The organism is Pedobacter sp. UYP24 (assembly GCF_054057295.1).
Genome location: NZ_JBSRZD010000001.1, coordinates 1 through 230,686, shown reverse-complemented (window position 1 = coordinate 230,686; position 230,686 = coordinate 1). Strand labels below are relative to the sequence as shown.

Here is a 230,686-nt window from a genome sequence, read left to right as displayed (position 1 = left end):
CAAATGGTATGAATGCCATAATGTTACAAGTGAGGCCTGCGGCCGATGCTTTTTATTCCAAGTCTAGGGAGCCATGGAGTCAGTGGCTAATGGGAAAGCAGGGACTAGCCCCTGCTCCCGGATACGATCCTTTAGAATTTGCGATCAAAGAAGCCCACTTTAGAGGAATGGAATTGCATGCCTGGTTTAATCCCTATCGCGCAACAATGAGTCCGGGTGCTATAACGCACGAAACGCACATGACAAAGAAACGGCCAGACCTATTCTTTACCTATGCTGGTAAAAAGCAATTTGATCCCGGTATCCCGGAAGTCCGCGAATATATAGTACAAGTTATTCTCGATGTTGTTAAAGGCTATGATGTAGACGGTATTCACTTCGACGACTATTTTTATCCGTATAAAGTAGAAGGACAGCATATTAATGATGCGACAACTTTTGCCAAATACGGCGAAGGATTTACTGATATTGGAGATTGGCGAAGGAATAATGTAAATATTCTTATTAAACAATTAGATGATAGCATTCATTTTTATAAGCATTATGTGAAATTTGGGGTAAGTCCCTTTGGGATATGGCGCAACAGTTCAGAAGATAGTTTAGGGTCTGCAACTGCAGGACTATCCAATTATGCCGAGCTTTTTGCAGATTCAAGAAAGTGGGTGCAGGAAGGATGGGTAGACTATATCAATCCTCAAATCTATTTTAGCTTTACAAGAAAGGTTGCGCCTTTCGCTACCCTGGTAGACTGGTGGAGTAACAATACCTTTGGGAGACATCTATACATTGGTCAGGCAGCCTATTTAGTAAACCAACGTTCTGAGGCAGCATGGAGTATTCCAAATCAAATTCCAGAGCAAATAAGGTACATTAGAAAGAATACGCGTGTGCAGGGAAGTGTGTTTTTCAGTTCAAAATCTTTTACGAATGTAGCCAGGGCAGTTGGCGATTCATTAAAGAATGATTTGTATCATTACCCTGCTCTCCCTCCACAAATGCCGTGGCTGGATGATGTCATGCCAAACGCCCCCCAACAGTTATCAGTTGAAGCTTTGAATGATGGCGTTCACCTCAGGTGGCTTAGACCTTTCAAAGCGAAAGATGGAGAAACTGCTTCAGGATATGTAATCTATCGATTTGAAGAAGGTGATGAAATCAGCATTTTAAATCCTAAAAACATTCTTAAGATAAGTTATGAAGAATACAACTCTTTCATTGATACCAATGCAGAGCCTGGAAGAAGATATAACTACCTAGTTACAGCGCTTGATAGACTGAAAAACGAAGGTGAGCCTAGTGGTCCCGTTGGAATACTCAGATAAGGTTAAACCTTTATAAATATTTTCTTATTGTACATCACCCATAAAATAACCAGCCAGCAAAGAACAAACGTTATTGCCCAGGCAACTGAAGCATTTATCGGTGAAAAATTGTTTTTAAAGCCCGAGTATAAATAGGAGTTTAAGGTAATTTCTGAATCATCTTTTGCTTTTACAGAGATCATATTCAATATTCTGGGTATGAGGCCCGAAAAAAAGTAAACCGTTATCGCATTAATGCCATATACCACAAAAGGTTTGGTAAACTTTGTGTACTGCTGCACATCAATTATCCAATAGCATAGTGCCAGCATCATGGTAGAAAGACCACCTGCATAAAGTACAAATGAGCTGGTCCATAAGGCTTTGTTTATTGGAAACTGCAGATTCCACAGCATGCCAAGCGCAACGGCAGCAAGTCCTGTACAAAACAACCAGGATGTTTTTGTTGCTGCATCAATATCTTTTCTTTTTAAATACACACCCACAAGCACACCAAAAAGTCCGGTTGCAACAGCAGGTATAGTACCTAAAATTCCTTCAGGATCCCAGGTTCTTGATGATTTCCAAAGATGAGCTTCTGTAAGCAGGCCTTTGTCTATCCAAGCACCAAGATTGGTTTCTTTTTCAAGATTGGGATATCCTACACCGGGAACTGGAACAAAGGTCATCAGTGCCCAGTAAACTGCTAGAAGAATAATAATGATTTTAAAAATTGTTTTCTCAGATGATTTAACGAAGATGATAGAACAGAAAAAGAAAACCAAAGCTATCCTTTGAAGGACACCCGGAATTCTTACGTTTTCAAACGCCTCAATCGGATTTGTAAATAATTTGGGAAACATCGACAAGAATAAACCCATGCCAAACAGTATCAACGCACGCTTTAAAGCTTTTAAAAGTATCTTTCTATGTGATGACACATCAAGCTTTTTAGTTCCCATTGCATAAGCGATGGACACGCCAACGATAAATAGAAATGAAGGGAAAATCAAATCTGTAGGCGTACACCCATTCCATTCGGAATGCTCCAGAGGAGCATAGATGTTGCCCCAATCGCCAGGATTATTTACTAAGATCATAGCAGCTACAGTTGCCCCTCTAAAAAAATCTAGAGAGAGTAGCCTTAAAGGTGTGTTTAGTGCAATTTGGGGCTCATTCATGTACAGCTAGGAGATTAAATGGATAACTTAAAACTTGTACCGAACAAATGCTTCCATAGCTTCATATTCGGCCAAACCCAGTTCATCATAGGCATGTGCTGTTTCTCGATTCCTATCTTCTGCCCTTTGCCAAAACTCTCTGGCATCATCCCCTGGAAAAACAGCCCTGTCTTTTTGCGACTGGTGTTTGAATATAGCGAATTTTTTTCTTTCTACCTCTTGTGGACTTAAAGGCACAGCCATTTCAATTTCATGCGTTTCAAACTCTTTCCATGCGCCCCTGTACATCCATACCCAGCAATCATTTACCCAGCTTTCAGTCTTTGCAAGTCGCCTAAGTGCTTCTATAATGATGTTGAAACACACAATATGTGTTCCATGCGGATCTTCAAAATCGCCTGCAGCGAATACCTGATGGGGCTTTATTTTTTGTAGTAAGTCAATGGTAAGTTCAACATCAAGATTTGTAACCGGGTTCTTTTGGTTTTTGCCACTTTCGTAAAAAGGCAATGCCATAAAATGAATATGATCATCTTCTAAGCCACAAAAACGGGCGCCAGCAATTGCTTCGCCTTTTCTAACCAGCCCTTTTACGGTTTGAATTTCTGGAGTATCTACCTGGTTTGGAAGTTTATTGCTCATAAAAGTACGCATGTTGGCATATAGCGCTTTTAGATCTGGCCTTTCCATGCCCATTTTATCAGAGAAATCCATACTAAATTCTACAAAGCGTAGTGCATCATCATCCCAAACTGCAGTATTACCAGAAGTTTGATAAGCCACATGAACATCGTGCTTTTGATCAACAAGCCGTATAAATGTACCACCCATAGAAATCACATCATCATCGGGGTGTGGAGAGAATATTACCGCCCTTTTCTTTGCAGGTTCTGCGCGTTCTGGCCTTTGCGAATCATCAGCATGTGGCTTACCACCAGGCCACCCGGTTATGGTGTGTTGAAGTTTGTTAAAAATGTGGATGTTAATGTTGTAAACAGGCCCGTTGTCCAGGGCTAGCTGTGCCATTCCATTATTGTTATAATCATCCTCAGTTAGCTTTAATACTGGTTTATTTAAGAAATTAGCCAGCCATATTACTGCTTTTCTGGTCAGGGCCTCATTCCATATACAGTCTTTAACCAACCATGGCGTATCAAAACGTGTCAATAATGACGCAGCATCCTGATCTAGAATAAATTCTACATGCTCAGATAGTTGCAAATAGGTTGCAGGTACATCGCCTGAAATCTCACCTTCAACTGCTTTTTTAATGATAGAAGCTTTTTTTCTATTCCAAGCCATCAAAATAATCTCGCGGGCTTTAAAAATAGTTCCTATTCCCATAGTGATGGCTTTGGTGGGAACAAAGGATTTTCCGCCAAAATCTCTCGCGGCATCTCTTCTGGTCAGGTCATCAAGGGTTACTAATCTAGTTCCTGAATTGGGGGCAGATCCCGGTTCATTAAAACCAATGTGCCCTGTTCGCCCAATACCCAATATCTGTATGTCCAACCCACCCAATTCTCCAATCTTCTTTTCGTATGCCAGGCAAAACACAGGTATATCTTCCAGTTTTAATGTTCCATCAGGAATGTTCACATTTGATTTTTCTATATCTATGTGATCAAAAAGATTTTCATTCATGAAAGAAACATAGCTCTGAACAGCATTTGGTGCCATAGGATAATATTCGTCCAGATTAAAGGTGATTACGTTTTTAAAGCTTAATCCCTCTTCTTTGTGCATCCTAACTAGTTCTGCATAGACGGCAACTGGCGTAGCGCCGGTTGCAAGTCCCAATACTGCTGATTTGCCTAGTTTTTGTTTTTCTTTGATGATATTTCCAATTCGTTGAGCTACACTTAAGGAGGCTGATTTTGGATTATCAAAAACTGAAACCGGAAGTTTCTCAAACCTGGTTTCTTCCAGTAGATTTAGTCTTGCCATTTACTGTATTATTTATAGTGTATGGAGCAGCAAAGATAATCGTATAAAAAGACTTATTCAAATTATTAAAAAGTTATTGTTTCTTTTTAAGAAAAATATCTTTAACATTATTGCTTATTTGTGAAAATACAGAATATCATACCATATTTCTCCAATTTTCTTACATTTAAAAGTGCTTTCAACATAGATGAAATTTTTATGATGAATTTAAACTGGACAAAGCTTTTCAATGCTATAAATAAACACGAAAGACTGATCGTAGGATTAATGTCTGGGACATCCTTAGATGGCCTGGACATCGCATTATGTGCTATAACTGACCATGGAGTAAAAACAAAACTGAAGGTTCTCCATTTTCAAACGATGGAATATGAGATTGACTTTAAGGACCAGATTAAGTCGGTTTTCTCTAAAAGGCAGGTGGACTTGCAGATGGTTAGCTTATTAAATGAAAAAATTGGGCTTGTTCATGGATCAATGGTTTTAACAGCGCTGGAGATGTGGGGGGGTAAGCCTGAAGATGTAGACGCGATAGCAAGTCACGGCCAGACCATATTCCATGCGCCTAAATCTCTGCATCAGCTAGCTGATTATCCAAACGCTACCTTGCAAATAGGCGATGGGGATCATATTGCCGTAAAAACAGGTATTGTTACCATTAGTGATTTCAGGCAGAAGCATATCGCAGCAGGGGGTGAGGGTGCGCCATTGGCAGTATATGGCGATTACCTTTTGTTTTCTAAAAAGGACGAAGAGCGAATTTTGCTAAACATTGGGGGCATCGCAAATTTTACCTACTTACCAGAAGATAACGACGCAGATAAAGTATTTTCAACTGACGTGGGTCCTGGAAATACAATAATGGATCAATTTGTACAAAAGCACTATGTCGCAATGGCTTTTGATGCGCATGGAGACTTAGCGGCATCAGGAAATATTAATGCCGGATTGCTAGCCGCCTTAATGGATCTGGATTTCTTTGCTACGGCTTTTCCAAAAACTACAGGTCCTGAGTTGTTTAACCTTGTATATCTGGAAGCGGCACAAGATCGATCGGATACACTAAATATTAGCAAGGAAGACGTTTTAGCCACATTAAACAGATTCAGCGCTGAGGTTATTATCGAAGCTATTTGTCGTTGTGTATCGCAGAAAAACAAGACGAAAGTTTACGTTAGTGGGGGTGGGGCTCATAATTCACTCCTTATTAGCCATCTTAAAAAAGCATTGTTTCCTATGGAATTTGGAACCACAGCAGAACTTGGAATTAATCCCGATGCAAAGGAAGCGGTGCTTTTTGCGGTGCTGGCAAATGAAACGCTATCTGGTACAGGGGTAGATTTTGATGGCAGAGCTGCATTGCCTGCCATTACGATGGGCAAAATATGCCTGCCATTTTAAAAGAAAATACCTCTTGTCAAATATCTTTTGACATGGGCTTACTTGTTTAACGCTTATTTTATACTTTTGTGCAAAACAAATACTATGGCAAGTTTTACGCTTACTCCTGAAACCTGGGTTAAGGTTAAAATTAAGTTTCTTAGAAAATACAGGGATTTGGCTCAGGCGGATATCTTATTTTCGCCCGGACAGGAAGACGCACTGGTAAACCAACTCATGGGCCTTGTAAAAAGAGACCGTGAATATATAGAGTTCACTATTAAGAAGGCTCTGGCAGATCCTGACGGTAACAGGCTTTAAACCTCCTTCAACTTAGTAGCATTTATGTGGCAGTAATTGCAATTGAGTTCATTTTTCTCTAAGTTTACTAAATACAGATCAGTGAACGATGAAAAAAATCCAAGTAATTACAGCGCTTTGTCTTGTTGCCTTTGCAACCTTAACCTGGTCCTTTAAAGAAGATCTTTTTCAGGTTTCCAAGAATATAGACGTATTCGCTTCTTTATATAAGGAGATCAACATCAATTACGTTGAGGAAACCAATCCTACCGAACTGATGAAAAATGGTATTGATGCCATGCTGGCTAATCTGGACCCATACACCCAATATATTCCTGAATCTGAGATAGAAGATTATAAGCTTAAATATGTAAGCACGCAATACGGTGGCATAGGCGCAGGAACCCTTTTTATTGAAGGAAAACTATTTGTTAATGAAGTTACTGAAGGCTATCCAGCCGATAGGCAAGGACTTAAGCCTGGCGATCAGCTGGTTAAAATTAACGGCAATGGAATTAAAGGGAAAGACAGGCAGCAAATAAGTCAATTATTGCGCGGTCCGAAGGGTTCTGCGGTTGATTTGGTGATTATCCGTGATGGAGCTGTACTATCAAAGAAGCTGATAAGAGATGAGATTAGACAGCCAAATGTTTCTTATTCAGGAATGCTTGCGGACAATATTGGATATATCAGATTGGATAAGTTTCTGGAGAACTCTGCCCAAGAGGTTAATGATGCTGCGGTAGCGCTAAGTAAGCAACAGCTTAAAGGACTGATTCTTGATTTAAGGTATAACGGGGGAGGTATTTTGCAGGAGGCTGTAAAAATTGTTAACCTATTTGTGAGTAAAAATGTATTGGTTGTTACACAAAAAGGGAGAAACCCGCAAAAGACCATTACCTATAAAACATATAATGAGCCTTTGCTGCCTCAAATTCCATTGGTAGTTTTAGTTGGAGGCTCTTCCGCTTCTGCATCTGAAATTGTAGCTGGTTCACTGCAAGATCTTGACAGGGCCATTATTGTAGGGCAGCGTAGTTACGGAAAAGGACTTGTACAGCAAACTTTTAACCTACCTTATAACAGCCTGGTAAAGGTTACTGTCGCCAAATACTTTACGCCTTCTGGTAGGTGTATTCAGGCACTGGATTATGCACACAGGGATGCAAACGGAGCCACTATTAAGTTTGCCGATTCTGTGATGTCTAAATTTAACACAAGTGGCGGCAGGAGTGTTTATGATGGTAATGGTGTATATCCTGATGTTTTTGTAAGTAGCGCTAAAATAAGTCCGATTACTGCTTCTATTATATCCAAAAATATGTTTTTTGATTATGCAAATGCCTATAAGAAAAAGAATAAGGAGATTGCACCAGCAATTGGTTTCCACTTGAGTGATGCAGATTATGCAGAATTTGTAACCTCTCTTGCAGGAAAGGATTACTCTTACGCTTCGCAAACAGAGAAACTGTTGTCAGATTTGAGGGCTGAAGCAGAAAAGGAAAACAAGCTGGCGGTAGTGAAGGTAGATTTGGATGATTTGAAGGAGAAAATGCTTGGGGCTAAGAAAACTGATCTTACGACCTTTAAGTCGGAGATTAAAAGAATTTTGGAGACCCAAATAGTTAGCCGTTATTATTACGAAAAGGGTAAAGTTGTTCAAGCTTTCCAATACGATAAGGAAATGGCCGCCGCTAAAGCAGTATTAGCCAATTCTACCAAGATGCTTGCCATACTAAAGGGCGATGGTGAATTCAAAACTATCGGCAGCCCTGTTAAAACAATTGGTTCAGCTAAAGATTAATAGGTTCGGCGTGAAGCCCATGCTATTAAGTGCCGTGTAATTTAACAACCAAACCATTCATATTGTTGCTGAGTTGCAACTGACAGGCCAATCTGCTGTTTGGTAAAAGGTCAGGAAGGGTATCAAGCATAGCGTACTCATCGTCTGTCATTTCGTTCAACTTTTCCTCTCCTTCCAATACATCAACACAGCAGGTGGCGCATAATGCCATTCCTCCGCAGGTGGCAAGGATATCATATTCGCAGGCCTTTAAATACTCCATCAGGCTTAAGCCCATATCAACAGGAGCTTCAAGATCTGTTAAACTACCATCCGGATTCTGTACGTGTATAAGTATGTTATTTTCTTCCATTGTTAGAACTCTGAAACGCCGTTTACAGTTGTGTATTTCATGGTATATTTAATACCCGGATTCATGTATTGGTAAGCACTATGGCTCATTAATGCTGCTTCATGAAAGCCACAAAGAATTAGCTTTAGTTTATTGGTGTACGTATTGATATCTCCAATTGCGTAAATGCCGGGTATGTTGGTAGAATAATCATCAGTATTTACTTCAATTGCACTTTTGCTGATGTTTAGGTTCCATTGTTCTATAGGGCCTAATTTAGGACTCAACCCAAATAAGGGAATTAAATGATCTGCCTCAACAACTGATTTCTCCATAGTTTTGTTGTGGATCAATTCTACTGTTTCCAGTCTGCCTTCTCCAGAAACAGAATTTAAGTTGCTGTTTAAAACAAGGTTGATTTTACCGCTTTCTGCAAGCTCCATTACCTTGTTAACAGAATCAGGGGCACCTCTAAAGCTTTCGCTACGGTGAACCAGGGTAAGCTCACTAACAATATCTGCAAGAAATATGGTCCAGTCAAGCGCCGAATCTCCACCACCTGCAATTACCATTTTCTGATCGCGGTATTTCTCAGGATCGAGGATCATGTAGTTTACACCTCTGCCGTTTTCAAATTGCTCTAAGCCGGCCACAGCTGGTTTACGTGGCTCAAAACAGCCCAGTCCGCCTGCAATAACAACAACCTTAGCCTCTATTGTGGTCCCCATATTAGTGGTAAGTACAAAATCAGCTTCGCCGCGTTTTTCCAACCCTTCAATTCTTTCGCCCAATGTAAAACCAGGATGGAAAGGCTTAGCTTGCTCCATTAGGTTTTCTACCAGCTCCTGTGCTAAAACAGTAGGGTAGCCCGGGATGTCATAGATTGGTTTTTTGGGATAGATTTCTGATAATTGACCGCCCACTTGAGGTAAATAATCAATTAAATGACAGCGCATTTTTAATAAACCAGCTTCAAATATTGCAAATAAACCTACGGGTCCGGCGCCTATTATGGCTATATCAGTAGAAATCATGTATTTAAATTTTGTGCGAATTTACGAACTTTTGTTTGTAAATCATTGCTATATATAAATAATCTACATAACCTCTAGAACTTATGACAGTTGGGTGGTTTGATATTTTAATTATCTTTGTTTATCAATGACTAAGAACCTTTACTTCGCTTCAGACTTTCACCTTGGATCACCAAATCATAAGGAAAGTCGTTTGCGTGAGGATAAAATTGTACGATGGTTAAATACAATTGAGCCTACTTGTGGAGAGCTATTTCTTGTGGGAGATGTATTTGATTTCTGGTATGAATATAAAATGGTAATCCCTAAAGGCTTTATTCGGTTGCAAGGAAAGCTTGCTGCTATGGCTGATGCCGGTATAAAAATTTATATGTTTAAGGGCAATCATGATATGTGGATGAATAAGTATTTCACTGCAGAAATGGGGATCCAAATTGTTAGTGATGAACTGATCATTGAACGTAACGGAAAGAAATTTTATATACACCACGGTGATGGCCTTGGTCCTGGAGATTCAAAGTATAAGGTATTACGAAAGATCTTTAGAAATCCAATTTGCCAATGGTTGTTTTCACTCGTGCCGCCTACAATTGGATTAGGGTTTGGTAATTGGTGGTCTGGCCATAGCAGGCATACTAGTACTTCTGATGAGCATTTTATGGGCATTGACAATGAATGGCTGGCTGTTTATTCAAAACAGCAATTAAAGCAACAATATTTCGATTACTTTATTTACGGGCATAGACATTTACCGTTGGAATTGGATCTTGGTAGTGGCAGTAAGTATGTTAATACTGGTGAATGGCTACAACACGCATCCTATGCCGAGTTTGATGGCAATGATCTAAGCCTGAAATATTTCGAGAAAGATTAATTCAAAAGCCGTATTTTTGCTGCCCGAATAAATATTACATTTATTATTAGTTTCTGAAAAAGATATGTTAGAAAAGTTAGAAGCAATCAAACTTCGTTGGGAAGATGTTGAGGAACAGATAAGTAATCCTGATACCATGCAGGATATGAAGCGTTTTGCCGCTTTGAGTAAGGAATATAAGGATTTAGGTAAGATTGTAGAAGAATACAAGATCTATAAGAATGTGATGAGTAACATCGATGCAAATAAGGAGATTCTGACTACAGAGAAGGATCAGGAAATGCGTGAGATGGCAAAGGAAGAGCTGGATCTTCTATTGGAACAACAGGAAGAACTCGAAGAAAAAGTTCGTTTGATGTTGATCCCTGTGGATCCGGAAGATGCTAAAAATGCTGTTTTTGAGATTAGAGGTGGAACAGGTGGAGATGAAGCTGCTTTGTTTGCAGGAGACTTATACCGTATGTATAGTCGTTACTTTGAGCAAAAGGGCTGGAAAGTAGAAACGGTAGACTTTACAGAAGGAACTGCCGGTGGATACAAAGAGGTAATTTTGAAAGTAAATGGCGAAGATGTATATGGCCAGTTAAAGTATGAATCTGGTGTACACCGTGTACAACGAGTTCCTGATACAGAAACACAAGGACGTGTACACACATCAGCGGCTTCTGTGGCCGTATTGCCTGAAGCGGAAGAGATTGATCTTTACATTAACCCTGCCGATATAGAGCTACACACTTCACGTTCTGGAGGTGCAGGTGGGCAAAACGTGAACAAGGTGGAGACTAAAGTACAATTAACGCATAAACCATCTGGTATTGTCGTGGTTTGTCAGCAGGACAGGTCGCAATTGGGCAATAGAATAATTGCGATGGAGATGTTGCGTAGCAAATTGTACGATATTGAATTGCAGAAAAAGAATGGTGATGTTGCTGCCAGGCGGAAGACGATGGTTTCTACCGGAGATAGGTCAGCTAAGATAAGGACATACAATTATCCTCAGGGAAGGGTAACGGATCATCGTATTGGTTTAACGCTTTATAACTTAAATGGAGTGTTGGATGGTGGTGTGCAGGAGCTAATTGATGCGCTTCAATTTGCAGAGAATGCAGAGAAGATGAAAGAAGGTGCTGTATTATAAGGGTTTACAATTATTTTAAAATATATATTGTGAATTAGAATATTCATCCTATATTTGCAATCCCGAAACGAAAGTAACGGAAACGGACCGGTAGTTCAGCTGGTTAGAATGCCGCCCTGTCACGGCGGAGGTCGCGGGTTCGAGTCCCGTCCGGTCCGCAAAAAGCCTTAACTTGAAAAAGTTTAGGCTTTTTTGTTGGTCCGCTCCTTAACATATTTCAGGCCGAGGTAATAAAAATTATGGCATTTGGGGCCCTAACAGTTTGCTGATAAACTTTAATTCACGGTATTTGTAGTATATTGCATAAATATCAGTTCGATATTATGGCCAAGAATATAAAACATCGGCTCATATTTGAGTTATCAAAATCGGAGCGTGAATTACGTCTGAAGAGTGCTTTAAATGAGGTTATTCAGATGACCGTAGATATGCAGAAACCTTTCGTATATAGGAACAGCTTATGCATCCAGCCGAACTTCTTTATCCACCAATATCCCAATGGAAAGAAATTCCTCATTTCACAGAACCAGGAAAATTCCAAGGAGAGTGTATTGAGAGAACTTGCCTGATCCTATGGATAACTTGAGGCTTTTTATTGTTGCAGGACCAAATGGATCTGGCAAAAGTCTTTTCTCTAGTAAACTTACGGAATCTGATTATACTGTCTTTGATGGGGACAAGCACCTTACCGAGTTTGCCAAGAAGTATCCAGAAATCGGGAGCGAAGTGCTGTCGAATGCGGTCAACGAACAGGTTTTCAAAGTAGAGAAGTTAAAAGCCATTGCTGAGCGGAAAAGCTACGCATTTGAGACAAACTTCAGTGCCACGAATCCAATGGAAACAGCAAACGAGTTTCGCAATGCAGGATATGAGATACATCAACCCGTAAACTTTTGTGGAGTATAATAATATAGTAAATAAGTTGTCCGCCAATTCTTTAGCGGACAACAATTTTAATTAACTTAAATATTATGAAGAAAATATTTGTAATTATTTGTTTGAGTACATTATCGAACTTGGTATTTTCTCAGGGAAAGTTGGAAATCTATGGTAATACTACTGGCCTTAAAGATGGTACAGAGTTAACAATTTACAGAGATCAGCCAAAGTTTATTGAACCTTCTTCGAAAAAAATAAAAGTTACAATCAATAATGGACACTTTTCTTTTTCAACAAACCAAGATGGAGCAGAGCTTTATTACTTCGAATTGTTTAAAAAAAGAACATATTTCTTTTGTGACACGGGGAAATTCGAAATGAAAATCCCAAATGGCTCTATCGTTGACGCTGTTTTAAGTAACAATACGGTTGGGAAAGATTATAATGACTTTTTAAACGGAAGGGATAGTGTAAGCCGAAAAGAATACAGCAAAGCACTTTACGCTTACGACGATTTTTTTTTGCATAAAAGTATAGACACCATTGCACGCGCTGAAATCTTAGCTAAAATTTCAGTTACAAAAGAAAAATATCAACAGAGTACAGTTGATGATGGGTTGCGTTGGATATCAAAGAAACCCCAATCACTCATTAACACCTATGTTTTACATCAATTACTGGATATAATTCCTGATAATCAACTAACAAGCATTTACAATAAGCTTGCTAATAATGTAAGAAGTAACAGTTGGGGGAAGGATTTGAAATATAAAATAGACAGTCTCTTTGTTGGAGGTACTGCACCTGATTTTGAGCAAACAGATACTTCCAATAATGTAATTAACTTATCAAGTTTCAAAGGTAAATATGTGTTAATTGATTTCTGGGCTACATGGTGCATACCATGTAGATTAGAAATCCCCAAACTGGTAAAAGCGAAGAAGCTGTTGGCTTCAGACAATTTTGAGATAATTAGTTTTTCCTTAGATGATAAATCCTCGCGGCAGAAATGGCTGGATGCAATAAAAAATGAAAAAATGGATTGGGTGAATTTATCGACTTTGGACGGCTTCAGCAATGTGGTCGCTCGTAAATATCATATTAAATCTATCCCTAGTAGTTTTTTGATCGATCCAAATGGAAAAAATTTAGCAACAAATATCAGCGGAGAAATTTTATATAAAACTTTAAAAAAACTAGTTAGTGTTAGATAGGGCAATAAAAATGTTTATCACGCTGATATCAGAGAGCTACATCTTGAAATGAAGGACTCTCCTGAATGGGTGGTGCCAAATCTGGATAAATTGTAGAGGCAATTGTCTGATCTATAAATATTTATATCTTTAGAAATATTTAAATATAGAAGATGAATTTTATGATGAATGCAACTGCTTGCGTTAAACACATTGCTTTGGTATTTGTAGCCTTTTTTATCACTACATCTTCCCAAGCTCAAAATGTTGACTCTACTCTCGAAAGAGCTAAATTTGATAATCGAATGATAGACTTGACCATCTGGGCTAACTTGGAATTTTCTATGCCATTGGGATTCGAACCTTCCTTTGTTTCCGAAGATTTGAAATGGCCTTGTGGAGATCGACATTATACAATTGACTATAATGCAGTCTTAAAAAGTAAAGATAGTTCAATTATGGTCGGTATACGCATAACTTCCAAAAGACCAACAAAGAAACCTGGAAAACTTGCGCTCACTGATGTGGATTGGAAAACAAACGCAAAAAATAATTTCACGGCTACCTATGATAAAAATGAGAATCCCCCTAAATATATTAGCAAAGAGATTCTAAAAGGAATTTGGAGGACGGATTTTGGAGTGGAATATTCTAGGGCTTGCACAATACCTTATAAATCAAAATTCCCTAATCATAGAATAGTGACTGTAGGTGCCAAGGAATTTGAATTTGAAGTAGTCTATTTTTATACTGACAAGATGAAAAATACTAATTTTGTCGAGTTTACGTCTCGTATTTTATTACCAAAAAAGGAAATGCCTGAGGGAGGGTAATTGACAATTTAACTTAAGCGTTTAGAGTAAGGCGAATGTCAAACTGTCTTGACAATAGTAAAATTTTTAATATTGTATTCTTTTTTGAAGTCTGACATTAAGCCAACGTCGTTTATGCCTGGTAGTAAAAAGGCCTCATCCTAACCACCGTTTTAGCAATAAACGTATATCAAAAAACTGTGTAACACTGAGGCACACCATACTTTGTTCAGCACTTTTAGGTAAAAACTACATTCAATCGGGAATAAATTATTATACTTGATTAATTTAATCGATGATATGATAACAGAAATTGTAATGCTGTTTGTAAAGGAAATTCAGACTGAACAATTTGAAAGTGACTTTAAAGAGGCCGGGCAGTATATTTCTGCTACCCCGGGATACATAAAACACAGCTTGCAAAAATGCATTGAAGTAGCTAACAAGTATGTTCTTTTGGTTGAATGGGAAAAATTGGAAAATCATACCATAGATTTTAGACAGTCGATGGAATATCTGGAATGGAAGCGGCTTTTACATCATCACTATGATCCATTCCCCATTGTTGAGCATTTTTCTGCAATTCCTTTATAGTCATATATTTCCTTTATATAATCACGCTATATTGCTTGTCTTAGTTTTTTGCTATTTCAAAAAACCCCTTAAATGCCAATTTTATATGAAAAAGAAGTTTCTTGTCATTATTTTTTTAATAGGGATACTTGCTAAAGCTACAATGGCCCAAACACATTCAAAAAGTCAGGAGCAAGTTTATACAAATCCTTTAAAAGTGCAGTTTGGGGATCCCTTTGTGTTATTTACTGACGGTACTTATTACATGTACGGCACCGGAGGAGGGGCAGACCGCGGCTTTTCGGCATATTCGTCGAAAGATTTAGTGAACTGGAAGCCCGAAGGACAGGTGTATTTCCATGACAATAAAAATGGATGGAGTGATTCGAATGCCGCATGGGGCGGAGCTTACTGGGCACCTGAAGTATATAAAGTAAAAGGTAAATTCTATCTTTTTTACAGTGCACAATGGAAAGTGAACCCAGCGAAAGAAGCGGAAAACTTCAAAATCGGAGTTGCGGTGTCCGACAAACCTACAGGTCCGTTCGTTGACTTGGCAACAAAACCAGTCTTCGATCCTGGCTACCCTATTATCGATGCAAATGTGTTTTTTGATACCAATGGCAAATCATATTTATATTATTCGCGGGCAGCCTATAAACATCCTATAGAGAGCGAAATAGCAGTCCAGGCCAGAAAAAGCGGTAAGTATAAAGAAATTGAAGAAAGCTGGGTTTATGGTGTAGAGCTGAAACCAGATTTCTCCGGTGTTATAGGTCAGCCTATGGTCATGCTTCGGCCTCCATTAAAGTTAAATGATAAGCAGGCAGCGTGGGAAAGTCTTTCTGTAACTACGGGAGAAGTGAACAGGCGCTGGACTGAAGGCTCTGTAACGTTTAAAAAAGACAATATCTACTATATGATGTATTCCGCAAACCATTTTGGAGGTGAATATTATGCTGTGGGCTATGCCACATCAAAATCTCCTTTTGGGCCGTTTAAAAAGGCGGAAAATAACCCTGTTTTGCAAAAGAACACTGATAAAGGAGGTATAGTCTCAGGTACAGGTCACAATAGTATAATTTATTCTCCGGATGGTAAAGAAATGTTTTGCGTTTATCATGGAAGAACTAATGCTACGGGTTCGGAAAGAGTGGTTTTTATTGACAGGATGAAAGTTAAGAATGGAAAAATCACCATCTACGGTCCAACTACCGAACCGCAAAAAAGGCCTGCTATTCCTTTTTAATATATTACAGTGGATTAGAATGGTGATGATCGTTGTACTGGTCTATTTTTTAACCACCTGTTGGTTTTTACGCAATAGTATTTTTGCAATTTCTTCTTCTTTCCAGTAATCTGCTATATTCCTCTTTTGCTTTTCCGTAAGTGGCTTCGCTTCTTCATTTAGTTGTCTCCCATAAGCATTAGCAGCTAAAACATCATAATATTGACCACTTGTAAACCCAACTACATCTGATAAGATTGCTTTGACACTGGCAATCCAAACGTCTGTTTCCACATCAATGTCAATGGAGAAGTTACCTGATTGATCTGTCACTGTTTTATATTTAAAGATCTCTCCTGAAATTGGATGCGGTACACTAATCTCCACAACATTGTTATCCTTAGGTGTGTCTTTCGGACTTATTATTCTGCCTGTAATCTTTGCTGTACCGGCTTTTATTTTAGGCGCACCTATAGAAGTATCCACAGGGTGTTTGCAGGATAGCAACAATAAGAAGCTGAACAGGCAAATGAAATTGGCTACTAATTTTGTCATAATAATTTCGGTTGGTTCACTAAAGATAACAATTGTTTAAAATCAACTCCATTCATTTTCCGTTTTCCATGAGATACGATCTTAATTGTAATATCTATCATAAGTTCCCCAAACGGTACGATGTACTGTTGCCCACATCATACTCATAAATCAGGGTTTTCTTATGGGGGTATTGTAGCACTCAAACCACTTTTATAGGTACTTTGGAGGGGAAAAGGGCACCTCTAGTGCTACAAGATACCTAGTAGCCTGCAAGAAAGGCCCAACAAGCGATGTAGGTGCTATTGAAAATATTTGGTAATAAATTGGCCATTGGTTTGGTATGATTCTCGGCTTAAAGGTAGTTTGGACGTGGTTTAGCCATGGTTTCTTCGTGTATGAGGTACCTTGAGTCGCACAAACCGCGGCTATACCACGAAGAAAGCACGAGTAAACCCAGAACGGAAATCCTCAATAGGTTTAACCTGTATTTCCGTTAGCCGCACTGCAGGGCCATCATAAAAATCCAAGATAAAACATAGGTTAAATAATGCCCTAATATGGTCACCGAAATAAGGGATTAAATCACTCTTTTTGCGCCACAGAAAATTATACTTAAAACACTGTAAATCAATTAGTTTAAATTAAAATAATATCCAAATTTATTTGGAAAATTCAATTATTTTACCTACATTTGCAAATGTAATAATAAGAGCTTTTGTAAGCCAAAATTATACTGACCTATCGGTTAAATCCGAACAATTTATAGGCTTCTGGAATACACTATGCCATCGCTGATCAGCTAAAAATAAAAGGCATTGTTCCGGTTTCAATTTTTTAATTAGTCGACTAGTTAAATTTATCCTGCCAGCTGTGATAGCGGGCAGAAATAGTTCATTGACGTATTAAAAGCCGTTTTGGCTTGAATAACAAAAGGCCTGATACTTTTTAATGATATCAGGCCAATATAACTGTATTGTTTTTTTATTCTACTGCTAAAAGTTATATCGCAATGTAGCACCATAAGTTCTTGGGTCGCCAAGTACTCCTGCATATAAGCCTGAGTTACCTGCTGCAGCTTGCAATTGCTCATAGTAATTCGTGTTACCGATATTTCTGCTCCAAAGGAATATAGAAACCTTATCTGATTTAAACCCTAATCTTGCATTAACCAGTGAATAGGCCTCAACATTCAATACTCTTGAAGGTGTTGGATTGGAAGAATATCCTGAGCGGTGACTGGCATCACCTGCAATAAAGTAGCGCCCTTCTCTCGTGGCTAATTTGCCAGGAACGCTGAATTCTGCACCACCTGATACATTCCATTTTGATACTCCTGGTAATCTGCCGCCAGATGCGTCTTTAAAAGCCACCTGTGTGGCAACACCATTAACAAGTTCGGTATGTCCGGTTTCCTCTAGTGGTAATGGCGCATTTGTAAATTTAACATACTTACCATCAAGATAAGCTGCAGCTGCATTTAAGGTAAGGAATCTCTTGATTTGATAAATTCCATCAACTTCCAGTCCGCGAACTTTCACTTTTTCTGCATTAGCAAGGTAACCTCTGTTTACGCCCAGTTGCGGAGATTGTACATTGGTTTGGTAATCTTTTATATCGGTATTGAAAGCACTCACATTTACAATAGCGCCTTTTACAGGTTTTGTTTTAAAGCCAAGTTCATAGTGTTGAACATATTCTGGTTTTACTACAGCCAGGGAAAGGTCAGCTTCGCCAGTTGCAGTTGTTGGTAAACCACCTACGTTAACACCTACTGGTTTGTAAGCCGTAGAGAACGTTCCATAAGCGTTTAATTTGGTATTTGGACGATAGGATAAAGTGATGTTACCAGATAAATTATTATTGTCTATACTGGTGTTGAATTTTTGATTGCTATATACTGCAGATTTAAGGGCTAGTAAAGCAGCATCTGATGTCTGCAGACCTCCATAAGTCGTCCTATCATAGTCAACATCTTTCTTATCATAAGTAAACCTCAACCCCGGCAATACATGAAAGTGTTCTAAAAACTCCCAATCGGCCTGGGCAAATACCGCAGTACTTAATGACTTGATAGTTGAATTGGTGGATATCCCGTAGCCATCTAATAAACCTGGGGTAGCATAACCTGCCTGGGCGCCTGAGGAAGAAGTTTGTACAAATCTCCATTGATCCTTACCCACTTCTTCGGTTTGAGAAAGCCCTTTTAGATTTTGGCCAAGTATATACACCCCCAAAACCCCACTTAACTTTTCTGTAATATTACCGGCATATCTAACCTCCTGCGAGTATTGATCATGACGGGAATTTCCCTGAGATTTAGTTAGAGCAGACAATTCTGAGAAATCTCTGTCGTTAGTTGGATCCCAGTTCCAGAATCTCCAGGCTGTGGTTGAGGTTAATGTTCCATTACCAATCTTGTAATCCACATTGGCAGAGATCCCACCAATGGACTGATCCTGTTTCCAGGGTGTATTGGTGTTGATTTCTCTAGATGCAGGGTCAATTACTGGCTGTTGATAGCCTAAATCGGCAATAATTTTAGCATACTGGCGGTAAGGACTTCTTTCTGTAGTTGTAACGCCTGCAATTACGAGAGGAGAACCTGCAGGATGTTGAATGCTTACATCACCACTTAACAATACCTGTAGTTTATCGTTGGGCGTAAAGTAGAGCTGACCTTTAAAACCAAGGTTGTTTTGCCCGCTATATCTGCGCTGTTCTCTGGTATTAAAAATTGTACCGTCTCTTTGGGTACCTGAAATTGATATTTTGGCCGCAAGATCTTTTGCTACAGCTCCGGAGACAGAGGTTTTAGCCTGTAAAAAATTGTAGTTACCAACCCCTATTTCCACTTTAGCGGTTGGTGTCTGAGTAGGTTTTGTTGTGGTAATATTGAATGCGCCGGCAGTTGTATTTTTACCAAACAATGTCCCTTGAGGGCCACGCAAAATCTCGATTTGCTCTATGTCCAGGAAATCTGTAGAGGTAGCAGCAGGGCGGGCTTGATAAACGCCATCTACATAAAAACCTACTCCAGGATCAATACCATCATTGGTTAATCCAAAAGTTGAACCCAGTCCCCTGATGTTCAGGGTGGTATTTCTGGCATTCGAAGCATATAACTGAACAGATGGCACCAATTCTTTTAAGCGGTTAACGTTAAATGCACCCGCATTTTCTGCTGCCTGACCGCCAATAACTGTGATGGCAATAGGCACGTCTTGTAATACCTCTGAGCGCCTTCTGGAGGTAACTACTATCTCATCCAGTAATGCGCTTTCCACTAAAACTAAGTCTAGTGGTGTATCCTGAGCTTTTGTAATTTGAAAATCTTGTGGTTTGTAACCCACCGAACGTACTTGAAGGTAAAAGGGAAGCTCTTGTTTAGCATTCAGAATAAAGACTCCATCGTCATCTGCACTTACAGAAATATTTGTGCCCCTTATCACGACTGTTGCACGTGGTATGGTTTCGCCTTTGGGGTTTTTTATTACCCCGGTAAATTTAATTTGGGCAGTTAGTGTGGAAGCCTGTGTCAGTAGAATTAGTAGCGGTATTAATTTTATTGCTTGTAGTAGTCGTTTCATATAATGGTTTGTCTGATATAATATTTTGTTAATGGATGTTTTGTTTTAAGCTTAATCAATTGTTGATTCAACAACCACAGTATAATGTCACAGTGTTCATTTTAATTGAAAGAGGCGCGGTATCGCATTTGTTAAACATAGTCTATAGAATTAGTGGGACAAATCTACTATGATTTTTTACACTTGCAAATTATTTGTTAAAATATATTGCAAGCTGGCAAACACAAGGCTGAAGATAAGGGGGTTATCTATACCAATAAAAAAAGCCTCATAGGAGGCTTTTTAAGGTTTAAGTGGCTGATTGTGGCTAACTAAGTAGCTCTTGCAGATCTCTGTCTGCTGTTGGAATTTTCTTTAAAAAGTCGTCAAATCCTGCTCCATCTTGTGAGCTGTACATTCCATATGCATCAAGAATGTAACCTATCTGATGATCTTTGTCTTCTAATATGTATAATACAGAGTTATCTGCTGGATCTGAATCACCTTCAAAACGATAAGTTTTGATAATAGTAAGGTCTTCAGGACTATAAATTTTGTCAAAGCCAGCACCTTGCATCTTACCATGATCAGTCATTTTTATTTCGTTGTCTAAACCTTTAAGCCTTAACTTTTCTAGAATTTGGCTTAGTGTATTCATTTCTACCGGACGTTCCATAACAATTTGTTTGTCTTATTAACAATTGCACTCCCGAATGGTTTGATTATAAAGAAAATGCAATCTTTACTTTCTCTACGAAATCTAATTTTTCCCAAGTAAACAATTCAACTGTAACCGTTTTTTCTTCACCGTTAGGTGTTCTAAATGTCTTGGTTACTGTTTCAGGCTTACGACCCATGTGCCCGTATGCTGCAGTTTCGCTATATATTGGATTTCTTAATTTTAGACGTTGCTCGATGAAGTAAGGGCGCATGTCGAACAACTCTTCAACAATCTTGGCGATCTCACCGTCTGTTTTATTTACTTTTCCTGTTCCGTAGGTATTGATATAGATCCCCATCGGTTTTGCCACACCGATGGCATAGCTTACCTGTACCAGGATTTCTTCTGCAACACCTGCTGCAACAAGGTTTTTTGCAATATGACGGGTAGCATAAGCGGCACTCCTGTCTACCTTACTTGGATCTTTACCAGAAAAAGCACCACCACCGTGCGCACCTTTACCACCATAAGTATCTACGATGATTTTACGGCCTGTAAGACCAGTATCGCCATGCGGACCACCGATTACAAATTTACCTGTTGGGTTAATGTGGTATTCGATCTGATCATTGAACAAGTGTGCATACTGAGGATTTTTAGCAATGATCCTTGGAATTAAGATAGCAACCAGGTCTTTTTTGATCTTGGCAAGCATGGTAGCTTCCTCATCAAAATCATCATGCTGTGTAGAAATTACAATAGCATCGATACGGACTGGTTTGTTATTGTCGTCATATTCCAGCGTTACCTGTGATTTTGCATCTGGGCGTAAATAAGAGATATCTGTATTTTCGCGTCTTAATGCTGCAAGCTCTTGTAGTAATTTATGAGAAAGATCTAGTGCCAATGGCATATAGTCTTCGGTTTCATTGGTTGCGTAACCAAACATCATTCCCTGATCGCCAGCGCCCTGTTCTTCTTTATTGCTTCTGTCTACACCCTGATTAATGTCTTGTGACTGCTCATGGATGGCAGAAAGAATACCGCAGGAATTAGCCTCGAACATGTATTCACTTTTAGTATAGCCAATTTTACGGATCACATCACGTGCGATTTGCTGAACATCCAGGTAAGTCCTGGATTTAACCTCACCAGCTAAAATAACCTGACCAGTGGTTACCAGGGTTTCACAGGCAACTTTTGACTCGGCATCAAATGCTAAAAAGTTATCAATAAGTGCATCTGATATCTGGTCAGCAATTTTATCTGGATGACCTTCAGAAACTGATTCTGATGTAAATAGATATGACATTTTATATAATTTATTTTTCGGTTAAACAATTATACAAATGACCCTGATCCTGTAAAAAACAGGCAGTAAAATGAAGTGTATGTTAATATTAGCACTTTTTTTTACGTGGTTGCAATCCCGCTATAACAATAGCATCGCAAATCAGTCCACTTGACGCGGCTAAATTACTACATATATTTAAATTAGTCAAAAAATATCGATTATTTTGCATCGTATTAATAGAGCTCATTTGTCCAGATCAAACATTTTATTTATTATTAATCCCATTTCAGGAGGGAAAGATAAAGCCAAGATTCCAGCGCTAATTGAAAAGCGACTTGACCAATCAAAATTTGCGGCTAATTATAGTTTTACAGAATACGCAGGCCACGCTTCAGAAATAGCCGAGGAGGCAGCAAATAGGAGTTTTGATATTATTGTTGCTGTTGGTGGTGATGGAACGATTAACGAGGTAGCCTCCATCGTTATAAAATATAATAAAGTGTTGGGCATAATTCCTTTCGGATCAGGAAACGGCCTAGCCAGGTTTTTAAAGATTCCTCTAAAGCCTGCGGATGCAATTGACGTTATAAATAATTACCATGTTAATACCATTGACAGTGGTCTTTTTAACGGTAAAGGTTTTTATAATATGGCTGGAATGGGCTTTGATGCCTACATCAGCTCAGTATTTGCGGGAGATAAATCCAGGGGTTTAACTGGTTATTTGAAACTAGGGCTAAAGGAAGTGTTAAATTATAAAGCGCAAACCTATCAAGTTAATGTAGACGGGGTAGACTATACATTTAAGGCTTTTTTAATTAGCATTGCAAATTCTTCACAATATGGCAATAATGCGCACATTTCTCCATCGGCATCGGTTAAAGATGGGTTACTTGATATTTGCATTGTTAAGGAATTTAACATGTTTAAATTACCAATACTTGCTTACCAGATGATAACTGCGGCAACACACAAATCGAATATTGTAGAAATTATCAAAGGGAAAAACGTTAAAATAAGCAGGTTGGAGGAAGGTCCAATCCATATTGATGGAGAGCCATTTTTTATGGGGAAGGAAATTGAAATATCAGTTGCTGCATTGTCATTGAATATTATAGTTCCAAAATAAATTGAACATGAAATCCAAAAAAAATAGTTTAAGCGACCTAGGTGGCATCATGTATTCTACCGATCCATCGTTTTCTTATGAGAATGATACTGAAAATAACGAGTTGCCTATTGCGAATAATCAACAGGATTTAAGGGTTTCGCTAGACAGGAAGAATAGGGGCGGAAAGGCCGTAACGATAATTACTGGTTTTAGGATAAGTGATGAAGAGATTGAAAAATTGGCAAAGACGCTTAAAACGAAATGTGGCGTGGGTGGGTCATCAAAAGACGGAGAGGTATTAATTCAAGGAGATTTTAGAGATAAAATTGTTGATATCCTTCTTAAAGAAGGATTTAAGGTAAAAAAGTCTGGCGGTTAACTGCGATTCGGAAGAAATCCCATGCTTAAAAGTTTTTAGAAAAACAGATAAAAAGCATCTTTTTTAAGTAAAAATTTGCATTTCAGTTTTTTTTTAGTTTTAATTGTGAAAGATTGTCTCAGAGATGAGTCAATCTTTTTTAATTATACAGTATTGCAAACCGGGAAAAGCGACTAAGAAACGAATTCGATACATAACTATAATTTAATTTGGAATTTAAATCAAAGTTATAAATTTGTTATTGCAACAATTCTTTTGGCGGTCGTTGTGTGTATTACGAAATAATAATCTAATTTTAAAAAAACAAAGTACTAAAAACTAAAAACTAAAAAAAAAATGGCAAACGCACCAAAACCAGTAACAGTAAAAAAAGAAAGCTCTTCTTCGGCGTCAAATTTATTTGCAACGTTAACTATTCCAATTTGTATCATCATTGGAATTTGTATCTACAAGTTCATCCTTGGAGATCCAACCAACTTTATTGATGATAACCCAGCAAATTTACCGAAAGTGGGTAACTACGGAGGTATGGCTTACAAGGGTGGTTTCATCGTTCCAGTCCTTATGGGTATGTTATTGATGGTATTCGTATTCTCTGTTGAACGTTTCATCGTAATTAGCAAAGCAACCGGAACAGGAAGCTTAGATGCTTTCGTGAAGAAAGTTCAGGCTTTTTTAAATTCTAACAACATTGAGGCAGCTGTTGCAGAATGCGATAAACAACAAGGCTCTGTTGCTAACGTTATCAAATCTGGTTTGAAAAAATACCGTGAAATGGAAACTGAAGCCAACATGGATACAGAACAAAAATGTTTGGCTATTCAAAAAGATATTGAAGAAGCAACAACTCTTGAAATGCCAATGTTAGAGCAAAACTTAACTGTAATTGCAACTTTAGTATCCGTAGGTACATTAACCGGACTATTAGGTACAGTAACAGGTATGATCAAGGCGTTTGGTGGATTGGCTAACTCTGGAGCTCCAGATCAGGCTGCGCTTGCAACTGGTATCTCTGAAGCACTAATCAATACAGCAACTGGTATCTCTACTTCTACTTTTGCAATTATCATGTATAATATCTTAACATCTAAGATTGATAAATTGACTTATGCAATTGATGAAGCAGGTTTCAGCATCATCCAGACTTACGCTAGTACGCATAAATAAAAAATAATGAATTTCTTTTTACCGGCTTTATGGAAAACCGGAAGAATTAACATCATTAGTAAAAACATAAGTAATTTTTAAAATTATGCCAAGAGCAAAGGTTCAAAGAAAGAGTACTGCGATTGATATGACGGCGATGTGCGACGTATCCTTCTTATTGCTTACTTTCTTTATATTAACAGCTACAGCGCGCCAACCTGATCCTTTGGAGGTTAAAATACCAACTTCTACGTACAAGTTTAAAGTGCCGGATGTGGATTTAGGTATATTGTCTATTGGAAAAGGAAAAGTTTTCTATGAAGTAGTAGGAAAAGATGTCAAGATGGCCACGCTTGACAAAATGGGCGAGCGTTATAAAATCAAATTTACTCCTGAGCAAAGGGAGCGTTTCGGAGTTGTAGGTGCGTTTGGAGTTCCAATCGCAAATCTTCCAGCTTTTATCGACATGAGTGCTGAAGAACGTAATAAATACGCTAAAACAACATTAGGTATACCTGTGGATTCTACAAATAATCAATTGTCTGAATGGTTGTTGCAGTCTCGTAACTCAGTTGCGGAATTGCACCAGACACAGATGAGGGTTACGATTAAAGGTGATTCTGAAGAGGAGTATCCTTTTATTAAAAAGATCGTGGATATTCTTCAGAAACAAAAAATTAACAAATTCAGTTTAATTACATCCACCGAATAAGGCGGTGCCAGATAAAAAAATACTATGGCAGAATTAGATACCTCCGGCGGGGGGGGCAAAAAAGGCGGTAAAGTAAGGACCAAAAAAGCAAGTACCAAAGTAGATTTAACTGCGATGGTGGATCTTGCATTTTTGTTAATCACTTTCTTTATGCTAACCACCTCCCTGTCTAAACCAATTGCGATGGATATCGCCAAACCGGATCAGGAAGATAACGATGTTAAGCTTGAATTACGTGCTTCAGAGACCATGACAATTTTGTTAGGTAAGAAAAACAAAATAGCCTGGTACATGGGTGAAGCAGGTAAAAGCCAGCCGAATATAGAAGGCTTTGGTGATATCAGGAAGTCGATTATCAAAAACAAAGAAGATCTTATGAAATCAAGAAGAAGGCAATTGATAATAATCATCAAGCCTACTGACGGAGCTAACTATAAGAATTTCGTTGATATTATGGACGAGCTAAACATCGCTGGCATCAAGACTGCACCTGCAATCGATGATGTTTATATTCTGGATAGCGAGAAGGAAGCGATGAAAGCGGCCGGAATATTATAAATTATAAAAATTAAATTATTAAGCTATGTTTGGTTCAAAAATAGATTTATTAAATAAGGAATGGCTTGATGTAATATTTACAGACAAGAACAAAAGCTACGGGGCCTATGAACTTCGTCAGCAAAGTAGTTCTAATACTGCTAAATCATTATTGATAGCTTCTACAGTCTTTATACTGTTATTCCTATCTCCAAAGATCGCATCCTTGTTTAAAGGATCCGAGCCTGTGGTAAAAGAGGAAAAGCAGGTTGAAGTTGCAATTGCAACTCCTCCTCCTGTGAATCCAGAGACCCCGCCACCGCCACCGGTAGAGCCACCACCTCCAAAGCAAGATCAAATCAAATTTCCTCCTCCGATTGTTAAACCGGATAATTTGGTAAAGGAAGAAGATCCGCCAACCATTGAAGATTTAAAAAAAGCTGATCCAGGTCAAAAGACAATGGAAGGTGATCCTGATGCAGACATCGTTATTGCTACTGCAGCTGGTGATGGTCCAAAGCAAGCCGCAGTTGTTGAAGACACTAAAGTTTATGACTTTGTGAGTCTTGAGCAGCAGCCAACTTTTCCAGGGGGTATGGATAAATTCTATGCTTACCTAAAGAAAACAGTTAAGTATCCCCCAATGGCGCAGGAAAATAATATCCAAGGTAAAGTTTTTCTTTCTTTCGTAGTAGAGAAGGATGGTAGCCTAACCGATATTAAAGTTGAGCGTAAACTAGGTGGAGGAACCGATGAAGAAGCCGTAAGGGTTTTGAGAGCTAGTCCTAAATGGATACCTGGTGTGCAGAATAGTAAAAAAGTGCGTGTTAAATATAATATCCCAATTAGTTTTACACTGTCACAATAGGATGTTTAACATAAAATCATTTCAACAGAAATCGCCTCAACAGCGATTTCTGTTTATTTTAGGCCTTGTCATGTTTGCATTTTACCTGGTTTTTGGCTTCGGTTTAATTCTATGGAAGGACATGCCAGTCGCACTTGAGGCTAAGTATAGGATTTTATTAGGAGTGATTCTTATCGTTTATGGAGGAATTCGCTTTTTCAGGCTGATCAATCAAAAGGAAGATTAGATGAGATATTTAACTTTTGCGCTATTTCTTTTTCTATTCGTTGCGTGTAAGAATGAAAAAAAACCGATAGAGGCTGATCCCGCCTTGGAGACAAGGACTTCGGGGGAGGTTAAAATTCTGGTAGATGAGTCCTTTTCTTCTATCATAGCGGGTCAAATTGCAGTTTTTAAAAGCGATTACAAGGATTCCAGATTCACGGTGATTCCTGGTAGCGAAGGTAAAATTGTTCCTGCTTTTGTAAATGATAGTGTGAGGCTTATTGTATTGTCACGCATGTTAACTCATGAAGAGGATACGCTTTACAGGAGAAGGGGTATAGCTCCTAAAACTTCTAGATTTGCGATTGACGGTATTTCATTGATAACTCATTCAGAAAATTTGGATTCTAATATTACAGTTGAACAAGTAGTAGATATTCTAAAGGGAAATACTAAAGATGGAAAAGCCCTTGTTTTTGATAATCCATACTCCAGTACTTTAAGATATTTTATGAATCTTGCTGGCGTAAAAGAACTTCCTAAAACTGGAGTTTATACTTTGAACAATAATAATGAGGTAATAAAATACGTTGTTGAACATGAAAATTATATCGGTGTGGTGGGAGTGAATTGGTTGCTGGCCAATAATCCTAGTATGAATGATTACATTGGAAAAGTAAAAACAATGGGTGTTAAAAATTTTAAAGGAAAAAAGGGTGATGATGCTTATTATAAACCCATTCAAGCGAATTTAATTAGTGGCATCTATCCATTCCTTAGAAACGTATATATTATTAATTGTGAAGGCCGTGATGGTTTGGGCACGGGGTTTGCAAATTGGTTAATGAGTCAGCGAGGACAGTTAATCGTATTGAAATCTGGATTGGGTCCGCATAAAATGATGCCTCGAGAATTTAACTTGAAGAGTTCAAAGTAAATTTTATATTTGAAAGACTAAATCAACAGTTACAATTTGATGATAATTTAATATCTTCAAATCCGTAAATTAACTAAAGATAAAAACAACGAACCATGGAACTTTATAAAATAAGTCCGATTAAAATTTAAACAAGAACCAATGAAAATGACAAAGAAAGCAATAGCCTTAAGTTTAGGTTTAGTAGTGATGGGTTCTGCCGGTTTTGCTCAAAGTTTAGCTGACGCAAAGAAGGCAATAGATGCCGAGCAATACCAAAAAGCGACAACAATGCTTAAAGCATTAGTCAAATCATCTGCAAAAGCTGAAAACTTTTTTAGCCTTGGAGATGTCTATCTTAGACGTGACTATTTGGACTCCGCAAGAGCAGCATTTACTCAGGGTGTAACAGCCGATCCAAAATCTCCCTTAAATTATGTTGGATTGGGACAAGCTGATCTGATTGCAAATAACCCCTCCTCTGCTAAAACGAATTTTGATAAAGCCATAGAAGTGGCTTCTAAAAAGGATCAAACTCCTTATTTGTATATAGGTAAAGCTTACTTAGCTCTAGCTAAACCAGATTTTGCAGCAGCACTTCCGAACTTACAAAAGGCAGATGAAGTAGATGCTAATGATAAAGATCCGGAAACATTTCTTGCACTAGGTGATTATTATGCCATGCAAAAAAAGAATTCTGAAGCGCTTCAAAAGTATATGATGGCTTTAAGTATTAATCAGAACTTAAATAGAGCAACCGTTCAGATGGGTAGGATGTATAAAGAGAACAGAGCGTTTGCTGAAGCTGAAACTGAATTGAAAAATGTAGTAGCAACAGATGCGAACTATGGTCCGGCTTACCGGGAGCTTGCTGAACTTTATATGCAGTGGGCAAATCAGGAACCTCAGAATTTTGCGGCTAAAGCTGCAGATGCATTATCCAATTACAAAAAGTATTTGGAATTGACAGATAATTCATACGAATCAAGATTACGGTATGCTCAGTTCTTGTTTTATGCTAAAGATTTCCAAACATTGGAAAAGGAAACTAGTGAGTTAGCAGCAATGAATATGATGGAAGGTAGTAGCAAATTAATTATCGCAAGGTTGCGTGGTTATTCTGCTTATGAAAATAAGAACTATCCTCAGAGCTTACAGTACATGAAGGAATTCTTCGCTTCTGTAAAAGATACTTCAAGGATTATATCTGATGATTATTTATACTTAGGTAAAGCTCAGCTTCAAGCTAAGGATGATAGTTCAGCTTTAAAAAATATTATGAAAGCTGTTGCTATGGATTCTACTAAAGTGGAGGCTTTAGCTGATGTAGCTCAATCATTTTATGATAATAAAGACTATAAGATGGCTGCTTCAACCTATGAAACAGTTAATCGCTTAAATCCAAAAGGAAAAGGCTCTGGCTATAATCTTTTCAACGAAGGCAGAGCAGCTTACTTTTACTATGGTGAGGGATACACTAAAAAAACCAACCCATCGAAACAAATTCTTTTAAAAGCTGATAGTGCATTTGCAAGATTAGCAAGACAATCTCCAGGTACTATAGAGGCCTATTTATGGAGAGGACGTGTGAATAATTTTTTAGACGATGGTGCAGAACAGGTAGGGGCTAAGTTGCCTTTTTATCAACAATTTTTAGATTCGGCTGAAGCTAGAGTTGCGAAACAATTCAGTCCAGCTCCAACTTCCAAAATGATGGTTGAAGCTTACAACAATATTGCAGGATTTGCTGCTTACAAAGATGATAAGGAAAAAGCAAAATTAAATTGGGAGAAGACCCTGGCTATTGATCCGGCAAATGCAACCGCAACAGAAGGAATTAAGTCTTTAACTGCTCCTGCTCCAAAAGCGCCAGTTAAAAAGAAATAGTATAAATTATACAAAAGAAAAGGGTAGGCTTGTTATCCTACCTTTTTCTATTATTTTTGCGATATAATTTATCGATATGGAAACCAAAAGTGTAGCATTAGATTTTTTGCCTATTATATTTCAAATAGTAGTGGCATTGGGATTCGTGGTAGTGACGCTTATTGCAACTCACTTTCTCGGACCAAAAAGAAAGACAGCAGATAAGTTATCGACATTTGAGGCGGGAATTAAAGTTGTAGGTAATGCGCGTCAACCATTCTCCATTAAGTATTTTCTTGTAGCTATACTTTTTGTGTTATTTGATGTAGAGGTGATTTTTATGTACCCATGGGCTGTTAATTTTAGAGAGTTAGGGATGAAGGGAATGGTAGAAATGTTCATTTTTATGGGGACTCTTTTGCTTGGCTTTATCTATGTATTAAAGAAAAAGGCACTGGACTGGAATTAATCTATTTAGATTGTTTCCAAATGATTTTTGTCTAATTCATTTGGCTTCAAAATATTGTAAATTTGTGGTTCATTCTTTACAGGAATGAGCCTTTTTCGTTTTGTATTATGAGTAACATCAATATAGTAGACGCGCCTCCAGGCATTGAAGGATCTGGTTTTTTTGCAACATCTCTTGATAAGGTGATCGGATTAGCGCGCTCACATTCATTATGGCCTTTGCCGTTTGCTACCTCTTGCTGTGGTATTGAATTTATGGCGACTATGGGTTCTCATTATGACTTTGGCCGTTTTGGGTCTGAACGTTTAAGTTTTTCTCCCCGTCAGGCAGATTTATTGATGGTTATGGGTACCATTGCAAAAAAAATGAGTCCGGTGCTAAAGCAAGTGTATTTGCAGATGGCTGAGCCACGCTGGGTAATGGCGGTTGGTGCTTGTGCATCAAGTGGAGGTATATTTGATACTTATTCTGTACTTCAGGGCATTGATGAAATTATTCCGGTTGATGTTTATGTTCCTGGATGCCCCCCAAGACCTGAAGCTATTTTAGATGGATTTGGAAAGATACAGGAGTTGGTAAGAAACGAATCCGGAAGAAGAAGAAATTCTGAACAATATAAAGATATGTTGGCCTCATACGGGATATTATAATGGCTGAGGAAACAAATCAAATTCTAATACAGTCGCTTATTGAAAAATTTGGCGACAAAATAATCGGTGTGACCGAGCCTTATGGACTTTTGACCTTTGAAACTCATAAGGATGTTATAACTGCAGTGCTTAGTTTTTTGAGGACTGATGGGTCTATTAAATTTAATTTTCTTACAGATATAACTGCCGTACATTATCCTGAAAAAAAACATGGAATTGCTGTTGTTTATCATTTACACAGTATGGTAAGTAAAGTAAGGATTAGAATAAAAGTATATATTGATGAACATCACCCAAACATACCTACAGCAACAAATTTGTGGAATGCTGCGAATTGGATGGAAAGAGAGACTTACGACTTTTTTGGGGTTAAGTTTGATGGGCATCCGGACTTGCGAAGAATATTGAATATGGATGAGCTTGGCGTTCATCCCATGTTGAAGCAGTATCCTTTAGAAGATCCAAATAGAGTAGATAAAAAAGATGAATACTTTGGTAGATAAGAATTATGAATCATAATCAACCAGTATATACAGATAACGATCCGCAGAGTGAATTGGTAACCCTAAATTTAGGCCCAACTCACCCTGCCACACACGGCGTTTTTCAAAATGTAGTCCAATTAGATGGAGAACGCATAGTTAGCGGGGTATCGACCATTGGCTATATTCACCGAGCGTTTGAAAAGATCGCCGAACATAGACCTTTTTATCAGATTACACCTTTAACAGACAGGTTAAATTATTGTTCTTCCCCAATTAATAATATGGGCTGGCACATGACTGTAGAAAAGCTGCTAAAGATTAAGATACCAAAACGTGTAGACTACCTTAGGGTAATTATTATGGAGCTTGCACGTATTTCAGATCATATAATATGTAATACTATTATTGCTCAGGATACAGGGGCAACAACTACTTTTCTATATCTTTTCCAATTTAGAGAACATATTTATGAGATTTATGAAGAGATATGTGGTGCAAGGTTAACTACTAACATTGGACGAATTGGTGGTTTTGAGCGTGATTTTAATGAGATTGCTTTTGCAAAAATTAATAAATTTTTAAAAGAGTTCCCCGTTGCTTTAAAAGAGTTTGAAAGTTTGTTAAATCGCAATCGTATTTTCATTGACCGTACAGCAAAGGTTGCAGAAGTTTCTGCTGAACAGGCACTGGATTATGGATGGACGGGTCCTCTATTGCGTTCTGCAGGTGTTGATTACGATGTACGTGTAAGTGATCCATATTCATCATATGAAGATTTCGATTTTGAAGTTCCTGTAGGAACCAGCGGCGATATATATGATCGTTACCTGGTTAGGAATGAAGAAATGTGGCAGAGTGTTAAGTTGATTGAGCAGGCACTGGAAAAGATCAAGCACGAACCATCTGGTATATTTCATGCTGATGTTCCAGATTTTTATCTGCCAGCAAAAGAAGAAGTATATAATAATATGGAGGCCCTGATTTATCATTTTAAGATTGTGATGGGTGAGATTGACGCACCTAAGGCAGAAGTCTATCACTCAGTTGAAGGTGGAAATGGGGAGTTGGGATTTTATTTGATCAATGACGGAGGGAGAACTCCTTATCGTTTGCATTTCAGACGTCCAAGTTTTATTAATTATCAAATGTTTGCTCCTATGAGTAAAGGCATGCTGCTGTCAGATGCTATTATTAATATGAGTAGCATGAATATTATTGCAGGAGAATTAGATGCTTAAATTAGAAGAACAACAACCTGTAGAATTTTCAATAGCTTTATTGGAGAAGTTTGGTGAAATTGTTAAAAGATATCCTGAAGGAAAGCACAAATCTGCTTTGCTGCCTATTTTACATGAAACGCAGGCTGAATTAGGATGGTTAAGTCCGAATGCAATGGATAAGGTTGCTTCCTATCTTAATATTCAAGATATTGAGGTTTATGAAGTAGCTTCTTTTTATAGCATGTATTTTTTAAATCCTAAGGGCAAGTATGTGATGGAGGTTTGCAGAACAGGACCATGCTGCTTGGTTGGCGCTGAAAAAATTATGAGTCATCTTGAGCAATCACTTGGTGTTAAGGAAGGCGAAGTTACTAGTGACGGATTGTTTAGCTGGAGAGGTGTAGAGTGTTTAGCTGCTTGTGGATACGGACCAGTTTTACAGATAGGGCCTGAATATACGTTTTATGAAAACCTTGACGAGAAAAAGGTTGATGAGTTGATTAACAATTTACGCAATAAATAATGGGACGGAAACTGTTGTTGGAACACATAAATGTACCTGGCATTGATACCCTTGATATTTACCGCCAAAAGGGTGGTTACCGAGCGGTAGAAAAAGCTTTAAAAACACTAACTCCTGAAGAAGTTGTTGAAGAGGTTAAAAAGTCTGGTTTAAGGGGCCGGGGCGGTGCTGGATTTCCAACCGGAATGAAGTGGAGTTTCCTTGCAAAACCTGAGGGGGTTGCACGCTATTTGGTGTGTAATGCAGATGAGTCGGAACCAGGAACGTTTAAAGATCGATACTTGATGACCCACATCCCTCATGCACTTATTGAGGGTATGATCGTTTCTAGTTTTGCTCTTGGCGCAAAAACATCATACATCTATGTCAGAGGAGAAATGATGCCTCAAATCCGTATCCTTGAAAAAGCGATTGCTGAAGCAAAAAATGCTGGTCTTCTAGGTAAAAATATTTTAGGATCAGGTTATGATCTTGAATTGTACGTACAGCCAGGTGGCGGTGCTTATATCTGTGGTGAAGAAACAGCACTTTTAGAATCGTTAGAGGGTAAACGTGGAAATCCAAGGATTAAGCCCCCATTTCCTGCTATTGCAGGTTTATATGGTTGTCCAACTGTGGTAAATAATGTGGAATCTATTGCTGCAGTTGTTCCAATAATTAACGACGGTGGGGAAGAATATGCTAAAATTGGAATAGGTCGCAGTACAGGGACCAAACTTATTTCAGCCTCTGGTAATATAGTAAAACCTGGAGTTTATGAAATCGAATTGGGATTACCTGTAGAGGACTTTATCTATTCTGATGAATGGTGTGGAGGAATTGCAAATGGTAAACGGTTAAAAGCAACTGTTGCTGGTGGATCCTCTGTTCCAATTCTCCCGGCAAATCTTACACTTAAGCTTGCTAATGGCGATCCTAGACTAATGAGCTATGAATCCTTATCTGAAGGTGGTTTTGCTACAGGTAGTATGATGGGTTCAGGTGGGTTCATTGCATTTGATGAAGACCAGTGCATTGTTAGGAACACATGGAACTTTGCCAGATTTTATCACCATGAAAGCTGCGGACAATGTTCTCCTTGTAGGGAAGGCACAGGTTGGATGGAAAAAGTATTACACCGGCTTGAATATGGACAAGGTAAAATGAGTGACATCGATCTTTTAGTGAATGTGGCTAAAAACATTGAAGGAAATACAATTTGTCCATTGGGCGATGCGGCGGCTTGGCCAGTTGCAAGTGCAATAAGACATTTTAGAGATGAGTTTGAATGGCATGTAAAAGATCCATCAAAAGCGTTAGAGACAAATTATGGTTTAGCAAATTATGCTGCACCAATTGCTAAAGCAGAAGTTACGACAGGAAATTAACCATCATGAGTGATAAAGTTAAGGTAACCATAGACGGGATAACAGTAGAGGTAGCTCCCGGTACTAGCATCTTAAATGCCGCGAGGCAGATAGGTGGGGATATTGTGCCGCCTGCTATGTGCTACTATAGTAAACTTGAAGGTAGTGGTGGAAAGTGCCGTACTTGTATAGTTAAGGTGAGCAAAGGGTCTGAAAAAGACCCAAGGCCTATGCCTAAATTAGTAGCATCATGCCGCACTACGGTAATGGATGGCATGGAAGTGCAGAACATAACCTCACCAGAAGTTATTGAAGCTAGAAGCGGTGTTGTTGAAATGCTCTTGATTAATCATCCGCTTGATTGCCCGGTTTGTGATCAGGCAGGAGAGTGCGATCTTCAAAATTTGAGCTACGAGCATGGTTTGCAAAAAACGCGTTATGAGTTTGAACGACGTACATTTGATCGTATAGATATTGGTGATAAAATTCAATTGCATATGAATAGGTGCATCTTGTGTTATCGTTGTGTGTTTACAGCAGATCAGATTACTAACAAGCGTGTTCACGGTATATTAAACAGAGGTGATCACTCAGAAATCTCGACTTATATACAAACTGCTGTAGACAATGATTTCTCTGGAAATGTAATAGATGTTTGTCCGGTTGGTGCATTAACTGATAAGACTTTTAGGTTTAGAAATAGGGTTTGGTTCACAAAACCAATTGATGCACATAGGGATTGCCCGACTTGTTCTGGTAAGGTAACCTTATGGTATAAGGGTGATGACGTTTTGAGGGTGACAGCAAGAAAAGATATTTATGGGGAAGTAGAGGAATTTATTTGCAATACTTGTCGTTTTGATAAAAAGAAAACAGTGGATTGGGTAATCGAGCACCCTACTCATATCAGTGATGCTTCTGTCATTGCTTCAAATCACTATGAGACTTTGAAGCCACTTCCTGTAATTCAAAATAACCCGCAATTACAACAGGCGAATAAAGTAGAACTAGAAAAAACAGCCAAATTCTAATGGATATAGCTTTTGTTATAGAAAAATTTATACTGGTTACAATTATTTTTGCAATTACTTTGGTGATTGCGATGTATTCAACTTACGCTGAGCGTAAGGTAGCTGCCTTTTTGCAAGACAGGCTTGGTCCTGATAGAGCAGGTCCATTCGGTATTTTGCAACCACTAGCAGATGGACTTAAAATGTTCATGAAGGAAGAAATTATTCCAACAAATGCGAGTAAGTGGTTATTTATGGTGGGTCCTGGTCTTGCCATGCTTACAGCATGCATTGGAACTGCTGTTATTCCTTGGGGAAGTCCCATATTGGTAAACAATAGAATAGTACCATTGCAGGTAACGGATATCAATGTTGGTATTTTGTATATTTTCGGTATTGTTTCCTTGGGTGTTTATGGAGTTATGATAGGTGGATGGGCTTCTAATAATAAATATTCATTGCTTAGTGCTATACGTGCTGCTTCTCAAAACATTAGCTATGAGATTGCAATGGGCCTTTCGATAATTGCTTTATTACTTGTGACAAATACCATGAGTTTGAAAGAGATTGTTGATCAGCAACATGGCTGGCATTGGAATGTATTATATCAGCCGCTTGGCTTTTTAATATTTATTATCTGTGCATTCGCTGAGACTAACCGTGCTCCATTTGATTTACCAGAGTGTGAAACAGAGCTAATTGGTGGTTATCATACGGAGTATTCTTCAATGAAATTGGGGTTTTATCTATTTGCAGAGTATATAAACATGTTTGTTTCATCTGCAGTAATGGCCACGCTTTATTTTGGAGGTTATAACTATCCTGGAATGGATTGGGTTTTAATTCATGCTGGCCCGATAATGGGACCTTTAATTGGAACTTTCGTGTTTTTTATTAAGATATTTGCATTTATATTTTTCTTTATGTGGGTGCGCTGGACTATTCCACGTTTCCGCTATGATCAGTTGATGCATTTGGGCTGGAAAGGATTAATTCCACTAGCTATAGCAAATATCATTATCACAGGAGTAGTGATTGCCATAATTGAAAAATTTTAACTATCCGCATTGCGGTATAATATGGAGGTTTAATGGAACCCTTAACCAGTAAGAAAAAAGTATTAGAGCAAAAGCCCCTTACGTTTGCAGAAAGGATGTATCTTCCTGCAATTGTAAAAGGGTTATCTATAACTATAAGTCATCTTTTTAAAAAGGAAGCAACTATAAGATATCCGGAGCAAGAACGTGAGTTTTCTACTAATTTCAGAGGGATGCACTCTCTTAAAAGAGATGAAAATGGGCGTGAGCGTTGTACTGCATGTGGACTCTGTGCGCTGTCATGCCCTGCTGAAGCGATTACCATGATTGCCGCTGAACGTAAGCCGGAAGAAAGGGAACTTTACAGAGAGGAGAAATATGCTGCAGTTTATGAGATCAATATGCTACGCTGTATCTTTTGTGGATTGTGTGAAGAGGCATGCCCTAAAGAAGCAATTTATCTAGACGGTCCTATAGTACCATCAGATTACTTGCGTAAAGATTTTATATATGGTAAGGATAAACTGGTTGAGCAACCATTAACAAATAAATAAATGGGAGTTTCAGTATTTTATTTCGTAGCAACATTGAGCGTTATTTTTTCTTTGATGGTGGTTTTTGCAAAGAATCCTGTGCATAGCGTGCTTTATCTCATTCTAACATTCTTTACCTTTACTGTCCATTACATTCTTTTAAATGCACAATTTTTGGCGGTAGTGAATTTTATAGTTTACATGGGCGCCATTATGGTGCTTTTCCTTTTTGTTTTGATGTTACTAAACTTAAATAAGGATAACGAACCTTTGAAGTCGAATATGATAAAAATAGTTGGGGTTATTGCTGGATGCTGCTTAGTGGTGACACTTATTGGCTCATTAAAAGCTACTTCAATGTCAGATCCTGTTATCTTAAGAAATCCTAATCTTGGGTTATTAAAAAATCTCGGGAAAGAGTTATTTGGACCATTTATGTTGCCATTTGAATTGTCTTCCATACTATTGCTTACAGCAATGGTAGGAGCCGTATTATTAACCAAAAAAGAAAAAGTATAGTGCAGAACATTACTCAGGAATTGCAAGGTGTACCACTTAACCACTATATCTGGTTAAGTGCAATTATTTTCACAATTGGTGTGGTAGGGGTATTGACTCGTCGCAATGCAATTGTGATTTTCATGTCAGTTGAATTGATGTTAAATGCAGTAAATCTGTTGTTGACTGCGTTTTCGGTTCATAGCAATGATCCATCAGGGCAAGTATTTGTATTTTTTATTATGGCTTTGGCGGCTGCAGAAGTTGCAGTAGGCTTAAGTATTATTGTAATGGTTTACAGGAATACACAATCAACGGATATCAATGTGTTAAATCGCCTTAAATGGTAATTAAGAATAAGTTATAAGATGATAATAGATTTAGTTTGGCTGGTTCCGTTAATACCTTTAATTGGCTTCATTATCAATGGTCTGGGAAGGAACAAATTCTCAAAAGGCCTGATAGGTTTTATAGGAAGCAGCGTAATATTCATTTCGTTTTTAATAAGCATTGGAATATTTTTTCAGCTTGGTGCCGATCCTGTTAAATCTCACGAAGTATTTCTATTCGACTGGATTTCGGCAGGTACCCTCAAAATACCCTTGTCATTCCTGGTAGATCCATTAAGTTCAATAATGTTGTTAATTATTACCGGAGTGGGGTTTCTTATCCATATTTACTCTACCGGTTATATGCATGATGATGAAGGATTTGGAAAATTTTTTAGTTATCTGAACCTATTTGTCTTTTTTATGTTGCTGTTGGTTCTTGGATCTAACTATATTGTGATGTTTATAGGATGGGAGGGTGTAGGGTTGTGTTCCTATCTCCTAATCGGATTCTGGTATACGAATAGTAGTTATGCTTCTGCCGCCAAGAAGGCCTTTGTAATGAATCGCATAGGAGACCTTGGGTTCTTATTAGGCGTTTTCTTCATCTATACAACTTTTGGAAGCATCGAATTCTCAAAAATATTTCCGCAAGCGGCAAATATGATGCCTGGAGATGGAACGATTACACTTATCGCTTTATTACTTTTCATTGGTGCATGTGGTAAATCTGCACAATTGCCATTATTTACCTGGTTGCCGGATGCAATGGCTGGACCGACGCCAGTTTCTGCCCTAATTCATGCTGCAACTATGGTAACAGCAGGTGTTTACATGATAGCACGTTCTAATGTCTTATTTGATTTGGCACCAATTGTTCAGCATATTATAGCGATTATTGGTTTATCTACTGCACTTATAGGGGCATTGATTGCGTTGACTCAGACAGACATAAAAAAGGTATTGGCATATTCAACCGTATCACAATTGGGTTATATGTTCCTGGGGCTTGGCGTTGGTGCTTACGATGGTGGGTTTTTTCATGTAATTACGCACGCATTTTTTAAAGCCCTATTGTTTCTTGGTGCTGGTTCGGTTATTCATGCTATGCATCACGAGCATGACATGAGGCAGATGGGCGGCCTGCGAAAAAAGCTTCCAATAACTTTTGTAACAATGCTTATAGGGACCTTGGCGATTTCCGGTTTACCACCTTTTTCTGGTTTCTTTTCAAAAGATGAAATCTTAGCCCATGTTTACGAACATAATAAAGTGATGTGGTTAATTGGTGTTGCGACTGCATTTTTAACTGCTTTCTATATGTTCAGGATGTTGTTCCTAACTTTTTTCGGGAAGTATAGAGGAACGCATCACGCTGAAGAGAAAATACACGAGTCTCCTAAATCAATGACCATTCCATTAATTGTTTTGGCAATTTTATCTGCATTTGGTGGCTTCATTGGGGTTCCGGAAGTGCTTGGTGGCCATCATTGGTTATCACAATGGCTTTCTCCTGTAATTGCTTATCATGCTGAAGGAGGGGACCATGCAACTGAATTTATGCTTATGGGCATTACGGTTGCTGGAGTTCTGATTTCCATAGTGCTTGCATATGGAAGGTATGTTAAGCATAATCATGTTCCTATAGCAGATGAGGCAAAACGGTCGTTTCTAGCAAATGTTTCTTATAACAAATTTTATGTTGACGAAATATATGATGCTATAATTCGTAAGCCACTTGATTTGCTTTCTACATTCTTCTATAAGATAGTTGATAACAAAATAATCGACGGTATTGTAAACGGATTGGGTTGGGGAACTTCCGAGGCAAGCAAGGGTTTAAGGCTTGTTCAGTCGGGAAATGTTGGTTTTTATATTTTTATGATGGTGATAGGAATCATCTCAATGTTATTGTATACTTATTTATCATTATAAAAGATAGTTCACTACAAAATAATGGAGCAACTTTTACTACTTCTTATATTCTTACCATTAGTCGGGGCACTGGTAACTATATTTTCCGGAAAGTCGGCTAAATATGTCGCTTTGATATCGGCGCTATCTTCTGTAGCTGTCACTGTTATTGTGCTTTGCAGTTTTAATCCTGATGCATCTACACAGTTTGTTTTAAATTATCCATGGATTCAGAATCTTGGGATAAGTTTTCATGCTGGTATTGACGGAATAAGCATTGTAACTATTTTATTGACCAATGCATTAATACCTTTGATTATATGTTCTGCTTATAATCACGAGTATAAAAATCCCTCCGCATTTTTTGCTTTAATACTTTTTATGCAAAGTGGGCTTATACTTGTATTTACAGCACTTGATGGCTTTCTCTTTTATATCGGTTGGGAGGCAGCATTAATTCCTATATACTTCATCTGTGCTATCTGGGGAGGAAAGGATCGTATAAAGGTGAATATGAAGTTTTTCGTATATACCATTGGCGGGTCGCTTTTCATGTTAATCGGCATTATATATTTATACCTTCAAAATCCTGCGCATAATTTCGATATTCAGTCATTTTATAGCCTCCGTTTAGACAGGAGTCAACAGGGGTGGATATTTTTGGCTTTCTTTATTGCGTTTGCGATTAAAATGCCAATTTTCCCTTTCCATACCTGGCAGCCTGATACTTATACCCAAGCCCCCGGTGCTGGTACGATGCTACTGTCCGGTATTATGCTAAAAATGGGTATTTATGGAGTAGTCAGATGGTTATTGCCTATAGTGCCGTTAGGAGTTCAAAATTGGGGGTATCTAGCTATCATCTTATCTATAGTTGGTATTGTATACGCTTCTATCATTGCGTTTATGCAAAAGGATGCGAAAAGATTGGTTGCATATTCTTCAATAGCACATGTTGGACTTATCAGTGCCGGTATCTTTGCAATAAATACTCAGGGAATGCAAGGTGCGATGATACAAATGCTTAGTCATGGAATTAATGTTGTTGGATTGTTCTTTGTCCTTGATATTATTTCAAGTAGAATGAAAACAAATAAAATAAGTGATTTGGGTGGTATTGCAAAGAAGGCACCGAAATTAGCTATAGTGTTTTTGATTATTATTCTAGGCACAGTTGCACTACCTGGAACAAATGGTTTTATCGGTGAGTTTTTGTTGTTGATGGGCGTTTATCAATACAGTATTTGGGCGGCTGTTTTTGCTGGTTTAACTATTATATTTGGGGCAGTTTACATGCTTAGAATGTATCAGAATGTGATGCTAGGTAAGACTAACGATCTAACTATTGGCTTTACCGATATTAAAGGATCAGAACAAATTGTTCTGTACATTATTTGTGCATTTGTTATTTTAATTGGTATTTACCCTAAACCAATTTTGCACTTATCTGAAGCAGCTGTTCAACAATTAATAAATCAAGTAACACAAAAATTAACATTGGGAATTTAAGCAAATGAATATCATTATAACAATTGCTATTACAGCTTTAGTGGTGCTATATGCTGGTTTGTATAAGGCAAAAAAGACTTTATTGCCGATAACCATCGTTGGCTTGCTTATCTCACTAGGTTTTGTAATTTCATCATGGAATGCTAATACATCCTATTATGGCATGATGCAGATGGATAACTTTGCTCTAGCATTTTCTGCAGTCAGCATCATTGGCACACTGTTTATCTTCTTGCTTACTCAAAACTATTTTACTGAAAACAGTGAAAATATAGCTGAGTACTTTACCCTGATCTTATTTTCACTTTCAGGAATTCTTATTATGGTTTCTTATCAGAATATGTCAATGCTTTTCATTGGTCTTGAAATCATGTCTGTCAGTCTATATATTTTGGCGGGTATCCGTAAAAATGATTTTGCGAGTAATGAAGCCTCTCTTAAGTATTTCCTTATGGGTGCATTTTCAACAGGCTTCCTTTTATTCGGCATAACCTTGATTTATGGTGCTACCGGTTCCTTCGATCTTCATACAATAAATCAATATCTGGTTGGTCATTATCATGATATTTCACCAATGTTCTATCCAGGTGTTATACTTTTATTGATTGGACTGAGCTTTAAAATAGGAGCTGCTCCATTTCATTTTTGGACACCAGATGTTTATGAAGGTGCGCCGACACTGGTTACATCATTTATGTCTACTGTAGTTAAAACCGCAGGTTTTGCATCATTCTTAAGATTATTTGCCGGAACATTTGCTCCATTACATGATTTCTGGCTTCCGCCACTAATGGTTATCGTTTGTTTGACTCTGTTAGTAGGAAATCTTACAGCATTGTTTCAAAGAAACTTTAAAAGAATGCTGGCCTATTCTAGTATCTCTCATGCTGGTTATCTTCTGTTTTCATTAATTACTTTATCAAGCAATTCTGCCAACAATGTTTTAGTGTATGCTTCGGCCTATACTTTTGCAAGTATTATAGCATTTGCGGTGTTAATATTAGTAAAGCAAAAGACTGGTAGTGACCATTTTGATAGTTTTAACGGGTTAGCAAAGCGTAATCCACTAACTTCATTTATACTTACAATAGCAATGTTATCCTTAGCTGGAATCCCACTTACTGCCGGATTTATAGGTAAGTATTTAATGTTTCTGAACGTTATGGGAGACTATCATGTTTACCTGGTAGCCTTTGCTATATTGAATGCATTGGTTGGTTTTTACTATTACTTTAAAGTCATCGCTGCTATGTACTTTAAAGATGGAAATGAGGTTGAACTTGATACGCCATTACAATATAAGATAGTGTTGTTGTTTTCTCTAATAATTACTATGTTTTTAGGTATTTATCCTGCTGTAATTTTAAATTTGATATAATGAGTTCTATTAATAATTATTTGTAGTTTTACGAATAATTGAAATATGCACAATTTCTGGACCTCATTACAACATTTCGTTGACCCTGAAAAATTACTCCGAGAAGGTGGTTTTTATGTTGTGATGTTCGTTATTTTTGCGGAAACGGGACTTTTCTTTGGCTTTTTTTTGCCTGGTGACTATCTTTTATTTCTTGCAGGAATGTTTGTCGCAACAGGCAAACTTGATGTTAATATATATGTAATGATTTTTGGGTTAATCGTATGTGCGGTTTCTGGCAATTTCACTGGTTACTGGTTCGGTCGGAAAACTGGCCCTATGCTTTATCAAAGGAAAGATTCATTTTTTTTTAAACTGAAATATTTGAAAGCCGCTGAGGAATATTATAATAAACAAGGGGCGTTTGCACTTATAATGGGAAGATTTGTTCCGATTGTTAGAACTTTTGCTCCAATTTTTGCTGGTGTTGTTAAACTCGACTTTAAGAAGTTTGCATTTTATAATATTATTGGTGGAATTTTGTGGATAAGCTCCCTAACTTTGCTTGGATTTTTCCTTGGCAGGAGATTTGAGAAGGAAATAAATGATTATTTATTATATATTATAGTAGGCTTTATAGTTGTTACTAGCATCCCTCTTCTAATAGCATTTGTTAGAAAAAAGGTGGTAAAGAACACTGATGAATAAAAGATTAACACTGAACAATTACAATGAGTAACTACGACACCCATCCTTGGCATAGCGTTTCTCCAGGAGAGAACTTACCTGAAATCGTTAATGCCATTATCGAAATTCCTAAAGGATCAAAAGCGAAATACGAAATTGACAAAGAATCTAATCTTATCAAGTTGGATAGGGTGCTGTTTTCTTCAGTAATGTATCCTGCGAATTATGGCTTTATACCACAAACTTACTGTGACGATAACGATCCTTTAGATATCCTAGTTCTATGTTCTGTTGATGTTTACCCAATGACAATCATCGAAGCGAAAGTTATTGGTGTGATGCATATGGTTGACAATGGTGAGCAGGATGATAAGATAATAGCTGTGGCAAAAAATGATATGTCTGTAAATTATATCAACGACCTAGCAGACCTTCCTCCTCATACGATGAAGGAAATAGTCAAATTCTTCCAGGATTACAAGGCCTTAGAAGAGAAGAAGGTAACTATCGAACATTTGCTAGGTGTAAGGTATGCGCACAAAGTAATACAAGAAAGCATTGAGCTTTACGATAAAAAATTTAGGAAATAACATTAATGATTTTCAACTCTGTTTGTATGTTTGTAATTGCGTCTATTAGCACGTACTTACCTTCATCAATTTTAGCAATTGCTGATGTAACCATTCCCCAGACTGGATCTGTGGGTTGGCGGTTGATTCTGGCTTTATTTCTGGTTCTACTCAATGGCTTTTTTGTAGCTGCAGAGTTCGCAATTGTTAAAGTGAGGGCATCTCAAATAGAGATTAAAGCTAAGTCTGGTAGCCGAGTAGGCAAGATGGCTAAGAATATTGTACATAATCTGGATGGATATCTGGCGGCAACGCAGCTCGGCATTACGCTAGCTTCTCTTGGTCTTGGTTGGGTTGGCGAAGAGGTAATGCATACCATTTTTCAAAATATGTTTATAAGCTTTAACTTAAATGTTAGTCCCGCGTTTATACATTCAGCTTCAACTGTTGTCGCTTTCTCATTAATCACAGTGATGCACATTGTTTTTGGAGAGCTCGCACCTAAATCTATAGCGATACAGAGGCCGGTGGCAACTACGCTTTTTGTGTCAGTCCCTTTGCAAATATTTTATGTTGTTTTTAGACCTTTTATCTGGACACTTAATAGTTTGGCTGCAGTAATTTTAAAGCCATTCGGAATTAATACTGCAGGTGGGCATGAATCTTTACACAGTAATGAGGAATTGCAATATTTGCTTGATCAAGGAAAGGAAAGCGGTGCGCTTGAAGATAATGAACACGAACTCATTAAAAACGTTTTTGATTTTAATGAACGTGTAGTAAAAAACATTATGGTTCCTAGAACCAAGATTTCGGGTATCGAACTGAATACATCTAAAGAAGAAGTGGTTGATATCATAATTGGCGAAGGTTATTCTCGTTTGCCAGTCTATAGTGAAATTATTGATAAAATTATCGGGATCGTTCATGCGAAAGATATACTTCCTCTTCTTGCTGGAAATAAAGAGTGGGCTCTGAGCGATATTATTAGAAAACCATATTTTGTTCCTGAAACCAAGAAGATCAACGATTTGTTAAGTGAGCTCCAACAAAAGAGGATCCAGATTGCGATAGTCATTGACGAGTTTGGAGGTACAGCTGGTATGGTCACACTTGAAGATATTGTTGAAGAGATTGTAGGTGAAATACAGGATGAATATGATGAGGAAAAACCGACAGTAGAAAAGGTATCCGAAACAGAGTTCATTATTAATGCTTATGCAACTGTATATGACGTGAATGAGCACTTACCACATGACCTTCCTGAAGATGAAGATTTTGATACCGTTGGCGGTCTTGTTTCTCATGCATTTGGAAAGATACCTGAGGTTGGCGACAGTGAAGAATGTTACGGTTATCTATTTACAATACTTAAAAAAACAGAACAAAATGTTGAGACTATTAAGCTAGAACTGGTCATCAGTAAGGCTGATATGGTTGATTCTCATTAATATCTTTTATAATGCATGTATTCTATACTCCGGATATTGATTCAAGTGAGTATTCCTTAAGTGAAGAGGAAAGTAAGCATTGTACAAAAGTCTTAAGGCTCCAGAAAGGTGCTTTTATTCATTTAATAGACGGTAAGGGTGGGCTTTACAAAGCTGAACTTATTGAGGAGCATAAGAAGCGAGTAACTGTTAAAATTATAAATGTTATTCTAGAATATAATAAAAGAGACTACTATCTTCATATCGCCATTGCACCAACAAAGAATATGGATCGTTTGGAGTGGTTTCTTGAAAAAGCAACTGAGATTGGAATAGATGAAATTACTATGGTCATTTGTGCCAGAAGTGAGCGGAGAGCAACCAAAGAAGATCGACTAAACAAAGTGGTCACATCTGCTGTTAAGCAGTCCCTGCAGGCCTATCATCCAAAAGTTAATCAGGACGTTAGCTTGTTAGAGTTTCTAAAATGCGAAAACCAAGCGTCCTCAGTAAAATTTATTGCTCACTGTCTTGACAATGAACCTAGAAATTACCTTTCTGATATCAGTGTTCCTGAAAAAAAGTATACAATTTTAATTGGTCCTGAAGGTGATTTTAGTCCAAGTGAAATTGAATTGGCTTTGCATTTTGGTTTTAAACCGCTAACTTTAGGTAACACCCGGTTACGTACTGAAACTGCTGGCATTGCTGCTTGTTTCGAGGTGAATTATTTGAATAGATGAGGTTATACACTTTTTTTTTAGTAACAATTACCTTCTTTAGTAGCTTCATTAAGCCTACTTACAAGATGGCAAAATTGAAATACAGTGGCGGTGGAGATTGGTATGCTAACCGAACATCTTTGCCAAATCTTATTGATTTTTGTAATAGGAATTTACGTACCAATTTTGCTGGTGAAGATGACATAGTAGAAATTGGAAGTGCAACACTTTTCAATTACCCATTTGTATACCTTACGGGCCATGGGAATGTGGTATTCAGTAATGCTGAGGCAGCGAATCTAAGGCGTTACTTAATTGGGGGGGGATTCCTTCATATAGATGATAATTATGGGTTGGATAAATTTATTCGCAAAGAAATGAAAAAGGTATTTCCAGAACTTACTTTCCTTGAACTTCCAACAAACCATATTATCTATAACCAAAAATTTAAATTCCCTAATGGACTCCCTAAAATTCATGAACATAACGGGAAGCCTCCACAAGGTTTTGCTCTAATATGGCAGGGACGTGTAGTTTGTTATTACACATTTGAGTGCGATTTAGGTAACGGCTGGGAGGATTATGGAACTTATCCGGGGGATACTCAGGAAAGCCGTTTAAACGCCTTAAAAATGGGCGCGAATCTTATTCAGTATGTGCTAACTCAATAGAGAACTCATGAAGGCGAAAATAAATGGAGTGTATGAACATAAAGAGAATCCGATATCGCCATCATTATTGATTTCCTAATAGCTTAAGGTAAGTGATATAATATTAATTTCGTTTCAAAATGTACTTATGAAGGTTATCTGAAGTAAGAGTAAATCGGACTATGCCATATACAAAACTCTTATCCAATTTTTTTAGATAGAAAGAATCTTGTGAACCTTCTGATTAATGAACATTAAAAATTATCTTTTCTTGCTGTTATACCTTATAGGTGGTTTAATCTTGAATTGTGGTTTTCCAGACGAACGGATTTCTGATGCACCAAGCATCGTCATCGCACAACGGAATCCAATATCAGCTGTTGATTCGTCCTGCTGTAAATACCTTCTTGTTGCAGGATTAAGCCATAAAGCCTGATCGTCCCAGGAGCCCCCTTTGTATACTCTTGATTTATCATTAACTAATGTGATCTCGCCATATAAATCACCTGCAGGATCACGATATCCTCTCTGATCTGCAAAGGTTGTTTTCAAAGAATCTGCAGATTTACTAGCGGCTGCTTGTTTTTCTGCCCATGTTTGTTTCTTTTGAGATTGGGCAGCGACCATTACAGGTCTGTTGCGACTGTCTTTCTCTATTTTCCCTGTTATAGGGTCAGCAATCTTCTTGTCTTCATAAAAGTTACCCCTAAATGGATTAAAAGCATCTGCAGCTTCAAATGTATTTACCCTATAGACATCAGCTACCCATTCGTTAACATTACCGGCCATATTGTATAAGCCAAAATCATTTGGTAAATAGGATCTTACAGCAACGGTTAGTCCACCCTTATCATTTAAGGATCCACCTACACCCATATAGTCGCCTTTTGTTCTCTTAAAATTCGCTAACATCAATCCCCTAGTTTTTTTCTTTGCAGAGCTTAAGCCAAGGCCATTCCATGGATATATTTTATTTTGGGCAATATTTTCATATTCTGTATTACCAATAAGACCCAATGCTGCATATTCCCATTCCGCCTCGGTCGGCAAGCGGAAAGGTTGTTTTAAAATGCCATCTTCCAATCTAACATTCCTAGAAGCTGTATTTTTTCCTGAGGCACCAGCAGTCCCTAGTCCTGCGGCTACAGCAGTGTTTCTGGGGTTAAGGTCAGGCAACGCTTTTTTTCCCTTATCATCATATTGACCATTAAGGTAAATGTCAGTGTTAAAAGGCTCTTTCGGTCTAGTTGTACTTGCAGAAGCTGGATTAGTGGCTGAGCTTACATTGCCTTTGTTGGTGCCATTTAGATCTTGAAAACTAGTCATATATCCTTGATCTCTTAGCAATGCTTCGTTAACACGATCAGTTCTCCATGCACAATATCTGTCCGCCTGTTCCCATGAAACACCTACTACCGGGTAATCCTGATAAGCAGGGTGCCTAAGATAATTGTCTACATAAGGCTCATTATAAGACAATGGTCGTCTCCAAACTAATGTATCAGGGAGTTCATTATAGTAATATTCGTAGTCGGTAGGATAATTTGTTCTTATCCAATTTAAGTATTCCAGCCAATTGGTATTAGACACTTCTGTTTCGTCCATGTAAAATGAAGAAACAGTAGTTTCCCTTTTACGGTTATAAGTGCTTAGTTCTTGCCCTGGAGTGTTAATTGCGCTTCCACTCATTACAAATACACCACCTTCAATTTCTACCAATCCAGGGCCGGGTCCGCGCTTAAACTTGTTGTTAACTTCAAATCCCCCATACTCCTTTTTATTATAGGCCATTCCGGTTTTATCTGAAATGCCTTTCGGCTGTTTACAAGACATAAAGGAAATTGCGATAATTAAAAGTGAGGCAGATGAATATAAGATCTTTTTTTCCATGGCTTACTAATCGTCAAACTAAGTTTAAAATTACATAAAAAATAGCGTACGAGCCAAAAAAACTTTAATAATAGCCCTTGCGTGGTACTTTTTAGCCGCTTTGTTTTCTAATCCAGAACCAAAAATTTACAGCTCCTAAACGTACTTCTTTGAAATTACTCTCTACTATGCTAACTTGCGTGCAATAATGTTAATTATTGCACGCAGATGAGCTATAAAAATTTGTTAAAGACTGTTTTGGGCTTTTTTTTGATTACAGTTTCTAACGGATTGTCTGCACAGTCTGTGCAGCCTGCTACACTAACTACAGGAAGCAAACCGAACAATATAGTTGCTGCGGTACCTTTTTTGTTAATTACACCAGATGCCAGATCAGGTGGTATGGGGAATGCAGGAGTAGCAATTCATCCTGATGCAAATGCCATGAGTATCAATCCTGCTAAGCTTGCCTTTCTTGATAAAAAGTATGGCTTCGCCGCATCGTATAGCCCATGGCTTAAAAGCTTAGTCCCTGACATTAACTTGGGTTATCTAAGTGGTTATTATATGCTTGATGAGACGAATACCATTGGTGGGTCTTTGCGTTATTTCTCACTTGGAGAAATTCAGTTTATAGATGTGAATCAACAGGATCTTGGTATTTATAGTCCTAATGAACTGGCCGTCGATTTCACTTATGCAAAGCGATTTGGTGATTCCTTTTCAATAGGGACCTCGCTGCGTTATATTTATTCAAACCTATCTTCCGGGCAAACCACTCAGGGCCAGCAAACAGGTGCCGGTAGTGCAGTTGCGGTTGATGTTTCTGCTTATTACAAAACAAATTCAGTGTTATTTGGAAAAGATGCCATTATATCGGCCGGTGGTAATATATCAAATATAGGAACTAAAATTGGGTACACGGCCAGCGCTGTAAAGAGTTTTTTACCAACAAATCTTAAGTTGGGCGCTGCAACTACTTTTTTAGTAGACGATTATAGTACATTTACATTTGCGTTGGATCTAAATAAATTGTTGGTTCCTACACAACCCATATACAGCAGTAACGGCAATATACTTTCAGGCAAAGATCCTAATCGATCTGTTCCAGCGGGTATATTCGGGTCTTTTACTGATGCGCCGGGAGGTTTTAGTGAAGAATTGAGGGAAGTAAATATCGCTGCCGGTGTAGAATATTGGTATAATCAGCAGTTTGCACTTCGCGCAGGTTATTTTTATGAGAACCCAACAAAGGGTGATCAGCGTTACTTAACACTAGGCGCAGGCCTTAAGTACAACGTTTTTAACATTGACTTTTCTTATTTAATAGCCAATCCACAAAAAAGCCCGCTTGCAAATACCTTGCGGTTCACATTGCTTTTTAACTTTGGCGATTCCATGTAAATTAACACAAAACAATTATGAAAATTAAGGTAGGCTTTGGCTTTGATGTACATCAGCTTAAAGACGCACACCCATTTATTATGGGTGGTGTTAATTTGGGTCATTCCAAAGGGGCCTACGGGCACTCAGACGCCGATGTATTACTGCATGCCATTTGTGACGCGCTTCTTGGCGCAGCTAATCTAAGAGATATTGGCTTTCACTTTAAGAATACAGACCAAAAATGGAAAGGAATAAGTAGCTTAATCTTGTTGCAAGAAAGTGTAAAGCTTATAAAAGATAAGGGATGGGAAATAGGAAACATTGACGCAATGATATGCCTTGAAGCACCAAAAATAAATCCTCATATCCCGGCTATGCAAAAAAACATTGCAGAAGCCATAGAAATCTCTGTTGATGACATTTCAATTAAAGCTACAACTAACGAGCAAATGGGATTTGTTGGAAGAGAAGAAGGTGTAGTAGCTTATGCAGTTTGCTTAATACAGAAACAATAAAAAGGGGCCAGAGTTTCTCTCAACACTCCAGCCCTTACTTATAAAAAAACACTAGGGATCTAGTCTTCAAGATAACCGAATTTTCCTTGGTTAAAATCGCTGATTGCTACTTGAATCTCCTCTTGGCTATTCATTAAGAATGGGCCATATTGGGCAATCGATTCGTTTATTGGTTCTCCACTCAAAACCAGGATCACTGAACTTTCCAGTGCTTCAACCTGTATTTCATCCCCGTCATTGTTGAAATGAACAAATTGATCGGTTAGGGCAACTTCTTCCCCGTTTATTAGCACCCCCCCTTCAATAATCACAAACCCAGTATTAAAATTTTCAGGAAGCCTAAAAGTAGTTTTAGCACCTTTATTTAGCCTTGCATTGTAAAGGTGCAGTGGAGAAAAGGTACTGGCAGAACCTTTAATTCCTTCATACTCCCCTGCAATAATTTGTATTACACCAGCTCCGTCAGGCAAGTTATATTTTGCCATTGCAGTATTTTTAATATCCTGATACTTAGGGCGACTCATTTTATCTTTCGCAGGCAAATTTACCCAAAGCTGTACCATTTGGAAATCTCCGCCGGTAAGGCTAAATTTCTGCTCGTGATATTCTTTATGCAAAATGCCACTTGCTGCAGTCATCCATTGTACGTCACCAGGATAAATAACCCCGCTGTTACCAGCGCTATCATGATGTGATACCGCTCCTTGATAAGCTATTGTAACAGTCTCAAAGCCGCGGTGTGGATGCACACCCACACCTCTAGGTTCATTTCTTGCTGAAAAGTTAATCTTTGCATTATAATCCAGCAAGAAAAATGGGCTCATTTTTATTTTATAACCACTGGGAAAAAAATTATGAACCATAAATCCATCCCCCACCATATGTGGTGCCGGCGCTTTCAGTACTGCCGAGACCGTCTTAATTTTTGCTTCCATTTTGTCTCCTTTCTTTTTGACTGGATGCTTATTGTTTTTTAGGCTTGTTTTACAAACTGCAATTCGCCTGCTAATTTTACTTCTTCACTTACCATTACACCACCTGTTTCCAAAGCTGCATTCCAAGATAGCCCAAAATCAGTTCTATTGATTTTACCTGATAATGTAAATCCAGCCTTCGTGTTTCCCCATGGATCTGTTGCTATTCCACCAAATTCCACGTTTAATTTAACAGGTTTAGTTGTTCCTTTTACTGTTAAATCACCACTCAATAAATAATCTCCGCCATCTTTCTTGAAAGATGTAGATGTAAAGCTGATTTTAGGGTAAGTTTCTGCGTCAAAGAAATCACCGCTAATCAAGTGGTTGTCCCTGTCTTTGTTGCCCGTATCAATTGAACCGGTTTCTGCTTCAAATGTTATTTTAGCATCTTCAAAATCTTCTGATTCTGAAGTAAGGGTAGCGCTGATTACATTCAGGCTTCCGGTTACAGTAGTGATCATCAAATGTTTTACTTTAAACTGAAGTTCACTGTGGGTTGGGTCTAAAGACCAATTAGTAGTTGCCATAATATTATTTTTTTGTATTTATCAAAATTATGATACAAATGTACCGTCGTAAAACGGTAGACACATTGACCTATGTTAAGAAAGTAATAGAAATATTCTAAATGCGAAAATGCTTGTGAGCCAAATCTTTACGCACTCGACTTAAAGACTCTGGTGTAATGCCAAGGTAAGAGGCAATCATCCATTGAGGAACTCTAAGTGTGAGGTTAGGATATAAAGTAATAAAATTTAAATATCTCTCCTCGGCTGTCGCACTCAGGAGCATATTTATGCGCTTTTGCATAAATCGGATAGAATTATTGAGCATGTTGTGGTTCAAGTCATGCAAACATGGCACATGTTTGGCAGATTCATTCATGAAATCCTTATGGACAAGCACTGCTCTAGTTGGCTCAATGGCATCTATAAAGAAATCAGAGGCCTCATTAAATAGCATTCCATTACGCTCGCTTAACCACCACTGCTCCGGAGCGAATTGTATAATATGTGTTTTACCTTTATTATCAATAGAGTAGCTCCTCATTAAACCACTCAAAATAAAATATCCGTTGGCAGAAGTATCACCCTTCATTAGGATCATTTCGTTTTTCTCGAAAGTTTTAATCTTTAGTCTATCAGATATTAGTGCAAATTGTTCGTCCGTAATCGCTACTTTATTTTGAAGGTAGGTTTTAAAGGTTTCGAGCAAAGGATCCATTTACAAAAACTATTTCTTTTCAGAATTGATTTTAGAAAAATCAACACCACATTTGCAACTACCACCACAAGCACCATTTTTTGGAAATATTGAACGATAAACCATACGACCAAAATATGTTAATGCAGTGATAAACAAGATAATTACCAGAATGGTTTGAATGTCCATATACAAAAATAGCAAAATTCAAGTGCTAGGCAGTCTGCAAAATGTAAATTTAACCTTCCATTAAACCTACTGTTCCTCCTACCCAATCGAAGTCTTTATTATATCTTACCCCAATCATTTTTCCCCTACTTAAACGCGCTAGGTTAATGCAAAGTTTAGGTTCTTCATTGTCAGGCCACAGATACATCAGTCGTATTTCTACTTTAACGCCTCCTTTAGGAGATTTTACTACAGGTTCATAGTTTACTTTGCGTTGTAAAATCCAGTTTTTAGGATCAATAATCGCTAAAATATCTTCCAATTTTACGTCAATAACAACACCCATACCTGCAAAGGAAAACAAAGGTTTTAATACGTAATTCTCCAGGTCCTTTGGAATGATCGTCAGTTCATTCAAAAAATGAGTTTCGGGTACAAATTCACTTTTGAGAAAAGGCATGGTAAATTTACTTATTCGATAGAACCAGTTAGGGTGGGTTACCCATTCAATGTCAAGTTCATCCCTTGGGTCAAAGCTTTCTTTGAACAGATCAGTTTTTTCAGCTACTTCATCAAATATCAAGCGATTATACAGGCGTTTCAATTTAATTTTCTCATTATTTTCCAGATAGAATAATGAATTGCCCTCCTTAAAAATATCGGTAAGAGCTAATATTTTAATCCCTAAATATTTCTGTGTTAAATAGAAATCAATAGCTGTTTTTTGATCTTGGGCATCAACATCCATAAGCGCTACCTCATGTGGTTTATGGTTGCCCAAAATTACCTTTTTAAGTAATGCGACATAAGATTCCTCATTATAGCTGCCAAAAAAAGGAGTAAGGTTTGTCGCTAGTCCGTAGGAATTAATGTATTGCTGAGCCATATGGAGCTGTAATCCATACAAAGAAGGGAAGCCCTGCATTTCTATTAATTTTGGTGTCAGCTTACCCCCCTCGTCCTTACAAATGCCAAAATCGAAAGTTAGGAAGTGCGGGTGATCATTCTCGCTGGGTACGTTCCAATCTAAAGGAATTGCACGCTCAGTGAGTTTTTTAAAATCATCCTTCTTAATTAGGCTGATAATCTCTTCACCTGCCTCAGTAAGTTTCTGCTGCAAATCTGCAGGAATGAATACAGGTGTTTCCGCTACCCTGAAAGGTATTTCGGGATAACCTTTTTGCAAGCCAGCCAAAAATTCCTTGTATTTTACATCTGAGTAATTGCTATTAAAAGCTTCGCGGTATTTGATAATCATAGTTAAACTTCTTCCTTTAGGGTGTCTATTGCCTGTGTTATAAAATTGGGTAATATTACACTTTGTGTAAGCTGTAGCTTATTCGGATCATCTACGCCGGCAAGCATGTCTTTATATTTTGCTATACCATGGTTAGCAATAATGCTATTTTTTTTATCTTCCTGGATCAGATACATTTTCATCCCAAGAGGATCAGCTTCTGGATGAAACTGTGTCCCAACAATTTCATTAGTAAACCTCACTGCCATTACGCAACGTTCCAAATCTACATGAGGTCTTTCTTTTTCAATAGCTAGAACACTTGCGTATGGATTTGAAAAAGAGACATCTTCAGGATTTACAACTTGCCAGTCCCTGCTGTCAACCGTAAAGAGTGGATTTGAAAGCCCATCAAAAATGCATTCCTCTGTTCCCGCTTCTGTTAAAAACACCGGAAAAATTCCAAAGGCGGTGGAACGTCTCCTAATTACTTTGCCAACATTAAATTTTCTGCAGGCCATTTGATAAGAGTGACAAATTAAGAAAACATGTTTTTTAACTGAACTACTGCTATTGTTAAAGGATTCGATTGAGTCCAAAAGATTGAAAAAATCAAACTCCCACTTCATGCCTTCGCCATCATACGGACTGCCTGGCCCTCCGCTCGATATGTATATGTCATATCTTAAATCTGGTATCTCGCCTTTCTGCCTTAAATCAAAAATATCATAAATTATATCGAGACCAGAAGTCTCCCGATAACGCAATAAGATTTCCTTTATACCCCTCATTCCTTGGTTGGGTGAGCCATTATTCATGTCAATTACAGCAACCCTAATCTCAGTATTCCCAACGATATTCACTATTTTGCTCCTATTAAAGTTTGAGTAGTGATATAATCCACTACGGCTTCAAAGTTACCACTTTGTTCGTAAACAGCCAATTGCCTATCTGCACCAGTACCATTTTCCAATATTTTCAGTACATAATTAATGTCAGTCCTACAACCTAATTCGTCTACCACATCATCTATAAAATCAAGCAGTTCCAGGATAAGATTCCTGCAATTCACTTCCATTTCCTTGCCAAAATCAATTAGATTTCCATCTATGCCATACCTTGCAGCACGCCATTTATTCTCGTTGATGAGTGCTCTTGAATAACTAATAAAGGTCAAGTTTTGAAGTCTGAGCTTATATAATTTTGCACATAAACACTGAAATAGGGCCGTAAAAGCCATAGTCTCGTCAATAAGCATCGGACAGTCGCAAATCCTAAATTCAATGGTTTCAAAAAAAGGATGTACCCTAATATCCCACCAAATTTTTTTTGCATTGTCAATACTATTCGTCTTTATTAATAGCTTTACATAGTTGTCGTAATCTTCGATACTGTTAAAAATATCGGGGATTCCTGTTCTGGGGAACTTGTCAAATACCTTGGTTCTAAAAGACTTATAACCAGTATTCCTATTTTCCCAAAATGGAGAATTGGTTGATAATGCAAACACATGTGGCAGAAAATAACGCACTTGGTTAGCAATGTGTATGGCCAATTCACGTGATTGGAAACCTACATGTACGTGTAGACCAAATATGAGGTTTGATCGGGCAGCTTCCTGCAGCTCATTCACAATTTCACTATATCTAGGATGTTCCGTAATCAATTGTTTTTCCCAGTGGGAAAATGGATGCGTCCCAGCAGCACCGATCCTTAAGCCCTGCTCACCGGCAAGCTGAGAAACCGTATAACGCAGTTGAGATATTTCTTCCCTCGCCTGTTCGGTATTTTTGCATATCCCAGTTCCAACTTCAACAACAGCCTGGTGCATTTCCGCTTTTACCTGATCCTTATGAATTCTTTGGGCTGCCTCAACAATTTTCTGGTCGTGAGAGGTCAGCTCACGGGTAACAGGGTCAATAACCATGTATTCCTCTTCAATGCCAAGCGTAAATTCATTTTTCATATCTACTACTTATTTTTTGATGGGGCAGCCTTTTTCGCTGGGACTTTAGTAGCGGCAGTAGCTGCTTTAGGTTTTGCTTTTACGGCACTTGTTTCTGCTTTCACAGCCAGAGCTTTGGTTTTCACAGTTACAGGTTTAACCTTGATCTTAACTGTTTTCGGCAAAACAGTCTTTTTAACAGGTTTGATTGCTGCCTGTGCTACCAAGGGAAGGCCCGCTCCTGAATTCTTCACATAAGTTCCCCAAGTTAAATTATCCTGACCTATAACCTGTGCCTTAGCTCTTTCAATGGCATAATGGGCAGTAGTTTCCACTACCCAATCAAAGTTTGCCTGTCCAACGCTTGTTATTTCTGCGTCAGGTGCTGGGTTGCAAAAGTCAATCGCATAAGGTATACCATCACGAACAGCAAATTCTACTGTATTAAAATCGTAGCCTAAGTATTGGTTTAGTTTTATTACGTAATCATGTATGGTTTTCAATAAGGCTTCACTTGATGGTGGATTTTCTACCTGATAGCGTAAATGAAAGGGGTTTCGCGGTTCATATTGCATAATTCTTACGTGTTTGCCACCTATACAATAACACCTAAAATATTCCGTAAATTCAATTTCTTCCTGCAGCATCATTACCGTGCGTTTGGTCTGACTGTGTTTATCGAAAAAATCCTCTTTATCATGTAATTTATAAACCTCTTTCCAGCCTCCCCCATCAAAAGGTTTCATGTAAGCAGGGAAGCCTGTATATTCAAATATATCATCCCATGCCATAGGGAATGTCAGGTTACTGAAAGATTGGTCTGAAGTATCATCCGGCATTTCATAGGAAGGAATCAATGCTGTTTTAGGCACTGGTACGCCAATCTGTATGGCTAAAGCATTATTGAAAAACTTTTCATCTGCGCTCCACCAAAAAGGGTTATTGATTACGGCAGTTCCGGTGATAGCAGCATTTTTCATTGCGGCTCTGTAAAATGGAACATCCTGAGATATCCGGTCAATAATCACAGCATATTCCAGCGGTTCAGCTTGAAATATCTTGTCAATACTTACAAATTCGGCAGTTATATTTTTTGCAGCAATTTCATTTATGCGGTTTACCACGGCTTCAGGAAATGATCTTTCTTTGCCGAATAAGATTCCAATTTTCTTCATATTATATTTGTTAATGTTTTAGTTCCCATTCGTTTAATAGTAAAACAACCTTAAATGTTTTACAATTGTGATAAGTATTCTGGCATCATGCTTCTCCAAATTGGCCAGTCATGATCGGCATTATGCCTAATGTCCAGCCAGTGGTTTATTCCCTTGCTGTTTAATATGTCTGAAAGCCGTTCATTATCTGCCCTGCAAATGTCCCGGTCTGATGTTCCAAGTATAATTTTCATGTCCCATAGCGCCGGGTTGGAATCATTCACCAAAAAGTCAACCGGGTTGTTAAAGTAAACTTCGTCGTTGTAAAAACCATCCAACTGACTTCGCATGTCAAATGCACCGCTCATGCTAAACATATGGCTCACCATCCACGGATACCTAAAAGCAAAGTTTGCAGCATGATAGCCGCCAAAACTACATCCGGCAGTAATGATTTTGCTATGCCCGGTTTCATGCCTCGCCAATCCTACAACTTCCTCTAGAATTGCTTTATCGTACCAAATGTGATTTTTTGCCCGATCGGAAGCAGGAATTTCTCTATTATACCAGCTTTGTTTATCAGCACTATCCGGACAATAGACTTTAATCTTTCCCTCATCAATAAACCATTGAATGGAATCAATCATTTTGAAATCCTTGTACTCGTAATATCTCCCCATGCTAGTTGGAAATAAGATCACTGGATAACCGCTGTGGCCAAAAACCAATAGCTCAAGATCACCACTTAAATTTTGGCTATACCATTTCTTATATTCTTCTTTCATAGCATGAAATTTAGGTGCTTTAAGATAGGAGATTTCTATGGTTAAATAAAATTTACTAAAGTGAATCCTAATATTTTACGGAGAATAGTAACTTTGCACATTATTAGTGAGTGGGATATTGCTGAATATGAAAGACACCATGTTAGTTTCGGATGTTATTAAAAGTCATTTTGTTTTAAAGTCTGGTTACCTTAAGAGAGAGGTGGAGCTAGAGGTTTTTCTGCCACCAGGCCTTTTGGGAAATGAACGACTAAATCTGCTCATATTGAACGATGGGCAGGAAGCGCTGGGACTTAAATTAGAAGATACACTAAACACGCTTTACGCAAAAGATAAAACAGGTCCCATTGCCGCCGTCGCTATTAAAGCATCACAAGAGCGAATTCAAGAATATGGAGTGGCAGGAGTTCCCGATTTTCTTGGTCGTGGTTCACTTGCAACGGCTTATACTAATTTTATCATCGAGGAATTACTTCCATATTTAGAAAAGAAGATTCCTTATTCGATTAATGGTACCAGAGCATTTGTCGGTTTCTCCCTCGGTGGATTAAGTGCATTTGATATCGCCTGGAATAATTCTTCTAATTTTGATGTAGTAGGCGTATTATCCGGCGCTTTCTGGTGGCGAAAAAAAGACCTGAAAGATGGGTATACTGATGCTGACAGGATTCTTCACGATTCTATCAGTAGAACTCCGGAAAAACCAAACCTGAAATTCTGGCTAATGACAGGAACTGAAGACGAGCAGGCAGATAGGAACAAAAATTATATTATAGATTCCATCGATGATACCATCGATATCATCAAAGAATTGTTAAGAAAGGGCTATAAAAGGCCTAACGACATTTGTTATTATGAAATGGTTGGTGGTGAACATAACGTAGCTACCTGGGCAAAAGCATTGCCTTCATTTTTAATTTGGGCCTTTTCGTCGAAATTAAATTAATCTTCCTTTTCTGGTTCTTGATTTTCATGGCCTGCAGACTTGTGAAATTCCTCTGCATTATCATCAGCCAATGAGTTTCCGCCGGCTTCAGGCTCCAGATTGTTATCTAAACGCGCATTCCATTCGTCCAGGCCTGTTGGGTTTAAATTTCCGCTCTTAGGCATTTTACTGTTTTCGGGATTAATATTTTGCTCGCTCATGATTTTCTTTTCAAGATAACAACAAATCTTAATCATTGTTTAGATAAAGATTCGGTTTGCATGTTATCTGGCTTCGTGTTTTTTGTATTCGTAAAATGGCAATTGAAGGGTATCTATTCGTTTTTTAGATATACCAATGATGCAGAACCGATAGCCGACGGATACCGAATGGATAACCGACGTACGAACCCAGGCCGAAGGCAGGTACTACCCAGACCGAACCCAGGCACGTTCAAAATGTCAAGCCATGTTAAAGGTGCGCTCAAATTGTAATCGCACAACACGTAGATTTATACTGAATTGGAATGTGACAATTGGCGTCATATTTTTAAACTAACACGCTGATATTTCGATAATAAACCTTATCTTTGCGCCAAAATTTACACGCATTTTATGCAAAAAATAAGAAACATAGCTATTATAGCACACGTTGATCACGGTAAGACAACACTGGTTGATAAGATATTACACTCTTGTTCAATTTTTCGTGATAATGAGCAAACAGGTGATTTAATCCTTGATAATAATGATTTGGAACGTGAACGTGGTATTACCATCGTTTCCAAAAACGTTTCAGTACAGTATAAAGACATTAAGATCAACATCATTGATACTCCTGGTCACGCGGATTTTGGCGGTGAGGTAGAACGCGTATTAAAAATGGCTGACGGGGTGTTATTACTGTGTGATGCTTTTGAAGGCGCAATGCCTCAAACGCGCTTTGTTACGCAAAAGGCACTTGCGCTAGGTTTAAAACCTATTGTAGTAGTAAATAAAGTAGACAAAGAAAACTGTCGCCCTGAAGAGGTTTACGAACAAATTTTTGAATTGTTCTTTAATCTTGAAGCAACAGAAGATCAATTAGATTTCCCGGTTATCTACGGGTCTTCTAAACAAGGCTGGATGAGCACTGACTGGAAAGTTCCAACTACAGATATCTTTGCTTTATTAGATGCTGTTGTAGCTAATATTCCTCCCGCTCCAAACAATGATGGTACTTTGCAAATGCAGATCACCTCTTTAGATTATTCATCTTTCGTAGGTCGTATTGCTGTTGGTCGCGTTCACCGAGGTGTTATCAAGGAAAACCAACCGGTTACCTTGATCAAGCGTGATGGTAAACAAGTAAAATCAAGAGTAAAAGAATTATATACTTTTGAAGGTTTAGGAAAAATTCGTACTACCGAGGTTAAATCTGGTGATATCTGCGCTGTTGTTGGTATTGATGGTTTTGATATCGGTGATACCATTGCTGATTTTGATGCTCCAGAGCAATTGCCGGTAATCAAAATTGATGAGCCAACAATGAACATGTTGTTCACTATCAATAACTCACCATTCTTTGGTAAGGAAGGTAAATTTGTTACTTCTCAACGTATAAAAGAACGTTTATATAAAGAAATGGAAAAAAATCTTGCCCTTAAAGTGGTTGAGACAGAATCTCCAGATTCTTATTTGGTTTACGGAAGGGGTATCCTGCATTTATCAGTACTTATTGAGACGATGCGTCGTGAGGGTTATGAAATCCAAGTTGGACAGCCACAAGTAATTACCAAAGAAATTGATGGTAAAAAATGTGAGCCTATTGAAACGCTTATTGTAGATGTTCCTGGCGAAGTTGCCGGTAAGGTAATCGAATTGGTAACTCAGCGTAAAGGTGAGTTATTAGTGATGGAGCCAAAAGGTGATTTACAGCATTTAGAGTTTGAAATTCCTTCACGTGGAATCATCGGCTTAAGAAACAACGTTTTAACTGCTACCGCAGGAGAAGCAATTATGGCTCACCGTTTCAAGTCTTACGAGCCTTGGAAGGGCACTATTCCAGGAAGATTGAACGGTGTATTGGTATCTATGGATAAAGGTAACACAACGGCTTATTCTATAGATAAGCTTCAGGATAGAGGTCGTTTCTTTGTTGATCCAGGGGTTGATGTTTACGAAGGTCAGATCATGGGGGAGCACATCCGCGATAATGATTTGGTTGTAAATATTGTTAAAGGTAAAGCATTAACTAACATGCGTGCTTCTGGTACTGACGATAATACACGTATTGCTCCAGCTATTAAATTCTCACTTGAGGAGGCAATGGAATATATTCAGGCAGACGAGTATATTGAAATCACTCCATTGAGCATGCGCCTACGTAAAATATATTTAACAGAGAACGAACGTAAGGTGAATGCCAAGAAATTCTTGTAACTAGTTGTTATTCTTAAGATAAGTAAGGCCACAGAAAAAAATCTGTGGCCTTTTTATTTGCTGTTTGTGATTAATCGTTCGTTCTTCTATGCCTTATGAAATAGCCAGCCAAACTGATGGCAATAAATAAATGGTTAATCAGGTTTGGTATCAGTCCATAGTATTTTCCGAATATTTTAAAACGTTCTTTTAGACTTGCAAAGTGTTTTTTCTTAGACATGCCACCTACCAGGTATTTAGCCACATAAATGTGTGTATTTACTATATTGGATGCTTTTTTTGCACATTTAATGATCCAGTCAATATCTGAACTGTATTTGTAACTTAAATCAAATGGCTCTGTAATGGCTCTTTTTATGTAGATAGCCTGATGGCTAATACTCATTCCTAATTTAAAGCTACGCCAATTAAAGTGCTCTGGTGCACGGTGCCTGCGTTGACCAAGGCTTTCCCAATTGTTATTATACATTTCTGTTTCGCCATAATATATGTCAGCAGAATCAGCAGTTTCGAATACTTCAGCAACTGTTTCTATGGAATATATCTCATCTCCGGAGTTCATAAATAGAATATAATCACCTGTTGCCATGGCCAAGCCTTTGTTCATTGCATCATAGATTCCTTTATCAGGTTCAGAAATCAGTTTCGAAATCCTGTCCTTGTAAAGCTCAAGAATACGACTTGTGCCGTCAGTAGAAGCGCCATCGATAATAATGTATTCTATATTTTTATAAGTTTGATTTAATACAGACAGCAGCGTGCGTTCAATGTCTTTAACATTGTTATATACGATGGTGATAACGCTTAGTTTTGGCTGCATGGTTAGCCGTAATATACTATTATTTAGGCATTAAATCTATTAGTGATTGGTATAATAGGTAGTGCTTTTGTGCAACTACTGCTTCAGAAAATTGATTTAGAATTGTTTTTCTGGCTTCTTTCTGGATTTCTACTGCATTTTCATCGTGATATAGCCATTCTATACCAGTAGCGAGGTCTTCTGATGATTCGTAAGCTGCCAAGTAACCGTTTTGTAAATGTTTTATCATATCTGGTATTCCGCCTGTTGTAAAAGCTACTACAGGTGTAGCGCAAGCCAGACTTTCCATTACCGTGTTCGGTAAATTATCTTCCAAAGAAGGGGTTACGAATACATCTGCAGCAGAATAGCATTTTGCAAGGTGTTCATCGTTGGCAATCGTGCCCAGAAAAGTGGTTTTAAATGGGAACTCCGGCATTTCTGCATTTTCCTTATTGCCGAAGATTACAAGTTCAATCTTATTTTTATCTATTCCTGGTCTTGTAGACAAATCATTCAATGCTTCAATGAGATACGAGGTTCCTTTATGCTTGTCGTTTTTAGAGGGCATAAAACCACTCATCAATACAAATTTATCAGGGCTGATCTTCAAAATCTTTTTTGCCTCAGATTTTACATAGGGCTTAAAAACGCCGGTCTCTATAGTGTTAGGAATAACGGTAGTGGAGCGAAATCCCATTAAGCTGCTCAATTTGACAGAGTTGGCCATCCAGTTACTTGGTGCAACAATATGGCAATTAAGTTCTGAGTATGCTTTCTTTTTTCTAAGCCAGGTTTTATGAGAAAGATCATCCTTGCCACTCTGTTTTAATAAAGGGCAAAAACCACATTCTTTGTGATAGTTTTCGCAAGAGTAACGGACATGACAGCCACCGGTAAAAGCATTGCTATCATGAAAAGTCCAAACGATTGGTTTATCCAGCAGATCCAGTTCGGCTATAAATTTTGGAGATAAAAACCCGTGGTTAATCCAATGGAGATGAATAATATCTGCCTCTTTAACTGAGGGGTGGTTAATTACGGAACTGCCAAACCATTGCAAAGAAAATGGGGTTTTAACTGCTTTCGAAAAAGCCTTAGAAAGGTAGCGTTCTGCAAGGATGTTAAACACTGCTTTTGCCCTCCTGAAAGGACCATTACTAAATGTTCCAGTGAGGCTGCTCTCTTTAAATTGGAAATAGACCATCACTTTTGATTCTACCCCTATGGCGTTGAGTGCCTTGTTTAATCTTAAACAGGCCCTTCCGGCGCCACCATTTCCTTCATAGGTATTTAGATGTACTATTTTCAATTGAATAGGCTTGATTTTTCGGGTAAATTTATTGTTATTTTGGCTAAGTTTCATCCTTTCTCAAATTCTTGTGTATTTTCGTTCATATATCCAGTTTAATGCTTTTATGAAGAGATTATTTTGTGCCTTTAGCCTTTTTATCCTGTTCTCAAATACCTTGGCCTTCGCACAGGGCGATCCTTACTTTCTTGCTAATCCAGCACTCAGTCCTGATGGTCAAATGGTAGTTTTTAGTTTTGATGGCGACTTGTGGAAGGTTTCTTCTGCAGGCGAATCTGCCAGTAGAATTACTGCTATGCCGGGAGATGAAATCAATACAAGGATCTCTCCAGATATTTTCGTTAAAACTACATTTATGGCCAGATTGCAAGGAAAAGATCCGCAGATTGAGCGTGCGGTTGCTAAAATTTTAAAAGACTTAAAGAAATAATATGGCAAACCTGCTAACAGACAGACAATTTTGGGTGAATTATTGGGAGCGTAAAAATGATCTGTCAGTCAACATACCGCCTAATTATCTTTTTCATAAAGAGCTCAGGTCAATTATCAAACATCAGGGTGTTAAATCTGCGATTGAGCTTGGTGGCTTTCCTGGCTATTATGCAGTATTCTTAAAAAAATATTTTAAGATTGATGTTACACTATTGGATTACTTCGTGCATGAGCCTGTCACCAATTCGCTACTTGAGGCAAATAATCTTAAAGCAAGCGATATACATATTATTGAGACTGATCTTTTTAATTATACCCCTGAACGTAAATATGATCTGGTTTTGTCCTGCGGACTGATAGAGCATTTTAACGATACTGAGGACATTATTAACAGGCATATTGCTTTTCTAAAACCAGGCGGCAGCTTGTTTATTACGTTACCAAATTTTAAGGCAGTTAATGGTTGGCTTCAAAAGACCTACGATAAAGAAAACTACGATAAACACAATATCAGTTGCATGGATCCTGATTTACTTGCAGTAATATGCAAAAAGGCGGGCCTTGATATAATACAATCCAGATATTTTGGAAGGTTCAGTGTGTGGTTGGAAAATGAAAAACAGAAGCCCGCAGCTACCAGGGTGTTAAAAAAATCAATATGGATTGCTGGTAAGGTACTTACTAAGCTTATTCCTTTTGATTCGAAACAACTTTCGCCCTACATCATCGTGGAGGCTAGAAAAGGATTATCTTAAACGTTCTACAACATATCTTTTTAGCCGCATCCATAGTGACCCTTTTCTATTTGCCAGGAAACCTTTAACAGCCTGATATGCTTGATGATCTTCAGCTATTACTGCCGGGAAATAAGTTATGCGTTTAGGATTGATTACAACATTATAGATGTCATTAATTCCAGAATGTATTCCAGAGCCATCGTGACCTATATTGTTAACCAGCGATTTGGAAGGATTGAGTGTAAGTCCGCCTTTTAAGAAAATAGATGCATACCATCTAATTGCCCATGAATTGTTCTTCCCATTTTTGAAGTCCTCCATTTGCTTCCAGAAATTCATTGAATTTTCAATAGAGAATGCGCTTTTCTTTTGTTTGTCAAACTGGCCAATCAGGGTGTCAATATTGGGTTCAAAGTTTTTCCATGCGCGGTTCCATGTGGCCCAGCCCCAACTTGTAGCTGCGCGGTAAAAGAAAGTTTCTGGCAACTCTTCTTTTAGGTTATACATGTAAGCGCCAATGTGCATTACCTTTTCGTTATCTTTATAAAGATCCAATGCTTCGTTGAAATAAGTTAATGTGTAAGGTGAGGTAATCAGATCATCTTCAAATACAATCACCTTTCCATAATCGTTAACAAGCATTGTTACTCCTGCAATAATAGAATTAGCAAGCCCCATGTTTTCTGGCCTTTCTATTACTTTAATAGATTTGAACCCCTCTACGTTATTGATTATCTCTCTCACTTCCTGAATGGCCTGCTGATCATTTGCTGATCTTGGTCCATCAGAAAATATAAATAACCTACTCTCAATTGCAAGTTCATTTTGTTGTAAGAATTTTATTGTCCTGGCAGTATGCTGCGGTCTGTTGTAAACAAATAAGGCAATTGGCGCAAAGGTTTGCATACTTAAAATATTTGCAGATTCTGTGTAGATTTCTCAGTAAGTACAGTGTAGGCATTACCGAATTGTTCTGTTTTATTCTTGCCAAGCAAGTTACCCAGCAGTTTTTTTATCCGGTATTCCATTTCAATTCTGAAAATAGTAGAAAAAGACCTTTGTTTTTTTAGCACATTAAATTCGCAAAATATTATGGTTTCAATTGGTGTTAAAGAGGTCTTATCAGCTTTAATTTCCAGGCCCTCACTTTGCAGAAGAAATTTGATCAAAGTTGGCGTGTACATGTTTATATGCCCATAATCAAGGAAATGCTTCATTCTCTTATCTATACCAAACCGATAATCCAGGGGTACTTCTATAACGATGAATTTGGCTACCCGTTTAAGCTCTCTTAACAAAACTCGCTCATGCTCTACATGTTCAAGCACATGTGCCAATATAACAAGGTCAAAAGCATTATCATCGTAAGGAATGGTGTAACCATCAAAGGCTTTTACGTCTTTAACACTGTTTAGGTTTCTTTTTTCTATAATGGCAACGCCACTATCTGCAATTTCCAGCGCATATAACTCTTCAGCAAATTTCCATTGATCCAGGTAATGAAGTATGCTGCCATCGCCTGCACCTACCTCCAATACCTTACTTGGTTTAATTGATTTGCAAACTTCAATAATATTTTGTGCTTTAGACTTTGCGCCAAGCATGCGCCATTCTACTTCTTTACCTGTGTAGAAATCATTATAAGCATCAGCGATGTTGTTCGTTACAATTGCCATTAATTGCTGATTTTAAATTCCTAAACAGTTATTGGATTTGTAAAAAATGGAAGTGTATTTTGAGATAATAACACCTGGAGCCATTCCTGAAAAAGGAAGGTATTTAAACCCATTTTCTTTAAAGAAGGCGTGAGCTTCAGCATATTCAGATCTTTCAGAATCGTCCAAAACAACTATTCCATCTTCTGTTAGGGAATGAATAGCCTGTTTACAACAATTTACCCTATCCCTTCCGTCTACTATGATTACATGAAATTTAATGCCCGTTGGCGCAGCACTTCTACAGTATTCGCCATCTGTTTTTAGATCACATTGAATCATTTTTACATTAGATAAGTTAATCTTTGAGCTTTTCTCAAACCATTCTTTATCATGCTCTACTGAATAAACCGAACCAGCCAGTTTAGCATAGAATATGGTAGAGTTTCCTGACCCGAATTCAAATATATTTTGCTGTTTTGTGATGCGGTCTTTTATAAAATCGATAAAAGAATAGGTTACCCAAGGTATGGCATGTCCATTTTCATCGATCGCAGATTTTGTTTTGAAAGCATCAAACCAGCCTTTGTCGGCCAGATAACCTTTAAAACCAAGCGATAACAGAACTTTAAGTTTCCCTGGCTCTAACAGGGTTGTTTTTGATAATTTACTTTTCACAATGCTTAATCTTTAATTCCATCGATGATTAATGAAGAATAACCTAAAGGCTCTTTGAAGCGTTTATCGTACCTTTTAGAGCGGATCACATGACCGTCTTTACTATCCCATTCCGTAAAATGAAATTTCCCACTTTCATCATAGTATTCCAACAAGCTCGGCGTAAATCCTGCCTCTTCGAATACAGCGGACAGTTTTTTATAGTCATATAACAGCTTATGATCGTGAGCTCCTTCACCGAAACCTCCAGGTTTTACCATATTGATATATTCCGGATTAGGATGAAAACCATCTGGCACTGCAATTCTTACTGAGCCACCTTTTTCCAGGTATTGATAACAATTTTTTAAAGCGATAAGTGCGTCATGATAACTGATGTGTTCAAATACATGCTCAGCAAGGAAACGGGTTGCTTTCTTATCTCCAAAGAGATACTTAAAGGAATCAATTTGCAAAAGGTTCAGGCTTTCAATATTTGTAGGTAACCACGAGTCGTAATCGGTATTGTGGGCTCCGATAATGATCTGTAGCTTTTCGACATTTGTTTTTATCTTGGATCTTAGTTGTGTTTTTCGCCATTTATCAATGGGGATATAAATTAAAGATCTCACAGCCTTTCTTAAGGATTTCATTGTATTACTATCGGTTTGGATACCAAAGTTAACAGAATCATGCTATCGTGCATTCCCCCTAGTCGTTATTTTTTGAAATAAGTGTATTAAAAAAAGTGATTTTAACATCAAAATACCTTGCTCTCTGGTTTTAGGAATAAGCAGGATGTAAAAGGTAGATACACAATATGCAATCAGCGTTGCTATTGATGTCCCAATTCCTCCATATAGAGGGATAAGCCAAAGATTGAGCATAATATTCACAATCGCGCCAGCTATGGTTCTTTGCAGCGCAATGCCATTATAATTTTCGGCTAATAGAAATTGGGAACTCGCACTGCCGAGGAAAACAAATATGCCCGACCAAATGTGGATAGATAGCATTTGCCCGGACCCAAAAAACTTGTCGCCATAAACAAGATTGGTGATGTCGCTTCCAAAAAAGCTAATAAATATTGCAGTGGGCAAACTAATATAAACCAGTAAATCATACAGGTTAACCAGCCGTTTTTTGTACCGTTCCAAATCAGTTTTGCGGGCGTTTATGATCGCTGGAAATACCGAAGTCACTATAGCTATAGGAATGAATAGCCATGCTTCACTTATGTTTGCAGCCGCACTATATATGCCTACGGCTTCGCTTCCGGCACTCTTAAGCATTACCTGATCGATTTTCATGTAAATGGAAACCATCACGGCCGAGAACATCAAGGGATAAGATTGTTTCAGTAATAACTTTGCCCGAGACTTTCTAAACGTCCAGTGCCTGAGTTTAAAGCCCTGTCTGTGGTACATAATGACTAAGCCGGTAGCCAGAAAAACGGCATCAACAGCAACTGCTACCGCAAACCATATTAAATCGGCATTAATCCACACTAATAGTGCTTTAAATGCGGTAGTCAGAATAATCTGAATGTTTTGAACCTGTACAACATACTTTGCCTTAACCTGAGATTGAAAGTAGGCATCGATGACATTGAAAGACTTAAAAAAGGATGTTAATGCGAAAAAGAAAATAATCCATGTTAACGAATTGCCCGGCTGTTTGGAGAAATGGTGAAAACCCAGGTAAATCAACACGCTGATAGGTACTAGTATAGAATTTATACCCAGCCTCATCCAAAGTGATGTCCCTAGAATTTCATCTTTCTTTGAAGGCTCGTTAATGATTTCCCTGATGATGAACGTATCCAGACCTAGTGTTCCAACGGCTGCAATTATAAAGGTCATTGCCATGGCAAAATTAAGGTCGCCAAACAAGTCGGGTTTCAAATATCTTGCAACAAGTATGGTTACCAGCATGCTCATTACCTTCCCAAACATGAGCCAGCCTGTATTTTTTACATACTTCTGGAAAGCCTCCTCATCGAAACCTTTTATGGTAGGTATCTTCATTGCTGCAAAGATGTAAATTTAAAACTCTTCTCAATTCTATTTAACTGCTTTAAATGGTGACTTAGGTGTATGTGGGTGAAGCGAAGCCATTGAAATGCATTGAAGTAGCCTAGTCTTGGGTGTTTGGTTTTTACGGAGCGATTTGCATGCTGCATTTGCAGCATTTCTGCGTCAAGATGGGTTACAAATTGACTGATCAATAAAGAGGCTTCTTCGCGACTAATTTTTTTAATACGCTCTGCAAGTTTTTTTGGTGCCTGAAATTTTTTACCGGGAGGCAAGCTTCCAAAGAATAAGATAAGTTTGCTAACAAAAGGGGTAGCAACAACTTTACCATTCCCTCTGGCCGCTTCGGCGAGCGCATCCAATGTAAGAATGCTTGAATCGAAAATATGAAAATACACTTCGCTGTATGACCATCCGCCTATAGGTGGAGCTAATTGCCACTCCTCAACGCTTATAACTGCCAATTTTTCTTTATAATCAGCAACAACTTTCAATATGATTTGGTAATCTTTTTGAATGCTCATTAGTTAATGATTCTAAAAGTGTTGAAGTAATTCCTCCAGATGGTTAATTTGCCAGAGTACATCGTTCGGTTTTTCCAAGTTCATTGGATTAAAGTAGATGGCTTTGATCCCAAAGTCTTGTGCACCTCGTATGTCCGCTTCTACACTATCACCAATCATAATACTTTCCGTTTTTGTAGCGCCAGCTTTTTCTAAAGCATATTCAAAGATGCGTTTGTTGGGTTTATTTACGCCTACATCCTCAGAAATGATCACATTGGAGAAGTAAGGATTCAGATTTGAAACCGACATCTTCATCAATGTAGATTCTTTGAAACCATTAGAAATGATGTGGAGTGTATATTTCTGCTTTAAATAGTTAAGCACCTTTTCAGAACCAGAAAAAAGATTGGTTTTAGTGGGAGTAAGACGAACATAATCGTCCTCAAACTGATGGGGCACACTTTCCGGAGGTATTCCCAATTGTACGAAGGTTCTGTGGAACCTCTCGGCACGAAGAGTCTCTTTTGTGATTTCACCCAAGTGGTATTGTCTCCAGAGGGAATGGTTATTTTCGGTGTAAAGCACAATGAAGTCAGCTGCAGACGAACATCCCAAATCATCAAGCTTGTAAGTTATATAAAGCTCATTCAGCGTTTCCTGTGCATTCTTATCAAAATCCCAGATGGTATGGTCGAGGTCAAAAAATAGGTGTTTAATCATAGCTTAGCTCCATAGGCAAGGTCTCCTGCATCGCCTAATCCGGGCACAATATAAGTCTTACTTGTCATTTCTTCATCAATTGAACCTATTCATAATTTGACTTTTGGTAAGTTTTTCTTTACATACATTTGCTATAGAATTTGTTTTATTGAGGTCGAATACTATACTTAAATATAGCCTTTATCGACATTGGCTTTGAATAAATTTACTATTTTTTTGCCTAAATTTGAATACTATGAAATTCAATATTGTTTCTGATTATAAACCAACGGGCGATCAGCCAAACGCAATAACACAATTGGTTCAGGGCGTAGAGGCTAATGAGCATTACCAAACACTTTTGGGAGTAACGGGATCTGGTAAAACGTTTACCGTGGCGAATGTTATAGAACAAACTCAAAAGCCTACTTTAATACTGAGTCACAATAAAACCCTTGCTGCTCAACTTTACGGAGAATTCAAACAGTTTTTCCCGGAAAATGCTGTGAATTATTTCGTTTCATATTATGATTATTATCAACCTGAGGCTTTTATGCCCAGTACAAATACATACATTGAAAAGGACCTTAGCATTAATGAGGAAATTGAAAAATTAAGGTTAAGAACAACATCAGCTTTGATGTCTGGCCGCAGAGACGTTATTGTTGTCTCTTCTATTTCCTGTATTTATGGTATGGGAAATCCTGAAGATTTTTCAAAGTCGGTATTCCGGTTTTCAGTTGGAACAAGAATTTCCAGAAACTCATTTTTACACAGCTTGGTAGAGATCTTATATGCCAGAACGATAAATGACTTTAAGAGAGGGACCTTTAGGGTAAAGGGGGATACGGTTGATATATTCCCAGCCTATTTGGATAGCGCCTACCGCATCTCCTTTTTTGGTGATGACGTGGAAGAATTGAGCGTAATTGATCCGGTTACTGGTAAAACACTTGAAAAACTGGAAGATATGACTATATATCCAGCAAATCTTTTTGTGACACCTAAAGACCGATTCAATTCATCTATCTGGGGGATTCAAGAGGAATTGGAGATCCGCAAAAATCAACTGATAGAAGACAGGCAACTGTTAGAGGCTAAGCGATTAGAAGAGCGGGTAAATTTCGATATTGAAATGATGAAGGAGCTGGGTTACTGCTCGGGCATTGAAAATTATTCCAGATTCTTTGATGGGCGTTCTCCTGGAATGCGGCCTTTCTGCTTGCTGGATTACTTTCCCGATGATTACCTGATGGTAATTGATGAAAGCCACGTTACAGTACCGCAGATTAGGGCGATGTATGGAGGAGACAGATCCAGGAAAATGGCATTGGTTGAATATGGTTTCAGGTTGCCGTCAGCATTGGACAACAGGCCGCTAAATTTTGAGGAATTTGAGCGACTTGCCCCTCAGACTATATATGTAAGTGCAACGCCAGCAGATTATGAATTGCAAAAATCTGAAGGTATTGTGATTGAACAGGTAATCCGACCAACTGGGCTTCTAGATCCTATAATTGAAGTGCGCCCAGCTATAAATCAGGTCGATGATCTGCTTGATGAAATAGATAAAACTATAAAATTGGGGGATAGGATACTGGTAACCACCTTAACAAAAAGAACGGCAGAAGAGCTCACTAAGTATATGGATAGGCTTAATATAAAATGCCGTTATATCCACTCTGAGGTTAAAACATTAGATCGGGTTGAGATCTTAAGAGGACTTAGATTAGGCGAATTTGATGTTCTTATTGGTATTAATCTTTTAAGAGAAGGGCTTGATTTGCCAGAAGTTTCTCTGGTTGCCATTTTGGATGCAGATAAAGAAGGTTTTCTGCGATCTGAACGGTCGCTCATACAGACCATTGGCCGGGCAGCGCGTAATGACAGAGGTCGTGTAATCATGTATGCGGATAAAATGACAGACTCTATGGATAAAACCATAGATGAAACCAATAGACGTCGGGAAAGACAGATTGCCTATAATTTTGAGCATGGTATTACACCGAAAACAGTTGGTAAGAGTAGAGAAGCTATCATAGAGCAAACATCTGTTTTAGATTTCTCTTCAGGTGAGAATAGGCGAGCCAAACCTTATATCGAAATTGATGAGGTCAGCATAGCTGCAGATCCTATTGTGCAATATATGACAAAGGCGGAGATGCAAAAATCAATAGACAAAACTAGAAAGGATATGGCGAAGGCGGCAAAAGATATGGACTTTTTGCTGGCGGCAAGGTTGCGCGATGAAATGTTTGCTATGGAAAAAGTATTTGAAGACCGATTTAAATAAGGTTATTTGACTTCTTCATAATCAACAAAATCACCCAGTTTATCTGCATTACCTTGTTTAGGTTGCGGAGGCATATAATCAATAGAAATGTCTCCTTCACGGTGTTGATTTGCATTTGATCTTTGTTGTTGCTGATAGCCAGCTTGCTGTTGAGCCTTACTAAATATGTTTTTAATTACAACAGGAAATATTAAACGTAAAATAACACGGATAATATAGATTACTAAAAAGGTAATAAGTATAAATTTTAATAGGGCCATGCTGATGACTTTAATATTAACTACAAATATAGACGGATAAGGATTTTAATTATTACAAATCTACAAAGATTATGGCAGTTCAATTACATTGGCAACGCGTCCAATCTGTCCATCTTCCAGCCTAACTTTAATTCCTCTGGAGTGATAAGCAGCAGAGGTTAGTAAATTAGCCACGATACCATTGGTCAATTTACCATTCCTCTGATCTTTTTTCAAAATGATCTCTACCTCAACACCCGGATAAATATCTTTTCTGTTTTTTCCGTCCATAATGACACAAAATTACGCCTTTTTTATTAAACCAATTTTATATAAGTTTGGGGCTATTTAATCTTAAACAAACCTTAATGAATAATTGGTTAAAAGCGAACGGCATCCATCTTGCCATTATCGGATTCTTTGTTGTGATCTGTTTCGTGTATTTCAGTCCGGTGCTTCAAGGCAAAGCGCCTGCTCAAAGTGATGTATTACAAGCTAAAGCCACTGCAAAGGAGATTATAGAGTTTAAGGAAAAGGACGGCAAGGGGCCTTTGTGGACCAACCAAATGTTTGGGGGAATGCCTGCTTATCAGATCTGGGTGCAACACCCTTATAATGGGGCTACATATGTTATTGATTTAGTTACTGCGATATTTCCTGATCCTGTTGGAGTAGTCTTATTATACCTTTTAGGCGCTTATCTTTTATTTTGCGTGCTACGGATAAATCCTTGGCTTGCGGCCGCTGGTGCAATTGCTTTTGCATTTACTTCTTATAACTTTATCATTATAGCTGCGGGGCATAGCAATAAGGCATTGGCTATTGCTTTTTGTGCGCCAATTATTGCAGGCGTGATCATGACACTTCGAGGAAGGTATTGGGTTGGAGGTAGTTTAACTGCGCTTTTTATGGCACTTGAAATTAGGGCCAATCATATTCAGATGACCTACTATCTGATGATTGCATTATTGATCTTTATTGGTATTGAAGTTTATCACGCCATTAAGGCTAAAAAGCTAAAAGAGTTCAGTAAAGCAGTCGCGTTCCTGGCTGTAGCAATGCTATTGTCATTTATGGTAAATGCAGGTAAATTGTGGACTACCTACGAGTATGGACAAGAATCTAATAGGGGAAAATCCAACTTGACAACAGGGGCACCTGAAGAAACTAATGGATTGTCTAAAGATTATGCATATGGATGGAGCCAGGGTGTTGGGGAGAGTTTTACCTTTCTTATTCCAAACCTTTATGGTGGCGCTACCAGTATCGAAGCACTTGTAAACCCGGAAAGCCATACTTATAAAACACTACAGGGCGTTACAGGAAGTGATCCAACAGGTGCGATCCAGCAATTGGCCGAACAGCTAGGACTGCAGCAATACTGGGGTGAAAAACCCGGAACTTCCGGTCCATATTACTTTGGAGCTATTGTATGTTTCTTGTTTGTTTTCGGGCTTCTGATTGTTAGAAACCGGATAAAGTGGTGGATATTGGGAACTACTATTCTCTTTATGTTGCTTTCATTTGGTAAAAACTTTCCGCTAGTCTCAGATTTCTTCTTTGCTTACTTCCCGATGTACAATAAGTTTAGAGCTGTAGAATCTATATTGGCGATGGTGGGACTGATGGTTCCTTTGTTGGCATTTTTGTCGATAAAGGAGGCGCTGGATGGCGCTTATGATCAAAAAACTTTAGTAAAGAAGCTAACAATTGCTGGTGGAATAACAGGTGGCTTTGCCTTGCTTGTTGCTATAATGCCTACTGCGTTTTTCAGCTTCACTACTTCAAACCACCAACAAATGCTACAAGCATTGACACAAATGCTACAAAATAATGCAGGAGTTGCTCAAAGTATTCTTTCGGCTGTGGTGTCGGATCGTGCAGATCTTGCCAGAGCTGATGCATTGCGCACTGTGTTATTTATTGCAATCGGTTATGCATTAGTTTGGGCATTGATTACTAAGAAGATTAATATGCAGGCTGCAGTAATATTATTGGGACTTGCTGTATTAATAGACATGTGGCAGGTTGATCGACGTTATCTTAACAGCAGTAATTTTGCAAGCAAAAGCGACCTGACTAATCATTTTCAGCCGAGAGATGTCGATAACGTAATTTCTTCAGATAAAGATCCTAATTTTAGGGTACTTGATCTAAGTATCAATACCTTTCAAGACGCCAGTACTTCCCAATTTCATAAAACTATCGGTGGGTATCATGCTGCGAAGTTAAAACGGTTCCAGGAATTAATTGATAATCAGCTTACCAAAAGTGTAAACCAGGATGTTTTGGATATGTTAAATACCCGGTATATCATTACTCAAAATCAGCAGACCGGGTCATACAGTATGAACCGTAACGCCACAGCTGCTGGCAATGCCTGGATAGTTCAGCAAATACAATATGTAAAGGACGGAGACGAAGAGATGAAAGCAATTAGCAGTTTCGACCCTAAAGTTGAAGCTATAGTAGATCAGCGTTACAAAAGTCTGATCAGCGGTAATAATGTTGGTGCTGATCCTACTGCCACTATAAGGCTAGATAGCTATCATCCCGATCATCTTGTTTATTCTTACAGTGCGCCACGCAACATCATTGCAGTCTTTTCAGAGATTTACTACGATAAAGGCTGGAATATGTATGTTGATGGTAAAGAAAAGCCTTATTTCAGGGCAGATTATTTACTTCGTGCTGCTGAACTTGAAGCAGGAAATCATAAAGTCGAATTTAAGTTTGAGCCGGTTTCCTATTATCTAGGTGAAAAGATATCATTAGTGGGAACGATCCTGCTATTGGCTGCTCTTGGTTTTGCCTTTTATAGCGAAAGAAAGAATAAATTAGTCGTTTAAAATCATAACAATGGGTTAATGTGTTGTTAATCTATGTTTTGCAGTTTTGTAAAATAAACTGTACATCATGGCTGAACTATTCTTACTCGTCTGCCTAATTGCCATTCTGGTATTTTTCTTCGGGCCATTTGAACTGATAATGGAGGAAGATGATGTCTAAAAGAGAGTTAGAAATTGTTGTAATTTCAGATGTCCATCTAGGTACATATGGTTGCCATGCCAGAGAACTTTTAAAGTACCTGAAGAGCATAAAGCCTAAGATGGTTATATTAAATGGCGATATCATTGACATTTGGCAATTTAGTAAGAGATATTGGCCAGAAACCCACATGAAAGTCGTTCGTAAACTAATGAAATTTGTAGTTGAAGGCGTGCCTGTGTATTATCTGACAGGTAATCATGATGAATTACTCAGAAAATTTTCCGACATCCACATGGGTGCTTTCCATTTGCAGAATAAGTTAATTTTAGAGTTGGATGGTAAAAAGGCCTGGTTTTTTCATGGAGATATATTCGATGTGACCATGCAGCATTCAAAATGGCTTGCAAAGCTAGGTGCGGTTGGTTACGATACGCTGATTTTAATAAACAGCATGGTCAACTGGTTGCTTACCCTGATTGGTCGTGACAAGATGAGCTTTTCAAAGAAGATTAAAGCGCATTTTAAAGATGCGGTGAAGTTTATTAATAAATTTGAATATACGGCTGCGGAGCTTGCTGTAGAAAGTAATTATGAATATGTCATTTGCGGGCATATACATCAGCCTGAAATGCGAAAAGTTACTGTTGAAAATGGTTCTGTGATGTATTTAAATAGCGGCGACTGGGTAGAGAACCTTACCGCTTTAGAGTATAATAACAAAGCCTGGAATATTTTTAAATACAACCCAAAAGATTTTGAGAAGGATGAAGTGGAAGAAGGTGTACTTTCTGATGGTGAGGACTTGCATAGCAAGTTAGATATTAGTACACTTCTGCAAAAGATAAAATTAGAAATTGTGTAAAGCGCAAAATTTGCAGATATTCGATCCCAATGAAAATTCTATATTCTATACAAGGTACCGGAAATGGGCATGTGAGTCGGGCAAGAGAGATTGTGCCTTTATTACAAAAGTATGGAGATGTAGACCTGCTAATTAGTGGTACACAGGCAGACGTAAAACTTAGCCAGGATGTAAAATTCCAACTGCATGGTTTTAGTTTTATTTTTGGTAAAAAGGGAGGTGTAGATCATTTTGAGACTTGGAAGACTATGAATTTACCCAGGTTTATCAAAGACATGAGAGCTATTCCTTTAAAAGATTATAACCTTATTTTAAATGATTTTGAACCTGTAACAGCCTGGGCATGTAAAACGAAAGGTATCGAAAGTGTTGGGCTTAGTCACCAGGCTTCATTTCAATCTTCTAAAGTTCCAAAACCAAAAAGTATAGATTGGGCGCAGTTGGTGATGAAATATTACGCTCCTGCAACACATTACGTAGGTTTTCATTTTGACAGATATGATGATTTCATAAATACCCCGGTAATACGAAAAGAAATCCGGGAAATGGTAGTTTCTACTGGAGAACATTATACAGTATATCTTCCGGCTATAGATGATAAGTTCCTGGTCCCTATTTTAAATAAGCTGTCAAGCGTGAAATGGGAGGTTTTTTCAAAACATTGCCTGTCTGATTACGAATCGGGAAATGTTAAGGTATGTAAAATTGATAACTCAATATTTAACAAAAGCTTGGCATCATGTGTAGGCCTACTCACTGGAGGAGGTTTTGAAGGGCCCGCTGAAGCACTTTACCTTGGAAAGAAATTGCTGGTAGTTCCTATGAAATTCCAGTATGAACAGCAGTGTAATGCTTATGCCTTAAAGCAGTTTGGGTTACCCGTTATATGGGGTAGTAATAAAAACTGGATTCCAATTATCAGAGATTGGATAGATAACCCGCAGGAACATCGGTTTTATTTTCCAGATGAAACCGAACAGATAATTGAAAATGTTGTAAACAGGTTTGCCAGATAATTTGCTTTACTTTGCCATTAGAATAATGGCATGATCAATCAATTCAGAACTTTAAACCCAATAAACCTGCTTATTCTTTTCGCTTATACGTTTTTTATGCGAATTGCCATCTATGCAGATCTACCTAGTATATTACAGTTTGAGTTTCTTGAATCTTATGCAAAATTCCTGATTACGATTCCGGTTAATAGCATATCGCCAGTGGCAAACGTTACGCTGGCTGGTATTTTGATTTTTGTGCAATCAATATTGTTTAACAGGGTAGTCAATAATCACTCATTACTAAATAAACCTGGTTATTTACCCGCACTGTTGTATGTCACAGCCGGAAGTTTATTTATGCCTTTTTTAATACTTAGTCCTACATTAGTCTGTAATTTTTTGTTAATTCTGATCATGGATAAGTTCCTAAAGATCGGGAAATCTCCTAACGCAATCATGATCATGTTTGATATAGGAATGATCATTGCCATCGGCACGTTAATTTACTTTCCTTTTATTGTGATGCTTATTTTGTTATGGCTATCCCTATTATTGTACCGCTCATTTAGCTGGAGGGAGTGGGTTTCAGGATTGGTTGGATTTTTAATTATATTCTTTTTTATAGGTGTTTACTACTATTGGAGTGATAGACTATCTCAGTTTTATAAAATATGGCTTCCACTCGGCAACAAATTTCCCTCTGTTTTTAAGATTAATTACAATGATTACCTTGTTCTGATCCCGGTAGCTTTAATGATCATCCTTGCGTCACTGCAACTGAAGGAGAACTTTTTCAGGAGTTTTATCAGTACAAGAAAGGCTTTTCAAATGCTTTTCTTCATGTTTATAGTTAGCATATTGAGTTTTTATACTAAGCCCGACTTTCGTATTTATCATTTTTTGCTTTGTGTGCCACCAGGTTCAGTTCTTTTGGCTTATTATTTCTCCAATGCGCGCAAGCGCTGGTTTTATGAAAGTCTTTTTCTGGTGCTGGTATTTGCTATACAGTATTTTTTGTTTGTTTAATAGTGCTACGCTTTCCGTCTTGCAGGCGACATATTGTTTAGAACTTCGGCTTAGAATTGGTAGCACCTGTGCTCTCGCATCAATTTTTATTGCCAGACAATCGTTGTTTAACTATTTTTAACAAATACGATCGTTCAAACTAATTAAAGATTAATAGCTTTGTGACCATGGACTCAGGCGTTGGTAATGCATAACCTTGTTATTGATATTGGTAATACAAATCATAAGCTTGCCATTTTTAACGGTAGGGACCTTATTCATTATCAAAGTTCAGCATTAGTTTCTTCCAGATTATTGGAAGGTTTTATAGAGAAATATCAGGTTAAAAATTCGGTGATCTCAAGTGTTGGTGCGGTTTATGAAGAGGTCGTTAAGCTTCTAAAAGAGAAAACAAACTTTCATTCTTTCTCCACATTGTCATTATCCGGGGTAAAAAATTATTATGAAACACCATCAACTCTTGGTTTAGATAGATGGGCAAAGGTGATCGCTGCAAATGCTTACTACCCTGCAGAGGATTGTTATATCATTGATGCGGGGACCTGCATTACTTACGATCTTGTTAATCGTAGTGCTGAATATTTTGGCGGAAGTATAAGTCCTGGTATAGGAATGAGGTTTGAAGCGCTAAATCATTATACGAAGCGCTTACCTATTGTTCATTGGAATAGAGATGATTTGGAAATACCGCAAGGAACGAATACGATTAATTCGATAAAAAATGGTGTTTTACAGGGTATTGTAGGGGAAGTTAGCAGCAATATTGAGCTGCAACGGAAGAAAAAAGGGGAATTAAAAGTGTTAATAACAGGTGGGGATGCTACTTTTTTGTTAGAGCAATTAAAAAACAGCATCTTTGCGCCTCAAATTATACACGATCCCTACTTAGTTTTAAAAGGATTAAATGAAGTTATTGCATTTGAATATGTACAAAAAGATTAACTATATAACAGCAATATTGATATTGCTTACCAGTATTTCTGTTGAGGCCCAGGTTACATCACAGTCGCCCTACTCCGGTTATGGAATCGGAACCTTTAAAGGGTCGTTGCTCCCGCAGCTTAGGGCTATGGGCGGAATATCTACCGGCGTATTCAGGCCTTCAATTGACAACCTCATCAACATTCAAAACCCTGCTACATTCTCCGGTATCAACTTGGCTACGATAGATATCGCTGCTACTGGAACGTTTACCCAGTTGAAGCAGGGAGGTATTACTGAAAAAAGTTTTAATTCTACACTTGGACACATTGCGTTTGCCTTTCCAATAGTTAAAGGAAAAACAGGGATAAGCTTTGGAATTCTTCCTTATACGGAATTGGGTTACAAATTTAACAGTGTTTCGAAAATAGATACAAATACAGTTAATTATCCCCATTCAGGTGAAGGTGGGCTTACTAAAACATACATCGGTTTGGGCCATCAGTTGGGTGATCATTTCAGAGTTGGCGGTAACGTAGAATACTTGTTTGGAAATTTGATAGAGACTGTTTCGACAGAATTACAGACTTCTCCCGCTATAAATTCTAGGATACAGAATAAGAATAGCGTTGGTGGGATTAGCTTTTCATACGGTGCGCAGTATGAGATTCCATTAACAACTAAAAGTCGCATCACATTGGGATATTCAGGATCTTCTCCATCAAGAATCAATTCAAAGAAGACACAAGTAATTACACAGTATCTTAAAACTTCAGGGGTAGAAGAGGCCGCATTTGATACGGTGGCTTTCATCGATAATAATTCTGCTAAACTGAAACTTCCATTGATACATAACTTTGGAGTTTCTATTCAAAGAGATGACAAGTGGATGGTAGGTGCAGATTTTAGGACAGGTAAATGGTCTAAATATAGCCTTGATGGCGCAACTACAAATCAGCAGAATTTGCAGGACAGTTGGGGTGTCTCGTTAGGTGGACAAATTACACCGGATTTTACCTCGATTGGTAATTACTTTAAACGTGTAGACTATAGATTTGGTGTTAGTTATGATAAGAGTTATATTAAACTGGCCAATGGTGATGATGTTAAACAGATGGGCGTTTCCTTCGGACTTGGATTGCCTTTGGCACCGAACGTTGTGCGTACCTCTTTCTACAAAATGAACATTACAGCAGAGCTAGGGAAAATGGGATCCATAACCAATGGCAATGTAGAAGAAAACTATCTTAAACTTCATTTGGGTTTTACACTAAACGACAGTTGGTTTAGAAGGTATAAACTCAACTAATGAAGCGTCAAAGTATAATATCTTCCTTTATTGTACTTTGCATGCTGCAAATCCTAATCTCTTGCGGAGATGATGATTTGAAATCGGCTAACCAGCTTACCAGCAAAATCAACCTCAGCAGTGATACCACCCGTGAGGTTGATGTTATTTATAGTGATTCGGCAAAAGTACAAGCTGAAGTTTTCGCACCGTTATTGGTAAAAGTGGTACCAATGACAGGTGCCAGTTACCAGGAAATGAGTAAAGGAATCAAAATTAATTTTTTGGATCCACAGGCTAAAAGTAAAGGCTCTATTACTTCAGATTATGCTATTATGAAGGATCTTGAAAAGACCGCAACTTTCCAGCGTAACGTTATTGTTGTTAACGAGAAACTCACTTATAATACAGAAGAACTCGTTTGGGACCAAACAAAGAAAAAGTTTTTTTCTCCGAAAGGTGTGATCACCAAACCAGATGGGACAGTGCTTACCGCGGTAAATTTTAGTGCGACAGAAGACTTCAATACAATAACGTGGGACAATGGCACTGGACAGGTGTATGTGCCTGATAATTACGGGAAGTAAATATGTTTTGTAATAAATTTACTTTTTTTCCCAAAAGTTGTATCTTGCGCCCTCTTAAAAAAAATTAATAAATATAATATTATGGGGTTAATGACATTTTTGCGAAATCGCGCCGGCTACATCCTAATTGGGGCCATAGGTTTTGCAATTGTTGCATTTTTAGTTGGTGATGCAATTAACGTAGGTAAACCATTTTGGGCCGCTTCTCAAAAAGTAGTAGGAACTATTGATGGCGAAGAAATTAATATAGATCAATTTGGTCCAAAAGTAGAACAGAGCGTTGCTCAGTTCAAACAGCAATACGGTGGCTCCGGGAATGCGCAGATGCAGGCAATGGCAGTTGATAATGTATGGCAGGGCGAAGTTGCTAATGTATTACTCGGTAAAGAGTATAGCCGTTTAGGTTTAACGGTATCATCAGATGAGTTATCAGATTTGATTCAGGGATCTAATCCAAGTCCGCTTATTGTACAGTATTTTGGTAATCCTCAAACCGGACAAGTGGATAGGGCTCAGGTATTAAATACTTTTAAACAAGGCTATAAAGATGCTAAGGTAAAACCGCAGCTACAGGCATTGGAAGCTGAAATTGAAAGACAAGCTTTACAACAGAAATATTCTAAGCTGATCAATAATTCAATATATGTGTCAACATTGGAGGCGAACGATGAATATATGAATCGCAATAAGATCGCTAATTTTAAATATGTGGCGCTGGATTTTGCTTCTTTACCTGATGCAACAATTAAGCCTACTGATGCTGATTATTCTGATTATTATGACAACAATAAGAAGCGTTTCGAAAACCCTACAGAAACGCGTACATTACAGTATGTGTCATTTAGTGTTAGCCCTACAAAAGAAGATACTGCCGCAGTAAAAACTCAGGTAGACAAACTTGCCGCTGACTTCAAAAGTGCTGCAAACGATTCATTGTTCTCGGCAGTGAATTCAGATGTTAAAATACCTTATACTTATTTAAATAAAGGAAAGTTAGATCCAACTGTTGATTTAGTTGTCTTTAATTTACCTGCAGGCTCATTCTATGGCCCTAAATTTTCAGGTAACTCTTACAAATTGGTTAAGGTAATAGATGCTCGCTTCTCTCCTGATTCTGTTAAAGCGAGTCACATTTTACTTAACCCAACTCAGCTGGGTGGTGTGGACAAGGCTTTGAAGATGGCAGATTCTTTGAAATCCCTGATACAAAAGGGTGCTAGTTTTGCTTCTCTGGCATTACAATATAGCACAGATGGATCTAAAGATAAAGGTGGTGAACTTGGTACATTTGCCCGCGGACAAATGGTTCCTGAGTTTGAGAATGCTGCGTTTAATGGCAGCCCTGGTGATCTAAAGGTGGTAACCTCTCAATTTGGTATTCACTTACTTAAAATAGAGAAACAGATTGGTTCATCCAAAGTTGTTAAATTGGCCTATATAGAGAAGAATTTAGCCCCAAGTAATAAAACTAAAGATGCTGCATATAAAAAGGCTAGTTCTTTCTTGAATGAAGTAAAGGATGGCAATTTTGCGGAGCTTGCTCAAAAGAAAGGTTACAAAGTTGCCGTTGCTGACAAGATCACTCCTACACAAGGATATGCACCCGGACTAGATAACCCTCGTCAGCTTATTCGTGATGCGTATGGAGCTAAGAAAGGTGAAACACTTGATCAGGTTTACCAAATGGATAATTCTTTTGTAATTGCACATTTAACGGATATTCGTCCTAAAGGGCCACTTTCTTTGGATTTAGTTAAGAAAGAAATAGAACCTATGGTTCGTAATGCGGTAAAAAGTAAATTGTTAAAAGAGAAAATGGACAAAGCTTTGTCTGGTTCTGGCAATCTTAATCAGGTAGCACAAAAAATTGGAAAGAGTGTATTGCCAGTAGAAAATATGGTATTAGCTAATCCTGTTATCCCAGGAGCTGCCCAAGAGAACAAACTTGTTGGAACCGTGTTTGGTTCTCAGCCCGGGAAATTGTCTAAATCAGTAATAGGAGAAGGTGGAGTATATGCTTTTGTTGTCGATGGGTTTGCAAATCCGGCACCATTAGCCAATACCTACAAGCAAAAGGAAGCAATGATGCAGTTGAACTCACAACGTTCATTAGGCGCAGCTTTCCAGGCGCTACAGGATAAAATCGATATAAAAGACAATAGGGTGAAATTCTATTAGTCTTATTTTATGTAATTTTGTAACCGGAAGTATTTACTACTTCCGGTTTTTTTGCTATTGCGCATTTTGCATTTTACTTGTTAAAGATTAAAGCTATGGAGATTCAGGAAAATTTTGTCAACAAAGTGGCAGCGAGTGGTTTGGTTACCCTAAATCTGGAAAATTATTTTGATAAAGGAGAGCGTGTAGTGTATGACATTAAGGAAAATCTATTCCATGGGTTGATGTTGAGGGAAAAAGATTTCAGGGAGTTTATCAAGGAGCATGACTGGACAAGCTACACCGGTAAAAATGTAGCAGTAACCTGTAGTGCAGACGCCATCGTACCAACTTGGGCCTATATGCTGCTGGCAAACAAAATGAAGCCTTATGCGAATGAAGTTGTGTTCGGGACGTTAGATACCCTTGAAGCCGTTCTTTTTTCAAAAGCACTTGCTAAAATTGACTTACAATCTTTTGCAAACGAGCGTGTGGTCATCAAAGGTTGTGCAGATATAGCGATTCCTGTTTCAGCTTATGTAGAGATAACAGGTTTGTTAACTCCTATTGTTAAGAGCATTATGTATGGAGAGCCTTGCTCTACCGTGCCAATTTATAAACGTAAAGATTAAAATTGGAGAGCTTTTTGTTTAACCTGAGTATGAGAAAGTTTTTATTGTTAGTAATTGTTGTGTTTACAGGCTTTTATTGTAATGCTCAAGAACTTCCTTTCGTAAAAGAACCAGTATTTCAACCTGGGGAAGTGTTGCAATATAAGTTGAAATATGGATTTATTACTGCAGCAGAGGGTACATTAAAAGTATTAAACTCTGATCTTAAGTTTGATGGGAAGCCGACATACAGACTCAGTGTAGATGGGGTTACCTCTGGTACATTTGATGTCTTTTATAAGATAAGAGACCATTACGATTCTTACATAGACCGGGTAGACCTCAAACCATTTTTTTATCAGGAGAACATCAGGGAAGGAAGTTACCGTAGACTTGATAAAGCCAGATTTAGCCAGGATGAAAGAAAAGTTGTAGCTAGTAAAGGAACTTTTACTACGCCTAATAAGCAAACATTTGATTTGGTGTCTTCTTATTATTTTGCCAGGAGTCTCGACGTTTCAAAAATGAAACAGGGCGACTTTGTAAAATTGAATTACTTCCTTGGCGATGAGATCAGTCAGCTTGAAATTCAATATGTTGGCAAAGAAATTATAAAAACCAAGCTGGGTAAAATCAGATGTCTTAAATTTAGCCCTTCAATTAAACCCGGAAGAATCTTTAGGAAGGACAGTAGGTTATACCTTTGGATTACCGATGATGGTAACCGGGTTCCTGTAAAAGCCGAGGTAGAGATCCTGGTTGGATCTGTAGTAATGGAAATTAAATCTGCTGACGGCTTAAAATACCCTTTAGCAATAGTTAAGTAATAATGATAGAGGTACAAAATACGTTGATACATGAAGACCTCATTACTGAGAGTTTTGTATGCAACCTAAATAAATGTAAAGGGATATGCTGTGTGGAGGGTGATTCTGGTGCGCCGCTTGATGTTGCAGAAACTGCCATTCTAGAAGAGATCTATCCTAAAATAAAGCATTTACTTGAGGCAAAGGGAATTAAAGCCATTGAGGAGCAGGGGACTTCTGTAGTAGATGTGGACGGAGACCTTACCACGCCATGTGTGGATGGAAATAAGGAATGTGCATACGTTACCTTTGAAAATGGAATTACTAAATGTGGTATTGAAAAGGGGTATGAACAAGGATTAGTAGATTGGCAAAAGCCGATATCTTGTCACCTTTATCCAATAAGAATAACCCAATATCCGGAGTTTGAAGTATTGAACTATGATAGGTGGCATATTTGCCACGATGCCTGTTCGTTTGGCAGAGAATTAAAAGTTCCTGTTTATCAATTCTTGAAGGGTCCGCTCGTTAGGAAATATGGAGAAGATTGGTTTTCCGAACTTGAAGAAAATGTTCGTGAGCTAAATAGTTAGCTAGCCAAAATTGTTTATTATTTTGGCAATAGTTTCAAATATTGGATGCTTGAATTAGTTTCTCTTTGGTAATAACTTCTGTCAGGGTGGAATTTCCAGCTCAATGCGTCAGCAAATGATTAACCGGTTATGAATCAGAAACATTTTTTAGCATTAATTTTACTATCTGTAAATTCCATTGCATTCGGGCAACACGATCCTAAGGCTTTAAAAGACTGGCAGGATCAAAAATATTCTATGTTTATCCATTTTGGGGTCTATTCAGTTCTTGGAGGTGTATGGAATGGTAAACCTGCTACAAGGAATGTAAGTGAGCAAATTCAGGCACATGCTGGTATTTATACCGACGAATATGAGCAGGTAGCAAAAACATTTGATCCTGAAAAGTGGAATGCAGATTCCATAGTAGCACTTGCTAAAAATGCAGGTATGCGCTCCATCGTGATCACTTCAAAACACCATGATGGTTTCTGCATGTTCAAGACCAATACAACAGATTTCAATATAGTAGATGCCACCCCTTATAAAAGAGATGTTTTAAAGGAACTGTCTGAGGCATGTAAAAGAGGAGGATTAAGATTCGGACTCTATTTCTCCCTAATCGATTGGCATTTTCCTCAAGCTTCCCCAATATCCAGCAGCAATTCTGACTACATCACACCTGAGCATGTGGAATACAATAAGAAACAAATTACGGAACTAATGAGTAATTACTGACCAGTATCTGAGCTTTGGTTTGATATGGGCTCTCAAAATGCAAATGAAAGTAAGGATCTGAGAGACCTTGTGCATAAACTACAACCTAATTGCATGATTGGCAGCCGGATTGGTAATGACATGGGTGATTTTAATGTGATGGGTGATAACCAGGAGCCTGATTATGTAATCGGGGTACCATGGCAGTCACCAGCATCTTTTTTTGATGAAACCTGGGGATACCGGTCGTTTCAAAAACGCGGTAAAGAAGAAGATAAAATCCGCGAAAAGCTAACCAGCTTAATTAAAGTTGCCAGTCGTGGTGGCAATTTCCTGCTTAATATTGGTCCTAAAGGAGATGGTTCCGTTGTTGAGTTTGAAAAAGATGTGCTATTGGCCATGGGCAAGTGGATTGATAAGAACAAAGAAGCCATTTATGGTACCGATCCTGATCCATTTCATATATCTTTTAAATGGGGCAGTCTAACCAGCAGACTAAATAAACTTTACCTGCATCTTCTTTCTACACCTGAAAACAACTTGATCACTTTACCCGGGCTTACTGGTAAAATAAAGTCTGTAAGTGTACTAGGTGAAAAGGGTAAGCCTAAATTTACGCAGAGCACATCAGGAGTTAAAATTACAATTCCTGCAGTACTTGATATTGCGAAGGAATTTAAGGTCATTGTGGTAGAGTTTGTAGACGGTTATAAAGTGCCACCAGCAAATATTATTGAGTTAAAAGGAAGTTCGCTTGAATTGACAGGCCACAATGCTTTTAAACATTACAGTAGCTCTGGTATTGATTACAGCAACCGCTACCAAAGCACAGTAATGGAATCTTGGACAATCAATCCGGCAGCGAGCAAATCTGTTAGTCCGGTGCTTTATTTTACCGACAATGAAAAGGGAAAAAGTATTGAGCTGGAAATCAATGGAAAGCTAAATACCATTTCTTTAAATGGAGGTGATGCCTTACCGCTAGCTAATAATTCGGCAACCATTACATGGGGACCATTATACCAGGCGGGATTTTATTACTCCGGACCAGGCGGTGCGCATGGTAACTTAAAAGATGTGAATGTTAGTAAACCATGGCCAGGTAACGACAATAAGCCATGGGAGCTAAAATCATCCTGGAAAAATGATGAAACCTATACCGTAACAATGGATAGGAATAGCGCCACCTATTTGCTTCAAGAAATCACCTCTGAGACAGATCAGCCTTACTTGGTTGGAGTAACGAGTGGAGATGCGGTAACTGTATCCTTAAATGGGCAGGTCCTTGCAGAACATAACAATCCTTTTAAAGTAAAAGAGATGAAGGATATCATCTTACTTCACTTAAAAAAGGGGAAAAACCAATTGATTGTGAAATATTACAACGGTTTTAAGAAAAGCAGTAATATTAGTATTGATACCAAGGTAAAGCAGATCTGGTATAAAAAAGAGTTGAAAACGTTAACGATGGAGAAAGGTAGGTATTACCCGATAAGTTGGAAGTTGCATGATCCTTTTTCTCCGCATACTACCCTGGGATTACCAAATCTGATTTTAGTCTTAACAGAAAAATAGAGCCAAAGAAATTAGAGCTATTGGCTTGATGTATAATCGCTGCCAAAATACCTTAACGATTGGTCAATATTCCGAAATATTTAGCGCCTTAAATCGCTTACTTTGAGTAACCAAATACTAACCAATGACGAAGAATAATTATTTATTCCCTTTTATCATGATCACCTCACTTTTTTATATGTGGGGTTTTGTTCACAATCTTGATCCGGTACTTATACCTCACTTAAAAAGATCTTTCAGTTTAAATACACTTCAGGCTTCCCTGGTAGACTCAGCCGTTTTCATCGCCTATTTTGTAATGGCACTTCCTGCTGGTTTCCTGTTAAAGAAATATGGGTATAAAACAGGAATTTTAGTCGGACTAGCTTTTTTCGCTATAGGGTCTTTTCTATTTATTCCTGCAGCTAATACGCAGTTATACCCATTTTTCCTTGGTGCACTATTTATCATAGCATGCGGATTAACTATACTTGAAACGGCAGCTAACCCTTATGCTTCATTATTAGGTCCACCGGAAACTGCAACCTTTCGTTTAAATTTTGCACAAACATTTAATGGGCTTGCGGCAACACTTGCACCTGTCATTGGGGTGAAAGTTATTTTGATAAAGGGATTATCAGATCAGGATCTCAGTACAATGACCGCTTCTGCTAAAGAATTGGCTTTGGCATCTGAAGCCTCATCGGTTAAAACACCATATTTAATTTTAGGTAGTATTATTTTATTAATTGCTGTCGTATTCTTTTTTATAAAGCTGCCTGAGATCAAAGATAACTCTGAAGCGGATGGAGAAGAATCAGGTATATTTAAAGCGCTACGGCATAAACATTTAGGTTGGGCAGCTGCTGCTCAATTCTTCTATGTAGGGGCACAGGTTTGTGTATTTAGTTTCTTTATTCTATATGCTACTAAAGCGGCGGGTATAGATCAGCAAAAGGCGGGTTACTATGCCGGATATGGTCTTGGTCTTGCATTCCTTACAGGTAGAGTTGTGGGTACTTCTCTAATGAGGTTTATCAAAGCAGAATTACTTCTGGCCATTTGTGCAGTCGTTTGTATGGCATTATGCATAGTGGCCATAACCGCTACAGGAATGCTAGCCTTGTTTTCAGTAATTGGAGTTGCTTTTTTTATGTCTATTATGTTTCCTACCATATTTTCGCTTGGCATAAAGGATTTGGGTAAAGACACAAAAATTGGCAGTAGTCTTATCATCATGTCAATAGTAGGCGGCGCAATATTACCACCGTTAATGGGTTATATAACAGATGTTACTGGCAATATTCAAATTGGATATGTTGTTCCGTTGATATGTTTTGGCGTAGTGTTTTTATTTGCCGTTAAAGGGCATAAAATAATTAAAATCAGTTAAACAATAGTTTTATTTGTAATGGAAAGATATTGCCTGGCGCTAGACCTGGTTGATGATGATCAACTTATTTTGGAATACGAAGAAATGCACAAGGCTGTATGGCCTGAAATACTGGATAGTATAACTGGTGCTGGAATAGACCTAATGGAAATCTATAGGTTTGGAAACAGACTTTTTATGATCATAGAAGTGAGCGAGCACTTTTCATTCCAGCAAAAGTCGGCAATGGATGCTGCCAATGAAAAAGTACAGGATTGGGAAAAGCTGATGTGGAAATATCAGCAGGCAATACCAGGTTCAAAGCCTGGCGAAAAGTGGGTGATTATGGATAAAATATTTGAATTAAAGGCATAATGTCGGACAACGTTAAACACAGTTTTTTACAAATTCATCCAGGGGATAACGTATTGGTCGCTTTGCAGGATCTTTTTAAAGGAGACGCAATAGCATGGAAGGACCAAACCATCATTTTACAGGACGACATACGCGCTAAGCATAAATTCTTTATTGATCCGCTACAAATTGGAGAAGAAGTCATTATGTATGGGGTATTGGTAGGTAAGGCAACAACTCCTATTCAGCGCGGTGGATTAATGACTACACGCAATGTACACCATGCTTCACAAGATTATGCATATAGGACGGTCAATTATCAATGGGAAAAGCCAGATGTTTCAGCTTTTGCTAACCGCACTTTTAATGGTTATCATCGGGAAGACGGACGGGTAGGTACAGCAAATTATTGGCTCTTTATACCAACAGTGTTCTGCGAGAACAGAAATATGGATGTTATAAAAGAAGCACTCCACAACACACTGGGTTATAATGTAACCGATAAATACAAGCAGTATACCGCGCAATTACTGGAAGCCAGCTTAAGCGGCCAAAATATTGCTGATTTTAAGGTAGATGAAATTGCCGTTGCTGGATATCCTAAAAACAGGATTTTCAAAAACGTAGATGGCATTAAATTTTTAAACCACCAGGGTGGCTGTGGTGGTACAAGGCAGGACGCTTCGTTGTTAAGTAATCTACTTGCGGCCTATGCAGATCATCCAAATGTAGCCGGGATTACTGTGCTCAGTTTAGGCTGTCAGAATTTGCAAACCCAAGAGTTTTTAGACGATCTAGCGACAAGAAATCCTAACTTCAAAAAGAAAGTATTAATATTTGAACAGCAGCTTAGTCAAAGCGAAGATCAATTGATTAAAGATGCTATTCTTAAAACTTTTATCGAACTTAAAGAGATTAATAAAATTGAAAGGACGCCTGCACCGTTAAGCAAGCTTACAGTAGGTGTAAAATGTGGCGGCAGCGATGGTTTTAGTGGCATTTCGGCAAATCCAGCAGTGGGCTATACCTCAGATTTGTTAGTTGCGCTAGGTGCAAAAGTGCTATTGGCAGAATTTCCTGAACTGTGTGGTGCAGAACAAAATATCATTGACCGTTGCGTAGATCAATCAACCGCCGAGAAATTTATACGGCTAATGAGAGATTACGATGCACAGGCACATGCTGTAGGGTCTGGATTTCACATGAACCCATCACCGGGAAATATCAAAGACGGACTGATTACTGATGCCATTAAAAGCACTGGTGCTGCTAAAAAAGCCGGCACCTCACCAGTGGTAGATGTGTTGGATTATACAGAATCGGCGACTAAAGACGGACTAAGTCTGGTGTGTACTCCGGGTAATGATGTGGAAGCCACTACTGGCAAGGCCGCCAGCGGTGCTACCCTTATTTTATTTACAACAGGCTTAGGTACGCCAACAGGCAACCCTGTATGTCCGGTTATAAAAATTGCGACTAACACCGCATTGGCAACACGAATGGGTGATATTATTGATATTGATACCGGCGCAATTATCAGAGGGGAAAAGACGATTGCCGAAATGGGCACAGAGATTTTGGAGTATTGCATAAAGGCTGCTAGTGGCGAGGTCATACCCAAAGCAGTTTTGTTAAATCAGGATGACTTTATTCCATGGAAAAGAGGCGTTTCATTATAATCACCTTATGTTTAGTTTAAAAGAAAAAGTAGCAGTTGTTACTGGTGCTGGCAGTGGAATAGGACGGGCAATAGCAGTATTGTTTGCCAAACAAGGCGCATTGGTGCACATTATTGAAGTAAATGCGGCAGCAGCAGAAGAAAGCCTGGAAGAGATTAAAAAGACAGGCGGACAAGGGTTTATACACGCCTGCGATGTGACCAGTCAGCAAGCTGTGCTGGATGTATTTAATAGCATAGGAACAACCGATATTTTGGTAAACAATGCCGGCATTGCGCACATTGGCAGAGCAGATAACACCAGCGAAGAAGATTTTACTAAAGTATTTAACGTAAATGTAAAAGGCGCCTATAATTGCCTGTTTGCGGCCATTCCGTTGATGAAGAAAAGAGGCGGGGGTGTAATTTTGAACATGGCGTCTATTGCAGCTATAGTGGGTATAACAGACCGCTTTGCCTATTCAATGAGTAAAGGCGCGATTGCCGCAATGACCCTTTCTGTAGCAAGGGATTATATGGCCGATAACATCAGGTGCAATAGCATTTCTCCCGCACGTGTACACACGCCATTTGTAGATGGATTTATCGCAAAAAACTATGCCGGACAAGAAACCGAAATTTTTGAGAAGCTATCAAAAAGTCAGCCTGTAGGACGTATGGGAAAACCTGAAGAGGTAGCCAGCATGGCATTGTATCTATGTGCAGATGAATCAAGTTTTATTACAGGTAATGATTATCCGGTAGACGGAGGATTTGTAAAATTAAATAATTAACAACAATGAAATTAATTAGATGGGGATCGGCAGATCAGGAAAAAACAGGGGTTATCATTAATGATGTTTGGTATGATACTTCTGCATTTGGTGAGGATTATAATGAGAAATTCTTTAATGACAATGGTTTAGAACGATTGGCCGATTTTGTGAAAGCAAATGAAGGCAATTTAAAGGAAGTGGCGCAAGAAACGCGTTTGGGTTCGCCTGTGGCGAGACCATCAAAAATTGTATGTATTGGGCTAAACTATGCAGATCACGCAAAAGAGACCAATGCACCTATGCCGCCAGAACCTGTCGTATTTATGAAATCTACCACCGCACTTGTTGGCCCCTTCGATGATATCATTATTCCGAAAAACTCAGTAAAAACCGATTGGGAGGTTGAACTAGCCGTTGTAATCGGTAAAAAGGCATCTTATGTAGCAGAAGCCGATGCGATGGATTATGTTGCAGGTTATGTATTGCACAATGATGTGTCTGAACGCGAATTTCAAATTGAGAGAAACGGTACCTGGGATAAAGGAAAAGGCTGTGATACTTTTGCTCCCCTGGGCCCATTTATGGCCACAAAAGATGAAATAGCTGATGTAGACAACCTTCGCCTTTGGCTTACTGTAAATGGTAAGCTGATGCAGGACGGGAATACCTCCAATTTTATCTTCAATGTGCCATTCGTCATTTCTTATGTTAGTCAGTTCATGACTTTACTACCGGGTGATGTGATTTCTACAGGAACTCCCGCAGGAGTAGGGTTAGGCTTTAAGCCGCCAATTTATTTAAAAGAAGGAGATGTGGTAGAATTGGGTATTGATGGTTTGGGTACTTCAAAACAGCATTTAAAAAACTATGCGTAAGATAGACGCTCATCAGCATTTTTGGAACTATACAGCTGATATGAATAGCTGGATTACTGATGATATGGCGGTGCTAAGGCGGGATTTTATGCCGCAAGATTTAGAACCCCTCTTAACTCAGTTTGATTTTGATGGTTGTATAGCCGTTCAGGTCAATCAATCTGCAGATGAAAACTTATTCCAGCTTAACCATGCCGAGCAAAATACATTTGTTAAAGGCGTAGTGGGCTGGGTAGACTTCCGTGCAGCAGACCTTTCGGCGCAGCTTGCAGACTTAAGCCAACATAAAAAACTAAAAGGTTTTAGACATATCCTGCAGGGAGAGGAAGACCGTGCGTTAATGTTACAGCCAGATTTTTCTAAAGGAATTGGCCAGTTAAAAGAATATGGGTTTACCTATGATATTTTAATCTATGCAGACCAGTTGAAATATATACCTGAACTGTTGGAAAGACATCCTGAGCAGGCATTTGTACTGGATCATATTGCTAAACCAGACATCAAAAACAGGGAATTGGAGCAATGGGCAGCAGACTTAAAAGCACTTGCAGGTTTTGAAAATCTATATTGTAAAGTATCTGGTATGGTTACGGAAGCCAAATGGCATAACTGGAAACAGGCAGATTTTACACCCTATCTGGATATCGTATTTGAAACATTTGGCGCCAATAGGGTCATGTATGGGTCGGACTGGCCGGTGTGCCTTACTGCTGCAGCATATAGAGAGGTTCAAGGTATTATGAACACCTATATTTCAAAACTAACAATTAACGAACAAAGCCTTTTTTGGGGCGGGAATGCCATTAAGTTTTACAATTTAAACTAGCTATCTATGGATTTGCAATTGAAAGATAAGGTAATCATCGTAACTGGTGGTGCAAAAGGAATTGGAGAAGGAATAGTGTCTGTATTGGCCAGGGAGGGTGCCATACCAGTAATCGTTGGTCGTAACGAATCTGATAACCTAAAAGCAGCAGATAAAATTAAGGCTACGGGGGCCAATTGCTTTCAGGTGGTGGCAGAACTAGCGGATCCGGCAGCAGCCGAAAAAGCAATCGCTGCGGTAGTGGAACAATTTGGCAGAATAGACGGACTGGTTAATAATGCAGGTGTTAATGATGGTGTAGGTCTACAAAATGGATCTTACGAAGGATTTGTAGCCAGTCTGCATAAAAATGTGATTCATTATTACCTGATGGCACAAAAAGCACTGCCTTACCTCTTAAAATCAAAAGGATCCATTGTAAATATTAGCTCAAAGGTGGCAGATACGGGTCAGGGAGGCACATCTGCCTATGCAGCGTCTAATGGTGCAAGAAATGCATTAACCCGAGAATGGGCACTAGAGCTATTGCCTCAAGGCATCCGGGTAAATGCAGTGATTGTGGCAGAATGTTACACACCCTTGTATCATACCTGGATTAGCTCCATGCCAAATTCAGAAGAGAAACTTGCAGATATTGTTTCCAAAATTCCATTGGGTAAACGAATGACGACAGCAGAAGAAATTGCAAATGCAGTCGTATTCCTTTTATCTGAAGTTTCCAGTCACACAACTGGTCAACTGGTATACGTTGACGGTGGTTATGTACACCTGGACAGGGCTATTAAATAGCCCTTGTTTCTTCTTTCAGGAAATCAACCTCATCCGCAGTTAAAAGAGGTCTGAGCTTTGTGAATACCATTGCGTTATAATCGTTTAACCATTTTATTTGAGGGGCTTCCAATAATTCCTTTTTAACAATTTTAGTACTGATTGGTGCGATTGTTAAACATTCAAAAGCGTAAAACTCGTTGAATTCATTGCTTACATCGGCAATTGTATTTACCAGGTTTTCTATCCTGATGCCATGCTTTCCCGGACGGTATATTCCAGGCTCCACAGAGGTAATCATACCAAGTTCAATAGCAACAGGTGTTGGTGTTGGATTTAAAACCTGAGGCCCTTCATGTACATTTAAGAAATAACCAACGCCATGGCCGGTACCATGTCCATAATTTAAGGCATAGTCCCAAAGCGGTTTACGGGTGATGGCATCTATTTGATAACCACAAGTTCCTTTTGGAAAACGCGTTTTACACCCATCAATCATTCCTTTAAGTACTAAGGTATAGTCGGTACTTTCTTCTTCCGTATTGTTTCCCATGGGTATTGTCCTGGTGATATCTGTAGTGCCGCAAAAATACTGTCCCCCAGAATCCACCAAAAATAAACCTTGAGGCTTTATTTCAACATCACTTTCTTCGGTTGGTCCGTAATGCGGGAGCGCGCCGTGCGCCTGAAAAGCACTGATGGTAGTAAAGCTATCTCCAATAAAGCCTGCCTGTTCAGCCCTGAATTTTCTAAGCTCCGCAGCTGCGGATAACTCTGTAATGGTAATTTTTCCAATGTTTTCTGCAAGCCATTTTAAGAAACGGGTAATGGCTACTCCATCTTTTAGCATTGCCTCCCGAGTGTTTCCCAGTTCGGTTTTGTTCTTTATCGCTTTAAAATTGGTAGAAGGATTGGTTTCCTTAATGATCCTTACAGAAGGTGGTAGCAGTTTGAGGTAGGCAAAGCAATTGCGTTTGGGATCCAATAATATGGTGCTGTCTTTGTGGATGTTAGCCAATGCAGCTTCTATTTCATCATAAGGAAAAACTTCTACACCACTTTTAAGCAGGCTTGTTTTTTCTTCATAGCTGAGTTTAGCTACTGCTACAAATATTTTTGCATGATCCTGATCAATCAAAGCAAAGCTAAGTACCACAGGATTATAGCTAACATCTTTTCCGCGCATATTGAAAATCCAGGCCATATCATCTAAAGAAGATACCAAATGGATGCTAGCACCCATGGTCTGCATAGATTTTCGTATTTGTGCCAATTTGCTACTTACCGACTGGCCGATATATTCATCAGCAATCAAATATGCTTTTTCGGTTGGGAGATCAGGCCTGTCGCTCCAAATTGGGTCTAGGTAATCTTTATCAGTCACGCTTAATCCTTTTGCAGAAAATTGCTGTGTAAATAATTCACCTAATAGGATGGATAACAATTTTTCATTGCTGGCAATGCTGCTTCCGATGGGTAAATTTTCAATAAGCCATTGAATATACTCTGGAGCGTGTTGTACCTTTTGTTTTACCAATTCAAAACCACTGTTTTCCAATTGCTCGGTAGCCTGTTCAAAATAACGGAAGTCGGTCCATAGCCCCGCAAAATCATGTGTAATGACCAACGTTCCTGCAGAGCCTGTAAAGCCGGAAGCAAAGGGAATGCACTTATAATGATGGGGTAAATACTCGCTAATATGTGGGTCGGCTGAGGGGATAATGTAGGCTGATACCTCATCAGTTTTCATCTGCAGACGAATTGCAACTAGTTTTTCGGAATAAGTCATAGTTTTAATATATGGTGCTTAACGCAAATCTAACGAATACGGTTTAGATTTATTGACTTTGCCGTAGGGCTATGGAATCCTCGTAGATAATGGTAGAATTGAAAAAGCATCACATTCGTCAAAACTTCCTTTTTATTAGAATAGGAGGCCGCTGTATATAAACTCCAGACAAAATAATAATGAGTTATGACCTAATAAGGCATTTAATATAATTTAATTAGGAGTTAATAAGAACTTAATAGGGATATTGTCCCTGTTACCTCCCTATTACGTCCCTGTTACCTCCCTATTACGTCCCTGTAAGTTATTTCGTATTCATTAACTAATTATACAGGGGTCCTTAACTGAAGGTTACGTGTGTCCAGAGTGCTGGAACAAATATATCGTTATTTTTTGTTAAAAGAAAGCTCGTATAAATGCTAGATATGACACTACGCATAATTATTAAAAAAAGGATACTGCATGCTAAACTTTTGCAGCGTTTTTTTTAGGGCTAAACGCCATTTCCCCAAAAAATTATTATAATACGCTTTAATACTTAATAAATTAAAGAATAATATAATTGATACAATTGTCATCAAAAATTTGAGACTATGAATTTAATTAACTGTATATCAATAAAGTAAATGCTTTTTATGTCTAATTAATATTGAGTAGAAACCATGGCCTGTTTTTTGCCGTAAATACAACTCGATGGAATATTTGAATTAAACGCTGAAGTATGTATTTTTGTTTCATCAAAGAAAAATTAACGAATACTATAAATTAATGAGCTATCAAGATTACAAATGCAAAAAGTGCAATACCGATTTTCACTATCAAGTGCCTCGGGGATTTGTGCTTAAGCATATATTAGGATTTCTTCCATTACGGATTTACTGGTGTCCTAAATGCACTACTAACCGTTATGTGTGGATTGGTAAAAAGGAGAAGAGCAGATATTAGGTTCTTAATTACATAATCAGACTTAAAAATTGGCATTGTTAATGCTATGCATTAAATATATATTTGATTAGGGATAACGCTTTCGCTTTCTACAGTACCATCTAACTATGAAGAGAACTTTACTTGTCCTTATAATTTCCGGGTTTTCATGCGCTGGTTTTGCGCAGACAACTGGTAACTATAACTATACTATCGCCGCAAGGGCTTTCACACTGATGCAAATGCCTAAGGTGTTAAATGAGTCTGATGCCTATAATCTGGTTAGCGCTCCTATTAATGGTTTTATGTTTAAATTTAACGATAACCAAATCAGTTACCGCATTAACGGTTCCTATTATAATAAGGCAAAAAACTTTTATAACAATTGTGAAACCTGCGATGCTGCAGATGGTAAGCTGGTAGATTATTCATTTAAAGTGGGCTTTGAGAAAAACTTCAATTACTCCAGGATTCAGCCATATTTTGGAATCGATTTAGGCTACCGATCTAACAATTTTAGAGGAACATTGGATAACCGCAATGCATTAAAAGCAATGGCTATAAGTGCATCTGCCAACTCGCAGATGCAGAACGTTGAAGCTTCAAAAACGGGACTGGTATTGTCACCACTTGTGGGCTTAAAAATAAATATTATTAACCAGGTTTCCTTTTTCGCAGAAGCTAACCTGGATTATTTCTATTCATATGAGCGACAAGAGATGATCTCGCAAGACGTAAATAATACACGTACTTTAAATAAGTACTATAAATCGGAGTTTCTTTTTAACCCAGTATCACTAGGAATTCAAGTCCACCTGGGAGGAAATTAGGGATATTATTAAAGGCAAATGCTTATGTTTGTTTCTGTATATTTTTAACGTACTACATGAAGGTTGCATTAATAACAGGCGTTACCGGACAAGATGGGGCCTATTTGGCTGAGTTCTTATTAAAAAAAGGTTATTTCGTTCATGGCTTAAAAAGACGCTCTTCCCTCTTCAATACAGACAGGATTGATCACCTCTATCAGGATCAACATGAGAATGGCGTGCATTTTAAACTCCATTTTGGCGATCTTACCGATTCTACCAATTTAATTCGCATTATTCAGGAGACCCAGCCAGACGAGATTTACAACTTGGCAGCGATGAGTCACGTTCAGGTTAGCTTTGAAATACCCGAATATACCGCAAATGCCGATGGTATAGGAACACTGCGCTTGCTAGAAGCCATTCGGATTTTAGGCTTAGAAAAGAAAACAAAAATTTATCAGGCATCAACATCTGAGTTATATGGACTGGTTCAAGCTGTTCCACAAAGCGAGACTACACCATTTTACCCGAGATCACCTTATGCGGTGGCTAAAATGTATGCTTATTGGATCACTGTAAATTACAGAGTAGCCTATCAGATGTTCGCCTGTAATGGTATTTTATTTAATCATGAGAGTCCGCTAAGGGGCGAAACTTTTGTGACCCGTAAAATAACAAGGGCAGCCTGTAAAATAGCATTGGGTTTACAAAACTGTTTATACCTGGGTAACCTATCTGCACAGCGCGATTGGGGGCATGCCAAGGACTATATTGAGGCAATGTGGTTGATTTTACAGCAGGAGGTGCCGGAAGATTATGTGATTGCTACTGGTGTTACGACTACCGTTAGAGATTTTGTAAAAATGAGTTTTGCTGAACTTGGCATAGAAGTTGAGTTTAGCGGCAAGGACCAGTACGAACGTGGCGTAATCATAGATGTGGATGATGAAATGATTGCTAGACTTGGATTAAAAGATGAATGTTTGATACCCGGTACGATCGTAGTGCAGGTTGATGAAAAATATTTCCGACCTACAGAAGTGGAGCTTTTGCTGGGCGACCCAACAAAAGCCAATACGAAACTGGGTTGGCGACCTAAATATGATTTGCCTGCTTTGGTGCAGGATATGATTCAGGCAGATTTAAACCTGATGAAAAAAGACGAACATTTGAAGCTGGGTGGGTTTAAAACACTCAATTATTTTGAATAACTTTACGGCTCTAAATTTTATTAATATTACGCCTCTACAATTAAATATGAAATTTAAAAAAGCATTAACCGGCTTTATATTATTCTTAGCAATATTCTTTTCTCCCGCTGCATTTGCACAGACAAACTATGCGGATGTAAAGGTGGACGAGCTATCAGACGCACAGATCCGTCAGATGATCCAGCGTGCAGAATCTGTAGGATATAATGATGCACAATTAGAGCAAATGGCTACTGCGCAAGGTATGAAGGCTGAGGAAGTTGCAAAGCTTAGGGCTCGTGTTGCAAAGGTTAAAGCAGGATCAGGAACTGGTATAGCTACTACAGCGGTAGACGGAGACTTAAATTCAGAAAGAGTTTCCTCAGATACTGGTAAAGAAAGATCACCGGTGAAGGTTTTGACCGATGTGGGGCCAAGGATTTTTGGTTCCGAACTTTTCGCAAATAGCAATATCTCTTTCGAGCCAAATGTACGAATGGCGACGCCAAGAAATTATATTGTTGGTCCGGATGATCAGTTGTTAATCGATTTAAGTGGAGACAATGATGTTAATTATAATTTGAAGGTTAGTCCGGACGGTACGATACGCTTACAATATGTTGGTCCTGTAGCAGTTGGAGGATTATCTATTGAACAGGCAACAGCTAAGATTAAATCAAGCCTTGCAGGGACTTATCCATCATTGAGAAACGGAAGAACTAATGTTTCAGTCAACTTAGGTAATATCAGAAGTATTAAAGTAACTATACTGGGAGAGGTTGTTAAACCTGGATCGTATACCCTATCATCGTTATCTACCGTGTTTAATGCTCTAAATGCATCAGGTGGTCCGAATTCCAATGGATCTTTTCGGAAGATTCAGGTGATACGCAATAACAAAGTTGTATCTACTATAGATGTGTATGATTTCTTGCTAAATGGGATTCAAAAAGGCAACGTTCGTTTACAGGATCAGGATGTTATTAATATACCAGTATACCAAAGTAGGGTAGAGATGGCCGGTGAAGTGAAACGCCCGGCACTATTTGAAATATTAAGCACAGAAAGTTTAGCTGATGTAATCCGGTTTGCCGGGGGATTTAGCGACAAGGCCTACACAGCAACAATCAAGGTCTTACAAAACACCAACAAGGAAAGAAAAATTACAGATGTTAATGCGGAAAGCTTTAATACGTATGGTCCATTAAACGGTGATAAATATGTGGTAGAACAGATTTTGGATCGTTTTGCAAATAGAGTAGAAATTGCTGGCGCTGTTTTCAGGCCAGGTCAGTTTGAATTGGATAAAGGTTTAACATTAAAAAGCTTAATAGTTAAAGCAGAAGGATTAACAGAAGATGCTTTTTTGAACAGGGGTTATATCAGTAGGTTAAACGCTGACAATTCTCCATCATTGATTTCGTTTGATGTGGCTAAAGTGATGGCAGGGACTGAAGCAGACATTGTATTGCAAAGAGAAGATAAAGTTACTATATCGTCTATTTTCGATTTAAGAGATGAGTATAAAGTAAGTATACAAGGTGAGGTTCGTCAGCCAGGTACTTTTGAATATGGTGACAATATGAATCTGGAGGCCTTGATTCAAATGGCAGGAGGATTTAAAGAAGGCGCTACGCCGAACAGGATTGAAATTTCAAGAAGAGTAAAAAATAGTGACGCATTGTCCAAATCTGCATCGACTGCTGATTTGTTTACGGTAAATGTGGATCAGAATTTAAAGTTGATTGGCGATACATTTGTGTTGAAACCTTATGATATTGTTTCTGTTAGGAACTCGACAGGATATGAGGTACAAAAACAGGTGAAGGTTGAAGGAGAAGTTTTATATCCCGGGGTATATACAATTAGTTCTAAGAATGAGCGCTTATCTGATTTGGTAAAAAGAGCGGGGGGGTTGACACCATCAGCTTATATAGAGGGTTCGTCGTTGAAAAGACCCGGTCCGCAGGTTGTTAATAATGCTAATGATAAAAATGCAATTGATACTAGAGAAGAGGAACAAAGAAAATTATTGAATTTGAAACGGCTTCAGCAAAGTGGAGCAAAGGATACTTTGAGTTCAGACGTCAGTCAAAAAATAATTACATCAGATCTGGTTGGTATAGATTTAGAGCGAATCATGAAAAATCCTGGTAGTCGCTATGATTTGCTTGTTGAAGAAGGAGATGTTTTGCGAGTGCCTAAGCAACTGCAAACAGTTAAGGTAACCGGCGAGGTATTGAGTCCAAATAGCATAGTATTCTCTCCTCGAAAGACCTTTAAGCAATATGTAAATGGAGCCGGAGGTTTTACTTTTAATGCTTATAAAAAAGGAGCTCATATAAGATATGCTAACGGATCTGTACAGGCCGCCAGTAAGTTTATGTTTTTTAATAACTATCCGAAGGTATTGCCGGGTGCGGAAATTTTAGTTCCGAAGAAAGCGGAAAAGGAACCGTTGACTGTTCAAGGTTGGATTGGAATTGGAACTGCCGTGGCGTCTTTGGCTGCGATTGTAGTTAGTTTATTGAGATAATATGAATGAGCCCGGCATTAATCCTAAAAATTCAGTTCATTCTGACGAAGTATCGTTAAAGGATATTATAATTAAAATTCACCGTGGATTTGCCATGTTGCTATCTAAATGGCTGATAATAATGCTAGCAATAATAATCGGATCTACATTTGGCTTAATATACTCCTTTTCAAAGAGCCCCAGCTATATTGCCTCTACCTCATTTGTACTAGAAGAAGGCAATTCTGGTGGAGGTTTTATTGGCGGATTAGGAGGATTGGCATCAATGGTTGGATTAGATGTTGGGGCGGGCGGTGGCATTTTTCAAGGTGATAATATTGTGGAGTTATATAAATCAAGAACAATGATCCAGAGAACCTTGCTAACATCTATTAATTTTGATGGTAAGAAGCAGTTACTGGTGGAAAGGTATATTGAGCATAATAAGCTGCTAGAATCATGGAAGGATAATCCTAGGTTAAATAAAATCGATTTTAAAAAAAATGAAAATTTCACAAGATTGCAAGATAGTGTGCTGGGGGTGATTGTTGAGGATATTAGGACACGCTACTTAAGCGTGGGCAAACCTGATAAAAAGTTGAGCATTATTAGCGCTGAGGTAAAATCGACAGACGAATCATTTGCTATGGAATTCAATCGCGCAATTGTAGAAAACGTTAGTAATTTCTATATAAATACTAAAACTAAAAAGTCCTTAGAAAACGTGGTGATATTGCAACAGAAAGTTGATTCGGTCAGAGCTGTTATGGATGGTGCTATATATTCGGCCGCGTCGGTAGTCGATGCTACTCCTAATTTAAATCCTACTAGACAACTTCAAAGAACTGCACCTGTTCAGCGCTCTCAATTTAGCGCTGAAACCAATAAGTCAATTCTCGGAGAGTTGGTTAAAAATCTTGAATTGTCTAAAATGTCGCTTAGAAAAGAGACGCCACTTATTCAAGTTTTAGACGAACCAGTGTATCCGTTAGTCAAAATAAGATTTGGGAAAATGAAAGGATTGATTTTAGGTGGACTAATAGGGTTTATGTCTATCTGCACTATTTTAGTTGTTAGAAGATTGTATATACAAATTTTGTCTTAGTAAATATGGATATTTTAAAATTAATTGGACGGAATGTTGAATTGTTTGAAAGCGATATTCATCTTCATGAAAGCGAATTAACCACAGCGGTTCAGGAATCTTCATTCTTAGTAATTGGCGGCGCTGGATCAATTGGTCAAGCGGTTGTTAAGGAGATATTTAGGCGAATGCCAAGAAAACTTCACGTAGTCGACTTGAGCGAAAACAATTTGGTTGAGCTAGTTCGGGATATTAGAAGTTCATTTGGATACATAAAAGGAGATTTTAAAACCTTTGCTTTAGATGTTGGTTCGATTGAGTATGATGCATTTTTTGAATCAGATGGTGAATATGATTATGTTCTTAATCTTTCTGCTCTTAAGCATGTTCGAAGTGAAAAGGATCCTTACACGTTGATGAGAATGATAGATATTAATATTTTCAATACTGAAAAGACAATCAATCAGTCTATAAAGAAAGGAGTAAAGAAGTATTTTTGTGTTTCTACTGACAAAGCCGCTAATCCTGTTAACATGATGGGTGCGTCAAAACGCATCATGGAAATGTTTTTAATGCGCAAAAGCAACGAAATATCCATATCAACCGCCAGATTTGCTAACGTAGCATTCTCTGATGGTTCTTTGTTGCATGGGTTTAATCAAAGGATTCAAAAACGCCAGCCAATTGTGGCGCCAAATGATATCAAAAGATATTTTGTGATACCAAAAGAGTCAGGAGAACTTTGCCTAATGTCTTGTATTTTTGGAGAAAATAGGGATGTGTTTTTTCCTAAATTGAGTGAGCATGTAGATCTTATTACTTTTGCCGAAATAGCCGAAAAATATTTGAAGGAACTTGGTTATGAGCCATATTTGTGTGAGACGGAAGATGAGGCTAGGGCTTTAACAGAAACACTTCCCCAACAAGGTAAATGGCCCTGTTTATTTACTTCAAGTGATACAACGGGAGAAAAAGATTTTGAAGAGTTTTTTACAGAAGATGAAATTCTTGATATGGATCGCTTCGAAAACCTTGGTGTAATTAAGAATGATTCAACTTATGATCAGGAGAAACTAGATTATTTTACTGACGCTATCGCAACGCTGAAGCAGGATAAGTCGTGGTCTAAAGAGAATATTGTGAAATTATTTCATGATATGATTCCCGATTTTGGCCACAAAGAGACCGGTAAATATTTAGACGCTAAAATGTAATGGATGTAGTAGAGAGATTTCAGGCAACAACAGATTTTATAAAGGGCAAATACCCAGGTAAAGACTTTGTTGGGCTACATGAGCCTGTTTTTATAGGTAATGAACGCGAATATGTAATAGATGCAATTGACTCAACCTTTGTTTCTTCTGTAGGTGCTTATGTAAACCGTTTTGAGGAAATGATGGCAAAAATTACAGGGGCTAAATTTTCGGTTGCGATTGTGAACGGTACAAATGCACTGCACATGGGACTTATTCTGGTTGGGGTACAAAGGGAAGATGAGGTACTGTCGCAGGCCTTGACGTTTATCGCAACGGCAAATGCAATCAACTATATTGGTGCACAACCAGTTTTTATAGATGTGGATAGGGATACCTTAGGCATGTCGCCGATCGCTTTAAGTACTTTTTTATCGACAAATGGCGAGAAAAGAGGAGACGGAACTTACAACAAAAGCACCGGCAAAAGAATTGCTGCATGTGTACCCATGCACACCTTTGGTTTTCCTTGCCGGATCGATGAAATTTCAGCTATTTGTGAAGAATGGAATATTTACCTGGTAGAAGATGCGGCTGAATCCCTGGGGAGTTATTATAAAAGTAGACATACAGGTGTATTTGGAAAGATTGGTGTATTTAGCTTTAATGGAAATAAAACCGTTACCTGCGGTGGTGGTGGCGCTTTGGTTACGGATGATGAAACTGTTGCTAAAAGAGCCAAACATTTAACTACCCAGGCAAAAATCCCGCACAAATGGGAATTTGTACATGATGAAATAGGATATAATTACAGAATGCCTAACCTCAATGCGGCTTTAGCTTGTGCTCAGTTGGAGCAATTGGAACGGTTTGTAGAAAACAAGAGAGATTTGGCGGCTGCTTACAAGACATTTTTTGGTACGCAGAATATACAGTTTGTAAATGAACTGCCTGAAGCTAAAGCTAATTATTGGTTGAACGCTTTATTATTTAATGATCGTAAAGAACGGGATACGTTCCTGAGTTACTCTAATGAAAACGGCGTAATGACAAGACCAATTTGGGAGTTGATGAACAGGCTAAAAATGTTTCAGTATTGTCAGACTGATGACTTAACAAATAGCATCTGGATAGCAGATCGATTGGTCAATATTCCCAGTGGATTTAGAATTTAGGTTTATGAAAAAGAAGCTGATCTTAATAGGAGGAGGAGGCCATTGCAAGGCTTGTATTGATGTTATAGAGCAATCTGGTGGTTTTGAAATCATAGGTATTTTAGATGGAGGCAACTTACTTGGACATTTTGTACTGGACTATCAGATAATTGGTGCTGACGCAGACATTCCTAAATATATTGGATTGGGATACAGTTTCTTAATCACTTTAGGCCAGATTAAATCGGCCGACATCCGGAAAAAACTCTTTAATTACTTAATGGATTGCAAGGCAGATATAGCTACAGTAATTTCTCCACGTGCTTATGTCTCAAGATATGCGGAAATTGGAACTGGGACAATAGTTATGCACAACGTCACTATAAATGCAGGGTCCAGGATCGGAATTAATTGTATACTAAACACAGGCTGTAACATTGAGCATGATGTGTTGGTTGGCAATCATGTGCATGTGTCTACACTAGCCGCTATAAATGGTGACTGTGAAGTTGGCAATGATGTATTTATCGGGAGTAATTCGACGATTTCAAACCAAATGAGAATTTTAGAAAATACAGTTATCGGGGCTGGTACAGTTGTTGTAAAGGCTATAAGAGAAAGTGGGATTTATGCAGGAAATCCTGCAAAAAAAATAAATTAATGGGACATGCAATCATTATTGCAGAGGCTGGAGTAAATCATAATGGTGATTTAAACAATGCATTTAAACTGGTGGATGCTGCCGTCGCTGCAGGGGCTGATTATGTGAAATTTCAGACATTTAAGGCTGATAAACTAGTTTCAGTCAATGCAAAAAAAGCTGAATACCAGATAGAAAATACTCATAACAATAGCGAGTCTCAATTGGAAATGTTAAAAAAATTGCAGCTTTCAGAAAGTGACCATGAAAAGCTTATCATATATTGTAATGAGAAAGATATTCAGTTTTTTTCGACAGCTTTTGATTTAATTTCACTACAGTATCTATCAACCATTGGCTTGGACATGGTTAAAATTCCTTCAGGAGAGTTAACCAACCTGCCTTACTTGCGCTTAGCCGCTAAACTGTTTGCCAAAGTTATTCTTTCTACAGGTATGGCAACGCTCGAAGAAATCAGTTCAGCCTTGAATGTATTTTTAGATGCTGGAATAGCAAAAGAGCATATAACCATATTGCACTGCAATACAGAGTATCCTACGCCAATGCATGATGTTAATTTGAAAGCAATGCTTACTATCAGTGAAGAATTTGGGACAGCAATCGGCTATTCAGATCATACATTGGGAATTGAAGTTCCTATAGCTGCGGTTGCTTTAGGAGCAACAATTATTGAAAAGCATTACACCTTAGATCGTAATTTACCGGGACCGGACCATGTTGCTTCATTGGAGCCAAGCGAGTTAAAAGCGATGGTTTCAGCCATCAGAAATATTGAAACTGCATTACTAGGCTCTGGCATAAAAGAGCCTTCTACTTCTGAAATAAAAAATATAGCTATAGCTAGAAAAAGTATTCATTTAAATAATGATAAAGTACAGGGTGATACCATATCAGAGCATGATCTAGAAATGCTTAGACCAGGGGACGGGATTTCCCCAATGGAGGTAGATCGTATTATTGGTAAAAGGATAAATAAACCGTTGGCGGCTGGACACAAATTGTTATTAACGGACTTTGAGGCATGAAGATAGGTATTTTAACCAGCTCTAGAGCGGATTTTGGTATTTACTTGCCATTAATTAGAGAGTTGAAGAAAGACTCTTTCTTTTATCCAAATATCATTGCTTTTGGAACGCATTTATCGCCCTTTCACGGAGAAACCATCAAGCAAATTCAAAACGAAGGGTTCGAAGTAAAATACAAAGTAGAGTCGATGTTACTCACAGATAGTCCTGAAGCAATTGCTACTGCTGTTGGCCTTACTACAATCAAGTTTGCTGATTTTTGGCAAAAATACAAATCAGAGTTTGACCTCGTTTTTTGCTTAGGGGATCGGTACGAGATGTTTGCGGCTGTTACTGCGGGAATACCTTTTGATATCCCTTTTGCTCACTTACATGGGGGCGAATCTACTCTAGGTGCTATTGACAATATTTACCGCCATGCCATTACGCTTGCTTCAAAGCATCATTTTGTAGCTACAAATATTTATTCGGAACGAGTTGCCAGTATTATAGGTAGTGATAAAAATATAACGACTGTTGGCGCACTTAGTTTAGATAACGTTAGTACAATGGAGATGTTAAGCATTGATGATTTTAGGACCAAATGGGATATCGATTTATCGATAAAAACAATACTATTTACCTTTCATCCAGAAACCATAGCTTATCATGAAAATTGGAAGTATGTTAATGAGTTAATCCAAGCTATCGATGTGATTAAAGCAAATTATCAGATTTTAGTTACTATGCCAAATGCAGACACTGCAGGAAACATTATCAGAAATGCACTAAATACTAACTTTAGTAACGATTCAAGAGTCTTTCTAATTGAGAACTTAGGTACAGAAAGTTATTTTGCAGCTATGAAATATTGTAGTTTTTTACTCGGCAATACTTCCAGTGGCATTATCGAAGCTGCGTCCTTTGGTAAGTATGTAATAAATTTAGGCGACCGTCAAAAGGGAAGAGCTGTAGGAAATAATGTAATTCATACAGAAATAAGTTCAAGAGCTATAATAAATGCTGTGTGTGAAATTGAGTCTATGGAGTCTATAGGTAAAGAAAATATATATTGGAATAGTGGAGCAACAAATAAGATAATTGAAGAACTGAAAGCGATTGCAAAAAAATGATTAAACATCAAGAACATATTGTTTTAATGTATGATGAGGCGAGAACGGCTCTAAGAATTTTGGATCAGTTGCCGGAGAGCACCAGCAGAACTCTGTTTGTAGTGAACGAGCATGGTAAAATGGTTGGCACCGTAACCGATGGGGATATTAGAAGGGGTTTACTTAATGGCAGTGAGATTTCACAAGCTATTGGGTGCTTCATGAATAAAAAATTCAAATATATCCAAGATGGAGAAGATAGTGTCTTGGCGTTGAAACAATTTAGAAATGCTGGAGCGTCTCTTGTGCCAAAACTAAATAATAACTTTAAGATAGTAGAAATACTGGATCTTCTTTTAATTAAAACAGTATTGCCATTTTCGGTATTACTTATGGCTGGCGGTAGAGGAGAAAGATTAAAACCCTTAACTGATTCTACACCAAAACCGATGTTAACAGTAGGTGGAAAGCCGATATTGGAAATTAATATTGACAGGTTAATTTCTTATGGTATAACTGAGATTTATATCAGTGTAAATTACCTGAAAGAGCAAATCATAGATTATTTTGGTGATGGTAGTACGAAAGGAATTAAAATATTTTATATCGAGGAAGAGGAAGCTTTAGGTACATTAGGGGCCTTAGCACATATTGATAAAATTAAGCATGAAGATCTTTTAGTTATGAATTCGGATTTGTTAACCAATATAGATTTTGAAGATTTTTATAATTTTTATAGAGAACAAAATGCTTCAATGGCGTTGGCCAGCATTCCTTATAATGTGAATATTCCGTATGCTGTTTTGAAAACAGATGAGCATATAGTGCAGTCATTTAGCGAGAAACCAACTTACACTTATTATTCTAATGGGGGCATTTATTTAATGAAGTTTTTGCTTAAAAAGCATATCAATAAAGGTGAATTCTATAACGCAACGGACTTAATGGACAAAATAATTTTAGATAGCGGCTCGAATTTAATCCATTTTCCAATTTTGAGCTATTGGTTGGATATCGGTAAACATCAAGATTTTATTAAGGCCCAGGAAGATGTTAAACACATTGGGCTATGATAAAAGGGACACTAATCTTAATACCCGCAAGAGCTGGATCGAAAGGTTTGCCTGGTAAAAATGTCAAAATTTTAGGAAATTTACCACTAATTGAGCACACGCTTAGATTTTCGTTGAAAATAAAATCTGAAATAGATGTAGTATGTGTAAGCAGTAATGATGAGCAGGTTTTAACGATTGCTAGAAATTATGAAGGTGTGGATGTACCATTCGAACGGCCAGCAGAATTAGCATCTGATCATGCAGGTTCCTACGAGGTGGTTATGCATGCCCTCAACTTTTATGAAGAACAAGGAGTGAAATTTGAGAGGTTACTTTTGTTACAACCGACATCACCACTCAGACATATTGAAGACTATAACAACATCAAGGAATCATATACTTCAGTTTGTGATATGGTAGTTTCAGTTTCGATATCAAAAAATAACCCATATTTTAATCTTTTCGAAGAAAAGAATGACGGATTTTTGAAGAAGTCAAAGGAATCGAATATTATTCGCAGACAAGATTGTCCGGAGGTTTATGCCTTCAATGGTTCTTTTTATTTAATAAACGTGAACTCACTTAAGAGAACAAATCTTCATGGCTTTACAAAAATTATTAAAAGCGTTATGCCCGAAGAAAGATCTATCGACATAGATAATAGGATAGATTGGAAAATTGCAGAATATTTTTTAGAAGAGAAAGTTAATGAAAACGGTTAGAATTATTCCAAGGTTAGATATTAAAGGGCCCAATTTAGTGAAGGGTATACATTTGGAAGGTTTAAGGGCTCTAGGTAAACCATCAGAATTTGCAAAATATTATTACGAACACGGCGCGGATGAATTGATGTTTATTGATGTGGTAGCATCTCTCTATGAGAGAAATAGTCTTCATGATATTATCTCGGAAACTGCAAAAAGCATCTTTATCCCAATTACAGTGGGTGGTGGAATAAGAACTATAGCTGATATTAAAAAAATGCTAAGGGCTGGTGCCGATAAAGTAGCCATAAATACCGCCGCAATTAATAATCCCGCCTTTATTAAAGCTGCTTCTGAAGAATTTGGTTCGTCAACAATTGTGGTAGCTATTGAGGCAATAAAAAATGTGGATGGTCAATACTACGCATTTACAGATAATGGTAGAGAGGAAACTGGTGTAGAAGTTGTTAGTTGGGCAAGAAGAGTGGAGGAATTAGGTTGTGGCGAGATTGTCATCACGTCTGTAGATAATGAAGGAACTGGAAAAGGATTTAATGTAGAATTAATAAATGCCATAGCTTCAGAAGTTTCAATTCCGGTTATCGCTCACGGTGGTGCAGGTCAAAAAAGAGATGTAGAATCATTACTTGATGAGGGAATAGTTGATGCTGTCGCAATTGCCTCTGTCTTGCATTACGATACAATACAATATTTGGAAGCAAATACGAAAAACCAATTAGAAGGCAATTTCGATTTTCTTAGAAGTGGAAGATTGTTTGGTAAATTCTCGACATTTAATCTGCAAGATTTAAAAAAACACCTACATTCAAAAGGTATTTATTGTAGATAGAAATAAGATGAAAAAGAAAACAGTAATTATCGACTACGGACTAGGCAATTTATACAGTATAGCGCAGGCATGTGCACATGTTGGAAATACACCTGTTATTACATCTAATCGAGAAGAAATCATTAATGCAGATTCAGTGATTTTACCAGGTGTTGGAGCCTTCAAGGTAGCTATGGATCAGTTGAACGAAATGAATTTAACAAATATTATTATAGAATTTGCCAATTTAGGAAAACCGCTTATGGGAGTTTGTCTAGGGATGCAACTTCTATTTGAAACAAGCCAAGAGTTCGGGGAGCATGAAGGCCTAGGTTTAATATCAGGTTCTATTAAAAGGTTTCCTCAGGTGTATAATCAAAAAAAATTGAAAATACCTCATATCGGTTGGAATAGGTTATTTAATAGTAATATAGAATGGGGTAAAACGCCTTTGTTGGAAGTTTCAGATAAAGATTTTATGTATTTTATACATTCTTACTATGCAGAACCAACAGATTTATCGACGATTCTTACATATACACATTATCAAGATTTTAAATATTGTTCTTCTGTACAAAAAAATAACATTTTTGGATTTCAATTTCATCCAGAAAAAAGTGGCGAAGCTGGATTAACTATTTATAAAAACTTTTTAAGCATTTAATTATTATGGAACATAAAAATACCCAACAGAGATACAATCTTCCTACGGAAGTAAAATATTGTGTGAAATGTACAATTTCAAATCAAAGACCACGCATCAGTTTCGATGAAAATGGCGTATGTTCTGCTTGTAACTTCGCAGAATTTAAACAGAATAAGATTAATTGGACTGAAAGGGAAAATGAACTTGTAACGTTGTTGGATAAATTTAGAAGAAACGATGGTAGATATGACGTCATTGTACCGTGTAGTGGCGGCAAAGACGCAGCTTATATTGCACATGAGCTCAAACATAAATATGGAATGAATCCGCTTACTGTAACATGGGCGCCTCATTTATATACCGATATTGGCTTCCAAAATTTACATAATATGGTAAGGGTAGGCGATTTAGCAAATGTTCTAGGCACACCTGCGGGTCAAACCCATAAAAAATTAACTAAACTTTCATTTGAAATATTGGGAGACCCGTTTCAACCATTCATTTATGGGCAAACTAATTTCCCACTTCAAGTAGCGGTGCAAAATCAGGTTCCATTAATTATGTATGGAGAAAATGGAGAAGTAGAATATGGCGGAGATATGAAAAATGCATTTAATCCTAAAAGGGATTATAAAAGCGACCATAAGAAGCATTACTTTTCAGGCTTAGGTCCAGAAGATTTAACTAGATATGGAGTTAGCGAAAAAGATCTCGTTCCTTATATGGCACCATCTAATGAGGCTTTAGATGCAATGGGGACTGAAATCCATTTTTATGGCTATTATAAAAAATGGATTCCTCAAGAAAACTATTACTATTGTGTCGAAAATACAGGTTTTGAGGCAAATCCAGTTAGAAGTGAAGGAACTTATTCAAAATATGCGTCATTAGATGATAAGATCGATGGCTTCCATTATTATTTGGCCTATATCAAATTTGGCTTAGGGAGATGTACATCTGATACGGCTCATGAGATTAGGGATGGTCATATTACCAGAGAGGAAGGAGTTATATTAGTAAATAAATTTGATGGTGAGTTCCCAGTTAAATATTTTCAAACATTTTTAGAGTATTGTGATATTACTGAAGAGTATTTCTGGGAAGTTGTAAATAGTTGGCGGGCTGAACATCTTTGGGAGAAACTTGATAGTGAGTGGGTATTGAAAACTAAAATAGCTTAAAATGAATATATTATTTGTTGGTTTTGGAGGAATGGGTTGTCGACATGCTCAATCTTTTTTAAATAAAAAAGATGAACATGATTTATTTGTAGTCGAACCGGTTAGAGATTTATATATTTCTAATTTATCCAGAATAGGTGCAACGGAAGATGATTTTAAATGGTTTAAATATGTTAGTGATGTTAATGTACAAATTGATTTTGCCGTTGTCGCAACACCTTCAGAACCTCGTTTTGATATTGTACAAAAACTAATTGATAAAAACATCCAATATTTTCTCTTAGAGAAGGTTGTGTTTCAGTCTATTCAACAGTTTCAGACAATTATTGAAAAGTTGGAAATGCATGGTGCTATAGCGTATTGCAACTTCGTTAACCGTTATTTTCCACAATATCTCGGTATTAAAGAGCTTACCACGGAATCTAAAGACGTGTTACAAATGACTGTTATAGGTGGTGATTTTGGCCTGGGTTGTAATGGCCTGCATTATTTAGATTTATTTGAATATATTACGGGTAGTCAATCCTCCGATTTTGTCTCAAATCTTAACGAGAGTAACATTGGTAATAAAAGAGGGAGCCAATATAAGGAAGTAGTTGGAACATTGGTGTGTAGGACGCAGACGAAAAGTGGTTTCAATATTAGTGCTAAAACAGGTAAGAAAATTGGAGTAGAAGTCACTATCACTACACCTAATGCAGTACATCACTTTGATGAAGATGATCAGATGTATCACTTTTATAATCTGGAAAATATGAGTTTACAATCTGAGAAATTTGTTATGTTGCCATCGAGTTCGCTAACTTATAAAATTTTTCAAGATATATTTAAAAATGAGTGCTTATTACCAACGGTACAGCAGACTCTCAAATTGCATGGCCAGTTTTTTGATCAGATTAATAAAAGTCTGCTGAAAGAATCATCAAATGATACAATTTGTCCTGTGACATAATATTAGATTATCTTTATTAGCAAAAAATGAGTTTGAAAGGAATGAAAGTATTATTAGTAGGTAGCGGCTACATGGCTAAAGAGTATTTGCAAGTATTAGCAAGTTTGGATTTTAAAGTCACCGTTATTGGTAGGGGAAAAGAAAAAATAACAATATTAAACGAAGAATTCCCTCAATTCGATTTTCATAGCGGAGGGCTAGAGAATTATTTCAAAGATGACAATGATGGATTTGATTTTGCAATTAATGCGGTGAACGTAGAATATCTGAAGGAAACGTCGTTGTTGTTGATTAACAAAAAAATTAGAAATATTCTTGTCGAAAAACCAGGCGGACTAAATCAGAAAGAAATAGATGAATTAACGATCCAGTCAGATCAAAAGAACGTTAATTTATTTATTGCCTATAATCGTAGGTTTTATTCGTCAATCAATATCCTTCAAGAAAAAATTAAAGAAGATGGAGGCATTAAATCTGTTCATTTTGAGTTCACAGAATGGACTCATACTATTGACGCTAATATGTATGCTCCCTCGGTTCTAGAAAAATTTATAATTGCAAACTCTACCCATGTAATAGATACTTTTTTTTATCTGGCGGGAACGCCCAAAATACTAAATAATATGGTTGGTGGCAATGAAATTAGTTGGCATCCTGCTGGCTCCATATTTATTGGTAGCGGAATAACAGACAGAAATATATTCTTTACCTATAACTCAAATTGGAATGCTCCAGGTAGGTGGGGCATTGAGGTCCTAACTTCAAAAAGGAAGTATTATCTCAAACCTCTTGAGCGTTTGGCCATTCAGGAAAAAGGTTCGGTAGAAATTAAGGCTTTTGATGCGGACTATTCCGTGGATATTGATTTTAAACCTGGTCTTAGGCTAATGTTAGAATCGTTTTTTAATGGTGGTGATCTTCGTTTATGCACAATTAAAGATCATCAAAGAAGTTTCCAATTTTATGAAAATATTGGAGGTTACATCGAATGAAAATTGGTTCGGTTGCTATAGACTTTGTACAATTTTAAACAAAGATTATACTCACAAACTATAGCTTATTTAAATGATAATGAAGTGATTTAATTCAATAAATGAAATGAGCAATAATATAGAATTATTTTACACTAAGATAAATATATGATTATTCAATTTTACGCAGATTCATTAGGCTTACCTCGACCTAAGATAGTAAAAGCGTCCGAAACTTATATTCAAATTTTTACAAATTGGTTACGCACTAAAAATGAAGAACAAATCTATTTATATGACAGAGCCAAAGGCGGTTCTGTAATCACCCAACTTTTTAATATTTATAAAGAGGATAATACCTACATTGAAGAGAAGAAAGATATTTTAATAATTCATGAAGGGATTTGCGATTGTGCGCCAAGACCTATTTCTCCTTTATTGAGGAAAATTATTTGGAAACTACCGTCATTTCTTAAGAATAAAACAATTCATTATATACATAAAAACAGGGCCAAGCTTTTGAGCAAAGGCAATATATATTATCATACTTCTGAAGAAGAATATAATAAGATACTATTAAATTGGCTTAGTGATGCGATCATCACGTTCGAGAAAGTAATTCTTTTTACAATTGCACCTACCAATCAAAAAACTGAAGTGCATTCGCCAGGCTTATCGTCAGCAATAAATTCATATAATAATGTCATAAAGCAGGCAGTTAGTCAAATAGGATCTCATAAAATTTCATTAATAGATACTTTTAGTGTTATCAATTCTGATAAAAATTTAATTGATAAATATATAACAGAACTAGACGGTCATCATTTAACAAAAGAAGGGCATAGATTTTATGCAAACAAACTAATTGAGCACTTCCTAGATGTTTAAAAAATTACTTTCACATTCTTTTCTTTACTCAGTTGCACCTCAATTACCAAGATTATTGTCACTATTGTTGTTGCCAATATTTACAAAGTATTTAACTGAGGAAGATTATGGTATTTATGGTGTGATTACAGCGTACTTATTTTTTATTTCAGTATTAAAAGATTTAGGATTTTCTGTGGTATTTGTAAATACTTTTTACCAACATCCTAAACGCTGGCCTTTTTTATGGCGATTGTTACATGGGCATTTAATTATATGGAGTTTTATCTATGCTGCCATATATCTTTTGGTATTATATATGGTCGTACCCAAGGAAGATGGAGATAATTTTTTTTGTTTAGCTTTAATTGGTCTTTTGCAAATTTTTATTTTAGATAATTCAAATACAATCGGTAATTATTATTTTAGATTTAAAGAAAAGCCCCTATTTATTGCAATTGTATCAATAGTAAGCGGAGTTGTATCGGTCTTGGCTACATATCTTTGTATAGTAGTTTTCCAGCTGGGTTATTTAAGCTGGTTCATTGCAATATTTGCAGCAGCATTAGTAAGCTTTGTTCTATATTTAAAACCCATTTATTTAAAGCAAAAACTTTGGCCAATAATTACCTGGAGGAAAAATTTCATAAATCCCTACCTAAGAGTTTCATTGCCTATGATTCCACATAATTATTCTTCGTTTTTACTCAACTCAAGCGATAGAATGATGTTAGATTGGTATAAGGTAGATCATAAAACCATTGGATATTATAATTTTGCTTATCAATTTGGCTCGTTAATGGAAGTAATAGGTGGCGCAATAGGGATGGCAGTTGGCCCATTTTATACAAAAATGTATATAGCTAACACGGCTAAAAGCTTACAGGACGAAAGGAACTTTACTCTTTTTATGATGGGGACTTTTATGATAGTTACTTTTTTAGCATCACTATGGTTAAAAGAAGTATTTGCTATTATGGTTAATAATGATAAGTTAAAAGCGTCCTATGATATTGGGATATTGATTTTAATGGGTTATTCCTATCGACCGATGTATTGGAGTGCAGGTATAAAATTAACAACACATGGAAATACAAATATTTTGTGGCGAATTTCGGCAGTTGGTGGAGTTATTAATGTATTGCTAAATTTAATTTTTATTCCAAAATACGGTATATATGCAGCAGCTATAAGTACACTTATTGGTTTATTATATACTGGTTTTGCAGGCTTTTATTTTAAAACTTATCAAAGACTTAACCTAAAAGGATATAATCACTTTCCTACCCTATGTATGATATTGGTAGTTGTTTTTACAACTATAGTTTATTTTCTCAGAGACATTTCAATTGTTTATAAAATAGTAATAACTATAGTTTTATTGTCCGCCTATACTAAGATGTTATTACGTAATTTCAAAATGTTAAATAATATTCATTTCTAGAATAGTAAAATGGGTTATAATAAATTTGCTCTTGGCAATTCCTCAGCTTTAATTAAAAATTTTGAAACTGAGAATATTGAATTTTTAGCTACACAAGAATATGAGCAATATTCACTGTGGCAAATTGTAAAATATCCATTATTATTACATTGCTTAAGTATCTCAAACAAAAGCGCTGGCTCAAACATCGGAACAAAAAGAGTATTTTTTTTAAGTCTTATTAATAAAAGTAAATTGTTTTTTAAAGCCATAAAACTTTATTTAGATTTAAAAAAAATTAATTATCCAATCTATCTTTTTATCACCAACTCAATAGATAAACTAGCTTTAGATGAGCAAGGCCTGTATCATAATTCATTAATGGATCCAATAATTGATTTCTTTGAAGATAAAAATATTCAGATTTTACATTTTGAATATAATAGAAATTCAAAAAATCCCAGTCGTAAATATGGAAAATGGGATACAGCATATTTAGATGTGCTTAAACATTTCTACAAAAACAGAAAAACAGAAAATCAACTTTTTGTTGATAGATTTAATACATTTTTAAAAGATCAAGAAATAAATATTTCTATAAGCAGTCAATATGTCGATAATATATGTCGAAATTTTATACAAAAGAGAAATCTCTGGTTGTCGTTATTTAAAGAAAAAAAACCTATTAAAATATTTACATCGGAAGTAACAAATACAGGGTTTCTAGCGGCTTGTAACATATTAGATATTAAAGTTTATGAATTTCAACACGGGACTATAGATAAAGATCATCCTGCATACTCAATTAGTGAAGAAATTGTTAAAAATAAAATAAAGTTAAAACCATATGCGTACGTTGTTTTTGGAAAATCTACATCTTTAGCGTTAAAAGCACACTCTTTTAATAATGATGTTAAAATTATTGAAATTGGGAAAAAAAGCATTGATGATTTTAGATCTTTAACGTGCAATAAATTAGTTAATAAGGTCTTACTTTGTTTACAACCCTATATGGATGAATTGAATAAGGAATTAGTTGAGACATTTGTAGAATCAAATTTTACGAAATTCCTAGTAACTTTAAAATTTCATCCACTACAATCGAAGGGTGAACAAGAATCATTAGCAAAATTAGCTTTAAACAACCAAAACATTACAGTTGCAGCTACCAATGAAAAAATTCATAATCTTATTTGTAAGCATGATATAGTAATTGCGCACACAAGCAATGTATTAGAAGAAAGCATTAGTTTAAATAAGCCAACCATTACAGTTACCACTATTGAAGCACCAAACGCCATGATAGATTTAATAAATGATTCTGATATTAAGGTAGCAATTCTTCCAATAGATGTTAATAAGTTACTGACAACAATAGATAAATTTTACACAGATGAATCATTTAAACTAAAATGGACGGAAGCAGTCGAGAGGTATAACGGTTTTTTTTATGCAACCAACTATTCTCAAAATTTAAAAAATTTGTACAATAAATAATTGCTTTAGTTGGCTACAATATGAATAATTCATGAAACCTCACTGACTGAGGGTTTAACGTTGGTAAATTATCTTGTGGGGTTCATCATATAGCGAGGCATATTGTAATAATCGAATTAGCTATTTTTATAAATCTTCAATCGAACAGATCTATTGGACTTTAAATTGAAATGTTGAAATTGAATTGGATGTCCAAATGTATTATTGGTGATTGGGATGCAAATATTGTTGAATTATTTAGATACATATGAAATATAAATCAATAGTAATTTTATTCTGTTTAATTTCAGCATTGTCTTGTAAAAAGAACAATATGTCTCATGAAAATATTGTAGAAAGTGTAATCGACTTTAATCAAACGACTATCAAAGTAGAAGAGATAAGGAAAGCCGATGTATTTGAACCAACTGCAACCTTTAAAGCCTATTTTTCTGCTTCTGCGGCATTTATTGATGGCAAATATGTATTCGTAGCTACAGAGTCTGCAGACGATCATGATTTTAGTTATGCAGATTTGCAAATAAAGACTTTTGACATGGATTTTAATTTGATTAGCGCAAAAGAAAGGTTTCTAGTTAATCAAGCGAAGTTAAATTCTGTAGTGCCAAGTATGATAAAGGTTGGCAATTACTATCATTTTTATTACTTGCGTCAAGAAAGTTACTCAGACGCACGAATATATTTCATGAAAAGTATAGACAATGGTCTCACATGGACCGATGAGCAACGATTGTCATTTGTAAATGGTTACAATTGTATAGCTAATGATCGTGTAGTGATTCTTTCTTCTGGGAGAATTATCATTCCGGTAGCATTTACTAATGATATTGATAGTAATTATGACGGGCAATATGTTTTTTGTTATTACAGCGACGATCAGGGAAAAACATGGAATAAAACACAAGATATAAAATCTACCACCCCCCTAATGGAGCCAAGCGTAGCAGAATTTAAAAAAGGACAGCTTTTAATGGTGATGAGATCAAAATTAGGCAAGTTACTTTTTTCAAAAAGTTATAATAATGGGATAAACTGGACAGTAATTGAAAAATCAAAAATTAATACACCCGTATCAACATCTGCTCTTTATAGAGTAGATGAAAATAAAATAGCTTTAATTTGGAATAATTCACCCTCTTATAAACATGTTTTTGATCGATCGCCATTAAGTTTAAGCTTTTCTGTAGACGGAGGTAACTCTTGGAGCCAGCCGTATGAAGTGGATAAGAATGGGTCGGAAATATATTCTTCACAAGGCTTATTTTATGCGGGAGATAACCAATGGGTGTTACATTACAACTATTCTCCTGATGCAGCAAGATACGGTATACGCGCAAAATTACTTAGATTTTAATAGATGATTAATATTATAAATTACGGAATGGGAAATCTTGGGTCGATTCATAATATGCTGAAGAAACTTGGAATTACTTCTAAAATTGTTGAGCATCCGGATCAGTGTATGGACGCCACCAAATTGATATTACCCGGCGTTGGTGCCTTTGATGAAGGTATGCGGGTTTTGAATGAAGATGGCTGGCTACCTTTTTTTGAACAGAAGGTGATGCGGGAAAAAGTACCTATTTTGGGAATTTGCCTTGGTATGCAATTGATGACTAAGTCAAGTGAAGAAGGAAACTGCAAAGGCCTAGGATGGATTGATGGGAAAACTTTAAAGTTTAATCTCGCAGACACCAGTTTAAAAGTCCCGCATATGGGATGGAATATTGTAAATCCAGCAACCGAAACGGATCTTTTCCAATCAGAAGAAGAAGAAATGAGATTTTATCATGTGCATTCATATTATGTTAAATTGGATGATCAGTCTCAGGAAATAGCGTCAACGAACTATGGTGGACCATTTACATCCTCTTTCCAGAAACAAAACATACTCGGCGTTCAGTTTCATCCTGAAAAAAGTCATAAATTTGGAATGCGGCTGCTGAGAAATTTTTACGAAAAATACTAATGCTAAGAACCAGAGTTATTCCCGTTTTACTTTTGCAAGATCATGGATTGGTAAAAACTACTAAATTTAAAGATCCAAAATATGTAGGAGACCCGATAAATGCAATCAAAATATTCAATGAAAAAGAGGTAGATGAACTTATTTTTTTGGACATTAGCGCATCTAAAGAAAACCGGGAACCGTCATATGACTTAATTAATAAACTGGCAACAGAATGTTTCATGCCATTTTGTTACGGAGGCGGTATTCAAGACGTTTCCACTATCAGAAAGATTTTAAAATTGGGGGTTGAAAAAATAGCCGTCAATACTTATGCGCTTGAAAATCCGGACTTTGTTAGAGAGGCAGCATCTATTTTTGGAAGCTCGACTATAGTTGTGTCGATAGATGTAAAAAAAAATTTATTGGGTCAGTACAAATTGTTCTCCTCTTCAGGCAAAATTAGTGTAAAGAATGATGTTTTAACATTTGCAAAGCAAATGGAGGCGTGCGGGGCCGGAGAGTTGATGATAAACTCAGTTGATGCAGACGGGACAATGCAGGGGTATGATCTCAAGCTTTTAAAAATGATCACCTCAAATGTAAATATACCTGTTATAGGCTGCGGAGGTGCTGGCAGAATTGAAGATTTCGTAAGTGCATCATCAGAAGGCGGTACTTCAGCAGTGGCCGCAGGCAGTATGTTCGTATTTCATGGAAAACACAAAGCCGTTCTTATCACCTACCCAAATCAGAAAGAATTAAGAAAAGTCGGTTTGTAACAAGGAGTTTGCTATTTTTGTGAATTATTTAATCTTAAAATTAATGGCAAACCACAGGGAATATCAAATCTGCTCGAGATGCGTGATGGACACAACAGATCCCAATATAATATTTGATGCTGCAGGGGTATGTAACCATTGTCACAAGTATGATAAGGATAATTCAAAGTTCTCATCAGATATCGAAAAGAAGCAAGCGCTTGAACAACTCATCTCAAAGATAAAAAAGGCAGGGGAGGGGAAGGAATATGATTGCCTGATTGGTGTGAGTGGTGGAGTAGATAGCACCTATGTAGCTTATTTAGTAAAAGACCTTGGACTGCGTCCGCTTGCGGTACATCTGGACAATGGGTGGAATAGCGAACTGGCTGTAATGAATATTGAAAACATCCTGAATAAGTTGAGTATTGATTTATATACCCATGTGATCAATTGGGAGGAATTCAAAGATCTGCAGCTGGCGTTCTTAAAAGCATCCACTCCGGATTCTGAAATTCCTTCAGATCATGCCATTTTTGCATTGATGCGTAAGATAGCGAAAGAGCAGAAAATTGACTTTATCATTTCAGGTATCAATACCAAAACGGAGAGCCACCATCCGGGAGCCTGGTCACAAGGTCACGAAGACTGGCTTTATATAAAAAGCATTCATGAACAATTTGGAAAGAAGAAACTAAAAACCTTTCCTCATGGAAACTGGTGGTCATTTTATACGACCCGCTTTTCGAAAAAATGGATTAACATTTTGGACTATGTCGACTATGTTAAGGACGATGCAAAGAAAATATTGGTAGAAAACCTTGAGTGGCGGGATTATGGGGGCAAACATTTTGAATCTATTTATACAAGATTTTTTCAAGGTTATATATTGCCGGTAAAGTTTGGCTTTGATAAGCGAAAAATGCACATGTCCAGTTTGATTTGTGCAGGAGAAATGACCAGGGATGCGGCTTTAGAAGAACTTAAAAACGATGTATATCCAATAAAGATGCAGGAAGACGATAAAGAATTTGTGATTAAAAAATTTGACGTAACTGATGAAGAATTCGAACAGATTATGGACCGTCCAAAGAAGACCTATTATGACTACCCCTGTTATCCCAATACTTTCATGTACAAGGTATTGAAAAAGCTTTTTGCCTAACATGCATTATTATTTAATTATAAATGAGGGATTAGATAACGGATTGACGAAGAGTCAGGTTCTTGCTCCCATTGGACATAATTCCCTTGAGCATGAGGTTGCCATTATCTCTATTGAGAAACCTTGGAAAAAAATGTCAAAAATTAGTGACGTCAAATGTATTTTGATCCCAATGGCTATCCCATATCGCCTTTTTTTATTTAGTAATGTTGGTTTGTTTTTCATTCCGGTTTTGGCATTTTTCTACGCATTTATACTTTCTTTTATGTTAAGGAAAGAAGATATAATTGTCGCTAGAAGTTATTTCCCGGGGCTGGTGCTTTGTTATTTAAAAAAAATTAAGGGGAATAAATTTAAATTTGACGCTCGAAGCCTATTCGTTCTGGAGTCGACTACTAAAGGTCTCATAAAGAAAAACAGCTTGCTTTACAGGGCCTGGATTACATGGGAAAAGCAAATTTTGGAAAGCTCAGAACTGACCGTAGCGGTTTCTGAGAAGCAAACTGAATATTATTTGCATGTGACCGATAAAAATCGTAAGATAATACAAATCCCATGTTATACATCCAGTAATAACTTCAGATATTTAAATAGGGCTGAATTATTGCCTTTCGATGTTAGCGATATTGTCATTGCATACTATGGATCTTTAGATAATGGGTGGAATAATATCGAAATTTATTATAGTCTTTTTCAGAAAGCAATTAAAAAAGGGTATAAAATTTGTATAATTAGCCAGAATTACAGCCATCTAAAAGCTGATACCAGATTTATTTGCAAGGATATATTTCTTCTTGATACTAAAGTAAATACTAATTATAGTGACTTTCTCCAAGTTTGTGATTATGGTGTCGTAGTGATGCCAAAAATTTCTGACTGGGAGACACGCCTAAGCGTAAAATTCGTAGAATATTTAAATAATGGACTAGGGGTTATAGTTGGTGAATATGTTGGTGAAGCAGTAAGACTGTCTAAAAAATACTTTCCAGAGCACACGATAATTTTTTCTGAAACAAAGAATGAATTTGAATTAGGCAAACTAACTATACAAAGTAAGTTGGAATTGAGACGACGATCCCAGAAGTTGTTCGGAATGAATAATTTTTTGAAATTGATAAATGGGTAATTTTATATCAGTCTCAAAAAACCTAATCGGTGTTATATTACTACATATAATATTATTTGGCCCGAGATTTAGGTTTTTTGATTCATTCCTTATCTTCTCAGTTTTACTATCTGTCATCTTTGTCGTACTATTTGCTGTGGATTATTTGCGTATCCCTCTGCCAATTGCCAACTTCTTAAAATCGTTCTCCTTGTGTATTGCCTATTCAACATTGGTAGCCATTTGCTGGGGTTTTAAAGATATGACGTTATTTGTTGAGTTTTTGAAGTTGTATATTTTCACTTTTTCGGCATTAATTATAGTCAAATATGTTTCTCTCTATAAATCCGATTTCGAAAAATGGATTAATACAAGGATTTATTATGCAACCGTTTTAAATGCATTTATAGTTTGTATCACGGCATTCTCACCATTTATAAAAAATAATATTCTTCCATTAATGTCTTTCAAATTAGCAGACTCTTGGGATGTTTTGTCTGGTACAAGAAGTACTGACTGGAGTATGGGGGGAGGCACTGCATTGTCAATAATTTTTGTGGCTGTGTATGTCATTGGAAAGAAGTATCAACAGGATATCAAATTTCATCTAGAAGGAAATATTTTGTTATTTCTAGGCAGTTTTTTGTCAGGTAGGACCGGATTCTATTTATTGTGCATTTTGGCAGTATACTTCGTGTTCCGGGATTTTCGTGGAATAATCTCATCAATTCTAAAGCCAACTATAAGAAAATCTACCATAATAAGATTGATGATTTATCCAATCATTGTCTGTATATTAATTATTAAATTGAAAAGCATTGTTGACCTTGACATTATAACAGATAGAATTCTGCCTTGGGCTTTTGAATCCTTTTATCAGTATGTGGATGGCGGAAAAGTCGAAAGCCAAACAACAAGTATTTTATTTAATGACTTTTATTTTTTGCCGAAATCAAATATTGGTGCTATTTTTGGGGAATTGAATTTTGTAGGGAATAGTGACGTAGGATACATCAAAATCATCCATTATATTGGATTTGTAGGTCTATCATTTATACTACTTCCATTTATTTATGTGTTGTTGTTTTCAGTAATAAATTTCAAGCGAGTATCTTTTTGTAGATTTCTATTGTTTTATCTTCTGTTAATTTTTTTTATAAATTTTAAAGAACTCTTTTTAATGAACTCAAGAACAGGGTTTTTATTACTGATGATTTGGTTTTCAATTGCCGTTCATCAGAAACAATCGTTGTGTCGAATCAACCTAGATTAGAATAACTGAATAGAAATGAATTTAATACATGAATATAGAAATGACTAAAGCTATTCGCTTTGCTCTAATCGGATGCGGTAGAATTGCGCAGCGTCACGCTGAACATATCAATAACAATGGGTCGCTGGCTGCAGTATGTGACATTGATAAAACAAAGGCAGATGAACTGGCAAAAAAATATAACTGTTCAGCATTTTATTCCGTTGGAGATTTGCTCAATTCCAACACAGAATTTGATGTTGTTTCAATCTGTTCTCCCAATGGGGTCCATGCGGAGCATTCCATAGCCGCGTTAAACGCTGGCAAGCATGTCTTGTGTGAAAAACCAATGGCGATTGATGTGAACGATTGCGGAGAGATGATCAAAGCCGCAGAAAAAAATAACAAGCGGTTATTTGCTATTAAACAAAACAGGTTCAATCCGCCGGTTGCAGCCGTTAAGGAAGCGATTGACAAAGGCATTTTAGGTAAAATTTATAGCATTCAATTAAGTTGTTTTTGGAACAGGAACTTTGACTACTATGCCAATTCATGGAAGGGCACCAAAGCTCTGGATGGCGGAACTCTTTATACGCAATTCAGCCATTTTATAGACTTACTGTACTGGATGGTGGGTGATGTAAGAAGCGCTTACGCACTAACGGGTAATTTTGCACACCAAAAAATTATAGAATTTGAAGATACAGGCGTAGTTGCACTTGAATTTTATAATGGCGCATTAGGGACTATCAACTACACCGTCAACAGCTATGGGAAAAACATGGAGGGATCTCTAACCATTTTCGCTGAGAAAGGTACAGTAAAAATTGGTGGACAGTATTTAAATGAACTTGAATATCAAAATATAGAAGGATTCAAGTTTGAAAATCTTCCTATAGGGAACACAGCTAATAATTATGGTAGCTACCAAGGTTCAATGTCCAATCACGATAAAATTTATGAGAATTTAGTAGATGTTTTATCTCATGGAGGATCAATTTCCGCAAATGCTTTTGAAGGATTGAAAACAGTAGAAATAATTGATAAAATATATCAGTCTGCTAATAGGCTTAGATAATGGGGGCTCCGAAATTTTATGAATCGAAAATTGCTGAAGATGTATTTTTTGGTGATTCAGTTAAAATAGTAAACCCTGTAAATCTTTATGGATGCCAGATTGGTGACTACACATTTATAGGCCCATTTGTAGAAATCCAAAAGGACGTTAAAATCGGCGTTGAATGTAAAATCCAGTCGCACACATTTATCTGCGAACTTGTTGAAATTGGAAACAAATGTTTCATTGGGCATGGTGTGGTTTTCATAAATGACCTTTTTGAAAATGGGGGTCCAGCGGAAGGAGATAAATCTAAGTGGAAAGCAACTAAAATTGGGGATCATGTGTCTATTGGAAGTAATGCAACGATTTTACCAGTGGAGATTTGCAATCATGTGGTAATCGGAGCTGGAGCGGTAGTTACTAAAAGTATATCCGTTCCTGGTGTTTATGCAGGAAACCCGGCAAGATTATTGAGCAAAATATAAGTATGAAAGTTCCGTTTGTTGACCTGAAAGCACAATATCAGGATATTAAATCTGAAATCGATACCGCGATAGAAAGTGTTATTTCTGAAACTGCTTTTATTGGCGGTAAATTTGTAGAAGAGTTTGAGCGTAAATTTGCAGAATTATATGGTGTAAAACACTGTATAGCCGTTGGAAATGGCACAGACTCCCTTTTTATTTTGATGAAAATGCTGGGGGTTGGTATGAATGATGAAGTAATCACCGTGGCGAACAGCTGGATATCGTCTTCCGAAACCATTACACAAACAGGCGCCAAGCCCGTTTTTGTAGATATTGACCCACAATACTATACTTTGGACGAAAATCTTTTGGAAGCTGCTATTAGTCCCAGAACCAAAGCGATTATACCGGTCCATCTTCAGGGACAGGTTTGTGAGATGGATAAAATTGCAAAGATTGCAACGAAATACAATTTGCCTATAATCGAAGATTGTGCCCAGTCCCATTTTTCCGAATATAAAGGAATTAGAGTCGGGACTATTGGAATAGCAGGTTCATTCTCATTTTATCCCGGAAAAAATCTTGGTGCTTATGGGGACGCTGGCTGTATCATTACAGATGACGATGACATTGCCTTGAAGTGTAAGATGTATGCCAGGCACGGGGCGTTAAAGAAGCATCAGCATAAGATGGAAGGAATAAATAGTAGATTGGATGGCCTTCAAGCGGCAATTTTATCTGCAAAGCTTCCGCATATTTTAAAGTGGACTCAGCAAAGAATCGTCAATGCAAAAGTCTATTCTGATTTATTAGCTGATGTTGTAGAAATTTCACTTCCTAAGACCAGACCAAATTCCCAACATACCTATCATCTGTATGTAATCCGTACAAAAAGGCGTGATCAACTGGCAAATTTTCTTAAATTAAAAGGTATAGAGACTGCTGTTCACTATCCAGTTGCTTTGCATAACATGGAGGCTTATAAATACCTAAAGTACAATCCTGAAGACTTTCCTGTAGCGAATTCATACCAAGATACAGTTCTATCATTGCCAATGTTCCCTGAAATGACAAAAGACCAGATTGAATATGTCTCCGGCTCTATCAGGGAATTTTTCACCGGTTATTAAATAATACCTGATTAACTATGGTTTCCGTATGTATCGCAACTTATAATGGAGGAAAATACCTACATGGACAATTAGCAACAATTCTTAAACAATTGGGGCCATTTGATGAAATTATTATTTCAGATGATTCGTCTACAGATGACACAGTTGAAATTGCGAGATCTTTTGAAGACGATAGAATTAAAATATTTGGGAATCAAAAGTTTAAAAGCGCAATATTTAATTTTGAAAATGCTCTAAAATTGGCTTCTAATGAATACATTTTTTTGTCAGACCAGGATGACGAATGGGTAGATGGGAGAGTGAGCAAATTTTTAGATGTCCTTAAAAGTCATGATGTCGTTGTCTGCGACCATTCTTTGATTGATGAAAATGGCAGTTTAATTATGGGTTCTTATTTTTCCACAATTGCCTCCGGACCAGGGATTTTTAAAAATTTTAAAAAAAATACTTATTATGGTTGCTGTATGGCATTTAAAAGGGAAGTCTTAAGTTTGGCGATACCGTTCCCAAAAGATATACCAATGCATGACATATGGTTGGGATTTGTGTCTGACTTATTTTTTAAAGCTAAGTTTTTAAACTTTCCCTACACTAGGTATAGAAAACACCAGAACAATGTTTCAACAGCTACTGAATTGGTTAGCTCAAATGGAATGACTAAAAAGTTAAGCTTCCGCTGGAACGTCGTTAAATATTTACCAAAATTAATTTATAGAAAATATTCAAAATAGAATATATGAAAAAGCTTTTAGTAACAGGATCTTCAGGATTAATCGGATCAGAAGTATGTATTCATTTTGCAGAATTGGGATGGGAAATTCACGGGATCGATAATAATCAAAGAGCTGTTTTCTTTGGAGCGAATGGAGATACAAGGTGGAACCAGCAGAGATTGGAAAGATCTATTTTACAATTTCATCATCATGAAATAGATATTCGAGATCGATCAGCAGTAATTACATTGATTAAAACAATGAATCCAGATGCAATTGTACACACCGCCGCTCAACCCAGTCATGATAGAGCGGCCGCTATACCATTTGATGATTTTGACACAAATGCTGTGGGAACATTCAATTTATTGGAAGCCACTAGGCAACACAGTCTGTCAATTCCTTTTGTCCATATGTCCACAAATAAAGTTTATGGCGATGCACCAAATGAAATCGAAATGATTGAATTAGAAAACAGATTTGATTACTCTGATCCAACTTATTTGAATGGCATACCAGAATCATTTAGAATTGATCAAACTAAACATTCACTTTTTGGCTCATCAAAGGTATCTGCAGATATTTCCGTCCAAGAATATGGTCGTTATTTTGGTATGCCTACAGCATGCTTACGCGGAGGTTGTTTAACAGGGCCAAATCATACGGGCGTAGAATTGCATGGATTTTTAAGTTACTTAGTTAAATGTAATCTTGAGGAACGGGAATATACAGTATTCGGCTATCAAGGCAAACAAGTCAGGGACAATATTCATTCCTATGATGTAGCAAGGTTTATTGAAGAATTTATAAAAGCCCCTAGAATAGCTGAAGTTTATAATTTAGGGGGCGGAAAAGACAATACTTGTTCAATTTTAGAAGCATTCGACATTATCTCTAAAATTAGTGGTAAGCCTATGAAATATAAATACGATGAGACTAACAGGATAGGCGATCATATCTGCTATTATAGTGACTTAAGGAAAATGAAGTCACATTACCCAAATTGGGATATTACCAAATCTTTGCAAACTACATTCGAAGAAATATATCAGTCATGGCTGAAAAGGAATTAGAGGTATATATTTGTAGTAATGTTGGAATAGATTATTTCTTTTTTCTGGGAAGAACGATCTCAGAGTCCGGCTATAAGGTTAGATCGACTTTTCTAGTTTCTGAAGAGAATTATCGGAAGCTAGCAAAGACGGGCGGATTGTTAAAAGTGTGGTTAAGGATAAAAATGTATATTCTCTACCCATTTTTACTTATTTACAAGGTGTTAGCTTCTAAAAAAGCTAGCATATTTGTAGTCACAAGTAACAATTTCTTTGCTCCTTATTTAGTTTACCTATTTTTAAAATTTAAATCAGGGAAAGTAATTCATTTGTTATATGATTTGTATCCTGACGCTATTGAGATCGCAGGAGCGATAAAGCCTCATTCCTTTATCTCAAATTTGATAGGAAAAGTCATGAAACGAAATTTAGCCAAATGTGATGCTACTGTATATCTAGGCCAACTCTTAAAAGAACACGCTGAAAGTAGGTGGGGGAGAGCACCTTTTAGTGATATTATAGATATATCAACAGATCTTGATTTGTATTCTAATGAATTTAATAATGAAATCAATAGCGACAAAATTATACTTCATTATGGGGGGCAATTAGGTCATTTGCATGACGCCAATTCCTTGATCAAATCAATTAAATTTGTTTGTAGTTCTGATATTGCTCAATTTGTCCAATTTAATTTTTATGTTAGTGGTGCGCAGGCTCAGTTTTTAGAGGAGTCCCTATATGGATTACCAGTTAAGGTTATTTCAGCAGTTCCAAGTGCGCAATGGCGCGAAGATATTAAAAATTTCCACATTGGTATGGTTTCCCTAAGTCCAGGGGGTGCAACGGTATGCTTGCCAAGTAAAACTTATGGCATGATGGCTGGCGGAATGGCGATTTTAGCTATCGCACCAGAGTGGTCAGATCTGTCAACTTTAATTAGAACACTTGATAGTGGGTGGATTATTAATAACGCCGAAGTCCTGAATGCAGAAGACTTGGCAGTGGGCGATTACATGGAGAACATACAGAAGAATAAAGATTCAGATCTCGTTGCTGAGTGCTTCTATAGTCAACTGAAAATAATTATAAATGATCGGAACAATTTAGCTGAAAAGAGGGAAAATGCTTTTCGAAATGTGAGGAGACAGCATAATTTGACTTTACTAGCCGAAAAATGGGACAGAATCATTAACCATATTTCGTTACCTAATCTATTAAAATGAGCGTATTGATTACTGGTGCAACTGGGTTTGTAGGTGAGAATTTGCGGAGATATTTTAAGAACTTAGCAATTGATTTTCTTACCCCAACCCGATCAGTGTTGCAAAATATTTCATCTGCGGATTTTAATGGCGTTAAAGTAATTATTCACTTGGCTGGTAAAGCACATGACCTAAAAAAATCATCAAGTCCTGACGAGTATTATGAAATAAATTATCAACTAACTAAAAGGCTATATGATGCTTTTTTAGAGTCTGATGCTGAGAAATTTATTTTCGTTAGTTCTGTAAAAGCGTCCGCTGATGTTGTTGATGGGATGTTGAATGAAGATAGCATTCCTAGCCCGGTGACTGATTATGGCAAATCTAAATTGATGGCGGAGCAATATATTCAAAATCAACCGTTGATAGCTAGCAAATTTTATTACATATTGAGGCCTTGCATGATCCATGGGCCGGGTAATAAAGGGAATCTAAACCTACTATATAATTTTGTTCAGAAAGGTATTCCTTATCCACTTGCCAGCTTTGAAAACAAAAGGTCCTACTTAAGTGTAGAGAATTTGTGTTTTGTCATAAATGAACTTGTTGCTAATCGTATTCCATGCGGCATTTACAATGTTTGTGACGATGAGGTTTTGTCGACAAATGAGGTTGTATTAATTCTGTCAGAATCTTTGGCAAAGCGCCCTAGATTATGGAATATTCCTTCTTTGTTAATTCGATTAATTGCTAAAATTGGAGATCAAATCAGGCTACCTCTGAGTACAGAGCGATTAAATAAACTTACTGAAAACTACATCGTTAATAATTGTAAAATAAAAAGCGCTATAAAAAAGGATTTTCCACTTAGCTCCAGGGAGGGTTTAGCAATAACGGCGAAATCATTTAAATTGCCTTAATTTGAGGCTCCAATTGATTTTGCTTGTAGATTTAACTAGCTTAGCGAGATATAAAATTCCATGTCTGCTATCGTTAACATCATTATATTACTGTGTTTATTTGCACTTGAACTTATTTATTTCAAGCTGGCAAATTATTATAATATCATTGATAAGCCTAATCACAGGAGCTCTCATACGTTAATAACTATTAGAGGGGGAGGGATTGTATTTACAATGTCTTTACTAATTTATATGTTATTTTTCGGGGTGGTATATCCTTTTTTTTTGATAGGCGCAATCATTATAACTGTAGTTAGCTTTACAGATGATATTAAGCCTATAAGTAATAAAATCAGATTAACGTTTCATCTTATCGCTGTAGGATTACTTTTTTACCAGGCAGGCGTCTTTAATTTTACCATTTACGTTGTTATTCTTTCTTTAATTGTAGCTATTGGTATAATTAACGCTATTAATTTTATGGATGGAATTAACGGCATCACGGTGATATATGCATTTACATGCTTAATTACTCTTTGGTATATTGATATTTATTTGAGTAATTTCATTATAGAAAATCTGCTAATTACGGTGCTTCTGGCAGTTTTGGTATTCGCCTTTTTTAATTTTAGAACTAAGGCCAAGTGTTTCGCAGGTGATGTTGGTAGCGTTAGTATCGCTTTCATTCTGGTATTTCTGCTCACAAAATTGATCCTTACATCAGGAAATCCAGTGTTTCTTTTGTTGCTTATAACTTATGGTCTCGACACGTTAACGACAATCTTATTTCGACTAATTCGTAGTGAGAATATTTTTGTGGCCCACCGGAGTCACTTTTATCAATATCTTTCCAACGAAATAAAAATTCCACATCTCTATGTGGCTTCTGGATATGCTTTCACACAATTGATTGTTAACTTACTTGTAATTTTTTTTCTAAAGGATTCACTCCTCCTTGCATTATACTTTGCTGTTGCTTGGGGACTCATATTTGTGGGATTAAGATTTTACATAGAGGGGAAAACTCGATTGTTAGGCTAATGTATTCTTAACGATCTTTATGGTATTGTTTTTACTACATAAAGATTCAGTCGGTAGGTTGTTATCGCTAATTGTATAATTAGCATGAAATTTGTTTAGCTTTGTTCTATAATTTTCAAACTTGTTTACTCAACTCAATATAGTCCCTCGTTGGATCATCTTTTGCCTGGATCTGCTGATATGCATGGTGTCTTTGTCTTTGGCGTATTTGATTAAATACAATTTTGACCTTTCTAGTTTAGACTTCATCGAATTTAGCAGGAATATAGTTTTTGTTACTGCGATAAATAGTGTTGTATTTTTCAATGTTAAGACCTATTCCGGTATAATTAGGTATACCAGTGCTCAGGATAGCATTCGCATCCTTTTCTCTGTACTTATCGGTAATGGTATATTTTTCTTTTTGAATATGATTATTGTGGCTTTTGGACGGCATCAATATATTTCCAGCAGTACATTAGTTGTAAACGGTCTAGCTAGCTTTCTTTTGTTAATTACTTACCGGGTTCTTGTCAAATTTTTCTTCATGTATATCAAGAATTTGAAATTGGATAAAGTCCGAGTGATGATATATGGCGCTGGTGAAGCTGGTGTTGCCACCAAAAGGACCTTCGATCATGATAATCGTGTCAATAAGAATATTATCGCTTTTGTTGATGATGATGATAGAAAAGTTGGCAAAACAATCGATGGGGTTCGAATATTAGATGCCAAGAATTTAATTAATCTTATCATCGAGCATGAGTTGGATGAGATTATTTTTGCTTCCTATACAATACCAATTGAAAAGAAAAATCAGATAGTTGATGTCTGTTTGGAGAATAGTATACAAGTCTTAAATATACCTCCTGCAGATGTATGGATTAACGGGGAGCTTAAAACTGCGCAAATCCAAAACATAAATATCGAAGACCTCCTTGATCGAAAATCTATTCACATTGATACAGATGGTATCGGGACGGAATTAAAAAACAAAAGAGTTCTTATTACTGGCGCTGCCGGTTCAATTGGTAGTGAAGTTGTACGCCAGTTGCTGAAATTTGAAGTTGGATTGATTATCCTTAATGATCAATCTGAAAGTGCACTTCACGAACTACATTTGGAACTTTCAGAAACTTATAAGGATAAGAATTTTCATTCCTATATAGGTGATGTAAGGGATGAAAAACGGATGGAGGATTTATTTAGTAACTACAAGCCTCATTATGTTTACCACGCAGCGGCGTACAAGCATGTACCGATGATGGAGGATAATCCCTGCGAAGCAATCAAAACAAATGTGTTTGGTACTAAGACCATTGCTGATAAGTCGGTTCAACACGGAGTTCAAAAATTTGTAATGATTTCAACCGACAAAGCAGTTAACCCAACAAATGTGATGGGGGCATCGAAGCGCATTGCGGAAATATATGTCCAATCATTGAATAATTCTCTAAGTGCAGATAGTCACATCTTCCAAAATGGCCTTAGCTATATTAATGAGCTAAACGTTAAGCCGATCACAAGGTTTATCACAACAAGATTTGGCAATGTATTGGGGTCTAACGGGTCCGTTATTCCAAGATTTAAGCAGCAAATTGAAAAAGGGGGGCCTGTTACAGTTACACATCCAGATATTACTAGGTTTTTTATGACTATTCCAGAGGCTTGTCGATTGGTGTTGGAGGCTGGATGCATGGGTAAGGGTGGAGAGATCTTCGTTTTCGATATGGGTAAATCGGTTAAAATAGTTGACTTGGCTAAAAAGATGATCCGCTTGGCTGGTCTTATACCTAATCAAGACATTAAAATTGAATACTCAGGATTGCGTCCTGGAGAAAAGTTATTTGAAGAACTACTCAATGATGAAGAAAACACAATGCCTACGCATCATGAAAAAATCATGATAGGTAAAGTACGCGAGTATGTATTTTCTGAGGTGGAGACAGCAATATATTCTTTAATTGCTTCAGCAAGAAATAGTGAAGACCGACAAGTTGTTACTAAAATGAAAGCCTTGGTTCAGGAGTATAAGAGCCAAAATTCTAAATTTGAAGAACTGGATTCAATTGAGTCCAAATAATAAGTTATTATCTATTAAATGAGAAAATTATTAATTTTTAACCTTTTACTTTTGACGTTTATTATATCAAATGCTCAAGATAAAACGCCTAATCAAAATATCCCCTACTCGTACCCATTTTACCAAAAGCTTAACAAGCAGGTTTACGATCGTAATTCTAGGTTACATAGCGCTATTAAGGGCTTTTATTTGGATGATAGTCTGCTAAATTCCCGGTATTCTGAATTAATGAAATTGGGAACCGACAGTCTAAACAAAAGAAGTTGGTTGAGAAGAAAGGTAACAGAAGAACATCTGTTTGGTGTAGAAACACCTGAATATACAGTGTATGCAGATTTCTTACCCGATTTTCAAATAGGAAAAGAATTTAGCCAATCAAAAACTACCTGGAAGAATACCAGAGGTTTTCAAGTCGGAGGAACCATCGGGAAGAAATTCTCCTTCTATACCAATGGATTCGAAAATCAAGGTGTGTTTGCCAATTATATTACAGAATATATAGATAGTAATCAGGTTGTCCCAAGCGAAATGTCTGGGAAATTGGCCAATAGAACGAAAGACTGGGCTTATGCTACGGCATTGTTATCGTTCACTCCAAGCAAATACTTAAATATTGCTTTAGGGTATGACAAGAATTTTATTGGTGATGGTTATCGTTCGATGCTGCTCTCGGATGTTGCTGCTAATTATTCCTTCTTGCGCTTAAGAGCCTCTCTGGGGAATGTTCAATATCAAACCATCTTTGCTTATATGCTGGATCCAGGTGCACCTAAGTTCACCTCCGATAGGAGATTAGGAGACAGGGGTAAATGGAATGCCATTCAATATTTGGATTGGAATGTTAATAACAGATTGTCCTTAGGATTTTTTCAAGCCGTAACATGGGCTGATGCTGAACCTGAAGGCAAGCGTGGTTTTGATTTCAATTATATTAATCCCTTTGTTTTCTTAAGGCCTGTTGAGGGTGCAAACGTAAGTTCTCCAGATAAACTCCGTATAGGACTAAATACCCATTATGAACTATTAGAAAAAACTACTATTTACGGACAGTTTATGTTTGACGAATTCACAGCTAAAGAGGTATTTGCTGGAAATGGTTATTGGGCTAATAAATGGGCTGCACAATTGGGTTTTCGTGGGTCTGATTTAGCTAATGTGGAAAGCCTTAATTATTTGGTTGAATTCAATACTGCACGGCCTTATACTTACGCTCATTTTCAAAGAATAAGCAACTATTCTGGGATGAACCAGCCTTTAGCACATCCGCTTGGAGCAAACTTTAGGGAGTTATTGGGCATTATGAACTATAGTTATCAAAGATTTGATTTTCAAGGACAAGCTTCTTATGCCAGATATGGTTTAGATCCTCCCGGAACAAATTATGGTAAGAACATAAACCTGAGTTATGAAACCCGGTCTGTGCAATATGGTAGTCATGTTGGCCAGGGCATTAAAACAAACCTATACTTCGCCGAGCTTAAGACAGCGTACTTGCTCAATCCTAAGTACAACCTCAGACTGGAAATTGGAGGGGTATACAGAAGGGAAAGCAGTGAGGGGCTGACGAGTAAAAACACGCAGCTTATTACCTTCGGACTAAGAAGTACATTTAGAAACCTATACCAAGACTTCTAAGCCCGCCTAAATAAACCTACTTATACCATGTCACCAGCAACCCCTAAAAAAATTGCAGTTATAGGCCTAGGCTATGTAGGTTTACCGCTTTCGATAGAGTTTGCGAAGAAACATGATGTGCTGGGTTTCGATATCAACCAGCAACGTATAAATGAATTACTCGCTGATCATGATATTACCAAAGAAGCAGATCTAACCTCCCTAAAAGAAGTTTTAAATACTGATCAATCTCAAACAGGGCTTATCCTTTCTTCTAATCAGCTAGATCTTAAAAGTTATACTATTTACATCGTAACTGTTCCAACTCCGGTGGACGCTTTTAAGAACCCAGATCTTAATCCGTTGCTCAAGGCAACAGAAATGCTTGCCAAGGTATTAAAGAAGGGTGACACGGTAATCTATGAGTCTACAGTTTATCCAGGTTGTACAGAAGAGGATTGTGTGCCTGTGCTGGAGCAATATTCCGGACTAATCTACAACCAGGATTTCTTTTGTGGCTACTCTCCTGAAAGGATCAATCCAGGCGATAAAATTAACACCCTCACCAAAATTAAAAAGGTTACTTCTGGTTCTACGCCAGCAGCAGCCATCGCTATAAATAATTTGTACGCAGAGATCATCAGTGCAGGTACACACCTGGCCCCCAGTATAAAAGTTGCGGAGGCTTCTAAAGCAATAGAGAATGCCCAAAGGGATGTCAACATCTCTTTTGTAAATGAGCTGGCACTGATCTTCGATAAATTGGATATTGATACGTCAGATGTGCTGGAGGCTGCAGCAACCAAATGGAACTTTCTAAAGTATAAACCCGGACTAGTAGGCGGGCATTGCATTGGTGTAGATCCTTATTATCTGGCTTACAAGTCTAATGCTTTAGGCTACGTTCCACAAGTCATCTTGTCGGGCCGTAAGGTTAATGAAGACATGGGTATCTTCATCGCCAATAAAGTTGTTAAACTTATTCTTGCCAAAGGGGATAAAATAAAGGGCGAAAGGGTACTTATCCTGGGTTTCGCCTTTAAAGAGAATTGTCCGGATATCCGCAATACCAGGGTAATAGATATTTATAAAGAACTTGGCCAATTTGGATTGCTGCCTGATATATATGATCCATGGGCTAATCCCGAACAGGTAGTAGCAGAATATGGTATCAACTTAAAAAAAGAATTGACTAAAGAGAACTATAAAGCGGTGATCGTTGCAGTCGCACACAATGAGTTTTTAACCATTGACTACAAAAGCTATAAAGAACAAGGTGCGGTCATATTCGACATCAAATCCTTTATCCCTCGTGAATTTGTAGATGCGCGACTTTAAATCAACAATTTCAAACAAACCCTAATCTCTCCCTGTAATTTTTCATTTAGCAATTCCAATTGATCATCATCAGCATTATCCAGGTGGGCTAATTCATTGGCTACGCCACTTAATAGCTTTAACCCAGAGGTCATGGCTGTTCCATATAATTTGTGACCAACTGCATTTAGCGCAGGCAAGTCTTTGATAGCAACCAAGCTATTTATGGCTTCAGCAGAGTCAGAAAGCTCTGTTCGTGTTAGCTGAATCACTTCCCTCATCAGTCGCTCGTCGTTGCCAATGTTTGCTATAATCTGCGCCTTATCAAAATGCAGGTGGGCTGCCTGTTTTACATCATAAAAGTGCAACCATTTCTCAAAAGCAAGGGCAAGGGTGCTTTCTACAATCGGTTTAAGAATAAAGTCGTTCATTCCCGCTTCCAGGCACTTCTCTTTCTCACTTTTTACATTTCCGGCAGTAAGGGCAAGTATCGGTACGTTCTTCCCGGCTTCAGTTAGCCTAATTTGCTTTGTGGCCTCATATCCATTCATTTCCGGCATCTGTACATCCATTAAGATCAAATCCGGTTTATTGGTCTCGCAATAGGTCAGTGCTTCCAATCCGTTCGCCGCTTCATATATAGCTGCATTGGGCGCAATTCTCCGGATAATCGTTTTCGCAAGCAGCATATTAATCGCATTATCCTCTGCAATCAGGATGTTTACTTTTGCTGCTGTCTTGGTGAGCTCGGCCTGTTTAACCTCTACATGGTACTGTTCCTCCTTGTCAAGCCTGGAGAGTACATTATAGATATCCTCTGTTTTAATAGGCTTCACCATGGTGTGAATCACATTCAACTCCTTACAAGCGCTTTGTAGCAATTCGTCATCAGAAGAGCTGTGCAGTAAAATAATCTGCTGTTCCTTATCCCCAATTTCAAAGTTGGCTCTAATTTTCTTAATCGTCTCCAGCCCATCCATATATGGCATATGGTAATCCATAATAATGGCGTCGTACTCTTCACCCTTTGCCAGGAATTGCAAGGCTTCAAAACCATTTTTAGCCTCATCACTCTTAATCTGTTTCAGCAGCAACATTTGGTTCAGGATCATCCTGTTGTTCTCATTGTCGTCCACAATAAGTACCTTCCTGATGTGGTCAATGTCTTTCCATTCAATCGCATCGCCTGCTTCTGCCGGTAGGGTAAGATCAAAGTAAAAGGTACTTCCTTTACCTGCAATGCTATTCAGCTCCAATTTACTGCCCATCAAACCCAGCAGTTTGTTGGATATGGTTAGCCCAAGTCCCGTTCCTCCATATTTTTTGGTAGTCGTACCATCTTCCTGCGAGAAGGCCTCAAATATTTTCTCCTGCTTATCTAACTTAATTCCAATACCCGTATCCCGCACACTAAACCTAAATATTTTTAACTCTTCCTGCTCCCCAATGATTTCTATTTTAAGTTCGATCTCGCCTTTTTCTGTAAATTTTGAAGCATTGCTCAACAGGTTGATCATGATTTGCTTTAACCTTACAGAATCCGTCCATATAAACCTGGGCAGGTCGTAAGGTATATTTAGCAGCATCTCCAGCCCTTTCGTTTGGATTTGGTAGGTAATGATGTCCGTAGCCTGTGCACTCATTTCATACAGGTCGCATTTCTCAATAGAAAGCTCCAGCTTACCGGCTTCAATCTTGGAGAAATCCAGGATATCGTTGATGATGCCAAGCAGGGCATTGGCCGATTGGTTTACAATGGATAAGTATTGCTGTTGCGTCTCGTTAAGCTTAGTTTTCAGCACAAGGTCTGTAAACCCGATCACGCCGTTTAAGGGGGTTCGAATCTCATGACTCATATTGGCCAGAAATTCCGATTTGGCAACATTTGCTTCCTCTGCCCTAACTTTTTCTATTTTTAGCTCCTCTCGTTGTGCATTTAAAGAGGTGATATCTAGTCCAATACCTAGAAAGCCAGTTATCTTATTCGCCTTGTTTCTTATCGGTGTGGTGGCTACCGATACTTTACGAATTTGTCCGTCTTTCCTTACATAGCTCCATTCGTTCTGCTCAGAACCATGCCTCACCGCATTTTTTATAAAAATATTTAATCCCGATACTTCAGTACCATAGGTTTGACTCAGTTCCTTTCCCTTCTTGTTTACTTCTTCCGGAAGGTGGATCATGTAGGGCGTATTTTTGCCTATCATCTCGACTGCAGTATAGCCAAGAAGCTTTTCTGCACCGGTATTAAATACGGTAATGATCCCTTGTTCATCCGTTGCAATGATGCTAACTTCCGATGCGGCGTGCAAAACATCATCCAGAAACTGTTTGGTGCGATCCAGCTCTTTTTCCAACTTAGCGCGTTCTGTAATGTCAATCGCATTTCCAATTACGTATGATGGTCCATCGGCAACTATCTCTAGTACATTCTTAAACATCCAAATGCGCGCAGCACCATTTTTATGATTGGTTAGCATTTGTCCTTCCGCACTCCCTGTTTCCGTAATCTGTTTCAGGTAGGCATCTACAAAAGCATGTCGTTGGGGTGGTGTAATGTCATATAAACTGGAACTCAGTATCTCTTTAGTGGTGTATCCAAGTATTGCTGCACCTGCGTAATTTACAGAAAGGAAGTTACCTTTAATGTCATGCGTACACATCAGGCCTTGAGAGTTTTCAAAAAATGCACGTAATCTTTTTTCGCTAATGATCAGCTTAGCTTCCCGAAGGCGTTCTTCGGTCATATCGCGACCAATCCCAAATACATTTTGCGTATTTGGTTCTTGTGTTGCTACCCATTGCAGTGTCTTATAATCACCTGTTTTAGTCTGCAGCCTATGCTCAAGTACAATGGTATTTGCCCCGCTTGCCAACTTCATGATCTCAGTCCTGGATAGTTTTAGGTCTTCAGGGTGTATCAGGTCATATAATGATCTCGTTTTCAGGTCTTTTTTATTCCAGCCCAATAAATGTTCAAACATTGGGTTTACCTTTTTGAACAAGCCATCTGTATCTAAAATACAGATCAGGTCATTGGAGATCTTAAAGAGCTTTTCAAAATTGTCTAGTTCTTTCTTCTTCCTGTGTTCAACAATTAACGCGATTGCCTCCTCGGCCAAAAGTTCCAGTGCCCTCTTTTGTTTGTCATTCAGCTGTTTGGGTTGCTGATCTATGATGCACAATGTGCCCAGCGCGTAACCATTAGGGTCTATTAAAGGATACCCTGCATAAAAGCGGATGTTTGGATCACCGGTAACCAGCTCGTTCTCTACAAATCTTTCGTCTTTTTTAGCATCGGGGACTTCAAAATATGTATCTCCCATAATGGCATATTGGCAAAAAGACAGCTCCCTTGGCGTCTCTGTAATATCCAAACCTACCCTCGATTTAAACCACTGTCTTTTTTCATCAATTAAGGATATCAAAGAAATAGGCGCCTCACAGATGATAGAGGCTAGTTCAGTAATCCGGTCAAATTTATATTCATTACCGGAATCCAGTATCTCATAATCCTTAAGAAACTTTAACCGCTCTTGCTCATTTTCCGGAACTGGATACTTATTCATCTGGCTATTTTAGGTATGACTCAATTTGTATCAATTTACAAAAATTTTGCCACTTAGCCACATTTCCAAATGAAATAAAGGAAAGGATGCCTTTTCAGGCATCCTCAGTTTTTAATCCTTTCCGTAGCCGATACTTACGGTCACGTAGCCAGAAACAACCCAGCTGCCGTCATTTGCACTGCTCGATTTAAGGTTGCTGCTTGTTTTCAGTGTTTTAAACGGATCCGTTTCTGGATTTGTAGTTTCCTTAACCTGCTTCTCCAAATAAATAGGCAATTGATTTGCCAGCGCAAAACTGCATGCTGTAGCGGTCAGCGCCAGCGTTTCAGCATTCAGGTTTTTAACAAAATTAAGCTGTGAAGGCTTTAAGTCAAAGCGTGCAGCCATCCATTCCTGGAAGTTCAAAAGCATGGATTCCGCTTCAGCTTTCAACTCAAATTTTGGTAACTGATAAATTTCCTGCAAGAGCGCATCAACTCCAGACTGGCTAAAGGCATAATTAGCCATTGTACAATTTTGATTCATAATATTTATTGTTTTGTTTAAAATACGTGCGCTATGGCACCGTTAACTGGTCGCAAAACTATAAGGCTTTTCTGTGTTTAAAGCCTGTTAAAGTCCATATATCACCAAAGTGGAACAGCTCAACACCCAAGGAGAACAACCTAACGTCAAAGGAGAATGACCCAACATCCAAGGAGCATTGAATAGACAAAGGGGAATAAAAATAAATTAGGTTGTATAATCTCCCAAAAGGGATACAGGTTTGCGTATGATCATTATGAAAATTTTCTCATCGAAACAACATTACTTTTCTTTGGCCGTTTCCTCTGCCTATGTTTTTTTTAATATTGGCATCATCCGCAGGTTCTATCGTAGGGCCGGAAAGATATTTGCAGTAAATAACCGCAAGCAGCAGGAGTTGCCTCCGGTCCCAAAAATTACCTTTGATATCGCATTGGTTATTTATCAGGGAGATTGTACTATTGCTTACAATAGCGACAATCAACCTGTTCCCTGGGTGTATAGCTCAATGAAAGCAACCAGCGCAGCCTTAGCTACCGAGACATTTTTTATGATCAGAAGGGAAATCATCGTAAGGGGAGATCTAATAGAGAAAGTAACTAAACAAGGTAAAGAATTCTCCATTCTGCTTAAAGCACCATTTAGTTGTAGCTATGTTGTGGCCAAAAAGCGGATGGCTGCTTTCCGGGCTTATGGAGCAAGCAATAGTATGCCATGGTGGAATGCCCAGCGCAACCGATTCCGCTAAAAGCGGTTGTTTTTTAGCTTCAAAAACATTTTATCTTATTTATTGTTCTGTAGCAACCTAATAGAATAAACCATGAAAAACAGTTACGAAGAAAGCAAGATTAACAACAATGAGATCAATATTGCTGAATATTACGAAGTAGAGTATTGGTCCAAAAATTTCAAAGTACGACCGGAATCTATCAGACTGGCAGTTAAACACGTAGGCAACCTGGTTACTGAGGTAAGAAAGTTCCTGGGCAAATAACCCGGTGTTACCGTGCTTTTCTTTCTACCCATAAAGCGATACTTGCGGCCACTGCCTCAAGGGGTTTATCAAACTGGCTTAATCTTCCGTAAAAAAAATCTTATTCCTGATGGTTGTGTTGTTGTTTTAAATCACATCATGAAAAAGCCCGCTTCTAAAAAACACTCCTTCTTTTATCGCAATGGACTTAGCCTTGTTTTTTTAGCCTTATTTACTGTTACACTAGGGGCGCAGGCGCTAACCGGTTGGAAAGAACACAACAAAGAACTGAAACAAGACGGGGTCACAGAAATTGGATTAGGCCAATACCTTAAAAGCGGACAAAAGGGATCTCCGGAGTCTAAACCTGTTGATGCCCCTCACTTGGAAACAGGCAAATAATTTTACCAGTATCATGGCAAATACCGCTCCTGTGCTGACCTGGTAGAAAGTGAAGCAGGGTCAGGATCAATCTTTCACTTCAGCTTGCCGCTTATTCCTTAACAAAAGTGTAGTCAAATACATTTATTCCTTTGTAAAAGTGTAGTTATTAACATTTATTCCTTTGTATAAATGTTAACGATTCTGTATATTTGAATCATTGTCAGATATTTAACTATGAAAAGACTACAAATTGAGGATCTTAATAATTGGAAGGTTAAAAAGAACCGTAAACCGCTCCTGATAAGGGGAGCAAGGCAGGTAGGAAAAACATGGTTAATGAAGGAGTTTGGTCGCAGGGCCTACAAGAAATGTGTATACATCAATTTTGAAAGCAATAAAAAACTCCAAACTATTTTTACTGAAGATTTTGACATACAAAGATTAATCACTGCACTGCAAATAGAAACAGGGATAACTATTGAAGCTGAAAATACACTGATCATCCTTGATGAAATTCAGGAAGCGCCGGGCGCACTTACCTCCTTAAAGTATTTTCACGAAAATGCGCCCCAATACCATGTGATATCTGCAGGTTCGCTGCTTGGTGTAGCGCTAAGCAAGCATACTTCGTTCCCCGTGGGGAAGGTTGATTTTCTCGACCTATATCCCTTAAGTTTTACAGAATTTCTAGTCGCAATGAATCAACAACCCTTACTAGACCTACTACAAAGTGAGGATTGGGCATTGATCACCTCTTTTAAAACCAAATATATCCAGCTTTTAAAACAGTATTACTATGTAGGCGGTATGCCTGAAGTAGTGCTTTCTTTTACCAACAATGCCGACTATAACGAAGTACGGACGTTACAGAAACGAATAATGGAAGCCTATGAGCAAGACTTTTCCAAGCATGCACCAATTGAAATCGTACCAAGGATAAGAATGCTTTGGAACTCAATACCTGCACAGCTAACCAGGGAAAATAAAAAATTTATATATGGAGCGGTAAAGCATGGCGCAAGGGCTAAAGAATATGAAATGGCCATGTCCTGGTTAATAGATTGCGGACTAATCCATAAAATAAACAGGATTACTAAGCCTGCCATTCCATTGAAGGCATACGAAGACTTTAGTGCGTTTAAGCTTTTTCTGGTAGATATAGGTCTGCTCGGTGCGATGGTAGATGTAGATATCAAAACCTTGCTTCATGGCAATGAACTTTTTGAGGAATTTAAAGGGGCATTAACGGAGCAGTATGTGTTACAGCAGTTAATTATCCGTAAAGAACTATCTATCTATTACTGGTCTGCCGAAAATGCCACTGCAGAAATTGATTTTCTTTTACAACACAGGGGCAATATCATTCCGGTTGAAGTTAAAGCAGAAGAAAACCTGAAGGCCAAAAGCCTGCGCCATTTCAGTCAGAAATATGATTTTACCAATGCCATAAGAATTTCCATGTCAAACTATCGGAAAGAGGACTGGCTAACCAACCTCCCGCTTTATGCAATCAATAAGTTGAATTAATGTCAAATTCCAAAACAATATCGAATCTTATAGGTTATTAGATAAAACTATCAAAACTTAATTATTTTCACTATGGGAAATTTACTTTATTTAATCGCAGTTGTGTTGGTAATCATCTGGGCTATCAGCTTTTTAGGAGGATACTACACAGGAGGAATCATTCACGTTTTATTGGTCATTGCAGTAATTGCAATAATACTAAAACTGATCAGAGGCGCAGCCTAAAAATAGTTGCGGTTTCAGGGCTACTGGAACCGCATCATTTTTAAAGTTAACCGCTAATACAAGAAACCAAATAGCCAAAGCGGAACCCTATCTCCAAAACCTATTTCAATATCATCGGCGGCCACCAAATAAGAATCAGCATTTTTTAACTGTTTAAAAGATTTTGATTTGCCACCAACCTCTATTGTCAGTCCTGAAATAAAGAAATCACCCTCAGCGGGAGCATTTACCTCCATTCCTGTGTTAACCAATTGGTTTAATAAAAAAGTCTCTCTAATGTTCCCCTTGTCGGGTTGGCTTTTTATGGCATAAGCCAAATTCGTATTCTCTAAAAAAATTTTATCTGGCTTTTGCAATCTTGAAACACCTTTTCCTTCAACAGAAAGTATGTTTAATAACTTCGCGTCTCTCAATTGATAAATATACTCATACATACTTTCGCGATGAATTTCCATCTTACGTGCCAATGCAGACATATTAGGCTTAAAGGGAGCAGATTCTGCTATTACGCCTAATAAACGTTTTACTTTTACTGCAGTGCCGGCATTATAACCCGCTATATAAGCTAGGTCTGTATCTACAATGGCATTTATAACTTGTTCCAGTTTAGGCAAATATTCAGCTTCACCTTCCACTATTATTGGTAAATATCCGTTTTTCAGATACCTGTTAAAAGCGGGAAGAGGCTGAATTTTTTCAAGAATGCCCCTGCTTATTTCCCGGTGATTTGTTTTAACATCGTCCAGACTAACTGGATCAAATACAATACCTTCAGTGAAGGAAAGGTATTCTCTGAACGACAATCCGGCTAAAGAATAGCAGGTCACCCTGCGACTCAAATCGGCCTCACCCCGGTAAACATCCAATGCAGACGATGCAGAAAAGATGACACGCATTTCAGGCAGGCCATCATAGATGTTTTTAAGTTCTCTGGACCATGAAGGATATTTATGAACTTCGTCTATAAACAATACCCTTCCGCCTAGCTTAAACCAATCCGTAGCCATATCCAATAAAGTATGGGTATAAAACCAAGTATGATCAGCAGTAACGTACAGTGCTTTTTCTTTCTCCTCTTTTAAATCGAATTTAAGGTGCTGGAGCATTAATATGGTTTTTCCTGCCCCTCGCGGGCCTTTAATGGCAATCATTCGCTGCTTCCAGTTTATCTTTGGATGCAAATAGCGCCTAAAATTATCATTTACAACCCTCAGTAAATTCTCCTGGTATTCAAAAAGCGATTCCATAATTAAAATTTGTCGGTTCCAATATACAAAAACCGAATGATATTGCTGGTTACAACCGACAAATTAACCTATTTGGCAATGATTGCTTCTCTTATATGTTCCCGCCCCATACAAAATCCAGGAAGCCGGCATTCGAAACATTTCGCCCCAAAACAAAACTCTTTTTAATATCAATACCCGCAGCCCTCTGTTCAAGCGTATGTTTGTCTTGCAGTATTGGCGTTTCCTTAACTTCCAATGCCGTATCACCATTAAAAATGAAATCAATTTCCTGCCCTGTTTTCTTCTGATAATACTGTATAGTTCCCTGGCTTTTCAATTGCGCAGCGATAGCATTTTCAAAAACTTGCCCGCCTGATAACTGATCGCCTGCAAGTACATTCAAGACACCCGTATCCGCAAAATATAGCTTAGTTTGCTGGGAAATCTCTTTATCAATGTTTTTAGTGTAAGGACTTGCCTGATAAATAAAATAAGTATACTCAAGCAGATGAATATACGAGGAAACCTTTTGGCGATTTATACCTGTTACGCTGCTTATTTTAGTATAATCTACTTTATTGCCAGAACGAGATGCTAATAATTTTACTAATTTATAAAGGTCTTCACTTACAGAATAGTCAGATAATAATTTAACATCCAATTCAATATAAGAATTGATGATATCCTTTAAAAGCTCAACCTTGTCTGCATAATCCCGTTCCAATACAACCTCCGGAAATCCCCCAAAACGAATGTATTCCGCATAATGATCCTTATATTGACTATACCAGGTTTTGTTTACAAATTTCCATACAAATTTCTCATAATTTTTATTTGCCACTTCCTTAAATTCCAAAAACTCCTTGAAGCTTAGCGGATACATCTCAAATATTCTTTTCCTCCCGGCCAGGCTCTCAGAAAACTGATTTTTCATATAGTAAGAACTGGACCCGGTTACAATAAATTTTACGCTGTAGGTATCGTATAAATATTTTATTACACTTGGAAGATTTTCTACCAGTTGTATCTCGTCCAGTGCAATTAGGCAAGAAGTAGAAAAGTCCAGCCCCATTACTTCCAGTTGCCCCTTTATGTCTTCGTAATTATTGCCGCCAAACAAAATCCTTATTTCAATCCTTTCGCAGTCCAAATAGATAAAATTGGTATGCTCAATATGCTGCAGTATGTATTTTACTGCGGTGCTTTTACCTACCCTCCTCATGCCGGTAATCACTGTAACCTGTTTTTTTTTGCTGTGCGCCAACAACTGACTGTAAATTGCCCTCTGCTTCATGACGTAAAATTAATCAAAAAGTATTACTATCTGATGGAAAATAAATCAAATAGTATAATTCAATACTATTTTTGGTAATCTCCAATTGATCGTTTGGTTCTTGCCAACTCGACTTCTTTCGTAATTTCTATAGTATCCATTATTTAATTCAAGCTTACTAAGCGCTTCCTCTTGTTTGAAATACTTTCAGTAGTTTTTTTATTTAAAGTATTCATTCCATTTGTTAATAATTTGTTCACGATGCTGTTTTGCTAAAAAAGATCCGCGTGGCTTCCTGCTCTAACTAAAATGATTTCGTTTTCTTCAGTAATTTCCAACCATATAATGAGTAAGTCACCTTTTAAATGGCATTCCCAGTTGTTTTTATAGTTTCCAGATAATTTATGAGCTTTAAATTTCTGGGGGAGTCCTTCTGCACCCTTTATTGTTAATTCGTTTTTTTAAAAATCATAGATAATATCCAAGTCCTTAGGCGAACGCTTCTTAATTAACTTTAGATCTTTCTCGAACTTATTTGTGAAGCTTAATATATACATTAAAGCCGCTTGAAGAACAAGTCAATATTATCAATTTTTTTAGTTTTACGCAATCTAGCATCAGAAATAGCCTTTTTTGTACTTGAATTCGGGTGTAATTTTTCCTCAACAATTCCAACTATTTTAACATTAAACCTTTTCGCGAGCCTTTCAAATAAGTCTCTATCTTTATCTCGTATTTCAATAGTTAATGTTGTCATGATATTTAATATGGCCTATCATCAATTCTTTTCAAAACAAAAATAATGATTTTTTGGGATAAGTTTCAATTCAGCCAGCTTAATCAATTCTTATTCTTAACATATACTTTTGAGCCACAATTGTTGCATTTATAGCGCTTCAGGTCTAGCCAGAAACATAGGTGTTTTACTACCGCACCTCTAGGTATACGGGTATCTAAAACCCCGCTTGCGCACTTGGGGCATTTGGCATAAGTAATCGTCTTTTCTAACCAGCTGCTTTCTAATTGATTTGCCATAATGGTTTATTTGTTTGTAAGGTCCCTGTCCGTTACATAGGTATATTTGGCTATGTAAATTTAGAACTTATTAATTACAAATTTTATTAAATGATGTTAATTAATTATTAAGAGTGATAATTCCATGCTTTATAGCGAAGACAACTAACCCTGTTCTTGATTTTGTTTCGGATCTTTGGAAAAGCGCCTCCCTATAATTGTCTAATGTCCATCAAAATTACATCAGGCAAGGGATGTAAAGAAAGCTTACTAATCATGTCTTCGCCATGGAGCAGTTTAGCCAAAGTTTTAATTTCAGCAATAGCCCGTAGTTACGTCTCCTGTCATTGCAAGGGTAGTTTTCTTGTCATTGCGAGGAGCGTAGCGACGAAGCAATCCCCCCTTCCTTAGTGTATAAATTACACAATTGATAATTTAATGTTAAATTTTAGGTATTTATCACCTTAAAGACATAAAAAAGCGATTTGTAAATTAGTTTTAGTGAGAGTTTTTACTATTTTTGTGACAGAGAATTTATTTCTTTTACTCATCCCCAGGTGAAAAAAGACAATATTGAACTTATAACCCTAATACAAAACAATGTTTTCTATTTTTAAGAAAAAGACGCATGTAACCAATATCGAATGGCTCGGTGTAGACATGCATTCACATTTATTACCTGGGATAGATGATGGATCACCAGATGTTGAGCAATCCGTAAAGCTGATCAAGAAATTAAATGAATTGGGTTTTACAAAATTCTTGTGTACCCCTCATATTTTCAAAGAATTGTATCCAAATACCTGCGATACCATCAATACCGCACTAAAATCAACTGAAGCAGCACTAAAGAAGGCAAATGTAAATGTGGAATTGCGCGCAGCGGCGGAATACATGCTGGATGAGAACTTTGAAATCGGGGATGACTTGATGTGTTTACCTGATAAGTTTATTTTGGTAGAGATGTCTTACTTGAATGAAAGCCCAAATGTAGAGAAGGTTATTTTTGACATGCAGATCAAAGGATTTAAGGTAATACTTGCACATCCAGAACGTTACAATTTTTACCATTTGGATTTAAGTAAATTCCAACGGTATAAAGATATGGGGGTGTTGTTTCAATTGAATTTATTGTCAGTTACTGGTTATTACGGTAAGGAGGTGAAGAAAACGGCTGAATATTTACTGCAAAACCAGATGTATGATTTGGCGGGAACGGATTTGCACCATGATAAACATTTAGATGCCTTAACAAAAAGTATAGAAAGTGGAGACTTATATAATAAAATTGGTAATTATCCATTTATAAATAAAAAGCTGTTCAATAGTTAGCCTTTAAAAATACCCAAGGGTGGGTATCTTTATTATTGGGTTAAAAGATTAGATTTGCAGCAAATTAAATATCATACCATACCTATGAATAAACGTTTTAAGAGTGTAATCGTAATAAGTTGTTTGCTGCTAAGCACTCTTTTCTTCTCAGCCTGCGAGACAACAAAAAAGGTAGCTTACTTTCAGGATATCAGTTTAGCTGAACAATCCGAGTTGGCGAATACGGCGAAGTTTACTGAGCCAGTGATTCAATCGGATGATATTTTATCCATATCAATTTTTACGATTGATCCAACAACGAATATGGTGGTGAACCAGACCGCAAGTCAGGCAATTAGCACAATCACTGGTCCTTCTGTAGCTCTAGCTGCAACACCTCCAACCTCTGGATTTTTGGTTGATAAGAATGGAGAAATTGACCTTTCTGTTATTGGTAAGGTCAAAGTGGCTGGATTAACTAGTTATCAAGCAAGAGATTTCATTAAAGGTAAGGCTGCTATTGTATATACTAATCCAAATGTGCAAGTACGTTTTGCTAATTTTAAGGTAACAATACTGGGGGAAGTTGCAAGACCTGCATCATACGTAATACCTAATGAAAAGGTCAGTGTTTTAGATGCTTTAGGATTAGCAGGAGACTTAACAATCTTTGGTAAGCGAGAGAATGTAACTTTGATCAGAGATAATGGAGGGAAAAAGGAATTTGCAAGATTAAACTTGAATTCGAAGGAGATTTTCAATAGTCCCTATTATTATTTAAAGCAGAATGATGTTTTATATGTTGAGCCAAATAAAGGAAAGGCAGCATCATTAAACCAGGCAAGAACTCAAACTTATGCGTTAGTTGGAAGTGCTCTTTCTGTATTGATAATTTTAATAACAAGGCTGTAATCAAAAAAAAGGATTAAAGATGAATTTGCAGGAAGAACAGTTTATACAAATGGAAGAGAATCAAGGGAGCCAAGTTGATCTTCGTAGGCTATTAGCTAAAATTTTATCGAATTGGTATTGGTTGGTTATATCTGTGATATTAGGTATTGGCGTAGCCTACACCTATGCTCGATACCAAACACCTATTTTTAAAATCTCAGCGAGGGTTTTAGTAAATGATGAGAAAAAGGGAGGGGGATTAATGGGAGGTAGCGATATTCTTGGTGATTTGGGAGGTCTAATTGGAGGGAAAAGTACTGTTGATAACGAGGCTGAAATTTTAAAGACCAGATCATTGATGGAACAGGTAGTAAAAGACTTGGATCTAAACATAACGTATTTTCGTGAGGGAAGGGTTAGAAACGTAGAACTTTATGCTACGCCATTCTTAGTTCAAGGGGTCAATCTTGCTGACACCATTCTAGGGGCTCATGTAGAAGTTGACATACTAAAAAATAATAAAATTTTGATTAAGTCAAAAGGAGTAGATACAATAGTTGGGTACAACACAACCTTTAATGTTCCGAAAGTTGGTAACATTATGGTAAAGCGAAACTTTGCCGTTCCGTTACAATCTAATCAGTATAGTTTTGATATAGTATCTGTTGACAGCAAAGTTGCTGATTTAATGAGCAATCTTACTGTTAGCGTAAATAATAAATTAATTACGATTATAGATTTAACATTAAATTATCCAATTCCCCGGAAAGGTGAAGATATCCTAAATAGAATAATTTCCAATTATGTCGAAGGAAACCGAAAAGATAAGAACGAAGTGGCTGATAGTACTATTAAGTTTATACATAATAGACTGGCGATTATAGGGGGTGAATTAGGAGACCTGGAAGGAAACATTCAAGGGTTTAAACAGCAAAATAATTTGGCTGACATGAGCGAGCAGGGTCGTTTATTAGTTGCTTCGACTAGCCAATATGTAGCAGATCTAGCCAAGGTAGAAACGCAAATTAGTATACTTAGAAGTTTAGAGGTATATCTTAGAGATGAAAATAATAAACGAGTATTGCCTAGCTCATTGGTTGCTGAGGATTTGGTTTTTAATGGCTTGATAGAAAAATATAATATTTTGTTGCTTGAAAGAGACAGAAAATTGCTTGGGGTTACCGAAAACAATCCTGTAATAATAAATCTTGATCAGCAAATATCCAATCTCCGAAAAGACATGCTGTCAAATTTGACGAGCACATCAAATTCGCTGAATATCTCGAGGAAAAGGATTCTTTCGCAAATGGATAAAGCTGGTGGTCAGATAAAACAGGTTCCAGCTACCGAACGAAATTATTTGAATTTGGCAAGACAGCAACAGATAAAACAGGAACTTTATATTTTTTTAATGCAAAAAAGTGAAGAGACTGCTATTTCAAAAACATCAAATATTGCAAATTCACGTACAATAGATCCTCCTAAGTCTGATGTGCAGCCTTTTAGCCCAAAAAAGACTATAATTTACCTTATTGGGTTAGCTTTGGGAATGATAATTCCTATTGGCCTTATTTATTTGAGAGAGTTATTAAATGATAAGATTGAAGTCAAGGAAGACATCACAAGGAAAACTGTTGTTCCAGTTCTAGGAGAAATAAGTCATAATACAGAAACAGATAATCTGATTGTAGCTAATAGTTCCAGGTCTGCGATAGCAGAACAGTTTAGAGCACTACGGACAAATCTCTCTTTTTATCTTAAAGAAAAAGACGAAAAAATTATTCTTTTAACATCAAGTATGTCAGGGGAGGGAAAGTCCTTTGTAGCCATAAATCTGGGAAACATATTAGCTCTGTCTGGGAAAAGAGTTTTATTAATGGAACTCGACTTAAGGAAACCAGGACTGTCAGCAAAATTAGGTAGTGCTAATGAAATCGGATTTACCAATTATATAATCAAATCTGATCTAAAATCAGCCGATATAATTAAGCCATTAACTATAAACCCAAACATGTTTATCGTGAGTTCAGGACCAATTCCGCCTAATCCAGCAGAAACTTTAATGCACGAGAGGACTAAGAAATTGATAGAGGAATTAAAGGTTCAATTTGATTATATTATAATTGATGCACCCCCTGTCGGCATTGTTACTGATGCCCAACTAATGGAGCCATTTGCAGATATCTGCTTATACCTTGTTAGGCAAAAGTATACTTTCAAGCAACAGCTCAATATTGTAGATGATCTTTACAATTCTAGAAAAATGAAAAAACTTGGCATTGTTGTTAATGACATTCAAGCTACTAATGGTTATGGTTATGGTTATGGTTATGGCTATGGCTATGGCTATGGCTATGGTTACGGCTATGGTAGCTATGGGCAAGAGGATAATAAGAAAAGTTTTTTCCATAAGATATTAAGGAAATAATTTTATTAAGAGTCTCATTACTTTGCTTATACTACAAACAATTATCTATGACTTCAATTACAATAAATGGGGATTTTAAGCAAATCAAAAGAATTATTTAGACTTCAGGATTCTAAGAGTAAGGTTGTTGTTAGAAATATTTTCTTTTCTTTTTTTATAAAAGGAATAAATATCTCTGTTAGTTTTTTAACAATTCCATTGGTTTTAACATTCCTTAATAATACCCAATATGGAATTTGGCTTACGTTAACAGCCATTATAGGTTGGTTTGCATTATTTGATTTAGGTTTCGGAAATGGTTTGAGAAACCATTTGACAACATCTATTTCTAAGAATGATTTCAAAGAAGGCAGAATTTTTGTTTCTACTACATATGCAGCTTTATCTCTTATATTCGGAGCATTAATAATCCTTTTTTTAATTGTACATCCGTTCATAAATTGGGTATCTGTTTTTAATGCTCCAAAGTATATGACGAAGGATTTAAATAGCGCAGTAGTTTTCGCTATGTGTTTTCTTTTTACACAATTTATTGTGCGACTGATAAATACAGTACTTTTATCTTTTCAACGTTCAGCAATGGCTGATTTCACAAATTCTATGGTTCAAGTCTTCATATTAATTGGTTTATTTTTACTCAAAATTTTCCATTATAATTCGCTTACATCCGTTGCACTTGTCTATTCCATTACGCCCGTTGTAATATTTGTCTTAGTTAGTGCTATTTTGTTTCTTACGGTTTATAAAAATATTAGACCTTCGTTAACATTCGTTAAGCTTAAGTATGCAAGTACGCTCTTAAAATTGGGTATTAATTTTTTTGTTATCCAGATCGCAGCTTTGGTGCTATATGCTTCTGATAATTTTATTATTGCACACATGTTTGAGCCTTCTGAAGTCACAGTTTATAATATATCTTTTAAATATTTTAGTATTGTTAGTGTCTTTTTTACTATTGCCCTATCACCTTTTTGGTCAATGACAACACAGGCAAAAGTTGAAGGTGACTGGAAATGGATTCGGGGGTCGGTAAAGAAGTTACTACTTCTTTGGGGGACTTTAGCATTTTGCGGCGTTATACAATTGTTGGTTGCGACACCCATTTATAAGATATGGACGAATGGTAAGGTAGTTGTTCCTGTTCAACTTTCATTTATGATGTGCTTTTACTTTATCGTATCTAATTGGTGTGCTATTTATTCAAATTTTCTGAATGCAGTGGGTAAAGTTCGAGTGCAACTTTACTTAGCTGTTTTTGGAATGATTGTAAATATACCTTTGGCAATATTCTTGGTCAAAGTTTGTCATGTAGGAGTAATAGGTATCCCGATAGCGACTGTTACAACTATGCTATGTGCCAGTGTTGTAGCTTATATACAATACAAGAAAATTATAAATAGTACTGCTAAAGGGGTCTGGAATAGATAACAAATTATGTATAAATATTTAGTATTTCGATTGATAAAATTATTAAAAAAAATTGCATACAAATTGAATGCGATTGAGGTTTCCGAGAACAGTAATCAAATGGTAACTAATAATGGTGGTAAATTTCTTCCTGAAGCCAATGTGGTTAATATGCAAAAGGATCCGAAGAAAATTAGTGTGGGCGCAGGTACTCACATCAGAGGTGAATTACAAGTATATTCTTATGGAGGTAGGATAGATATAGGAGAAAACTGTTATATAGGGGCGGGAAGTAAGATATGGTCTGGTGAAGGAATCACTATTGGCAATAACGTGCTGATTGGTCATAATGTAAATATTATTGATTTTTCACATAAGGCAAAATCTAGCGACAGAGCCGAATCTTTTAAGAAGTTAATCACTGAAGGTCACCCTAAAGAAAAAGGTAATATCCCTTCTAGATCCATTAAGATCGAAGATGATGTCATTATTTATGCCGGGGCAAATATTGTTATGGGCGTAACGATTGGGAAAGCCTCCATTATTTCGGCTGGGAGTGTTGTAATTAGAGACGTTCCAGCATTTTCACAAGTTCTTGGAAATCCAGCCAAAGTAGTTTGGCGAACAAAATAGAAAATCATGAGTAAATTTGAAGAATTAAAGGTCGGAGATAAGGCAGAGTTAAAACATATAATAACTCAAAATGATATCAATAAATTTGTTGAGTTAACCGGCGACGATAATAAACTGCATATAAATGCTGAATATGCAAAAAATACGAGTTTTAAAAAACCGGTAGCACATGGTATGCTAGGGGCTTCATTTATTTCCACTATTATTGGGACAAAAATTCCAGGGGATGGCGCTCTATGGTATTCACAAACGATCGAGTTTCTTTTACCCGTCAGGATCGGTGACGAATTGACAGTCACAGCAGAGATTTTAAAGAAAATTGATTCTTCAAAAACTATCGAATTACAGACCGATATTTTTAATCAGCATAAACAAAAGGTGACCACTGGTATTGCTAAAGTGAAATTGGTCGAGCAACAAGTGACCGGAACATTAATTAGTGAGCAGCAGGTGAATGTGAAAAACGCATTAATAATTGGTGCCACCGGTGGAATTGGAAAGGCGGCCTGTATAGAATTAGCAAGACAGGGATATAATGTGGCAATTCATTACAATTCAAATAGAGAGGCAGCAAATCTAATTTTTGATAGTGTAATTAGTTTTGGAGTAAAGGCTTGTTTAGTATCTGGGGATATTACTATTAGAAAAAACGCAGAAGAAATATTTAGTGAGGCAGTTCGAAAGTTAGGGAGTGTTACTTTAATGGTTAATTGTGCAACGTTGAAGTTGCCAAATATAAAATTTGAAAAAGTTGATTGGGCTGATGTAGAAAATCACTTAAACATTAATGTGAAATCAAGTTTCTATTTAGCCCAGTTATTAATACCCTCATTCAAAGCTAATAGATATGGAAAGATCATATTTTTGACATCTCAGGTGACGGAGAATGCTCCACCAAATGACTGGTCATTTTACACTATTGCAAAATATGCACTTAATGGTTTAGCAAAGTCTTTAGCTGTGGAACTTGCGCCGTTTAACATTCAAGTTAATTTAGTTTCTCCAGGTATGACAGAAACAGAGCTTGTTGCGGACATACCTGAAAGGAGTAAGCTATTAATTTCGGCTAGAACACCTTTACGTAGGCTCGCTAAACCTGAGGATATAGCTGATGCTATTGCCTTTTTAGCTTCGGATCGAGCTGCGTATATTACTGGAGAAACTATTAGGGTAAATGGCGGTCAAATTATGATGTAACATATGAAAGATTTAAAGTACACTGAAATACTAAAATTGAATAGAAGCTTAGGAAACAAATTGAGCGGTGAAGTGTATAATATTACAGTACTGTCAAATGTCATAACTGATCAATTAAATGCTATTATGGAGTTCAGTCTTCGATCTGAAGACATCAATGTAAATCTTTCTTCAGGAGATTATGATAACATTGTACAAGACTCAATTAAATACGATAAATCTGAAGCAATTATCATATTCTGGGAACTTGCTAATATCATAGATGGTCTTCAGTATAAGGCTAATTTAATGAATGACATAGAATTGACTGCGCTAGTTGAAAAAGTGATCTCAGAAATTGATTTTGTCATATCAAATTTAAAGATCACTTCATTGGTTTTGTTTAATAAGTTCTCCACTCTTGCGTTTAATGGTAGTAGTTTACGTAAAAATAACTTTGATAAGGTTTGCGACAGTCTCAATGCACACCTAGAAGCTAATTTAAGTCCTAATATTTTCATTGTAGAAATTGATAAAGTTATTGCGAAAATATCTATTGGCAGAAGTGTGGACTTTAGATATTATTACTCATCTAAATCTTTATATACCATTGATTTCTACAAGACATACTGCGAGTTTGTTTTACCGATAATTAAATCTGTGAAAGGTAAAGCAAAAAAAGCTCTAATATTTGACTGTGATAATACACTTTGGAAAGGCATACTTGGCGAGGATGGCTTTGATAAAATCGAAATGTCTTCAAAAACAAAGTCTGGTGTTGTTTTCGAAGAAATTCAAAGTTTGGCCCTCGATTTAGTAAGAAGAGGTGTAATATTAGGTTTGTGCAGTAAGAATAATCCTGAGGATGTTGAATTCGTTCTTGCACATCATAGCGATATTTCAATTAGGAACGAAAACATCACTATAAAAAAAGTCAATTGGATAGATAAAGGGACAAACCTAAAAGCTATTTCTAACGAGTTAAATATTGGAATAGATAGCTTGGTTTTTATTGATGACTCGGATTTTGAAGTTAATTATATAAAAGATAATTTGTCTGATGTTGTAGTTGTACAGGTACCTGCTAATCTTTTTGAATATCCTCAAATAATGCGTGATTGCTCAAATTTATTTTTCAATCTTACTCAGAGCAAGGAAGACCTGAAAAAAACAGAGATGTATAAGCAACAAGCACAACGATTGGAAGAGAAATCATCCTTTAATGATATCGAGAGTTATTTGCGATCATTGAGTCTTGAGATTACAATACATAAAGATTTGCCATCACTTACCCCTCGGATTAGCCAATTAACACAAAAAACAAACCAATTTAACCTTACAACAAGACGATACACAGAAATAGACATAGATAATTTTTTAAATGATGTAACGAAAAGAGTAATTTCTTTTGATGTCAAAGATAAATATGGAGACTCCGGATTAACAGGTGTTTGTATTTTGGATATTAATACGATGCAAAATACAGCATCTATTGATTCGTTATTAATGAGTTGTAGGGTGATCGGAAGAAATATCGAAAAATCTTTTTTTGATATTTTAGTTACTTTTCTTAAAGCATTGGGAATCAAAAACTTGAAAGCAGAGTACATTAAAAGTTTTAAAAATGATCAAGTCAGTAATTTTTATGATAATGTTGGATTCAGTTGCACTTATACGTCCGAACAAAAAAAGAATTATGAGTTAGTTTTGGAAGACTATAAATTAAATAATATAGAATATATAAAAACAAATTATGGAACAGAGAATTAAGAATGTAATGGCATCGGTATTTGATTTGAACGAGGATGAAATCAATGATAATGCGTCACCTGATACCATTGAGCAGTGGGATTCATTAAGGCATATGCAATTGATCACTGGTCTTGAAGAAGAGTTTAATGTTACGATTAAGGATGATGAAATTATCGAGATGCTCAATTATAAACTAATACACGATATACTTAAAAGTAAGGTATAATCAAGGTAATTGAAACGTTTACAAGATGATCTCAAAAATTTTAAGCTTTATAAAGAGCCATAAACAGAAGGCTCACTACAAACGTATAGGTGAATACTTAGAGATGGGCGACTCTTTTCTTTATAGTAGTTTCCGCTTGAGCATACTTAAACCTTTATTGTATAAAAAATATCTCAAAATTGGAGACGATACTATTGCTGATTGCACGATCTCTGTGGAATCTAATCAAGCTTCTGTCACCATTGGAGATCGTTGCTGGATTGGGAATAGCAGATTAATTTGCAGGTCAGGAATATATATTGGAGATGACGTATTCCTCTCTTGGGGAGGATATATTTGTGATCATGATTCGCATTCAATAGACTTTTTGGAAAGAGAGAATGATATTAAGCAACAATTGCAGGACTTCAAGTGTGGGAAGCATCTACTGGATAATAAAAACTGGGAAGTAGTAAATACCAAGCCTATTCGAATCAATTCGAATGCCTGGATAGGAATGAACTGTATAATTTTAAAAGGTGTGACAATTGGTAAGGGAGCTATTGTTGCGGCAGGAAGTGTTGTCACAAAAGATGTTCCGGATTGGACTATTGTTGGTGGAAACCCCGCAAAGGTAATTAAAGAAATCCCCGATAGTTTAAGAAAAAAATGAAAATACTTATTATAGGTTCTGAAGGTTTTATTGGCGCACATGCCCGAATTTTTTTCTCAAAAGAGCATCAGGTTTGTGGAGCCGACATATTGGAAAAACAAAGTTGTGAAAATTATTTTCAGCTTTCGTTGCAAAATACCGATTTCGATACAATATTTGAGACAAATCAATTCGATATTTGCATAAATGCTAGTGGGAATGGTAGTGTTCCCATATCAATAAATAGACCGGTTTTTGATTTTGAACTTAATGTAACGAATACTATTAAGATTCTAGATGCTATCCGCACTCATAACCCAAGTTGCAAATTTATAAATATGTCATCAGCAGCCGTTTACGGGAACCCCTCAAGCTTGCCCATTACAGAGTTTGTTGATTTGAAGCCGTTGTCCCCCTATGGATGGCATAAGTTATATTCTGAGCAAATTTGTAGGGAGTATTATTATCTTTATAACCTCCAAACTATTAACCTTAGGCTATTCTCAGTATATGGCGAGCATCTCAGGAAGCAACTTTTTTGGGAGACTTATCAGAAATGTTTGAGATCTAACAACATAGAATTGTTTGGGTCAGGAATGGAAACGAGAGATTTTATTTACATTGAAGATTTACTAAACGCTGTTGACTGTATTATAAAAAAAGGTCTATTTAATGGAGAGGCAGTCAATATTGCTTCAGGAGTTGAAACCACCATCGCTGAGGCGACCAAAATTTTTTGCGCTGCAATTAACCCCAATATCTCGATTAATTTTAATAAAATCGTAAAGCCTGGAGACCCCTTGAATTGGTGCGCAAATATTGATATTCTAAAAAGTTTCGGGTTTGAGCAAATGGTTAGTATTACTGATGGATTAAATAAAACAGTGAAATGGCTAAAAGAAAGCAAATAAATTTGATATATCGACATAATGATAATTGGATAGGCGGAACGTACTACATACTAAATATTATTAGGTCACTAAAACTGCTGGATGACCAATCGAAGCCTGAATTAGTTATTTTTTACGGCTTAGGTTCACCTATTGATCTAATTGAAGAGATACAATATCCTTTTATTTCATATAAATCTCTTGAGTTAGGTAGTAATTTGATTAAAAGAGTAATTAATAAGATTTTTCAAAAAATAAAGGGGAAAACCATTTTTAAATTGAAATTACCAGAAAATATCTCTGAGAACGTTTATCCACTTAAACCCAACATTAGTGACTCTGGAGTAAAAAATGCTTATTACTGGATTCCTGATTTTCAGGAGTTGTATTATCCTGAATTTTTTTCAAAGTACGAACTTCGATTTAGGAATCAGTCTTATTTGGATCTTCTAAATCAGAGAAGCAACATCGTTTTTAGCAGTGTAAATGCCTCGAATGATTTTGATATATTTTTTCCAGGAAATGTTAACAAAAAAAAGGTATTAAATTTTGCCAGTTTTATTGGAGAAGATTACAAAGCTCTCGATGTGAAAAAATTGGTAGACAAATTTAACATTTCCGATAAATATTTGATTGTATCTAATCAGTTTTGGAAGCACAAAAATCATAAGGTTGTGCTTGAAGCGCTTAAACTTCTAAAAAATCAAGTTGGTGATTTACAAGTGGTTTTCACTGGGAAAGAGTACGACCATCGAAATCCAGATTTCGTTAATCAACTTAAAACATTCATTGAAGAAAGTGGTATAACTAACATGGTTAAGTTTTTGGGATTTATAGACAGAGATGAACAATTAGCTTTGATGGATAGTTCTGTTGCTGTAATCCAACCTTCGCTTTTTGAAGGTTGGAGTACTGTAATAGAGGATGCCAAAGTTTTAAATCATTTTGTATTAGTGTCTGACATAGCGTTACATCGTGAGCAGATCAAGGATAATTGCTTGTTTTTTGACCCGAATGATCCAGTTGATTTAGCCTCGAAAATTACGTCAATTTATACAAATCCAGGAACTGTCACAAATATTGCCTATAAATCCATGCAAATAAAGTTTGCTAATGATTTTATTAATTTATTTAAATAGGAAAAATTCTCATCTCTGTAATGAAAAATTAAAATAAATTGAGTAATATGAAATCACCTATCTATAGCATAATAATAAGATCTTTTAACGAAGAAAAACATATTGGTAAGCTTTTGAAAGGAATTTATTTGCAAACGCAGAAGGAATCTATTGAAGTTATTTTAGTTGATTCTGGTTCAACAGATATGACCGTGAGCATTGCTAAGAACTATGGGGCCAAAATAGTAGATATTAGGCCAGAAGATTTTTCGTTCGGTAAAGCATTAAATGTAGGGTGCAAAGTAGCTCGGGGTGAATTTTTATTACTTGCCAGTGCTCATGTTTATCCTCTTTATACAGATTGGGTAGAGAAGATGGTCGCTCCATTTAAGAACAATAAAGTTGCTTTGGTATATGGTAGGCAGGTTGGAAACGAAATTTCAAAATATTCCGAGCATCAATTGTTTAAAAAGTGGTTCCCTGCAACCTCTTCTTATGAGCAAAGGATTCCATTTTGTAATAATGCCAATGCTGCAATAAGGCGGGTACTTTGGGAAGAGCAGCCTTATGATGAGCAGTTGACAGGTTTAGAGGACTTGGATTGGGCTACAAAGATTCAGGAAAAAGAGTACGTAATTTCATACGAAGCTTTTGCACCCATTGTGCATGTTCATGAGGAAACGCCATCAAGGATAAAAAATAGATATAGGAGAGAAGCGATAGCATTAAAGCATATCCGGCCAAAAGAAGAATTTTCATTCTGGAGTTTTATCAGGTTGACAAATTCAAATATTTGGTCTGATGCTGTTCATGCGATTCATGAAAGGAAATTTTCCAAGGAAATTGGATCGATTATCATGTTCCGCACATTACAGTTCTGGGGTACTTATTTAGGTTATAATCGTAAGTCTGTTCCAGACGAAACGTTGCGGATGAGAATGTATTACCCAAATGGCTTTAGAAAGAAACTCTTTCAAAAGCGTGAGGCAGAAAGTAGGACGGGCTTCGGAGAGAAAATAAACTATTCAGAATTAGAATATTAGTTATATGACACAAAATAGAATTACAGCTATCGTGCCAATGCGCCATTCAAGTGAACGCGTACCTGGTAAAAATTACCGCGATTTTGCGGGTAAACCTTTGTTTCACCATGTAGTTCAAACTTTGCTAGATTGCAAGCAGATTGATCAGGTTGTAATAGATACCGATAGTCCAATAGTTATTGAACAATGCATGGATTTTTTCCCATCTGTACTAGTGTTGGAAAGGCCAGCTCATTTAAGGGATGGAGCTATTCCAATGAACGATGTATTGTTGAATACAATCAATCAGGTTCCTTCTGAATTTTACTTACAAACGCACAGTACAAATCCTATACTCACTGCTAAAACTTTGAGTGAAGGAATAGATAAATTTTTGCTATTGTATCCTATGTATGATTCACTCTTTTCAGTTACCAGGAAACACGTGAGGTTTTGGGATAGCTTAGCGAGGCCAATAAACCACAATTCTAATATTCTATTAAGAACACAAGATTTGCCGCCTATTTTTGAAGAGAATTCATGTTTCTATCTTTTTACAAAGGCAATTTTAGAGAGAAAACACAATAGGATTGGAGATCGACCATTTATGTATGAAATGCCGGAAGCGGAAGCGCAAGATATAGATGTTGAATTGAACTTTATAATGGCTGAATTATTATACAAAAATTTAAATAACCTTTAAATATGAAAGTATTAGTTACTTGTCCCCCAATGCTAAGAGCTATTGATCAGCTCCGCTATTTGTTCGAAGAGAAAAATATTGAACTAGTTACTCCTGAAGTGGTACAGGTTTTAACAGAAGAGCAGTTGATTGAACTAGTTCCCACTGTTGATGCCTGGATTATCGGTGATGATCCTGCAACTGAAAAGGTTTTTACTGCTGGCAAAGCAGGCAAACTACGTGCGGCAGTTAAATGGGGTGTGGGGGTAGACAATGTTGATTTTAAGGCTTGTGAAAAATTAGGCATTCCAATTCAAAATACACCGAGGATGTTTGGGAATGAGGTAGCCGACATGGCTATAGCATACTTTACCGGCCTGCTAAGAGACAGTTATCGAGTAGATCGCGCAGTACGTAGCGAGAATTGGATCAAACCGGCAGGGATGTCTTCCACTGGCAAAACAGTTGCTTTAATTGGTTTGGGAGATATAGGTCTTGGTGTAGCGAGACGTTTGAAAGGATTTGATGTTAAAATCAACGCATACGATCCTTTTAGTTCATTAACCGCCGAAGGCGCTGGGGTTGACCAAATATTAACATTTCCGGAGGCATTAGGTGATGCTGATTTTGTTATTGTTACTTGTGCATTAACGCCAGCAAGCTTTCACATGATTGATACAGCTGCTATTGATAAAATGAAAGACGGCGTAAAGATTATCAACGTTGCAAGAGGGCCGCTTATTGATGAGCCAGCATTAATAGCCGCCTTAAAATCTGGAAAAGTAAGTGCTGCTGGGCTGGATGTTTTCGAAGTAGAACCTTTACCCTTGGATAGTGAATTACGTCAGTTTGAGCAGTGTATTTTTGGAACACACAATGGTTCAAATACCAAAGAAGCTGTGATTAGGGCAAGTCATAGAGCCATTGATATTTTATTTGGATTTTTAGGTGTTAAATAGCATGAATAACAAGAAGACAGTAGTAGTTACCGGAGTGCTTGGAGGGATTGGCAGGCAACTGGCCAAGACATTTCAAGAAAATAACTACAATGTAATTGGACTGGACATCAATGATTCAGAAACTCCTCACTGTGATAAGTTTTTCAAGTTTGATTTACATCAATATTGTGCTGATCCTATATATAAAGCAAAAATGGAATCAATATTTGATGTTGAAATTCCAGAACTTTTTTTATTGATCAATAATGCCGCTGTACAGATATTGAGCAGTGTTGCTGAAATCAAGTTAGAAGATTGGAATCAAACGTTAAATGTAAATTTAACAGGGCCATTGATGTTAAGTCAATACTTCCTTTCAAGGCTTGATAAATCAATGGGGTCTATTATTAATATTGCAAGCATCCATCAGCAGTTAACAAAGAAACGTTTTGTAGCCTATGCCAGCTCTAAGAGCGCATTGGTTGGTTTAACGAAAGCCATGTCTGTCGATTTGCAAGGGCGCGTACGGGTAAATGCAATTAGTCCCGCAGCAATTGATACGCAGATGCTTAGAGATGGATTCGATAACGATGAAGCAAAAGTTCAATTGCTAAATGAATTACATCCGAGTCAAAGAATAGGAAAGCCCCAAGAAGTTTCTCAATTAGCATTATTACTAGCCGAAGATAAACTAGGATTTATTAACGGAGCAAACTTGAAGATAGATGGTGGAATTAGTAATGTGTTGAAAGATTTGGAGTAAATTAAAAAAAAATAAATGCTTAGAAACGTATTGTTCATTTTACTTATCTTATCTAATGTATGTTTAGGTCAGAGCAAAAGTATCATTTTATCTTCTAGGTGGTTTCATCCCTTCAATAAACAAGATACTTTAAATACGCTTTCTGTTTTTAAAAACTTAAGAGTAGATAGAATTGATTGGATGTACTGCGATAATATCCAGCAAATACAAGCTTTGAAAAACGATGGTGTAAAATTCAGTCTAGCGATTAACCCACAAGTGCCGGACTCATTAGGATTTACTACTGTAAAAACGAGAATGTTGGATCTGAATGGGAGACCTTATGTTGCTCCTTGGATGAGTAATTGGAAAGCAAATAACCTATATTGGGGTTGTGTTAACAATCCTAGTTTTCAAAATTTATTTATTATCAAGTCTATGCAAATAGTGGACTTCGGTGCATATGGTATTTTTGTCGATGATGCTAGGTTCAATGATAGTGCTGTCGAATGGGGCGGTGGTTGCTATTGCGAATATTGCCTCAAAAAGTTTTCTGAATTCCTTGCTGGAAAAAAAATAGTTATTAAAAAGGATTTTAATTATAAAAATTATTTGAAGAACATAGGAGCAAAAGAAGATGTCTATAAAAAGTTGTATGGAGAATTTCAGACCGAAAGCGTCATCTCATTTTTAACTAACTGGAAAAAAGAAGTTTATAGTTATTCGGGTAAGAAGCTTAAATTTTTGACAAATAATGCTGGTGGGAAATGGAATAATATTTATAGCATTTTTGACATGGGAATTGCCGAGTTAGATCCCAGGAGGAGTGACTTTAGACAGTTATCAAGTTCTATCTCTTTAGCAAGATCATTAGGGAAAGAACAGGTTTTCTCTTATGCATCGTCAAACCAAAGCTGCAATTTGTCATATTATTTATATTGCTATTTGAATAAATCGGAAGCTCTAATCCCATGGGATCTATGGCTAAACGATAAAATTGATCATCATAAGAGACTTTATAGTGATAGTAGTACTATTAGGGATGTTATTAGTTTCATAATCAAATATAAAAATGATTTCTCTAAAGAAGTGACTCAAGACACTTTATTTCCAACAAACGGAATAGCTGACTATGTGCAAGCAATTAAATGCCAGGATGGTAAGGAATTCCTCGTTTTTTTAAATAGCGAGCCTAATAAGCTAATTAATGTTGATTCATTTGCGAAGGCATATAAACCGATTATTACTGGAGTCAAACTCAAAAACAGTTACAATGGATTTGTAATTTTGGAGAAGCTTAAATAGTTATATTTTAGAATTGAGTAAAATGTTATGTTAAAAAATAAGACAGACTATATTGTAACACTTTTATTTTTACTTATATCTTCCAAAGGTTCGCTATTTTTTTACGAGGATATTTTTTGGTTTATATTTATGCTTTTTATTCTATTTAAAAAAGCGCGTGAGATATATTTGGCCCCATCCTTCAAGTATTTTATAGTATTTAGTGGGGGGTATCTTACACTATCTATTTTGCAATTTGTGTTAAATACTCCATCTTTTGAATATCTTAATAGTAATATATTATTTCTTTTTAAATTTATCCTGCTTTCCTACCTTACAGCAGCTTACTTGGGAAATAGGTTCTTTTTTAATATTATTAGGGTTGTCAGACATTTAGCAATTTTCGGATTGATAATGTACTTCTTTCAATTAATAAATTTTGATGCGGTATATTCGATTGGAAAATTTGTAACTTCTTTATATTCAAAGGCAAACCCAGATACGCTTACGAAAAATTTTATTTTCTTTAATCTGAGTATATATCATAATATCAGAAATTCTGGATTTGCATGGGAACCGGGTGCGTATGGTTGCTTTTTAGTAGTTACCTTATATATATCCATGATTAGAAATCGATTTCAGGTAAAAAGAGATCAAATTTTGTTTTTAATCTCGATTTTAACTACACTTTCAACCACAGCTTATTTGGGTTTAGTTATTGTAGTTATTAGCTATCTTCGCGCAAAGAATGTAAAATTACTAACAATGGCTCTGTATCTACTTCCAGTAGTTATAATTGCACTTAATCTATCATTTTTATCTGATAAAATACAGCTGCAAATATTTAGTGACCTAGATATGATTGATAATTTATCATCAAGAAGCGATTTTTATAGCAATGAAGGTACGAAGATGCCTTTAAATAGATTTGCCAGTATGATATTTACTGTTAATCAATTTGATTATAAACTTATTTGGGGAATGGGGAATAAATACGAAGATTATTTTGCAAATGAATTTTCTTTAAATTTATCTAACGGAGATTTTGATTTCATTGCTAGGTTTGGGGTTATAGGTATATTTTATTATTTATACAGAATTTGGAGTTTTTTCAAGTACAATGCTACCAAAGAATTAGGTCTTTATATGTTATTATTGCTTATAATACTTGGTTATGCTGAAAATATACTATTACTTCCATTTTTTCTTTCTTTCATTTTTTTAAAGGATACTTTCGGCCGTCCAAACCAAAGTTTGAAAGCAAGAATTTTGCCTGCTAAAATGGTATCTTTACCCAAAAGTTAGATTTTCCAGAATTGTCAAATTAAGAATCATGATTTATAAGTTTTGTAGATGATAAAGTTAGGAATTGTCATCCCGACGTTCAATAGAATGAAGCTATTAAGAGTTTTATTGACGCAAATATTTGAATTTAAGTCTAGCGAATTTTGTATTGATGTAGTCGTAATTGACGATGGTTCTACAGATGAAACTAAAGTCTTACTAGAAGAATATGATAGATATGATTCTTTTCATATTATTATTGGAGATGGTAATTGGTGGTGGACAAAATGCTTTAACACTGGTATGGTTTATATGTTTGAAAAATTAGATGTTGAATTTGTTCTGTCATTGAATGATGACGTGGAATTGTATTCAGGGTTTTTTTCTGACCTTTCTAAATCGATAATTGGTTTGGGCGCGATACACAGTAATAAATATATTTTTAATGTGGGTAGTAAGGATATTGGTACTGGCGATTACTTCGATCTTGGCTTAGTCAAGGATTATTCAAATCCTTTTCGCTCTCATAAGAATTTGTTGACGGATTTTGACACAGATAAGGACTACATTAGAGTTAATCATAACCATGGTCGAGGATTGTTTATACCTAAGGATGTTTTTCTAGAAGTTGGTCAAATGGATTATAACACATTTCCACAGTACCTCGGAGATTCTGATTATGGTTTCAGAGTAATGGAAGCAGGATATGCACAATATTTCACTAAGATGCCATATTTAAACAGTTTTGTAGAACTTACCGCTAAAAGCAAGTACGAAAAGACTTATAATTTAAGTAATTTTTTAAAAAGAGCTACTGACAAATATTCGGACTCTAACATAGCATTGTTTTATACTTTCAATAAGAGACATTTTAGAGGCTTTAAGTTTTTGACATCCATGGCCGCAGATTTTATTAAAATCAATGGCGGTTATTTAAAGCGTTGGGTTAGCAGTATCGCAAAATCTTAATAGTTTCGTAATTAAACTTCATATATCAATATCAAATTATGCGTTTTAAAATTCAAGAGATCACCCCACTAAGACTTATTCAAGCTGTTGGGCGTAGAGTAGCAGCTTTACCTAATGCAGTTTCCTGGAAGTCAGATAGTATTTTCAGAGATAAAATGAAATCGTTCCATAATATTCATAAGGGTGAACGTTGTTTTATTATTGCAAATGGACCTAGTTTGAAGAAGACCGATCTCAGTTTTTTAAAGAATGAGTATACTATTGGTATGAATAGAATATACTTGCTTTTTAACGAGCATTTTAAAACTACTTATCATGCTGTAATTAATGAATTGGTTATCGAACAATTTAAAGATGAACTGGCAGAGTTAGATTGTATAAAATTTATTGATTGGAAAAAACGCGATTTGTTTAAGAATTTGGATATGAATTATGTTTATATTTCTCAGGCTTTGCAAGATGGATTTTCCTACGACCTGACGAAGAATGTTTATAGCGGGGGTACCGTGACCTATGTATGTATGCAATTGGCATATTATATGGGATTTACAGAGGTAGTTCTTATCGGTTTAGACCATAATTTTGTAGATAAAGGGACGCCAAATAAGACTGAAGTTAGATCGGGTGACGATCATAACCATTTTCATCCAGATTATTTCCCTAAAGGTATGAAATGGCAGTTGCCGGATCTTTTGAGGTCTGAGCTAGCATACGCGAAAGCACGCGAAGCTTACAAATCAGACGGTAGGAAAATTGTAGACGCTACATATGGAGGGAAATGCGAGGTATTCGAAAAAGTCGACTATTTATCGCTTTTTAAAAATTCGAAATAATGATATTTTTTTTATAAACGCAACCGTTAGGGGCGATATAGAAATTTGTATTTACTTAATGAATTCAAAAGATATATTAAGATTTATTTAAAATTGAAAAAAACTAATCTAAAGTTTTTTTCAATTTTAAAATCAAACCAAATGAATTTTGTATCAATTTTCCTTGATCAAAACCAAAAGAGAATCCAGCCTTATATCCGTTATTCGATAGGTTCTTCATTGCATCAAAATAAATGGACATTTGTTGAACTGGAACAAATATTTGAGTAGGATCTGGCAAATGTCTAATTTGGCCTGTAGAATTACCGTATTTACTCGTACGGAAAGTCCCATAATTAAATGAATAGGAAAATTTAGTTTCATAAACCCATCTATTTAAATCACCGCTTAATCCTAGGTGGAAAGCTAGAACTCTATTGTTAAGGAAATAGTTTTTATGATTTGAAACCTGACCGTACTTCGCATCATTTCTGGTAGTAATAAATGGATTTCCTATTCCTTTACTCTTATAAGACCAACCATCTGAATAATAGTAGTTATTATAGTAATCTTCATCTCCGGATGCAGTCGGAATTGACCAAGGGTATCCAGCTTGGTCCTTAGAGTAAAACACTTCAAAAAGAGCTTTTCTCCACTGAAATTTATTGTCATTAGTCTGATAATTATGGTTCTCAAAGCTTACACCATTTAATCCATCAGCTATATTCGCAAGTTTAGCGAGTGCTCCAACATCATAGAAACTTTGTCGATAAACCATCATTTTTACGGCATTGAAATCATATTCAAATCCTAAATCTATAGATCCTATCTGATTTCCTATTTTAGACCTCTCTACCTGGTAGCCAGTCCCTCCATAAGGCTTACCCGTCACTGCATAGATGAAAGTTTGTGTAGGAGTTAATGTGAACTTATCCTGTCCATATATATCAGCTTCGCTACCCCAATTTACTTGATGATTGAATCCGCCATATAATTTTAACTTCCAATCGATTCTTCCAAAACGAGCATAAAAAGATTTTTGATGTAAATATGTGTAAGAATTTGTTTTCTTAGCTAAAACCAATGCCTTGTCAACTGTTAAACCTAAGGTGTCCGATATCTTTCTGTGCCCAATCCATCCGTGTGAAAAAGTTCCTTTTATTGAAAAAATCCCATCTAAAATTGGAATTCTCCAGTATTCAGGTATTGATAATTCAATTTTTGGCACCCCTAAAGCATTCCCGGAAACTGCAAAATTACCAGAACTCAAAGTAGTATCTCCATTTAACCCCATAACATCCTTTGTTCTGCCAGCTTTCAACTGAAAGATGCTTAATCTACCTTTAGCATATCCCTCAATCAATTGTGCATTAGAGTTCTTCCCCACATTGGCTCTTCCCTCAATACCAAAACCCCAGTCTGTAAGCTTTTTCCTGCCATACGTTAATTCGCTTTGTGATGGTTCCGTGTATTCCTTAGATATTCTACCTAAAATACTCCCAGAGGCTCCTGCTAAAGGTATGGAGCCATATTGATTGGATCGCATCCAAAAAGGCACCACACCGTTAGTTGTTCCAATAGCTTGCAATTCAATTTCTGCTTTATATCCATCATTCATTCTTGTTTGCGATCTTGCGAAGAGAGAAAGTAATACTAGAGGAATAGAAAGCAGAAATTGAATTTTCATAATACTAATTCGTTTAAGTTAGATGAATTTGTCTCCAAATGTAGTAGACATTTGTTTAACAATTTCTTTTATTTCTTGCTCGTCTTTTTTAGGATAGATTAACAGTGCATTTCCTTCGTCTACGACTATAAAGTTGTCTAAGCCCTTAATTACAGCCAACTTATCATTGCTTATGTGTATGATGCTGTTTTTTGTATCTACCACATTGATCTGCCTTGCTGCGATCACATTATTGTCATCATCCTTAGGCGCGGCTTCATATAATGAAGCCCAGGTTCCTAAGTCTGACCATCCGAATTCTGCAGGTATGGTATAGACGTTATCTGCCTGTTCCATAATAGCATAATCAATGGAAATATTAGGTGAGGTTGGGTAATGTTCATCTATAAAAGCGCGTTCGTCATGGGTGTTATAAACAATATCTCCTTTTGAAAATAAGGTGTGTATATCTTCTGCATGCTTTTTTAAAGCATTGATGATTGATCCTACCTTCCAAATAAAGATACCGGCATTCCAAACAAAGTTCCCCTCTGCTAAAAATTCCTTTGCTTTTTCAAGTGTTGGTTTCTCCCTGAACTGTGCAACTTTATGAACACCACCTTCTTCTGAATTTTCGTATTTGATATATCCGTATCCAGTATCAGGGCGGGTAGGTGAGATCCCTAAAGTAACTAGTGCTTCGTTTTTTTCTGTATAAGCTAAAGCCAACTTTATCTTGGTAATGAAAACATCTTCGTAGAGAATAAAGTGATCTGATGGTGCTACAACAATATTAGCATTAGCATTCAGGCTTTTTAATTTAAAAGAAGCATAGGCAATGCAAGGTGCGGTATTGTTTCTGCTGGGCTCACAGATGAGCTGAGCAGTAGTTATTCCTTCTAATTGATGTAATATGATGTCTTCGTACTGACTGTTGGTTACAATGAAGATGTTTTCTGCAGGGCAAAGCTTAAGAAAGCGTTTGTACGTTAATTGTAATAAGGATTCTCCTATGCCTAAAATGTCCAGGAACTGCTTTGGGAAATTATTGCGGCTTTTTGGCCAAAAACGGCTGCCGACACCGCCAGCCATTATTAGTACGTAGTTATTTGTGTTCATTAATTCCAATTATGGTCTTTAACTTGATCGTATACTTTTGCAATTCCTTCTTCTAAAGAAACTTTAGCTTTCCAGCCCTTTGCAGTAAGCTTACTTACGTCCATTAGTTTTCTCGGTGTGCCGTCTGGTTTAGTAGTGTCAGTAATGATCTCACCTTCAAAGCCTACTATTTTCGTCACTAATTGAGCCAGTTCCAGAATGGATACGTCTTCTCCCACGCCAACATTGACCAATCCTGATTCGTTATAGGTTTCCATTAAATAGAAACAGGCATCAGCCAAGTCATCTACATATAAAAACTCTCTTTTTGGAGTTCCCGTTCCCCAGATGGTAACTGCCTTTTCTCCATTGTTTTTTGCAGTAATTACTTTCCTAATTAAGGCAGGAAGAACGTGAGAATTATTTAAATCGTAGTTGTCATTCGGACCATATAAATTAGTAGGCATCACAGATATGTAATTACACCCATATTGTGCTCTGTAGGCATCACATAACTTAATGCCGGCAATTTTAGCAATTGCATAAGGCTCGTTGGTCTGCTCTAGCTCGCCAGTTAATAGGTAATCTTCTTTTAATGGTTGTGGAGCCAATTTTGGATAGATGCAGGAAGATCCTAAAAACATCAGCTTCTCCACCTTATTTTCGTAGGCTGAATGGATCACATTATTCTGGATCATCAAGTTCTCATAAAGGAAGTCTGCACGGTAAATGTTATTGGCCAATATACCACCTACTTTAGCCGCAGCAAGGAATACATAATCTGGTTTTTCTGTAGCAAAGAAATCAGCGACTGCTTGCTGGTTACGTAAATCTAATTCTTTTGAAGAACGGGTAATGATGTTATTGAATCCTTCGGACTTTAACTTTCTAACTAGAGCAGAACCGACCATTCCGTTGTGCCCTGCCACATATATTTTTCCTGTTTTTTCCATAATATACTTTATTATTTTTTCAGTTTTTCTTTCGCCATGAGGTACATAAACATGGTATTGGTTTTAAAGTATCTTTTAAATAATCTTCTCGGTTCCTGTGCTAATCTATATAACCATTCCAGGCTATTTTTTTGCATCCATTGAGGTGCACGTTTTTGCTGACCAACCAACACTGGAAGTGCTCCCCCTATACCCAACATTATTGCTGGAATTTTTCCTTTCATCTGCATCATCCATCGCTCTTGCTTTGGACAACCCAATACGACGAAAACAATATTAGCTCCCGATGTAGTTATGGTTTTTGCAACCTCATCGTTTTCCAAATCAGTTAATGTTCTAAAAGGAGGCGAATAAAGTCCTGCTACTTTTAAGTTGGGATATTGAATTTTAAGGTAATTTGAAGTGGCATCTAGCGTAGCCTGTGAGCCCCCGTAAAAATATACAGATAACCCGGTTTTTTCAGATTCTCCTAACAATACGGGTAAAAGACTCATGCCATCAACTCGTGGCTGTTCCTGATTATAAAGGGTTTGAAATGCTTTTGCAATTGGCATGCCATCAGGAGTTACCAGATCAGCACTGTTAACCACCTTTGCAAATTCTTTGGATTCATAGGCTTCAACAAGCATGTGAACATTTGCAACGCAGACGTAAGAAGATGTTTTGGCGGTAGCGTAATTCAGAATGGCACTTACAAATTCTTTGTAAGTGCCACTTGAAATATCAATGGAAATTATTTTTTTTTTTGAAAGCATATTAATGCTTATTCGAATTGGTTTTTAACTGAATAACCTGCTTCTTTCAGCATTCTTTCTTTTTCAAAGTGCTGAACATCTGAAGTCATCATATCATTAACCAAAGCTGCTAAATCATATTTAGGCTTCCAGTTTAATTTCTCTTTACATTTCGTAGGATCTCCAATCAAAAGATCTACTTCTGTAGGGCGGAAATATTTTTTATCTACAGCTACTACTTCTTTACCAATTTCTACCTGGTATTTTTCATTGCTGCAAGAAACAATATATCCTCTTTCGTCTGCACCTTCACCTTTAAATTCTAAAGTAATTCCTACTTCAGCAAAAGCCATTTTAATGAAGTCTCGCACAGTAGTGGTTACCCCTGTTGCAATTACAAAGTCTTCTGGTTTTTCTTGCTGTAAGATTAACCACATGGCTTCAACGTAGTCTTTAGCATGTCCCCAATCTCTGCGTGCATCAAGGTTTCCAAGATATAATTTATCCTGCATTCCTAAAGCTATTTTGGCAGTTGCACGGGTGATTTTACGGGTAACGAATGTTTCACCCCTAAGCGGACTTTCATGGTTAAACAAGATGCCATTACAAGCGAAGATGCCATAAGCTTCACGATAATTTACTGTAATCCAATACGCATACATTTTTGCTACTGCGTAAGGGGAACGTGGGTAAAAAGGCGTAGTCTCTGATTGTGGAACAGCTTGTACCAAGCCATACAACTCTGAAGTAGATGCTTGATACACCTTAGTTTTTTCAACCAAACCAAGAATTCTAATTGCTTCTAATATTCTTAAAGTACCAATACCATCAGCGTTAGCAGTATATTCAGGAGTATCAAAACTTACCTGAACATGGCTCATTGCTCCTAAGTTATAAATTTCATCAGGTTGTACTTGTTGAATAATACGAATTAAGTTGGTAGAGTCACTTAAATCACCATAATGCAAAATGAACTTTAAATTGCTTTCATGTGGATCTTGATATAAGTGATCTATACGATCTGTGTTGAATAATGAGCTACGGCGTTTGATGCCGTGTACTTCATAACCTTTTTTTAACAATAGATCTGCTAAATATGCACCATCCTGACCTGTGATACCTGTAATTAGAGCTTTTTTCATTGATTATTAGATTTATTAATTGTGTAAGAGAAACTAGATTTATTACAATTTAATTTTTGTTTGCACTGTATTTTCCAGATTTACTGAAAAATATCATAGCTAAGTCGCAAATATATTCATTTCTAGTGAAATACATAAATTTGTGTACATTTTACACTAAGCTAATTACTTTTTTATGTGCTATCAGTGTCAATATAAGTGAAACGGTTATTAACTTTGATTGTCAGAATAATTTATATTTGAGTTTTATCCGATTATAATAAAGTAATGAAAAAACTGGCAGTTGGAAGTTATACAGGAGTCGCTAATATTTTTGGTTTCCAGATTTACGAGATAGGTTTGGAGGATTTTAATGCAAATTCAATTCAGAAAATTGATATAGCTAACCCCTCTTTTTTTTGTATTCCAAATGCTTCAACTTATTGTTATGTTGTTAATGAAAATCATACGAACGATGATAGTATATCAGCATTAAAATTTACATCATCAGGATTAGCTGTAATAGACCAAGCTAGCAGCGGTGGATCTGATCCTTGTTATATCTCTGTTAATGCTACCAATAGTCATCTGTTCTCTGCAAATTATAGTAGCGGCACTTTGTCCGCACGCTCCTTAAATGATGATGGGTCATTCTCCGATTTTATTCAAATTATAAAACACGAAATCCCGGCAGGTGATAATTTTCATAAAAACTCTTATATGCATGCGGCCATACTCTCACCGGATGAAAAATTTCTACTAGCAGTAAATCTGGGCCTGGACACAATAACGATGTATCATTACGATTGTACTAGAAAGGAAATGCCGTTGGCTATAGAATCATTTTCACAATATTCATTTCCAGATGGTACAGGTCCAAGACATGCTATTTTTTCTGAAAATGGTCAGTATCTCTTGGTAGTTGGAGAACTGGATGGGACGCTACATGTCCTTTCTTTTGAAGGTGGAAAATTAAAGAATGTACAGAAAGAAAATTTGATGGATTTGACTTATAATGGGCAGAATAGTGCTGCAGATATTCATTTTTCAGAGGATGGAAGGTTTCTCTATATATCTAATAGGGGGGATGCGAATTGTATTGTGATTTTTAGTTTTTCTCAAATAACAGGTGAAATTAAATTTGTTGATCGAGTTGAATCTATTGGTAAGGGCCCTCGTAATTTTGCCATTGATAAATCAGGCAACTTTATGGCAGTAGCACATCAATACAGTAATGATGTAAATCTTTTTAAGATAGACAAGGCTAGCGGTGGGTTAAGTTACCTATCCAGGATTATACAAACGGCAAGTCCTGTTTTCGTGAAATTCTTATAACGCAGCGCTTTTTGGAAATGCTTTGGTTCTTATTATTTCTAGCGCCAAATCAAATTGCTGATCCATTGAAAGGTGTGTGTTGTCTATAACGATTGCGTCAGTTGCGCAAACTAACGGACTTTCCTTTCTTGTGGTATCATCATGATCTCTTTGAGTTAAATTAGCAAAAACCTCTTCGAGCGTTGCTGTTTTTCCAGAACCAGACAGTTCTGAAAATCTTCTCTCTGCCCGCTTTTTAGGCTCTGCTGTCATAAATAGTTTCACATTGGCAAAAGGAAAAACCTGAGTGCCAATGTCCCTTCCGTCCATCACAATATTATTGGTTGTTGCCATCTTTTGCTGATTGGCAACAAGTACTGTTCTAACGGCTGAAATAGGGCTGATCTTGCTAACTTTGTTTGCAACATGCATTTCCCTTATCTCTTCAGACACATCCTGATCATTTAAAAGTATGCTAACTGATCCATTTATATTTTCAAATCTGATATCGGCACTGTTAACGGATTCAATAATAGCAACCTCATCATCTAAATCGATATTGTTGTTGATAAAGTGTAGTGTAATTGCACGGTACATTGCTCCACTATCCACGTAAGTGTAATTAAAATGTTTAGCAAGTTGTTTTGCTAACGTGCTTTTACCACAAGATGAAAAGCCGTCGATTGCTATAATGAAATTCTGTGTATGCATTGCTGGTTTTTTACAAATATATCCTATAAATATTCCTATCCCAAATCATTCGTGTATTTTTTACACTAAGTGATTTATTGATTTTTTCTTTTTGCAGTGGAAAATCTCTATTTATGTTTACTATAATTTCGTATCGTTTGTATATAATTGTATATAATTAAGAAGACATGAAAAACATCACTAGTATTTGCTGCATTGGTGCAGGTTATGTTGGCGGACCAACAATGGCTGTTGTAGCCAAACAATGTCCACATATTAAAGTAACTATTGTTGATTTGAATGAAGCCCGTATTGCTGCATGGAATGATGAGGATGTAAATAATATACCCGTTTATGAGCCAGGCTTAAGTGAGGTTGTTGCGGAAGCTCGGGGCAGAAATTTATTCTTTAGTACTGATGTGGATAAGGCAATTGCAGAAGCAGAGATGATATTCATTTCTGTAAATACGCCTACCAAGACTTATGGTGCTGGTAAAGGTATGGGCGCAGATTTGAAATGGATTGAACTTTGCGCAAGACAGATTGCCCGTGTTTCTACTTCTGATAAAATCATCGTTGAGAAATCTACTTTACCTGTTAGAACGGCTGAAGCGGTTAGAGATATATTACAAAATACGGGTAGTGGTGTTAAGTTTGAAGTATTGTCAAATCCTGAGTTCCTTGCAGAAGGTACTGCTGTGGAAGATTTATTGGCGCCTGATCGTGTACTAATTGGTGGTGATTCTACAGATTCTGGTAAGGAAGCAGTACAGGCTCTAGTTGATGTATATGCAAACTGGATTCCACGGGAGCGTATATTAACTACAAATGTATGGTCTTCTGAGCTTTCAAAGTTAGTCGCCAATGCATACCTGGCGCAAAGAATTTCTTCTATCAATTCCATCTCTGAATTGTGCGAAAAAACTGAAGCGAATATCAATGAGGTTGCAAGGGCAATTGGTTCGGATAGCCGCATTGGTTCTAAGTTCTTAAAAGCTTCTGTGGGTTTTGGTGGTTCTTGTTTTCAAAAAGATATTTTAAACTTAGTATATATTTCCCGTTCGTTCGGATTGAAGGAGGTTGCCGATTATTGGGAACAGGTAATCATTATGAACGATCACCAGAAGAAACGTTTTGCGTTAAACATGGTAAAGAACTTATACAATACGGTTAACGATAAGAAAATTACCTTTTTAGGTTGGGCATTTAAAAAAGACACCAATGATACGCGTGAATCTGCCGCGATTTATGTAGCAGATGAGTTGCTAAATGAGCAGGCCAAGCTAAGGGTGTATGATCCAAAGGTTACTGAAGATCAGGTGTTTGGTGATCTGGATTATCTGGCCACCCGTAAGCCTGAGGAAAACAGGGATCATGTTAAGGTTTTTGTTGATCCTTATAAGGCTTGTAAGGATTCTCATGCGATAGCTATATTAACGGAATGGGATGAGTTTAAAGGTTACGATTGGCAACGTATTTATGATAACATGTTAAAACCCGCTAAAATATTTGACGGGCGTAATATATTGGACGCAGAAAAGTTGAGAGCAATAGGGTTCAAGGTTACGTCTATTGGTGTTAAGTGATTCTTCGCTGCGCTCTGAATGACAAAAGGTGCTCTGAATGAAAGGTTGCTCTGAATGACAAAGGGAGGGGCCTACGCCCCTCCCTTTGTCATTCAGAGCGCAGCGAAGAAACTGGCGCTTTGTCATTCCGTTTGGCTTTGTCATTCCGTTTGGCTTTGTCATTCCGTTTGGTTTTGTCATTCCGAGGATACGAGGAATCCAGGGACGAGGAATCCAGTCTCATTCCGAGCGCAGCTACGCCCTTTGTCATTCCTAGGGCTCTTTGTCATTCAGAGCACCTTTTGTCATTCAGAGCACAGCGAAGAATCCAGATTCTTCGTATCCTCGCAATGCGCTGGTTTGGTTATTGTGATGTAAATTAATTAAATTTGCATACTTACATTTAGAGAATTAGAATGACTTCTTTAACATTATACGCAAAATTAGAATTACTCCCTCCTGATCTTAAATCAGAAGCTAATGACTATATCGATTTTTTAATAGAGAAAACCAAAAAGAAAGATCCAAAAAGTATAACTCCAAAATTTGGTAGTATGAAAGGCAAGATTACTATCTCAAGTGATTTTGATGAGTCTTTAGATGACTTTAAGGATTATATGTATTGCATCGTTTTGGGAGATAGCAATTAAAATGAGTCTTAACAAACTTCAATTATCGACTTCTTTTAAGGAACTTCTAACCCAAGCCATTAAGAATGGCTTCGAAATTTTGCCATTAACATTTGATCATTTTTCTGGAATTATTGGTCTGGAATTACATCATAGAGATCCCTTTGATCGGATACTCATCTCCCAGGCAATTGCCGAAAACTTACAGGTTATTACAAAGGACGAAAAGTTTAATTCATATCCTGTTACTGTAGTTTGGGATTAATAAACTAAGGGCGCTTTCCTCGTTCCTCGGAATGACAAACGCCCTTTGTCATTACCTTATTGTCATTCCTTATTGTCATTCCGAGTTTCGAGGAATCTAGTTCCTTCGCTGGTCCTAAACGTTCTTCCAGCAAATTACATTGTATTTACTGCGTTGATTATCTTCGTTAATACCATAAATTAGGTTTTTATGAATGGATAGGCCTGATGTTAGTTCCTCAAAATAATCCGGCTACCAATGTATCTGCTTATAAGCAGTTTGTTGTTGTAAATGAACTGCTATTTTGAATATACATAGTTTCTATTTTGAAATTACATAACTTTTATTTTGAATTTACATAAAAGTGGACCCTTGTCATTCTGAGTGCTTTGTCTTTCGGAGCAGCCTTGTCTTTCAGAGTGCAGCGAAGAAACTAGATTCCTCGTACCTCGGAATGACAAGGGTCTCTTGGAATGACAATGAGGAATAACAATAAGGAATGACAAGAAGGGCGATCAGAATTGATTACTTTCTTTCTGACAGCTCTAAACGGATTTTTTTAACGCAATCAACCGACACTTTCGCCAATTTAGAGATCTGACTATCAGTGAGGCTTAGTTCCAAAATCAAATTTTCTATAATTTCTTGGCTCATTTCAAGGCGACCTTTTTCAAGTCCTTCTTTAAGGCCTTCTTTAAGGCCTTCTTCAAGTCCTTCTTTAACTGCGGCTCGCCTTACGCTATTATTATCACGCTGAACTTTTAAACTTTGCTGGTATGCATCCATTTCCTGTGGGTTTAAATTGCCTAGTGCGGCAACGTCAAACAACTTAATAAACTCTTCTTTGCTACTCAAAGATAAGGGAATTTCTTTAAATTGATAAAGGTTCTTAAGCATAAAAAACCAATAGTCCTGGTCGCTTTTAAGCGCTGACTCTGCTTTCCTAAATTTGGGCATCTCAATGAAAATATAATTTAACTTAGGATAAAACTCAGTATTGGTATTAATTTCCATTAAACGCACATCGTGAAAATAGTGATCGGGATTGCTATCTTCGAATTTGAAATTCATTATTGCAATGAAAAATACTTCCGGCAACAGATAATCCCAACCTGCATCAACTGCAACTCCCTGTTCCTGTATTAGCGCAGAGGTATAAAAGATGCTCCTGTCTTTAAAATTATCCGGATTGCTTTTTTGCATTTCTACAATAAATTTTTCACCATCAATTCCAGTGCAATAAAGATCAAATATTGTTTTACGATAGTCCTTCCCAGGCCCTTTAAGTTCAACATTTCCATAATCAAGATCTATTATTTTCTTTCGTCCGTTAAATATCCCATTAAGGAAATGGATCAGTAGGTCTTTGTTAGCCTCTCTCCCAAACAGATGTTTAAAGGCAAAGTCTGTAAACGCATCAATAAATCCCTTTTTGGCACTAAAACCCTTGAGTAGTTCTTGTTCTTCTCGCATTATCTTGTTTTATCTTCGAGCAAAACACAGCCTAATAAAAATAGAAATACAACCGCAGCTTAAATATTCTTCGCTGCGCTCTGAATGACAAAGGTGCTCTGAATGACAAAGTATGCTGCATGACAAGGTGCGCTGCATGACAAGGCGCTCGGAATGACAAAATGGGCTTGTCATTCCGAGCGAAGCGCGGAAACCAGCGAAGAAAAAACCACCTTGTCATTCAGAGCGAAGCGAAGAAACTAGCACAGCGAGGAAAAGGGGTGTTGTAGCACTGGTAGTGCCTTTACAGGTAATTCAGTGCGGAAAAGGGTACCTCTAGTGCTCCAAGATACCTAGTAGCCTGCACGAAGCGTGCGCTAAGTGCCAACCACGCCCAGTCCAAATTCTGTTATTTCAGGTATTTTTTTAGCCTGGCTTTATTGGCCGAAGTGTTTTCCCTGCTAATTTCAATTACTTTATTTGCCGGCACAATCAGGAAGACCCGCATCATCGATTTATCAATTCTGGTATACTCTGAATAGTCAATGTTGTCAAAATTGAAAATTTCTGAGCGACTGCCAACCATAAACAGTTCTTTTGGTAGTTTTTCGTAGCCACTCTTGATTCCGTGTTTCCAGGGTCTTGTTTTTCCGTCTTTAAAGGTCGCATTTTTTTGACCGTCTTTAGTAGATGTCACGAAAGCGATATCGGAAACTGTTTTTCCCATAAGCAATTCCACATCGTCTTCTATTAGCCCATAGTCTGAAACTGGTTCTACTTCTTCTACAGGTTGGCTTGGTTTAACAAAGATCTGATCTCTGCATACCACCAGGTAATAAATTAAGTAATAACAGTTAAAAACGCACAGCATCAATAATTCTGGCAATAGGTTGGCCGAAAACCAATACGTGTCAAATATCCACCAGCCTGCAATGGCAAAGTAAATGGTAACCAGCACAACCACGATACCTAATGGAATAATGACGCCAAATGCGCACTGCAACAATAACCGGTTGATGAAGTTTTGTTCCCAACGGAATTGTTTGTCTAGCCTCCGTGTTACACGGCATACAATATAGGTGGCGGCTAAGGCGATAATTACACTCCCGATCATGGAGTACGGATACTTAGGTCTGCGAATCAGATCCAACGTATTTCCCTTAAATGCATTTAATAGAATGAGGTGCGCGGCGATTAGACTCATCACAAAACGGGTGATGCTATCTTTGTAACTGGGAGTCATTATTTTATTGTTTGAGTGGTAAAATTGTTAGTTGGTTGAAGACAAAGTTTAAAAAATTACCTAAAATATGCAAGTTTAAAAATAAAAAATCTACCATTCGGCGTAAAAATCTACCGTTCGTCCATTTTTTATGTGGCTTCAGCAACATTCGTCTACCACTCGGCGCTTCCAGGAGGTTGGGCTATTGTTATTGATTTTTTGGCGTATTAATTTTGCCCCCAATAGATAAATATCATTTCATCATTAATTAACCGGTCATTATGGACGAATTATTACAAAAAATTATTGAACTGCTAATTTTAACTAACCAGTTTTTAGCGGAAAGAAAAGCACCCACCCCCGCACCGGTGGAAGTGGATGTTTGGCTGGATAGCCATGAGGTTATGAAAAAATTGAAAATTGGTGCGATGACCCTTTATCGTGCCAGAGAGAATGGGGAGGTTGTGGCCAAAAAGATCGGTAGAAAATGGTTTTACCTCCAATCATCTGTAAATTGATCGTTTAAACGGCACGCGATACCAGACAAATCCTATCAAATCCTTTCAAATCGCATCAAAAAGCTACCCGCTATTGGTTCGAATATTTGGTAGCCCTACCTTTGTATCAACATCAGCTCAATAGCCTTACCGGCCGGAAGGTTTTTGAGAAGTGTGGATCAAAAAAAGGTTAACAATTTAGATAAATAGGAAAATGAACGATAGCATAAATTTAAAATTAACAGCACACCTGATGCCCGATAATGAGGGGGTAATGATCTTTGAATCGGCCAGGGAAACACTGCGGATTAACCGCCTCAGCAATGTGCTCCAGTTCATTGCTACATTAAAGCAGCTAACAAAAGCGATTGACCTGGGTGGTAAACAGGATTGTTATCATGAGTTGATTAATTGGAAGGGTTTACAGTGGGTACTCAATTGTACTTTTAAAAGGGAACTGGTGGGTTTAGAGATTTGGTATCAGAAGCGTGGTTTTTCTGAACAGCTTAAAACGGGTTTTAATTGGCAGGGGAAAGCCGGTGAGTTTAGGGATGCCGTTAATGGAATGATTGGTAGCATGGGAAGATACTTGTTCTTCAAAAAATATTAAAAATATCTCGCTTTATTGCGGGACTGCACATGCAGGCTGATTACTATCGTTGCTAACTACAGCACAAAAAGTTGCAATTGCTAATGAACCCATAAATTCATATAAATCATGGGAAAGTACAAAAAAGGCATCCTCGGCTATTTTAGAGGAAAAGTAGGAACTGTTATTGGTTCAATCTGGAAAGGCATACACTACATGCGAAGTGTGTCTGAAGCATCATCTAGTGAGCCGACGCAGGCACAATTGAACGTGCGCTTGAGGTTTGCACTGGTAATCGAGTTTTTGTCGCACATTAAGGGCCTCATCAACACAGGTTACCACAAGTTTAATAAAGGGGTTACGCCTTTTAACGCCGCGGTTTCTTACTTGTTGAAATACACGGTAACGGGAACTTCGCCAAATTACACCATTGATTACAGTAAGGTGATCATCAGCGTGGGCGACCTGGAACAGCTTCCTGAGGCAGCTGCGGTTACTTCTGATCCGGCAGAGATCAAGTTTAACTGGGGCGCGAATGCCAACATGGAGTTTGGTAAGGCTACGGATCTGGTTTCTGTGCTGGTGTACAGTCCAACGCTCCATAAGTTTGTGAAGGTGTTGGATGTAGTGCCGCGTACTTCGCTGACTTACACTTTAAGCCTGCCGGCTGAGTTTTCTGCTGAGGCAGTGCATTGCTGGTTAACAGTTACAAGTGTTGATCGGAAACAGGTTTGCGAAAGCAGCTATTTAGGCCCTGTTACGGTGTTGTAACGGTTGAAGGAGATGCAGTCTTCCGTCAGACTGATCTCGCTTCAAAGTACTCCGCTACAAAATCTGATAGGACTAAATAGGTCTGCAAAGGACTCAATAGCTGTTTCTAGGAGGGAAAGGGAAGAAGGGAAGGGAATAGTTTTTCCGAGAGTGAAGACCTGTTTTCCGACAGAGAGGTAGGAAGCGGAGGCTTAAAAAAAGAACTTCTAAAATAAGGGGAGTTTTAAAAACAAACATGGTGTTGGGTTTGAAATCTCAACCCGCACCATGTTTTGTATCTGAATCTTAAATCTTAAAAAAAGGGATGAAATTATTGAAGTTAAACAGACCGGTTGAAAGGCAGGAAAGGAAGCGTGTGGAAATATACCTGGTAATGGGGATAATGGCACTGGCTTATTATAGCGTACAAAAATTTGTGCGGTTTGGCGATAGTACGGCTGGCATGGTTGATCAGAGTATTTGGTTGCTGATTTTATTAAGTATGATCAGTTTGCTGATGGTAGTTGGAATCAGCGGGTGGTTATTGAACCGCTTCTTATTCAATATGGGGATGCCTGCGGTGGGTAACCTGGTTTTACAATTTAAACAAATGGAGATATGGCAGCAATTAGGTTTTTACTGGTTGTCTTTTGCCTTGCTGGTTTTGGCAGGTGTTGGGGCACTGAGCGCAGTGTTGTAACTGGGCAGAAGGTTGTTGTTGAGCAGAAAGTTGCAACTGAGCCGAGGGTTGTTGCAGTGAAGCGGTTGCTTGACATCGCCCGTGCGCAATTGGGTGTTAGGGAGAAAACAGGAAAGAATGACGGGATAGCGGTGGAGTCTTACTTGAAGTATGTAGGCTTTACAAAAGGTAACCCATGGTGTGCCGCCTATGTGTGCTGGGTTTTTGGCCAGGCGGGTTATCCAGCGCCGCGAACGGCATGGAGTCCGGGTCTATTTCCTGCCAATAGGGTAATAAAGGATGATGGGAGTAGTTTTTCATCGCTTCGCTTCCCGAAGGATAATGGGGAGCATTTAAGGGGTTTGGTTTTCGGGATTTATTTCCCGGATTTAAAAAGAATAGGTCACTGCGGGTTGGTGGATGGCGTACAGGGTGATTTTATCATTTCGCTGGAAGGGAATACCAACCTGGAGGGCAGCCGCGAAGGGCAGGGTGTTTATCGCCGCCTGAGGCACAAAAGAACAATTTATAAATACGCAGATTGGTTATGAAAACACAAAGATTAATGAAAGCCACGGCAGTAAACGTAATGAATTTTATTACCCACTCTATGATGGAACACGCTTTTTTACTGGCATATGAAACAGAGTTGGCCGACTTAAAAGGCCTCATCCCACCGGGTAGTATTTCTTGTATGAACAACGAGGGTATTGGTAACTGGAACCTGGAGTTTCAGCTGCTGGAAATGGTGGAGGATAGCGCGGTGAAATCCCTGCTGAGTGCCATGCGGAAAATGGAAAGGCATGTGAATACTTTTATGGTTTTTACCGGCATCACCCGTGAAGAAGTGGTTTTTGATGAGCGAATAGTAGAAAGCGCCACTCACCTCTGGAATGATATTGTTTGCCAGATGAAGTATGATAATCATCAGGACATAATGACCGCTTTGCCATGGATGTTTGATAATTATTATTTGTTGCTGTACAACCTGGCGCAACGGATCACTACGGGTAATACAGCGTTGATTGAGCACGACGATCCGGGTTTTGCCATGTGGGATTTTCGTACGGAAAAGGAAGATTTTGCAGACCTGGATTTTAGTGCAAAGTATTTGCTGGACATCGTTAAAGACATTTGGGAAGAGGATTTGGAGTTACAAAATTTAAGCGGGGAGCATTATGGCCAGTTATAAGAACGGGATAAACGGTGCATTTATTGGCAAAGTTGGAAATGTGGTCGGTGTGGAATCGCGCGGTAAGTATTACATGCGTTCAATACCTGATTTTTCAAATCATGAGCCCAGCGATAAGCAATTTAGACAGCGCCGTTTGCTGTCGCTGATGAGTACCTGGTTGAAGCCATTAAAAAGCTTGATAAAAATTGGCTTCCAGCTTTTGTCGCCTGGTAAAACGGCCATGAATGAAGCCTTTGCTTTGAACTATAAGGAGGCGCTAACGGTTGTAGATGGGAAGGGGGTGATCAATTACGATAAAGCTGTTTTTAGCAGGGGCGAATTGCTGGTTTCTTTGGTTTTGGAATTTTTAACGCTGCTGGATTCCATATTGCACATTAAGTGGGACAATGCTTTAGCCTCCTCATTTAACAAGGAGAACGACCAGGCCACCTTCGTAGTTTATAATCCGGCAAAGGAGAAGTTCGTCACCTTTAATAATGTCGCCAACAGGGCGGATAAGGAAGTCGCACTACAATTGCCCTCCAATTTTACCAATGACACCGTGCACTGCTGGATGTTCTATGCCAACGAACAAGGTGATAAAGTAAGCACCAGCGCCTACATCGGCGAGGTTATAGTAGCGTAAAATTGGTTGGTTGGTTAGTTAGTTGGTTAGTTAGTTGGTTGGTTGGTTGGTTGGTGATGTGGTGTGGTGTTATTTGTTGTTCTGTATTCTGTGCCCGCTGAGACAGCAGGCATAATCAGTTCTTTGAAATATTAGTTTTGTCATAGATTCTTCGCTACGCTCTGAATGACAAAGGGGGTGTTTTGTCATAGATTCTTCACTACGCTCTGAATGACAAAGGGGGTGTTTTGTCATTCTGAGCTTTTTGTCATTCAGAGCGTAGCGAAGAATCCATATCCTCCTATCCTTGAAATGACCAAAAAGTGCGCTTAATTACACGCCGCAAATTACAAGTCGAAAATGGCAAGGGCGTGAGTGAAAAGTGACGATAAATTTCAAAAGGGCCTCAAAAAGCCTTCATATTGGGGTTTAAAAATCAATTCAATTGTAATACGTTCAAATAAAAAATCTACCGTTCGGCCAAAAAATCTACCATTCGGCGCGATTTATCTACCGTTCAGCATAAATCGTCTACCATTCAGGTATGGAGCAGGGTTGGTCTATTGTTATTAATTAGCTGGTGTTATAATTTTGCCAGCAACAAAAAATATAAAATTTAGCTAATCAAAAACCCTCATTATGAAAGCACTTTTACAAAGAGTCATTGAACTACTAACTTTATTTTACCAGGTTTTATCTGGGAAGCATGAACCAAACCTAGTCCTTGCGGAAGAGGAAGTTTGGTTGGACAGTTGGGAAGTCAGAGAAAAACTAAACATCGCCAGCTCGACACTCTATCGTGCAAGAGAAGGGGGTTTGTTTACTTCCAAAAAATTAGGCAAGAAATGGTTTTACCTGAAATCGTCACTCTGTGTTACTGCAATTGAGTCAAAAGCAGCTACGATAAGAAATTTGAGCAAGCAACGTCCCGTCTAAGAAAGGAGCTCATTTTGCAATTGGCCGAGTCTCTTGTCATTCAGAACGGCCTTTGTCATTGGCGGTACCCTTTGTCATTCAGAACGGCTTTTGTCATTCAGAGCGCCCTTTGTCATTCAGAGCGGCTTTTGTCATTCAGAGCGAAGCGAAGAATCCAGATTCCTCGTACCCTCGGAATGACAAAATGGGCTCCTTTGTCATTCAGAGCACCCTTTGTCATTCAGAGCACCCTTTGTCATTCAGAGCACCCTTTGTCATCAGCAGCACCCTTTGTCATTCAGAGCGAAGCGAAGAATCCCCCCCCCCCCCCCCTCAAACAATAATCTAATTCCATACTATGCGTGACCACAATTACACTGTCTATATCTTAACAAATATCAATAAAACCGTCCTGTATACAGGCGTTACAAATAATCTTTCAGTAAGGCTCCAACAACATAAGAACGGCACCAATATCACTGCTTTTACAAAAAGGTACAAATGTTATTACCTCGTATATTTTGAGCATTATCAATATATCGACCGAGCAATTGATCGAGAAAAACAAATTAAAGGCTTGTCTCGTGCTAAAAAGAATGCATTGATAGCAGAAGAAAATGATTTATGGAAATTTTTGAATGAAGAATTTATTGAGGAATGACAGCCGGAGATTCTTCGCTTCGCTCTGAATGACAAAGTAAACTAAGAATGATAAAGTAAACTCTGAATGATAAAGTACGTTCTACTTGACGAAGAACCCGGTTTTGTCATTCCGAGTTTCGAGGAATCTGGATTCTTCGCTACGCTCTGAATGACAAAATGCTCTGAAGGAGAAAATGCTCTGAAGGACAAAACGCTCTGAAGGACAAAGGGCATCACCAATGATAAAGCACACCCTGAATGACAAAACGCCCTGAATGACAAAACGCCCTGAATGACAAAAGCATACTCGGAATAACAAATGAGACTAAATCTTTCGGTCTTTTTTAATTTTTATAAAACGGTTGTTTTAATTTTCATTTTTTACATTTGTGTAAGATGAAAGTAACTGAAACAAAACTTAAAGGATGTTTTATTATTGAACCACCGGTTTTCAAGGATAGTAGGGGTTATTTTTTTGAAAGTTTTAATCAGCCTAAATTTGAAGAGCTGACAGGAATGCCTGGACATTTTGTACAGGATAATCAAAGTGCTTCAACTTATGGAGTCATCAGAGGTCTGCATTTTCAAAAAGGCCAACATGCGCAGGCGAAACTGGTAAGGGTGATTGAAGGTGCTGTGCTTGACGTAGCGGTTGATATCCGTGAAGGGTCTGCCACTTATGGTGAGTGGGTTTCTCTTGAACTCACCGGAGAAAATAATTTACAGTTTTATGTGCCACGGGGTTTTGCACACGGATTTTCTGTATTAAGCGAGACTGCTGTTTTTGCTTATAAATGCGACAATACATACAACAAGGCATCTGAAGGTGGTATTAGTTTTAACGATCCGACTTTGAACATTGACTGGGGTATCCCAAGCAAGGATCAAAATATATCTGATAAGGATTTGATGTTACCATTGTTTTGATGGGGGTGGATAGGTCTCTTTTTTATAATGGCGACCCGTGCTATTCATTGTGTAGTATAGATTCCTCGGAACTCGGAATGACAATTAAAAAGTTCGGAATGACAAATAAAGAACTCGGAATGACAATTAAAGAACTCGGAATGACAATTAAAGAACTCGGAATGACAAATAATACTCGGAATGATAACGTGCTATTGTTTTGTCATTCAGAGCGCAGCGAAGAATCTAAATGACAAAGGATGCTAGCGCAGCGAAGAAAAAAATTATAATAGTATGAAAACACTGGTACTTGGGGCATCGGGGCAGTTGGGGCAATGCCTGAAAGCTGTTGCAGCGGAAAGAAATATTGATTTTCTGGATTTTCCAGATGAAAGTGAAGGTAATATACTTGATGTGAAAAAGCTGAAAGCGCTTTTTGAAAAAAACAGGCCTGCTTTTGTCATCAATTGTGCTGCTTATACTGCGGTAGATAAAGCGGAAGATGAAGTTGATTTAGCTAGGTTGGTCAATAAGCAGGGAGCGCTGAACGTCGCGGTGAATTGTAAAGAATTTAATGCAAAATTAATTCAAATATCTACCGATTTTGTTTTTGAGGGTAGTGCCGTTGCGTTGTTGAAGGAAGATGACCTAGCTGAACCCATTAGCGTGTATGGCTTAACGAAGCTGGAAGGTGAAATTGATGTTATCGATAATCTTACAGAACATTTTATATTGCGCACCAGTTGGTTGTACTCTGAGTTTGCCAACAACTTTGTGAAAACTATGCTGAAACTTGGGGCCGACAGGGATGAGTTGAGCATTATTGCCGACCAAATTGGTTCTCCAACTTATGCGATTGATTTGGCTGCTGCAATTCTTGATATTATAGAATCGGGTAAAACTGATTATGGTACTTATCACTATAGCAACGAGGGAGCGATATCTTGGTTTGATTTTGCCAAAGCAATATTTGATATTAGTGGCACAAAAGTTAAGGTGAGTCCGATCCCTACTTCCGCTTACCCTACTAAAGCCCGCAGGCCTAAATTCTCGGTAATGGATAAAAGTAAGATAAAAGCTACTTTTGGTGTTGAAGTCCCCTATTGGAGAGATAGTTTGGTTAAATGTATTGGATTGCTTCGTTCCTCGCAATGACAATACTGAGCAAAGGACAATATTGAGCAAAGGACAATACTGAGCAAAGGACAATACTGGGCAAAGGGCAATATTGAACAAATGACAATACTGAACAAAGGACAAGATTGAGCAAATGACAAGACTGAGCAAATGACAAAAAAGAAAAACATAATATGAAAGGTATAATCCTGGCTGGTGGTAGTGGAACCAGGTTGCATCCACTTACTTTGGTAATGAGTAAACAAATGATGCCGGTTTATGATAAGCCGATGATCTATTATCCGCTATCAACTTTAATGTTGGCAGGTATTAATGAGATTTTAATTATTTCTACTCCGCATGATTTGCCAAACTTCGAGAAGTTGCTTGGAGATGGAAGTAAAATTGGCTGTAAATTTTCTTATGCAGTACAACATGAACCCAACGGACTAGCACAAGCTTTTGTTATAGGCGCTGATTTTATTGGTAGCGATAAGGTTGCTTTGGTATTGGGTGATAACATCTTTTACGGAGAAGGGATGTCCAAATTATTACAGGACAGTTCTGATCCGGATGGTGGTGTAGTTTTTGCCTACCAGGTTTCTGACCCTGAACGTTACGGCGTAGTTGAATTTGATGCCAATAAGAAAGCCATTTCTATTGAAGAGAAACCTCTGGCGCCTAAATCTAATTATGCTGTTCCGGGATTGTATTTTTACGACAATAGCGTTGTTGAAATTGCTAAAAATATCAAAGCATCGCCAAGAGGTGAGTACGAGATTACAGACGTGAATAAAGTCTATCTGGAACAAGGTAGGTTAAAAGTTGGCGTGTTGAGTCGCGGTACCGCATGGCTGGATACAGGTACTTTTAACTCTTTAATGCAGGCTGGGCAGTTTGTTCAGGTTATTGAGGAAAGACAGGGCTTAAAGATCGGTTCCATTGAAGAGGTAGCATACCGCATGGGTTTTATTGATGCCGAACAGTTAAGAGTGGTAGCTACGCCATTGGTGAAAAGCGGATATGGGCAATATTTATTAAAGCTGATCAAATAGTCGATCAGCTTTAATTGATTAGTCCTCTAATACAGTTGCTCGCTTTGCTTCAAGATATAGCCATACCCAAAAGGCAGCATAGAGGATAACGGATGTTAAAATAACAATTTTCATAGTGGTTTAGGTTTGTTGTTTGGTTAAAGTTTATTTAAATGCTAAACTAGTATTATTTTTCAGTTAACAGTACGTTAAGATAATGAAAAATTTTATTTTATTTTTGATGCCTGATTTTCAGATCACTAGAAATAAATACTATATTTGACATCACTATATGCAAACCCGTTACCTCTACATTTTAAAGTACGTTTTACCGATTACAGATCTCCTGATGCTAAACCTGGTTTACTGGGGTTCTTATCACGTTACAGGTTATTTTGGAAAATGGGTTTCTTATCCGCTATTCCAGCAATATGCAGTGATCTGTAATTTGCTTTGGTTGTTTAACGCTCTTTTCTTTGGTTTATATTCTGAATTTAGTGCAAGAAAGCTGGAGCGCATCTACAGGGGTACCTGGAGAAGTATTCTTTCTCACTTTGTGTTGTTTTCCCTTTACCTGCTTTACGAACGTGACGCAGAGTTTTCACGCACTTTTATTTTGGTTTTTTACCTCATGCTTACCTTCGCCTTTGCGTTAAACCGATTTATTGGAACTGTATTGCAATTTGTGGTAATCAATAAGATGGATGCCACCCATAAAGTTGCGGTGATGGGTATGAACCCTACAGGAAAACGCCTTGCTGAGTATTTTAAAAGACAGCGTAACATCAGTTTCTACGGTTTTATAGGCAATAATGACAACGGTTATAATTACCAGACCGGACTACTATCTGAAGTGGCAGTGGCCGAAATGGAGGCTGCAGCAAATGATGGTGTGACTGAAATGTATGTTTCTGTACCGCCAGAGCGTATGGGCAAGATTCATGTTCTGGTACGTGAGGCTGATAAATATTGCTTGCGGATTAAACTGGTTCCGGATATTGCAGGCTCATTAAAGGTGCCTTATGTAATCGATTATATTGGTAAAGAATTTCCGGTGATTAAACTGCGCCATGAACCATTGGAAGATATTGGCAATCGCTTTAAAAAGCGTGCATTTGATATAGTCTTCAGCACACTGGTAATCGTCTTTATATTGAGTTGGCTATTTCCCATCATTGCCATCATCATTAAAATACAAAGTAAAGGCCCCGTATTATTTAAGCAGCTTCGCAGCGGCAGAAATGATGAGCCTTTTTGGTGCTATAAATTCAGGAGCATGCGCGTGAATGCAGCCAGTGATAAGGTGCAGGCAACCAAAGGCGACAATCGCATTTTTCCTTTTGGTCAGTTTTTACGTAAAAGTAGTCTGGATGAGTTGCCGCAATTTTTTAATGTACTCTTTGGTGAAATGAGCGTTGTTGGTCCGCGTCCGCACATGTTAAGTCACACAGAAGAATACAAAGCCATCATCAATCAATTTATGGTGAGACATTATACCAAACCGGGTATTACTGGCTGGGCCCAGGTAAATGGCTTTAGGGGAGAGACTAAAGAGAATATTGCGATGGAGAACCGAGTTCGCCATGACATCTGGTACCTGGAGAATTGGACAGGAAACCTGGACGTAAAGATCGTTTTCATGACGGTGATCAATATTGTAAGAGGAGAGGCCAACGCCTACTAGCGCAAATAAACATTTGTTGTGTAATATATTTGCGTATAATTCAGAATATTATATATTTTTGAAATGGAAATCCCTCTTTCTCTAAAATATGCTGAAACGTTTACCCGTTCTCACAATTGTCTTGTTTTTTTTGGGTATAGCAAATGTATTTGCTCAGGGAATTATTATAACTACCGTTGATCCTGGGCCTTATACTCCTGGGTCTTCTATAGCGGCATTGTTTACTGGGTCAATCACCACCAATTTAAGACCAGATAACAAATTTGAGCTCTGGCTTTCTGATGCCAATGGTAATTTTGCAACGGAATCAAGAATTGGAGTGTTCAATGGGTTTTATGGGACTTACGTAAATGGGGTGATTCCATTGACAACCGTACCCGGATCGGGTTATCGTCTGAGGATTAAAACTTCAAGTCCGGTAAGTATCAGTTCCAATACCTCAGCTCCTTTCTTTATCAATGCGGGAGGTGTTGTTAAAGCAAAGATCACGGTGCCCAGTAATAAGATTATTTCTGCAGCAGACAATATTCTGGGTTCTTGTACTACTTCCGGTCGCGCAAACAATAATTTTAACTTTACGAACGAATCTACCGCTACAAGCTCAGTATCGGCAAGTTCAATTAATGAATCTACCGGAGGACCGGCTGCTTCGTTTGATTTTTCAGGTGGGGTAATCAGAACTTTTACAGCTGTACAAACTACCAACTACACCGTTTTTGCAAAAGCCCTGATGCCAGATGGCAGGGTGGCTACGCAGGCCTACATGTTGGTTAACAATAGGGCCATTACTGCTTTTGGTACTACGGGTACTAGCGATCTTTGCCTGGGTGGCCCGCCGCTTGAGTTTAATGTTATTGTTAATGGGTCTGATGGTATTATCAACAATTATCCGGGAAATACCTATAGAGTAAACTGGGGAGACAACAAGGAAAATGTGTATACGTTGCTAGACATTACTTCCAATAACAATAAAGTTGCCCACAATTACACTGGAACAGCCTGTGGTAGTGCCATTAACCTGGGGAGTACGACGATCTATAATGCTTTTGGGATTAGCATTTTTGCCCAGAATGAATATTGTGGTACAGTGGGTACACCAATTTCTACCACTGCTAAAGTGAGTTTGAAGCCGGTAAATGGCTTTAGCATTTCAGAGACAACTTGTTTGAATACCCTGACTGAGTTTACCAATACTTCTGATTTGGGTGAAACCCCAGAAACAAACGGTCGCGGTTGCCAACCCAATGATGCCACCTTTACCTGGTATATAGACGGTAATGTTGTACCAGGTGCGATAGATAAACCCAAATCCTTTAAGCTGAGTTATAATTTTACTACGCCAGGAAACCACACGATAACTTTGGAAGCAAGTTCTACAGCGCCTTGTCCGCCAGATCCGGTATCACAGGTAATCTGTGTGCAAGAGCAAGCCAAACCTTCTTTTACATTAAATGGAGTAAGTACAGATATTGGAATGTGTAGCAATGACGTGCTTACACCAGTTAATACCTCATTTGTGGATAATAGCGGCTGCGGATCAAATACTTATAATTGGGAGATTTTGCCAAATACTTATACGCTGCTAGGAGGAACTACTGTTAATAGTCCTGCTCCGCAAATCAAATTTGCTGTGTCTGGAGAATATACAATACGACTGATTATCAATGCATCAAAATGCGGAGAGGTTGCCACACCAATACAAAATGTGCGGGTCAGCTCAATCCCTACTGCAACTTTATCGCCGAATAAAACCTTGTGTAATTACGGAACCTATAACTTTAATGAGACGGGAGGAATTACAAAAACTGTGATAACCGGTACGCCAGTTTCTGCACAACAGGCAGATACTTATGCCTGGACGGTTGATGGTAGCGCAGCTGATTATGCTTTTGTAAATGGAACAACCGCTGCTTCAAGATATCCAAGCATTCAGTTTAAAGCTTTCCGGACTTTTACAATTACGGTAAAACATAAAAATGGATGTAATGAAGTAACCGCAAATCAGGTATTAACTTTTAACCCTTCGCCTATAGTATTGGCTGGTGGTGGTGTGCAAGTCTGTTACGATGGGGATGCACAGTTACATGCCGCTCTAGTACCAGGTTATACTCCGGTGTGGGTTGGCGGTGGTGGTATTTTTACTCCAGATAGAAATTCTAAGGATGCAATTTATTCACCAACGGTTGCCGAGCGTAATGCTGGTAGCGTTGCTTTAAGCTGGCAGATTACAACCAATTTGCCGGCCCCTTGTAACACGGTGGAAGATATTGCTTTGGTAAGTATTAAGCCCGTAAATAAGCTAACCAGTGTCAATAAGTTAAGTGTTTGTTCTGGAACGAAATTGAGCTATAAGCCAATAAGTACGGTTACAGGCAGTACTTTTACATGGACTGTGGTAGGTACAACTGGAGGCGTAACTGGCGCAAACATTGGTTCGGGCACAACGATTACTGATCTTCTCGCCTTGCCTTTAAATTCATCAGCTAGTGGGACCGTGACTTATCGCATTAACCCCATTTCAGGAAATTGTACGGGGATTCCGATGGACCTTATTGTTACTGTAACACCAACTCCAGTATTGACAGCTATTGCTGCAAAACTTTCCATATGTACCCGCGATGCAGTAAGTATTGCCATCAGCAATAATCTTCCTGTAGCTGATGATGTAAAATATGTGTATTCGAGTTCGGTATCTAGACCTGAAATTACGGGAAATACCACATTGGCAACCCCTGCCATGATATCTGCTATTGATGATATATTGATCAATACTGGTACAGTAGCAGGAACGGTAACCTATACCATCACGCCTATGGCGGGATCGGGCTGTCCGGGTGCATCAAAGGTGATCGTTATTACTGTAAATCCACAAGGGTCTGTTGCCAATGCAGGTGCTGATGAGACCATTTGCAGTAATGTGGCTTACCCACTTGAGGCCAATGTGCCAGCGAATAATGAGACCGGGAAATGGACAGTTACCTCCGGACAAACCGTAACATTTGCGGATGCAACCAAATACAATTCATTGGTATCAGGGCTGCTTGGCGGCCAATCTTATACTTTTAAATGGACCATTACCACTGCTGCGGGTTGTTTTACTACGGATGACGTGATTATAACCAATCTTCTTCCGCTTGGAAATATTAATATCACGGCAAGTACTGCTCCGGTTTGTAAAGGTCAGGAAGTAACTGTAACCGGCCAAATGCCTACTGGTGGAAATGGTTTATATACCTACAGCTGGGAAAGTAGTACAGATAATGGTGCCAACTGGAAGTTGATGCCAGATGAGATCAGTAAGGATCTGGTGGTTAATGTGGTAGCAACAACTGCTTACCGTAGAATTACCCATGGAGGAATATGTGTTTTATTTAGTAACGAAGTTAAGATCACGATGTATGATTTGCTGGCGAACAATACCATCAGCACAGCTCAAAGCATCTGCCTGGGCCTCACCGCAGCGCCTTTAACTGGTAGTTTACCAACGGGTGGGGATGGAGTTTATTATTATCAATGGCAGCAAAGTGTAGATGGCGGAACGAGCTGGACAAATATTAGTGGAGCCACTAATTCTGATTATTCCCCGACTACAGTTTCCGTCACCATGAAGTATAGAAGAATTGTAAAAACAACGATATGTACCGGATATGCCGAGCTGGCCAGCAATGAAGTTACCGTGGAGATCAAGCCGCATGCAAAGGCAGAATTTACGGTTGTTAGTCAGGAAGAATGTGCCCCTTTTGCTATAGATGCATTTAATATTAAAGCCGTTTCCTACAGCGACAGGAATGCAATATACACCTGGTACTCAAAAACGGGCAATGGACCTGATGTACTGATTGGTACAGGTATTAATTTCCCTGGTTATACGATAGCTACGGAAGACACTTTTGTAACCATAAAATTAGTAGTAACAAGCAGCAGGGGTTGTAATATAGACCAGACTGCTCACACTTTTAACACGCTAAAGAATGTGCATGCCAGCTATACGCAGGACAAGATTTCTGGCTGCGGACCGTTACTGGTTAATTTTACCAATACGTCTAATATTACTGCAGGTGTTAATTTTAAGTGGGACTTTGGAAATGGGCAAACTGCTACAGATGCCGATCCAGGTATAGTTAATTTTGCCGCCGATCCTACCGGAAAAGATAGGGTGTATGTGGTTACTTTGAATGCGAGTACTGCCTGCGGAGCCAGTCAGGTATTTACCAGTAGTGTAACTGTCAGATCTACACCGATTTCTATTTTCTCGCCGGGCAGTACTTTGGGTTGCGCGCCATTGGGAGTAACTTTTGTAAATACCTCACCGGAGTCTACCGGTACAAGTTACACTTACGATTGGGGTGATGGTACCGTCGCGCAAACTTTTAATGACAATGCTGATGTGGTACATACCTATAGCGCAGTAGTGAAGACTACCCTTTATGTGGTGAAAATGACTGCTAAAAATGAATGCGGCGAAAATACTTCCGAGCATACCATTAGCATTGCGCCTAATACTATAATAGCCGAACTGGTTGTGGACGCGAAAGATAAACAGGGCTGTGCACCGTTGTTAGTTCATTTTTCTAACAATAGTGGGAATGCCATATCTTATATGTATGATTTTGGAGACGGCACTACACAAACATCCACTACCTCGCCTGAGAAGATTAGTCATACTTTTATACAGCCAGGAACGTATGTTGTAAAGCTTACGGCGATGAACAATTGCACATCAACCACAACTACGGAAAGCATTACCGTTTTTGAGCAGCCGGACACGCGTTTTACAATTGATAAGACCGTTGGTTACCCGGGATTGAAATTTCAGTTTAACAACACCACAATTGGGGGTATAAAATATCTCTGGGATTTTGGTGACGGGACAACTTCTGCAGAGGTTAACCCAAGTCATTCTTACGGCCAAACAGGCACCTTCAAAGTTATTTTAACGGCTAGCAATGTGGCCGGTTGTCCTTCGTCTTATACAATTGATGTACTGGTTGACGGAGAGCCAGGTACACTATTTGTACCCAATTCATTTATTCCATCAAGCGAAGACCCACAATTCCGTGAGTTTAAAGCCAAAGGGACAGGAATTGCCAACTGGAGAATGAGCATTTTTGATAAATGGGGTGCGTTATTGTGGCAAACAACCAGATTAGATGAGGGCAAGCCGGTAGAAGGTTGGGATGGAACCTATAAAGGACAAAAAATGCCACAGGGCGTTTACTATTGGAAGATAGACCTGCAGCTAAGAAATGGCACAGAATGGAAAGGTGTAACACTGAATGCAACAGCACCTAAAAGAACAGGAACCATAAACTTGATCAGGTAAAACGATGGGAAGATTTAACAGGTTATTTTTATTGTTTTGCATGATATGCTTTAAAGGGCTTGCTCAGGACCATATTTATTCTCAATTCTACAATGCACCACTTTATTTAAACCCGGCCTTGACAGGACAGTTTAAGGGCGACATTAGGATGAACATGATTTACAGGAACCAATGGTCCGGTTTGGGAGGCGATCTTTCTTACCTGAGCGCATCAGCTGATCTAAATATTCCTCAGTTTGGCGGTGGTGTGGGCTTGCAATTTACAAGAAGCAGCGAAGGCGTTGCCTTTTTAAGAAAAAATAATATTGCTGCAACCTATTCCTATAGCGTTGGAGGGGATGATTTTGTAACTTCTTTTGGTATACAGGCGGGTTTTACCAACAGGCAGATTGATTTAGATAAATTGGTTTTTTCTGACCAGATTGATATGAATACCGGTTTTATACCAGGGAGTAGTACTGCTGCGCAACTGCCTGATGTTTCCAGTCGTTTTTACTTTGATGCGGCAACAGGAATAAACGTAGTGTTCCGTAATTTTATGGCAGGAGCTTCTGTTTACCACATCAATAAGCCAGACGAGAGCTTTACCAATGTGCAGTCCAAGTTGCCTGTTCGCATTGTTGCCAATGCCAGTTTGAGGTTTACCCTTGTTCCTCAGTATGAATATTATTATGACGATGGGATTTATGTGATACCATCGGTGGTATATTACCAGCAGGCTTCATCCCGCTCGGTCAGTTTGGGTGCACAGTTTAAATACAAAAGCCTGAACACTGGATTATGGTACCGTACCAATGGCCAGAATACACCCGATGCGCTTGTGATTTCTTTTATATTCGACATCTTTAAAAGTGAAAAAAATGGCGAGAAGCTTAGAATAGGGATTAGTCACGATGCAACTACTTCTAAAATAAACTATACCAATACCAGCGGAAGCACAGAAGCAAGCATCGGTTATGAGAAATATTTTCCGGGAAGCTCGACCTATAATAAGTTTAACGGACTGAGAAGCTACGATTTCTATTAGAATTTTTACATTCCTTAAAACTTGATGGCAGATTTTGTGTAAAAACAATGTGTAATTTGTTGTATTTTGAAATACATATTGCTATGTTTATAGTGTATTAATTACACTATCGTATTTGGTACAACCGAATTTTTAACCAAATATAATGACCTATCCTAAATTTTTAATCGGATTAGTGACTATTGCTGCACTTGCAGCTTTTACCATGCCCGATATAAAAACTCCTGCAGATTATGTGAACCCAATGATAGGGGCAAGCACCAGTGAAAAGGCTGCTGGCTCTTTACATGGTTTAGGTAAGACTTTTCCTGGTGCTACTACACCTTATGGCATGGTGCAGGTTAGTCCGAATACAATTACCGGTGGTGATAACGGATCAGGCTATAGCAGCGAACATAGCACAATAGAAGGTTTTGCCTTTACACAAATGAGCGGTATTGGATGGTACGGTGATCTTGGTAATTTTTTAGTGATGCCAACAACAGGTAAACTATTTACCGCATCCGGCAGTCCCGATCATCGGGAACCGGGCTACCGTTCTGGCTACGATAAAGCTTCTGAAAAGGCAAGTGCTGGTTATTACGCTGTGATGTTGACAGACAACCACATCAAGGCGGAAGCTACAGCAGCGCGTAGAAGCGGTATGTTGCGGTTCACCTTTCCTCAAAATAAGCAATCCAGAATTCAGATTGACCTGGCCAGACGCGTTGGTGGCACATCTTCCATACAATCCGTAAAAGTAATTGGCAACAACGCCATTGAAGGTTATATGAAATGTACGCCTGAGGGTGGTGGCTGGGGAAATGGTGATGGAAAAGCAGATTATACCGTTTATTTTTATGCAGAATTTAGCAAGCCCCTTAAAAAGTATGGGGTATGGTCGGCCAATATCCCATCCGATTGGAGCAGGAAGCGTGAAGATGTGACAAGTGATAAATACCAGATGCTGATTGCGAATGCCAAAGTAATTGATATGGCAAAAGAACAGGAAGGAAAGCACCTTGGCTTTTACACCGAATTTGAAACAGCGAAAGACGAACAGGTTTTGGTAAAATCAGGCATATCATTCGTTAGCATTGCTGGTGCGAAAAACAATTTACATACAGATATTAAAGATTGGGATTTTGATAAAGTAAGGGCTGATGCAAAAGTGCTGTGGAATGCTTCGCTTTCAAAAATAAAGATTGAGGGTGGAACGGAAGAAGAAAAAACGGTGTTTTACACAGCCGTGTATCATACTCAAATAGACCCAAGGACCTTTCAGGATGCAGATGGAAACTATTTTGGGGGTGATGGAAAAGTACACCAACCTAAAGGATTTACCAAGCGTACTATTTTTAGTGGCTGGGATGTGTTTAGAAGTCAAATGCCGCTGCAAACGGTAATTAATCCAGCACTGGTAAACGATATGGTTAACTCGCTAATCACACTGGCCGACGAAAAGAATATGGACTATCTGGAGCGCTGGGAATTTTTAAATGCCTATAGCGGTTGCATGATTGGTAATCCTGCCGTTTCTGTAATGGCAGACGCCTATGCAAAAGGGATAAGGAATTTTGATGTGAATAAGGGTTATCAACTAGCCGTTAACAGTGTAGAGAAATTTGGGAATGGAGAAAAAGGCAATGCCGGAGGTATTTCTACCACGCTTGAATATGCCTATTTTGAGTGGTGTGTTTCTGAGCTGGCAAAAGGTTTGGGTAAAACTGCAGATCAGCAAAAATACCTTGCAAGATCAAAGTCCTATCGGAATATATGGGATTCGGAAAAAGGGTGGTTTAGGCCAAAAAATGCCGACGGAAGTTGGGAAGCTTGGCCCAAGAATGGCAGAATGACCCAGGGCTACGGTTCTGTAGAGTCAAATCCTTATCAGCAAGGCTGGTTTGTGCCTCAGGATGTGGATGGCATGATTACTTTGATGGGCGGAAGGCAAAAGACGCTGGCGGACTTGACAAACTTTTTTGATAAGGTACCTGAAGATATGATGTGGAATGATTACTATAATCAAGCCAATGAGCCTGTACACCATGTTCCTTTTCTATTCAATAAATTAGGCGCTCCATGGCTAACACAAAAATGGACCCGCTCGATATGTGCAAAAGCATACCATAATTCTGTATTTGGTTTGGTAGGAAATGAGGACGTAGGACAAATGAGCGCCTGGTATGTGCTTGCGGCAAGTGGTTTCCATCCAATTACTCCTGGCAGCACGAGGTATGAACTGACTAGCCCAGTATTTAACCGCATTGATTTAGTGCTTGACCAAAACTATTATAAAGGCAGGCAGTTTAGTATTATTGCCACAAATAATAGCCCCAAAAATATTTATATCCAGACGGCTAAATTGAACGGAAAACCATATAGCCACTCTTATATTGACCATACAGACATCGTTGCCGGTGGGAAATTGGAACTGGTAATGGGAAGTATACCTAATAAAAGATGGGGGATTAATTAAAGATGATTATGAAAAGAATATTTACATTATTTGCCTTTTTTCTGTTTGTGCAGGTACAGGCGCAGACGCCAATTGCCAAACTGCCAATATGGGCATTAGGTCCTTTTGTTCGACCTGCAGGTGTAAACCCAGTTATATCGCCAAAAGCTGACACGAAATTCTATGACCCGATGCAGGAAAAGGACCTGGATTGGGAAAGTAATGATACTTTTAATCCGGCGGCAACGGTTAAGAACGGCAAGATTTACGTACTGTACAGGGCGGAGGACAAATCAGGCGTAGGTATCGGTCACCGTACCTCCAGAATTGGTCTTGCTGAAAGCAGGGATGGAATTGTGATGTTGCGCAAACCTGCCCCTGTTCTTTTTCCGGGAAAGGATGACCAGAAGGAGTTTGAATGGACAGGTGGCTGTGAAGACCCCAGGGTTGCGGTAACTGAGAATGGAAACTACCTGATTTTATATACACAATGGAACACGAAGGTGCCAAGATTGGGTTCTGCAACATCTAAAGATCTGGTGCACTGGAAAAAGCATGGTCCGATATTTCAGGACGCTTATAACGGAAAGTTTTATAACATTGCCTCTAAATCAGCCTCTGTGTTGACTACATTGAAGAACGGTAAGCTGGTAATCACGAAATTTAAAGGAAAATATTGGTTGTACTGGGGTGAGAACCACGTGTATGCAGCTACTTCTGATAATCTGGTAGATTGGGAGCCCGTGACGGATAGTAACGGAGAACTTAGAATATTGGCTTCTCCAAGAAAGGGTTTCTTTGACAGCAGTCTTACAGAATGCGGCCCACCAGCAATACTAACGGATAAAGGCATTGTGCTGATGTACAATGGCAAGAACAGTGCGGCAGATGGACGTGACCCAAACTACACGGCCAATTCTTATTGCGCCGGACAGATGCTGTTTAGTAAAGCCGATCCGGCGAAATATATAAGCAGGCTTGATCAACCTTTTATGGTCCCTACTGCCTCGTTTGAGAAAAGTGGTCAATACCCTGCGGGAACTGTTTTTATTGAAGGACTGGTGTATTTTAAGAATAAATATATGCTTTATTATGGTTGCGCGGATTCTAGGGTAGCTGTAGCAGTTTTTGATCCTAAGAAAAAAATAGCCAAATAAAACGTATTCTTTTTAATGGCATAGAAAGAAAACGTGTATATTCAATCTGCCAAATTAAAAACAGGAATAATTAAAATTTTAACACAACAATATGAAACCCTTTAACATGAGAACTATTACTAAAATTGGCCTGATAATGCTGGTTGTACTGGGCTTTGCAGCCTGCAAGAGCATGAATTCTGGCACTAAAAAAACAGCTGCACCACACCCTGAAGCCAAATTAGGCTGGAAACTTGGCTCGCAAGCTTACACTTTTCGCTTATTTACATTTTTTGATGCAGTAAGAAAAATTGACAGTTGTGACCTTAGGTATGTAGAGGCTTTTCCAGGACAGGAGATTGGTGGTGGTATTGCCGGTAAAATGGGGCCAGAAATGAACGACGCAACAAGGAAGGCAGTATTGGATAAACTAAAGGCTGCGAATGTAAAACTAATTGCTTTTGGTGTAACTGGTGCAGGGTCTGAAGCAGAATGGGTAAAACTATTTGAGTTTGCAAAAGCGATGGGCATTGAGACCATTACCTCTGAGCCTGAGGAGAAATTCATTCCATTTATTTCTACGCTGTGCGATAAATATGAAATCAACCTGGCAATACACAATCATCCAAACCCATCACATTACTGGAATCCGGAGATCGTATTAAAAGCAATTAAAGGACAAAGCAAACGTATTGGTGCATGTGCTGATATTGGTCACTGGGTGCGTTCTGGTTTAGATCCGGTAGCTTGTTTGAAGTTACTAGACGGACACGTGTTGCATTCGCACATGAAAGACCTTCATGAAAAAGGAATGGGTGGTCATGATGTGCATTGGGGAGAAGGTGTTTCTAACATTCCGGCTGTTATTGCTGAGTTGAAGAGACAGAACTTTAAAGGTGGAATTTCTGCAGAATATGAATACAACTGGGAAAGCAGCAGCCAGGATGTGGCTGCCAGTGTGGTGAATTTCCGTAATATCATAATTAAACAAAATTAAGAACTATGAGCAAGTGGAATTCTTTGAAGCTGCTGACAGCATCTGCGTTGTTACTGGTTTCAGGAAATGGAGTGATGGGGCAGTCGACAGCTAAGCCTGACGATAATCGTTTTACTAAAGTGGTATTGCAGCAAAAGCTGGAGGAGCCTATACAATTCCAGATATTGGATGGCGGTAAAGTATTGTATGCCGAGCGTAAAGGAAAAATGAAGCTATTTGACCCTGCTACTAATAAGATAGAGGTTATTGCTGAATTTTCTGTAAGCAGGGAATACGTGAGCAAGACAGGAGAGCATTCAGAAGGTGAAGATGGCTTGCAAGGTATGATCCTTGATCCTGACTATGCAAAGAATCATTGGATGTATGTTTACTATTCTCCGAAAGAGATTTCCGTTAATCGGTTGTCGAGGTTTACCTGGGCAGGTGGAAAGCTGGATATGAGTACCGAAAAGAAAGTAATGGATGTTGTTACACAACGTGAAGAATGCTGCCATGTGGGCGGAGGGATGCTGTTTGACAAAAACAAGAATTTACTATTGAGTACAGGCGATAATACCTTTTCGCGATCTTCTGATGGGTTTACGCCTATTGATGAGCGCCCGGGAGAATCTCCGCGCGATGCGCAGAAGTCTTCAGGAAATACCAATGATTTGAGGGGTAAGATATTGAGGATACATCCTGAATCTGATGGAAGCTATACCATACCAGAAGGAAATTTATTTCCAAAAGGTACTGCCAAGACCAGGCCTGAAATTTATACAATGGGTAATAGAAATCCATGGAGGTTGACCATTGATTCAAAGACAGGCTGGCTATTTTGGGGTGAAGTTGGGCCAGACGGTTCTAACTCTTCAGAGTTGCGGGGGCCACGTTCTTATGATGAATTTAACATCGCAAAAAAGGCAGGTAATTTTGGCTGGCCGTATTTTAATGGTAAAGAGGCCTATAGGGATTATAACTTTGCAACCAAAGAATCGGGAGAATGGTGGGACCCGATGAAGCCGGTAAACAATTCGCCCAACAATACGGGTTTAAATGTATTGCCACCAGTTGTGAACCCTTTTATATGGTATCCTTATGCAGTTAGTGAAGAATTTCCTGAACTGGGAAGTGGTGGTAGAAGTTCTGTAGGAGGACCGATTTTTCATCATGGAGACTTTAAAAATGCTAAAGGTCTTTTTCCTGCATATTATGAAGGAAAATGGCTGATCACAGACTGGGTTCGCGGATGGATTATGGCAGTTACTTTTGACGAGGATGGTAAATATGTGTCTATGGAAAGGTTTTTGCCAAACCTTCAGTTGCATGGGGCTATTGATATGAAGTTTGGTCCGGATGGAAGTTTGTACGTTTTAGAGTATGGGAATGGCTATTTCAAAGATCTGCCTGAAGCTGAGCTGATTAAAATTGAATATAATGGAGGCAACCGGAAGCCAGCAGTGCAGGTGGCAGCAAATAAAACTGCAGGTGCTTTGCCACTGAGCGTTCAATTATCATCTGCAGGTACAAATGATTCGGATGGTGACCTATTAAAATACGACTGGAAGATTACTAAAGCTGGAGTAATTAAGCAAAGCAGCACTAAAGAAAACCCTTTAATTACGCTAAGCACCGCAGGTGTATATAAGGCAACATTGACTGTTACTGATCCTTCAGGTGCAAAAAATAGCAAATCAGTTGAAATTGTTGCTGGAAACGCAGTGCCGGAAGTTAAGCTTAATTTTACAAAAGGGAATTCCAGTTTTTATTTTCCAGGAAGTACGGTTAACTATGCGGTAAGTGTAAATGATAAAGAAGACGGCAGTTTGGCTAGCAAAAGAATTTTGCCGTCCGCTGTTTCAGTTTCTATCAATTATTTATCAGAAGGTTACGATATGACTGTTGTTGCGCAAAAGCAGAATAATTTTGACGCCTCCGCTCAGTATGAAGTAGCGAAAGGCTTAATCAAAAAGAGTGACTGTAATGCTTGCCACATGTTAAATGCCAAATCACTTGGCCCTGCTTTTACGCAGGTAGCTTTGAAATACAAAGGTAGCAGCACTGCCCAAGCTACATTAGTAAAGAAAATTACCAATGGAGGATCTGGTGTTTGGGGCGATGCAATGATGCCGTCACATACCGGAATGGCATCTTCGGACTTGAATGCTATAGTCAAGTACATTCTAAGCCTGAGCAATACGAAACAGGTTAAGAAAAGCCTTCCTACAGTTGGTGTTTATACTACAAATGTAGAAGCAGGGACAACAAACAAAGGAAGCTTTATTTTTAGAGCTGCCTACCAGGATAAAGGTTCGAAATTAACGCCATCTCAGTTGGGAGAAAGCATTGTTGTATTGCACAATCCAACAGTTTTGGTGAATAATACGGATAGGAATAGCGGAATTGAGTTTAATGGAAACCGTTCTATTGCCAGTTCAAAAAATATTGGAGCCTATTTAGTATTGAGTAATGTTGATCTTACTGGAATAAACAGTATAAGCTTTGTTCCGGGTGATAAGACAGCCTCAGGGACTTTGGAAGTTAGAACAGGTTCTGCAAATGGCCCTTTAATTGGAAAAGCCAATTTAGCTGATGGTAAAAATGCTGTTGCCGAGCTGATTAGTTCTACTGGGAAAAAGGATGTTTACATCGTATTTAATTCAGCTTCTATGAATTTGAAGGAACTTACAATGGTTAATAAGTAGTATTCCTGCCAAATAGCAAAAGTATATAAAGGTGTTTTCATGAAATAGTAGGTTTTCCTGAAAGCATTTTTATATGCTTTTTGTGTTATGGTATCGTTAATGTCGTTCATTTTGAGCAATAATGCGCTATATTTGGAGTAATCCATTTAATTATTAGCTATGCAGACCCGATACCTTTACCTGCTCAGATATATTCTGCCGGTTACAGATGTTTTGATGCTCAATTTAGTATACTTTCTAGCTTATTTCGTGACCAATTATTTTGGAAAGTTCGTTTCCTATGAATTGTTGCAACATTATGTAGTGGTATGTAATCTAATATGGCTGTTTAATGCATTGTTATTTGGTTTGTATACAGAATATGGCGCACGTAGGGTAGAGCGGATTTATCGTGGAACCTGGAGAAGTGTTGTAGTCCATTTCGTGCTATTTTCCTTATACCTGTTGTTTTTGAGGGATAATGAATTTTCAAGATCATTTTTATTGGTTTTCTATGTGATGCTTGCTATTGCATTTGTGATTAACAGGTTTTTGGGTACTGTGATACAGCTGTTGTTGGTTAGGAGGTTTCACGTAACTAAGAAGATAGCTGTGATGGGTAACAATGCGACAGGTAGGCGGATTGCGGCTTATCTAGAAAAGCAACGAAACGTTAATTTTTATGGTTTCATCGCAGATCACCCGGGCGTTTATTCTGCTGAAAATAAAGTAGCAACAGAAATAGCAGTAGCGGAAATGGAGTTGGCTGCAGCCAATGGCGTGCAGGATATGTATGTTTCTATTGCCCCGGAAAAGATGGCGGCGATAAACGATTTAGTTCATGAAGCAGATAAATATTTATTGAGATTAAAATTTATCCCAGATATCGCTGGAACGCTTGCGGCCCCTTATACCATTAATTATATGGGTGGGGAATTTCCCATTATTACACTTCGAAATGAGCCATTGGAAATAATGGGTAATAGATTTAAAAAACGCGCTTTTGATGTTGTTTTTAGTTTATTGGTAATAATTTTTATAATGAGTTGGTTATTTCCACTGATTGCTATACTTATCAAGTTGCAAAGTAAAGGCCCTGTGTTGTTTAAGCAGTTACGCAGTGGACGGAATGATGAGTCCTTTTGGTGTTACAAATTTAGAAGCATGAGGATTAATGTATCCAGTGATTCTAAACAAGCAACAAAGGATGATGATCGGATTACACCTATAGGTAAGTTTTTGAGAAGGACGAGCATTGATGAGTTGCCTCAGTTTTTTAATGTTTTGTATGGAAGTATGAGTGTAGTTGGGCCTAGACCACATATGTTAAGTCATACGGAAGAATATAAAGCAATTATCAGTCAATTTATGGTAAGACATTTTATGAAACCAGGAATTACAGGTTGGGCACAGGTAAATGGATTTAGAGGCGAAACAAAAGAGGATGGTGCCATGGAGAAGCGGGTTGAACATGACATTTATTACTTAGAGAATTGGACAGGTATGATGGATGTTAACATTATTTTCATGACCGTTATTAATATGGTTAGGGGGGAGGATAATGCTTATTAGTGACAAATAAATACCCAGTGCTGGGTATTTATAATTAATCTCTTTTTATCATTTTTGCTAAGAAATAAGTTTAACTTTGAATGTTTGGGTAATTATCAATCGGATAAAGGGGAAATACCAAAACTAACTTAAGTAAAAAATGACGGAAAAGTACGGTGTTTATTACCGAATGATCAGTATTCTTGTGGATCTCGCACTCGTGAATCTAGCTGGTTATTTTGCCTATCTGTTGACATTTTGGCCAGAGGATATGGTAGATATGCATCATATTGGTTTAATGAAAATATTGCTTATCAATTTTATTTGGTTCAATGTTACTCAGATGACGAGATTGTACCATAATATTTTTGCTAAAGATGCCATACCAACAATAAAGCAATCTGTTATTTCTTTTCTACTTTTTGTGTTACTGATTTGTTGTCTTGTGTATCTCATTCCAGATTTTTCTTTAACAAGCAAACTTATTTTATATATGATCCTGTTTTTTTTACCACTATTTTTAGGTGGTAAACTATGCTTTTTGCTGTTGAGAAGGTCTCACAGGTCAAGACTAATTGAATATACAAGGGTGGTAATTGTTGGGGCTGGACCTGTAGGAGTTGAGTTAAGCAATATTATGGAAAGCAAAGTGTCAATGGGATATAGGGTAGTTGGCTTTTTTGATGATAAGCCCGGATTGCAAGTTGGAGATGTCAATATTTTGGGTAAAGTAAGCGATTGTATCTCTTATGTTAAGCAGTACGGCATTAAAGAAGTTTATTGTGCACTGCCCGATAGAGCGATTGTGAAGATAAACAAGTTGATGCGGGAAGCCGATATGGAATTGATTCGCTTTAAACTCGTGCCTGATGTGAAAAATTACTTTAAGAAGGATGTCAATGTAAGTATGCTTGGTCATTTTCCAGTAATTAGTCCCAGGTCAGAGCCATTAGAAAATATGCACAACAAAATAATGAAACGTGCCTTTGATGTTGTTTTCTCATTAATGATAGTTTTTATTGTAATGAGTTGGCTGGTGCCTTTACTGGCATTGCTGATCAAACTGGAATCAAAAGGGCCTGTTTTTTTTAAGCAATGGCGGTCAGGGAAAGATAATAAACCCTTTTGTTGTTGGAAATTTAGGAGTATGCGAATAAATTCTGATTCGGATAGGAAGCAGGCAGTAAAACATGACACTAGAATAACCAGAATTGGTGCGTTTATAAGAAAAACCAGTTTAGATGAATTACCACAATTTTTTAACGTTTTGATGGGCGAAATGTCGGTGGTCGGTCCAAGACCACATATGATTCAGCACACAAATGAGTATTCTGCAATTATAGATCAATTTATGGTTAGACATTTTGTATTACCCGGAATAACGGGATGGGCACAGGTAAGTGGGCACCGAGGAGAAACAATAGAAGATGGTGCTATGGAAGCAAGGGTTGAAGCTGATATATGGTATATGGAAAACTGGTCCATGTTGTTAGACTGTAAGATAGCTTTTTTAACCGTATGGCAAGTTTTGTTCAGTCATAAGAACGCATATTAACTTGAAGTATTTATTAAAAATAAATACAATTATTTTTAATAAATAGCAATGATAATAACATGATTATGATTAACTTAGCGCTAAAATTACAACGATTTAGGTTATTTCGTCGCTTAGAAAATTATTATTAACAATATATAACTAAAAAATTAATAAACAATCAATTCTATACTCTCCAAATCATTAATTATGAAAAGAACAATTACTATTTTGAGCTTGGGCATACTTTTAACGATCTGTTCGCAGGTAAATGCCCAAAGTATCTCCGCAACTGAAGCTGCAGATCGCAGTAAAGTCACCGTTAGCGCAACAATTGCTACACAAGGTGTCGGTTTAGATTTAAAATACGCACCAAAACCTGTTTTTGCTGTACGTGTTGGTGCAAGTATCCTTCCTATTAGTGGCCAGGGTGTTTACAAAGTTAGGTCTGAGCCAACCGATGTAGATTTTGATGCAGATTTTGCAAATGCGCATTTAATGCTTGATTTCCATCCGTTTCTTGCAGAAGAAGGTTTATCCCGCAAAGTAGTAGTTACTGCTGGAGTTGGTTATTTCTGGAAAGCAAAAGGGGATGTTGTAGTTAGCTACCGCGGCACCTATAAGTATGGTGATATCCTAATTCCAAGTGCTGATTTGGGTCAACTGTATGGTGGGGTGAAATGGGATAAGGTTGCACCTTACCTTGGTTTCGGTTTCGAGAATGTATTTCCGAAAAAAGCATTCAACATAGGTTTTGCAGTTGGTACCTATTATATGGGAGAACCTAAAGCAACACTTACGGGAACTAACTATTTGACTTTAAATACAAGTAACCAGGCGCAACTACAGAAAAATATGTCTTATTATCGCTTTTTGCCTGTATTGCAAATCAATTTGAACTTTGGTCTTTAATTTATAATATCTACTTAATAAATAATATATGAAAAATTTTACTAAACTATTCAGCTTTATGATGTTGGTGGGACTGCTGTTTAATAGTTGCAGGAATCCAGCCTACGAAATTAATGTGTTATTTGATGCTGATGTTATCAAATACAAAGCTACCGTGATTGTTAAAGGTGCGAATGGTGAAACCTTGCCTGCACTAACAGTAACTGCTACCGGAACAGATGCAGCAAGCATCTATGATTTTTCTGGAACTAAAGCAATTGGTTCTCCAGCAGGGATTATCACTGTTGGTGTTGAACCGAAATCAGTACCTACTGCTTCAAAAAAAATAAGCTTTAATTTAAGCATCACTGCTTCGGGTTATGAGCCAAAGCTTATCCCTGTTGAAATGGTTGTAAATCAGTTTAGCCAGATCGTTAATGTAACGCTTCTTAAAACTATTGCGCCATCACCTGTTAGTACTGTATTGATAAAGGAAGTTCCTTTGTCTTCAACAGGCGCAACAACAGCAATTACTTCTTTCTCTACACCTACTTCATCTACAGTTAAACAAGTCACTAGCATTACTATTCCTGCCGGTGTTCAATTTAAAGATGCTGCAGGAAATGTATTAGTAGGTAATAGCCTTACTGTTCAGGTTATTAATTTTAATGCCGATGATCCTGCTGCAATAGGTACTTTCCCTGGTGGAAAATTGAGTGCACCTAATGTAGTTGATGCCAATGGAAATACAAGTTCTGCTTTCTTCCTCCCTGCAGCTTATGCAGACGTCAGGATGTTTGTTAATGGTACTGAAGTTAAGAGTTTCAGTTCACCTATTAGTATTTCAATGGAATTGAATCCTGATTTCGTACCACAAGCAACTGGTGTTAAAGTTAAAGCTGGCGATCCGCTATCCGTTTATAGCTACCAGACAACTACTGGTCAATTTAAATATGAAACTGTTTCTAATACGGTATTAGACGCAGCGACTAAACCAGCTACCAATTTCCAAACTAATCACTTAACTGTATTTATTGTTGGAGATGTGATTAAGACTGCAGGTTGCGTAAGTCCAATTGCTACAATATCAGCTCCTTGGTTGCTGAATGGAGCTCAGAGAGTTGTAACTTTTGAAACAGTTGGTAATGACGGATCAGTATTGAGTAGCTATCCAATTGTTATCGGTTCTGGTGCTTCAATTACGCTTCAAGGTTTACCTCCTGTAGCGGTTAATTATGTCATTCGTGACTATGTAGCTCCTTTTGCCGTGTTAGGTGGCGGTAAAATTGACAATTCTTGTGCGGGCGCTGCTTTAACTATCTCAGTAAACAGCCCAGGTACTCCTTTAGACTTTGTATCACTATTATTAAATGTAAACTGTGCCGGTAAGGGTACTATCGTTGTTCCAAACTTCGATTTATTCTTCAAGCCAGCAGGTGCTCCAGATAGCCAATACGTTTTGTTAGGGACTGCAGTGAAAGGTGCATTCAAAACAACTAACCTTAAAATTGGATCTTCTTATGACTTCAAAGCAAACTGGGGTGGTCAAATAAAAGTAGTTAATAACAGACCTATTACTGCTGCTGACATGAGTACAGTTGTTGGTGAAAATGACTTCTTAGGATCTAAGAGTCCTGCATACAACAGAATGTTATTGATTGAGGCTTGCAAAACTCAATAATCAATAGATAAAAAAATGAATTTTAAAGTCCTGGCTTTGTGCCGGGACTTTTTTGTAGATTGGATTTCTGCATTTAGACTATTTTAACTCACATTACTATAGGTTTTTGTTAAAAAGGGATTAAAATACGGCCTGTCATTTCTCTATTTTTGCTTTATTAATTAGTGATATAACCAAGTACTAAACATGAAGAAGAACCTAGGTCTGTGCATTATTTTGACTGTATTGATAATAATAACATCTCCGGTTTTTAGTCAGCAAAATCATTCTGTATTAAAGTTCTTAAACCACATTTCCGGTAAACAAACAGTATTCGGGATCCACAATAGAGAGCCCAATAAGCAACCAGCGACCTGGACAGATGAGGTTTTTAAAGTTACCGGGAAATACCCTGGGTTGTGGAGTGGTGATTTCCTTTTTCAAGCAGATAATATCGCCAATAGGCAAATTATGATTGATGAAGCTGTTAAACAATGGAAAAAAGGCGCATTGGTAAACATCATGTGGCACGCCTGTAATCCTGCCTTGGCGCAGCCTTGCGGATGGGATAAAAATGGCGTGTTGAGCAAAATGACAGATGAGCAATGGAAGGAATTGCTTACAGACGGGAGCACTATTAATGGAAGATGGAAGGGGATGATGGATGAGATTGCCGTCTATTTGCAACAATTGGAAGATAAGAAAGTAGAGGTCTTATTTAGGCCTTTGCATGAAATGAATCAAAGTGTTTTCTGGTGGGGAGGTAGGCCAGGGGTGGATGGAACTAGAAAGTTATATCAGCTTACACATGATTACCTGACTAAGACAAAGGGATTAAATAATTTAATATGGGTTTGGGATATTCAGGATTTTGGAACACTCGCTAACGATGTGATCACTTATAATCCAGGAGGTGCCTACTGGGATGTTGCTGCTCTTGACATTTATGATGACAAGACAGGATTTAGTAAAGAAAAATACGATATCATGGTAAAGGCTGGTTCAGGCAAGCCAATCGCAATTGGAGAATGCCAAACATTGCCTACATTAAGTGTACTAAAAGATCAACCTAAATGGACGTTCTTTATGGGTTGGTCTGAACTTACCTTTAAATTCAATAAAAATGAAGATATTAATACCTTAATTAAATCCAATCAAGTGATTAGTTTAGATGGAATGAAGGGATGGCATTGAGGTTAAAAGATTTCATGCTTTCGCATCTGAAACCGCAGTATTGTAAGTGGATAAATCCAATAAGGTCATTTGGTTATACAAACACCCTTTTGCTCCGGTAATTTTCCCGAAATTCTTTAGGCGTACATCCTTTCTTCTTTTTAAAAGTTCGGTTAAAATTGGCCATGTTGTTAAAGCCGCATTTGTAGGCAATTTCAGCAACAGCATGCGTGGTGTCTATCAGCATGCGGGAAACATGCCCGAGGCGTATCTCGTTCAGGCTATCAATAAAAGTATAGCCGGTGCGCTGCTTAATAAAGCGACTAAAAGATGCATTAGGCATGCCGGCAATTTTAGCCACTTCAGTTAGCGTAATGGCGGCACTAAAATGCGCATTCATAAAGTCGAACACCTTCACTATCCTCCCGCTATTGTAATTGTATTCCTCTTTTGTAAAGTTTGGGTCAGACAGCATTTTGCTGTTTCCGGAGATGGACAGGTCGTGCAAGATGGACATCAATTCAAGTATAGAGGCAAAGCCGCTTTGAGTGGCCAGGTTTAACAATCTCGGGGCGATGAGACTGGCTGTTTCTTGTGAAAAAAGAACACCTCTTTTTGCGTTTTCAAACATACTCCTGATGTTGGAGAGTTGATTTCTCTTCAAGAACTTTTCATCAAAAAGATCCCAATGAAATTGCAAGGTCACTTCCCTGATGGTTTTGCTTTTACATTTGTGGTTTAGCCAGCCGTGCGAAAGGTTAGATCCTAATAAAACCAATTCCATGTCATCGATCTCACCAATATGATCGCCCACAATTCTTCTGGCTCCTGCACCTATGATGATGAGGTTAAGCTCCATTTCTTCATGGTTATGCAATGGGGAATCAAACGCCTTTAATTCTCTGGAAAATATGGTAAAACAGTCGCTTTCCGTTAAAGGCGTAATTTCACGAATCAGTTGCTTTGGCATATTAACGCTATTGTGAAGGCAATTTAATTAAAATAGTATTATCACCATTGCAAGGCAATTTAGATTTGAATGAAAGAGTGAAATATGTCGGTCTTTGAAAGTGCCCATATCATAACATCAAGCGCTTATATAGCCCTAGTAAAACACTGGTATAAAGCGCTTTTTTGTCGCCCATAACTACTTTTATTCCGATAAACCCCATATATTTAACTCGTAAATTAAAAAACCCGTAAAAATGTCTGAAATGAAGCCCTCTTTAGTAATCTTAGCAGCCGGAATGGCAAGCCGTTATGGCGGAAATAAACAAACAGAATCTTTTGGCCCTTCAGGAGAAACCATTATGGAGTATTCCATTTACGACGCCATTAAGGTAGGCTTCGGTAAGGTAATCTTCATAATCAGAGAAGAATTTGCTGAGTCCTTTAAAGCAGCTATTGAGCCAAAGTTAAAAGGAAAGATTGAGCTTGACTATGTATATCAAAGCCTTGATAAATTTAGCGGAGGCCGAAGCATACCGGTAGAAAGAACAAAGCCATTCGGTACGCAGCATGCATTGTTGTGCACTAAAGATTCACTTGATGCGCCTTTTGCTGTAATCAACGCAGATGATTTTTATGGCTTTGAAGCATTCCAGCTGGCTTACGAATTCCTAACTACAGCAGCAGCAGATGGTAAGTATGCAAGTTTGGGCTATGAATTAAAGAATACATTGAGCGATAACGGATCAGTAACCCGTGGCGAGATTAGCGTAGACGGTTCTGGTAATGTAACTGGCATCATTGAAAGAAAAGAGATTTTTAAACAAGACGGAAAAGCCATTACCAAAGAAGGAGAGGTGGAAAAGGAATTGCCTTTAGATACCAAGGTAAGCATGAACTTTTTCTGTTTTACACCTGCGTTTGTAAATTGGAGTGAAGGAGAGTATTATAAATTCCTGGATGCTAATTTAAACAAAGACCTTAAAGCAGAGTTCCTGATTCCAGAAGTAGCAGATACTTTGATCAACTCTGGTAATGGAGTAGTTAAAATGATTCCAACTAAAGCAAAATGGTTTGGTGTTACCTTTAAAGAAGATGCACCTGTGGTAAAGGCGCAATTGCAAAAATTAACAGAAGAAGGAGTTTATCCATCTAATTTATGGGCCTAGCCTAAATATTTTCAGGCCATGCAGCAAAAAAATCTGCATGGCTACTTTTTGTCTAAGAAGCCATTGTTTTTGTAGTTCTGCTTACTGCAGATTTGCGTACAGCATTGATGATGGCATTGGTGTCGTAATTGCACAATGCCCAAAGCTCTGCCTGTTCACCATGTTCAATAAACTCATCTGGAATTCCCAGTCGGTTTACTTGAAGACTATAATTGTTGTTGGCCATAAATTCAAGTACTGCGCTACCCATTCCGCCCTGTAAACAGCCATCTTCTACGGTAATAATGGTTTTATAACGTTTGCACACATCGTGTAATAATACTTCGTCTATAGGCTTTACAAAACGTAAATCGAAATGCGCAGGGTGGATGCCTTCGCTATTTAATTCTTTACAAGCTTGTACAGCAAAATTACCTACGTTTCCAATGGTAAGAATAGCTACGTCTTCACCGTCACATATCTTCCGTCCCTTACCAACTTCTATAGCTTTAAAAGGGCGTTTCCAATCGGTCATCACCCCACTACCTCTCGGGTATCGTATAACAAATGGACCCATGTTTTCCTGCTGCGCAGTATACATCAGGTTACGCAGCTCCTCCTCGTTCATAGGAGCAGAAACGGTCATGTGTGGAATGCAGCGCATAAATGCCAGGTCATAAGCACCGTGATGTGTGGCGCCATCAGCACCCGCAAGTCCGGCACGGTCTAAACAAAATACCACATTTAAGTTCTGTATGGCTACATCATGTATCACCTGATCATAGGCCCGCTGCATAAAACTGGAGTAGATGTTACAGAAAGGAACTAGTCCCTGCGTGGCCAAGCCTGCAGAAAATGTTACAGCATGTTGCTCGGCAATACCCACGTCAAAAGCACGTTCAGGCATGGCTTTCATCATGATGTTCATAGAAGAGCCAGAAGGCATAGCAGGGGTAATCCCTACAATTTTTTTATTCTCTTCGGCAAGTTCAACTAGGGTATGACCAAAAACATCCTGATATTTAGGAGGCTGCGGTTTATCACTAACTGATTTTTTAATCTCACCTGTTATCTTATCAAATAGCCCAGGCGCATGCCATTTGGTTTGGTCTTTTTCAGCTAGGGCAAAACCCTTACCTTTAACCGTAACGCAATGCAAAAGCTTTGGGCCCGGAATGTCTTTAAGCTCCCTGATGATTTGTGCCAGTCGCACTACATCGTGCCCGTCCACCGGTCCGAAATACCTAAAGTTAAGCGCCTCAAACAAATTGCTTTGCTTAAGTAAGGTCCCCTTTATGCTTTTCTCAATTTTCTTAACAAATTTATGCGCATTAGGTCCAAGCTCAGAAAGTTTGATCAGCACACTTGAAATATCATCCCTAAAACGGTTGTAAGATTTTGAGATGGTGATGCTGGTTAAATATTCCTTCAATGCCCCCACGTTAGGATCGATGGACATACAATTGTCGTTCAATATCACCAACAGGTTAGAATCTTCAATGCCTGCGTGGTTTAAACCCTCAAAAGCAAGACCGGCTGTCATTGCGCCATCACCAATAACTGCAACATGCTGACGGTCCGTTTCTCCTTTATAATGCGAAGCTACAGCCATCCCTAATGCAGCAGAAATAGAAGTAGAAGAGTGGCCTACACCAAAGGTATCGTACTCGCTTTCGCTGATCTTTGGAAAGCCACTAATGCCATTAAGGATTCTATTGGTATGGAACCTGGATTTACGACCGGTTAAAATCTTGTGACCATAAGCCTGGTGGCCTACATCCCAAACCAGCTTATCGTAAGGTGTGTTTAATACATAATGCAAGGCAACTGTAAGCTCCACTACGCCTAAACTGGCACCGAAATGGCCTCCGTTTACGCTTACCACATCAATAATGTACTGACGAAGTTCCTGGCATATTTGTTCCAGATCCTGTTCAGTATACTGCTTCAAATCAGCAGGGTAATTGATGTTGGGTAAAAATGGACCGTTGGTGTCTTCCATGCAGCATTTATCGAATAGAACTACAAAGTAAGGTATTTTGTTGCCAAATTAAGAAGGAAAATCATTAATTTTACAAAAATATACTTTGAATAAATGACTAGAGATACTACAATTTTTGAATTGATTGACAGAGAATTGGACCGCCAGGAAAACGGGCTTGAACTGATTGCTTCAGAAAATTTTGTAAGCAAGCAGGTAATGGAAGCAGCCGGTTCTTGTTTAACCAACAAATATGCTGAAGGCCTTCCGGGCAAAAGGTATTATGGAGGTTGCCAGGTAGTTGATGAGATAGAAACCATTGCTATTGAGCGTGCTAAAAAGCTTTTTGGTGCAGCATGGGTAAATGTACAACCGCATTCAGGCGCACAGGCAAACGCAGCTGTGATGCTGGCTGTTATACAGCCAGGAGACAAAATTCTTGGATTTGATCTTTCTCATGGAGGTCACTTAACGCATGGTTCTCCTGTTAATTTTTCTGGTAAATTGTATCACCCATTATTCTATGGTGTAAAGAAAGAAGACGGGTTGATTGACTATGCTAAATTAGAAGAAATTGCCCTTGCAGAAAAACCAAAACTAATTATTTGTGGTGCATCTGCCTATTCCAGAGAGTGGGATTATGCCTTCATTAGAAGGGTAGCAGATCAAATCGGCGCATTGGTAATGGCTGATATTTCTCACCCTGCAGGCATGATTGCCAGAGGTTTATTGGCTAACCCACTTCCACATTGCCACATCGTTACCACCACTACTCATAAAACATTGCGTGGCCCCCGCGGAGGAATGATCATGATGGGTAAAGACTTTGAAAACCCATTTGGATTGAAAACTCCTAAAGGAGAAATCAGGATGATGTCTTCTGTATTGGACATGGCAGTTTTTCCTGGTACTCAAGGCGGACCATTAGAGCACATCATTGCTGCAAAAGCCATCGCTTTTGGCGAAGCTTTGAGTGGTGAATATTTGACCTATATCACACAAGTTAAAGCCAATGCGCAGTCTATGGCTAAAGCTTTTGTGGCTAAAGGTTATGGTATCATCTCCGGAGGTACAGATAACCACCTAATGCTGATTGACCTTAGGAATAAGAACATCACGGGGAAGGTTGCTGAGCAAGCTTTGGAAAAAGCAGACATTACCGTGAATAAGAACATGGTTCCCTTTGATGATAAATCTCCGTTTGTGACTTCAGGAATTCGTGTTGGCACAGCAGCAATCACCACAAGAGGTTTTAAAGAAGCTGATATGCAACAGATTGTTGATCTGATCGATCAGGTAATTACAAATCCTGAAGATGAGCAAAATTTAAAACAGGTTAAAGAGCAGGTAATCGCGTTAGTTAGCAAGTTCCCGTTATACCAATAAAACACGCTTTATAAAAAGCAGTTAATGTCATCAACAAGTAGCAAAAATCCCTCAGCCAGTGAAGATGACCGCGTTAAAGCATTGCGGCAGTATGGTATATTGGATACTCCTCAAGAGGAGGCATTTGATAACATTACCAGACTTGCTACACTAATTTGCAATGTGCCTATCGCGCTGATCTCACTGGTCGATGAAGACCGTCTTTTTGTAAAATCCGTTGCTGGAGTAAAAACTACCTATGAGTCCAGAGATGTGTCGTTTAGCTACCACACCATTTTGGGAGATGACCTATTAGAAGTAAAGGATACCTTGCTTGATGAGCGGTTTGTTAATCACCTAAGGGTAGTAAATACGCCGCATGTGCGTTATTACGCCGGCGCGCCACTTATCGACAAGGATGGGTTTAAGCTTGGCGTGATCGGTGTTTTCGATACCAAACCAAATTCTTTGTCTGATGAGCAGAAAGAAGGCTTAAGGATCCTGGCCCGGGAAATCATAACACATCTTTCCTTAAAAAAACAAAGTATAGACCTGGAGGCTAAAACCAATCGTTTTGAGGAATTGCTCAACCTATCTACGGTTTCTCCTGAAATCCATTGCATACTGGATGATACGGGTAAGATCATTTTTATAAATGACGCAGTAACCAGTATTTTAGAATACACAGCAGCAGAGGCCACGGGATTAAGTATGTGGAGTTTTTGTTATGAGGAAGATCAGGCTAGTCTGCTGCAAACCATAGAACATGGTCTTAGGAATAAGATAAAAGGCTTTAACATCGATTTCAGGATCGTCAGCAAGACCGGGATAATACGCTGGTTAAGTTGGAACATGGTGGTAAAAAATCACCGATGGTACACCTACGGCCGAGACATTACCGAGAGTAAAAAGCTTGATAATGAACTGATGAAACTTTCATTCGTTGCGAGTAAGGTAAATAATGCCGTGGTCATTAGTGATGCCAACAACCACGTAACCTGGGTAAATGCCGCCTTTGAAAAGATCACAGGTTTTACCATAGAGGACCTGAAAGGAAAGCGCTTGGGTGACCTTATTGTAGGGCCTAAAACTGATCTTGAGCTATTGGCCAAAGCCAGAGAACAGATTGAACATAACCAATCGTTTACGGTAGACTTACTTGCCTATCGTAAAGACAAACAACCCATTTGGTTGTCTATTTATAATACGGTAGTCTTTAATGATGCCGGCGAAGTAGATATAGAAGTGGAGATTATTATTGACATCACTGAAAAGAAAAACGCCGAAGAAGAGGTCCAATTGTTGTCTATGGTGGCCAGTCAGACCAATACCGGGGTCAACATTTCAGATAATAACGGTAACACCACCTGGATAAATAATAGTCTGGAAAAATTAATAGGCTACACACTTCCGGAACTTCTAGGGAATAAACTGGGTAATGTGATTGCCAATACTGAAAGTCAACGAGACTTACTTTCGGCGTCCAGAAGTAAAGCCAGGAATAACGAGCCTTATTTTATTGAAGTGGAAGCAACTACAAAGCAGGGGAAACGTTTATGGCTTCATGTTGCAAATACACCTGTTGTTAATGATAAGGGACAAGTAGTAAGGCAAATTGACCTGATTACGGATATTACTCAACGCAAACAGGTAGAACGTGAACTGGTAGAATCTAAAGAACAGGCACTGCAATTAAGCGAGGCTAAGGAAATGTTCCTCTCTGTAATGAGTCATGAGATTAGAACGCCTTTAAATGCAGTAATAGGTATGACGCACTTATTGTTGGAAAACGACCCTAAAGTTTCTCAGGTTGGCGATCTTAATGTCCTTAAGTTCTCCGCAGAAAACCTCCTCAATATTATCAATGACATTCTTGATTTCACCAAGATTGATACTGGTCATCTCCAACTGGAATCAATTCCAATGGACATTAAAGCACTTGCTACTGATATTATAAGCTCTTTACAGGTAACTGCTGATAAAAAGGGAAATATATTAACGCTTGTCACTAAGGATCTTCCTCAAAGTGTATTGGGAGATAAGACCAGGCTTTACCAGGTCATCATGAATCTGCTCGGTAATGCCATTAAATTTACAGGACATGGTACAGTTACGCTTAGCATCAGTTTAGCTGGAGAAGATGAAAATAGAGCAGAGGTTTTTTTCCAGGTCAGCGATACCGGAATTGGCATACCAGCAGATAAGCTATCCTATATATTCGAGACTTTTACCCAGGCCAAGAGCGACATTTCCAGGAAGTATGGCGGTACTGGATTGGGGCTGGCAATTACTAAAAAGCTTCTTAAACTGTATAACTCTGATGTTCTGGTAGCGAGTAAAGAGGGCAAAGGCACTACTTTTTCTTTTACCATATTTTTTGAAAAGGCCTTCGGACTAATGGAGGATTCCATTCCTGAAGATCAATTTGCCAGCTTCGCTGGAAAATCCATACTAGTGGTAGATGATAATGAGATCAACATCTTAATTGCCAATCGGATTCTGAGCAAATGGGGTTTTGTGTTTGATTCTGCCCATAGTGGACAAGAAGCCATTCAAAAGGTAATGAGAAAAGAATACGACCTGATCTTTATGGATATTAAGATGCCGGGGATAGACGGATACGAGACCACAGCTATCATTCGTGAACTACCCGGCAATTATCACCAACAAGTGCCAATCATTGCGCTGACTGCATCAACCTTAAGCGCTGATTATATCAAATTTAAGGAATCAGGTATGAATGGACATCTTTTAAAGCCATTTAAGCCAGAGGAGATCAAGCGCATTATCAATCAATATTTCTCTAAATAAAAAAGAGCCGATAACCACTTTCGTGAACTATCGACTCCTAAATTAACGCTCTCAAGAACAAAGGAACGGATTATATTCATATTTCCAAAATAAATTTTAATTATTGTTGCTCAAAACAACCTAGCTCAGAAGGGAACATGCGGGTTGCTCCGCTCATGTCATTGTATAAGAAGCTATTGTAGTAGGTATCGGTCGTTAAAGAAATCCCTTTATTTATTGCCGGACTAATAGTTTGGAGTCTGAAATTGTTGTTTATGGCATCTACAAACTTCGGATCTGTGTTCAGAAAATTATTGGCGGCGAAAGTTTGTACGGCAGTTTTGATCAAGTTTGCTTTAAAATTAGCATTAACTGTAAAAATGCTTTTCGTTTCTACCATAAGCTCCTCAGTCAGCACCCCCCAAATGATGTTATTAGAAACCTCCAGGTCCAGATTACCAGAACGCCCGTTGCCGACATCAGAAAAGTAAAGTGCAGGCGTTCTTCTGGGAAACTCCGGATTATATCCGACAAAAGTATTTTGCTTCAGGTTGTAACTACCACCCCCCACGCCGTATAACAGGTACTGTCCACAGTTGTAGAACAAATTATTGAGGGCAACAATACTTGCCTGGTAACCCGCCACGCCTGCCACTGTCATGTTTTTTACCGTGCTGTTGCTGAGCAATAATTTGGGTATCCCATTAAAAGTTAAAGAATCTACCGTGAGCCCTATAATGGCATTCTTTATCAAAGCATAATTTATCCTGGAGTTTGTGCTGCCCGGATAAAACCGGATGCCCTGCCATTGGCCCGCTTCATTGTCGTAATACGGTTCCCTGCGGTCGCCCGCAAAGAGGATTTGATTGTTTACATTACCGGCAGCGTTAAGTGTGCCGCGAATATTCATTGCCGCATTTCCATGAAAAAGAATTCTAGCGCCCGGTACTATGGTCAGCGTTACATTTTCGGCTACCGTTACAGAACGGTTAATGATGTAGGGGAGCGTGGCACCCCATGTAGTGTTGGCAGAAATGGTTTCACCGTTTATAAATACCGCATTTTGTCCGTATGCCACCAGCGCGATGGACTGCCTATTACCATTAGTATTAAAAAGTACGGAATCTTCTACAATAAAGGGTTGGTTAAGGTTACTTGGATTAATGGTTGCCTTGATGAAGATGCTGATGGAATCCTTCCCGGAGATCCTTACGTTGTCCTTTTCGTTGACGGAAACCCCGTTAATAATCAGGCTAAAAAAAGAACTGTTCCCGCGCCCCAGGCGAATGTTGCTGATACTAACAGCCTTGGGGTCTGTGTTATAAACTTTAATGCGCCTGTTTACAGAACCAACCGCAGTAAATACGGTATCAAATAGCACCGTATCCGTAGAGAAGGATAGTTTAACATGCTGATCTGTGGTTACCACATCGTTCTTCTGGCAGGCCGAAAGAGTTAAAATGCTGCTAAAACAAATCCACAAAAATATACGCATGAACAAACTTAGCCTACTTAGTCGGCAAAAGCAACAGCGGCTATACTTAATTTTGCAATGTTGCTTTTACAGATTTCTAGGGCACAAGCTTCTATTGTGGCCCCCGTGGTAATTACATCATCTACCAGTAAAATATGCTTCCCTTCCAATTCTGCAGGCTTTGCCAGCATAAATACCAACTTCATGTTTTCATGCCTTGCGTACCTGCTCCTGTTGGTTTGTGTACTCGTTTCCGCTACCTTAATCAGGGCAGTTCTGTTTACAGGTACATTCAGCACTGCTGCTATCCCTTTAGCAATGCACACGCTTTGATTATAACCTCTTTTCTGCTCTTTTCGAGGATGCATAGGCACGGGAACAATCAAATCTATCTCCCCGAAAAAAGGAGAAAGCAATAACTTATCCGCCACCATAGCACCCAGCTTTTCGCCCAGCAACATTTGGTTTTTGTATTTGAGGTGATGAATTAAGTTTTGTACCCTTGCACCCTTTTTGAAGTTAAGCAATGCCATTGCCGCATTAAAATTTACCCGGCCCCATAACTGTTTTGCTACCCTGTTCTTTAGATCTAAATGATGGTCGGTGTAAGAGATGTGGTACAGGCAGTCCGTACAAATCAGCGACTCGCCCGCATACAAATGCTTAAAGCAACCATAACAAATATTGGGATAAAGCAGACCTAGCAGGTCTTCCAGAATTCTTTTCAAGGCAATCATGCCCAAACCTGATCTGTTTAAAAGATAAAGCGGCATTATTTTCAGGAATTTATTTTAGAATTTAGTTTGCCGACTGACTTTCCTGAGCTTCTTGCCCTTCTTTAACAGCCAGCTGTCCGCATGCCGCATCAATATCTTTACCTCTGCTGCGTCTGATGTTGGTGTTTACACCCTGACTTTTCAGGTAATTAGAAAATGCATCTATTTTATCACCGTCTGCATTAATGAAATCAGCAAACTGAATAGGGTTGTATTCTATCAAATTTACTTTACAAGGGATGTGTTTACAGAACCTGGCCAACTCAACAGCATCCTGTAGTTCATCATTAAAGTTATTGAATACGATGTACTCGTAGGTAACAGGATTTTTAGTTTTAGAAAAATAATACTTGAGCGCTTCTTCCAATGCTTTTAAAGAGTTTGCCTCGTTAATGGGCATAATCTCATTGCGCTTTTTATCATTGGCGGCATGCAGAGAAAGGGCAAGGTTAAACTTTGCGCCATCATCACCCAATTTTTTAATCATCTTGGCAATACCAGCGGTAGAAACCGTTATGCGCTTATAAGACATGTTTAAACCATCTGCTGCGGTAATGCGGTCTATTGATTTTAACACGTTGGCGTAGTTTAACAAAGGCTCGCCCATGCCCATATAAACGATATTGGTAAGCGGTACCTTATAATTCAGCTTAGCCTGCTGATCAATTAACACCACCTGGTCGTATATTTCATCGGCATTCAGGTTGCGTTTGCGGTCCATATAACCCGTTGCACAAAACTTACAGGTTAAGCTGCAACCAACTTGAGAACTTACACAAGCCGTCATTCGGTCGTCCATTGGTATCAACACACCCTCTACAATATTTCCATCGTAAAGCCTGAAGGCATTTTTTATGGTATGGTCGTTACTGAACTGAGAATTGCTAACCGCTACTACATTAATGGTATAATGGTCGTCCAGTTTTGCTCTTAATTCTTTAGAAAGATTACTCATTTCCTCAAAGGAACGGGCAGATTTTTCCCAAAGCCATTGATAAACTTGCTTGGCCCTGTAGGAAGGCTCCTTCATGGCAACGAAGTGTTGCTGTAGCTGCGACAAATCCAGCGCGCGAATATCTATTTTCTTAGTAGCAGGCATTTAGGCGCAAAGATACCAAAAAAAATTACCTTTTCGGACTTCTGGTTTTAGCTCCCGGAGTTCCCGATCTGCCATTTCCCGGCTTAACAGGTCTTTTACTCGGACCACCGCTTTTATTCCAGTCGCCAGATCCAGTACTAGCCGATCTTGAGCTGGTTGTCGCGGCTCCCCTTGCAGCACTTGCAGGTTTAGCGCCTGCCTTGCCTTTACCGCCGGCTGGTCTGTCTGCCCTGCTCACAGAAGAAGAACGACCAGTACCTGGCGAACCTTTGGCAGATTTATAACCCGGTGTTCTGCTAGAAGCACGCCTAGGCGTAACGTTCTCCATCAGGTTTTCCTCAAAAACAGTCTTAGGCTTTTTATTAACACGTTTTGGCACAGCCGATGCAACTTCAAGAGAACTTGATTTGGCCACCATATTGTAGATGTCGGTTTGTTCTTGCGGCGTTAACTCTCTCCACTCCCCAACAGGAATGCCTTTTACACTAATATTCATAATGCGTACCCGTTCCAGCTTGGTTACATCAAAGCCAAAATGTTCGCACATCCTTCTAATTTGTCTGTTAAGACCTTGGATCAAAGTGATTTTGAAAGTAAAGTTACTTTCCTTAACCACCTTGCATTTCTTGGTCATCACGCCCAATACCGGAACACCTTTAGCCATACCCGTCATAAAAGCTTCCGTAAGCGGCTTGTTTACTGTAACTACATACTCTTTCTCGTGGTTGTTGCCGGCGCGGAGAATTTTGTTCACCAAATCGCCATTATTCGTTAGAAAAATAAGACCCTGAGAATCCTTATCCAATCTTCCGATAGGGAATACCCTTTCGCTGTGGTTAACATGATCAACAATATTGCTTTTAACACCAGCTTCAGTGGTGCTGGTTATTCCAACGGGTTTATTATAAGCAATTAGCACCGTATTTTCCGCAGCCTGCGGCTCGATAGTCTGACCGTTTACCAATACAATATCGCCAAAGATTACTTTGTCGCCTACTTTGGCTTTCTTACCGTTAATGTATACATTACCCTGCTCAATATACCTGTCTGCCGCCCTTCTGGAGCACAGACCACTTTCACTAATGTATTTATTTAATCGGATATCAGACTCAGCCATAATTGGGGTATAAATTGAAATATTTTACAAAGAAATCAATTTATACCCACATATACTACCAAAATCTTTAAAGGCCTGATTATTAGAGGGCAATTTCGTCGGCGCTTGGCCCGTAGCTACCCGGAATCGGGATGTCCAGCAATCTTAAATAAACGCCAAGTTGCGCACGGTGGTGAATGGTTTGACTAATGCTCATTCTAATGATGTCTGCTTTTGCCCTGGTACTGTAAATCTGGTCGCCATTTCTCATGGTCCAGGGCTCGCCCAATACAATCTCATTTTTATCTATCAGTTGTTCGCGGGCTTCAGTTAAGTTTTTCTCAAAAAACTCCAGCAGATCTGCTGTGCTATTAATAACCGGAGCAACATGCGTATTGTCCCCAAAGTCGAGCTCATCGGTGGTCAGCGTTATGCTTACCCAGCCTGGTAATTCTGCTACGTGAGTGGCGAGCCTTTTAAGCGTCATGCTTTTTGGATGAGGCTGCCAGTCGAATTTGTCTGCTGGTACTATGGATAACATTTTGCGTGTAGTTAAGGCTTCTTCTTCCAGTTCCCTTAAAAAAGTTTTGATTCTGTTCATATCATATTTATTTTGAACAAAGAAAAGAGTGGCGACTGACAACCCTATGGCAGTGCGAAATTTGTGGCAAGAAATATATTCGCTTCGGGTTGGTTTGGGGTTTAGCTGCGTTTTAGTCGTAGTTTGTTCGTGTTTGGGTACCCTGTACACGAACAAACACCGTAGAAACCACGAGGAATCTACGAGTGAAGGGAGAATGAGGGGAGGATTGCATAAAAACCAGTCGCACCTAATGCGCTCTTTGGAACAGCAGCTTCTCCAAAATTATTTTTCCTTTAAAATCTACAAACTTGGTCACATAGGTTAATGTGTTGTTTTTTACGGTCATTTCACTATAAGGTGCATGATGCTCCTTTTCGGCTGGCATAATAAGCTTCCCGTGTTCAATAAAGGCCTTATAAGCATCTCCACTCTCTTGCTTCTGATATTTGCTGGTCCAATCGTTGATTGTTGCGTAACCTTCTTTTTCCATCGATATTGTCAAGTGTCTGGTCGTTTTTTTATTTACCCATGCCCCTGTAAAGACTTTTTTGGCCATCCTGATTTCAGTAGGAGTTTGTGCAAATCCGGCTGAATTTATCAGCATTAGGATCACAATAATAAATGGAGCACACCAAGTTTTTAATAAAATCTTTCTTTTGATAATGGAGTAAGTATCTTTTAACATGGCCTATTGGATTGAAGTTAAATGACAGACAAAAATTAAGCCGCAAGATTTTAAAGCACCTATCAAACAGTATCTCGCTTTTTGTGTTGGTATTATATGCACAACTCTAAATTTCTCGTTCTTTTGTATGCTTGCCTCGTGATGGTAGCCTGCAAGTCTCCTGGCTCTTCAGATAAGGATTTGATCAGTTCAATCCCTGATCCAAAAACGATTAATGAATCTTATGTAAGCAATCCTGACGGTCTGCTTTCTGAATCTACGGTGTCATCGTTAAATTCCAGGTTAAGTCCGCTGGATCAGTCAGGCCTGGTACACATAGACGTTGTGTTTGTAAAAACCATTGGCGACAATGTTCCTAAAGAAATTGCCCATCAGCTGTTTAGGAAATGGAAGATTGGCGACAAGAATAAAAATAATGGCTTACTTATTTTTATGGTAAAGGATCAGAAAAGAATTGAATTTGAGACCGGCTACGGACTTGAAGGTCCATTGCCAGACGTAACATGCCTTAGCATTCAGAGAGAATATATGATTCCTGCTGCAAAGAACGGTGATTTTGATCTGGCAATACAAAATGGCGTAGAAGCAGTTATTCGCGTTTTGCAAGCAGATGAGAACAATAGTTCTACAGGATTGGCAACAGAAATACCAGATAAAGCGGTTGTAGATACGTCATCTGTAGCGGTTGTAGAGCAATCAAATGTTGTTAAACCCTATATAGAATCCAGACCGCAACCTGTGGTGTCTGATTCATTGCCATTTAAAAAATCACTTGGACCAATAGGAGGACTTATAAGTCTGATTATTTTAATCATATACTTTATTTTGGTAAAAAGGATTGCCAGGGACTTAGCCGGAGGTGGGAAAAAGAATGTTTACGGTGGCTCTTTTTGGTTTATGCTGATCGTTCCGGTTGCAGGTGTTGCGCTGCTTAATTTGTACCTTCCTTTTTCATGGATAGAGGTTAGGCAGTTCATTATATTTTACCTGTTTTTAGCACTTTTTATTCAAATCCATTATTGGATGCTCAACTGGCGGCTGCCAAAAACATTTGATGGTTTGGACAATCATGCCCAATATTTGAAATGGCAGGAGAAATATGCCTGGATGGAATGGGCATTATGGATTTTCCCATATCCTTTTTTTAAATCCCTTTGGAATGGGTATCAGGAGCGCCAAAAGGCTTTAAGAGATGCTCCTGTTCTTTGCAAAAGTTGTAATAAAGGAATGGTTCGACTTAACGAGAAAGACGATGATGCTTACTTGTCTAAAGGACAGGTAACTGAAGAGCAAATCAGTTCTGTTGATTACGATGTTTGGACCTGTACGGCCTGTAATGAAAAAGTAATACTGGACTATAGTAATGTGAAGTCGAAGGCTACCGAGTGCTCTGAATGCCACTTTAAAACGATGATGTTTAAAAGTACCCATATTGTTAAAAGCGCAACAACATCAAGCGAAGGAGCGGGGTACATCCTCTCTGTTTGTAGCTATTGCAAGTTCAATGATAAAGTTCCCTACACCATTGCAAAAATTTCTACTTCATCGAGCAGCTCATCCTCGTCTTCAAGTAGTTCCAGCAGCTCATCCTCCTCATCAAGTAGCAGTGGTGGATCTTCTGGCGGCGGTGGCGGCGGCAGTAGCTGGTAGAAGCTTGCGCAAGTATTTTCTAACCGGAATATCGTAAACCACCATCACCAGATAGGCAAATCCCACTAACAAGATTAAGGAGGTAATAACGATGACGGCTAACTGCCCGCCAGCGGGTTTATGACTGGTGTAGTAGTTTCCAAACATCCATAATGCTGCATAATGCGTCATATACAATGGATAGGATATTTTGCCTGAAAACACGCAGAGCTTTTTGAAGCCTTCTGTTAAGGTAGCTCCGGCACCCAGTGCGATCAACATTGGCAAGTAAACCAATACTACTGTGGGTTGTGAAAGCCAGTTCCATTTTCCAAATGGCATTAGAAATGCCAGGAATAACAATACAGCTATGCCTATGAAGCCAAGTTTGTTTTTTATGTTCCAGTTGAAACGGTAAATTGCGAGGCCAGCTAAAAAGGAATAAAAGATTCTGGCACCCCCGTCCCAAAAGCTGCTTCCATCCCAGCCGCCTATTAAATTACCCGACCGATAGCTTACAAAGCAAAGCGTTGCAGCAGCAAAAAGGGTCAATAACAACAATACATTACGACTAATGCGAATGAGAATCAGTACATAAAAAATGTTGGCCACATACTCCCAAAATAAAGACCATGCTGGCGCATTTAAACTGAATAAATTAAAAGCTCGTTCTTGCATTACCGGGAAAGGGATTAGCAAAACAGATGTTACAAATATTAGTGCAGTTTTACCGGAATTATACAATTCAGGACGGCCACCAAATGGATCAAATAAAAAGGTGATTAAACCCAAAAATGAACCAAAGATAATCAATGGATGCAGCCTGATAAGTCTTGACTTGAAGAATTGTATCACACCCATTTTGCCAATTCGATCGTCATAGGCATAACCAATTACAAATCCTGATAGGCAAAAAAAGAAATCTACGGCGAGGAAACCATGAGCGATAAAGTTTTGGCTAGGATCAGTGTAGGTCCATTCCATAAAATGGAAGATGACAACCGCAACAGCCGCCAGACCTCTTAATCCATCAAGAATCGCAAAGTGTTGTTTGCTTTTTAAGATATCGGGAGATAGTAGGTTGGTTTCTTTCATTTAGTCTATGTATTTTTTTATCATGTTCATCAATTTAAGTCATGTGACGTGAATAGAAGTCGAGTAACTTTAAAAGTTATTTTTGCGTTCTCTGATAACAAAAATACAGACTTGCCGCAGACTGTAAGTTTTTCAAGCGCATAATTCAGCTAGACTTGAAATTTACAGATTTATGTTGACTAAGCGATATGCCAATTAATATATGTCCGAGCTATATTACATATAGTTTTCAAATCATATAATTCTTAAAAACACCGATCATCTTTTGGTGCATTGATTTACCTAGGCCATATTTTTTCCAGGATAGCAGTTGTCTTCATGCGGAAAACCGCCGTCGATTAAAGTTTCTGCAATTTCATTTTACCGTTACGGAGGATTAACTTTTAGCGCAAACTTTTTATGGAGATAAAGTGTTGAAAAAAGAAATGACATAGATTATTAAAAAAAGACCGTTTTTTGATATTTTATTGATCTTGCTGGATATTATATTAAACCGACCAAAAATAATTTAGAACCTCAGCTATTTACACTATCATACCAAAATCTACTTAACCAAGCATTTTTTGAAATGAAAATGCATATTATTACATCTGATTTTTTAAATCGATATCAATAATCTCAACCTCAGTTTTTATGAAAATTTTTATTAAATCCCTATTAAAAACAACCACTTTTATTTTCTTTTTGCCAATTATGCTTTTCGCCCAGGTTAATAATATAACAGCAGCGATAGATAGTAAATTAATTCCTTTGAAATCTGTTGAAGTTTCTGGTAATTTATCAGATTTGAAACCTTTAGAAGCGAAAATTGATGACAAGCGGATCTTTCTTATGGGTGAGGCCACTCACGGAACACATGAGTTTTTCACAACTAAGCAGCGACTTGTCCAGTTTCTCGTAAATGAGTTAAATTATAAAGTTTTTGTTATTGAGGGAGATATGGCAGGAGCAGAATATATGAATGATTATATAGGATCAGGAAAGGGGGCTGCTAAGAACGCTCTTGAAAAAATGGCTATTGGAGTGTGGATGAATCAGGATTTCGTAAATCTTATCGAATGGATGAAGTCATATAACGAGAATAAGAAAAAGGAAGATAAAATCAAATTCTATGGGTGTGATATGCAGTTTGCTGTTAATAGTGGCCAGATGTTGTTGGATGGAGCCATAAAACTTGTGACATCAATTAGTGAAAAAGCAAAGCTAGGATTACAGGTTCTGACAAAGTATAATTATGGAAAAATAGAAAATTCGGAACTATCGAATTTAGCAAAATTGGAGGCCGAATTAAAAAATGCAGTTGTTGAGGAAAAAGATCCTATTCTCTTGGGTAAATTTCAGAGATATATAAGGGGAATTCTACAGACATTAGAATACTCGAAAGCAAAATATCTTTACGACAAAGACGTAATAAGGGATAAAAGTATGGCCGAAAATGTAGAGTCGATCTATGAGGAACAAGGCATGAGTAAAATGATAGTATGGGCCCATAATTTTCATGTTTCGAAAGACTTTACAATGAATAAGAACCTTCCGATGGGATCCTATATATCTTCAAAATTTCCAAAAGAGACATATGTTATGGGATTCTCCTTTAACTGTGGAAGTTTTCGGGCTTTTAATACTCAAACAAATAAATATGGAGAGTGTATTGTACTACCTGTTACAAACAAAAATTCTATTGAAACATTTTTTTCCAAATGTTCTGCTCCAAACTTCATACTAGATTTCAACAGCTCAAAAAATAATAGTCTTATAAACAGCTTTCTAAATCAACAACTGTATTCAAGAGGTATTGGAGGAGTATATGATCCAAAGAAACAATTGAATGGTCGGGGTGGTACCTATCAAAAGCTGATAAAAATGTACGATGGGATTGTATTCATTAATGCAACCACAATGACGGTTCCTCTATGATAGCTCAATTGCATGTGGGACTTTTAACGATATGCCCCATAGCTTCTCGCTAATCATTATCAAAATACCCTCCTTTTTCGATAATTATTTTGATCAAAAGGCCAGGCTATTAAACAAATCAAACCTATCTCATTTAAGCCTAAAATATCTTTTCTCTTTTTTGCCAATTCTCACAAACCCATTCCATTAATCAAAATCATTTTTAGGTTTTTGATAATGAGTTTTTGATAATGAAAATAACATGAAAATAGGCTATGCAAGAGTAAGTACTGCAGATCAAATTAGATCTTCAATTTAATACGCTAACAGAATATGGATGCACAACAATCTACCAGGAAAAAATTTCTGGAAAGAGTATAGATAGAGCGGGAATTAAAAAATTCTAAAAGAGCCAAAAAAAGGCGATCATGTTGTTATTTAGAAATTGGATCGTCTTGGCCGACCTCTTCGAAACCTGGTTCATCTGGTTGCTCTTTTCCATGAACAAGAAGTGACCTTTGTCCGCTTATGTGATAACATTAGCACGATAACCGCTAACGGTAGGTTTAAATAATATTTTGCTTCATTAGCAGAGTTCAAAAGAGAGACTATATGTGAAAGTACTAAGGCGGGGCTTGTTGCTGCAAGGGCAAGAGGAGGAAAGGGAAGGAGATCAAAAGGCTTATTGTCTATAACGGTGATACTGGGCCAGCGAAAACGGATGATAGCGGGCCAGTCATTACGGTAATCAACGGGCCACTTTTCATGTACAATTATAAGT

The 230,686-nt window shown here is 37.9% G+C and carries 210 protein-coding genes, 1 tRNA gene and 2 pseudogenes (1 of these 213 cut by a window edge); 160 read left to right on the top strand and 53 right to left on the bottom strand.

Annotated elements, in window-relative coordinates; translation table 11 throughout:
• Window positions 1-1,322: the 3' portion of a glycoside hydrolase family 10 protein gene (locus tag ACVWYN_RS01065; RefSeq protein ID WP_457286967.1), read on the top strand. Its footprint begins 208 nt before the window's first position; 1,322 of the gene's 1,530 nt are visible here — the last part of the coding sequence; its start codon lies off the left edge, out of view; its stop codon occupies window positions 1,320-1,322.
• 2 nt (window positions 1,323-1,324) lie between these two features.
• On the opposite strand, the gene ACVWYN_RS01060 is transcribed toward ACVWYN_RS01065, so the two are convergent.
• On the bottom strand, window positions 1,325-2,482 hold the full coding sequence (locus ACVWYN_RS01060) for an acyltransferase family protein (protein WP_457286966.1): 1,158 nt from the start codon (window positions 2,480-2,482) through the stop codon (window positions 1,325-1,327).
• Between the two features lie 27 nt (window positions 2,483-2,509).
• Window positions 2,510-4,429, bottom strand: coding sequence for a glucosamine-6-phosphate deaminase (gene nagB / locus ACVWYN_RS01055; protein WP_457286965.1), 1,920 nt, complete (start codon window positions 4,427-4,429; stop codon window positions 2,510-2,512).
• A 198-nt stretch (window positions 4,430-4,627) separates the two neighbouring features.
• Between nagB and ACVWYN_RS01050 the strand changes: the two genes are divergently transcribed.
• From ACVWYN_RS01050 to ACVWYN_RS01040, 3 genes are all read left to right on the top strand, one after another.
• A complete protein-coding gene (locus ACVWYN_RS01050; protein ID WP_457286964.1) occupies window positions 4,628-5,830 on the top strand; it encodes an anhydro-N-acetylmuramic acid kinase in 1,203 nt (400 codons plus the stop codon).
• Between the two features lie 84 nt (window positions 5,831-5,914).
• The gene (locus ACVWYN_RS01045) at window positions 5,915-6,130 is read left to right on the top strand and encodes a hypothetical protein (protein WP_457286963.1); all 216 of its coding nucleotides are present in this window, start codon (window positions 5,915-5,917) and stop codon (window positions 6,128-6,130) included.
• Between the two features lie 88 nt (window positions 6,131-6,218).
• Window positions 6,219-7,913 (top strand): S41 family peptidase, encoded by a 1,695-nt coding sequence (locus ACVWYN_RS01040; protein ID WP_457286962.1) that lies wholly within the window; start codon window positions 6,219-6,221, stop codon window positions 7,911-7,913.
• Window positions 7,914-7,938: 25 nt separating this feature from the next.
• Here ACVWYN_RS01040 and ACVWYN_RS01035 read toward each other — a convergent pair whose 3' ends face one another.
• On the bottom strand, window positions 7,939-8,265 hold the full coding sequence (locus ACVWYN_RS01035) for a 2Fe-2S iron-sulfur cluster-binding protein (RefSeq protein WP_457286961.1): 327 nt from the start codon (window positions 8,263-8,265) through the stop codon (window positions 7,939-7,941).
• Window positions 8,266-8,267: 2 nt separating this feature from the next.
• Entirely contained in the window at window positions 8,268-9,278 is a 1,011-nt protein-coding gene (locus ACVWYN_RS01030; protein WP_457286960.1) for an NAD(P)/FAD-dependent oxidoreductase, read from the bottom strand.
• Window positions 9,279-9,405: 127 nt separating this feature from the next.
• On the opposite strand from ACVWYN_RS01030, the gene ACVWYN_RS01025 reads away from it, so the two are divergent.
• From ACVWYN_RS01025 to ACVWYN_RS00990, 8 genes are all read left to right on the top strand, one after another.
• Window positions 9,406-10,152, top strand: coding sequence for a UDP-2,3-diacylglucosamine diphosphatase (locus ACVWYN_RS01025; protein ID WP_457286959.1), 747 nt, complete (start codon window positions 9,406-9,408; stop codon window positions 10,150-10,152).
• 64 nt (window positions 10,153-10,216) lie between these two features.
• On the top strand, window positions 10,217-11,290 hold the full coding sequence (gene prfA / locus ACVWYN_RS01020; RefSeq protein WP_457286958.1) for a peptide chain release factor 1: 1,074 nt from the start codon (window positions 10,217-10,219) through the stop codon (window positions 11,288-11,290).
• A gap of 84 nt (window positions 11,291-11,374) precedes the next feature.
• Window positions 11,375-11,448, top strand: a tRNA-Asp gene (locus ACVWYN_RS01015).
• A 415-nt stretch (window positions 11,449-11,863) separates the two neighbouring features.
• Entirely contained in the window at window positions 11,864-12,196 is a 333-nt protein-coding gene (locus tag ACVWYN_RS01010) for a hypothetical protein (RefSeq protein WP_457286957.1), read from the top strand.
• A gap of 65 nt (window positions 12,197-12,261) precedes the next feature.
• On the top strand, window positions 12,262-13,383 hold the full coding sequence (locus tag ACVWYN_RS01005) for a redoxin domain-containing protein (protein ID WP_457286956.1): 1,122 nt from the start codon (window positions 12,262-12,264) through the stop codon (window positions 13,381-13,383).
• A 152-nt stretch (window positions 13,384-13,535) separates the two neighbouring features.
• Complete coding sequence (locus ACVWYN_RS01000) at window positions 13,536-14,195, top strand: hypothetical protein (RefSeq protein ID WP_457286955.1); 660 nt, start codon at window positions 13,536-13,538, stop codon at window positions 14,193-14,195.
• A gap of 279 nt (window positions 14,196-14,474) precedes the next feature.
• The gene (locus ACVWYN_RS00995) at window positions 14,475-14,768 is read left to right on the top strand and encodes an antibiotic biosynthesis monooxygenase family protein (RefSeq protein WP_457286954.1); all 294 of its coding nucleotides are present in this window, start codon (window positions 14,475-14,477) and stop codon (window positions 14,766-14,768) included.
• Between the two features lie 85 nt (window positions 14,769-14,853).
• The gene (locus ACVWYN_RS00990; RefSeq protein ID WP_457286953.1) at window positions 14,854-15,996 is read left to right on the top strand and encodes a glycoside hydrolase family 43 protein; all 1,143 of its coding nucleotides are present in this window, start codon (window positions 14,854-14,856) and stop codon (window positions 15,994-15,996) included.
• A gap of 42 nt (window positions 15,997-16,038) precedes the next feature.
• Here ACVWYN_RS00990 and ACVWYN_RS00985 read toward each other — a convergent pair whose 3' ends face one another.
• The 4 genes from ACVWYN_RS00985 to metK form a co-directional block, all read right to left on the bottom strand.
• Window positions 16,039-16,530 (bottom strand): hypothetical protein, encoded by a 492-nt coding sequence (locus ACVWYN_RS00985; RefSeq protein ID WP_457286952.1) that lies wholly within the window; start codon window positions 16,528-16,530, stop codon window positions 16,039-16,041.
• A gap of 974 nt (window positions 16,531-17,504) precedes the next feature.
• Entirely contained in the window at window positions 17,505-20,099 is a 2,595-nt protein-coding gene (locus ACVWYN_RS00980) for a TonB-dependent receptor (protein WP_457286951.1), read from the bottom strand.
• A gap of 307 nt (window positions 20,100-20,406) precedes the next feature.
• Window positions 20,407-20,754 (bottom strand): hypothetical protein, encoded by a 348-nt coding sequence (locus ACVWYN_RS00975; protein ID WP_457286950.1) that lies wholly within the window; start codon window positions 20,752-20,754, stop codon window positions 20,407-20,409.
• A gap of 46 nt (window positions 20,755-20,800) precedes the next feature.
• Window positions 20,801-22,051, bottom strand: coding sequence for a methionine adenosyltransferase (gene metK / locus ACVWYN_RS00970; protein WP_457286949.1), 1,251 nt, complete (start codon window positions 22,049-22,051; stop codon window positions 20,801-20,803).
• Window positions 22,052-22,280: 229 nt separating this feature from the next.
• On the opposite strand from metK, the gene ACVWYN_RS00965 reads away from it, so the two are divergent.
• The 28 genes from ACVWYN_RS00965 (at window position 22,281) to ACVWYN_RS00830 (ending at window position 46,731) form a co-directional block, all read left to right on the top strand.
• Window positions 22,281-23,162 (top strand): diacylglycerol/lipid kinase family protein, encoded by an 882-nt coding sequence (locus ACVWYN_RS00965; RefSeq protein WP_457286948.1) that lies wholly within the window; start codon window positions 22,281-22,283, stop codon window positions 23,160-23,162.
• Between the two features lie 7 nt (window positions 23,163-23,169).
• Window positions 23,170-23,523 carry a translation initiation factor gene (locus tag ACVWYN_RS00960; protein ID WP_457286947.1) on the top strand — a complete coding sequence of 118 codons (354 nt, stop codon included), beginning with the start codon at window positions 23,170-23,172 and terminating at the stop codon, window positions 23,521-23,523.
• Between the two features lie 336 nt (window positions 23,524-23,859).
• Complete coding sequence (locus tag ACVWYN_RS00955) at window positions 23,860-24,690, top strand: MotA/TolQ/ExbB proton channel family protein (RefSeq protein WP_457286946.1); 831 nt, start codon at window positions 23,860-23,862, stop codon at window positions 24,688-24,690.
• Between the two features lie 85 nt (window positions 24,691-24,775).
• A complete protein-coding gene (locus ACVWYN_RS00950; protein WP_457286945.1) occupies window positions 24,776-25,381 on the top strand; it encodes a biopolymer transporter ExbD in 606 nt (201 codons plus the stop codon).
• A gap of 24 nt (window positions 25,382-25,405) precedes the next feature.
• Window positions 25,406-25,939 carry an ExbD/TolR family protein gene (locus ACVWYN_RS00945; RefSeq protein ID WP_457286944.1) on the top strand — a complete coding sequence of 178 codons (534 nt, stop codon included), beginning with the start codon at window positions 25,406-25,408 and terminating at the stop codon, window positions 25,937-25,939.
• A gap of 25 nt (window positions 25,940-25,964) precedes the next feature.
• Entirely contained in the window at window positions 25,965-26,786 is an 822-nt protein-coding gene (locus ACVWYN_RS00940) for an energy transducer TonB (RefSeq protein ID WP_457286943.1), read from the top strand.
• A 1-nt stretch (window position 26,787) separates the two neighbouring features.
• Window positions 26,788-27,012, top strand: a complete 225-nt coding sequence (locus ACVWYN_RS00935; RefSeq protein WP_457286942.1) for a hypothetical protein — start codon at window positions 26,788-26,790, stop codon at window positions 27,010-27,012.
• Window positions 27,013-27,927, top strand: coding sequence for a PstS family phosphate ABC transporter substrate-binding protein (locus tag ACVWYN_RS00930; protein ID WP_457286941.1), 915 nt, complete (start codon window positions 27,013-27,015; stop codon window positions 27,925-27,927).
• A 141-nt stretch (window positions 27,928-28,068) separates the two neighbouring features.
• Entirely contained in the window at window positions 28,069-29,793 is a 1,725-nt protein-coding gene (locus ACVWYN_RS00925) for a tetratricopeptide repeat protein (protein WP_457286940.1), read from the top strand.
• Between the two features lie 76 nt (window positions 29,794-29,869).
• Window positions 29,870-30,241, top strand: a complete 372-nt coding sequence (locus ACVWYN_RS00920; protein ID WP_457286939.1) for an NADH-quinone oxidoreductase subunit A — start codon at window positions 29,870-29,872, stop codon at window positions 30,239-30,241.
• Between the two features lie 107 nt (window positions 30,242-30,348).
• Window positions 30,349-30,891 (top strand): NADH-quinone oxidoreductase subunit B, encoded by a 543-nt coding sequence (locus ACVWYN_RS00915; protein WP_457286938.1) that lies wholly within the window; start codon window positions 30,349-30,351, stop codon window positions 30,889-30,891.
• Window positions 30,891-31,394, top strand: a complete 504-nt coding sequence (locus ACVWYN_RS00910; RefSeq protein WP_457286937.1) for an NADH-quinone oxidoreductase subunit C — start codon at window positions 30,891-30,893, stop codon at window positions 31,392-31,394. The genes ACVWYN_RS00915 and ACVWYN_RS00910 overlap by 1 nt, the downstream gene beginning before the upstream one ends.
• Window positions 31,395-31,399: 5 nt before the next feature.
• On the top strand, window positions 31,400-32,614 hold the full coding sequence (locus ACVWYN_RS00905; RefSeq protein ID WP_457286936.1) for an NADH-quinone oxidoreductase subunit D: 1,215 nt from the start codon (window positions 31,400-31,402) through the stop codon (window positions 32,612-32,614).
• Window positions 32,607-33,119: an NADH-quinone oxidoreductase subunit NuoE family protein gene (locus ACVWYN_RS00900; RefSeq protein WP_457286935.1), complete on the top strand. Its 513-nt coding sequence runs from the start codon at window positions 32,607-32,609 to the stop codon at window positions 33,117-33,119. Before ACVWYN_RS00905 ends, ACVWYN_RS00900 begins: the two co-directional genes overlap by 8 nt.
• The gene (nuoF, locus tag ACVWYN_RS00895; RefSeq protein WP_457286934.1) at window positions 33,119-34,486 is read left to right on the top strand and encodes an NADH-quinone oxidoreductase subunit NuoF; all 1,368 of its coding nucleotides are present in this window, start codon (window positions 33,119-33,121) and stop codon (window positions 34,484-34,486) included. The genes ACVWYN_RS00900 and nuoF overlap by 1 nt, the downstream gene beginning before the upstream one ends.
• Before the next feature lie 5 nt (window positions 34,487-34,491).
• Window positions 34,492-35,496 carry a 2Fe-2S iron-sulfur cluster-binding protein gene (locus tag ACVWYN_RS00890; protein WP_457286933.1) on the top strand — a complete coding sequence of 335 codons (1,005 nt, stop codon included), beginning with the start codon at window positions 34,492-34,494 and terminating at the stop codon, window positions 35,494-35,496.
• On the top strand, window positions 35,496-36,533 hold the full coding sequence (nuoH, locus tag ACVWYN_RS00885; protein ID WP_457286932.1) for an NADH-quinone oxidoreductase subunit NuoH: 1,038 nt from the start codon (window positions 35,496-35,498) through the stop codon (window positions 36,531-36,533). Before ACVWYN_RS00890 ends, nuoH begins: the two co-directional genes overlap by 1 nt.
• A 32-nt stretch (window positions 36,534-36,565) precedes the next feature.
• Window positions 36,566-37,066, top strand: coding sequence for a NuoI/complex I 23 kDa subunit family protein (locus tag ACVWYN_RS00880; RefSeq protein ID WP_457286931.1), 501 nt, complete (start codon window positions 36,566-36,568; stop codon window positions 37,064-37,066).
• On the top strand, window positions 37,067-37,564 hold the full coding sequence (locus ACVWYN_RS00875) for an NADH-quinone oxidoreductase subunit J family protein (RefSeq protein WP_457286930.1): 498 nt from the start codon (window positions 37,067-37,069) through the stop codon (window positions 37,562-37,564).
• Window positions 37,564-37,893 carry an NADH-quinone oxidoreductase subunit NuoK gene (gene nuoK, locus ACVWYN_RS00870; RefSeq protein ID WP_457286929.1) on the top strand — a complete coding sequence of 110 codons (330 nt, stop codon included), beginning with the start codon at window positions 37,564-37,566 and terminating at the stop codon, window positions 37,891-37,893. Before ACVWYN_RS00875 ends, nuoK begins: the two co-directional genes overlap by 1 nt.
• A gap of 21 nt (window positions 37,894-37,914) precedes the next feature.
• Entirely contained in the window at window positions 37,915-39,807 is a 1,893-nt protein-coding gene (gene nuoL / locus ACVWYN_RS00865) for an NADH-quinone oxidoreductase subunit L (protein WP_457287648.1), read from the top strand.
• Window positions 39,808-39,828: 21 nt separating this feature from the next.
• Window positions 39,829-41,295, top strand: coding sequence for a complex I subunit 4 family protein (locus tag ACVWYN_RS00860; protein WP_457286928.1), 1,467 nt, complete (start codon window positions 39,829-39,831; stop codon window positions 41,293-41,295).
• 4 nt (window positions 41,296-41,299) lie between these two features.
• Window positions 41,300-42,673 carry an NADH-quinone oxidoreductase subunit N gene (locus ACVWYN_RS00855; RefSeq protein WP_457286927.1) on the top strand — a complete coding sequence of 458 codons (1,374 nt, stop codon included), beginning with the start codon at window positions 41,300-41,302 and terminating at the stop codon, window positions 42,671-42,673.
• Window positions 42,674-42,718: 45 nt separating this feature from the next.
• Window positions 42,719-43,360, top strand: coding sequence for a DedA family protein (locus ACVWYN_RS00850; RefSeq protein WP_457286926.1), 642 nt, complete (start codon window positions 42,719-42,721; stop codon window positions 43,358-43,360).
• Between the two features lie 23 nt (window positions 43,361-43,383).
• Window positions 43,384-43,929: an inorganic diphosphatase gene (locus ACVWYN_RS00845; protein WP_457286925.1), complete on the top strand. Its 546-nt coding sequence runs from the start codon at window positions 43,384-43,386 to the stop codon at window positions 43,927-43,929.
• Window positions 43,930-43,955: 26 nt separating this feature from the next.
• Window positions 43,956-45,359, top strand: coding sequence for a hemolysin family protein (locus ACVWYN_RS00840; protein WP_457286924.1), 1,404 nt, complete (start codon window positions 43,956-43,958; stop codon window positions 45,357-45,359).
• Between the two features lie 11 nt (window positions 45,360-45,370).
• Window positions 45,371-46,081 (top strand): 16S rRNA (uracil(1498)-N(3))-methyltransferase, encoded by a 711-nt coding sequence (locus tag ACVWYN_RS00835; protein ID WP_457286923.1) that lies wholly within the window; start codon window positions 45,371-45,373, stop codon window positions 46,079-46,081.
• Complete coding sequence (locus ACVWYN_RS00830; protein ID WP_457286922.1) at window positions 46,078-46,731, top strand: DUF4159 domain-containing protein; 654 nt, start codon at window positions 46,078-46,080, stop codon at window positions 46,729-46,731. The genes ACVWYN_RS00835 and ACVWYN_RS00830 overlap by 4 nt, the downstream gene beginning before the upstream one ends.
• 240 nt (window positions 46,732-46,971) lie before the next feature.
• Here the strand turns inward: ACVWYN_RS00830 and ACVWYN_RS00825 are convergent, their stop codons facing one another.
• The gene (locus ACVWYN_RS00825; protein WP_457286921.1) at window positions 46,972-48,600 is read right to left on the bottom strand and encodes an SUMF1/EgtB/PvdO family nonheme iron enzyme; all 1,629 of its coding nucleotides are present in this window, start codon (window positions 48,598-48,600) and stop codon (window positions 46,972-46,974) included.
• A gap of 207 nt (window positions 48,601-48,807) precedes the next feature.
• On the opposite strand from ACVWYN_RS00825, the gene porV reads away from it, so the two are divergent.
• Window positions 48,808-49,983 carry a type IX secretion system outer membrane channel protein PorV gene (gene porV, locus ACVWYN_RS00820; protein WP_457286920.1) on the top strand — a complete coding sequence of 392 codons (1,176 nt, stop codon included), beginning with the start codon at window positions 48,808-48,810 and terminating at the stop codon, window positions 49,981-49,983.
• Window positions 49,984-50,000: 17 nt separating this feature from the next.
• Complete coding sequence (gene ispF / locus ACVWYN_RS00815) at window positions 50,001-50,480, top strand: 2-C-methyl-D-erythritol 2,4-cyclodiphosphate synthase (RefSeq protein ID WP_457286919.1); 480 nt, start codon at window positions 50,001-50,003, stop codon at window positions 50,478-50,480.
• Window positions 50,481-50,539: 59 nt separating this feature from the next.
• On the opposite strand, the gene ACVWYN_RS00810 is transcribed toward ispF, so the two are convergent.
• From ACVWYN_RS00810 to ACVWYN_RS00775, 8 genes are all read right to left on the bottom strand, one after another.
• Entirely contained in the window at window positions 50,540-51,415 is an 876-nt protein-coding gene (locus ACVWYN_RS00810) for a pirin family protein (protein ID WP_457286918.1), read from the bottom strand.
• Window positions 51,416-51,453: 38 nt separating this feature from the next.
• Window positions 51,454-51,984, bottom strand: a complete 531-nt coding sequence (locus ACVWYN_RS00805) for a YceI family protein (protein ID WP_457286917.1) — start codon at window positions 51,982-51,984, stop codon at window positions 51,454-51,456.
• 97 nt (window positions 51,985-52,081) lie between these two features.
• Window positions 52,082-52,681, bottom strand: coding sequence for a Crp/Fnr family transcriptional regulator (locus ACVWYN_RS00800; RefSeq protein WP_457286916.1), 600 nt, complete (start codon window positions 52,679-52,681; stop codon window positions 52,082-52,084).
• A gap of 217 nt (window positions 52,682-52,898) precedes the next feature.
• Entirely contained in the window at window positions 52,899-54,086 is a 1,188-nt protein-coding gene (locus tag ACVWYN_RS00795; RefSeq protein WP_457286915.1) for a hypothetical protein, read from the bottom strand.
• Window positions 54,087-54,088: 2 nt separating this feature from the next.
• Entirely contained in the window at window positions 54,089-54,883 is a 795-nt protein-coding gene (locus ACVWYN_RS00790; protein WP_457286914.1) for a type 1 glutamine amidotransferase, read from the bottom strand.
• Between the two features lie 44 nt (window positions 54,884-54,927).
• Window positions 54,928-56,031 carry a carboxylate-amine ligase gene (locus ACVWYN_RS00785; protein ID WP_457286913.1) on the bottom strand — a complete coding sequence of 368 codons (1,104 nt, stop codon included), beginning with the start codon at window positions 56,029-56,031 and terminating at the stop codon, window positions 54,928-54,930.
• 5 nt (window positions 56,032-56,036) lie between these two features.
• Window positions 56,037-57,185 carry an ATP-grasp domain-containing protein gene (locus ACVWYN_RS00780; protein ID WP_457286912.1) on the bottom strand — a complete coding sequence of 383 codons (1,149 nt, stop codon included), beginning with the start codon at window positions 57,183-57,185 and terminating at the stop codon, window positions 56,037-56,039.
• Window positions 57,186-57,244: 59 nt separating this feature from the next.
• On the bottom strand, window positions 57,245-57,949 hold the full coding sequence (locus ACVWYN_RS00775) for an esterase family protein (RefSeq protein ID WP_457286911.1): 705 nt from the start codon (window positions 57,947-57,949) through the stop codon (window positions 57,245-57,247).
• Window positions 57,950-58,055: 106 nt separating this feature from the next.
• Between ACVWYN_RS00775 and ACVWYN_RS00770 the strand changes: the two genes are divergently transcribed.
• A complete protein-coding gene (locus tag ACVWYN_RS00770; RefSeq protein ID WP_457286910.1) occupies window positions 58,056-58,895 on the top strand; it encodes an alpha/beta hydrolase in 840 nt (279 codons plus the stop codon).
• Here the strand turns inward: ACVWYN_RS00770 and ACVWYN_RS00765 are convergent.
• Window positions 58,892-59,131, bottom strand: coding sequence for a hypothetical protein (locus tag ACVWYN_RS00765; protein ID WP_457286909.1), 240 nt, complete (start codon window positions 59,129-59,131; stop codon window positions 58,892-58,894). The two genes, ACVWYN_RS00770 and ACVWYN_RS00765, sit on opposite strands and share 4 nt — an antisense overlap.
• Window positions 59,132-59,488: 357 nt before the next feature.
• Between ACVWYN_RS00765 and typA the strand changes: the two genes are divergently transcribed.
• Entirely contained in the window at window positions 59,489-61,294 is a 1,806-nt protein-coding gene (gene typA / locus ACVWYN_RS00760) for a translational GTPase TypA (RefSeq protein WP_457286908.1), read from the top strand.
• A gap of 70 nt (window positions 61,295-61,364) precedes the next feature.
• Here typA and ACVWYN_RS00755 read toward each other — a convergent pair whose 3' ends face one another.
• Both ACVWYN_RS00755 and ACVWYN_RS00750 read right to left on the bottom strand, forming a co-directional pair.
• Entirely contained in the window at window positions 61,365-62,114 is a 750-nt protein-coding gene (locus tag ACVWYN_RS00755; RefSeq protein WP_457286907.1) for a glycosyltransferase family 2 protein, read from the bottom strand.
• 19 nt (window positions 62,115-62,133) lie between these two features.
• Window positions 62,134-63,405, bottom strand: a complete 1,272-nt coding sequence (locus ACVWYN_RS00750; protein ID WP_457286906.1) for a glycosyltransferase family 4 protein — start codon at window positions 63,403-63,405, stop codon at window positions 62,134-62,136.
• A gap of 106 nt (window positions 63,406-63,511) precedes the next feature.
• Between ACVWYN_RS00750 and ACVWYN_RS00745 the strand changes: the two genes are divergently transcribed.
• Together ACVWYN_RS00745 and ACVWYN_RS00740 are read left to right on the top strand one after the other, a co-directional pair.
• Window positions 63,512-63,835, top strand: coding sequence for a hypothetical protein (locus tag ACVWYN_RS00745; protein WP_457286905.1), 324 nt, complete (start codon window positions 63,512-63,514; stop codon window positions 63,833-63,835).
• 1 nt (window position 63,836) lies between these two features.
• Window positions 63,837-64,592, top strand: a complete 756-nt coding sequence (locus ACVWYN_RS00740) for a class I SAM-dependent methyltransferase (protein ID WP_457286904.1) — start codon at window positions 63,837-63,839, stop codon at window positions 64,590-64,592.
• Here ACVWYN_RS00740 and ACVWYN_RS00735 read toward each other — a convergent pair.
• The 8 genes and pseudogenes from ACVWYN_RS00735 to ACVWYN_RS00700 all read right to left on the bottom strand — a co-directional run.
• Window positions 64,584-65,480, bottom strand: coding sequence for a glycosyltransferase (locus tag ACVWYN_RS00735; protein WP_457286903.1), 897 nt, complete (start codon window positions 65,478-65,480; stop codon window positions 64,584-64,586). The two genes, ACVWYN_RS00740 and ACVWYN_RS00735, sit on opposite strands and share 9 nt — an antisense overlap.
• Window positions 65,481-65,482: 2 nt before the next feature.
• Entirely contained in the window at window positions 65,483-66,250 is a 768-nt protein-coding gene (locus ACVWYN_RS00730) for a class I SAM-dependent methyltransferase (protein ID WP_457286902.1), read from the bottom strand.
• 12 nt (window positions 66,251-66,262) lie between these two features.
• The gene (locus ACVWYN_RS00725) at window positions 66,263-66,907 is read right to left on the bottom strand and encodes an FkbM family methyltransferase (RefSeq protein WP_457286901.1); all 645 of its coding nucleotides are present in this window, start codon (window positions 66,905-66,907) and stop codon (window positions 66,263-66,265) included.
• A 5-nt stretch (window positions 66,908-66,912) separates the two neighbouring features.
• Window positions 66,913-67,539 carry a class I SAM-dependent methyltransferase gene (locus tag ACVWYN_RS00720; protein ID WP_457286900.1) on the bottom strand — a complete coding sequence of 209 codons (627 nt, stop codon included), beginning with the start codon at window positions 67,537-67,539 and terminating at the stop codon, window positions 66,913-66,915.
• A 42-nt stretch (window positions 67,540-67,581) separates the two neighbouring features.
• Window positions 67,582-68,913 (bottom strand): flippase, encoded by a 1,332-nt coding sequence (locus ACVWYN_RS00715; protein ID WP_457286899.1) that lies wholly within the window; start codon window positions 68,911-68,913, stop codon window positions 67,582-67,584.
• On the bottom strand, window positions 68,910-69,443 hold the full coding sequence (locus ACVWYN_RS00710; protein ID WP_457286898.1) for a DinB family protein: 534 nt from the start codon (window positions 69,441-69,443) through the stop codon (window positions 68,910-68,912). Before ACVWYN_RS00710 ends, ACVWYN_RS00715 begins: the two co-directional genes overlap by 4 nt.
• A 12-nt stretch (window positions 69,444-69,455) precedes the next feature.
• Window positions 69,456-70,145, bottom strand: a complete 690-nt coding sequence (locus ACVWYN_RS00705; protein ID WP_457286897.1) for a YjjG family noncanonical pyrimidine nucleotidase — start codon at window positions 70,143-70,145, stop codon at window positions 69,456-69,458.
• Window positions 70,142-70,270 (bottom strand): annotated as a pseudogene (locus ACVWYN_RS00700) (uracil phosphoribosyltransferase); the annotation flags it as partial. The pseudogene ACVWYN_RS00700 and the gene ACVWYN_RS00705, both read right to left, overlap by 4 nt.
• 110 nt (window positions 70,271-70,380) lie before the next feature.
• On the opposite strand from ACVWYN_RS00700, the gene uvrB reads away from it, so the two are divergent.
• Window positions 70,381-72,417, top strand: coding sequence for an excinuclease ABC subunit UvrB (gene uvrB / locus ACVWYN_RS00695; protein ID WP_457286896.1), 2,037 nt, complete (start codon window positions 70,381-70,383; stop codon window positions 72,415-72,417).
• 2 nt (window positions 72,418-72,419) lie between these two features.
• Here uvrB and ACVWYN_RS00690 read toward each other — a convergent pair whose 3' ends face one another.
• On the bottom strand, window positions 72,420-72,677 hold the full coding sequence (locus tag ACVWYN_RS00690; RefSeq protein WP_457286895.1) for a DUF4834 family protein: 258 nt from the start codon (window positions 72,675-72,677) through the stop codon (window positions 72,420-72,422).
• Between the two features lie 69 nt (window positions 72,678-72,746).
• Window positions 72,747-72,947 (bottom strand): YwbE family protein, encoded by a 201-nt coding sequence (locus ACVWYN_RS00685; RefSeq protein WP_457286894.1) that lies wholly within the window; start codon window positions 72,945-72,947, stop codon window positions 72,747-72,749.
• A gap of 77 nt (window positions 72,948-73,024) precedes the next feature.
• Here ACVWYN_RS00685 and ACVWYN_RS00680 point away from each other — a divergent pair, with 77 nt between their 5' ends.
• The 19 genes and pseudogenes from ACVWYN_RS00680 (at window position 73,025) to ACVWYN_RS00590 (ending at window position 94,395) form a co-directional block, all read left to right on the top strand.
• A complete protein-coding gene (locus ACVWYN_RS00680) occupies window positions 73,025-75,505 on the top strand; it encodes a YfhO family protein (protein ID WP_457286893.1) in 2,481 nt (826 codons plus the stop codon).
• A gap of 152 nt (window positions 75,506-75,657) precedes the next feature.
• Window positions 75,658-76,509 (top strand): UDP-2,3-diacylglucosamine diphosphatase, encoded by an 852-nt coding sequence (locus ACVWYN_RS00675; RefSeq protein ID WP_457287647.1) that lies wholly within the window; start codon window positions 75,658-75,660, stop codon window positions 76,507-76,509.
• Between the two features lie 29 nt (window positions 76,510-76,538).
• Window positions 76,539-77,525 carry a glycosyltransferase family protein gene (locus tag ACVWYN_RS00670; RefSeq protein WP_457286892.1) on the top strand — a complete coding sequence of 329 codons (987 nt, stop codon included), beginning with the start codon at window positions 76,539-76,541 and terminating at the stop codon, window positions 77,523-77,525.
• Window positions 77,526-77,555: 30 nt separating this feature from the next.
• Entirely contained in the window at window positions 77,556-78,533 is a 978-nt protein-coding gene (locus ACVWYN_RS00665) for a DUF6427 family protein (protein WP_457286891.1), read from the top strand.
• Between the two features lie 186 nt (window positions 78,534-78,719).
• Window positions 78,720-79,475 carry a type III pantothenate kinase gene (locus tag ACVWYN_RS00660; RefSeq protein ID WP_457286890.1) on the top strand — a complete coding sequence of 252 codons (756 nt, stop codon included), beginning with the start codon at window positions 78,720-78,722 and terminating at the stop codon, window positions 79,473-79,475.
• Window positions 79,438-80,763 carry an outer membrane protein transport protein gene (locus ACVWYN_RS00655; protein WP_457286889.1) on the top strand — a complete coding sequence of 442 codons (1,326 nt, stop codon included), beginning with the start codon at window positions 79,438-79,440 and terminating at the stop codon, window positions 80,761-80,763. Before ACVWYN_RS00660 ends, ACVWYN_RS00655 begins: the two co-directional genes overlap by 38 nt.
• Window positions 80,763-81,329: a hypothetical protein gene (locus ACVWYN_RS00650; protein WP_457286888.1), complete on the top strand. Its 567-nt coding sequence runs from the start codon at window positions 80,763-80,765 to the stop codon at window positions 81,327-81,329. The genes ACVWYN_RS00655 and ACVWYN_RS00650 overlap by 1 nt, the downstream gene beginning before the upstream one ends.
• 81 nt (window positions 81,330-81,410) lie before the next feature.
• Window positions 81,411-83,507: a peptidylprolyl isomerase gene (locus ACVWYN_RS00645; RefSeq protein WP_457286887.1), complete on the top strand. Its 2,097-nt coding sequence runs from the start codon at window positions 81,411-81,413 to the stop codon at window positions 83,505-83,507.
• A 95-nt stretch (window positions 83,508-83,602) separates the two neighbouring features.
• Window positions 83,603-84,118: a DUF2480 family protein gene (locus ACVWYN_RS00640; RefSeq protein WP_457286886.1), complete on the top strand. Its 516-nt coding sequence runs from the start codon at window positions 83,603-83,605 to the stop codon at window positions 84,116-84,118.
• Window positions 84,119-84,147: 29 nt separating this feature from the next.
• Window positions 84,148-84,924 carry a DUF3108 domain-containing protein gene (locus tag ACVWYN_RS00635; protein ID WP_457286885.1) on the top strand — a complete coding sequence of 259 codons (777 nt, stop codon included), beginning with the start codon at window positions 84,148-84,150 and terminating at the stop codon, window positions 84,922-84,924.
• Between the two features lie 2 nt (window positions 84,925-84,926).
• The gene (locus ACVWYN_RS00630) at window positions 84,927-85,496 is read left to right on the top strand and encodes a DUF3109 family protein (RefSeq protein WP_457286884.1); all 570 of its coding nucleotides are present in this window, start codon (window positions 84,927-84,929) and stop codon (window positions 85,494-85,496) included.
• Between the two features lie 129 nt (window positions 85,497-85,625).
• Window positions 85,626-87,767 (top strand): annotated as a pseudogene (locus tag ACVWYN_RS00625) (alpha-L-fucosidase).
• A gap of 124 nt (window positions 87,768-87,891) precedes the next feature.
• A complete protein-coding gene (fucP, locus tag ACVWYN_RS00620) occupies window positions 87,892-89,139 on the top strand; it encodes an L-fucose:H+ symporter permease (protein WP_457286883.1) in 1,248 nt (415 codons plus the stop codon).
• Window positions 89,140-89,157: 18 nt separating this feature from the next.
• Window positions 89,158-89,493 carry an L-rhamnose mutarotase gene (locus tag ACVWYN_RS00615; RefSeq protein ID WP_457286882.1) on the top strand — a complete coding sequence of 112 codons (336 nt, stop codon included), beginning with the start codon at window positions 89,158-89,160 and terminating at the stop codon, window positions 89,491-89,493.
• Window positions 89,493-91,151: a UxaA family hydrolase gene (locus ACVWYN_RS00610; protein ID WP_457286881.1), complete on the top strand. Its 1,659-nt coding sequence runs from the start codon at window positions 89,493-89,495 to the stop codon at window positions 91,149-91,151. Before ACVWYN_RS00615 ends, ACVWYN_RS00610 begins: the two co-directional genes overlap by 1 nt.
• 7 nt (window positions 91,152-91,158) lie before the next feature.
• Window positions 91,159-91,923, top strand: coding sequence for an SDR family NAD(P)-dependent oxidoreductase (locus ACVWYN_RS00605; protein ID WP_457286880.1), 765 nt, complete (start codon window positions 91,159-91,161; stop codon window positions 91,921-91,923).
• 5 nt (window positions 91,924-91,928) lie between these two features.
• Entirely contained in the window at window positions 91,929-92,780 is an 852-nt protein-coding gene (locus ACVWYN_RS00600; RefSeq protein WP_457286879.1) for a fumarylacetoacetate hydrolase family protein, read from the top strand.
• On the top strand, window positions 92,773-93,606 hold the full coding sequence (locus ACVWYN_RS00595) for an amidohydrolase family protein (protein WP_457286878.1): 834 nt from the start codon (window positions 92,773-92,775) through the stop codon (window positions 93,604-93,606). Before ACVWYN_RS00600 ends, ACVWYN_RS00595 begins: the two co-directional genes overlap by 8 nt.
• 6 nt (window positions 93,607-93,612) lie before the next feature.
• Entirely contained in the window at window positions 93,613-94,395 is a 783-nt protein-coding gene (locus tag ACVWYN_RS00590) for an SDR family oxidoreductase (protein ID WP_457286877.1), read from the top strand.
• Here the strand turns inward: ACVWYN_RS00590 and ACVWYN_RS00585 are convergent.
• Window positions 94,388-96,163 carry an aminopeptidase P family N-terminal domain-containing protein gene (locus ACVWYN_RS00585; RefSeq protein WP_457286876.1) on the bottom strand — a complete coding sequence of 592 codons (1,776 nt, stop codon included), beginning with the start codon at window positions 96,161-96,163 and terminating at the stop codon, window positions 94,388-94,390. The two genes, ACVWYN_RS00590 and ACVWYN_RS00585, sit on opposite strands and share 8 nt — an antisense overlap.
• A gap of 1,052 nt (window positions 96,164-97,215) precedes the next feature.
• Between ACVWYN_RS00585 and ACVWYN_RS00580 the strand changes: the two genes are divergently transcribed.
• The 36 genes from ACVWYN_RS00580 to ACVWYN_RS00405 all read left to right on the top strand — a co-directional run bounded on the left by ACVWYN_RS00580 (window position 97,216) and on the right by ACVWYN_RS00405 (window position 136,755).
• Window positions 97,216-97,917 carry a hypothetical protein gene (locus ACVWYN_RS00580; protein WP_457286875.1) on the top strand — a complete coding sequence of 234 codons (702 nt, stop codon included), beginning with the start codon at window positions 97,216-97,218 and terminating at the stop codon, window positions 97,915-97,917.
• A gap of 56 nt (window positions 97,918-97,973) precedes the next feature.
• Window positions 97,974-99,110 (top strand): GDP-mannose 4,6-dehydratase, encoded by a 1,137-nt coding sequence (gene gmd, locus ACVWYN_RS00575; RefSeq protein WP_457286874.1) that lies wholly within the window; start codon window positions 97,974-97,976, stop codon window positions 99,108-99,110.
• Between the two features lie 46 nt (window positions 99,111-99,156).
• Window positions 99,157-101,625: an SLBB domain-containing protein gene (locus tag ACVWYN_RS00570; RefSeq protein ID WP_457286873.1), complete on the top strand. Its 2,469-nt coding sequence runs from the start codon at window positions 99,157-99,159 to the stop codon at window positions 101,623-101,625.
• Window position 101,626: 1 nt separating this feature from the next.
• A complete protein-coding gene (locus ACVWYN_RS00565) occupies window positions 101,627-102,709 on the top strand; it encodes a lipopolysaccharide biosynthesis protein (protein WP_457286872.1) in 1,083 nt (360 codons plus the stop codon).
• Window positions 102,710-102,714: 5 nt separating this feature from the next.
• Entirely contained in the window at window positions 102,715-103,902 is a 1,188-nt protein-coding gene (locus tag ACVWYN_RS00560) for a UDP-N-acetylglucosamine 4,6-dehydratase (RefSeq protein WP_457286871.1), read from the top strand.
• A complete protein-coding gene (locus tag ACVWYN_RS00555) occupies window positions 103,902-105,056 on the top strand; it encodes a LegC family aminotransferase (protein ID WP_457286870.1) in 1,155 nt (384 codons plus the stop codon). Before ACVWYN_RS00560 ends, ACVWYN_RS00555 begins: the two co-directional genes overlap by 1 nt.
• Window positions 105,057-105,060: 4 nt before the next feature.
• Complete coding sequence (locus ACVWYN_RS00550) at window positions 105,061-105,696, top strand: acetyltransferase (RefSeq protein ID WP_457286869.1); 636 nt, start codon at window positions 105,061-105,063, stop codon at window positions 105,694-105,696.
• Entirely contained in the window at window positions 105,696-106,721 is a 1,026-nt protein-coding gene (neuB, locus tag ACVWYN_RS00545; RefSeq protein ID WP_457286868.1) for an N-acetylneuraminate synthase, read from the top strand. Before ACVWYN_RS00550 ends, neuB begins: the two co-directional genes overlap by 1 nt.
• Entirely contained in the window at window positions 106,718-107,833 is a 1,116-nt protein-coding gene (neuC, locus tag ACVWYN_RS00540; RefSeq protein WP_457286867.1) for a UDP-N-acetylglucosamine 2-epimerase, read from the top strand. The genes neuB and neuC overlap by 4 nt, the downstream gene beginning before the upstream one ends.
• A complete protein-coding gene (locus tag ACVWYN_RS00535) occupies window positions 107,830-108,885 on the top strand; it encodes a nucleotidyltransferase family protein (protein ID WP_457286866.1) in 1,056 nt (351 codons plus the stop codon). The genes neuC and ACVWYN_RS00535 overlap by 4 nt, the downstream gene beginning before the upstream one ends.
• Window positions 108,882-109,589: an acylneuraminate cytidylyltransferase family protein gene (locus ACVWYN_RS00530; protein WP_457286865.1), complete on the top strand. Its 708-nt coding sequence runs from the start codon at window positions 108,882-108,884 to the stop codon at window positions 109,587-109,589. Before ACVWYN_RS00535 ends, ACVWYN_RS00530 begins: the two co-directional genes overlap by 4 nt.
• A complete protein-coding gene (gene hisF / locus ACVWYN_RS00525; protein WP_457286864.1) occupies window positions 109,576-110,421 on the top strand; it encodes an imidazole glycerol phosphate synthase subunit HisF in 846 nt (281 codons plus the stop codon). The genes ACVWYN_RS00530 and hisF overlap by 14 nt, the downstream gene beginning before the upstream one ends.
• Before the next feature lie 7 nt (window positions 110,422-110,428).
• Entirely contained in the window at window positions 110,429-111,064 is a 636-nt protein-coding gene (gene hisH / locus ACVWYN_RS00520) for an imidazole glycerol phosphate synthase subunit HisH (RefSeq protein WP_457286863.1), read from the top strand.
• Window positions 111,065-111,069: 5 nt separating this feature from the next.
• Complete coding sequence (locus ACVWYN_RS00515; RefSeq protein ID WP_457286862.1) at window positions 111,070-112,227, top strand: N-acetyl sugar amidotransferase; 1,158 nt, start codon at window positions 111,070-111,072, stop codon at window positions 112,225-112,227.
• A 1-nt stretch (window position 112,228) separates the two neighbouring features.
• Window positions 112,229-113,179: a Gfo/Idh/MocA family oxidoreductase gene (locus tag ACVWYN_RS00510; protein WP_457286861.1), complete on the top strand. Its 951-nt coding sequence runs from the start codon at window positions 112,229-112,231 to the stop codon at window positions 113,177-113,179.
• A gap of 26 nt (window positions 113,180-113,205) precedes the next feature.
• Window positions 113,206-114,171: an NAD(P)-dependent oxidoreductase gene (locus ACVWYN_RS00505; RefSeq protein WP_457286860.1), complete on the top strand. Its 966-nt coding sequence runs from the start codon at window positions 113,206-113,208 to the stop codon at window positions 114,169-114,171.
• 147 nt (window positions 114,172-114,318) lie between these two features.
• On the top strand, window positions 114,319-115,038 hold the full coding sequence (locus tag ACVWYN_RS00500) for a hypothetical protein (protein WP_457286859.1): 720 nt from the start codon (window positions 114,319-114,321) through the stop codon (window positions 115,036-115,038).
• A complete protein-coding gene (locus tag ACVWYN_RS00495; protein ID WP_457286858.1) occupies window positions 115,031-116,461 on the top strand; it encodes an oligosaccharide flippase family protein in 1,431 nt (476 codons plus the stop codon). Before ACVWYN_RS00500 ends, ACVWYN_RS00495 begins: the two co-directional genes overlap by 8 nt.
• Window positions 116,462-116,470: 9 nt before the next feature.
• Entirely contained in the window at window positions 116,471-117,937 is a 1,467-nt protein-coding gene (locus ACVWYN_RS00490; protein ID WP_457286857.1) for a hypothetical protein, read from the top strand.
• Window positions 117,938-118,250: 313 nt separating this feature from the next.
• Window positions 118,251-119,291, top strand: a complete 1,041-nt coding sequence (locus tag ACVWYN_RS00485) for a sialidase family protein (protein WP_457286856.1) — start codon at window positions 118,251-118,253, stop codon at window positions 119,289-119,291.
• Between the two features lie 3 nt (window positions 119,292-119,294).
• Window positions 119,295-119,906, top strand: coding sequence for an imidazole glycerol phosphate synthase subunit HisH (gene hisH, locus ACVWYN_RS00480; RefSeq protein WP_457286855.1), 612 nt, complete (start codon window positions 119,295-119,297; stop codon window positions 119,904-119,906).
• Complete coding sequence (locus ACVWYN_RS00475) at window positions 119,906-120,667, top strand: AglZ/HisF2 family acetamidino modification protein (RefSeq protein WP_457286854.1); 762 nt, start codon at window positions 119,906-119,908, stop codon at window positions 120,665-120,667. The genes hisH (ACVWYN_RS00480) and ACVWYN_RS00475 overlap by 1 nt, the downstream gene beginning before the upstream one ends.
• A 43-nt stretch (window positions 120,668-120,710) precedes the next feature.
• Window positions 120,711-121,811, top strand: coding sequence for an N-acetyl sugar amidotransferase (locus ACVWYN_RS00470; protein WP_457286853.1), 1,101 nt, complete (start codon window positions 120,711-120,713; stop codon window positions 121,809-121,811).
• Between the two features lie 43 nt (window positions 121,812-121,854).
• Window positions 121,855-122,937 (top strand): hypothetical protein, encoded by a 1,083-nt coding sequence (locus tag ACVWYN_RS00465; RefSeq protein ID WP_457286852.1) that lies wholly within the window; start codon window positions 121,855-121,857, stop codon window positions 122,935-122,937.
• A complete protein-coding gene (locus ACVWYN_RS00460; protein ID WP_457286851.1) occupies window positions 122,930-124,189 on the top strand; it encodes a hypothetical protein in 1,260 nt (419 codons plus the stop codon). The genes ACVWYN_RS00465 and ACVWYN_RS00460 overlap by 8 nt, the downstream gene beginning before the upstream one ends.
• Before the next feature lie 28 nt (window positions 124,190-124,217).
• A complete protein-coding gene (locus tag ACVWYN_RS00455) occupies window positions 124,218-125,246 on the top strand; it encodes a Gfo/Idh/MocA family protein (RefSeq protein WP_457286850.1) in 1,029 nt (342 codons plus the stop codon).
• Window positions 125,246-125,713 carry an acyltransferase gene (locus ACVWYN_RS00450; RefSeq protein ID WP_457286849.1) on the top strand — a complete coding sequence of 156 codons (468 nt, stop codon included), beginning with the start codon at window positions 125,246-125,248 and terminating at the stop codon, window positions 125,711-125,713. Before ACVWYN_RS00455 ends, ACVWYN_RS00450 begins: the two co-directional genes overlap by 1 nt.
• A 2-nt stretch (window positions 125,714-125,715) precedes the next feature.
• Window positions 125,716-126,825 carry a DegT/DnrJ/EryC1/StrS family aminotransferase gene (locus ACVWYN_RS00445; protein WP_457286848.1) on the top strand — a complete coding sequence of 370 codons (1,110 nt, stop codon included), beginning with the start codon at window positions 125,716-125,718 and terminating at the stop codon, window positions 126,823-126,825.
• 17 nt (window positions 126,826-126,842) lie between these two features.
• Window positions 126,843-127,559 (top strand): glycosyltransferase, encoded by a 717-nt coding sequence (locus ACVWYN_RS00440; protein WP_457286847.1) that lies wholly within the window; start codon window positions 126,843-126,845, stop codon window positions 127,557-127,559.
• 5 nt (window positions 127,560-127,564) lie between these two features.
• Window positions 127,565-128,614, top strand: coding sequence for an NAD-dependent epimerase/dehydratase family protein (locus ACVWYN_RS00435; protein WP_457286846.1), 1,050 nt, complete (start codon window positions 127,565-127,567; stop codon window positions 128,612-128,614).
• Entirely contained in the window at window positions 128,596-129,819 is a 1,224-nt protein-coding gene (locus tag ACVWYN_RS00430) for a hypothetical protein (protein WP_457286845.1), read from the top strand. The genes ACVWYN_RS00435 and ACVWYN_RS00430 overlap by 19 nt, the downstream gene beginning before the upstream one ends.
• Window positions 129,816-130,718: an NAD-dependent epimerase/dehydratase family protein gene (locus tag ACVWYN_RS00425; RefSeq protein WP_457286844.1), complete on the top strand. Its 903-nt coding sequence runs from the start codon at window positions 129,816-129,818 to the stop codon at window positions 130,716-130,718. The genes ACVWYN_RS00430 and ACVWYN_RS00425 overlap by 4 nt, the downstream gene beginning before the upstream one ends.
• A 216-nt stretch (window positions 130,719-130,934) precedes the next feature.
• A complete protein-coding gene (locus ACVWYN_RS00420) occupies window positions 130,935-131,741 on the top strand; it encodes a UDP-GlcNAc--UDP-phosphate GlcNAc-1-phosphate transferase (RefSeq protein WP_457286843.1) in 807 nt (268 codons plus the stop codon).
• A gap of 121 nt (window positions 131,742-131,862) precedes the next feature.
• A complete protein-coding gene (locus ACVWYN_RS00415; RefSeq protein WP_457286842.1) occupies window positions 131,863-133,803 on the top strand; it encodes a polysaccharide biosynthesis protein in 1,941 nt (646 codons plus the stop codon).
• Window positions 133,804-133,821: 18 nt separating this feature from the next.
• Window positions 133,822-135,438, top strand: coding sequence for a gliding motility protein RemB (locus tag ACVWYN_RS00410; protein WP_457286841.1), 1,617 nt, complete (start codon window positions 133,822-133,824; stop codon window positions 135,436-135,438).
• Window positions 135,439-135,465: 27 nt separating this feature from the next.
• Window positions 135,466-136,755 carry a nucleotide sugar dehydrogenase gene (locus ACVWYN_RS00405; protein WP_457286840.1) on the top strand — a complete coding sequence of 430 codons (1,290 nt, stop codon included), beginning with the start codon at window positions 135,466-135,468 and terminating at the stop codon, window positions 136,753-136,755.
• On the opposite strand, the gene ACVWYN_RS00400 is transcribed toward ACVWYN_RS00405, so the two are convergent.
• Window positions 136,752-140,303, bottom strand: coding sequence for a PAS domain S-box protein (locus ACVWYN_RS00400; RefSeq protein ID WP_457286839.1), 3,552 nt, complete (start codon window positions 140,301-140,303; stop codon window positions 136,752-136,754). The genes ACVWYN_RS00405 and ACVWYN_RS00400 overlap by 4 nt on opposite strands.
• A 111-nt stretch (window positions 140,304-140,414) precedes the next feature.
• Window positions 140,415-140,828, bottom strand: coding sequence for a hypothetical protein (locus ACVWYN_RS00395; RefSeq protein WP_457286838.1), 414 nt, complete (start codon window positions 140,826-140,828; stop codon window positions 140,415-140,417).
• 256 nt (window positions 140,829-141,084) lie between these two features.
• Here ACVWYN_RS00395 and ACVWYN_RS00390 point away from each other — a divergent pair, with 256 nt between their 5' ends.
• From ACVWYN_RS00390 to ACVWYN_RS00370, 5 genes are all read left to right on the top strand, one after another.
• Complete coding sequence (locus tag ACVWYN_RS00390) at window positions 141,085-141,576, top strand: hypothetical protein (protein WP_457286837.1); 492 nt, start codon at window positions 141,085-141,087, stop codon at window positions 141,574-141,576.
• Window positions 141,577-141,648: 72 nt separating this feature from the next.
• Window positions 141,649-141,822, top strand: a complete 174-nt coding sequence (locus ACVWYN_RS00385) for a DUF3606 domain-containing protein (protein WP_457286836.1) — start codon at window positions 141,649-141,651, stop codon at window positions 141,820-141,822.
• A gap of 138 nt (window positions 141,823-141,960) precedes the next feature.
• Window positions 141,961-142,203, top strand: coding sequence for a DUF6766 family protein (locus tag ACVWYN_RS00380; protein ID WP_457286835.1), 243 nt, complete (start codon window positions 141,961-141,963; stop codon window positions 142,201-142,203).
• Window positions 142,204-142,419: 216 nt separating this feature from the next.
• Window positions 142,420-143,712 (top strand): ATP-binding protein, encoded by a 1,293-nt coding sequence (locus tag ACVWYN_RS00375; protein WP_457286834.1) that lies wholly within the window; start codon window positions 142,420-142,422, stop codon window positions 143,710-143,712.
• Between the two features lie 72 nt (window positions 143,713-143,784).
• Window positions 143,785-143,937, top strand: a complete 153-nt coding sequence (locus ACVWYN_RS00370) for a lmo0937 family membrane protein (protein WP_457286833.1) — start codon at window positions 143,785-143,787, stop codon at window positions 143,935-143,937.
• Between the two features lie 53 nt (window positions 143,938-143,990).
• Here the strand turns inward: ACVWYN_RS00370 and ACVWYN_RS00365 are convergent, their stop codons facing one another.
• From ACVWYN_RS00365 to ACVWYN_RS00355, 3 genes are all read right to left on the bottom strand, one after another.
• Window positions 143,991-145,184 (bottom strand): ATP-binding protein, encoded by a 1,194-nt coding sequence (locus ACVWYN_RS00365; protein ID WP_457286832.1) that lies wholly within the window; start codon window positions 145,182-145,184, stop codon window positions 143,991-143,993.
• 91 nt (window positions 145,185-145,275) lie between these two features.
• A complete protein-coding gene (locus tag ACVWYN_RS00360) occupies window positions 145,276-146,460 on the bottom strand; it encodes an ATP-binding protein (protein WP_457286831.1) in 1,185 nt (394 codons plus the stop codon).
• A gap of 251 nt (window positions 146,461-146,711) precedes the next feature.
• The gene (locus tag ACVWYN_RS00355) at window positions 146,712-146,885 is read right to left on the bottom strand and encodes a type II toxin-antitoxin system RelE/ParE family toxin (RefSeq protein ID WP_457287646.1); all 174 of its coding nucleotides are present in this window, start codon (window positions 146,883-146,885) and stop codon (window positions 146,712-146,714) included.
• A gap of 1,168 nt (window positions 146,886-148,053) precedes the next feature.
• On the opposite strand from ACVWYN_RS00355, the gene ACVWYN_RS00350 reads away from it, so the two are divergent.
• The 19 genes from ACVWYN_RS00350 to ACVWYN_RS00260 all read left to right on the top strand — a co-directional run bounded on the left by ACVWYN_RS00350 (window position 148,054) and on the right by ACVWYN_RS00260 (window position 167,670).
• Complete coding sequence (locus ACVWYN_RS00350; RefSeq protein ID WP_457286830.1) at window positions 148,054-148,785, top strand: tyrosine-protein phosphatase; 732 nt, start codon at window positions 148,054-148,056, stop codon at window positions 148,783-148,785.
• A gap of 84 nt (window positions 148,786-148,869) precedes the next feature.
• Window positions 148,870-149,676 (top strand): polysaccharide biosynthesis/export family protein, encoded by an 807-nt coding sequence (locus ACVWYN_RS00345; protein WP_457286829.1) that lies wholly within the window; start codon window positions 148,870-148,872, stop codon window positions 149,674-149,676.
• 19 nt (window positions 149,677-149,695) lie between these two features.
• A complete protein-coding gene (locus ACVWYN_RS00340) occupies window positions 149,696-152,083 on the top strand; it encodes a GumC family protein (RefSeq protein ID WP_457286828.1) in 2,388 nt (795 codons plus the stop codon).
• Between the two features lie 66 nt (window positions 152,084-152,149).
• On the top strand, window positions 152,150-153,511 hold the full coding sequence (locus ACVWYN_RS00335) for an oligosaccharide flippase family protein (RefSeq protein ID WP_457286827.1): 1,362 nt from the start codon (window positions 152,150-152,152) through the stop codon (window positions 153,509-153,511).
• 99 nt (window positions 153,512-153,610) lie between these two features.
• Window positions 153,611-154,123, top strand: coding sequence for an acyltransferase (locus ACVWYN_RS00330; protein WP_457286826.1), 513 nt, complete (start codon window positions 153,611-153,613; stop codon window positions 154,121-154,123).
• 6 nt (window positions 154,124-154,129) lie between these two features.
• Entirely contained in the window at window positions 154,130-155,320 is a 1,191-nt protein-coding gene (locus tag ACVWYN_RS00325; RefSeq protein WP_457286825.1) for an SDR family oxidoreductase, read from the top strand.
• Between the two features lie 3 nt (window positions 155,321-155,323).
• Window positions 155,324-157,069, top strand: a complete 1,746-nt coding sequence (locus tag ACVWYN_RS00320) for an HAD-IIIC family phosphatase (RefSeq protein ID WP_457286824.1) — start codon at window positions 155,324-155,326, stop codon at window positions 157,067-157,069.
• Window positions 157,053-157,277, top strand: coding sequence for an acyl carrier protein (locus ACVWYN_RS00315; RefSeq protein ID WP_457286823.1), 225 nt, complete (start codon window positions 157,053-157,055; stop codon window positions 157,275-157,277). The genes ACVWYN_RS00320 and ACVWYN_RS00315 overlap by 17 nt, the downstream gene beginning before the upstream one ends.
• Window positions 157,278-157,413: 136 nt before the next feature.
• The gene (locus ACVWYN_RS00310; RefSeq protein ID WP_457286822.1) at window positions 157,414-157,929 is read left to right on the top strand and encodes an acyltransferase; all 516 of its coding nucleotides are present in this window, start codon (window positions 157,414-157,416) and stop codon (window positions 157,927-157,929) included.
• On the top strand, window positions 157,926-158,819 hold the full coding sequence (locus ACVWYN_RS00305) for an NAD-dependent epimerase/dehydratase family protein (protein WP_457286821.1): 894 nt from the start codon (window positions 157,926-157,928) through the stop codon (window positions 158,817-158,819). The genes ACVWYN_RS00310 and ACVWYN_RS00305 overlap by 4 nt, the downstream gene beginning before the upstream one ends.
• Window positions 158,798-159,937 (top strand): glycosyltransferase family 4 protein, encoded by a 1,140-nt coding sequence (locus ACVWYN_RS00300; RefSeq protein WP_457286820.1) that lies wholly within the window; start codon window positions 158,798-158,800, stop codon window positions 159,935-159,937. The genes ACVWYN_RS00305 and ACVWYN_RS00300 overlap by 22 nt, the downstream gene beginning before the upstream one ends.
• A 47-nt stretch (window positions 159,938-159,984) precedes the next feature.
• The gene (locus ACVWYN_RS00295; RefSeq protein ID WP_457286819.1) at window positions 159,985-160,959 is read left to right on the top strand and encodes a glycosyltransferase family 2 protein; all 975 of its coding nucleotides are present in this window, start codon (window positions 159,985-159,987) and stop codon (window positions 160,957-160,959) included.
• A 4-nt stretch (window positions 160,960-160,963) separates the two neighbouring features.
• Window positions 160,964-161,641, top strand: coding sequence for an acylneuraminate cytidylyltransferase family protein (locus ACVWYN_RS00290; RefSeq protein WP_457286818.1), 678 nt, complete (start codon window positions 160,964-160,966; stop codon window positions 161,639-161,641).
• A gap of 2 nt (window positions 161,642-161,643) precedes the next feature.
• Entirely contained in the window at window positions 161,644-162,579 is a 936-nt protein-coding gene (locus ACVWYN_RS00285; protein ID WP_457286817.1) for a phosphoglycerate dehydrogenase, read from the top strand.
• A 1-nt stretch (window position 162,580) separates the two neighbouring features.
• On the top strand, window positions 162,581-163,321 hold the full coding sequence (locus tag ACVWYN_RS00280; RefSeq protein WP_457286816.1) for an SDR family NAD(P)-dependent oxidoreductase: 741 nt from the start codon (window positions 162,581-162,583) through the stop codon (window positions 163,319-163,321).
• Window positions 163,322-163,336: 15 nt separating this feature from the next.
• On the top strand, window positions 163,337-164,605 hold the full coding sequence (locus ACVWYN_RS00275; RefSeq protein WP_457286815.1) for a hypothetical protein: 1,269 nt from the start codon (window positions 163,337-163,339) through the stop codon (window positions 164,603-164,605).
• 27 nt (window positions 164,606-164,632) lie between these two features.
• On the top strand, window positions 164,633-165,889 hold the full coding sequence (locus tag ACVWYN_RS00270; RefSeq protein ID WP_457286814.1) for a hypothetical protein: 1,257 nt from the start codon (window positions 164,633-164,635) through the stop codon (window positions 165,887-165,889).
• Window positions 165,890-165,937: 48 nt separating this feature from the next.
• Window positions 165,938-166,837: a glycosyltransferase family 2 protein gene (locus ACVWYN_RS00265; protein ID WP_457286813.1), complete on the top strand. Its 900-nt coding sequence runs from the start codon at window positions 165,938-165,940 to the stop codon at window positions 166,835-166,837.
• A 38-nt stretch (window positions 166,838-166,875) separates the two neighbouring features.
• Window positions 166,876-167,670 carry a 6-hydroxymethylpterin diphosphokinase MptE-like protein gene (locus ACVWYN_RS00260; protein WP_457286812.1) on the top strand — a complete coding sequence of 265 codons (795 nt, stop codon included), beginning with the start codon at window positions 166,876-166,878 and terminating at the stop codon, window positions 167,668-167,670.
• Window positions 167,671-167,773: 103 nt separating this feature from the next.
• Here the strand turns inward: ACVWYN_RS00260 and ACVWYN_RS00255 are convergent, their stop codons facing one another.
• Genes ACVWYN_RS00255 through gmd (ACVWYN_RS00235) form a run of 5 tightly spaced genes read right to left on the bottom strand, consistent with a single transcriptional unit; the run spans window position 167,774 to window position 173,242 of the window.
• Complete coding sequence (locus ACVWYN_RS00255) at window positions 167,774-169,336, bottom strand: capsule assembly Wzi family protein (RefSeq protein WP_457286811.1); 1,563 nt, start codon at window positions 169,334-169,336, stop codon at window positions 167,774-167,776.
• A gap of 18 nt (window positions 169,337-169,354) precedes the next feature.
• Window positions 169,355-170,434 carry a mannose-1-phosphate guanylyltransferase gene (locus tag ACVWYN_RS00250; RefSeq protein WP_457286810.1) on the bottom strand — a complete coding sequence of 360 codons (1,080 nt, stop codon included), beginning with the start codon at window positions 170,432-170,434 and terminating at the stop codon, window positions 169,355-169,357.
• Window positions 170,434-171,366: a GDP-L-fucose synthase gene (gene fcl / locus ACVWYN_RS00245; protein ID WP_457286809.1), complete on the bottom strand. Its 933-nt coding sequence runs from the start codon at window positions 171,364-171,366 to the stop codon at window positions 170,434-170,436. Before fcl ends, ACVWYN_RS00250 begins: the two co-directional genes overlap by 1 nt.
• An 11-nt stretch (window positions 171,367-171,377) precedes the next feature.
• On the bottom strand, window positions 171,378-172,121 hold the full coding sequence (locus ACVWYN_RS00240) for a WecB/TagA/CpsF family glycosyltransferase (RefSeq protein ID WP_457286808.1): 744 nt from the start codon (window positions 172,119-172,121) through the stop codon (window positions 171,378-171,380).
• Between the two features lie 8 nt (window positions 172,122-172,129).
• Entirely contained in the window at window positions 172,130-173,242 is a 1,113-nt protein-coding gene (gmd, locus tag ACVWYN_RS00235; protein WP_457286807.1) for a GDP-mannose 4,6-dehydratase, read from the bottom strand.
• A 267-nt stretch (window positions 173,243-173,509) separates the two neighbouring features.
• Here gmd (ACVWYN_RS00235) and ACVWYN_RS00230 point away from each other — a divergent pair, with 267 nt between their 5' ends.
• Complete coding sequence (locus ACVWYN_RS00230; protein WP_457286806.1) at window positions 173,510-174,556, top strand: lactonase family protein; 1,047 nt, start codon at window positions 173,510-173,512, stop codon at window positions 174,554-174,556.
• Here ACVWYN_RS00230 and cmk read toward each other — a convergent pair.
• On the bottom strand, window positions 174,551-175,246 hold the full coding sequence (gene cmk, locus ACVWYN_RS00225) for a (d)CMP kinase (protein ID WP_457286805.1): 696 nt from the start codon (window positions 175,244-175,246) through the stop codon (window positions 174,551-174,553). The two genes, ACVWYN_RS00230 and cmk, sit on opposite strands and share 6 nt — an antisense overlap.
• Window positions 175,247-175,413: 167 nt before the next feature.
• On the opposite strand from cmk, the gene ACVWYN_RS00220 reads away from it, so the two are divergent.
• From ACVWYN_RS00220 to ACVWYN_RS00210, 3 genes are all read left to right on the top strand, one after another.
• Complete coding sequence (locus ACVWYN_RS00220; RefSeq protein WP_457286804.1) at window positions 175,414-176,811, top strand: nucleotide sugar dehydrogenase; 1,398 nt, start codon at window positions 175,414-175,416, stop codon at window positions 176,809-176,811.
• Between the two features lie 395 nt (window positions 176,812-177,206).
• Entirely contained in the window at window positions 177,207-177,440 is a 234-nt protein-coding gene (gene vapB, locus ACVWYN_RS00215; protein WP_457286803.1) for a type II toxin-antitoxin system VapB family antitoxin, read from the top strand.
• A gap of 1 nt (window position 177,441) precedes the next feature.
• Window positions 177,442-177,684: a type II toxin-antitoxin system VapC family toxin gene (locus ACVWYN_RS00210; protein ID WP_457286802.1), complete on the top strand. Its 243-nt coding sequence runs from the start codon at window positions 177,442-177,444 to the stop codon at window positions 177,682-177,684.
• A 504-nt stretch (window positions 177,685-178,188) separates the two neighbouring features.
• On the opposite strand, the gene ACVWYN_RS00205 is transcribed toward ACVWYN_RS00210, so the two are convergent.
• Together ACVWYN_RS00205 and ACVWYN_RS00200 are read right to left on the bottom strand one after the other, a co-directional pair.
• Window positions 178,189-179,136, bottom strand: coding sequence for an Rpn family recombination-promoting nuclease/putative transposase (locus ACVWYN_RS00205; RefSeq protein WP_457286801.1), 948 nt, complete (start codon window positions 179,134-179,136; stop codon window positions 178,189-178,191).
• A 388-nt stretch (window positions 179,137-179,524) separates the two neighbouring features.
• On the bottom strand, window positions 179,525-180,358 hold the full coding sequence (locus ACVWYN_RS00200) for a hypothetical protein (RefSeq protein WP_457286800.1): 834 nt from the start codon (window positions 180,356-180,358) through the stop codon (window positions 179,525-179,527).
• Window positions 180,359-180,618: 260 nt separating this feature from the next.
• Between ACVWYN_RS00200 and ACVWYN_RS00195 the strand changes: the two genes are divergently transcribed.
• From ACVWYN_RS00195 to ACVWYN_RS00080, 24 genes are all read left to right on the top strand, one after another.
• Window positions 180,619-180,855 carry a helix-turn-helix domain-containing protein gene (locus tag ACVWYN_RS00195; protein ID WP_457286799.1) on the top strand — a complete coding sequence of 79 codons (237 nt, stop codon included), beginning with the start codon at window positions 180,619-180,621 and terminating at the stop codon, window positions 180,853-180,855.
• Window positions 180,856-181,048: 193 nt separating this feature from the next.
• A complete protein-coding gene (locus ACVWYN_RS00190) occupies window positions 181,049-181,444 on the top strand; it encodes a hypothetical protein (RefSeq protein ID WP_457286798.1) in 396 nt (131 codons plus the stop codon).
• Between the two features lie 108 nt (window positions 181,445-181,552).
• The gene (locus tag ACVWYN_RS00185) at window positions 181,553-182,194 is read left to right on the top strand and encodes a DUF6266 family protein (protein WP_457286797.1); all 642 of its coding nucleotides are present in this window, start codon (window positions 181,553-181,555) and stop codon (window positions 182,192-182,194) included.
• 304 nt (window positions 182,195-182,498) lie between these two features.
• Complete coding sequence (locus ACVWYN_RS00180; protein ID WP_457286796.1) at window positions 182,499-182,873, top strand: hypothetical protein; 375 nt, start codon at window positions 182,499-182,501, stop codon at window positions 182,871-182,873.
• Complete coding sequence (locus ACVWYN_RS00175; RefSeq protein ID WP_457286795.1) at window positions 182,792-183,403, top strand: peptidoglycan-binding protein; 612 nt, start codon at window positions 182,792-182,794, stop codon at window positions 183,401-183,403. Before ACVWYN_RS00180 ends, ACVWYN_RS00175 begins: the two co-directional genes overlap by 82 nt.
• Window positions 183,400-184,044 carry a hypothetical protein gene (locus ACVWYN_RS00170; RefSeq protein ID WP_457286794.1) on the top strand — a complete coding sequence of 215 codons (645 nt, stop codon included), beginning with the start codon at window positions 183,400-183,402 and terminating at the stop codon, window positions 184,042-184,044. Before ACVWYN_RS00175 ends, ACVWYN_RS00170 begins: the two co-directional genes overlap by 4 nt.
• Window positions 184,031-184,672 carry a DUF6266 family protein gene (locus ACVWYN_RS00165; protein ID WP_457286793.1) on the top strand — a complete coding sequence of 214 codons (642 nt, stop codon included), beginning with the start codon at window positions 184,031-184,033 and terminating at the stop codon, window positions 184,670-184,672. The genes ACVWYN_RS00170 and ACVWYN_RS00165 overlap by 14 nt, the downstream gene beginning before the upstream one ends.
• A gap of 618 nt (window positions 184,673-185,290) precedes the next feature.
• Entirely contained in the window at window positions 185,291-185,587 is a 297-nt protein-coding gene (locus ACVWYN_RS00160; RefSeq protein WP_457286792.1) for a hypothetical protein, read from the top strand.
• A 337-nt stretch (window positions 185,588-185,924) separates the two neighbouring features.
• Window positions 185,925-186,227, top strand: a complete 303-nt coding sequence (locus tag ACVWYN_RS00155; RefSeq protein WP_457286791.1) for a GIY-YIG nuclease family protein — start codon at window positions 185,925-185,927, stop codon at window positions 186,225-186,227.
• 377 nt (window positions 186,228-186,604) lie between these two features.
• The gene (rfbC, locus tag ACVWYN_RS00150; RefSeq protein ID WP_457286790.1) at window positions 186,605-187,135 is read left to right on the top strand and encodes a dTDP-4-dehydrorhamnose 3,5-epimerase; all 531 of its coding nucleotides are present in this window, start codon (window positions 186,605-186,607) and stop codon (window positions 187,133-187,135) included.
• A gap of 273 nt (window positions 187,136-187,408) precedes the next feature.
• Complete coding sequence (gene rfbD / locus ACVWYN_RS00145; protein WP_457286789.1) at window positions 187,409-188,269, top strand: dTDP-4-dehydrorhamnose reductase; 861 nt, start codon at window positions 187,409-187,411, stop codon at window positions 188,267-188,269.
• 155 nt (window positions 188,270-188,424) lie between these two features.
• On the top strand, window positions 188,425-189,285 hold the full coding sequence (gene rfbA / locus ACVWYN_RS00140) for a glucose-1-phosphate thymidylyltransferase RfbA (protein WP_457286788.1): 861 nt from the start codon (window positions 188,425-188,427) through the stop codon (window positions 189,283-189,285).
• Between the two features lie 271 nt (window positions 189,286-189,556).
• Window positions 189,557-190,948 (top strand): undecaprenyl-phosphate glucose phosphotransferase, encoded by a 1,392-nt coding sequence (locus ACVWYN_RS00135; protein WP_457286787.1) that lies wholly within the window; start codon window positions 189,557-189,559, stop codon window positions 190,946-190,948.
• A gap of 88 nt (window positions 190,949-191,036) precedes the next feature.
• Complete coding sequence (locus ACVWYN_RS00130) at window positions 191,037-196,271, top strand: PKD domain-containing protein (protein WP_457286786.1); 5,235 nt, start codon at window positions 191,037-191,039, stop codon at window positions 196,269-196,271.
• Between the two features lie 4 nt (window positions 196,272-196,275).
• Window positions 196,276-197,298 carry a PorP/SprF family type IX secretion system membrane protein gene (locus ACVWYN_RS00125; RefSeq protein ID WP_457286785.1) on the top strand — a complete coding sequence of 341 codons (1,023 nt, stop codon included), beginning with the start codon at window positions 196,276-196,278 and terminating at the stop codon, window positions 197,296-197,298.
• 145 nt (window positions 197,299-197,443) lie between these two features.
• The gene (locus ACVWYN_RS00120) at window positions 197,444-199,756 is read left to right on the top strand and encodes a GH92 family glycosyl hydrolase (protein ID WP_457286784.1); all 2,313 of its coding nucleotides are present in this window, start codon (window positions 197,444-197,446) and stop codon (window positions 199,754-199,756) included.
• A gap of 8 nt (window positions 199,757-199,764) precedes the next feature.
• Window positions 199,765-200,892: a glycoside hydrolase family 130 protein gene (locus tag ACVWYN_RS00115; protein WP_457286783.1), complete on the top strand. Its 1,128-nt coding sequence runs from the start codon at window positions 199,765-199,767 to the stop codon at window positions 200,890-200,892.
• 106 nt (window positions 200,893-200,998) lie between these two features.
• A complete protein-coding gene (locus ACVWYN_RS00110) occupies window positions 200,999-201,868 on the top strand; it encodes a sugar phosphate isomerase/epimerase family protein (RefSeq protein WP_457286782.1) in 870 nt (289 codons plus the stop codon).
• A 5-nt stretch (window positions 201,869-201,873) separates the two neighbouring features.
• Window positions 201,874-204,552: a PQQ-dependent sugar dehydrogenase gene (locus ACVWYN_RS00105; protein ID WP_457286781.1), complete on the top strand. Its 2,679-nt coding sequence runs from the start codon at window positions 201,874-201,876 to the stop codon at window positions 204,550-204,552.
• Window positions 204,553-204,711: 159 nt separating this feature from the next.
• Window positions 204,712-206,103, top strand: coding sequence for an undecaprenyl-phosphate glucose phosphotransferase (locus ACVWYN_RS00100; RefSeq protein WP_457286780.1), 1,392 nt, complete (start codon window positions 204,712-204,714; stop codon window positions 206,101-206,103).
• A 139-nt stretch (window positions 206,104-206,242) separates the two neighbouring features.
• Window positions 206,243-207,637 carry an undecaprenyl-phosphate glucose phosphotransferase gene (locus ACVWYN_RS00095; protein WP_457286779.1) on the top strand — a complete coding sequence of 465 codons (1,395 nt, stop codon included), beginning with the start codon at window positions 206,243-206,245 and terminating at the stop codon, window positions 207,635-207,637.
• 189 nt (window positions 207,638-207,826) lie between these two features.
• On the top strand, window positions 207,827-208,528 hold the full coding sequence (locus tag ACVWYN_RS00090) for a hypothetical protein (RefSeq protein WP_457286778.1): 702 nt from the start codon (window positions 207,827-207,829) through the stop codon (window positions 208,526-208,528).
• A 28-nt stretch (window positions 208,529-208,556) separates the two neighbouring features.
• Window positions 208,557-210,188 carry a hypothetical protein gene (locus tag ACVWYN_RS00085; RefSeq protein ID WP_457286777.1) on the top strand — a complete coding sequence of 544 codons (1,632 nt, stop codon included), beginning with the start codon at window positions 208,557-208,559 and terminating at the stop codon, window positions 210,186-210,188.
• Between the two features lie 186 nt (window positions 210,189-210,374).
• A complete protein-coding gene (locus ACVWYN_RS00080; protein WP_457286776.1) occupies window positions 210,375-211,361 on the top strand; it encodes a glycosyl hydrolase in 987 nt (328 codons plus the stop codon).
• Window positions 211,362-211,434: 73 nt separating this feature from the next.
• Here the strand turns inward: ACVWYN_RS00080 and ACVWYN_RS00075 are convergent, their stop codons facing one another.
• Window positions 211,435-212,310 carry an AraC family transcriptional regulator gene (locus ACVWYN_RS00075; protein WP_457286775.1) on the bottom strand — a complete coding sequence of 292 codons (876 nt, stop codon included), beginning with the start codon at window positions 212,308-212,310 and terminating at the stop codon, window positions 211,435-211,437.
• A gap of 235 nt (window positions 212,311-212,545) precedes the next feature.
• Between ACVWYN_RS00075 and ACVWYN_RS00070 the strand changes: the two genes are divergently transcribed.
• Window positions 212,546-213,457 (top strand): nucleotidyltransferase family protein, encoded by a 912-nt coding sequence (locus tag ACVWYN_RS00070; RefSeq protein WP_457286774.1) that lies wholly within the window; start codon window positions 212,546-212,548, stop codon window positions 213,455-213,457.
• Between the two features lie 52 nt (window positions 213,458-213,509).
• On the opposite strand, the gene dxs is transcribed toward ACVWYN_RS00070, so the two are convergent.
• Entirely contained in the window at window positions 213,510-215,438 is a 1,929-nt protein-coding gene (gene dxs, locus ACVWYN_RS00065; RefSeq protein ID WP_457286773.1) for a 1-deoxy-D-xylulose-5-phosphate synthase, read from the bottom strand.
• Between the two features lie 93 nt (window positions 215,439-215,531).
• Between dxs and ACVWYN_RS00060 the strand changes: the two genes are divergently transcribed.
• Window positions 215,532-216,803, top strand: coding sequence for a serine hydroxymethyltransferase (locus ACVWYN_RS00060; RefSeq protein ID WP_457286772.1), 1,272 nt, complete (start codon window positions 215,532-215,534; stop codon window positions 216,801-216,803).
• Window positions 216,804-216,827: 24 nt separating this feature from the next.
• Window positions 216,828-219,593 carry a PAS domain S-box protein gene (locus ACVWYN_RS00055; protein WP_457286771.1) on the top strand — a complete coding sequence of 922 codons (2,766 nt, stop codon included), beginning with the start codon at window positions 216,828-216,830 and terminating at the stop codon, window positions 219,591-219,593.
• A gap of 100 nt (window positions 219,594-219,693) precedes the next feature.
• On the opposite strand, the gene ACVWYN_RS00050 is transcribed toward ACVWYN_RS00055, so the two are convergent.
• The 6 genes from ACVWYN_RS00050 to ACVWYN_RS00025 all read right to left on the bottom strand — a co-directional run bounded on the left by ACVWYN_RS00050 (window position 219,694) and on the right by ACVWYN_RS00025 (window position 225,285).
• Window positions 219,694-221,067 (bottom strand): hypothetical protein, encoded by a 1,374-nt coding sequence (locus ACVWYN_RS00050; RefSeq protein WP_457286770.1) that lies wholly within the window; start codon window positions 221,065-221,067, stop codon window positions 219,694-219,696.
• A gap of 17 nt (window positions 221,068-221,084) precedes the next feature.
• Window positions 221,085-221,819: a ComF family protein gene (locus tag ACVWYN_RS00045; protein WP_457286769.1), complete on the bottom strand. Its 735-nt coding sequence runs from the start codon at window positions 221,817-221,819 to the stop codon at window positions 221,085-221,087.
• 25 nt (window positions 221,820-221,844) lie between these two features.
• Window positions 221,845-222,921 (bottom strand): 23S rRNA (adenine(2503)-C(2))-methyltransferase RlmN, encoded by a 1,077-nt coding sequence (gene rlmN, locus ACVWYN_RS00040; protein WP_457286768.1) that lies wholly within the window; start codon window positions 222,919-222,921, stop codon window positions 221,845-221,847.
• 25 nt (window positions 222,922-222,946) lie between these two features.
• On the bottom strand, window positions 222,947-224,038 hold the full coding sequence (gene rluF, locus ACVWYN_RS00035) for a 23S rRNA pseudouridine(2604) synthase RluF (protein WP_457286767.1): 1,092 nt from the start codon (window positions 224,036-224,038) through the stop codon (window positions 222,947-222,949).
• Window positions 224,039-224,120: 82 nt separating this feature from the next.
• Window positions 224,121-224,618: a DinB family protein gene (locus ACVWYN_RS00030; RefSeq protein WP_457286766.1), complete on the bottom strand. Its 498-nt coding sequence runs from the start codon at window positions 224,616-224,618 to the stop codon at window positions 224,121-224,123.
• A gap of 229 nt (window positions 224,619-224,847) precedes the next feature.
• Window positions 224,848-225,285 (bottom strand): hypothetical protein, encoded by a 438-nt coding sequence (locus ACVWYN_RS00025; RefSeq protein ID WP_457286765.1) that lies wholly within the window; start codon window positions 225,283-225,285, stop codon window positions 224,848-224,850.
• 141 nt (window positions 225,286-225,426) lie between these two features.
• Between ACVWYN_RS00025 and ACVWYN_RS00020 the strand changes: the two genes are divergently transcribed.
• Window positions 225,427-226,935: a TPM domain-containing protein gene (locus tag ACVWYN_RS00020; protein ID WP_457286764.1), complete on the top strand. Its 1,509-nt coding sequence runs from the start codon at window positions 225,427-225,429 to the stop codon at window positions 226,933-226,935.
• Here ACVWYN_RS00020 and ACVWYN_RS00015 read toward each other — a convergent pair.
• Entirely contained in the window at window positions 226,882-228,009 is a 1,128-nt protein-coding gene (locus ACVWYN_RS00015; protein WP_457286763.1) for an acyltransferase family protein, read from the bottom strand. The two genes, ACVWYN_RS00020 and ACVWYN_RS00015, sit on opposite strands and share 54 nt — an antisense overlap.
• A 633-nt stretch (window positions 228,010-228,642) precedes the next feature.
• Here ACVWYN_RS00015 and ACVWYN_RS00010 point away from each other — a divergent pair.
• Window positions 228,643-229,926: an erythromycin esterase family protein gene (locus ACVWYN_RS00010; protein WP_457286762.1), complete on the top strand. Its 1,284-nt coding sequence runs from the start codon at window positions 228,643-228,645 to the stop codon at window positions 229,924-229,926.
• Between the two features lie 424 nt (window positions 229,927-230,350).
• Window positions 230,351-230,479: a recombinase family protein gene (locus ACVWYN_RS00005; RefSeq protein ID WP_457286761.1), complete on the top strand. Its 129-nt coding sequence runs from the start codon at window positions 230,351-230,353 to the stop codon at window positions 230,477-230,479.
• Window positions 230,480-230,686 lie beyond the last annotated feature (207 nt).

Coding starts and splice junctions, on each gene's coding strand:
- ACVWYN_RS01060 (WP_457286966.1), bottom strand. CDS start 2,482: ATGAATGAGCCCCAAATTGCACTAAACACACCTTTAAGGCTACTCTCT.
- nagB (WP_457286965.1), bottom strand. CDS start 4,429: ATGGCAAGACTAAATCTACTGGAAGAAACCAGGTTTGAGAAACTTCCG.
- ACVWYN_RS01050 (WP_457286964.1), top strand. CDS start 4,628: ATGATGAATTTAAACTGGACAAAGCTTTTCAATGCTATAAATAAACAC.
- ACVWYN_RS01045 (WP_457286963.1), top strand. CDS start 5,915: ATGGCAAGTTTTACGCTTACTCCTGAAACCTGGGTTAAGGTTAAAATT.
- ACVWYN_RS01040 (WP_457286962.1), top strand. CDS start 6,219: ATGAAAAAAATCCAAGTAATTACAGCGCTTTGTCTTGTTGCCTTTGCA.
- ACVWYN_RS01035 (WP_457286961.1), bottom strand. CDS start 8,265: ATGGAAGAAAATAACATACTTATACACGTACAGAATCCGGATGGTAGT.
- ACVWYN_RS01030 (WP_457286960.1), bottom strand. CDS start 9,278: ATGATTTCTACTGATATAGCCATAATAGGCGCCGGACCCGTAGGTTTA.
- ACVWYN_RS01025 (WP_457286959.1), top strand. CDS start 9,406: ATGACTAAGAACCTTTACTTCGCTTCAGACTTTCACCTTGGATCACCA.
- prfA (WP_457286958.1), top strand. CDS start 10,217: ATGTTAGAAAAGTTAGAAGCAATCAAACTTCGTTGGGAAGATGTTGAG.
- ACVWYN_RS01010 (WP_457286957.1), top strand. CDS start 11,864: ATGGATAACTTGAGGCTTTTTATTGTTGCAGGACCAAATGGATCTGGC.
- ACVWYN_RS01005 (WP_457286956.1), top strand. CDS start 12,262: ATGAAGAAAATATTTGTAATTATTTGTTTGAGTACATTATCGAACTTG.
- ACVWYN_RS01000 (WP_457286955.1), top strand. CDS start 13,536: ATGAATTTTATGATGAATGCAACTGCTTGCGTTAAACACATTGCTTTG.
- ACVWYN_RS00995 (WP_457286954.1), top strand. CDS start 14,475: ATGATAACAGAAATTGTAATGCTGTTTGTAAAGGAAATTCAGACTGAA.
- ACVWYN_RS00990 (WP_457286953.1), top strand. CDS start 14,854: ATGAAAAAGAAGTTTCTTGTCATTATTTTTTTAATAGGGATACTTGCT.
- ACVWYN_RS00985 (WP_457286952.1), bottom strand. CDS start 16,530: ATGACAAAATTAGTAGCCAATTTCATTTGCCTGTTCAGCTTCTTATTG.
- ACVWYN_RS00980 (WP_457286951.1), bottom strand. CDS start 20,099: ATGAAACGACTACTACAAGCAATAAAATTAATACCGCTACTAATTCTA.
- ACVWYN_RS00975 (WP_457286950.1), bottom strand. CDS start 20,754: ATGGAACGTCCGGTAGAAATGAATACACTAAGCCAAATTCTAGAAAAG.
- metK (WP_457286949.1), bottom strand. CDS start 22,051: ATGTCATATCTATTTACATCAGAATCAGTTTCTGAAGGTCATCCAGAT.
- ACVWYN_RS00960 (WP_457286947.1), top strand. CDS start 23,170: ATGAAATCCAAAAAAAATAGTTTAAGCGACCTAGGTGGCATCATGTAT.
- ACVWYN_RS00955 (WP_457286946.1), top strand. CDS start 23,860: ATGGCAAACGCACCAAAACCAGTAACAGTAAAAAAAGAAAGCTCTTCT.
- ACVWYN_RS00950 (WP_457286945.1), top strand. CDS start 24,776: ATGCCAAGAGCAAAGGTTCAAAGAAAGAGTACTGCGATTGATATGACG.
- ACVWYN_RS00945 (WP_457286944.1), top strand. CDS start 25,406: ATGGCAGAATTAGATACCTCCGGCGGGGGGGGCAAAAAAGGCGGTAAA.
- ACVWYN_RS00940 (WP_457286943.1), top strand. CDS start 25,965: ATGTTTGGTTCAAAAATAGATTTATTAAATAAGGAATGGCTTGATGTA.
- ACVWYN_RS00935 (WP_457286942.1), top strand. CDS start 26,788: ATGTTTAACATAAAATCATTTCAACAGAAATCGCCTCAACAGCGATTT.
- ACVWYN_RS00930 (WP_457286941.1), top strand. CDS start 27,013: ATGAGATATTTAACTTTTGCGCTATTTCTTTTTCTATTCGTTGCGTGT.
- ACVWYN_RS00925 (WP_457286940.1), top strand. CDS start 28,069: ATGAAAATGACAAAGAAAGCAATAGCCTTAAGTTTAGGTTTAGTAGTG.
- ACVWYN_RS00920 (WP_457286939.1), top strand. CDS start 29,870: ATGGAAACCAAAAGTGTAGCATTAGATTTTTTGCCTATTATATTTCAA.
- ACVWYN_RS00915 (WP_457286938.1), top strand. CDS start 30,349: ATGAGTAACATCAATATAGTAGACGCGCCTCCAGGCATTGAAGGATCT.
- ACVWYN_RS00910 (WP_457286937.1), top strand. CDS start 30,891: ATGGCTGAGGAAACAAATCAAATTCTAATACAGTCGCTTATTGAAAAA.
- ACVWYN_RS00905 (WP_457286936.1), top strand. CDS start 31,400: ATGAATCATAATCAACCAGTATATACAGATAACGATCCGCAGAGTGAA.
- ACVWYN_RS00900 (WP_457286935.1), top strand. CDS start 32,607: ATGCTTAAATTAGAAGAACAACAACCTGTAGAATTTTCAATAGCTTTA.
- nuoF (WP_457286934.1), top strand. CDS start 33,119: ATGGGACGGAAACTGTTGTTGGAACACATAAATGTACCTGGCATTGAT.
- ACVWYN_RS00890 (WP_457286933.1), top strand. CDS start 34,492: ATGAGTGATAAAGTTAAGGTAACCATAGACGGGATAACAGTAGAGGTA.
- nuoH (WP_457286932.1), top strand. CDS start 35,496: ATGGATATAGCTTTTGTTATAGAAAAATTTATACTGGTTACAATTATT.
- ACVWYN_RS00880 (WP_457286931.1), top strand. CDS start 36,566: ATGGAACCCTTAACCAGTAAGAAAAAAGTATTAGAGCAAAAGCCCCTT.
- ACVWYN_RS00875 (WP_457286930.1), top strand. CDS start 37,067: ATGGGAGTTTCAGTATTTTATTTCGTAGCAACATTGAGCGTTATTTTT.
- ACVWYN_RS00860 (WP_457286928.1), top strand. CDS start 39,829: ATGGAGCAACTTTTACTACTTCTTATATTCTTACCATTAGTCGGGGCA.
- ACVWYN_RS00855 (WP_457286927.1), top strand. CDS start 41,300: ATGAATATCATTATAACAATTGCTATTACAGCTTTAGTGGTGCTATAT.
- ACVWYN_RS00850 (WP_457286926.1), top strand. CDS start 42,719: ATGCACAATTTCTGGACCTCATTACAACATTTCGTTGACCCTGAAAAA.
- ACVWYN_RS00845 (WP_457286925.1), top strand. CDS start 43,384: ATGAGTAACTACGACACCCATCCTTGGCATAGCGTTTCTCCAGGAGAG.
- ACVWYN_RS00840 (WP_457286924.1), top strand. CDS start 43,956: ATGTTTGTAATTGCGTCTATTAGCACGTACTTACCTTCATCAATTTTA.
- ACVWYN_RS00835 (WP_457286923.1), top strand. CDS start 45,371: ATGCATGTATTCTATACTCCGGATATTGATTCAAGTGAGTATTCCTTA.
- ACVWYN_RS00830 (WP_457286922.1), top strand. CDS start 46,078: ATGAGGTTATACACTTTTTTTTTAGTAACAATTACCTTCTTTAGTAGC.
- ACVWYN_RS00825 (WP_457286921.1), bottom strand. CDS start 48,600: ATGGAAAAAAAGATCTTATATTCATCTGCCTCACTTTTAATTATCGCA.
- porV (WP_457286920.1), top strand. CDS start 48,808: ATGAGCTATAAAAATTTGTTAAAGACTGTTTTGGGCTTTTTTTTGATT.
- ispF (WP_457286919.1), top strand. CDS start 50,001: ATGAAAATTAAGGTAGGCTTTGGCTTTGATGTACATCAGCTTAAAGAC.
- ACVWYN_RS00810 (WP_457286918.1), bottom strand. CDS start 51,415: ATGGAAGCAAAAATTAAGACGGTCTCGGCAGTACTGAAAGCGCCGGCA.
- ACVWYN_RS00805 (WP_457286917.1), bottom strand. CDS start 51,984: ATGGCAACTACTAATTGGTCTTTAGACCCAACCCACAGTGAACTTCAG.
- ACVWYN_RS00800 (WP_457286916.1), bottom strand. CDS start 52,681: ATGGATCCTTTGCTCGAAACCTTTAAAACCTACCTTCAAAATAAAGTA.
- ACVWYN_RS00795 (WP_457286915.1), bottom strand. CDS start 54,086: ATGATTATCAAATACCGCGAAGCTTTTAATAGCAATTACTCAGATGTA.
- ACVWYN_RS00790 (WP_457286914.1), bottom strand. CDS start 54,883: ATGAATAATGGCTCACCCAACCAAGGAATGAGGGGTATAAAGGAAATC.
- ACVWYN_RS00785 (WP_457286913.1), bottom strand. CDS start 56,031: ATGAAAAATGAATTTACGCTTGGCATTGAAGAGGAATACATGGTTATT.
- ACVWYN_RS00780 (WP_457286912.1), bottom strand. CDS start 57,185: ATGAAGAAAATTGGAATCTTATTCGGCAAAGAAAGATCATTTCCTGAA.
- ACVWYN_RS00775 (WP_457286911.1), bottom strand. CDS start 57,949: ATGAAAGAAGAATATAAGAAATGGTATAGCCAAAATTTAAGTGGTGAT.
- ACVWYN_RS00765 (WP_457286909.1), bottom strand. CDS start 59,131: ATGATTAAGATTTGTTGTTATCTTGAAAAGAAAATCATGAGCGAGCAA.
- typA (WP_457286908.1), top strand. CDS start 59,489: ATGCAAAAAATAAGAAACATAGCTATTATAGCACACGTTGATCACGGT.
- ACVWYN_RS00755 (WP_457286907.1), bottom strand. CDS start 62,114: ATGCAGCCAAAACTAAGCGTTATCACCATCGTATATAACAATGTTAAA.
- ACVWYN_RS00745 (WP_457286905.1), top strand. CDS start 63,512: ATGAAGAGATTATTTTGTGCCTTTAGCCTTTTTATCCTGTTCTCAAAT.
- ACVWYN_RS00740 (WP_457286904.1), top strand. CDS start 63,837: ATGGCAAACCTGCTAACAGACAGACAATTTTGGGTGAATTATTGGGAG.
- ACVWYN_RS00735 (WP_457286903.1), bottom strand. CDS start 65,480: ATGCAAACCTTTGCGCCAATTGCCTTATTTGTTTACAACAGACCGCAG.
- ACVWYN_RS00730 (WP_457286902.1), bottom strand. CDS start 66,250: ATGGCAATTGTAACGAACAACATCGCTGATGCTTATAATGATTTCTAC.
- ACVWYN_RS00720 (WP_457286900.1), bottom strand. CDS start 67,539: ATGAAATCCTTAAGAAAGGCTGTGAGATCTTTAATTTATATCCCCATT.
- ACVWYN_RS00715 (WP_457286899.1), bottom strand. CDS start 68,913: ATGAAGATACCTACCATAAAAGGTTTCGATGAGGAGGCTTTCCAGAAG.
- ACVWYN_RS00710 (WP_457286898.1), bottom strand. CDS start 69,443: ATGAGCATTCAAAAAGATTACCAAATCATATTGAAAGTTGTTGCTGAT.
- ACVWYN_RS00705 (WP_457286897.1), bottom strand. CDS start 70,145: ATGATTAAACACCTATTTTTTGACCTCGACCATACCATCTGGGATTTT.
- uvrB (WP_457286896.1), top strand. CDS start 70,381: ATGAAATTCAATATTGTTTCTGATTATAAACCAACGGGCGATCAGCCA.
- ACVWYN_RS00690 (WP_457286895.1), bottom strand. CDS start 72,677: ATGGCCCTATTAAAATTTATACTTATTACCTTTTTAGTAATCTATATT.
- ACVWYN_RS00685 (WP_457286894.1), bottom strand. CDS start 72,947: ATGGACGGAAAAAACAGAAAAGATATTTATCCGGGTGTTGAGGTAGAG.
- ACVWYN_RS00680 (WP_457286893.1), top strand. CDS start 73,025: ATGAATAATTGGTTAAAAGCGAACGGCATCCATCTTGCCATTATCGGA.
- ACVWYN_RS00675 (WP_457287647.1), top strand. CDS start 75,658: ATGTCTAAAAGAGAGTTAGAAATTGTTGTAATTTCAGATGTCCATCTA.
- ACVWYN_RS00670 (WP_457286892.1), top strand. CDS start 76,539: ATGAAAATTCTATATTCTATACAAGGTACCGGAAATGGGCATGTGAGT.
- ACVWYN_RS00665 (WP_457286891.1), top strand. CDS start 77,556: ATGATCAATCAATTCAGAACTTTAAACCCAATAAACCTGCTTATTCTT.
- ACVWYN_RS00660 (WP_457286890.1), top strand. CDS start 78,720: ATGCATAACCTTGTTATTGATATTGGTAATACAAATCATAAGCTTGCC.
- ACVWYN_RS00655 (WP_457286889.1), top strand. CDS start 79,438: ATGAAGTTATTGCATTTGAATATGTACAAAAAGATTAACTATATAACA.
- ACVWYN_RS00650 (WP_457286888.1), top strand. CDS start 80,763: ATGAAGCGTCAAAGTATAATATCTTCCTTTATTGTACTTTGCATGCTG.
- ACVWYN_RS00645 (WP_457286887.1), top strand. CDS start 81,411: ATGGGGTTAATGACATTTTTGCGAAATCGCGCCGGCTACATCCTAATT.
- ACVWYN_RS00640 (WP_457286886.1), top strand. CDS start 83,603: ATGGAGATTCAGGAAAATTTTGTCAACAAAGTGGCAGCGAGTGGTTTG.
- ACVWYN_RS00635 (WP_457286885.1), top strand. CDS start 84,148: ATGAGAAAGTTTTTATTGTTAGTAATTGTTGTGTTTACAGGCTTTTAT.
- ACVWYN_RS00630 (WP_457286884.1), top strand. CDS start 84,927: ATGATAGAGGTACAAAATACGTTGATACATGAAGACCTCATTACTGAG.
- fucP (WP_457286883.1), top strand. CDS start 87,892: ATGACGAAGAATAATTATTTATTCCCTTTTATCATGATCACCTCACTT.
- ACVWYN_RS00615 (WP_457286882.1), top strand. CDS start 89,158: ATGGAAAGATATTGCCTGGCGCTAGACCTGGTTGATGATGATCAACTT.
- ACVWYN_RS00610 (WP_457286881.1), top strand. CDS start 89,493: ATGTCGGACAACGTTAAACACAGTTTTTTACAAATTCATCCAGGGGAT.
- ACVWYN_RS00605 (WP_457286880.1), top strand. CDS start 91,159: ATGTTTAGTTTAAAAGAAAAAGTAGCAGTTGTTACTGGTGCTGGCAGT.
- ACVWYN_RS00600 (WP_457286879.1), top strand. CDS start 91,929: ATGAAATTAATTAGATGGGGATCGGCAGATCAGGAAAAAACAGGGGTT.
- ACVWYN_RS00595 (WP_457286878.1), top strand. CDS start 92,773: ATGCGTAAGATAGACGCTCATCAGCATTTTTGGAACTATACAGCTGAT.
- ACVWYN_RS00590 (WP_457286877.1), top strand. CDS start 93,613: ATGGATTTGCAATTGAAAGATAAGGTAATCATCGTAACTGGTGGTGCA.
- ACVWYN_RS00585 (WP_457286876.1), bottom strand. CDS start 96,163: ATGACTTATTCCGAAAAACTAGTTGCAATTCGTCTGCAGATGAAAACT.
- ACVWYN_RS00580 (WP_457286875.1), top strand. CDS start 97,216: ATGAAGAGAACTTTACTTGTCCTTATAATTTCCGGGTTTTCATGCGCT.
- gmd (WP_457286874.1), top strand. CDS start 97,974: ATGAAGGTTGCATTAATAACAGGCGTTACCGGACAAGATGGGGCCTAT.
- ACVWYN_RS00570 (WP_457286873.1), top strand. CDS start 99,157: ATGAAATTTAAAAAAGCATTAACCGGCTTTATATTATTCTTAGCAATA.
- ACVWYN_RS00565 (WP_457286872.1), top strand. CDS start 101,627: ATGAATGAGCCCGGCATTAATCCTAAAAATTCAGTTCATTCTGACGAA.
- ACVWYN_RS00560 (WP_457286871.1), top strand. CDS start 102,715: ATGGATATTTTAAAATTAATTGGACGGAATGTTGAATTGTTTGAAAGC.
- ACVWYN_RS00555 (WP_457286870.1), top strand. CDS start 103,902: ATGGATGTAGTAGAGAGATTTCAGGCAACAACAGATTTTATAAAGGGC.
- ACVWYN_RS00550 (WP_457286869.1), top strand. CDS start 105,061: ATGAAAAAGAAGCTGATCTTAATAGGAGGAGGAGGCCATTGCAAGGCT.
- neuB (WP_457286868.1), top strand. CDS start 105,696: ATGGGACATGCAATCATTATTGCAGAGGCTGGAGTAAATCATAATGGT.
- neuC (WP_457286867.1), top strand. CDS start 106,718: ATGAAGATAGGTATTTTAACCAGCTCTAGAGCGGATTTTGGTATTTAC.
- ACVWYN_RS00535 (WP_457286866.1), top strand. CDS start 107,830: ATGATTAAACATCAAGAACATATTGTTTTAATGTATGATGAGGCGAGA.
- ACVWYN_RS00530 (WP_457286865.1), top strand. CDS start 108,882: ATGATAAAAGGGACACTAATCTTAATACCCGCAAGAGCTGGATCGAAA.
- hisF (WP_457286864.1), top strand. CDS start 109,576: ATGAAAACGGTTAGAATTATTCCAAGGTTAGATATTAAAGGGCCCAAT.
- hisH (WP_457286863.1), top strand. CDS start 110,429: ATGAAAAAGAAAACAGTAATTATCGACTACGGACTAGGCAATTTATAC.
- ACVWYN_RS00515 (WP_457286862.1), top strand. CDS start 111,070: ATGGAACATAAAAATACCCAACAGAGATACAATCTTCCTACGGAAGTA.
- ACVWYN_RS00510 (WP_457286861.1), top strand. CDS start 112,229: ATGAATATATTATTTGTTGGTTTTGGAGGAATGGGTTGTCGACATGCT.
- ACVWYN_RS00505 (WP_457286860.1), top strand. CDS start 113,206: ATGAGTTTGAAAGGAATGAAAGTATTATTAGTAGGTAGCGGCTACATG.
- ACVWYN_RS00500 (WP_457286859.1), top strand. CDS start 114,319: ATGATTATTCAATTTTACGCAGATTCATTAGGCTTACCTCGACCTAAG.
- ACVWYN_RS00495 (WP_457286858.1), top strand. CDS start 115,031: ATGTTTAAAAAATTACTTTCACATTCTTTTCTTTACTCAGTTGCACCT.
- ACVWYN_RS00490 (WP_457286857.1), top strand. CDS start 116,471: ATGGGTTATAATAAATTTGCTCTTGGCAATTCCTCAGCTTTAATTAAA.
- ACVWYN_RS00485 (WP_457286856.1), top strand. CDS start 118,251: ATGTCTCATGAAAATATTGTAGAAAGTGTAATCGACTTTAATCAAACG.
- hisH (WP_457286855.1), top strand. CDS start 119,295: ATGATTAATATTATAAATTACGGAATGGGAAATCTTGGGTCGATTCAT.
- ACVWYN_RS00475 (WP_457286854.1), top strand. CDS start 119,906: ATGCTAAGAACCAGAGTTATTCCCGTTTTACTTTTGCAAGATCATGGA.
- ACVWYN_RS00470 (WP_457286853.1), top strand. CDS start 120,711: ATGGCAAACCACAGGGAATATCAAATCTGCTCGAGATGCGTGATGGAC.
- ACVWYN_RS00460 (WP_457286851.1), top strand. CDS start 122,930: ATGGGTAATTTTATATCAGTCTCAAAAAACCTAATCGGTGTTATATTA.
- ACVWYN_RS00455 (WP_457286850.1), top strand. CDS start 124,218: ATGAATATAGAAATGACTAAAGCTATTCGCTTTGCTCTAATCGGATGC.
- ACVWYN_RS00450 (WP_457286849.1), top strand. CDS start 125,246: ATGGGGGCTCCGAAATTTTATGAATCGAAAATTGCTGAAGATGTATTT.
- ACVWYN_RS00445 (WP_457286848.1), top strand. CDS start 125,716: ATGAAAGTTCCGTTTGTTGACCTGAAAGCACAATATCAGGATATTAAA.
- ACVWYN_RS00440 (WP_457286847.1), top strand. CDS start 126,843: ATGGTTTCCGTATGTATCGCAACTTATAATGGAGGAAAATACCTACAT.
- ACVWYN_RS00435 (WP_457286846.1), top strand. CDS start 127,565: ATGAAAAAGCTTTTAGTAACAGGATCTTCAGGATTAATCGGATCAGAA.
- ACVWYN_RS00430 (WP_457286845.1), top strand. CDS start 128,596: ATGGCTGAAAAGGAATTAGAGGTATATATTTGTAGTAATGTTGGAATA.
- ACVWYN_RS00425 (WP_457286844.1), top strand. CDS start 129,816: ATGAGCGTATTGATTACTGGTGCAACTGGGTTTGTAGGTGAGAATTTG.
- ACVWYN_RS00420 (WP_457286843.1), top strand. CDS start 130,935: ATGTCTTTACTAATTTATATGTTATTTTTCGGGGTGGTATATCCTTTT.
- ACVWYN_RS00410 (WP_457286841.1), top strand. CDS start 133,822: ATGAGAAAATTATTAATTTTTAACCTTTTACTTTTGACGTTTATTATA.
- ACVWYN_RS00405 (WP_457286840.1), top strand. CDS start 135,466: ATGTCACCAGCAACCCCTAAAAAAATTGCAGTTATAGGCCTAGGCTAT.
- ACVWYN_RS00400 (WP_457286839.1), bottom strand. CDS start 140,303: ATGAATAAGTATCCAGTTCCGGAAAATGAGCAAGAGCGGTTAAAGTTT.
- ACVWYN_RS00395 (WP_457286838.1), bottom strand. CDS start 140,828: ATGAATCAAAATTGTACAATGGCTAATTATGCCTTTAGCCAGTCTGGA.
- ACVWYN_RS00390 (WP_457286837.1), top strand. CDS start 141,085: ATGAAAATTTTCTCATCGAAACAACATTACTTTTCTTTGGCCGTTTCC.
- ACVWYN_RS00385 (WP_457286836.1), top strand. CDS start 141,649: ATGAAAAACAGTTACGAAGAAAGCAAGATTAACAACAATGAGATCAAT.
- ACVWYN_RS00380 (WP_457286835.1), top strand. CDS start 141,961: ATGAAAAAGCCCGCTTCTAAAAAACACTCCTTCTTTTATCGCAATGGA.
- ACVWYN_RS00375 (WP_457286834.1), top strand. CDS start 142,420: ATGAAAAGACTACAAATTGAGGATCTTAATAATTGGAAGGTTAAAAAG.
- ACVWYN_RS00370 (WP_457286833.1), top strand. CDS start 143,785: ATGGGAAATTTACTTTATTTAATCGCAGTTGTGTTGGTAATCATCTGG.
- ACVWYN_RS00365 (WP_457286832.1), bottom strand. CDS start 145,184: ATGGAATCGCTTTTTGAATACCAGGAGAATTTACTGAGGGTTGTAAAT.
- ACVWYN_RS00360 (WP_457286831.1), bottom strand. CDS start 146,460: ATGAAGCAGAGGGCAATTTACAGTCAGTTGTTGGCGCACAGCAAAAAA.
- ACVWYN_RS00350 (WP_457286830.1), top strand. CDS start 148,054: ATGTTTTCTATTTTTAAGAAAAAGACGCATGTAACCAATATCGAATGG.
- ACVWYN_RS00345 (WP_457286829.1), top strand. CDS start 148,870: ATGAATAAACGTTTTAAGAGTGTAATCGTAATAAGTTGTTTGCTGCTA.
- ACVWYN_RS00340 (WP_457286828.1), top strand. CDS start 149,696: ATGAATTTGCAGGAAGAACAGTTTATACAAATGGAAGAGAATCAAGGG.
- ACVWYN_RS00335 (WP_457286827.1), top strand. CDS start 152,150: ATGGGGATTTTAAGCAAATCAAAAGAATTATTTAGACTTCAGGATTCT.
- ACVWYN_RS00330 (WP_457286826.1), top strand. CDS start 153,611: ATGGTAACTAATAATGGTGGTAAATTTCTTCCTGAAGCCAATGTGGTT.
- ACVWYN_RS00325 (WP_457286825.1), top strand. CDS start 154,130: ATGAGTAAATTTGAAGAATTAAAGGTCGGAGATAAGGCAGAGTTAAAA.
- ACVWYN_RS00320 (WP_457286824.1), top strand. CDS start 155,324: ATGAAAGATTTAAAGTACACTGAAATACTAAAATTGAATAGAAGCTTA.
- ACVWYN_RS00315 (WP_457286823.1), top strand. CDS start 157,053: ATGGAACAGAGAATTAAGAATGTAATGGCATCGGTATTTGATTTGAAC.
- ACVWYN_RS00305 (WP_457286821.1), top strand. CDS start 157,926: ATGAAAATACTTATTATAGGTTCTGAAGGTTTTATTGGCGCACATGCC.
- ACVWYN_RS00300 (WP_457286820.1), top strand. CDS start 158,798: ATGGCTAAAAGAAAGCAAATAAATTTGATATATCGACATAATGATAAT.
- ACVWYN_RS00295 (WP_457286819.1), top strand. CDS start 159,985: ATGAAATCACCTATCTATAGCATAATAATAAGATCTTTTAACGAAGAA.
- ACVWYN_RS00290 (WP_457286818.1), top strand. CDS start 160,964: ATGACACAAAATAGAATTACAGCTATCGTGCCAATGCGCCATTCAAGT.
- ACVWYN_RS00285 (WP_457286817.1), top strand. CDS start 161,644: ATGAAAGTATTAGTTACTTGTCCCCCAATGCTAAGAGCTATTGATCAG.
- ACVWYN_RS00280 (WP_457286816.1), top strand. CDS start 162,581: ATGAATAACAAGAAGACAGTAGTAGTTACCGGAGTGCTTGGAGGGATT.
- ACVWYN_RS00275 (WP_457286815.1), top strand. CDS start 163,337: ATGCTTAGAAACGTATTGTTCATTTTACTTATCTTATCTAATGTATGT.
- ACVWYN_RS00270 (WP_457286814.1), top strand. CDS start 164,633: ATGTTAAAAAATAAGACAGACTATATTGTAACACTTTTATTTTTACTT.
- ACVWYN_RS00265 (WP_457286813.1), top strand. CDS start 165,938: ATGATAAAGTTAGGAATTGTCATCCCGACGTTCAATAGAATGAAGCTA.
- ACVWYN_RS00260 (WP_457286812.1), top strand. CDS start 166,876: ATGCGTTTTAAAATTCAAGAGATCACCCCACTAAGACTTATTCAAGCT.
- ACVWYN_RS00255 (WP_457286811.1), bottom strand. CDS start 169,336: ATGAAAATTCAATTTCTGCTTTCTATTCCTCTAGTATTACTTTCTCTC.
- ACVWYN_RS00250 (WP_457286810.1), bottom strand. CDS start 170,434: ATGAACACAAATAACTACGTACTAATAATGGCTGGCGGTGTCGGCAGC.
- fcl (WP_457286809.1), bottom strand. CDS start 171,366: ATGGAAAAAACAGGAAAAATATATGTGGCAGGGCACAACGGAATGGTC.
- ACVWYN_RS00240 (WP_457286808.1), bottom strand. CDS start 172,121: ATGCTTTCAAAAAAAAAAATAATTTCCATTGATATTTCAAGTGGCACT.
- gmd (WP_457286807.1), bottom strand. CDS start 173,242: ATGAAAAAAGCTCTAATTACAGGTATCACAGGTCAGGATGGTGCATAT.
- ACVWYN_RS00230 (WP_457286806.1), top strand. CDS start 173,510: ATGAAAAAACTGGCAGTTGGAAGTTATACAGGAGTCGCTAATATTTTT.
- cmk (WP_457286805.1), bottom strand. CDS start 175,246: ATGCATACACAGAATTTCATTATAGCAATCGACGGCTTTTCATCTTGT.
- ACVWYN_RS00220 (WP_457286804.1), top strand. CDS start 175,414: ATGAAAAACATCACTAGTATTTGCTGCATTGGTGCAGGTTATGTTGGC.
- vapB (WP_457286803.1), top strand. CDS start 177,207: ATGACTTCTTTAACATTATACGCAAAATTAGAATTACTCCCTCCTGAT.
- ACVWYN_RS00210 (WP_457286802.1), top strand. CDS start 177,442: ATGAGTCTTAACAAACTTCAATTATCGACTTCTTTTAAGGAACTTCTA.
- ACVWYN_RS00205 (WP_457286801.1), bottom strand. CDS start 179,136: ATGCGAGAAGAACAAGAACTACTCAAGGGTTTTAGTGCCAAAAAGGGA.
- ACVWYN_RS00200 (WP_457286800.1), bottom strand. CDS start 180,358: ATGACTCCCAGTTACAAAGATAGCATCACCCGTTTTGTGATGAGTCTA.
- ACVWYN_RS00195 (WP_457286799.1), top strand. CDS start 180,619: ATGGACGAATTATTACAAAAAATTATTGAACTGCTAATTTTAACTAAC.
- ACVWYN_RS00190 (WP_457286798.1), top strand. CDS start 181,049: ATGAACGATAGCATAAATTTAAAATTAACAGCACACCTGATGCCCGAT.
- ACVWYN_RS00185 (WP_457286797.1), top strand. CDS start 181,553: ATGGGAAAGTACAAAAAAGGCATCCTCGGCTATTTTAGAGGAAAAGTA.
- ACVWYN_RS00180 (WP_457286796.1), top strand. CDS start 182,499: ATGAAATTATTGAAGTTAAACAGACCGGTTGAAAGGCAGGAAAGGAAG.
- ACVWYN_RS00175 (WP_457286795.1), top strand. CDS start 182,792: ATGGCAGCAATTAGGTTTTTACTGGTTGTCTTTTGCCTTGCTGGTTTT.
- ACVWYN_RS00170 (WP_457286794.1), top strand. CDS start 183,400: ATGAAAACACAAAGATTAATGAAAGCCACGGCAGTAAACGTAATGAAT.
- ACVWYN_RS00165 (WP_457286793.1), top strand. CDS start 184,031: ATGGCCAGTTATAAGAACGGGATAAACGGTGCATTTATTGGCAAAGTT.
- ACVWYN_RS00160 (WP_457286792.1), top strand. CDS start 185,291: ATGAAAGCACTTTTACAAAGAGTCATTGAACTACTAACTTTATTTTAC.
- ACVWYN_RS00155 (WP_457286791.1), top strand. CDS start 185,925: ATGCGTGACCACAATTACACTGTCTATATCTTAACAAATATCAATAAA.
- rfbC (WP_457286790.1), top strand. CDS start 186,605: ATGAAAGTAACTGAAACAAAACTTAAAGGATGTTTTATTATTGAACCA.
- rfbD (WP_457286789.1), top strand. CDS start 187,409: ATGAAAACACTGGTACTTGGGGCATCGGGGCAGTTGGGGCAATGCCTG.
- rfbA (WP_457286788.1), top strand. CDS start 188,425: ATGAAAGGTATAATCCTGGCTGGTGGTAGTGGAACCAGGTTGCATCCA.
- ACVWYN_RS00135 (WP_457286787.1), top strand. CDS start 189,557: ATGCAAACCCGTTACCTCTACATTTTAAAGTACGTTTTACCGATTACA.
- ACVWYN_RS00130 (WP_457286786.1), top strand. CDS start 191,037: ATGCTGAAACGTTTACCCGTTCTCACAATTGTCTTGTTTTTTTTGGGT.
- ACVWYN_RS00125 (WP_457286785.1), top strand. CDS start 196,276: ATGGGAAGATTTAACAGGTTATTTTTATTGTTTTGCATGATATGCTTT.
- ACVWYN_RS00120 (WP_457286784.1), top strand. CDS start 197,444: ATGACCTATCCTAAATTTTTAATCGGATTAGTGACTATTGCTGCACTT.
- ACVWYN_RS00115 (WP_457286783.1), top strand. CDS start 199,765: ATGAAAAGAATATTTACATTATTTGCCTTTTTTCTGTTTGTGCAGGTA.
- ACVWYN_RS00110 (WP_457286782.1), top strand. CDS start 200,999: ATGAGAACTATTACTAAAATTGGCCTGATAATGCTGGTTGTACTGGGC.
- ACVWYN_RS00105 (WP_457286781.1), top strand. CDS start 201,874: ATGAGCAAGTGGAATTCTTTGAAGCTGCTGACAGCATCTGCGTTGTTA.
- ACVWYN_RS00100 (WP_457286780.1), top strand. CDS start 204,712: ATGCAGACCCGATACCTTTACCTGCTCAGATATATTCTGCCGGTTACA.
- ACVWYN_RS00095 (WP_457286779.1), top strand. CDS start 206,243: ATGACGGAAAAGTACGGTGTTTATTACCGAATGATCAGTATTCTTGTG.
- ACVWYN_RS00090 (WP_457286778.1), top strand. CDS start 207,827: ATGAAAAGAACAATTACTATTTTGAGCTTGGGCATACTTTTAACGATC.
- ACVWYN_RS00085 (WP_457286777.1), top strand. CDS start 208,557: ATGAAAAATTTTACTAAACTATTCAGCTTTATGATGTTGGTGGGACTG.
- ACVWYN_RS00080 (WP_457286776.1), top strand. CDS start 210,375: ATGAAGAAGAACCTAGGTCTGTGCATTATTTTGACTGTATTGATAATA.
- ACVWYN_RS00075 (WP_457286775.1), bottom strand. CDS start 212,310: ATGCCAAAGCAACTGATTCGTGAAATTACGCCTTTAACGGAAAGCGAC.
- ACVWYN_RS00070 (WP_457286774.1), top strand. CDS start 212,546: ATGTCTGAAATGAAGCCCTCTTTAGTAATCTTAGCAGCCGGAATGGCA.
- dxs (WP_457286773.1), bottom strand. CDS start 215,438: ATGGAAGACACCAACGGTCCATTTTTACCCAACATCAATTACCCTGCT.
- ACVWYN_RS00060 (WP_457286772.1), top strand. CDS start 215,532: ATGACTAGAGATACTACAATTTTTGAATTGATTGACAGAGAATTGGAC.
- ACVWYN_RS00055 (WP_457286771.1), top strand. CDS start 216,828: ATGTCATCAACAAGTAGCAAAAATCCCTCAGCCAGTGAAGATGACCGC.
- ACVWYN_RS00050 (WP_457286770.1), bottom strand. CDS start 221,067: ATGCGTATATTTTTGTGGATTTGTTTTAGCAGCATTTTAACTCTTTCG.
- ACVWYN_RS00045 (WP_457286769.1), bottom strand. CDS start 221,819: ATGCCGCTTTATCTTTTAAACAGATCAGGTTTGGGCATGATTGCCTTG.
- rlmN (WP_457286768.1), bottom strand. CDS start 222,921: ATGCCTGCTACTAAGAAAATAGATATTCGCGCGCTGGATTTGTCGCAG.
- rluF (WP_457286767.1), bottom strand. CDS start 224,038: ATGGCTGAGTCTGATATCCGATTAAATAAATACATTAGTGAAAGTGGT.
- ACVWYN_RS00030 (WP_457286766.1), bottom strand. CDS start 224,618: ATGAACAGAATCAAAACTTTTTTAAGGGAACTGGAAGAAGAAGCCTTA.
- ACVWYN_RS00025 (WP_457286765.1), bottom strand. CDS start 225,285: ATGTTAAAAGATACTTACTCCATTATCAAAAGAAAGATTTTATTAAAA.
- ACVWYN_RS00020 (WP_457286764.1), top strand. CDS start 225,427: ATGGTAGCCTGCAAGTCTCCTGGCTCTTCAGATAAGGATTTGATCAGT.
- ACVWYN_RS00015 (WP_457286763.1), bottom strand. CDS start 228,009: ATGAAAGAAACCAACCTACTATCTCCCGATATCTTAAAAAGCAAACAA.
- ACVWYN_RS00010 (WP_457286762.1), top strand. CDS start 228,643: ATGAAAATTTTTATTAAATCCCTATTAAAAACAACCACTTTTATTTTC.